This is a genomic window from Neobacillus sp. DFD-2R, assembly GCF_057747865.1.
Map to the genome: position 1 here is coordinate 1,957,135 of NZ_CM173228.1, position 230,686 is coordinate 2,187,820.

221 protein-coding genes, 20 tRNA genes, 1 rRNA gene, 4 pseudogenes and 2 riboswitches (2 of these 248 running past the window's edge) are annotated in these 230,686 nt (G+C 36.5%); of the genes and pseudogenes, 194 read left to right on the plus strand and 52 right to left on the minus strand.

What is annotated here, in order from left to right; all coding sequences use genetic code 11:
- Nucleotides 1-978 carry the 5' portion of a nitrate/nitrite transporter gene (locus AC3ANV_RS09785; RefSeq protein WP_488313425.1) on the minus strand. 531 nt of this gene lie to the left of the window's left edge, so only the first 978 of its 1,509 coding nucleotides appear in the window; it begins with the start codon at nt 976-978; its stop codon lies off the left edge, out of view.
- A 302-nt stretch (nt 979-1,280) separates the two neighbouring features.
- On the opposite strand from AC3ANV_RS09785, the gene AC3ANV_RS09790 reads away from it, so the two are divergent.
- The 3 genes from AC3ANV_RS09790 (at nt 1,281) to AC3ANV_RS09800 (ending at nt 4,065) form a co-directional block, all read left to right on the plus strand.
- Nucleotides 1,281-2,561, plus strand: coding sequence for an ArsB/NhaD family transporter (locus tag AC3ANV_RS09790; RefSeq protein ID WP_488313426.1), 1,281 nt, complete (start codon nt 1,281-1,283; stop codon nt 2,559-2,561).
- Nucleotides 2,562-2,645: 84 nt separating this feature from the next.
- Nucleotides 2,646-3,806 carry an acyl-CoA dehydrogenase family protein gene (locus tag AC3ANV_RS09795; protein WP_488313427.1) on the plus strand — a complete coding sequence of 387 codons (1,161 nt, stop codon included), beginning with the start codon at nt 2,646-2,648 and terminating at the stop codon, nt 3,804-3,806.
- Between the two features lie 97 nt (nt 3,807-3,903).
- A complete protein-coding gene (locus AC3ANV_RS09800) occupies nt 3,904-4,065 on the plus strand; it encodes a hypothetical protein (protein ID WP_488313428.1) in 162 nt (53 codons plus the stop codon).
- 86 nt (nt 4,066-4,151) lie between these two features.
- On the opposite strand, the gene AC3ANV_RS09805 is transcribed toward AC3ANV_RS09800, so the two are convergent.
- Nucleotides 4,152-4,331, minus strand: a complete 180-nt coding sequence (locus tag AC3ANV_RS09805; RefSeq protein ID WP_488313429.1) for a small, acid-soluble spore protein, H family — start codon at nt 4,329-4,331, stop codon at nt 4,152-4,154.
- A gap of 166 nt (nt 4,332-4,497) precedes the next feature.
- On the opposite strand from AC3ANV_RS09805, the gene AC3ANV_RS09810 reads away from it, so the two are divergent.
- The 3 genes from AC3ANV_RS09810 (at nt 4,498) to AC3ANV_RS09820 (ending at nt 6,446) form a co-directional block, all read left to right on the plus strand.
- Nucleotides 4,498-4,776, plus strand: coding sequence for an autorepressor SdpR family transcription factor (locus AC3ANV_RS09810; RefSeq protein WP_488313430.1), 279 nt, complete (start codon nt 4,498-4,500; stop codon nt 4,774-4,776).
- Entirely contained in the window at nt 4,766-5,410 is a 645-nt protein-coding gene (locus tag AC3ANV_RS09815; RefSeq protein WP_488313431.1) for an SdpI family protein, read from the plus strand. Before AC3ANV_RS09810 ends, AC3ANV_RS09815 begins: the two co-directional genes overlap by 11 nt.
- Nucleotides 5,411-5,543: 133 nt before the next feature.
- Nucleotides 5,544-6,446, plus strand: a complete 903-nt coding sequence (locus AC3ANV_RS09820) for a hydrogenase small subunit (RefSeq protein WP_488313432.1) — start codon at nt 5,544-5,546, stop codon at nt 6,444-6,446.
- 49 nt (nt 6,447-6,495) lie between these two features.
- Here AC3ANV_RS09820 and AC3ANV_RS09825 read toward each other — a convergent pair whose 3' ends face one another.
- Nucleotides 6,496-6,699, minus strand: a complete 204-nt coding sequence (locus AC3ANV_RS09825; RefSeq protein ID WP_488313433.1) for a hypothetical protein — start codon at nt 6,697-6,699, stop codon at nt 6,496-6,498.
- Between the two features lie 441 nt (nt 6,700-7,140).
- Here AC3ANV_RS09825 and ltaS point away from each other — a divergent pair, with 441 nt between their 5' ends.
- From ltaS to AC3ANV_RS09840, 3 genes are all read left to right on the plus strand, one after another.
- Nucleotides 7,141-9,090 (plus strand): lipoteichoic acid synthase, encoded by a 1,950-nt coding sequence (ltaS, locus tag AC3ANV_RS09830; RefSeq protein ID WP_488313434.1) that lies wholly within the window; start codon nt 7,141-7,143, stop codon nt 9,088-9,090.
- A gap of 137 nt (nt 9,091-9,227) precedes the next feature.
- Complete coding sequence (locus AC3ANV_RS09835; RefSeq protein ID WP_488313435.1) at nt 9,228-10,139, plus strand: thermonuclease family protein; 912 nt, start codon at nt 9,228-9,230, stop codon at nt 10,137-10,139.
- 146 nt (nt 10,140-10,285) lie between these two features.
- Nucleotides 10,286-10,807: an HD domain-containing protein gene (locus AC3ANV_RS09840; RefSeq protein WP_488313436.1), complete on the plus strand. Its 522-nt coding sequence runs from the start codon at nt 10,286-10,288 to the stop codon at nt 10,805-10,807.
- Nucleotides 10,808-10,886: 79 nt separating this feature from the next.
- On the opposite strand, the gene AC3ANV_RS09845 is transcribed toward AC3ANV_RS09840, so the two are convergent.
- On the minus strand, nt 10,887-11,363 hold the full coding sequence (locus AC3ANV_RS09845; protein WP_488313437.1) for a hypothetical protein: 477 nt from the start codon (nt 11,361-11,363) through the stop codon (nt 10,887-10,889).
- Between the two features lie 233 nt (nt 11,364-11,596).
- On the opposite strand from AC3ANV_RS09845, the gene AC3ANV_RS09850 reads away from it, so the two are divergent.
- From AC3ANV_RS09850 to AC3ANV_RS09900, 11 genes are all read left to right on the plus strand, one after another.
- On the plus strand, nt 11,597-15,010 hold the full coding sequence (locus AC3ANV_RS09850) for a hypothetical protein (RefSeq protein WP_488313438.1): 3,414 nt from the start codon (nt 11,597-11,599) through the stop codon (nt 15,008-15,010).
- A 286-nt stretch (nt 15,011-15,296) separates the two neighbouring features.
- A complete protein-coding gene (locus AC3ANV_RS09855) occupies nt 15,297-15,428 on the plus strand; it encodes a hypothetical protein (RefSeq protein ID WP_488313439.1) in 132 nt (43 codons plus the stop codon).
- A gap of 269 nt (nt 15,429-15,697) precedes the next feature.
- The gene (locus AC3ANV_RS09860; protein WP_488313440.1) at nt 15,698-16,696 is read left to right on the plus strand and encodes an ABC transporter substrate-binding protein; all 999 of its coding nucleotides are present in this window, start codon (nt 15,698-15,700) and stop codon (nt 16,694-16,696) included.
- Between the two features lie 130 nt (nt 16,697-16,826).
- Nucleotides 16,827-17,858 (plus strand): ABC transporter permease, encoded by a 1,032-nt coding sequence (locus AC3ANV_RS09865; protein WP_488313441.1) that lies wholly within the window; start codon nt 16,827-16,829, stop codon nt 17,856-17,858.
- A complete protein-coding gene (locus AC3ANV_RS09870; RefSeq protein WP_488313442.1) occupies nt 17,833-18,627 on the plus strand; it encodes an ABC transporter ATP-binding protein in 795 nt (264 codons plus the stop codon). The genes AC3ANV_RS09865 and AC3ANV_RS09870 overlap by 26 nt, the downstream gene beginning before the upstream one ends.
- A 230-nt stretch (nt 18,628-18,857) precedes the next feature.
- Complete coding sequence (gene hppD / locus AC3ANV_RS09875; RefSeq protein ID WP_488313443.1) at nt 18,858-19,973, plus strand: 4-hydroxyphenylpyruvate dioxygenase; 1,116 nt, start codon at nt 18,858-18,860, stop codon at nt 19,971-19,973.
- 112 nt (nt 19,974-20,085) lie between these two features.
- Nucleotides 20,086-20,706: a flavin reductase family protein gene (locus AC3ANV_RS09880; protein WP_488313444.1), complete on the plus strand. Its 621-nt coding sequence runs from the start codon at nt 20,086-20,088 to the stop codon at nt 20,704-20,706.
- A 4-nt stretch (nt 20,707-20,710) separates the two neighbouring features.
- The gene (locus AC3ANV_RS09885) at nt 20,711-21,628 is read left to right on the plus strand and encodes a fumarylacetoacetate hydrolase family protein (RefSeq protein WP_488313445.1); all 918 of its coding nucleotides are present in this window, start codon (nt 20,711-20,713) and stop codon (nt 21,626-21,628) included.
- Nucleotides 21,629-21,649: 21 nt separating this feature from the next.
- Nucleotides 21,650-22,813, plus strand: coding sequence for a homogentisate 1,2-dioxygenase (locus tag AC3ANV_RS09890; protein WP_488313446.1), 1,164 nt, complete (start codon nt 21,650-21,652; stop codon nt 22,811-22,813).
- 142 nt (nt 22,814-22,955) lie between these two features.
- A complete protein-coding gene (locus tag AC3ANV_RS09895; RefSeq protein ID WP_488313447.1) occupies nt 22,956-23,570 on the plus strand; it encodes an NUDIX hydrolase in 615 nt (204 codons plus the stop codon).
- A 187-nt stretch (nt 23,571-23,757) separates the two neighbouring features.
- Entirely contained in the window at nt 23,758-25,119 is a 1,362-nt protein-coding gene (locus AC3ANV_RS09900; protein WP_488313448.1) for an aspartate kinase, read from the plus strand.
- 187 nt (nt 25,120-25,306) lie between these two features.
- On the opposite strand, the gene AC3ANV_RS09905 is transcribed toward AC3ANV_RS09900, so the two are convergent.
- Nucleotides 25,307-25,819, minus strand: a complete 513-nt coding sequence (locus AC3ANV_RS09905; RefSeq protein ID WP_488313449.1) for a DoxX family protein — start codon at nt 25,817-25,819, stop codon at nt 25,307-25,309.
- Between the two features lie 264 nt (nt 25,820-26,083).
- Between AC3ANV_RS09905 and AC3ANV_RS09910 the strand changes: the two genes are divergently transcribed.
- Nucleotides 26,084-26,701 carry a GntR family transcriptional regulator gene (locus tag AC3ANV_RS09910; RefSeq protein WP_488313450.1) on the plus strand — a complete coding sequence of 206 codons (618 nt, stop codon included), beginning with the start codon at nt 26,084-26,086 and terminating at the stop codon, nt 26,699-26,701.
- A gap of 113 nt (nt 26,702-26,814) precedes the next feature.
- Here the strand turns inward: AC3ANV_RS09910 and AC3ANV_RS09915 are convergent, their stop codons facing one another.
- The gene (locus tag AC3ANV_RS09915; RefSeq protein WP_488313451.1) at nt 26,815-28,383 is read right to left on the minus strand and encodes an ABC transporter permease/substrate-binding protein; all 1,569 of its coding nucleotides are present in this window, start codon (nt 28,381-28,383) and stop codon (nt 26,815-26,817) included.
- Nucleotides 28,383-29,507, minus strand: a complete 1,125-nt coding sequence (locus tag AC3ANV_RS09920) for an ABC transporter ATP-binding protein (protein WP_488313452.1) — start codon at nt 29,505-29,507, stop codon at nt 28,383-28,385. Before AC3ANV_RS09920 ends, AC3ANV_RS09915 begins: the two co-directional genes overlap by 1 nt.
- Before the next feature lie 225 nt (nt 29,508-29,732).
- Here AC3ANV_RS09920 and AC3ANV_RS09925 point away from each other — a divergent pair, with 225 nt between their 5' ends.
- Nucleotides 29,733-30,434 carry a M50 family metallopeptidase gene (locus tag AC3ANV_RS09925; RefSeq protein ID WP_488313453.1) on the plus strand — a complete coding sequence of 234 codons (702 nt, stop codon included), beginning with the start codon at nt 29,733-29,735 and terminating at the stop codon, nt 30,432-30,434.
- Between the two features lie 43 nt (nt 30,435-30,477).
- Here the strand turns inward: AC3ANV_RS09925 and AC3ANV_RS09930 are convergent, their stop codons facing one another.
- Both AC3ANV_RS09930 and AC3ANV_RS09935 read right to left on the minus strand, forming a co-directional pair.
- Nucleotides 30,478-30,603: a hypothetical protein gene (locus AC3ANV_RS09930; protein WP_488313454.1), complete on the minus strand. Its 126-nt coding sequence runs from the start codon at nt 30,601-30,603 to the stop codon at nt 30,478-30,480.
- Nucleotides 30,604-30,781: 178 nt separating this feature from the next.
- Nucleotides 30,782-31,765 (minus strand): NAD(P)H-dependent flavin oxidoreductase, encoded by a 984-nt coding sequence (locus AC3ANV_RS09935; RefSeq protein ID WP_488313455.1) that lies wholly within the window; start codon nt 31,763-31,765, stop codon nt 30,782-30,784.
- Between the two features lie 255 nt (nt 31,766-32,020).
- Here AC3ANV_RS09935 and AC3ANV_RS09940 point away from each other — a divergent pair, with 255 nt between their 5' ends.
- From AC3ANV_RS09940 to hxlB, 6 genes are all read left to right on the plus strand, one after another.
- On the plus strand, nt 32,021-32,800 hold the full coding sequence (locus tag AC3ANV_RS09940) for a sugar phosphate isomerase/epimerase family protein (protein ID WP_488313456.1): 780 nt from the start codon (nt 32,021-32,023) through the stop codon (nt 32,798-32,800).
- Nucleotides 32,788-33,747, plus strand: coding sequence for a sugar kinase (locus tag AC3ANV_RS09945; protein ID WP_488313457.1), 960 nt, complete (start codon nt 32,788-32,790; stop codon nt 33,745-33,747). Before AC3ANV_RS09940 ends, AC3ANV_RS09945 begins: the two co-directional genes overlap by 13 nt.
- Nucleotides 33,748-35,028: an MFS transporter gene (locus AC3ANV_RS09950; RefSeq protein WP_488313458.1), complete on the plus strand. Its 1,281-nt coding sequence runs from the start codon at nt 33,748-33,750 to the stop codon at nt 35,026-35,028.
- A 123-nt stretch (nt 35,029-35,151) separates the two neighbouring features.
- Nucleotides 35,152-36,135, plus strand: a complete 984-nt coding sequence (locus AC3ANV_RS09955; protein WP_488313459.1) for a LacI family DNA-binding transcriptional regulator — start codon at nt 35,152-35,154, stop codon at nt 36,133-36,135.
- A gap of 192 nt (nt 36,136-36,327) precedes the next feature.
- Nucleotides 36,328-36,966: a 3-hexulose-6-phosphate synthase gene (hxlA, locus tag AC3ANV_RS09960; RefSeq protein ID WP_488313460.1), complete on the plus strand. Its 639-nt coding sequence runs from the start codon at nt 36,328-36,330 to the stop codon at nt 36,964-36,966.
- A 3-nt stretch (nt 36,967-36,969) separates the two neighbouring features.
- On the plus strand, nt 36,970-37,518 hold the full coding sequence (hxlB, locus tag AC3ANV_RS09965; protein ID WP_488313461.1) for a 6-phospho-3-hexuloisomerase: 549 nt from the start codon (nt 36,970-36,972) through the stop codon (nt 37,516-37,518).
- Between the two features lie 55 nt (nt 37,519-37,573).
- On the opposite strand, the gene AC3ANV_RS09970 is transcribed toward hxlB, so the two are convergent.
- The 3 genes from AC3ANV_RS09970 to AC3ANV_RS09980 all read right to left on the minus strand — a co-directional run bounded on the left by AC3ANV_RS09970 (nt 37,574) and on the right by AC3ANV_RS09980 (nt 40,239).
- Nucleotides 37,574-38,608, minus strand: coding sequence for an LLM class flavin-dependent oxidoreductase (locus tag AC3ANV_RS09970; RefSeq protein WP_488313462.1), 1,035 nt, complete (start codon nt 38,606-38,608; stop codon nt 37,574-37,576).
- A 126-nt stretch (nt 38,609-38,734) separates the two neighbouring features.
- A complete protein-coding gene (locus AC3ANV_RS09975; RefSeq protein ID WP_488313463.1) occupies nt 38,735-39,253 on the minus strand; it encodes a MerR family transcriptional regulator in 519 nt (172 codons plus the stop codon).
- An 89-nt stretch (nt 39,254-39,342) separates the two neighbouring features.
- Nucleotides 39,343-40,239, minus strand: a complete 897-nt coding sequence (locus tag AC3ANV_RS09980) for a MerR family transcriptional regulator (protein ID WP_488313464.1) — start codon at nt 40,237-40,239, stop codon at nt 39,343-39,345.
- A gap of 241 nt (nt 40,240-40,480) precedes the next feature.
- Here AC3ANV_RS09980 and AC3ANV_RS09985 point away from each other — a divergent pair, with 241 nt between their 5' ends.
- The 8 genes from AC3ANV_RS09985 to AC3ANV_RS10020 all read left to right on the plus strand — a co-directional run bounded on the left by AC3ANV_RS09985 (nt 40,481) and on the right by AC3ANV_RS10020 (nt 47,581).
- Nucleotides 40,481-41,317 (plus strand): DMT family transporter, encoded by an 837-nt coding sequence (locus tag AC3ANV_RS09985; RefSeq protein ID WP_488313465.1) that lies wholly within the window; start codon nt 40,481-40,483, stop codon nt 41,315-41,317.
- A 377-nt stretch (nt 41,318-41,694) separates the two neighbouring features.
- Nucleotides 41,695-42,354 carry a 7-cyano-7-deazaguanine synthase QueC gene (queC, locus tag AC3ANV_RS09990; protein WP_488313466.1) on the plus strand — a complete coding sequence of 220 codons (660 nt, stop codon included), beginning with the start codon at nt 41,695-41,697 and terminating at the stop codon, nt 42,352-42,354.
- A gap of 4 nt (nt 42,355-42,358) precedes the next feature.
- Nucleotides 42,359-42,841 carry a 6-carboxytetrahydropterin synthase QueD gene (gene queD, locus AC3ANV_RS09995; RefSeq protein ID WP_488313467.1) on the plus strand — a complete coding sequence of 161 codons (483 nt, stop codon included), beginning with the start codon at nt 42,359-42,361 and terminating at the stop codon, nt 42,839-42,841.
- On the plus strand, nt 42,834-43,562 hold the full coding sequence (gene queE / locus AC3ANV_RS10000) for a 7-carboxy-7-deazaguanine synthase QueE (protein ID WP_488313468.1): 729 nt from the start codon (nt 42,834-42,836) through the stop codon (nt 43,560-43,562). Before queD ends, queE begins: the two co-directional genes overlap by 8 nt.
- Nucleotides 43,563-43,657: 95 nt before the next feature.
- A complete protein-coding gene (locus AC3ANV_RS10005; protein WP_488313469.1) occupies nt 43,658-44,386 on the plus strand; it encodes a polysaccharide deacetylase family protein in 729 nt (242 codons plus the stop codon).
- A gap of 53 nt (nt 44,387-44,439) precedes the next feature.
- Nucleotides 44,440-45,261, plus strand: a complete 822-nt coding sequence (locus tag AC3ANV_RS10010) for a DUF2935 domain-containing protein (RefSeq protein WP_488313470.1) — start codon at nt 44,440-44,442, stop codon at nt 45,259-45,261.
- 333 nt (nt 45,262-45,594) lie between these two features.
- Nucleotides 45,595-45,936, plus strand: coding sequence for a hypothetical protein (locus tag AC3ANV_RS10015; RefSeq protein WP_488313471.1), 342 nt, complete (start codon nt 45,595-45,597; stop codon nt 45,934-45,936).
- Nucleotides 45,937-46,075: 139 nt separating this feature from the next.
- Nucleotides 46,076-47,581, plus strand: coding sequence for an aminotransferase class V-fold PLP-dependent enzyme (locus AC3ANV_RS10020; RefSeq protein WP_488313472.1), 1,506 nt, complete (start codon nt 46,076-46,078; stop codon nt 47,579-47,581).
- A 41-nt stretch (nt 47,582-47,622) separates the two neighbouring features.
- Here AC3ANV_RS10020 and AC3ANV_RS10025 read toward each other — a convergent pair whose 3' ends face one another.
- The 3 genes from AC3ANV_RS10025 to AC3ANV_RS10035 form a co-directional block, all read right to left on the minus strand.
- Nucleotides 47,623-48,318, minus strand: a complete 696-nt coding sequence (locus AC3ANV_RS10025) for an LrgB family protein (protein WP_488313473.1) — start codon at nt 48,316-48,318, stop codon at nt 47,623-47,625.
- Nucleotides 48,315-48,683: a CidA/LrgA family protein gene (locus tag AC3ANV_RS10030; RefSeq protein ID WP_488313474.1), complete on the minus strand. Its 369-nt coding sequence runs from the start codon at nt 48,681-48,683 to the stop codon at nt 48,315-48,317. Before AC3ANV_RS10030 ends, AC3ANV_RS10025 begins: the two co-directional genes overlap by 4 nt.
- 124 nt (nt 48,684-48,807) lie before the next feature.
- Nucleotides 48,808-49,701 (minus strand): LysR family transcriptional regulator, encoded by an 894-nt coding sequence (locus AC3ANV_RS10035; RefSeq protein WP_488313475.1) that lies wholly within the window; start codon nt 49,699-49,701, stop codon nt 48,808-48,810.
- Nucleotides 49,702-49,882: 181 nt separating this feature from the next.
- Between AC3ANV_RS10035 and AC3ANV_RS10040 the strand changes: the two genes are divergently transcribed.
- Nucleotides 49,883-50,371 (plus strand): L,D-transpeptidase family protein, encoded by a 489-nt coding sequence (locus tag AC3ANV_RS10040; protein ID WP_488313476.1) that lies wholly within the window; start codon nt 49,883-49,885, stop codon nt 50,369-50,371.
- 101 nt (nt 50,372-50,472) lie between these two features.
- Here AC3ANV_RS10040 and AC3ANV_RS10045 read toward each other — a convergent pair whose 3' ends face one another.
- Nucleotides 50,473-51,450: a glutaminase gene (locus tag AC3ANV_RS10045; protein WP_488313477.1), complete on the minus strand. Its 978-nt coding sequence runs from the start codon at nt 51,448-51,450 to the stop codon at nt 50,473-50,475.
- A gap of 166 nt (nt 51,451-51,616) precedes the next feature.
- Nucleotides 51,617-52,150 carry a YceI family protein gene (locus AC3ANV_RS10050; RefSeq protein ID WP_488313478.1) on the minus strand — a complete coding sequence of 178 codons (534 nt, stop codon included), beginning with the start codon at nt 52,148-52,150 and terminating at the stop codon, nt 51,617-51,619.
- 326 nt (nt 52,151-52,476) lie between these two features.
- On the opposite strand from AC3ANV_RS10050, the gene AC3ANV_RS10055 reads away from it, so the two are divergent.
- The 3 genes from AC3ANV_RS10055 to AC3ANV_RS10065 all read left to right on the plus strand — a co-directional run bounded on the left by AC3ANV_RS10055 (nt 52,477) and on the right by AC3ANV_RS10065 (nt 56,389).
- Nucleotides 52,477-53,241 (plus strand): hypothetical protein, encoded by a 765-nt coding sequence (locus tag AC3ANV_RS10055; protein WP_488313479.1) that lies wholly within the window; start codon nt 52,477-52,479, stop codon nt 53,239-53,241.
- A 201-nt stretch (nt 53,242-53,442) separates the two neighbouring features.
- Nucleotides 53,443-55,785 carry an RNA polymerase recycling motor HelD gene (helD, locus tag AC3ANV_RS10060; protein ID WP_488313480.1) on the plus strand — a complete coding sequence of 781 codons (2,343 nt, stop codon included), beginning with the start codon at nt 53,443-53,445 and terminating at the stop codon, nt 55,783-55,785.
- 136 nt (nt 55,786-55,921) lie between these two features.
- Nucleotides 55,922-56,389: a GNAT family N-acetyltransferase gene (locus tag AC3ANV_RS10065; protein ID WP_488313481.1), complete on the plus strand. Its 468-nt coding sequence runs from the start codon at nt 55,922-55,924 to the stop codon at nt 56,387-56,389.
- Between the two features lie 22 nt (nt 56,390-56,411).
- On the opposite strand, the gene AC3ANV_RS10070 is transcribed toward AC3ANV_RS10065, so the two are convergent.
- A complete protein-coding gene (locus AC3ANV_RS10070; RefSeq protein WP_488313482.1) occupies nt 56,412-56,642 on the minus strand; it encodes a hypothetical protein in 231 nt (76 codons plus the stop codon).
- A gap of 456 nt (nt 56,643-57,098) precedes the next feature.
- Here AC3ANV_RS10070 and AC3ANV_RS10075 point away from each other — a divergent pair, with 456 nt between their 5' ends.
- Complete coding sequence (locus AC3ANV_RS10075) at nt 57,099-57,998, plus strand: alpha/beta hydrolase family protein (RefSeq protein WP_488313483.1); 900 nt, start codon at nt 57,099-57,101, stop codon at nt 57,996-57,998.
- Nucleotides 57,999-58,156: 158 nt separating this feature from the next.
- Nucleotides 58,157-59,548: an asparagine--tRNA ligase gene (asnS, locus tag AC3ANV_RS10080; protein ID WP_488313484.1), complete on the plus strand. Its 1,392-nt coding sequence runs from the start codon at nt 58,157-58,159 to the stop codon at nt 59,546-59,548.
- Nucleotides 59,549-59,624: 76 nt separating this feature from the next.
- Here the strand turns inward: asnS and AC3ANV_RS10085 are convergent, their stop codons facing one another.
- Nucleotides 59,625-59,798, minus strand: coding sequence for a hypothetical protein (locus AC3ANV_RS10085; protein WP_488313485.1), 174 nt, complete (start codon nt 59,796-59,798; stop codon nt 59,625-59,627).
- 285 nt (nt 59,799-60,083) lie between these two features.
- On the opposite strand from AC3ANV_RS10085, the gene AC3ANV_RS10090 reads away from it, so the two are divergent.
- The 3 genes from AC3ANV_RS10090 to AC3ANV_RS10100 are packed head-to-tail and all read left to right on the plus strand — an operon-like array spanning nt 60,084 to nt 61,114.
- A complete protein-coding gene (locus tag AC3ANV_RS10090; RefSeq protein ID WP_488313486.1) occupies nt 60,084-60,455 on the plus strand; it encodes a DUF2089 family protein in 372 nt (123 codons plus the stop codon).
- Entirely contained in the window at nt 60,456-60,839 is a 384-nt protein-coding gene (locus tag AC3ANV_RS10095) for an SHOCT-like domain-containing protein (protein WP_488313487.1), read from the plus strand.
- A gap of 5 nt (nt 60,840-60,844) precedes the next feature.
- Nucleotides 60,845-61,114: a hypothetical protein gene (locus tag AC3ANV_RS10100; protein ID WP_488313488.1), complete on the plus strand. Its 270-nt coding sequence runs from the start codon at nt 60,845-60,847 to the stop codon at nt 61,112-61,114.
- A gap of 261 nt (nt 61,115-61,375) precedes the next feature.
- On the opposite strand, the gene AC3ANV_RS10105 is transcribed toward AC3ANV_RS10100, so the two are convergent.
- Nucleotides 61,376-62,842 carry an amino acid permease gene (locus AC3ANV_RS10105; RefSeq protein WP_488313489.1) on the minus strand — a complete coding sequence of 489 codons (1,467 nt, stop codon included), beginning with the start codon at nt 62,840-62,842 and terminating at the stop codon, nt 61,376-61,378.
- Between the two features lie 98 nt (nt 62,843-62,940).
- Nucleotides 62,941-63,130, minus strand: a riboswitch (Lysine riboswitch).
- 330 nt (nt 63,131-63,460) lie between these two features.
- Here AC3ANV_RS10105 and AC3ANV_RS10110 point away from each other — a divergent pair.
- Both AC3ANV_RS10110 and AC3ANV_RS10115 read left to right on the plus strand, forming a co-directional pair.
- Nucleotides 63,461-64,276, plus strand: a complete 816-nt coding sequence (locus tag AC3ANV_RS10110) for a YitT family protein (protein WP_488313490.1) — start codon at nt 63,461-63,463, stop codon at nt 64,274-64,276.
- Between the two features lie 168 nt (nt 64,277-64,444).
- Complete coding sequence (locus AC3ANV_RS10115) at nt 64,445-65,413, plus strand: DMT family transporter (RefSeq protein ID WP_488313491.1); 969 nt, start codon at nt 64,445-64,447, stop codon at nt 65,411-65,413.
- Between the two features lie 48 nt (nt 65,414-65,461).
- On the opposite strand, the gene AC3ANV_RS10120 is transcribed toward AC3ANV_RS10115, so the two are convergent.
- The 3 genes from AC3ANV_RS10120 to AC3ANV_RS10130 all read right to left on the minus strand — a co-directional run bounded on the left by AC3ANV_RS10120 (nt 65,462) and on the right by AC3ANV_RS10130 (nt 66,852).
- Nucleotides 65,462-66,322, minus strand: coding sequence for a DUF421 domain-containing protein (locus AC3ANV_RS10120; protein WP_488313492.1), 861 nt, complete (start codon nt 66,320-66,322; stop codon nt 65,462-65,464).
- A gap of 18 nt (nt 66,323-66,340) precedes the next feature.
- Entirely contained in the window at nt 66,341-66,547 is a 207-nt protein-coding gene (locus AC3ANV_RS10125) for a DUF1657 domain-containing protein (protein WP_488313493.1), read from the minus strand.
- A 101-nt stretch (nt 66,548-66,648) separates the two neighbouring features.
- Nucleotides 66,649-66,852: a DUF1657 domain-containing protein gene (locus AC3ANV_RS10130; protein ID WP_488313494.1), complete on the minus strand. Its 204-nt coding sequence runs from the start codon at nt 66,850-66,852 to the stop codon at nt 66,649-66,651.
- 202 nt (nt 66,853-67,054) lie between these two features.
- Here AC3ANV_RS10130 and AC3ANV_RS10135 point away from each other — a divergent pair, with 202 nt between their 5' ends.
- A complete protein-coding gene (locus AC3ANV_RS10135) occupies nt 67,055-67,393 on the plus strand; it encodes a YmaF family protein (RefSeq protein WP_488313495.1) in 339 nt (112 codons plus the stop codon).
- A 67-nt stretch (nt 67,394-67,460) separates the two neighbouring features.
- Here AC3ANV_RS10135 and AC3ANV_RS10140 read toward each other — a convergent pair whose 3' ends face one another.
- On the minus strand, nt 67,461-68,714 hold the full coding sequence (locus AC3ANV_RS10140) for an erythromycin esterase family protein (protein ID WP_488313496.1): 1,254 nt from the start codon (nt 68,712-68,714) through the stop codon (nt 67,461-67,463).
- A 232-nt stretch (nt 68,715-68,946) separates the two neighbouring features.
- Here AC3ANV_RS10140 and AC3ANV_RS10145 point away from each other — a divergent pair, with 232 nt between their 5' ends.
- The 6 genes from AC3ANV_RS10145 (at nt 68,947) to AC3ANV_RS10170 (ending at nt 74,718) form a co-directional block, all read left to right on the plus strand.
- The gene (locus AC3ANV_RS10145; RefSeq protein WP_488313497.1) at nt 68,947-69,396 is read left to right on the plus strand and encodes a MarR family winged helix-turn-helix transcriptional regulator; all 450 of its coding nucleotides are present in this window, start codon (nt 68,947-68,949) and stop codon (nt 69,394-69,396) included.
- A complete protein-coding gene (locus AC3ANV_RS10150; RefSeq protein WP_488313498.1) occupies nt 69,393-70,046 on the plus strand; it encodes an HlyD family secretion protein in 654 nt (217 codons plus the stop codon). Before AC3ANV_RS10145 ends, AC3ANV_RS10150 begins: the two co-directional genes overlap by 4 nt.
- Nucleotides 70,047-70,054: 8 nt before the next feature.
- Nucleotides 70,055-71,845, plus strand: coding sequence for a DHA2 family efflux MFS transporter permease subunit (locus AC3ANV_RS10155; RefSeq protein ID WP_488313499.1), 1,791 nt, complete (start codon nt 70,055-70,057; stop codon nt 71,843-71,845).
- A gap of 710 nt (nt 71,846-72,555) precedes the next feature.
- Nucleotides 72,556-72,714: a hypothetical protein gene (locus AC3ANV_RS10160; RefSeq protein WP_488313500.1), complete on the plus strand. Its 159-nt coding sequence runs from the start codon at nt 72,556-72,558 to the stop codon at nt 72,712-72,714.
- A 169-nt stretch (nt 72,715-72,883) separates the two neighbouring features.
- Nucleotides 72,884-73,753 carry a YitT family protein gene (locus tag AC3ANV_RS10165; protein ID WP_488314176.1) on the plus strand — a complete coding sequence of 290 codons (870 nt, stop codon included), beginning with the start codon at nt 72,884-72,886 and terminating at the stop codon, nt 73,751-73,753.
- Between the two features lie 98 nt (nt 73,754-73,851).
- The gene (locus tag AC3ANV_RS10170; protein WP_488313501.1) at nt 73,852-74,718 is read left to right on the plus strand and encodes an SPFH domain-containing protein; all 867 of its coding nucleotides are present in this window, start codon (nt 73,852-73,854) and stop codon (nt 74,716-74,718) included.
- 182 nt (nt 74,719-74,900) lie between these two features.
- Here the strand turns inward: AC3ANV_RS10170 and AC3ANV_RS10175 are convergent, their stop codons facing one another.
- Together AC3ANV_RS10175 and AC3ANV_RS10180 are read right to left on the minus strand one after the other, a co-directional pair.
- Complete coding sequence (locus AC3ANV_RS10175; RefSeq protein WP_488313502.1) at nt 74,901-75,152, minus strand: sigma-G-dependent sporulation-specific acid-soluble spore protein CsgA; 252 nt, start codon at nt 75,150-75,152, stop codon at nt 74,901-74,903.
- Nucleotides 75,153-75,296: 144 nt separating this feature from the next.
- Complete coding sequence (locus AC3ANV_RS10180; protein WP_488313503.1) at nt 75,297-75,938, minus strand: class I SAM-dependent methyltransferase; 642 nt, start codon at nt 75,936-75,938, stop codon at nt 75,297-75,299.
- Nucleotides 75,939-76,182: 244 nt separating this feature from the next.
- On the opposite strand from AC3ANV_RS10180, the gene AC3ANV_RS10185 reads away from it, so the two are divergent.
- The 5 genes from AC3ANV_RS10185 (at nt 76,183) to AC3ANV_RS10205 (ending at nt 79,401) form a co-directional block, all read left to right on the plus strand.
- Nucleotides 76,183-76,833, plus strand: a complete 651-nt coding sequence (locus AC3ANV_RS10185; protein WP_488313504.1) for a GDSL-type esterase/lipase family protein — start codon at nt 76,183-76,185, stop codon at nt 76,831-76,833.
- A gap of 110 nt (nt 76,834-76,943) precedes the next feature.
- The gene (pssA, locus tag AC3ANV_RS10190) at nt 76,944-77,435 is read left to right on the plus strand and encodes a CDP-diacylglycerol--serine O-phosphatidyltransferase (RefSeq protein ID WP_488313505.1); all 492 of its coding nucleotides are present in this window, start codon (nt 76,944-76,946) and stop codon (nt 77,433-77,435) included.
- An 87-nt stretch (nt 77,436-77,522) separates the two neighbouring features.
- Nucleotides 77,523-78,332, plus strand: a complete 810-nt coding sequence (locus tag AC3ANV_RS10195; protein WP_488313506.1) for a metallophosphoesterase — start codon at nt 77,523-77,525, stop codon at nt 78,330-78,332.
- 127 nt (nt 78,333-78,459) lie between these two features.
- A complete protein-coding gene (locus tag AC3ANV_RS10200; RefSeq protein WP_488313507.1) occupies nt 78,460-79,032 on the plus strand; it encodes a YkoP family protein in 573 nt (190 codons plus the stop codon).
- Nucleotides 79,033-79,137: 105 nt separating this feature from the next.
- Nucleotides 79,138-79,401: a hypothetical protein gene (locus AC3ANV_RS10205; protein WP_488313508.1), complete on the plus strand. Its 264-nt coding sequence runs from the start codon at nt 79,138-79,140 to the stop codon at nt 79,399-79,401.
- A 30-nt stretch (nt 79,402-79,431) separates the two neighbouring features.
- On the opposite strand, the gene AC3ANV_RS10210 is transcribed toward AC3ANV_RS10205, so the two are convergent.
- Complete coding sequence (locus AC3ANV_RS10210) at nt 79,432-80,322, minus strand: VanW family protein (RefSeq protein WP_488313509.1); 891 nt, start codon at nt 80,320-80,322, stop codon at nt 79,432-79,434.
- 262 nt (nt 80,323-80,584) lie between these two features.
- Here AC3ANV_RS10210 and AC3ANV_RS10215 point away from each other — a divergent pair, with 262 nt between their 5' ends.
- From AC3ANV_RS10215 to AC3ANV_RS10285, 15 genes are all read left to right on the plus strand, one after another.
- Complete coding sequence (locus tag AC3ANV_RS10215) at nt 80,585-81,820, plus strand: L,D-transpeptidase family protein (RefSeq protein WP_488313510.1); 1,236 nt, start codon at nt 80,585-80,587, stop codon at nt 81,818-81,820.
- Nucleotides 81,821-82,015: 195 nt separating this feature from the next.
- A complete protein-coding gene (locus tag AC3ANV_RS10220) occupies nt 82,016-82,210 on the plus strand; it encodes a hypothetical protein (protein WP_488313511.1) in 195 nt (64 codons plus the stop codon).
- A gap of 202 nt (nt 82,211-82,412) precedes the next feature.
- On the plus strand, nt 82,413-83,621 hold the full coding sequence (locus AC3ANV_RS10225; RefSeq protein ID WP_488313512.1) for an acyl-CoA dehydrogenase: 1,209 nt from the start codon (nt 82,413-82,415) through the stop codon (nt 83,619-83,621).
- Between the two features lie 100 nt (nt 83,622-83,721).
- Nucleotides 83,722-84,474, plus strand: a complete 753-nt coding sequence (locus AC3ANV_RS10230) for an SDR family NAD(P)-dependent oxidoreductase (RefSeq protein ID WP_488313513.1) — start codon at nt 83,722-83,724, stop codon at nt 84,472-84,474.
- A 242-nt stretch (nt 84,475-84,716) separates the two neighbouring features.
- Nucleotides 84,717-86,327, plus strand: a complete 1,611-nt coding sequence (locus tag AC3ANV_RS10235) for a long-chain-fatty-acid--CoA ligase (protein ID WP_488313514.1) — start codon at nt 84,717-84,719, stop codon at nt 86,325-86,327.
- Between the two features lie 113 nt (nt 86,328-86,440).
- The gene (locus AC3ANV_RS10240) at nt 86,441-87,007 is read left to right on the plus strand and encodes a TetR/AcrR family transcriptional regulator (RefSeq protein WP_488313515.1); all 567 of its coding nucleotides are present in this window, start codon (nt 86,441-86,443) and stop codon (nt 87,005-87,007) included.
- A 313-nt stretch (nt 87,008-87,320) separates the two neighbouring features.
- Nucleotides 87,321-88,391, plus strand: a complete 1,071-nt coding sequence (locus tag AC3ANV_RS10245; RefSeq protein ID WP_488313516.1) for a phosphotransferase family protein — start codon at nt 87,321-87,323, stop codon at nt 88,389-88,391.
- A 153-nt stretch (nt 88,392-88,544) separates the two neighbouring features.
- Entirely contained in the window at nt 88,545-89,324 is a 780-nt protein-coding gene (locus AC3ANV_RS10250) for an enoyl-CoA hydratase/isomerase family protein (protein WP_488314177.1), read from the plus strand.
- Between the two features lie 12 nt (nt 89,325-89,336).
- On the plus strand, nt 89,337-90,311 hold the full coding sequence (locus tag AC3ANV_RS10255; protein WP_488313517.1) for a quinone oxidoreductase family protein: 975 nt from the start codon (nt 89,337-89,339) through the stop codon (nt 90,309-90,311).
- Nucleotides 90,312-90,742: 431 nt separating this feature from the next.
- Entirely contained in the window at nt 90,743-91,444 is a 702-nt protein-coding gene (locus AC3ANV_RS10260) for a winged helix-turn-helix domain-containing protein (protein ID WP_488313518.1), read from the plus strand.
- On the plus strand, nt 91,434-92,837 hold the full coding sequence (locus AC3ANV_RS10265; RefSeq protein ID WP_488314178.1) for an ATP-binding protein: 1,404 nt from the start codon (nt 91,434-91,436) through the stop codon (nt 92,835-92,837). Before AC3ANV_RS10260 ends, AC3ANV_RS10265 begins: the two co-directional genes overlap by 11 nt.
- A 176-nt stretch (nt 92,838-93,013) precedes the next feature.
- On the plus strand, nt 93,014-94,450 hold the full coding sequence (locus AC3ANV_RS10270) for a S1C family serine protease (RefSeq protein ID WP_488313519.1): 1,437 nt from the start codon (nt 93,014-93,016) through the stop codon (nt 94,448-94,450).
- A gap of 55 nt (nt 94,451-94,505) precedes the next feature.
- On the plus strand, nt 94,506-94,919 hold the full coding sequence (locus tag AC3ANV_RS10275; RefSeq protein ID WP_488313520.1) for a hypothetical protein: 414 nt from the start codon (nt 94,506-94,508) through the stop codon (nt 94,917-94,919).
- A 166-nt stretch (nt 94,920-95,085) separates the two neighbouring features.
- Complete coding sequence (locus AC3ANV_RS10280; RefSeq protein WP_488313521.1) at nt 95,086-95,514, plus strand: cell wall hydrolase; 429 nt, start codon at nt 95,086-95,088, stop codon at nt 95,512-95,514.
- A 120-nt stretch (nt 95,515-95,634) separates the two neighbouring features.
- Entirely contained in the window at nt 95,635-96,963 is a 1,329-nt protein-coding gene (locus AC3ANV_RS10285) for a Na+/H+ antiporter NhaC family protein (RefSeq protein WP_488313522.1), read from the plus strand.
- Nucleotides 96,964-97,229: 266 nt separating this feature from the next.
- Here the strand turns inward: AC3ANV_RS10285 and AC3ANV_RS10290 are convergent, their stop codons facing one another.
- Entirely contained in the window at nt 97,230-97,649 is a 420-nt protein-coding gene (locus AC3ANV_RS10290) for a MaoC family dehydratase (protein WP_488313523.1), read from the minus strand.
- Nucleotides 97,650-97,991: 342 nt separating this feature from the next.
- Here AC3ANV_RS10290 and AC3ANV_RS10295 point away from each other — a divergent pair, with 342 nt between their 5' ends.
- The 3 genes from AC3ANV_RS10295 to mug all read left to right on the plus strand — a co-directional run bounded on the left by AC3ANV_RS10295 (nt 97,992) and on the right by mug (nt 99,832).
- Nucleotides 97,992-98,543, plus strand: coding sequence for a DJ-1/PfpI family protein (locus AC3ANV_RS10295; protein ID WP_488313524.1), 552 nt, complete (start codon nt 97,992-97,994; stop codon nt 98,541-98,543).
- A 125-nt stretch (nt 98,544-98,668) separates the two neighbouring features.
- The gene (locus AC3ANV_RS10300; RefSeq protein ID WP_488313525.1) at nt 98,669-99,253 is read left to right on the plus strand and encodes a YitT family protein; all 585 of its coding nucleotides are present in this window, start codon (nt 98,669-98,671) and stop codon (nt 99,251-99,253) included.
- Nucleotides 99,254-99,325: 72 nt separating this feature from the next.
- On the plus strand, nt 99,326-99,832 hold the full coding sequence (gene mug / locus AC3ANV_RS10305; RefSeq protein WP_488313526.1) for a G/U mismatch-specific DNA glycosylase: 507 nt from the start codon (nt 99,326-99,328) through the stop codon (nt 99,830-99,832).
- A gap of 41 nt (nt 99,833-99,873) precedes the next feature.
- Here mug and shc read toward each other — a convergent pair whose 3' ends face one another.
- Nucleotides 99,874-101,742, minus strand: coding sequence for a squalene--hopene cyclase (shc, locus tag AC3ANV_RS10310; protein ID WP_488313527.1), 1,869 nt, complete (start codon nt 101,740-101,742; stop codon nt 99,874-99,876).
- 95 nt (nt 101,743-101,837) lie between these two features.
- Here shc and AC3ANV_RS10315 point away from each other — a divergent pair, with 95 nt between their 5' ends.
- From AC3ANV_RS10315 to AC3ANV_RS10340, 6 genes are all read left to right on the plus strand, one after another.
- The gene (locus AC3ANV_RS10315; RefSeq protein WP_488313528.1) at nt 101,838-102,962 is read left to right on the plus strand and encodes a DUF2515 domain-containing protein; all 1,125 of its coding nucleotides are present in this window, start codon (nt 101,838-101,840) and stop codon (nt 102,960-102,962) included.
- A gap of 16 nt (nt 102,963-102,978) precedes the next feature.
- Nucleotides 102,979-103,341: a CBO0543 family protein gene (locus AC3ANV_RS10320; protein WP_488314179.1), complete on the plus strand. Its 363-nt coding sequence runs from the start codon at nt 102,979-102,981 to the stop codon at nt 103,339-103,341.
- 260 nt (nt 103,342-103,601) lie between these two features.
- A complete protein-coding gene (locus AC3ANV_RS10325) occupies nt 103,602-104,018 on the plus strand; it encodes a peptidylprolyl isomerase (RefSeq protein ID WP_307405166.1) in 417 nt (138 codons plus the stop codon).
- 107 nt (nt 104,019-104,125) lie between these two features.
- The gene (locus AC3ANV_RS10330) at nt 104,126-104,920 is read left to right on the plus strand and encodes a divergent polysaccharide deacetylase family protein (RefSeq protein ID WP_488313529.1); all 795 of its coding nucleotides are present in this window, start codon (nt 104,126-104,128) and stop codon (nt 104,918-104,920) included.
- 119 nt (nt 104,921-105,039) lie between these two features.
- Nucleotides 105,040-105,792 (plus strand): exodeoxyribonuclease III, encoded by a 753-nt coding sequence (locus AC3ANV_RS10335; RefSeq protein ID WP_488313530.1) that lies wholly within the window; start codon nt 105,040-105,042, stop codon nt 105,790-105,792.
- Nucleotides 105,793-105,888: 96 nt separating this feature from the next.
- The gene (locus AC3ANV_RS10340; protein WP_488313531.1) at nt 105,889-106,662 is read left to right on the plus strand and encodes a class I SAM-dependent methyltransferase; all 774 of its coding nucleotides are present in this window, start codon (nt 105,889-105,891) and stop codon (nt 106,660-106,662) included.
- Nucleotides 106,663-106,733: 71 nt separating this feature from the next.
- Here the strand turns inward: AC3ANV_RS10340 and AC3ANV_RS10345 are convergent, their stop codons facing one another.
- The gene (locus tag AC3ANV_RS10345) at nt 106,734-106,871 is read right to left on the minus strand and encodes a hypothetical protein (RefSeq protein ID WP_488313532.1); all 138 of its coding nucleotides are present in this window, start codon (nt 106,869-106,871) and stop codon (nt 106,734-106,736) included.
- A 512-nt stretch (nt 106,872-107,383) separates the two neighbouring features.
- On the opposite strand from AC3ANV_RS10345, the gene AC3ANV_RS10350 reads away from it, so the two are divergent.
- The 16 genes from AC3ANV_RS10350 to AC3ANV_RS10425 all read left to right on the plus strand — a co-directional run bounded on the left by AC3ANV_RS10350 (nt 107,384) and on the right by AC3ANV_RS10425 (nt 113,966).
- Nucleotides 107,384-107,468: transfer RNA gene (locus AC3ANV_RS10350), tRNA-Leu, on the plus strand.
- Between the two features lie 35 nt (nt 107,469-107,503).
- A tRNA-Gly gene (locus tag AC3ANV_RS10355) sits at nt 107,504-107,578 on the plus strand.
- 6 nt (nt 107,579-107,584) lie between these two features.
- Nucleotides 107,585-107,673 (plus strand) — tRNA-Leu (locus AC3ANV_RS10360).
- A 29-nt stretch (nt 107,674-107,702) separates the two neighbouring features.
- Nucleotides 107,703-107,779: transfer RNA gene (locus AC3ANV_RS10365), tRNA-Arg, on the plus strand.
- 7 nt (nt 107,780-107,786) lie between these two features.
- Nucleotides 107,787-107,863, plus strand: a tRNA-Pro gene (locus tag AC3ANV_RS10370).
- A gap of 19 nt (nt 107,864-107,882) precedes the next feature.
- A tRNA-Ala gene (locus tag AC3ANV_RS10375) sits at nt 107,883-107,958 on the plus strand.
- 18 nt (nt 107,959-107,976) lie between these two features.
- Nucleotides 107,977-108,053 (plus strand) — tRNA-Met (locus tag AC3ANV_RS10380).
- 18 nt (nt 108,054-108,071) lie between these two features.
- Nucleotides 108,072-108,164: transfer RNA gene (locus AC3ANV_RS10385), tRNA-Ser, on the plus strand.
- A gap of 20 nt (nt 108,165-108,184) precedes the next feature.
- Nucleotides 108,185-108,269, plus strand: a tRNA-Tyr gene (locus AC3ANV_RS10390).
- Nucleotides 108,270-108,274: 5 nt separating this feature from the next.
- Nucleotides 108,275-108,348 (plus strand) — tRNA-Trp (locus AC3ANV_RS10395).
- Between the two features lie 26 nt (nt 108,349-108,374).
- A tRNA-Leu gene (locus tag AC3ANV_RS10400) sits at nt 108,375-108,455 on the plus strand.
- Nucleotides 108,456-108,588: 133 nt separating this feature from the next.
- Complete coding sequence (locus tag AC3ANV_RS10405; protein WP_488313533.1) at nt 108,589-109,530, plus strand: tyrosine-type recombinase/integrase; 942 nt, start codon at nt 108,589-108,591, stop codon at nt 109,528-109,530.
- Nucleotides 109,531-109,710: 180 nt separating this feature from the next.
- On the plus strand, nt 109,711-110,532 hold the full coding sequence (locus AC3ANV_RS10410; RefSeq protein ID WP_488313534.1) for a hypothetical protein: 822 nt from the start codon (nt 109,711-109,713) through the stop codon (nt 110,530-110,532).
- A 209-nt stretch (nt 110,533-110,741) separates the two neighbouring features.
- Complete coding sequence (locus AC3ANV_RS10415) at nt 110,742-111,215, plus strand: hypothetical protein (protein WP_488313535.1); 474 nt, start codon at nt 110,742-110,744, stop codon at nt 111,213-111,215.
- Between the two features lie 389 nt (nt 111,216-111,604).
- Nucleotides 111,605-112,321 carry a hypothetical protein gene (locus AC3ANV_RS10420; protein ID WP_488313536.1) on the plus strand — a complete coding sequence of 239 codons (717 nt, stop codon included), beginning with the start codon at nt 111,605-111,607 and terminating at the stop codon, nt 112,319-112,321.
- Nucleotides 112,322-113,645: 1,324 nt separating this feature from the next.
- Nucleotides 113,646-113,966: a hypothetical protein gene (locus AC3ANV_RS10425; RefSeq protein WP_488313537.1), complete on the plus strand. Its 321-nt coding sequence runs from the start codon at nt 113,646-113,648 to the stop codon at nt 113,964-113,966.
- 115 nt (nt 113,967-114,081) lie between these two features.
- Here the strand turns inward: AC3ANV_RS10425 and AC3ANV_RS10430 are convergent, their stop codons facing one another.
- Nucleotides 114,082-115,356: a PDDEXK-like family protein gene (locus tag AC3ANV_RS10430; protein WP_488313538.1), complete on the minus strand. Its 1,275-nt coding sequence runs from the start codon at nt 115,354-115,356 to the stop codon at nt 114,082-114,084.
- A gap of 446 nt (nt 115,357-115,802) precedes the next feature.
- On the opposite strand from AC3ANV_RS10430, the gene AC3ANV_RS10435 reads away from it, so the two are divergent.
- A complete protein-coding gene (locus AC3ANV_RS10435) occupies nt 115,803-116,516 on the plus strand; it encodes a hypothetical protein (RefSeq protein ID WP_488313539.1) in 714 nt (237 codons plus the stop codon).
- Between the two features lie 232 nt (nt 116,517-116,748).
- Here AC3ANV_RS10435 and AC3ANV_RS10440 read toward each other — a convergent pair whose 3' ends face one another.
- Nucleotides 116,749-117,516: a hypothetical protein gene (locus AC3ANV_RS10440; protein WP_488313540.1), complete on the minus strand. Its 768-nt coding sequence runs from the start codon at nt 117,514-117,516 to the stop codon at nt 116,749-116,751.
- Between the two features lie 370 nt (nt 117,517-117,886).
- Here AC3ANV_RS10440 and AC3ANV_RS10445 point away from each other — a divergent pair, with 370 nt between their 5' ends.
- The 8 genes from AC3ANV_RS10445 (at nt 117,887) to AC3ANV_RS10480 (ending at nt 131,726) form a co-directional block, all read left to right on the plus strand.
- Nucleotides 117,887-118,768 (plus strand): hypothetical protein, encoded by an 882-nt coding sequence (locus AC3ANV_RS10445; RefSeq protein WP_488313541.1) that lies wholly within the window; start codon nt 117,887-117,889, stop codon nt 118,766-118,768.
- Between the two features lie 340 nt (nt 118,769-119,108).
- On the plus strand, nt 119,109-120,338 hold the full coding sequence (locus AC3ANV_RS10450) for an FRG domain-containing protein (RefSeq protein ID WP_488313542.1): 1,230 nt from the start codon (nt 119,109-119,111) through the stop codon (nt 120,336-120,338).
- Nucleotides 120,335-121,513, plus strand: a complete 1,179-nt coding sequence (locus AC3ANV_RS10455) for a DUF262 domain-containing protein (protein WP_488313543.1) — start codon at nt 120,335-120,337, stop codon at nt 121,511-121,513. Before AC3ANV_RS10450 ends, AC3ANV_RS10455 begins: the two co-directional genes overlap by 4 nt.
- 1,277 nt (nt 121,514-122,790) lie before the next feature.
- A complete protein-coding gene (locus tag AC3ANV_RS10460; protein WP_488314180.1) occupies nt 122,791-124,626 on the plus strand; it encodes a DNA cytosine methyltransferase in 1,836 nt (611 codons plus the stop codon).
- Nucleotides 124,627-124,701: 75 nt separating this feature from the next.
- On the plus strand, nt 124,702-126,186 hold the full coding sequence (locus AC3ANV_RS10465; protein ID WP_488313544.1) for an ATP-binding protein: 1,485 nt from the start codon (nt 124,702-124,704) through the stop codon (nt 126,184-126,186).
- Nucleotides 126,167-128,860, plus strand: coding sequence for a Z1 domain-containing protein (locus AC3ANV_RS10470; RefSeq protein WP_488313545.1), 2,694 nt, complete (start codon nt 126,167-126,169; stop codon nt 128,858-128,860). The genes AC3ANV_RS10465 and AC3ANV_RS10470 overlap by 20 nt, the downstream gene beginning before the upstream one ends.
- On the plus strand, nt 128,853-129,866 hold the full coding sequence (locus AC3ANV_RS10475) for a PD-(D/E)XK motif protein (RefSeq protein WP_488313546.1): 1,014 nt from the start codon (nt 128,853-128,855) through the stop codon (nt 129,864-129,866). Before AC3ANV_RS10470 ends, AC3ANV_RS10475 begins: the two co-directional genes overlap by 8 nt.
- A 12-nt stretch (nt 129,867-129,878) precedes the next feature.
- Nucleotides 129,879-131,726, plus strand: coding sequence for an AIPR family protein (locus AC3ANV_RS10480; RefSeq protein ID WP_488313547.1), 1,848 nt, complete (start codon nt 129,879-129,881; stop codon nt 131,724-131,726).
- A gap of 79 nt (nt 131,727-131,805) precedes the next feature.
- On the opposite strand, the pseudogene AC3ANV_RS10485 reads toward AC3ANV_RS10480, so the two are convergent.
- Nucleotides 131,806-132,235: pseudogene (locus AC3ANV_RS10485) on the minus strand (very short patch repair endonuclease).
- Between the two features lie 311 nt (nt 132,236-132,546).
- Between AC3ANV_RS10485 and AC3ANV_RS10490 the strand changes: the two are divergent.
- The 15 genes from AC3ANV_RS10490 to AC3ANV_RS10560 all read left to right on the plus strand — a co-directional run bounded on the left by AC3ANV_RS10490 (nt 132,547) and on the right by AC3ANV_RS10560 (nt 145,059).
- Nucleotides 132,547-132,681 (plus strand): recombinase family protein, encoded by a 135-nt coding sequence (locus AC3ANV_RS10490; protein WP_488314181.1) that lies wholly within the window; start codon nt 132,547-132,549, stop codon nt 132,679-132,681.
- Between the two features lie 197 nt (nt 132,682-132,878).
- Entirely contained in the window at nt 132,879-133,331 is a 453-nt protein-coding gene (locus AC3ANV_RS10495) for a hypothetical protein (protein WP_488313548.1), read from the plus strand.
- Nucleotides 133,332-134,032: 701 nt separating this feature from the next.
- Entirely contained in the window at nt 134,033-134,929 is an 897-nt protein-coding gene (locus AC3ANV_RS10500; protein ID WP_488313549.1) for a hypothetical protein, read from the plus strand.
- Nucleotides 134,930-135,077: 148 nt separating this feature from the next.
- Entirely contained in the window at nt 135,078-135,422 is a 345-nt protein-coding gene (locus AC3ANV_RS10505) for a hypothetical protein (RefSeq protein ID WP_488313550.1), read from the plus strand.
- Nucleotides 135,423-135,442: 20 nt separating this feature from the next.
- Nucleotides 135,443-137,812: a hypothetical protein gene (locus AC3ANV_RS10510; protein WP_488313551.1), complete on the plus strand. Its 2,370-nt coding sequence runs from the start codon at nt 135,443-135,445 to the stop codon at nt 137,810-137,812.
- Nucleotides 137,813-137,917: 105 nt separating this feature from the next.
- Nucleotides 137,918-138,607 (plus strand): helix-turn-helix transcriptional regulator, encoded by a 690-nt coding sequence (locus AC3ANV_RS10515; RefSeq protein WP_488313552.1) that lies wholly within the window; start codon nt 137,918-137,920, stop codon nt 138,605-138,607.
- Between the two features lie 655 nt (nt 138,608-139,262).
- On the plus strand, nt 139,263-139,442 hold the full coding sequence (locus AC3ANV_RS10520) for a hypothetical protein (RefSeq protein ID WP_488313553.1): 180 nt from the start codon (nt 139,263-139,265) through the stop codon (nt 139,440-139,442).
- Entirely contained in the window at nt 139,442-140,341 is a 900-nt protein-coding gene (locus AC3ANV_RS10525) for a phage major capsid protein (protein WP_488313554.1), read from the plus strand. The genes AC3ANV_RS10520 and AC3ANV_RS10525 overlap by 1 nt, the downstream gene beginning before the upstream one ends.
- 253 nt (nt 140,342-140,594) lie before the next feature.
- Complete coding sequence (locus AC3ANV_RS10530) at nt 140,595-140,774, plus strand: hypothetical protein (protein ID WP_488313555.1); 180 nt, start codon at nt 140,595-140,597, stop codon at nt 140,772-140,774.
- Between the two features lies 1 nt (nt 140,775).
- Nucleotides 140,776-140,937, plus strand: coding sequence for a hypothetical protein (locus AC3ANV_RS10535; RefSeq protein ID WP_488313556.1), 162 nt, complete (start codon nt 140,776-140,778; stop codon nt 140,935-140,937).
- A 61-nt stretch (nt 140,938-140,998) separates the two neighbouring features.
- Nucleotides 140,999-141,202 (plus strand): hypothetical protein, encoded by a 204-nt coding sequence (locus AC3ANV_RS10540; RefSeq protein WP_488313557.1) that lies wholly within the window; start codon nt 140,999-141,001, stop codon nt 141,200-141,202.
- Between the two features lie 1,187 nt (nt 141,203-142,389).
- Nucleotides 142,390-142,611 carry a hypothetical protein gene (locus tag AC3ANV_RS10545; protein ID WP_488313558.1) on the plus strand — a complete coding sequence of 74 codons (222 nt, stop codon included), beginning with the start codon at nt 142,390-142,392 and terminating at the stop codon, nt 142,609-142,611.
- Nucleotides 142,612-142,898: 287 nt separating this feature from the next.
- Complete coding sequence (locus tag AC3ANV_RS10550; RefSeq protein ID WP_488313559.1) at nt 142,899-143,408, plus strand: hypothetical protein; 510 nt, start codon at nt 142,899-142,901, stop codon at nt 143,406-143,408.
- Between the two features lie 31 nt (nt 143,409-143,439).
- On the plus strand, nt 143,440-144,060 hold the full coding sequence (locus AC3ANV_RS10555) for a DUF6241 domain-containing protein (RefSeq protein ID WP_488313560.1): 621 nt from the start codon (nt 143,440-143,442) through the stop codon (nt 144,058-144,060).
- Nucleotides 144,061-144,480: 420 nt separating this feature from the next.
- A complete protein-coding gene (locus AC3ANV_RS10560) occupies nt 144,481-145,059 on the plus strand; it encodes a GIY-YIG nuclease family protein (protein WP_488313561.1) in 579 nt (192 codons plus the stop codon).
- A gap of 244 nt (nt 145,060-145,303) precedes the next feature.
- Here AC3ANV_RS10560 and AC3ANV_RS10565 read toward each other — a convergent pair whose 3' ends face one another.
- Complete coding sequence (locus AC3ANV_RS10565) at nt 145,304-145,558, minus strand: hypothetical protein (RefSeq protein WP_488313562.1); 255 nt, start codon at nt 145,556-145,558, stop codon at nt 145,304-145,306.
- 256 nt (nt 145,559-145,814) lie between these two features.
- Between AC3ANV_RS10565 and AC3ANV_RS10570 the strand changes: the two genes are divergently transcribed.
- The 3 genes from AC3ANV_RS10570 to AC3ANV_RS10580 all read left to right on the plus strand — a co-directional run bounded on the left by AC3ANV_RS10570 (nt 145,815) and on the right by AC3ANV_RS10580 (nt 147,692).
- Entirely contained in the window at nt 145,815-146,237 is a 423-nt protein-coding gene (locus AC3ANV_RS10570) for a hypothetical protein (RefSeq protein WP_488313563.1), read from the plus strand.
- Between the two features lie 304 nt (nt 146,238-146,541).
- Entirely contained in the window at nt 146,542-147,531 is a 990-nt protein-coding gene (locus tag AC3ANV_RS10575) for a tyrosine-type recombinase/integrase (protein ID WP_488313564.1), read from the plus strand.
- A gap of 2 nt (nt 147,532-147,533) precedes the next feature.
- Nucleotides 147,534-147,692 (plus strand): hypothetical protein, encoded by a 159-nt coding sequence (locus AC3ANV_RS10580; protein WP_488313565.1) that lies wholly within the window; start codon nt 147,534-147,536, stop codon nt 147,690-147,692.
- An 874-nt stretch (nt 147,693-148,566) separates the two neighbouring features.
- Here AC3ANV_RS10580 and AC3ANV_RS10585 read toward each other — a convergent pair.
- Nucleotides 148,567-148,902, minus strand: coding sequence for a heterocycloanthracin/sonorensin family bacteriocin (locus AC3ANV_RS10585; RefSeq protein ID WP_488313566.1), 336 nt, complete (start codon nt 148,900-148,902; stop codon nt 148,567-148,569).
- A 366-nt stretch (nt 148,903-149,268) separates the two neighbouring features.
- Between AC3ANV_RS10585 and AC3ANV_RS10590 the strand changes: the two genes are divergently transcribed.
- The 6 genes from AC3ANV_RS10590 (at nt 149,269) to AC3ANV_RS10615 (ending at nt 153,277) form a co-directional block, all read left to right on the plus strand.
- Complete coding sequence (locus AC3ANV_RS10590) at nt 149,269-149,607, plus strand: YolD-like family protein (RefSeq protein WP_488313567.1); 339 nt, start codon at nt 149,269-149,271, stop codon at nt 149,605-149,607.
- Between the two features lie 839 nt (nt 149,608-150,446).
- Nucleotides 150,447-151,193, plus strand: a complete 747-nt coding sequence (locus AC3ANV_RS10595) for a tyrosine-type recombinase/integrase (protein WP_488313568.1) — start codon at nt 150,447-150,449, stop codon at nt 151,191-151,193.
- Nucleotides 151,194-151,269: 76 nt separating this feature from the next.
- Nucleotides 151,270-151,836 carry a hypothetical protein gene (locus AC3ANV_RS10600; protein ID WP_488313569.1) on the plus strand — a complete coding sequence of 189 codons (567 nt, stop codon included), beginning with the start codon at nt 151,270-151,272 and terminating at the stop codon, nt 151,834-151,836.
- A 71-nt stretch (nt 151,837-151,907) separates the two neighbouring features.
- Nucleotides 151,908-152,150 (plus strand): hypothetical protein, encoded by a 243-nt coding sequence (locus AC3ANV_RS10605; RefSeq protein WP_488313570.1) that lies wholly within the window; start codon nt 151,908-151,910, stop codon nt 152,148-152,150.
- Between the two features lie 33 nt (nt 152,151-152,183).
- On the plus strand, nt 152,184-152,729 hold the full coding sequence (locus AC3ANV_RS10610; protein WP_488313571.1) for a DUF6241 domain-containing protein: 546 nt from the start codon (nt 152,184-152,186) through the stop codon (nt 152,727-152,729).
- 320 nt (nt 152,730-153,049) lie between these two features.
- Nucleotides 153,050-153,277, plus strand: a complete 228-nt coding sequence (locus AC3ANV_RS10615) for a hypothetical protein (protein WP_488313572.1) — start codon at nt 153,050-153,052, stop codon at nt 153,275-153,277.
- A gap of 873 nt (nt 153,278-154,150) precedes the next feature.
- On the opposite strand, the gene AC3ANV_RS10620 is transcribed toward AC3ANV_RS10615, so the two are convergent.
- Together AC3ANV_RS10620 and AC3ANV_RS10625 are read right to left on the minus strand one after the other, a co-directional pair.
- The gene (locus tag AC3ANV_RS10620) at nt 154,151-154,627 is read right to left on the minus strand and encodes a metal-dependent hydrolase (RefSeq protein ID WP_488313573.1); all 477 of its coding nucleotides are present in this window, start codon (nt 154,625-154,627) and stop codon (nt 154,151-154,153) included.
- A gap of 58 nt (nt 154,628-154,685) precedes the next feature.
- Nucleotides 154,686-154,829 (minus strand): hypothetical protein, encoded by a 144-nt coding sequence (locus AC3ANV_RS10625; RefSeq protein WP_488313574.1) that lies wholly within the window; start codon nt 154,827-154,829, stop codon nt 154,686-154,688.
- A 398-nt stretch (nt 154,830-155,227) separates the two neighbouring features.
- Between AC3ANV_RS10625 and AC3ANV_RS10630 the strand changes: the two genes are divergently transcribed.
- From AC3ANV_RS10630 to AC3ANV_RS10735, 22 genes are all read left to right on the plus strand, one after another.
- Nucleotides 155,228-156,928: an NAD-dependent malic enzyme gene (locus AC3ANV_RS10630; RefSeq protein WP_488313575.1), complete on the plus strand. Its 1,701-nt coding sequence runs from the start codon at nt 155,228-155,230 to the stop codon at nt 156,926-156,928.
- Nucleotides 156,929-157,019: 91 nt separating this feature from the next.
- Complete coding sequence (locus AC3ANV_RS10635; RefSeq protein ID WP_488313576.1) at nt 157,020-157,964, plus strand: AEC family transporter; 945 nt, start codon at nt 157,020-157,022, stop codon at nt 157,962-157,964.
- A 247-nt stretch (nt 157,965-158,211) separates the two neighbouring features.
- Nucleotides 158,212-158,889, plus strand: a complete 678-nt coding sequence (locus AC3ANV_RS10640) for a GDSL-type esterase/lipase family protein (RefSeq protein WP_488313577.1) — start codon at nt 158,212-158,214, stop codon at nt 158,887-158,889.
- A 401-nt stretch (nt 158,890-159,290) separates the two neighbouring features.
- Entirely contained in the window at nt 159,291-159,500 is a 210-nt protein-coding gene (locus AC3ANV_RS10645) for a hypothetical protein (protein WP_488313578.1), read from the plus strand.
- Between the two features lie 306 nt (nt 159,501-159,806).
- Complete coding sequence (locus AC3ANV_RS10650; protein ID WP_488313579.1) at nt 159,807-160,289, plus strand: YiiX/YebB-like N1pC/P60 family cysteine hydrolase; 483 nt, start codon at nt 159,807-159,809, stop codon at nt 160,287-160,289.
- A gap of 96 nt (nt 160,290-160,385) precedes the next feature.
- Nucleotides 160,386-160,459, plus strand: a tRNA-Gly gene (locus AC3ANV_RS10655).
- Between the two features lie 10 nt (nt 160,460-160,469).
- Nucleotides 160,470-160,543: transfer RNA gene (locus AC3ANV_RS10660), tRNA-Ile, on the plus strand.
- Between the two features lie 322 nt (nt 160,544-160,865).
- Complete coding sequence (gene ccpN, locus AC3ANV_RS10665) at nt 160,866-161,507, plus strand: transcriptional regulator CcpN (RefSeq protein WP_488313580.1); 642 nt, start codon at nt 160,866-160,868, stop codon at nt 161,505-161,507.
- A 16-nt stretch (nt 161,508-161,523) separates the two neighbouring features.
- Nucleotides 161,524-162,339 (plus strand): pyruvate, water dikinase regulatory protein, encoded by an 816-nt coding sequence (locus AC3ANV_RS10670; RefSeq protein ID WP_488313581.1) that lies wholly within the window; start codon nt 161,524-161,526, stop codon nt 162,337-162,339.
- Nucleotides 162,340-162,341: 2 nt separating this feature from the next.
- Nucleotides 162,342-165,011: a pyruvate, phosphate dikinase gene (gene ppdK / locus AC3ANV_RS10675; RefSeq protein ID WP_488314182.1), complete on the plus strand. Its 2,670-nt coding sequence runs from the start codon at nt 162,342-162,344 to the stop codon at nt 165,009-165,011.
- A 258-nt stretch (nt 165,012-165,269) separates the two neighbouring features.
- Nucleotides 165,270-165,461, plus strand: coding sequence for a YbxH family protein (locus AC3ANV_RS10680; protein WP_488313582.1), 192 nt, complete (start codon nt 165,270-165,272; stop codon nt 165,459-165,461).
- A 125-nt stretch (nt 165,462-165,586) separates the two neighbouring features.
- The gene (locus tag AC3ANV_RS10685; protein ID WP_488314183.1) at nt 165,587-165,649 is read left to right on the plus strand and encodes a hypothetical protein; all 63 of its coding nucleotides are present in this window, start codon (nt 165,587-165,589) and stop codon (nt 165,647-165,649) included.
- Nucleotides 165,650-165,868: 219 nt separating this feature from the next.
- Nucleotides 165,869-168,448: a DEAD/DEAH box helicase gene (locus tag AC3ANV_RS10690; RefSeq protein WP_488313583.1), complete on the plus strand. Its 2,580-nt coding sequence runs from the start codon at nt 165,869-165,871 to the stop codon at nt 168,446-168,448.
- Between the two features lie 296 nt (nt 168,449-168,744).
- On the plus strand, nt 168,745-169,269 hold the full coding sequence (locus AC3ANV_RS10695) for a hypothetical protein (RefSeq protein ID WP_488313584.1): 525 nt from the start codon (nt 168,745-168,747) through the stop codon (nt 169,267-169,269).
- A gap of 301 nt (nt 169,270-169,570) precedes the next feature.
- Nucleotides 169,571-170,779, plus strand: a complete 1,209-nt coding sequence (locus tag AC3ANV_RS10700) for an MFS transporter (protein WP_488313585.1) — start codon at nt 169,571-169,573, stop codon at nt 170,777-170,779.
- Nucleotides 170,780-171,112: 333 nt separating this feature from the next.
- On the plus strand, nt 171,113-172,597 hold the full coding sequence (dacB, locus tag AC3ANV_RS10705; protein ID WP_488313586.1) for a D-alanyl-D-alanine carboxypeptidase/D-alanyl-D-alanine endopeptidase: 1,485 nt from the start codon (nt 171,113-171,115) through the stop codon (nt 172,595-172,597).
- A gap of 145 nt (nt 172,598-172,742) precedes the next feature.
- Nucleotides 172,743-173,519 (plus strand): hypothetical protein, encoded by a 777-nt coding sequence (locus AC3ANV_RS10710; RefSeq protein WP_488313587.1) that lies wholly within the window; start codon nt 172,743-172,745, stop codon nt 173,517-173,519.
- Between the two features lie 17 nt (nt 173,520-173,536).
- On the plus strand, nt 173,537-173,998 hold the full coding sequence (locus AC3ANV_RS10715) for a hypothetical protein (RefSeq protein WP_488313588.1): 462 nt from the start codon (nt 173,537-173,539) through the stop codon (nt 173,996-173,998).
- 64 nt (nt 173,999-174,062) lie between these two features.
- Nucleotides 174,063-175,385, plus strand: coding sequence for an FAD-binding oxidoreductase (locus AC3ANV_RS10720; protein WP_488313589.1), 1,323 nt, complete (start codon nt 174,063-174,065; stop codon nt 175,383-175,385).
- A gap of 2 nt (nt 175,386-175,387) precedes the next feature.
- On the plus strand, nt 175,388-176,737 hold the full coding sequence (locus tag AC3ANV_RS10725; RefSeq protein WP_488313590.1) for a (Fe-S)-binding protein: 1,350 nt from the start codon (nt 175,388-175,390) through the stop codon (nt 176,735-176,737).
- Nucleotides 176,737-178,194 (plus strand): FAD-linked oxidase C-terminal domain-containing protein, encoded by a 1,458-nt coding sequence (locus AC3ANV_RS10730; protein ID WP_488313591.1) that lies wholly within the window; start codon nt 176,737-176,739, stop codon nt 178,192-178,194. The genes AC3ANV_RS10725 and AC3ANV_RS10730 overlap by 1 nt, the downstream gene beginning before the upstream one ends.
- 453 nt (nt 178,195-178,647) lie before the next feature.
- On the plus strand, nt 178,648-179,874 hold the full coding sequence (locus tag AC3ANV_RS10735; protein ID WP_488313592.1) for a multidrug effflux MFS transporter: 1,227 nt from the start codon (nt 178,648-178,650) through the stop codon (nt 179,872-179,874).
- A 92-nt stretch (nt 179,875-179,966) separates the two neighbouring features.
- On the opposite strand, the gene AC3ANV_RS10740 is transcribed toward AC3ANV_RS10735, so the two are convergent.
- Both AC3ANV_RS10740 and AC3ANV_RS10745 read right to left on the minus strand, forming a co-directional pair.
- Nucleotides 179,967-180,656 carry a response regulator gene (locus AC3ANV_RS10740; protein ID WP_488313593.1) on the minus strand — a complete coding sequence of 230 codons (690 nt, stop codon included), beginning with the start codon at nt 180,654-180,656 and terminating at the stop codon, nt 179,967-179,969.
- A complete protein-coding gene (locus AC3ANV_RS10745; RefSeq protein WP_488313594.1) occupies nt 180,653-182,251 on the minus strand; it encodes an ATP-binding protein in 1,599 nt (532 codons plus the stop codon). Before AC3ANV_RS10745 ends, AC3ANV_RS10740 begins: the two co-directional genes overlap by 4 nt.
- Nucleotides 182,252-182,502: 251 nt before the next feature.
- On the opposite strand from AC3ANV_RS10745, the gene AC3ANV_RS10750 reads away from it, so the two are divergent.
- From AC3ANV_RS10750 to AC3ANV_RS10790, 9 genes are all read left to right on the plus strand, one after another.
- Nucleotides 182,503-183,354, plus strand: a complete 852-nt coding sequence (locus AC3ANV_RS10750; protein WP_488313595.1) for an ABC transporter ATP-binding protein — start codon at nt 182,503-182,505, stop codon at nt 183,352-183,354.
- Nucleotides 183,326-184,183, plus strand: a complete 858-nt coding sequence (locus AC3ANV_RS10755; protein WP_488313596.1) for an ABC transporter permease — start codon at nt 183,326-183,328, stop codon at nt 184,181-184,183. Before AC3ANV_RS10750 ends, AC3ANV_RS10755 begins: the two co-directional genes overlap by 29 nt.
- A gap of 213 nt (nt 184,184-184,396) precedes the next feature.
- On the plus strand, nt 184,397-185,461 hold the full coding sequence (locus tag AC3ANV_RS10760) for an ABC transporter substrate-binding protein (RefSeq protein WP_488313597.1): 1,065 nt from the start codon (nt 184,397-184,399) through the stop codon (nt 185,459-185,461).
- 194 nt (nt 185,462-185,655) lie between these two features.
- Nucleotides 185,656-186,387 carry a DsbA family oxidoreductase gene (locus AC3ANV_RS10765; protein ID WP_488313598.1) on the plus strand — a complete coding sequence of 244 codons (732 nt, stop codon included), beginning with the start codon at nt 185,656-185,658 and terminating at the stop codon, nt 186,385-186,387.
- Nucleotides 186,388-186,452: 65 nt separating this feature from the next.
- A riboswitch (TPP riboswitch) is annotated at nt 186,453-186,553 on the plus strand.
- A 92-nt stretch (nt 186,554-186,645) separates the two neighbouring features.
- Entirely contained in the window at nt 186,646-187,947 is a 1,302-nt protein-coding gene (locus AC3ANV_RS10770) for an acetylornithine deacetylase (RefSeq protein WP_488313599.1), read from the plus strand.
- Nucleotides 187,944-188,615: a thiaminase II gene (gene tenA / locus AC3ANV_RS10775; protein WP_488313600.1), complete on the plus strand. Its 672-nt coding sequence runs from the start codon at nt 187,944-187,946 to the stop codon at nt 188,613-188,615. The genes AC3ANV_RS10770 and tenA overlap by 4 nt, the downstream gene beginning before the upstream one ends.
- Complete coding sequence (locus AC3ANV_RS10780; RefSeq protein ID WP_488313601.1) at nt 188,563-189,375, plus strand: ABC transporter ATP-binding protein; 813 nt, start codon at nt 188,563-188,565, stop codon at nt 189,373-189,375. Before tenA ends, AC3ANV_RS10780 begins: the two co-directional genes overlap by 53 nt.
- A complete protein-coding gene (locus AC3ANV_RS10785; protein ID WP_488313602.1) occupies nt 189,365-190,132 on the plus strand; it encodes an ABC transporter permease in 768 nt (255 codons plus the stop codon). Before AC3ANV_RS10780 ends, AC3ANV_RS10785 begins: the two co-directional genes overlap by 11 nt.
- Before the next feature lie 15 nt (nt 190,133-190,147).
- Nucleotides 190,148-191,161: an ABC transporter substrate-binding protein gene (locus AC3ANV_RS10790; RefSeq protein ID WP_488313603.1), complete on the plus strand. Its 1,014-nt coding sequence runs from the start codon at nt 190,148-190,150 to the stop codon at nt 191,159-191,161.
- 56 nt (nt 191,162-191,217) lie between these two features.
- On the opposite strand, the gene AC3ANV_RS10795 is transcribed toward AC3ANV_RS10790, so the two are convergent.
- Nucleotides 191,218-191,760 carry a CotG/ExsB N-terminal domain-containing protein gene (locus AC3ANV_RS10795; protein ID WP_488313604.1) on the minus strand — a complete coding sequence of 181 codons (543 nt, stop codon included), beginning with the start codon at nt 191,758-191,760 and terminating at the stop codon, nt 191,218-191,220.
- Between the two features lie 197 nt (nt 191,761-191,957).
- Between AC3ANV_RS10795 and AC3ANV_RS10800 the strand changes: the two genes are divergently transcribed.
- Nucleotides 191,958-193,049: a CotH kinase family protein gene (locus tag AC3ANV_RS10800; protein ID WP_488313605.1), complete on the plus strand. Its 1,092-nt coding sequence runs from the start codon at nt 191,958-191,960 to the stop codon at nt 193,047-193,049.
- A gap of 114 nt (nt 193,050-193,163) precedes the next feature.
- Here AC3ANV_RS10800 and AC3ANV_RS10805 read toward each other — a convergent pair.
- Nucleotides 193,164-194,331, minus strand: a pseudogene (locus AC3ANV_RS10805) (IS110 family RNA-guided transposase).
- A 220-nt stretch (nt 194,332-194,551) separates the two neighbouring features.
- Nucleotides 194,552-194,860: a hypothetical protein gene (locus tag AC3ANV_RS10810; RefSeq protein WP_488313606.1), complete on the minus strand. Its 309-nt coding sequence runs from the start codon at nt 194,858-194,860 to the stop codon at nt 194,552-194,554.
- A gap of 613 nt (nt 194,861-195,473) precedes the next feature.
- Between AC3ANV_RS10810 and AC3ANV_RS10815 the strand changes: the two genes are divergently transcribed.
- The 8 genes from AC3ANV_RS10815 to AC3ANV_RS10850 all read left to right on the plus strand — a co-directional run bounded on the left by AC3ANV_RS10815 (nt 195,474) and on the right by AC3ANV_RS10850 (nt 197,931).
- Nucleotides 195,474-195,546: transfer RNA gene (locus AC3ANV_RS10815), tRNA-Ala, on the plus strand.
- Nucleotides 195,547-195,602: 56 nt separating this feature from the next.
- A tRNA-Cys gene (locus AC3ANV_RS10820) sits at nt 195,603-195,676 on the plus strand.
- A gap of 5 nt (nt 195,677-195,681) precedes the next feature.
- Nucleotides 195,682-195,755: transfer RNA gene (locus tag AC3ANV_RS10825), tRNA-Gly, on the plus strand.
- A gap of 4 nt (nt 195,756-195,759) precedes the next feature.
- Nucleotides 195,760-195,834, plus strand: a tRNA-Tyr gene (locus AC3ANV_RS10830).
- 17 nt (nt 195,835-195,851) lie between these two features.
- A tRNA-Asn gene (locus AC3ANV_RS10835) sits at nt 195,852-195,926 on the plus strand.
- A 9-nt stretch (nt 195,927-195,935) separates the two neighbouring features.
- A tRNA-Ser gene (locus AC3ANV_RS10840) sits at nt 195,936-196,026 on the plus strand.
- Nucleotides 196,027-196,036: 10 nt separating this feature from the next.
- Nucleotides 196,037-196,110 (plus strand) — tRNA-Arg (locus AC3ANV_RS10845).
- Between the two features lie 573 nt (nt 196,111-196,683).
- Nucleotides 196,684-197,931, plus strand: coding sequence for an ATP-binding protein (locus AC3ANV_RS10850; protein WP_488313607.1), 1,248 nt, complete (start codon nt 196,684-196,686; stop codon nt 197,929-197,931).
- 127 nt (nt 197,932-198,058) lie between these two features.
- Here the strand turns inward: AC3ANV_RS10850 and AC3ANV_RS10855 are convergent.
- Nucleotides 198,059-198,763, minus strand: a pseudogene (locus AC3ANV_RS10855) (IS6 family transposase).
- Nucleotides 198,764-199,919: 1,156 nt separating this feature from the next.
- On the opposite strand from AC3ANV_RS10855, the gene AC3ANV_RS10860 reads away from it, so the two are divergent.
- Nucleotides 199,920-200,657 carry an ATP-dependent DNA ligase gene (locus AC3ANV_RS10860; protein ID WP_488314184.1) on the plus strand — a complete coding sequence of 246 codons (738 nt, stop codon included), beginning with the start codon at nt 199,920-199,922 and terminating at the stop codon, nt 200,655-200,657.
- 638 nt (nt 200,658-201,295) lie between these two features.
- Here the strand turns inward: AC3ANV_RS10860 and AC3ANV_RS10865 are convergent.
- Nucleotides 201,296-201,454 (minus strand): hypothetical protein, encoded by a 159-nt coding sequence (locus AC3ANV_RS10865; RefSeq protein ID WP_165976429.1) that lies wholly within the window; start codon nt 201,452-201,454, stop codon nt 201,296-201,298.
- A gap of 590 nt (nt 201,455-202,044) precedes the next feature.
- Here AC3ANV_RS10865 and AC3ANV_RS10870 point away from each other — a divergent pair.
- From AC3ANV_RS10870 to AC3ANV_RS10900, 7 genes are all read left to right on the plus strand, one after another.
- Nucleotides 202,045-202,818, plus strand: a complete 774-nt coding sequence (locus tag AC3ANV_RS10870) for a DUF3231 family protein (protein WP_488313608.1) — start codon at nt 202,045-202,047, stop codon at nt 202,816-202,818.
- A gap of 7 nt (nt 202,819-202,825) precedes the next feature.
- Nucleotides 202,826-203,035, plus strand: a complete 210-nt coding sequence (locus AC3ANV_RS10875; RefSeq protein WP_488313609.1) for a DUF3231 family protein — start codon at nt 202,826-202,828, stop codon at nt 203,033-203,035.
- A gap of 549 nt (nt 203,036-203,584) precedes the next feature.
- Nucleotides 203,585-204,001 carry a hypothetical protein gene (locus tag AC3ANV_RS10880; RefSeq protein ID WP_488313610.1) on the plus strand — a complete coding sequence of 139 codons (417 nt, stop codon included), beginning with the start codon at nt 203,585-203,587 and terminating at the stop codon, nt 203,999-204,001.
- Complete coding sequence (locus tag AC3ANV_RS10885) at nt 203,998-204,372, plus strand: reverse transcriptase domain-containing protein (protein WP_488313611.1); 375 nt, start codon at nt 203,998-204,000, stop codon at nt 204,370-204,372. The genes AC3ANV_RS10880 and AC3ANV_RS10885 overlap by 4 nt, the downstream gene beginning before the upstream one ends.
- A gap of 518 nt (nt 204,373-204,890) precedes the next feature.
- A complete protein-coding gene (ltrA, locus tag AC3ANV_RS10890; RefSeq protein ID WP_488312066.1) occupies nt 204,891-206,135 on the plus strand; it encodes a group II intron reverse transcriptase/maturase in 1,245 nt (414 codons plus the stop codon).
- 400 nt (nt 206,136-206,535) lie between these two features.
- The gene (locus AC3ANV_RS10895) at nt 206,536-206,784 is read left to right on the plus strand and encodes a group II intron maturase-specific domain-containing protein (RefSeq protein ID WP_488314185.1); all 249 of its coding nucleotides are present in this window, start codon (nt 206,536-206,538) and stop codon (nt 206,782-206,784) included.
- A gap of 696 nt (nt 206,785-207,480) precedes the next feature.
- A complete protein-coding gene (locus AC3ANV_RS10900; RefSeq protein WP_488313612.1) occupies nt 207,481-208,236 on the plus strand; it encodes an amino acid ABC transporter ATP-binding protein in 756 nt (251 codons plus the stop codon).
- A gap of 1,358 nt (nt 208,237-209,594) precedes the next feature.
- Here the strand turns inward: AC3ANV_RS10900 and AC3ANV_RS10905 are convergent.
- A complete protein-coding gene (locus AC3ANV_RS10905; RefSeq protein ID WP_488313613.1) occupies nt 209,595-209,834 on the minus strand; it encodes a hypothetical protein in 240 nt (79 codons plus the stop codon).
- A 356-nt stretch (nt 209,835-210,190) separates the two neighbouring features.
- On the opposite strand from AC3ANV_RS10905, the gene AC3ANV_RS10910 reads away from it, so the two are divergent.
- Genes AC3ANV_RS10910 through AC3ANV_RS10920 form a run of 3 tightly spaced genes read left to right on the plus strand, consistent with a single transcriptional unit; the run spans nt 210,191 to nt 213,274 of the window.
- On the plus strand, nt 210,191-210,835 hold the full coding sequence (locus AC3ANV_RS10910) for a hydrolase (protein WP_488313614.1): 645 nt from the start codon (nt 210,191-210,193) through the stop codon (nt 210,833-210,835).
- Nucleotides 210,832-211,425 carry an antibiotic biosynthesis monooxygenase gene (locus tag AC3ANV_RS10915; protein WP_488313615.1) on the plus strand — a complete coding sequence of 198 codons (594 nt, stop codon included), beginning with the start codon at nt 210,832-210,834 and terminating at the stop codon, nt 211,423-211,425. The genes AC3ANV_RS10910 and AC3ANV_RS10915 overlap by 4 nt, the downstream gene beginning before the upstream one ends.
- A gap of 13 nt (nt 211,426-211,438) precedes the next feature.
- On the plus strand, nt 211,439-213,274 hold the full coding sequence (locus AC3ANV_RS10920) for an amidohydrolase (protein ID WP_488313616.1): 1,836 nt from the start codon (nt 211,439-211,441) through the stop codon (nt 213,272-213,274).
- On the opposite strand, the pseudogene AC3ANV_RS10925 reads toward AC3ANV_RS10920, so the two are convergent.
- Nucleotides 213,271-213,528: pseudogene (locus AC3ANV_RS10925) on the minus strand (hypothetical protein); the annotation flags it as partial. The gene AC3ANV_RS10920 and the pseudogene AC3ANV_RS10925 sit on opposite strands and share 4 nt — an antisense overlap.
- Nucleotides 213,529-213,659: 131 nt before the next feature.
- On the opposite strand from AC3ANV_RS10925, the gene AC3ANV_RS10930 reads away from it, so the two are divergent.
- Nucleotides 213,660-215,090: an IS4 family transposase gene (locus tag AC3ANV_RS10930; protein ID WP_488309352.1), complete on the plus strand. Its 1,431-nt coding sequence runs from the start codon at nt 213,660-213,662 to the stop codon at nt 215,088-215,090.
- A 291-nt stretch (nt 215,091-215,381) separates the two neighbouring features.
- Here AC3ANV_RS10930 and AC3ANV_RS10935 read toward each other — a convergent pair whose 3' ends face one another.
- Nucleotides 215,382-215,732: a hypothetical protein gene (locus AC3ANV_RS10935; protein ID WP_488313617.1), complete on the minus strand. Its 351-nt coding sequence runs from the start codon at nt 215,730-215,732 to the stop codon at nt 215,382-215,384.
- Nucleotides 215,733-216,012: 280 nt separating this feature from the next.
- Nucleotides 216,013-216,372 (minus strand): winged helix-turn-helix transcriptional regulator, encoded by a 360-nt coding sequence (locus AC3ANV_RS10940; RefSeq protein WP_488313618.1) that lies wholly within the window; start codon nt 216,370-216,372, stop codon nt 216,013-216,015.
- A gap of 224 nt (nt 216,373-216,596) precedes the next feature.
- On the opposite strand from AC3ANV_RS10940, the gene AC3ANV_RS10945 reads away from it, so the two are divergent.
- A complete protein-coding gene (locus AC3ANV_RS10945) occupies nt 216,597-217,343 on the plus strand; it encodes an NADPH-dependent F420 reductase (RefSeq protein WP_488313619.1) in 747 nt (248 codons plus the stop codon).
- A gap of 229 nt (nt 217,344-217,572) precedes the next feature.
- On the opposite strand, the gene AC3ANV_RS10950 is transcribed toward AC3ANV_RS10945, so the two are convergent.
- Nucleotides 217,573-218,802 carry a benzoate/H(+) symporter BenE family transporter gene (locus AC3ANV_RS10950; RefSeq protein ID WP_488313620.1) on the minus strand — a complete coding sequence of 410 codons (1,230 nt, stop codon included), beginning with the start codon at nt 218,800-218,802 and terminating at the stop codon, nt 217,573-217,575.
- A gap of 92 nt (nt 218,803-218,894) precedes the next feature.
- On the opposite strand from AC3ANV_RS10950, the gene AC3ANV_RS10955 reads away from it, so the two are divergent.
- Nucleotides 218,895-219,470 (plus strand): helix-turn-helix domain-containing protein, encoded by a 576-nt coding sequence (locus tag AC3ANV_RS10955; RefSeq protein WP_488313621.1) that lies wholly within the window; start codon nt 218,895-218,897, stop codon nt 219,468-219,470.
- A 44-nt stretch (nt 219,471-219,514) separates the two neighbouring features.
- On the opposite strand, the gene AC3ANV_RS10960 is transcribed toward AC3ANV_RS10955, so the two are convergent.
- Nucleotides 219,515-220,030, minus strand: coding sequence for a VanW family protein (locus tag AC3ANV_RS10960; protein ID WP_488313622.1), 516 nt, complete (start codon nt 220,028-220,030; stop codon nt 219,515-219,517).
- A gap of 230 nt (nt 220,031-220,260) precedes the next feature.
- On the opposite strand from AC3ANV_RS10960, the gene AC3ANV_RS10965 reads away from it, so the two are divergent.
- The gene (locus tag AC3ANV_RS10965; protein ID WP_488314186.1) at nt 220,261-220,548 is read left to right on the plus strand and encodes a DUF3231 family protein; all 288 of its coding nucleotides are present in this window, start codon (nt 220,261-220,263) and stop codon (nt 220,546-220,548) included.
- 138 nt (nt 220,549-220,686) lie between these two features.
- On the opposite strand, the gene AC3ANV_RS10970 is transcribed toward AC3ANV_RS10965, so the two are convergent.
- Both AC3ANV_RS10970 and AC3ANV_RS10975 read right to left on the minus strand, forming a co-directional pair.
- Complete coding sequence (locus AC3ANV_RS10970) at nt 220,687-221,910, minus strand: IS110 family RNA-guided transposase (RefSeq protein ID WP_488314187.1); 1,224 nt, start codon at nt 221,908-221,910, stop codon at nt 220,687-220,689.
- A complete protein-coding gene (locus tag AC3ANV_RS10975) occupies nt 221,897-222,055 on the minus strand; it encodes a hypothetical protein (protein WP_488313623.1) in 159 nt (52 codons plus the stop codon). The genes AC3ANV_RS10970 and AC3ANV_RS10975 overlap by 14 nt, the downstream gene beginning before the upstream one ends.
- A gap of 315 nt (nt 222,056-222,370) precedes the next feature.
- Between AC3ANV_RS10975 and AC3ANV_RS10980 the strand changes: the two genes are divergently transcribed.
- The 7 genes from AC3ANV_RS10980 to AC3ANV_RS11010 form a co-directional block, all read left to right on the plus strand.
- Nucleotides 222,371-223,750 carry a sigma-54 interaction domain-containing protein gene (locus tag AC3ANV_RS10980; RefSeq protein WP_488313624.1) on the plus strand — a complete coding sequence of 460 codons (1,380 nt, stop codon included), beginning with the start codon at nt 222,371-222,373 and terminating at the stop codon, nt 223,748-223,750.
- Between the two features lie 281 nt (nt 223,751-224,031).
- Complete coding sequence (locus AC3ANV_RS10985; RefSeq protein WP_488313625.1) at nt 224,032-225,138, plus strand: iron-containing alcohol dehydrogenase family protein; 1,107 nt, start codon at nt 224,032-224,034, stop codon at nt 225,136-225,138.
- 24 nt (nt 225,139-225,162) lie between these two features.
- Nucleotides 225,163-226,155 carry an ABC transporter substrate-binding protein gene (locus AC3ANV_RS10990; RefSeq protein WP_488313626.1) on the plus strand — a complete coding sequence of 331 codons (993 nt, stop codon included), beginning with the start codon at nt 225,163-225,165 and terminating at the stop codon, nt 226,153-226,155.
- Nucleotides 226,156-226,282: 127 nt separating this feature from the next.
- Entirely contained in the window at nt 226,283-227,080 is a 798-nt protein-coding gene (locus AC3ANV_RS10995; protein WP_488313627.1) for an ABC transporter permease, read from the plus strand.
- Between the two features lies 1 nt (nt 227,081).
- Complete coding sequence (locus tag AC3ANV_RS11000; protein ID WP_488314188.1) at nt 227,082-227,933, plus strand: ABC transporter ATP-binding protein; 852 nt, start codon at nt 227,082-227,084, stop codon at nt 227,931-227,933.
- A gap of 65 nt (nt 227,934-227,998) precedes the next feature.
- The gene (locus AC3ANV_RS11005; protein ID WP_488313628.1) at nt 227,999-229,324 is read left to right on the plus strand and encodes an aspartate aminotransferase family protein; all 1,326 of its coding nucleotides are present in this window, start codon (nt 227,999-228,001) and stop codon (nt 229,322-229,324) included.
- A 361-nt stretch (nt 229,325-229,685) separates the two neighbouring features.
- Nucleotides 229,686-230,686 (plus strand): 16S ribosomal RNA (locus AC3ANV_RS11010) (it continues 549 nt past the right edge of the window).

Consider the following 230,686-nt stretch of genomic DNA (forward strand, 5'->3'; position numbering starts at 1 on the left):
TACAATCCCTGCTTGTTTTGAAAAATATAATGGAACAAGTTTGAATATAGCACCATTCCCAATACCGGCACAGAAAGCCACTAATAAACATCCAAAAGAATATAGGGGCAGCGACGGAGTAAACGATAAAAGAAACCCGGCAAAGGTGAGCCCGAAGAACACAGTCATTAAAATAAGAAATGGGTTAATTTTATCCCCCAGCCAACCTCCAATTGGTCTGAAAAGTGTTGACAAAGCAATAAAGCCTGCCGTCCTAAGGCCTGCATCTACTTTATCTAAGCTAAAATGATTCACCAAAAAGGAAGGTAAATAAATCGTAAACGCTACAAACGAACCGAACGTGATAAAATAAAACAAACTTAAAAGCCATAGTTTTGGATTACGATAAACTTCTTTAATTTGCTCGGATAAGGAGTTGTTTACCTTCTGTTCCGTCCTGTCGCCTAAGAGAAAGTTAAGAATGGCGAAAATCAATACGACAATTAGGAATAGTTTTATGGTCCCCCTCCATCCCATAAGATTTGCCAAAACAGGAGCCGAAAAGGAGGTAAGGGCTGTTCCTATATTACCGGCTCCGTAAATTCCATTAATAAATCCGTGTTTTGCTTTTACATAATATTTTGGCAGTGAGGTAACACCAATCGAAAAAACAGCCCCGCCAATTCCAAGTAAAAATCCGCCTAAAATTAACATCAAAATCGAATTGGCGAAGCTAATAATGGTAATTGGAAGAAGCAATATGATAAAACTAATAGTAAATAAAATTCTTGCTCCATATCGATTGGTCCAATAACCGATAGGTACCCTTAACAGAGATCCCAAAATAACAGGTACGGCTGTGGCCCAAGCAATTTGCGTTGACGATAGTTTAATATCCGCTTGGATGAAAAGCATGAGTGAAGAAATGAGTACCCAGACCATAAAACCGGCGATGAGGCTCGCTGTTTGAACAAATAATTGTTTTGTTCCTTGATTCATTTATATCCCCCTTACAATCCTATACGTTCGTAGTATCCCCAAAATCAATTTTAAGCAAACTTTTTAAGTAATTTGAACTCTTGCAATGGAAATATTTTCTTTAAATTATTATAAAACAATTTTTTATAATAAACAGTGAGGTATGACACAAATCTATCATAATTTAACTATTTTTCTTGATTCACTCTTTATATTTTTGAAATAATAGATTTACATCATTGTGGAGCTTTATCAATTACATATTTTGGTGGATAATTATTACCTATCCAAGAACAAGCTACTAGCTTTAAGGAGTTTAAAGAATGGGATCACATGAATTAATTGCTCTGGTTATTTTTTTAATTGCATATGCTTTGATAATTTCGGAACAACTTCACCGCACTACCATCGCTATGCTCGGCGGGTTGATAATGGTCGCTTTTGGTGTGCTTGACCAAAAAGCTGCCATTCATTACATCGATTTCAACACCATTGGTCTGCTGGTAGGAATGATGATTATTGTGGGGATTACCGCACAAACAGGTGTTTTTGAATATTTAGCTATTCGGTTGGCACAAATAGTCAAGGGGGAACCAGTTAAAGTTCTCATCGTATTAAGTTTCTTTACAGCAATTTCATCAGCTTTTTTAGATAATGTAACAACTGTGCTGCTTGTTGTTCCTGTCACTTTAAGCATCACTCATCAATTAAAGGTGCCGCCGGTACCATTTTTGATGTCTGAAATTTTTGCTTCTAATATTGGAGGGACAGCTACCATGATTGGCGATCCCCCTAACCTAATGATCGGAAGTGCTGTTAAAGAATTAACCTTCCTTGACTTTATCGATAATCTTGCCTTGATAAATTTCATTATTTTAGCCGTTATACTATTTCTATTTACCGTAATTTATAAAAAACAATTAAAGTCAACAGCAGAATTAAAGCACCGGCTTTTAAAAAAAAATGCCGGTGATGAGCTTAACAATTATGACCTATTGTCAAAATGTTTGTTTATAATTGTGCTTACGTTGGGTGGATTTTCCGCACATCATTTTTTACATATTGAAACAGCAACTATGGCTCTAATCGGTGCTTTTCTACTATTACTTCTGACTGGTGACAAATACTTAGTTACCGTATTGGAAAAAGTTGAATGGACAACCCTTTTCTTTTTCATTGGATTATTTGTTATTGTCGGCGGTTTAGTTGAAACGGGATTAATCTCCATGTTAGCAAAAAAAGCAATTGCCTGGACGGGAGGAGAAATAAAATCTACAACTATCCTCGTTTTATGGATGAGTGCATTTGTTTCAGCATTTGTTGATAATATTCCATTTGTAGCTACTATGATTCCAATGATTAAAGAAATGGGGAAATTAGGAATTGTGAATTTGGATTCTCTCTGGTGGAGCCTTTCTCTTGGTGCTTGTTTGGGTGGAAATGGTACATTAATTGGAGCCAGTGCAAATTTGGTCGTAGCTGGCCTTGCATCAAAGAAAGGGTACCATATTTCGTTTGTGAAATATCTTAAAATAGGATTTCCGTTAATGCTTTTATCCATATTGATATCGATGATTTATATCTATTTCAGATACTTGATGTAGTAGAATAAAATCCGGAAAGAAACTGTTGCAATTATAAAGAAATAGAAAAAATATAAATGAAAAAGGATTGGGGGAGAGTTATTGATGGATTTCCAAAGGTGTAAAACATTGGAGGATAGACTCGATTTGATGGAGGATCTATCTAAACAGTTTTTATCACGTGCCCACAAGATTGATATTGAGGGAAGCTTTCCATTTGAAAATATCCAAGATCTTAAGGACACGGGCTATACAGGCCTAACCGTACCAAAAAAATACGGGGGGATCGGTATCTCCCTTTATGAATTGGTGCGTCTTCAAGAAAAAATAGCAGAAGGGGATGGAGCGACTGCCCTTTCTATCGGTTGGCATATGGGAATCATGATGAATCTGGGAGAAAAAGAGAATTGGAATGAATCAGTTTTCAAAAAACTTTGTGAAGAAGTAATCAGCGGTTCATTAATAAATAGTGCTGCCACTGAGCCTAAAACGGGAAGCCCCACACGTGGGGGCATGCCCGAAACAACAGCAGAAAAAAAAGGTGCTGTATGGGTGATAAATGGCCGAAAAACGTTTACAACAATGTCTCCTGTTCTTGATTTTTTTATTATTAGTGCATCGATTAAAGGGGATAACCGTCAAGTAGGGAACTTCCTCATTCCCCGTGCTGCTAAAGGCTTAGAAATAGAAGAAACATGGGATAGTATTGCTTTAAGAGGAACCGGCAGTCATGATTTGATTTTAAAAAATGTGGTGGTGTCGGAAGAAAACTTTGTGGAAAAGCTAGGTCAGGAGAAAAAAAGTGTGAATGGGTGGCTCCTTCACATACCAGCCTGTTATCTTGGCATTGCGAAGGCAGCGAAAAAATATGCTATCTGTTTTGCCCGTGAATATTCCCCGAATAGTATTGACGGGGCGATTATTGATTTACCAAATGTAAAACAAAAAATAGGTGAAATGGAATTGAAGCTAATGCAGGCCGAATACTTTTTATATGGAGTTGCTAAGCAGTGGGATATATCAGATGCTAAAAAAAGAGAAAAAATGGGCCCTGTATTGGGAGCTGCTAAATTAACCGTTACCAACATCGCAATCGATGTTGTCGATCTTGCAATGAGAATCGTGGGGGCACGGAGTCTTTCCTTGAAAAACCCATTGCAACGATACTATCGCGATGTAAGAGCCGGGCTTCATAATCCGCCAATGGACGACATGACAATTCTGTTACTGGCAAACCATGTTATATTCGATACTCAAAAAAATTAATATCTAAAAATAAAACCAGCTTTGATCAGCTGGTTTTTATATTTTTTTGATTAAAATTAATTCAGTTTACACAACTTAAAAGAAAGGAGTGAGGAATATGCCTAGAGGAAAAGAATTAGAACAGCTGCCGATGGCTAATATTGCACCCGGAGCAGGGAAAGATGCCAGTGAGACGAACAGAGAAGTACTCGGGAGCATTGTACAACAAGAACAGCCTAAGCCGGCAGATATCGAAAAAGAAAATGAGGATATGGTTTAAAGCAGGATTTGCTCCTGCTTTTTTTATTGTTGCAATAATAATCAAGAAAAAACCACCGTTTCAAAAGAAATGGTGGAAAGAAGTACTTATTCTTCAACGAGTTCTCCAATTTCAACTATCGTTCTTTCTTCAAGTGGACCGCGTAAATGGACGGTTGCTGTTCTTCCATCCTCATTAAGTTGGTCAATCCAAACGGACGAACCATTGTATTTGACTTCAATATCTGCTGAAGAAGACAAAATTTGTTTTACTCTGTTTACATTCATTATAATCACTCCCAAATAAATTGTCGTTTTATTCTTTACGATTTCATGGAATTTCATAAGTGAAATAGTAAATTTTCCAACTTTTTTAAAAAAGGGCTTTGAAAAGGTTATTTATGGTGTTATTATATATTTAGATAATTAACTAAATAACGAAGAAGGGGATGGAATGAACGAAGTTTTCAAGGCATTATCCGATTCAACTAGGAGAAAAATTCTCGATTTATTAAGAGATGTTGATTTAACTGCAGGGGAGATCTCGGATAATTTTGAGATGAGTAAGCCTTCAATCAGCAATCATTTAAAAATTCTTAAATCTGCGGGTTTAATTACTGATGAAAAAAAGGGACAATTTATTTACTATTCATTAAACTCTACTGTTTTGCAGGATGTTATTAAATGGTTATTAGATAAAAGGGATAAAGGGGAAGACTCGCTTGAAGAATAAATTCTTTTATGTTACTTTAGCCATTTCTATAATTGCTTTAATTATAAATATTATTGCCTATCCGCATTTACCTGAAAAGGTGCCGGTACATTGGGGACTAAATGGTGGGGTTAATCGTTATGGTTCAAAGATTGAAATGGTATTGATGGGTGCTCTGCCGTTAATTATTATTCTTTTACGGCAAATTACTCCATTAATCGATCCAAAAAGAGAATCTTATAAAATTCATTCAACTGCTTATTCAAACATTACCTTAATTATCATTACCTTCTTAGCCAGTTTAAACCTTATCGCCCTATTTAGTGCACTGGGTTATAACATTTCCTTCACAAAAGTACTGCCCGTGCTGCTAGGCTTATTGTTTATCGGTATGGGGAATTATATGATCCAGCTTAGACCAAATTATTTTATTGGTTTTCGCAATCCTTGGACCCTTGCTTCTGAACAAGTTTGGAGAAAAACCCATCGATTTGGAGGATTTGTTACTGTAATTATTGGGTTGGTACCGCTTTCTTCTATTGTAATAGGAACATTGGGTATGAAACTATTTTGGTCGGCTTTAGTCATTGGCATTGTTGTTATCTATTCTTATTCATATTTGACCTTTAAAAAAATTTATCGTAAACAAATTTAGACTGTGTGGAAAACTTTTCCTCCCTTTTTCAGTTAAAACTGCTCATTTTTTCACAAAAGACAAAAAAGAGTCATATTCAGCACACCTCTAGTAAGTATTAACTTATTAAAATGGAGTTACAGAGGTGATAACCATGAGTATTCATGAATTAAAAAGTCCGATCTATTCTGAAATAACCCAAAGACTTTGGACAGAGAGATTTGGTTTTGAAAGGGAAGATATTGAGAGCGCATACGATAAGAAACGAATTCCTCTATTATGGATTAGTGCTCAGGATTGCACAGGGTGCAAAGAGTCATTTATTAGAAGTGCATTTCCAGGGACGGAGGAGTTATTTTTAAATTGGATCAGCTTGGAATATAGTGAACTTTTGTCTTTTTCATCAGGAGATGAAATTGAATCCCATCGCAATCAAATTATGGATGTATGTAATGGGAAATATATTCTTGTTATTGAAGGCAGTATCCCTGAAAAGGATGAATACCTGACTGTTGGCGGTAGATCTGTTCGTGAGGAAATAATCCATGCTGCCAATGGGGCAAAAGCAATCTTTGCTTTTGGCAGTTGTTCATCATGGGGAGGAATTGGGGCTGCAAATCCAAACCCAACCGATGCATCTCCACTTGCTGATATTCTCCCTGATAATAAGGTAGTTATTGTACCTGGTTGTCCGCCTATATCCGAGGTAATGATTGGTTCCTTATTACATTTATACATACATGATGAGTTACCGGAGCTTGATAAGAGAGAAAGGCCAAAGAAATTTTATGAATGCACCGTTCACCAAAACTGCCATCGAAAACCATTTTTTGATCAAGGACTCTTCGCAGAATCATATGATGATGAAGGTGGGTTAAAAGGATATTGTCTGTTTAAGTTAGGCTGCAGGGGTCCATCAACGTTTAATGCATGTGAAAGCTTATCATGGAATGAGGGTGTTTGTTCACCTATTGGTGCAGGATCCTCCTGTATCGGTTGCTCAGAAAAGAATTTTTGGGATCGTGGTCCTTTATGCTATCGAAAAACAAAGGCATAATCTAAATAAAAATCAGGAAGGAATAAATAGGTAATCCTTCCTGATTTTTTTATTGAAATTTATTAAGGTCATCATATGGATATCCAATGCGAATTCCATTAATAGTTCCAGGCTCATCAATTTCTTCAAGTGAATTTAGATAGTTCTTTAATTCAATCTGAAGGGCTTCAGGAGCTCCTGGCTTTAGGTGCCAATTCCCTGGCTCATCAACAAAATAAGGACTTTTAGTAAAATCAGGTCTAATTCTCGGCATTTAAATCCCCTCGTTTCAAATCCTTTTCTAGTATGCTTCGTTTTCCGCCTCACTAATATACAAAAAAAACTTCAATAATTACTTCTAAAAAATGAGCTTGTTTTATATTCTGTAAAAGATAAGTCTAAAATCATATTGCACACCCAAAATTTCAGGTTTATGATAACTAAGAACTGAAATCGTTCGATTACCATTTAATGGGATTGTTTTTTTACAAATGAGGTTGTCTATAAAATGAGAAAAATATGAAACTAAATTAAATCTATTTCGTCTTATATTATTGAAGTTTGTTGAATGAAAAAAATAGAAATAACGACGAAATATTTAGTGTTAATGAAAGCATAAAATGGCATAATTTATGTTTTTATTTTTAAAAAAAATATGATATAGTAATTGAGGTTCGTTTACCGAAGGTTAGTGGTAAGTGAGAGGAGAATTAAAATGAAAAAAATAAAACTGCCAACAAATCTTAAAAATAATTATATTACTTTCTTTGCCATTGCTGTTGTTTTATTTTGGATCAAAACATATGTGGCATACCAACTTGAATTTAAACTTGGAATAGATAATAATCTACAGAAATTTTTATTAATGATTAACCCATTAAGTTCGGCACTTTTCTTTTTTGGGATATCATTGCTTTTCAAAAAACATACAAAACTCGTAATGATTATTACCAATTTCCTATTATCGTTCCTTTTATACGCCAATATTGCGTACTATCGATTTTTTAATGATTTTATCACCATCCCTGTTTTAATGCAGACAAAGACAAATGCAGGTCAATTAGGGGACAGTGCTACATCATTAATGTCAGGCTTTGATATTTTTTATTTTGCTGATACGATTGCATTAATCATTCTTGCCTTAACCGTATTTAAAAAAGTTACTGTCACAAATAGAAAATCTTTTAAAATTGTTCTTCTATTTTCAATCACAGTTTTTCTTTTTAACCTTGGATTAGCTGAAAAAGATCGCCCACAGCTGTTATCACGCTCATTTGATCGTAATTATTTGGTTAAATATTTAGGTGCATACAACTTTACAATTTACGACATCATTCAAAATATCCAATCATCCAGTCAACGTGCCTTTGCTGATGGCAGCGATATTACGGATGTGGAAAACTATCGGAAAGCAAACTATGCACAGCCAAATCCTGCTTATTTCGGTAAAGCAAAAGGGATGAACGTTATTTATGTTTCATTAGAATCATTCCAAAACTTTATGATTGATTATAAAATGCCGAATGGTCAGCCTGTAACACCATTCTTGAATTCATTAGCACATGATGGCAATACTTTCTATTTCGATAACTTTTACCATCAAACCGGACAGGGTAAAACATCAGATGCCGAATTCTTAATGGAAAACTCTTTATATCCAATGTCTCAAGGCGCTGTTTTTATTAATAAAGCACAGAACACTTTCCAGGCAGCCCCGGCAATATTAAAGGGATATGGTTATAATTCTGCCGTATTCCACGGTAATTATAAGACTTTCTGGAATCGGAACGTAATGTATAAAGCTTTAGGATATGATCAGTTTTTTGATGCCGAGTATTATAGTATGACACCTGAAAACAAGAAAAACTATGGTATGAAGGATAAACCTTACTTTAAAGAGTCAATGCCGATGCTTGAAAGCTTAAAGCAGCCTTTCTATACAAAGTTTATTACATTATCAAACCATTTCCCATTTGAAATGGATCCTCAGGACACAACGTTCCCTGCAGGAGATTTCGGTGATACTGTTGTAAACCAATATTTTCAATCTGCAAACTATATGGACCAAGCGCTTGAACAATTTTTTAATGATTTAAAAGCTGATGGCCTTTATGATAAATCTGTCATTGTTCTTTATGGTGACCATTACGGTCTATCCGAAAACCATAATGACGCTATGGCCAAAGTTCTTGGAGTCGATAAAATTACACCGGCACTTAACGCAAAATTGCAAGAAGTACCACTGTTTATTCATGTTCCAGGGGTGAAAGGCGGAGTTCAACATCAATACGGCGGTGAAGTGGACGTTCGCCCAACACTGCTTCATTTAATGGGAATTGATACAAAAGATTACATGGAATTTGGCTCAGATTTATTATCTAAAAATCATCGTGATTGGGTAGCATTTAGAAATGGGGATTTTGTATCGTCTCAAACAATTCAAGTTAGTGATAAATGCTACAATACTGTTACAGGTGAATTAATGCCAAATGCTAATGCTTGTAAAGTTACGAGTGATAAAGTGAAAACTGAACTGCAAATGTCTGATGAAGTCGTGTATAAAGATCTCTTGCGTTTTTATAAACCTCAGGGATATAAAGCGATTAATCCGAATGACTATGAATATTTGGGCCCTAAAGGTAACAAAGGGACAAAAACACCTTAACCTTTTGTAAAGAGGGAAGATTAATTTCTTCTCTCTTTTTATTTTCTCTTTCAATGGAATATTGGTAATTATTTAGACAACATTTTTGTTAAAATAGTATTATTCATATAATATTTTTGGAAAAAGGAGTCATATATATGGAAAATAGAATCCTAAATACTTTGCTGTCATTATTGATCATGACCTCTATTGCTATTTCAGGCTGCTCTGGCAGTGTTGGGGGAAATTCAAGCAAAACTGCAGTTGAAAATAAATCCGAACAAAAAGTAAATGAAACCGTCGATTCTTCAGCTATTTCCAGTTCTACAGACTCGTCATTATCCCAAAATAGTGTGAATGATAATAAGAATTTGCTTCCCGCGACCATTACGAAAAATATTGATGGCGATACACTAGATATTAATTTAAATGGAAAAGAAGAGAAGGTAAGAATGCTCTGTGTCGACACACCGGAAACACATCATCCGCGATTAGGAGTCCAGCCATTCGGCCCTGAGGCAGCAGAATACACGAAAAAAATACTCCCGGTAGGAACAAAGGTGGAAATTGAAACGGGCATTGGAGGAGGACGTGATAAATATGGCCGTCTTCTTGCTTATATATATGTAGGTGGAAAAATGTTTAATGAAATGTTACTGGAAAAAGGGTTAGCCCGGGTAGCATATATCTATGCTCCTAATACAAAATATGTAGATGAATTTTATGCTATCCAAAAGATAGCACAGAAAAAAGGCATAGGGATCTGGTCAATTGAAAACTATGCTAAAGAGGATGGATATCATCCGGAAGCAAACAAGGAAAAGAGTTTATCATCGGGCACTACTTCAAAAACCTCAACAGGTTCATCTTCAGATAACAATTTTCAAAATAACTCAAGTAATGATCGAGAAGCAAATGTAAGCTGTAAAGGAAAAATTAAGGGCAATGCCAATTCACAAATATACCATGTTCCAGGCGGAGCATATTATGATTCAGTAAAGGACAATATAGTCTGGTTTTGTACAGAAAAAGAAGCGCTAGATGCAGGTTATCGAGGGTCAAAAAAATAATATGGATTAGACTATAAAAAAGACAGTGGATTTTTTTGATGAATTCTGCTGTTTTTTTATTATTTTCAGACAATAAAATAATAGCATTGGAATGATAGATATCATATAATATATGAAAAAATTCAGCATGAGTGGGGAGAGATTAAATGAGAGATGTCAAATTATTAAATATATTCGAACATCGTATTGCGCAAAAATATTTGAATCGCTCCGGACTAGCCCATGCCATTGCGGTTGCCTATCATGCCTACCATTTAGGTAAAGAACATCATTTGGATGTAGACATTGCAGCGAAAGCGGGACTCCTTCATGATATGGGTCATTATACTTGGTATAAAAATGGGAAATGGGATTATGAATTGTACAAGCAAAATGACATTCACGCAATTAAAGGGGCGGAAAGGGCTCATAAATTATTAATTCGGCTGGGAGAAAATCCGATAAAGGCGAAGACAATTGCCCTTGCTATTTTATTCCATACGGATTCATTTTTACCTTCTAATGATATTGTCAGGACCCCCTTACAGCAAATTGTAAAATGGGCAGATGAAAAGGACGAAGAAGAGGGTGGAATGCATCATTATCGGACGATTGAATATTCACGGGCAAGAAAGAGCATAATTCGTTTAGATCAATGGATTGATCAGGAATATGAAAGCAAGGAATAAGAAGGATGTATAAAAAGCTGTGTCCAATATCATTGACACAGCTTTTGTTTTAGAATAAAAAGAATTAATACTTGGATAACTATTCCCGATGAAAACCTTCTTCTTTTAAAAATTCTATTGCTTCTTCATGCGTATCAAAGCTCTCATCTAAGTTAAGTCCAAAATAAATATTCCAGGTATCATTTTCATTAATTAAAATAAGAAGATTGTTTTCTCCATCAACCCAGCGCTCTTCGGATAAATCTCCAATTATTGTTTCCTCTTCAACAGTTTTATCTATAGGGGATAGTGACCGAATTGTCTTCTTTAGCAGTAAACGCAATTCATCTGCAGAAAAATCACGAATATTAACCATCCCTTTTTCATCTTTTTTATAATTTGGCAATTCACCTGCAAAGACAAAACCATTCCCATTTGGATGCAAATGATAAACAATATTTTTTTTGTCCGAAATGCTTTCAGGAAAATGAAAATTAATACGTCCCAGTGAAACATTTTTTCGCTCTAGTTCCGGAAAAGATTCAATTATAGCAAGTTTTTCGTCAAATGTTAGCATGGTTGCCTCCAACTTTTCTGTAATGATTTAATAATACAGATAATTATCGCAATGATACAACCTTTTTAAGAAAAAATGGACCAAAAAAATTGCAATTAAATAATTATGGAAATTTTTATAAAAATAGTGTAAAATTACACTATAAAGGAAAAATGGGGTAAATGAATATTAGTAAAATATAGAGCGTAAAGAATGAAAACAACCTTTTTAGTTGTAAGGGAAGGGGCGATTTGATGGAGCCGAATTTGAGGGAAGAGAGACGGAAAATCTTTAGGCAAGAGCTTTTTAGTTTAAAGGAAGGAGGGTATTTATCAGATGCTATTGCAGAAACTGTAGCACATTCACATCATGCGTACCTTCTCGATTTAGTAAATGATGAAATAAGCCGGGATTCCCAGCCATCGGAAACGAAAATGAGGGTTAACAAAAAGGTTAACCCAAAGCCTCAAAAAGTCAAAAAGGCTCTTTCTCAGGAGGAATTGCGAGAAAGGAATATTACATGGTCATTGAATATTGGTGTTATATTTTTATTAATTGGCGGCTTATTTGTAGCGACCAGCAATTGGGAATCAATGACAAGCTTCATGAAAAGTGCATCAATCGCTATCGTATCCTTATTGTTTTACGGAATGGCTTTATTAACGAAAAAAGTATTGCATATTGAAAAGACTGCATTTGCCTTTTTCGTCCTTGGAAGTTTATTTTTACCGATTTTTATCCTTTCGCTTGGATGGTTCGGACTGCTTGGAACGTATTTATCCATATTTGGTGATGGACGATATCTCCTAGGAATGCTGGGCAGTTTGTTACCGGTAATCGTTTATATTTCGTTTGCCAAGTATTTGCACTCGCGATTATTTGTTTGGTTCAGCTATATTGCTGTAACTGCCGGGACTGCATTTTTCTTAGCCAGCCTAAATCTAAAGATAGATTTTTTTTATTTGGGACTTATGGTATTCAATACCTTTTTAATATTTGTTTACCACCAAATGAAAAGTAATGAGAAACTTAAATTATTTACCAAAGAGTTTGTCCCATTTGTCCAAGTCAATCTAGTCCTATGTACTTTATTTATGCTATTTCTTTATGATAATAAACTCCTTTATAGTTTCAATTTGCTCTTAACTGCAATAATCTATTTGTCGATGATCTATGTTAGCGGGAAGAAAGAATATCATTTTGTATTTAGTACAATGCTGATATATGGTGTCTATCAGTTAATTGAACACTCAATTCTAAACTCTTTTGGAGCTATTGTTTACGCATTAGTCGGGTTTGGAATCGTATTTGTCCCAAAAGCAATTACGGGAAACTTATCGCTCGATAAGGTTTTCAAATACACAAGCGCCGTTATATCCGGCTCGGCATTTTTCTATATTAGTCTTGAGGGGTTATTGCTTCGTGCCGGTCAACCGTCAGTTGTATTAATGATCGCCTATTTCATCATTGCTGCAAATTTTACTTATTTGTCAAATTACACTTTAAACCGGTTATTTCCGTATTTAGGTTCTGTTTTTACAGCATCCGGTCTATATGAATTAGTTTCATCAATTGTATCACCACTTGATGGGCTTCAAATTTCTTTTAGTTGGTTTATTTCCGGGTACATCCTGTATATTGTGTTTGGAATTGGTTGCCTTTCAAAGCATATACGAAGCATACAGACCGGCTCAAAGGATGTCGGTATAGCTATAATGATGCTTGAAATCTTGAGAGCTATAAATTTATCATTCTGGCGGGAAGCGGGAGTTATGCTCTTACTCCTTGTTACCATAGCTTTAATGGTCCATAAAAAAGAAAAAAGAGTTATTTATAAAAAAGTAGCATTGTGGGTTTTTCCTGTTTCACTTGGGCTTTCTTTTGTTGCGTTTGGTGAGGCAATCATTTCAAGCAATCGGTTTTATCAAACCGAATTTAGCTATGCGTGTAATTTTGCAGCAGGTTCAATCGCTGTATTACTATCAAGCTTAATATGGAGAAAAATGAAAGAACTTGACCTTGAAAGGACTTCTTCCTATACGGCTCAAGCCCTTTATTCATTCAGTATTTTTAGTTCAATAATCGGTCCGATTAATCAATTATGGGTTATGCCAATTGTTTTACTATTTGGTATCTGCCTGTACTACTACTTTTATAAAAGGTTTGGATTAAAATGGATTCCATATTTTATTAGTATTACTACATTATTTTCTTATTTTTCAATTGTCCACTCATTTTCAATGGTATTCCCATTCAACCATTCAGTTAATTCACTGATTTTCTCGACAAGTGCAGTCCTATTAATCATCTTGGCTTATGGCTGTAGAAAAAAGGATCCATTATTGTCAAAGGCTTTTGCATGGGTTGGCCATGGTATTTACCCTTTTGCCCTGGCGTTTACCTGGTTTGAATATAACACCGTTTCAGATTTAAGCTTTTTTCTTTCAATAATCACATATGCACTTAGTACAAGAATCGTTATTACAGAATGGAAAATAAAAGCTTTTCTATATGGTTGTTTTACATCGGTATTATTTTTTGTTTCAACCGGATTAAATTACCTTGTCGTTCAGTATTTTGGTCATTACGAATTCCCGATCACAAGTGCGCTAATTTTGCTTTTTGGGCTTTTTGCAAATCAAACATTCAAAAAACGAACATCATTTTATGCAGTCCCATTTTCGATTATTGGAATTGGAACTATGCTCTTCACTTACCCCTTTGAATTTATGTCTTATGGTGTCACTATTGTCTATGCAGCTGTGATTTTGTTCTATTTGCATAAACTAAAATGGGATATAATTGGAATAATCCCCCTGTTTTTTGCTTTTCTTGCAATGGTTCAATTTTCATTTTTTGGAAACAAAAGTGGATTTGAAAAATTGCTTCTTTCCGGTGGAATCGGTATTTCAATGATCCTCATAGGTCAATTAGTTTATAAAAAATTATTTAATAATGGACGCAGCTTTAAGGATTTCAAGTTGGACGGGTTTACATTTATTGCATTTTTATATTTTTTGTTTATGTATTATTTTGATGGTACATCCATTTTGTCACATGCTCTCCCCGGTATCATGATTGCCGCTTCCATTTGGTTGCAAAGAAAAAGAGTACCATCAAACTATTCCGTTCTATTTCAACTTCTTAGTGCGGCTTATTTATTACAACCATATTATTCTATTATTAGTGAATTCCAGGTGCCTCATTTATGGAAAGGTGAATTGCTTGCACTTCCATGGGTTCTTCTAATGATTTTCATACGCCTTTTATTACAGGAGCGCTTCTCAATAATTACCAAGCCGCTTGAATGGGGGATATTGATTATTGTTTCTCTTTTTTTAATTCATGATGGATTGACGAACTCTTCTGTTTATGAGGGGATTATTTTAGGCTCACTGTCCCTGTTATCGATGCTGTCAGGAATGTATTGGCAAATAAAATCCTACTTCTTTACAGGTTCAGGTGTATTACTTTTAAATCTATTTTTACAAACGAGACCTTACTGGGGGCATATGCCTTGGTGGGGATATTTACTAGTCGCCGGATTTATTTTGATTATTGTTGCAAGTTCAAATGAATGGCATAAACAAAAAACCTTAAAAGGCGAATCGACATTTATTACTGTTTTAAAGACCAAAGTTGTAAATAAAATTAAGAAATGGAATTAAAACAAAAAAATCCAGTCTAATTTAGACTGGATGTCGAAAAGGGGGTTTGTGTGATTGTCCTTAACAATTAATATCTTACTGGATAAAAATGAATAAACTATGAACAAAGGTTGAAAAGATTATTAATTAGATGTACTAGAGGATTTGATTGCAAAGAATAAATCTATTGTTTAGCAGGCATTATAGTAAAAAAATTGGATTTTTTTTGAATAAGACCCCCATATTTGCCCTCCAAGTGACGAATCTTTTGGTAAAGTAATTTCTTATTTTACTTTGGAGGTTAGATATGGGAATCGTTATAATTGATATTGACAAATTACTAGAATCAACATCAGATCTGACATCTGAGAAAAGCAACTTAAAAGTGTTTCCGGTCGAAATTGACCAATTACTTGAGAGTACGAGTGATTGGACTTAAAATTTGTTGCCCCACTTATACCTAAAATACATTTTGGTTAAGTCTTCTTCATGGTGAGAAGGCTTTTTTCTATTTTAAAGAAAAAATGGTTATAAATCGAATGGGAAATTCTTTTAGAATAATCTCAAATTAGAATGATATGCTTTAAAGCGCAAAAATATTTTTAGAATAACTATTGATTGTAGAGCAAAAAGATACTAGAATAATTTTTAAATATATAAAATTTTTGGAATAATTTTTAAAAACTATTTCAAGGGGGATTTTAGTTAATGAAAAAGAATGTCAAATCGCTTTCCTTTGTGTTAGCGGGAATGTTGATGCTTGCCGGGTGTGCAAGCAAAGAAACAGCAGGAAGTACGAAAAAAGATGGTGCTGAAAATGAATATAAAATTGGGATTACTCAATTTGCCGTTCATCCATCATTAGATGCAGCTACAAAAGGATTTAAACAAGCCTTAAAGGACAAAGGCATTAAGGTCAAGTATGATGAACAAAATGCACAGGCTGATATGAATAATACACAAACAATCGCTAAGAATTTTGTTGGGGACAAAGTTGACTTAATTTTTGCTAATGCTACTCCAAGTGCAACGGCAGCATTAAAAGCAACAAAGGAAATTCCAATTGTATTTACATCAGTGACAGACCCTGTTGGGTCAGGGTTAGTAAAAGCATTTGATAAGCCTGGGAAAAATATAACGGGTACCACAGACAACCACCCTGATGCAACGAAAAAGACGATTAGCTTTATTACTGACGAAGTAAAAGCGAAGAAAATTGGGGTAATTTATAATTCAGGTGAACAAAATTCGGTAGTGCAGGTGAAAACGGTAAAACAATTAGCGGAAGAGAAGGGGGCTAAACTCGTAGAGGTTTCGGTCTCATCTTCTGCAGAAGTAAAGCAGGCAGCAGAGTCATTAGTAGGCCGTGTTGACGCAGTTTACATTCCGACGGACAATACAGTGGTTTCAGCTTTAGAGTCTGTCATTTCAGTTGCCAATAGCAAGAAAATTCCGCTTTTCGTTGGCGAACTTGATTCCATGAAAAGAGGAGCAGTTGCCGCAAGTGGTTTCAACTATTTTGATATCGGTTACCAATCAGGTTTAATGGCAGCTGACATTTTAACAGGTAAGAAAAAGCCTTCAGAAATACCTGTTGAACTTCCGAAAACCTTAAAGCTTGTTATTAACAAGAAAGCAGCTGAGGCTCAAGGGTTAAAGGTAAATGATGATTGGAAAAAGCTTGGCGAGTTCTATGAAGGAAATTAATTGAAATTAAATTTAAACTTACAAGGCTGACACATTGAATACCGGGTCAGCCTTGGCTCATACATATATCAGTAAATGGCGATTTGCGTTAGAGCTTTGGCCAAACATAAAGAAGGGAAGGATGATCAAAATGTTTACAGCAATATTTGGTTCATTTGAAGCTGGTATCATTTACGCGATTATGGCACTGGGTGTCTATCTATCCTTTCGAATACTGGATTTTCCGGATTTAACGGTAGATGGGAGTTTTGTAACCGGTGCTGCGATTTCATCGGTCTTGATTGCCGGAGGGGTCAATCCGTTTTTGGCCACAATGATGGCGCTTATTGCCGGTTTTGCCGCAGGATGTTTGACCGGTTTAATTCATACCTTTGGAAAAATAAATAATTTACTTTCGGGAATTTTAATGATGATTGCTCTCTATTCTATTAACCTAAGAATAATGGGCAAGTCCAATATCCCACTATTAAATGTTGATACAGCTTTTACAAAGATTAGTAATATATTTGAAAAAACGGGAATCGATTCCTTTCTTAACAAAATGTTAACATCAGTTGGCCTCGGTGACAGTTTACCTGAAACATGGGGAATCCTTATTTTTATGTTAATCGTAACATTCATAATTAAATGGGTCACAGACTGGTTTTTACAGACTGAAATTGGTCTTGCGGTAAGAGCCACCGGTGACAATAAACGAATGATTCGGAGTCTTTCTGCAAATACAAATCTCCTTGTTATACTCGGCCTTGGGCTTTCTAATGCTTTGGTAGCTTTCTCAGGTGCTTTAATTGCCCAACAGGGAGGGTTTGCAGATGTTGGTATGGGAATTGGTATGATTATTATTGGATTAGCATCAGTGATCATTGGTGAAGCTTTATTTGGGACTAAAACGATTGCTCGGACAACTTTTGCCGTAATTGGAGGATCGATCATTTATCGTATTGTCGTCACTTTAGCTTTAAGAATTGAGTTCTTTAGTCCTGGTGATGTGAAGTTAATTACGGCGATCATTGTCCTTATTGCGTTAACCGCACCGAAAATGATTGAAAATTCAAAAGAGAAAAAGCGAAAAGCTCGTAAAAAGGCTGAAAGAATGTCGGCCATTCAGGCTTCCGGTGAGCGAAAGGGTGAGAGCCATGTTGCACTTAAATCAGATTCATAAGATTTTTAATGAAGGGACACCTGATGAAAAAATCGCCATTGATCATGTCAACCTAACCCTGAAACAAGGTGACTTCGTGACGATTATCGGAAGTAATGGTGCCGGTAAGTCAACCTTAATGAATATCATTTCAGGTGTTTTAACCCCTGATGTTGGAGAAATCCATATTGGTGAAAAAAATGTTACACATATGTCTGAATATAATCGATCAAAAATGATTGGCCGTGTCTTTCAGGATCCGATGGCGGGTACAGCTCCAAGTATGACGATTGAAGAAAATCTTGCAATGGCTTTTTCCCGTAATAAAACGAGAACGCTGAGAAGAGGAGTTACGAAAAAAAGACGCGATTATTTCCGAGAAGTGCTCGAATCCTTGCATCTTGGTTTGGAAAATCGTCTAAACGCCAAGGTTGGTCTCTTGTCCGGTGGGGAGCGGCAGGCTCTTTCCCTCTTAATGGCCACATTCACAGAGCCATCGATTTTGCTTCTGGATGAACACACGGCGGCACTTGATCCATCGAGAGCGGAGTTGATTACGAACCTTACAAGGGAGATCGTCGATCGATATCGGCTGACAACATTAATGGTTACCCATAATATGCAGCAGGCAATTGATCTTGGTAATCGATTGATCATGATGGATAAAGGACAAATAATCTTAGAAGTAAATGAAGAAAATAAAAACAAGCTGACGATTGAAGGCTTATTAGAGGAATTTAAACGAATTCGCGGTGTTCAAATGGCGAGCGACCGAGCGATTCTTTCATAATTAAAATTTTTGACGAAAGATTTTTTTTTGCTTGGAAAATATTGATATTTTGACGAAAGAAACATTCTTTAATGGGAATGTTTCTTTTTTTAGGGCTTTTGCATGCTAAGTACCTACCGTTCTTTAGTGCCCAAAAGCGTTATTGCTTTACCTCCAACTCTTGAGAGGAAGGAAATCCATCATATAAAATTAATTCAGAATATTATTTATTTTATAATGGAGGTTTTTAAATGAAGGAACAAAGACTGAAAGCTGATCAGCTGGTAAATGACTTTTTTCCTGTTAGAGATGTTGATTATATAGAAATTTTTACCGGTAATGCAAAGCAAGCCTGTCACTTTTTTTGTACAGCGTTTGGGTTTCAGCCTGTAGCTTATTCAGGTCTTGAAACCGGAAATCGCGAATCGGTTTCTTATGTCCTCAAGCAACGGAATATTCGCCTTATCCTCACTGGCTCATACAAAGAAGACAGCATGGTCGCGCAATTTGTAAAAAAACACGGTGATGGTGTAAAAGACGTTGCTCTTTTAGTTGATGACGTCGATAAAGCATTTCAGGCAGCTGTTGAAAGAGGTGCGATTGCACACGTCGCACCATTTGAGATGAAGGATGAAAAAGGTGTATTGAAAAAAGCCGTTCTTGGTACATATGGAGATACGATCCATACGTTAATTGAACGGAAAAATTATCAGGGGATTTTTATGCCGGGCTTTGAACCCTATAATCAGTCTTTACCAATTGAAGACGCCGGCTTAATTGGTTTTGACCATGTTGTTGGAAACGTAGAAAGTATGGAGGAATGGGTCGAGTACTACTCTAAAGTGATGGGCTTTAAAGAAATGAAGCATTTCTCAGACAAAGACATAACAACTGAATATTCGGCGCTTATGTCAAAAGTCATGCATAACGGCGGAAGAATCAAGTTTCCAATCAATGAACCCGCCGTAGGAAAACGCAAATCGCAAATCCAGGAATATTTAGAGTTTTATAACGGTCCCGGTGTCCAGCATCTTGCAATCTTAACAGAGGATATTGTTTCTACAGTAACAACGTTAAAAAAGAACGGCGTTGAGTTCCTCACTACTCCAGCTTCTTACTATGAAGCCTTGGGAGAAAGAATTGGGAAGATTGATGAAGAAATAGAGAAGCTTCGAGAGTTGAATATTTTAGTAGACCGGGACGACGAAGGATACTTATTGCAAATTTTTACTAAGCCCATTGTTGACCGTCCTACCCTATTTATGGAAATTATTCAGCGTAAGGGGGCAAGGGGTTTTGGTGAAGGTAATTTTAAAGCCCTGTTTGAGTCCATTGAACGCGAGCAGGAAAGACGGGGAAATCTATAAATAATTATAAATAGAACGATATATTTTTAAAGGGGCTAAATATAGTGGAAAGAGGGAGGAAATATTTCTCCCTTTTTGAAAAAGGGTTAAAGGAAAGTGTGGTGGACGTTAAATGGAAATCACCCCGGAAACACTTAAGTGGAGAGATGCATATAAGCTACTTGTTGGATCAATCCTCCCCCGTCCGATTGCCTTTGTGTCGACAATAGATGATTATGGAGTAGGAAATGCTGCACCATTCAGTTTCTTTACTGCCATTTGTGCAAACCCGATGCTAATCTGCTTTTCACCTATGAGAAGGGGAACAGATGGGGCGAAAAAAGATACCCTTGTAAATATTGAATCCACCGGACAATTCGTCATTAATATTGTGAGTGAAGAAATAGCTGAACAGATGAATCACTGTGGGATTGAATATGCAGCTGAAGTCGACGAAATGGAGCGGGTCGGTTTAACAAAAGAACCAAGCATAAAGATAAAAGCCCCGCGAATAAAGGAATCACTTATCCATTTAGAATGTGAACTGTATCAAGTTTTACATTTTGGGGAAACGCCCGGGGCCGGTAGCCTAGTGATCGGCAAGGTTGTTCAAGTACACATAAAAGACGAGTTATTTAACAAAGGAAAAATCGATACAGCTAAACTGCACCCAATTGGGAGGATGGCAGGAAACACATTTACCGATCCATTGGCAAAAATGTTTGATATGGTTCGAAGAACGGAAGAAAGGTGAGTTAATGAAATTTGTAACTTTTGAGAAGAAAGATGGAACAATTAGGGCAGGGATATTATTGAATCAGGATTATGCAGTTGATCTTAAAGAAGCTTCAGGTGGTGAGCTGCCTGATAATTTACTTGAGTTTCTTGATCATAGTGAAAAATTTTTAGAGAAAGCTTCAGGTTTATTATTACGATCCATAAAAGATAAAGGAGTATACCCTCTAAGCGATCTACTATTAAAAGCACCCCTGCCTCAGCCAAGAAGTTTCCGCGATTTTTATGCTTTTGAACAGCATGTAAAAACGGCCAGAGAAAACAGGGGACTAAAAATGATAAGAGAATGGTATGAAATCCCTGTTTTTTATTTTTCAAATCATCTCGCCATTAAGGGACCTATGGATGAAATTGCTATCCCACCTAAATGCGGCTGGCTTGATTACGAGCTTGAGATCGCCTGTATTATTGGAAAAAAGGGCAGAAATATTCGTGCTAAGGATGCAGATAATTTTATTTTTGGTTATTGTATTTTAAACGATTGGAGTGCCAGAGACCTGCAAAGAAAGGAAATGAAAGTAGGACTTGGCCCTGCAAAAGGGAAAGACTTCGCAACCTCAATTGGACCGTGGATCGTTACGAAGGACGAGTTAGAACCATTAAAAGTTGGAAAAGGCTTCAATCTGGCTATGAAAGCACGAGTGAACGGAGTTACTCTTTCTGAAGGTAATATGAAAGACATCTATTTTTCGTTTGCAGAAATGATTGAAAGGGCTTCAGAAGGTGTCACGCTCTATCCTGGAGAGATCATTGGCTCCGGAACGGTTGGGACTGGATGTATTCTTGAGCATGGGAATAAAGTGCTCCGCTGGCTTAAACCCGGAGATGATATTGAGTTGGAAATTGAAGGATTAGGAGTTTTAAAGAATACCATTGTTTAAGCGCAGAAACGAGGTGAAGCGATGTATTACCGACAAATGGGGGAAATACCGCACAAACGGCATACGATGTTTAAAAAAGAAGATGGCCGCCTTTTTAGAGAGCAGGTAATGGGGACGAGAGGTTTTTCAGGAACCCAATCGATTTTATATCATCATTATATGCCTACTGAAGTGGTTAAAGCTGAATTAGTCAGCAGTTTTTTACCTGAATTTGAAGAACAGCAGACCTTGAAGCATCGTCATTTTTTTACAAGCAGGATACTAAAGACTGGAGATGCGATTAATGCAAGGGAATATCTACTGGGAAATCAGGATTTATTAATTGGCACAGCAAATGTGACAGAAGCAATGCAAAGCTTTTATCGAAACGGTGACGGGGATGAATTACTCTTTATTCACCGCGGTTCAGGAAAGCTTGAAACGATGTACGGAACCATTTCGTATCGTCCGGGTGATTATCTAATCATACCGATTGGAACGATTTTTCGCTTGATTCCTAATGAAAATGAAATGACAAAACTGTTGTTTGTTGAGTCTTTTAGCCAAATTACCACTCCAAGGCGCTATCGGAATGAATACGGCCAATTATTAGAGCACAGTCCATTTTGCGAACGGGATATTCGCGGTCCCGAATCGTTAGTAACATTTAATCAAAAAGGGGAGTATGAAGTATTAACCAAATCGAGAGGTTTCATTCATTCACATATTATCGGCCATCATCCTCTTGATGTGGTAGGTTGGGATGGTTACCTGTATCCCTGGGTATTCAATATTGAAGATTTTGAGCCAATAACCGGAAGGGTTCACCAGCCGCCTCCTGTTCATCAGACCTTTGAAGGAAACCATTTTGTGGTCTGTTCCTTCGTTCCGCGACTTTATGATTATCACCCGGAGTCCATTCCCGCACCGTATTACCATAGTAACGTTAATAGTGATGAGCTCCTTTATTATGTTAAGGGCAATTTTATGAGCCGAAAAGGAATACAAGAGGGATCAATAACCCTCCATCCCAGCGGAATACCACACGGTCCGCACCCGGGGAAAATTGAAGCGAGTATCGGGAAAAAAGAAACACTCGAACTTGCAGTGATGATTGACACCTTTCACCCATTAAAAGTAATTAAAGAAGCAGGCAAACTTGAAGATCCGGCTTATATGTATTCATGGATTGAAAAAAATGAATAAGTATTGATAGTAAAGACAATCCGGCTTGGATAAGGTTGGGTTGTTTTTTTGACCTTAGAATATGGAAAAGAAAAACATTAAGGATAGAAAAAATGGTATTGTATTAATAGGAAGGTTTTAAAGGTGATAAGAGGTGAATCCAATGGAATTAGAAACTCTAATGATGAAATTAAAAACACATGCACCCAAAATCCTCGGAAGCGATAAATTTTCTAAATATGCTGTCCTAGTACCATTGATTCAAAAAGAAGATGGCATTCATGTATTATTTGAAGTCAGATCAATTGAATTAAGAAGGCAGCCCGGTGAAATATGTTTTCCCGGAGGAAAAATTGATTTTCAGGATTCAACGGAAAAGGATGCAGCGATACGTGAGACTGTTGAGGAATTAGGTATTATAGAAGAGAATATCAAAGGTGTTTTACCGCTTGATTTTATGCTATCTCCTTTTGGTATGATTGTTTATCCTTTTGTCGGCTTCATCAATAAACCCGAAACGATTCAGCCTAATCCATCAGAGGTAGGAGAAGTTTTCACAGTACCTTTATCTTTCTTTATGAATACAAGTCCGGAAATATATCAAATTAATTTTAAGGTAGTACCTGAGGGGAACTTTCCATTTAATTTAATCCCCGGCGGTGAGAAATACAATTGGCGGGCAAGAGGATTGGACGAATATTTTTACCGATATGAAGAAAAGGTAATTTGGGGATTGACGGCCAAAATTCTTAGCCATCTAATTGAAATACTTCGATAAAAAGTGATATTCATGTTAGGATAAAAAACAGTGGATTTCCTATTCGGAATCCCTGTTTTTTTTAAAAATCTAAAAATGTCCTTTGTAAAAATACAAATGTCCTTATTGCGTAGAAAAAAACTCTTGATTATTTTCTGAATAGGATTAAAATTAAAAATATATTTTTCAGAGATTAGGAGATGTCAGAATGAAAGTAATTAAGTTTGGAGGATCCTCTTTAGCATCCGGAAAACAAATCGAGAAGGTATTCCAGATTGTTATTTCAGATCCTGAGCGGAAAGTTGTCGTTGTATCCGCTCCTGGAAAAAGGAATTCACAGGATCAGAAAGTAACAGATTTATTAATTGAGTGTGCTGAACAACGCTTGCTGAATAGGGATCCCAAAGAAACGGTTGAAGCGGTGATAGAAAGATATTCCTCTATCGCAGAGGAATTAGCTATTCCGAATCAAGTTATTATGGAGATTGCTCATGATTTATCGGAAAGGCTTAATGGAGATAGAAGCAAGCCTGATAGATTTATGGATCTGGTAAAAGCGAGTGGAGAGGATAATAACGCAAAATTGGTTGCCGCTTATTTTCGTAAACAGGGAATAGAGGCCCATTATATTGACCCTGGAGAAGCCGGGCTTTTAGTAAGTGATGAGCCGGGGAATGCTCAGGTTTTAGAGGAATCATATGAACGTCTCTATTCACTGCGAGAACGCTCCGGTATTTTAATTTTTCCGGGTTTCTTCGGTTATAGCAAAGAAGGAGAAGTGTTCACTTTTTCCCGGAGCGGGTCGGATATTACCGGTTCAATCCTTGCTAATGGGCTAAAAGCAGACTTATATGAGAACTTTACCGATGTAGATGCTGTATACTCCGTCAACCCTTTTATTGTTGAAAGACCAAAGGAAATTAAGGAATTAACTTATAGAGAAATGCGCGAACTTTCATATGCAGGTTTTACTGTATTACATGATGAAGCGCTTGTTCCGGCATTCAGAGCAGGGATTCCGGTACAAATCAAGAATACGAATAATCCATCAGCACCCGGGACAAAAATTGTCTATGAGCGTGACAACACAAATGGACCTGTAATTGGTATTGCGAGTGATCAAGGTTTTTGCAGTATATATGTAAGTAAATACTTAATGAATAGAGAAATTGGCTTTGGCCGCAGACTTTTAAGTATTTTAGAAGAATACGGACTATCATATGAACACACTCCTTCAGGAATTGATGATGTATCAATTATATTGAGGGAGAATCAATTTCGTCCTGAAATGGAAAATGAAATAAAAAAACGTATTTTAAGAGATTTACATGCAGATGAAGTGAAAATCGTGCATGGTCTGGCCCTCATAATGGTAGTCGGAGAAGGCATGCGCCGTAATGTTGGGACAATGGCAAGAGCATCCAAAGCATTAGCAAAGGCAAAGGTCAATATTGAAATGATCAACCAAGGCTCCTCTGAGGTGAGCATGATGTTTGGTGTGAAAGAAGTAGAAGAGAAAAGAGCGGTTCATGCGCTTTATGAGGAGTTCTTTGCGGCAGTAACAGTGTAAATTGTCACATTTACGGATACAAGTGTTTAAATGGCCGCCAGGCTGTCATGTTTCCATCGACAGCCTTGGCGGCCATTTTTGGTTTTGTTGGCAAATATTAAACGATAACGTTATGGAGAAAAGCAGCTTAATTGTTGTTTGCGATAAACATTATGTACTATTTTGTAAAACATATCAGAAAATAGTTTTATGCACTTAAAGGGATTTCCTCTTGCTTCGGCTTTTTTGATAACAATTTTTTTAAATATGGATTAATCCAGCGGTCTAAACCAATTTTCCCTGCATTAATTCCAGCTGAAAGAATAAACATCCCGATAAGAACCATCTGGGGATTAGTGCTGGTAGTGCCTGAAAACATGTAAGCAAAATTCATAAAAAGACCCATTAACATTGCAAAATTAGTGAAAAAACCGATGATTAATGCTAAACCGACTAAGAATTCTCCCCAAGGGACTATAAAATTAAAAAGTTCAACATGTGGTAATGCAACATCATGCAAAAAGTTACCCCACCAAGGTTGAACGGCCGGGTGTTCACCGGATACCTGCTTTAATGCTCCGTATAAAAAGCCACTTGCATCAAATTTGCTACTTGAAATTTTCCCCCAGCCGGCATTTAGCCATTGCCAACCAAGATACACCCGAAAAACAGTAAGAAGCAATGATACATAACGATTTTCCCTTAAAAATTGATTAAACATACTAAATCCTCCTGCTTAATTGATAAAAGTTATCATATATTAATAGATCTCAGTCAAGAAAAAAATGAAATTTAGGTAAATTTTCTCATTAAAGTGTTTTTTTCTCATACGGTGCACTCCAGTCCTGTCATGCGCTAAACGGGCGCTTCCGATTTTCTTTTTTTCTCCTCGCAAACTTGCGGTTAAAAGCTTATAGTAAAAATGTATCAATAAATTAAATAAGGTACAGACTTTTTTTAGAATGATAATCACGTGGGGGTTGCAATGGAAAGGGCACAAATACCAACTTATGAACGGATTGCAATTGATTTGGCGAATCGAATATACGATGGGAAATTTAAAGTAGGGGAAAAAATTCATGGGAGGTCAACTTTAGCAAGCGAATACAAAGTATCTCCGGAAACGGTAAGAAGAGCAATTAAGATTTTAGAGGATGTCGAGATAGTTCATTCTACAAAGGGCAGCGGGATAATAATATCATCCCGTGAGAACGCCTATAAATATATTCATCGCTTTACGAACTTGGAGAGTATCAAAGACCTTGAAAAGAATATAAACACACTCATTTTAGAAAGAGACAAGCTGGATGAACAGCTTTTTGATACATTAAGAAAAATCGTGGATTATTCCGGCAAGCTCAGGCATACGAATCCTTTGGCTCCGATTGAGGTAGAGGTTTTTCAAGGGTGTTCGCACATCGGTAAGACCATCTCAGAAGTGAAGTTTTGGCAGAATACAGGCGGTACTGTAATAGGGATGAAAAGGAATGGAGAGTTAATTATTTCACCTGGTCCTTACGCTTTGATTCTTGAAGGGGATATCCTTCTAATCATTGGTGATGATGAAACATTTGACAGAGTTGTTCATTTTTTAGAAGATTGATGAGAAAAAAATGCTAACGAGTTGTCAATCAGGAATAGGCATAAATCGATGGAAAATTCACAAAAAAGAAAAGCCGTTTTCCCGGTATAAAAGGGAATTGCGGCTTTTCTTTACTAATTTTTCAAAAGTCCTTCTTCTTCTAAAAATTCCTTTGCCACCTTTACAGGGGACTGTTTAAGGCTGTCAACTTTATAATTCAATTCACGCATTTTTTCATCTGTGAGTTTCCCTGAAAGTGAATTAATGACATTTTTTAATTCCGGATGTTTCTTTAATGTTTTCTCTTTTATTATCGGAACCGCGTAATAGGGTGGAAAGAAATGTTTATCATCCTTTAATACCTTTAAATGAAAAGCCTCAAGTAAACCATCGGTAGAAAAGGCATCAATCACATCACTTTTATGATTTTTAAGTGCTGTGTACCGTAATCCGCCATCAACCGCTTTTACATCTTGAAATTTCATGTTATATGTTTTCGAAAGCCCGATTAACCCGTCCTCTCGGTTAGGAAATTCAATTGTTGGTCCCATGATTAACCCATCACTGACTTTACTAAGGTCAGTAATAGAGTTCAGACCATACTGTTTTGCAGTATCCTGGCGTACTGCCAGTGCATAGGTGTTATTGAAACCGAGCGGTTTTAATAATTGAATTTGATATTTTTTATTAAATTCCTTTTGGACAATATCATAAACCTGATTAGGGTTACTTTGTGGATTTTTGTTAAGGATATTAACTAATCCGGTACCTGTATATTCTACATACATATCAATATCGCCTTTATTTAAGGCGCTGAAGGCTACCTGTGTGCCGCCAAGATTTAGTTTTCTTTCTACTTTAATATTAGTTTTGTTTTCTATTAAGTCAGCAAGCATATTTCCTAAAATCAATTGTTCACTGAAGTTTTTTGAGCCAATAACAACTTTATCTTCAGCTTTTGCTGAAGAATAAACAGTGACCGTTCCTGCAGCAATCAAAACAACACTGCAAATCGCTATCAGCCATTTATTTGAATTCTTGCTAACTCCGGATGGAGATTGAGATGATTTTTGTTTGCCGGTATAAGAAAGCGTGGATTCAAGTTTTCCTACTGCAAAGTCGATGAGAAGGGCCAAAATACAAGCAGGAATTGCTCCGGCTAAAATCATGTTATTATCAACAGTTTGCACACCTGAGAACACGAGGTACCCTAAACCTCCCGCACCGATAAATGCGGCAATTGTCATCAAACCGACTGCAGTTACTGCTGAAATTCTGATACCCGCCATAATCATCGGTAACGCTAATGGCAATTGAATCTTCTTCATCGTTTGACCTTTGGTCAAACCGATACCTTTGGCGGCTTCCAGAATGTCCGGATCAATATTCGTTAATCCGGTAAACGTATTTTTGACGATTGGGAGAAGTGAATATAGCACAACCATAACAATTGCAGGTGTGCTTCCAATGCCGATTAACGGGATCAAAAATCCTAGTAGGGCTAAGCTTGGTACAGCTTGGATTACATTTGTTATTCCTATAATCGGCTTTGAAAGTCTTGGCTCTTTTGATATGAAAATACCTAGGGGAATACCAATCACAATCGCAATTAAAACTGAAACAATACTTAAATAAAGGTGAGTCCCTAGTAAACTGAAAATTTGCTGATAGTTTGCGGTTAAATAATTCCAAAAATTACCCATTAAAAAGCTACCTCCAAATCAATTAATTGGCTGCTTAAAACGGAGAGAATACTGCTTCTCGTAATTAGGCCGGTTAATTGCAGCTCATTATTTACAACGGGCAAGTAACCGATTTTATGTTCGTTCATGGTTTTTAACACGGATATTAAATTTGTCTCTTGGGAAACAGACAGGATATTTTGCTCCATGATCATTTCAATTGCGGTAGTCCGATTAAGCAACTGAATGCTTTTTAATGTTACCATCCCTTTAAGGACATTATTTTTATCCGTAACCATTAAGCTGTCGACTTTGTTATCCTTCATAATTTCGATTGCCTGGAGCACGTTCCGCATTCCAGTTATCTTAACAGGATTTTGAATCATAATATCTTCCGCCATCAATAGTTCAGGATTGTTCCAAACTCTCCGTTTTCCAATAAAACTTTCCACAAAGTCATTGGCAGGATTTTTTAAAATATTTTCGGGTGTATTATACTGGAGAATATCACCATCTTTTAAAAGACAAATCTTATCTGCTATTTTAATAGCTTCATCCATATCATGAGTAACAAAGATAATCGTCTTATTTAATTCTTTTTGCATTTGGAATAATTCGTCTTGGAGAGAGCTCCTGGTAACTGGATCTAATGCACTGAACGGTTCATCCATCAAAATAATATCGGAATTGGTGGAAAAGGCACGTGCAACACCTATCCGTTGCTGCTGACCACCGCTTAACTCCTTCGGATAACGGTGCATGTATTCCTTTGGATCCAATCCAACCATCTCAAGCAATTCCTGTGTTTTCTTGGCAATTGAACTTGGATCTTCACCCTTTAGCTTCGGAATTAACTCTAAATTTTCCCGAATAGACATATGTGGAAATAAACCCGTATTTTGAATAACATAACCGATATTTCTTCGGAGCTCAATGGGATTTATTTTGGAGATATCCTTCCCATTAACGTAAATTTCCCCGGAAGTCGGCTGAGTCAATTTGTTAATCATTTTGAGTAAAGTGGTCTTACCACATCCGCTCGGGCCAATAAATACAACCAACTGACCTGCTTCAATGTCCAAGGTAAAAGAGTTAATAATAGTTCTTGAACGGTATTTCTTAATGATGTTTTTAAACTGAATCAATTTCATTCCTCCTTGTAAAATATTTACCAGTTTTAATGAAACAACTTAATGGTAACATGAAAGTTGGTAGTTTGTCGAATAGGATTCGAATTGTAATATTTTTAAAACAAATATATAAATAGCTTAATAATGTTAAGAATTGATAATGAAAATATCATAATGCTAATACAGGAATAACAATAAATGTTAAAATGAAAATAAAGTTAAAAAAGAGGAGAATACAAGATGAGATTTGTAAGAGAAAAATTAAGCATTAAATCTGTTCTTTTCCTCGTGGTAGCCTATATTTTAATCCAGATTCCGATTCTTGGAAATTATATCGCAGTAATCAATACGCTCATACATGAATCCGGACATGCTTTGATTGCTCTTTTTGGAGGAAATGTTGAAAGAATATCCTTATTCATGAATGCTGAAGGAGTTACTTATAGTAAACAATCAACCTGGATTGGCAGCTTTTTCACAAGTATGGCAGGCTATGTTTTTTCATCGTTTATGGCCTTTCTATCTTTCTGGTTGATTGGAAAAAAGAAATACACAATTTTTATTGACATTTTACTTGGTTTTATCGTAATGAATCTTATTTTTTGGGTTCGTAATCCATACGGATTATTTTGGCTTTGCTCATTCGGTGTAATCTTCCTGTTTTTACTCATTAAAGGGAGCCCAAATCTAATAAACAATCTCTTGCTTCTAATCGCATCGATCCTGCTGGTAGATTCAATTAAAAGTGCTTACGAAATTTTAATGATCAGTCTTGTTGATCCAGGTGCAGCAGGAGATGCTTCAAATCTTGCCCATATAACCGTTTTGATTCCTGCTCAACTATGGGGAATATTTTTCTTCATTCAAGCCGTATGGTTTGGATTTATAGGATTGAAAAAAGGGTTTTTTAAAATTGGAATAGATGTAAAAAGATACAGGTAGACGTTGTTCATTCGTCTACCTGAAAGGAACTTATAGTAATAGATTATTTTTGCATGTCTTTTTTCGTGATTTCACTGCGAATGCTTGTTTCTTTAGAGAATTCTGCATCCTGCTTCTTATTGTTTGGGTATTTATTCATGCGTTCGCGGTTGTCATTTCGATTTGTCATAATTATCCTCCTTTCAAATCTCTTCGGTGTTTATTTTGTACAAAAAAGAGCTTTTTAGTCTATTTTTATAGATTTTCGATTATACGCATTTTTGTGCAAAAAGTGGAAGCCAACCGTAAAACAATACGGTTGGCTTCCTTTTTCTACTATTTTGTTTCCTATTTGCAATGAGATCGTCCTAAAGCACTTGCTTGATAGCATCACTGTATTCTGATGTAAGATTGTTGATGATTTCTTGGACAGGTAAAATTTCCTTGATTTCATCTACTCTAGCACCTGCAAAAACAAGTCCGTTTTCTACATCACCCGAGACAGATGTAAGTAAAGAATCGAGCGTACAAAAACGGTAAGAACAATTTTTTAGGCAATCATGGCATTTAGCAATTTTCAATTTGTCCGGTCCGTTAATAATTTTGGTGAAATTATTTATAATCGCTCTACCTTGCAAACCGACGGTCGTTTTGACCAAAACAGTATCCTCTTTATTTGCATCAACATATTTTTGTTTAAAAGCGAAAGGGGCATCACATTCCTCACTTGCTACAAACCTAGTTCCCATTTGAACTCCTGATGCTCCCATTCCAATTGCTTTTGCAATATCTCCGCCCGTCATGATACCACCTGCGGCAATGACAGGTATGGAAACTGCCTCTATAACCTCCGGAAGGATTTCGAACATAGGTCTGTCCGTTCCTAAATGGCCACCTGCTTCAAAACCTTCAACAACAATTGCCGCAGCTCCAAGTCTTTCGGAAATTCTAGCCAGTTTCGCTGAAGAGACAATAGAAATAACGGGAGTACCGGTTTGTTTTCCCCACGCATACATATCTCTTGAGATCCCGGCACCGGATATGATAAAATCAACTTTTTCTTCCAAGGCAGCCTTCATTTTTTCAGCAAAATCATTCATAGCAAACAATACGTTTACGCCAATGTATCCAGCGTCTTTCATAAGACTTTTTGCTTTTTTTATATGTTCACGCATTTCTTCTACCGAAATTCCTGTTCCGGAAATAATCCCGATTCCCCCGGCATTTGCGACTGCGGAAGCCAATTTACTTAATGAAATACCAACTCCCATTCCACCTTGAAGGATTGGAACTTTTGGCATCATATGACCTATTTTTAGCTGTGGAAAGTTCAATTCAAAACCCCGTTTCAATTGATATTATTAATTGACTTCTTTTGAATAGTACCATCATATTTTAGAAATGTATGTGATTTTTGTTACCTGGTCATAGAAGTTGATTTTAACAAATATAAGAAATGCTGGAAAACTTAAGAGGGAAATATGTAAGAATCTTTTTAAAAAATTCCTCTTGAAAAGCGCTTTCATTCAGTCTATACTATAAATAAATCGATTTACTAAACCGATTTACTAAAACGATTTATAAAAATCACTGAAAGGAGCTATCTTATGACAAATGTGATTGTTCCGTTAAATGCCTTTAAAAGATTAGAAGTTTTGAAGAATGGGCAGGCATCATTCATAAAAGTAATTGCAGAATCCGGAGCTTTTGGTGTTGAAATTCGCCGTGAGCTGCTGCCGGAGAAAGAATTACAACTGGATAGAATTAAAAGTGAAATTAAAAAATACGACCTCTTTACGGTATATTCTGCTCCAATTGAATTATGGCGAGAAGACCTTTCTTTAAATAAAGAGGAACTCGCGAATGTATATAAAGAAGGTTATGATCTTGGAGCCAGGTGGATAAAAGTATCATTAGGGCATTTTGAAAAAGTTCAATCAGATGTTTTGCTTCTAAAAAACTTCTTAAATCGGTATCCGGAGATGCAATTATTGGTTGAGAATGATCAAACTCAATATGGAGGTGATGTAAAACGTTTGAAAGAATTTTTTGAAAGCGCCATCCTAAATGATATATCAGTTAAAATGACATTTGATGCAGGGAACTGGTTTTACTCTAATCAAGATGTAGATTTAGCTTTAAGTAAACTTGCACCTTACGTGCTTTATCTCCATTTAAAACAAGTAGAAAATCATGACGGAGAACTGTGTACCGTGCCGTTACAAAATGAAGGGAATAGTAGTTGGATGAAAGCTTTTTTCCAACTCCCAAGCAATATTATGAAAGCACTTGAATTTCCGATTGAACCGAAAGAAAAAACAGCAGAGTATATAAATTTTATTAAAGAATTTGCAAAGGAAAGTGAGGCAGTTTCATGCAAAAGCTAGATGTGATCACCTTTGGAGAAGCGATGGCGATGTTTATTGCGGACCATCCGGGCTCCTTACATGAAGTCAAACAATTCAAACGTGAGCTTGCGGGGGCGGAAACAAATGTAGCAATCGGGCTTGCACGTCTCGGTTTCAGATCAGGTTGGGTTAGCAATGTAGGAAATGATGCTTTTGGGAAATTTATCATTGAAAGACTCAAAAATGAAAACGTTGATATTAACCGAGTTTTAATCGATGATAACCATCCTACAGGATTTCAATTAAAATCAAAAGTTCTGACAGGGGATCCGGAAGTACAGTATTTTCGGAAGGGTTCTGCCGCAAGTCATTTGAGTGTTAATGATTTTAATGAAGAATATTTTAACGCAGCAAGGCATTTGCATATGACCGGAATTCCATTGGCACTTTCAAAAGAGACGAGAGAATTTGCAAAACAGGCATTATCTTTTATGAAGAAGGAGGGCCGAACGATTTCATTTGATCCCAATCTTCGCCCAACACTGTGGTCAAGTAAAGAAGAAATGGTAACCGTAACAAATGAAATTGCCTTTCAAGCAAACTATGTTTTGCCCGGTATTTCTGAGGGGGAACTTTTGACGGGCTTTAAAAATCCGCGGGATATTGCTTCTTTTTATTTAGAAAAAGGTGTAGAGCTTGTAGTTATTAAGCTTGGTGAAGAAGGAGCTTTTTATAAAACACAACTTGAGGAAGGAATCGTACAGGGATTCAAGGTTCAAAGAGTAGTAGATACCGTTGGAGCCGGAGATGGTTTTGCAGTTGGTGTAATTTGCGGCATGTTAGATAGCCTCTCTATACATGATGCGGTTATTAGGGGAAATGCGATAGGTTCATTAGCAGTTCAAGCACCTGGGGATCACGATGGCTATCCAACGAGGAAGCAATTGTGTAGCTATATAGAAAATAATTTACAGGGAGTGAAGTAAATGAAACAGACTATTGCAAAACAAAGATGGATTCGCCTTATTCCAATCGCTTTTATCACGTACAGTCTTGCCTATCTTGATCGTGCAAACTATGGATTTGGTGCAGCAGCGGGCTTAGCAAAGGATCTTCATATTACACCTGGCATTTCATCATTATTAGGTTCACTTTTCTTCTTAGGCTATTTCTTTTTCCAAATACCAGGTGCAAGCTATGCGGAAAAAAAGAGTGCAAAAAAGCTGATTTTCTGGTCTTTGATTCTATGGGGAGGATTAGCTTCTGCAACAGGACTTATTACTAATATAAAGCTATTATTTGTAATCCGTTTTACTCTTGGAGTTGTTGAAAGCGCTGTTATGCCGGCAATGCTTGTGTTTTTAAGTCACTGGTTTACAAAAGCAGAACGTTCCCGTGCCAATACTTTTTTAATCTTAGGAAACCCGGCAACTGTGTTATGGATGTCAATTGCATCAGGCTATCTTCTAAAATCTTTTGGCTGGAGATGGATGTTTATTCTGGAAGGGCTTCCAGCTGTGGTTTGGGCATTTATTTGGTTGAAAGTAGTTAATGATAAACCAAAAGACGCGAAATGGTTGACAGGTCAAGAAAAAAGGGATCTTGAATTCCAGTTAGAAAAAGAACAAGAAGGCATAAAGGCCGTTAAGAATTATCGTGAAGCATTTAAATCAAAGCCGGTGATTTTACTAAGTATCCAATATGCTTTATGGAGTATTGGAGTATATGGGTTCGTCATGTGGCTTCCTTCGATTATAAAGGCAGCCCCGAATATGGGCATTGTCGAAACAGGCTGGCTATCCTCTGTACCATATATTTTAGCCGTTACCTTAATGTTAGTAGCTTCTTATTTCTCTGATAAAACCTTAAACCGTAACGCTTTTGTTTGGCCATTTCTATTGATTGGTGCAGTCGCGTTTTATATCTCTTATGCAATTGGAACACAACATTTTTGGATTTCCTTTATCCTTTTAATAATTGCCGGTGGTGCTATGTATGCGCCCTATGGTCCATTCTTTGCGATTATTCCGGAAATCCTGCCTCGCAATGTTGCCGGTGGTGCCATGGCCCTGATTAATAGTATGGGTGCATTAGGTTCATTTGTTGGTTCCTATGTTGTAGGTTACTTAAATGGCGCAACGGGTGGATTTGGAGCATCATATATTTTCATGGCAGGATCGTTATTCCTTTCAGCTTTACTAACCATCTGGGCAATTAATTCGGCAAAAAAACAGAGTAAATCATCAGATGTAAAAGTAAGCGCTTAAAAATATTTATTGAATTAGAGGATGACTTAACCATATGAGTCATCTTCTTTTTTATTAAACTGGATAATGAAGGCTAATACCGCTAAAATGAAGTCAATGAAACATGTTGAAAGAGTTGATAAAATGGAAAGAGTCACAATGGCAGATGTTGCAAAAGAAGCGGGTGTATCAAAAAGCACCGTTTCACAGTTTTTAAATAATCGTTTTGAATATATGGGTGATAAAACAAAAATTAAGATTGAAGAGGCGATTGCAAGGCTGGGTTATCAACCCAATTATATCGCCAGAAGTTTAAAACAAAAGCGAACCTCAATGGTTGGAATTATAGTGGCTAACATTATGCATCGTTTTTCAACGGAGGTAAGTCGTGCAATAGAAGATTTTTTTCATAAACATGATTTGCATGCAATTGTATGTAACGCTGACGATGACCCGGTGAAAGAAAAAAAATATATTGAAATGCTAAGGGCCAAGCAGGTGGATGGACTCATTATTTTTCCCACAGGGCATAATAACGATTTGTATAAAAGCATGATAAAAGAGGGATATCCTGTCGTGTTTATGGATAGGAGAGTATCGGATCTTGATGCATATTCGGTTGTTACAGACAATATGGAGTCTACTTATAAGGCTGTCATGGAACTAATTAATAAAGGAAACCGAAAAATCGCATTTGCTGTCCAGCCGCTTACGATTAGCACACGGATAGAACGATTAGAAGGCTATAAAAAGGCATTGCTGGAATCGGGTTTGGAAATTAACCCTGATTTTGTTTTAGAAGCAAGTATTTCTGTAATGAAAATGAGACTTGAAAAACTCTTTTTACTAGAAGCTCGGCCTACTGCGTTATTTGCGGCGAATGATCGTGTATTTCTGGAGGTAGTAGAATTTCTGCAGGAAAAAGGAATAAAGTTGGGTAGAGAAATTGATTTAATTGTATTTGATAATATCCCATTTGCCCATTTGATCGAGTCACCGATTTCATTCATTGTTCAACCGGCGTTTGAGATGGGGAAAATGGCAGCTGAATTATTGTTTGCCCAAATTAATAAAACGGATGATGTGCCTAAAGAATTTGTTTTTCCAAGCAAGATTCTTATTTGTTAACTTCTCCTGAAAAATAAAAGCAATCGGAGTGAATGCCGATTGCTTTTATTTTTCCATATTGTATTAGGACAACACTCATGAAACTACTAATCTTTTTTCAAGTATTAGATTGAAAAACGCTTACAAAAGCATTATAATCTTTATAAACCGATTTAGTAAATCGATTTACTAAATTGAAAAGGAGTTAGTATTGTGAAAATTCAATTAGCATTAGACAGACTGGAAATAGAAAAAGCAATCCAATTAACAAGGATAGTTGAGAATTCTATTGATTGGATTGAAGTTGGAACTTCTTTAATAAAAGAATTTGGTATCGCCAGTATTAAAGAAATAAAAAAAGCTTTTCCCGATAAAGTAATCGTTGCCGATATTAAAACGATTGATAATGCCCGTTATGAATTTGAAATGTGTTTTGATGCAGGTGCTGATGTAGCTACAGTTATGGGAGTGTCCCCTCTTGTTACAATTGATACCTGTATCGAAGTAGCCGGACGTTTTAATAAAAAAGTCATGATTGACTTATTAAATACCTCTGAGAAACAAAAGGGATACTTAAAGATTTATAAGGAAGCGATATTTTGTGATCATGTTAGTAAGGATGAACAAGAGGAATCGGGATCAAACAATCTGAGGACGAGAAAGGGCGTTCTTGAAGATAGCTCTCTTCAGATTGCCATTGCCGGTGGAATTACTTTTGAATCGTTAATAACCCTAAAACAAAAGATGAATCCAGCTGTTACGATTATCGGGTCTGCAATTACCAAAGCAAAAGACCCTGCAGGTGCTGCCGAAAAATTTAAACAACTAATTTTACAAATGGAGGGTATGTAGGTCATGAAAGTAATTCCGACAATTTTGAAAGAAATTGAAACAGTGTTAAGTCAGGTGGAACAAGAACAGCTTCGGGAAATAGCTAATCGCTTGAAGAACGCAAAACGAATTTTTGTAGTTGGAGAAGGGCGGTCAGGACTTATGGCAAAATCATTTGCCATGAGGCTAATGCATTTAGGAGCAACTGTTTATGTAGTAGGGGAAACAATCACACCTTCGATTGGAGAAGGTGATATTTTAGTAGCTGTTTCCGGATCAGGAACAACGAAAAATGTAGTTTGGACATCAGAAAAAACAACGACAATCGGTTGCCCGGTTTTAGCTGTTACGACTAGCCCGGAGTCGCCTCTAACTGCTGTTGCCGAACAGATTCTTCATATCCCGGCCGCAACGAAGTATCGCCGGGAGAATGAGTTAAAAACGATTCAACCACTTGGCTCATTGTTTGATCAATGCGTGCATATTCTCTTTGATACAATTTGTCTTTTATTTAGTGAACTTAATCAAGTCGACCATCAACAAGCTTTTAACCAGCATAGTAATTTAGAATAATACAAGAGTTTAGCAAAGAAAGCTTGGTGGTTACCAAGCTTTCTTTACTAATTGGTTATATATTCTTATCTCCGTTAATAATTTCGGATAATATTTTATAAGACTGTAGTCGGTCTTGATGATCAAAGATTTGTGCATTCACAATCATTTCATCTGCCTGGGTCTCATCAAGAAAAGCTTGAAGTTTCACTTTGACAGTATCCGGACCGCCAATTATTGAAGAGCCCAATCGTTGTTCTAATAATCCTTTTTCGTAATCGGTACATAGAGACTCCATATTTTCAACAGGTGGTTGAAGAGGACCTGGAGTATTGCGGAGTAGGGACAAAAATTGTTGTTGCATCGATGTTGAAAGCCATTTTGCCTTTTCATCTGATTCCGCTGCAATCACATTTACACCTACCATAGCGTATGGCTTAGAGAGAACTTCAGATGGTCGGAACTGACTTCTGTAAAGCTCAAGTGCCGGTTTTGTATATTCAGGTGAAAAATGGCTAGCAAATGAAAACGGCAGACCTAAATGTGCAGCTAATTGGGCACTAAAACCGCTGGAACCTAACAGCCAGATAGGTATATTTAATCCTTCTCCAGGGATGGCTCGTACAAACTTTTTCCCTGAAGATGGATTGAGGTAGGCACGGAGTTCTTCCAATTGTTCAGGGAAGTCTTGACCATCACCTCGACGGTCCCTTCGTAAGGCATGAGCCGTCAGTTGATCGGTGCCTGGTGCACGACCAAGTCCAAGGTCAATTCGACCGGGAAACAATGATTCAAGCGTTCCGAATTGTTCAGCAATGACAAGCGGTGCATGGTTAGGCAGCATTATTCCTCCTGAACCCACACGAATGGTCGAAGTTCCCGCAGCTACATGCCCAATTACTACCGAAGTAGCTGAACTTGCAATTCCAGGCATATTATGGTGTTCTGCAAGCCAGTACCGTTTATATCCCCATTTTTCAACATGGCGGGCAAGATCCAGTGTGTTTTGCAAGGAATCAGCTGGAGTACCACCTTCAATAATGGGGGAAAGATCAAGAACGGAATAGGGTATAGAATTTATATGTTTACTTTCATTACTGTTTTGAAACATGATTTCATCTTCCTTCATTAGGATAATGAAATATTATCAATTATCAATAGTCTCTTTCAAGTTAGATGCCTGTTGAAGTTAATGGCTTAGAAGGTAGAGGGCTTTATTCACCGGCATGTTAAAGTGTTAAAAACCGAAAAATACACTGACGAAGTTTTTCTTTTTTGGTTTCTTTTTTTGTTTGTTTTGATTAATTAGTGGTTCGATTGAATGGGGGTTTTTTAGTCCATTAAATTGACTTTGAATAATTTCTAGTTGGTGAGTTAATTTTTTTACCTGATTCTGCAAGTCTTCAATTTCATGGCGGTGCTGCAGGAGTTGGTAGGAAGCAACTGAATCGGCTTTATCATACAGTCTGAGTTCCAACTCACTAACTTTTTTAACCAATTTTTCAAAAGCTTGATTATCTTCTTCTGCTTTAACAATCCCTTTTCGAGGTTTTTTCTCTTGAATTGGTGCAATTTCCTGCAAAATAGCTCCATTTTGAATTTGTCCCTGTATTTTTTTTAACACTTCAATATCTTCATTATTAAAGAAATAATGGCCGCGTTCATTCCGTTCCATCGGCAATTTAAGCTGTTTTACCCAACGTTGAATGGTGCTGGAAGAAACCCCTAATAATTTTGCAACTTCACTTGTATTCATATTGAATCCCCCCATTGATAAAATAGGTCATCAATTCGCGACTAAAAATCTTCTTCAAATTTCTTTTCAATCCAATTCAACTTCTATTATTAAGACCAGAATTTCCACCATTTTTTTTCTTTTGCTGAAGCAACATCTCTAAAGCTTGATAACATATTTTGAAAGGCAACTTCTCGTTGTGTTATTTCATGGCGAAATTGTTCACGCTCTTCGACAAAGTGTTCACGGTCCTTTGAAATCGCCTCAGTAAGACTGTATATTTCATTATTTGTAACATCAACATAATGAGTCAATTCTTCAGTTGTTTCGGAAATTTGCTTGGAAAGAGTAAAAATTTCTTCAGATGTCTCAATCGAAACATTCGTGATACGGTTAGATAGATACTGCAAAGAATCAGTCATATGTTCAGAGGATTTTTCGATTGTTCCCGTAAGTTCTTGAATCCCGGCTTTTGTATTTTCAGTCGATTTGTAAATGGAATCTGTGACAGACTTAACTGTATAATAAGTTCCTTTTGAAATCTCTTTTTTGACCTCATCTAATACCTCCTTTCGAACGACACTTCGGATTTCGGCTTTTACCTCATTTAAGAAATTTTCCTTGTATGTATCCATCGCATCGAAAAATTGATCGGTATTTTGAATCCCGGCTTCGTCAGAAGAAATCCGGGCCGCTTCATGGGATAGAATGGACAAGGAAGTTTCAGGTTCAGTTTCAGGTTCTGGTTCCTGTATTTCATCAACAGTTTCGCTTTCAGGCTCGAGTCTTTTTTGTAACCAATCTTTAATTACTTCTATTCCAAGCTTATTAGCGTACATCAGTTTGATTTCATGAAGAAGATTAATCTCCCCATCTGTATAAATTCTTGCCCCTTGTTTAGTTCGGGGAATTACGAGTAGTCCATTAAGGTCTTTTTCCCACTGGCGGATTGTCCCTGGTGGCACCTTTATTTTTTTGGCAACCTCTTTCATCGCATAGGTTCGCATAAAGTTCAATCCTTTCTATCGAAAATACATAATTTTTTAACATCTATGGTAAGTAATTCACCATACAGTAGTCCATTTTCCTGCTTCATGACAAAAGCTATCAAAACAAGACGGAAATCACGAAATAACAACATATTCTTCCAAAATGAGCATCCATTACGAAAAAAACAAAAAATTATTGTGAATAGTAAAAAAAAAGTCTAAAATTTAGAGTGTAAAAGATATGGAAAGAAGGATCAAAATGTGGATAGCAGCAGCATTTGTGACAATGATTTGTTTTGGAACCAACAATACTATTTTTAAGTGGAGTACTGGCAAGGGTCTATCAAAAATACATATTCAATTCTTCTTTTATTTTGTTGCCTTTTTAATAACGTTAGGGATCGGTTTCTTTTATGGGACGGCCACTATAAATATACTAACCATTTTGCTGGGAACGTTAATTGGAATTTTAAATGCAAATGGCAATATTCAAATGTCAAAAGCATTTGAAAAAGGACCGGCCAGCTTGACTTCACCATTAATAGGAACCAATGCTATTTTTCCGATTTTAAGTGCAGGAATTATTTTTCATGAAAAAATTACGATTTTGCAATGGATTGGAATCGTCGTCATGCTTGGATCCGCAATGGCCATCCAGTATTCACCTGCTAAAAATCGGAAAACAAGTTACGCTCCTTGGATGATCCGAGTTTTAATGGCCATTTTTTCTTTTGGCGTATTAGGAATATTAATGAAAACCTCGTCCTACCTCCATATAAATCCAATTAATATATTAATCTCGATGTATGGAGGAGGCTCTGCCTATTTAGCGATTTGTAGTTTTCTAAGGAATGAAAAATGGAAAAAATCTGAAGTAAATATCGGAGCTTTAGTTGGATTAATTAGCATCCTGGGATATAGTGCCTATTTCTATGCGCTACAGTCCGGGACAGCAAGTATTGTTTTTCCGGTTGTTAGCTTAAATTGTTTGGTAGTTGTCTTCGCCGGGTACTGGATTTTCAAGGAAAAACTGAAATTTTACCAAATTATTGGTGTTTTTGCAGCTTTACTCGGAATTATTTTTACAAAAATATAAAAAATTATTTAAAGACATTAAAATAATGTGGGTTTAGGGATGAAGCATATGACCATAACATAAATTTTTTTGAGAAGTCTGTGCCTAGGCTCCATATAATTGTTGAAAAAAATGGTGGAATGACAAAGCTTATAATGTGGGATGATTCCAATTAATTCAGCATACAATTAACTATTAGTTTAAAAAATTTTCCAAATGAATTTTGCTATTATTTTATGCTATGAAAATATTATTTTTATGGTATAGTAAGTAACGGAAATATATATAATCCGCATTTCTAGCGGTAGAGGTTCTAGCACCCCTCTCAAAAAAAACTAAGAGAAACAGTACTGCTTTCTTAGTGGTGCTGTTTTTCTATTTTAAGGAGAATGAAAAAGATGGAAAACAGTAAAGCGCTTGTTGTATTTAGCGGTGGTCAGGACAGTACGACTTGTTTATTTTGGGCTTTGGACCGATTTAAAGAAGTAGAAGCAGTCACTTTTGATTATAATCAACGGCACAGCCTTGAAATTGAGTGTGCCAAAAATATAACGAAAGAGCTTGGAGTAAGGCACCACATTCTGGATATGGCTCTTTTAAATCAATTAGCTCCAAGTGCGTTAACCAGAGATGACATTGAAGTGAAAGAAGGAGAAGATGGTGAACTTCCATCATCCTTTGTACCCGGAAGGAATTTAATCTTCTTATCATTTGCGGGAATTTTGGCAAGCCAAATTGGTACTGCACATATTGTCACCGGTGTTTGTGAAACCGACTTTAGCGGGTATCCGGATTGCAGAGATGTTTTCGTAAAATCACTTAATGTAACATTAAACCTATCAATGAATTCACAGTTTGTTATTCATACACCACTTATGTGGCTAAATAAGGCGGAAACTTGGGAATTAGCGGATACTCTTGGTGCTTTAGACTTCGTCAGGGAAAAAACCCTTACTTGTTATAACGGAATTATTGCTGATGGTTGTGGAGAATGTCCTTCCTGTAACCTAAGGCAAAGAGGCTTAGAGGCATACTTGAAAGCTCGAAAGGAGTTTTAAAGCTATGTACGGTTTTCGAATTGTTGATAAACTCCAAAAAATTGATGAAGATATTAAAAAAGACCAATTAAAATATCATTCTAAGCGAGTATTAGTTAGTAAGGAATTTACCTTTGATGCTGCCCATCATTTACACAATTATGAGGGGAAATGTAAGAATTTGCATGGGCATACCTATCGAGTGATTTTTGGCTTAAGCGGATTTGTTGATGAACGCGGCTTAATGATTGATTTTGGCGATATTAAGGAAATTTGGAAAAATGAAATTGAAATTTTTCTTGATCATAAATATATAAATGAAACCTTGCCGCCAATGAATACTACTGCAGAAAATATGGTTGTTTGGATATATGAAAAAATGTCAGTGTCCCTGCAAAAAGAAGATAGAAAGAAGCAGTATAATGGGGCAAGAGTTGAATTCGTTCGATTGTTTGAAACCCCAACTAGTTACGCTGAAGCCAGAAGGGAGTGGATGGAGTGTGAGTAAAATACCTGTAATGGAAATTTTCGGGCCGACCATCCAAGGCGAAGGCATGGTAATTGGACAGAAAACGATGTTTGTTAGGACCGCAGGCTGCGATTATTCCTGCAGTTGGTGTGATTCATCATTCACCTGGGATGGTACGGAGAAAGATGACACAAAAATGATGAATGCAGATGAAATTTGGGATGAACTAAAGCGTCTGGGGGGAAATGGATTCTCTTATGTAACCATTTCAGGTGGTAATCCCGCATTATTAAAAAATCTAAATAGCTTTATTGACCTTTTAAAAGAAAATAATATTAAAGTTTGTTTGGAAACACAGGGTAGCAAGTGGCAGGATTGGTTTTTCGATATTGATGAACTAACGATTTCACCAAAGCCGCCAAGCTCCCGAATGGAAACTGATTTTGATGTATTAGATACAATTATTAAAAGATTGGCAGATAACAATCATGAAAAACATTTCAGTTTAAAGGTTGTCATTTTCGATGATCAGGACTATGAATATGCCAAAAGGGTTTATAAACGATATCAAAATGTTCCATTCTTTTTACAGGTTGGAAATGATGACATATTTACCAATAATGATCAGGAGTTAGTAAGACGTCTTTTAAATAAATATGAATGGTTGATTGATAAGGTCATCGCTGACCATGAATTTACGAATGTAAAAGTTCTGCCCCAATTGCACACCTATTTGTGGGGGAATAAAAGAGGGGTATAAAGAAAAAGCCTATCCAATTTCAATTTCCGGATAGGCTTTTTTTGTTCTGGAAACAATAGGTGAGAGCAACATTTCTAAGAACAAGTGGGTGTATTATGAAAAAGTTATTAATCCTTTGTTGTGTTATTTGGGGATTTCCAGCTTCGGTTTTTGCTCAGCAAAAAGTACCGATTTTGATTTATCATTCGATAGACGAATACAATGGTCATGGTATAAAGGAGCTATATGTAACACCTGAAAATTTTGAAAAACAAATGACCTATCTCAAAGTTCATGGGTATACCCTATTAACTTTTGAACGCTGGCAAGAGAGGAATAAAGTAAATAAACCTATTTTCATTACCTTTGATGACGGTTATAAAAATAATTTGAAGGCATTTACGATATTTCAAAAATTGAAGACGGAGCATTTTAAGCCAACAGGTACCATATTTGTTATCTCTGATTTTATTGGTCGTTCTAATCGATTATCGAAAGCTGATTTAAAATTGATGGCAGACTCCGGCATCATCTCGATCCAGTCGCATACCGCAACACACCCTGATTTGACCAAAATTGATAATTTTGAATATGAACTGAGAGGATCAAAGGAAAAAATCGAAAAAATATCAGGGAAACCAGTGATTGCTCTTGCTTATCCTTATGGAAATTTTAATGAAAAGGTAGTCACGGAGACAATGAAATACTATCGTTTTGGGATTACTACGACACCGGAATTATTTTCTGAAAAAGGCATTAAAAACGAACATTATTACATACCTCGAATCTACGTGAAATATTCAACAACACTCGAAGATTTTGTAAAAGTCTTGAAGGCTGAATAAAGATATATATTAATAAATAGGCGAATATGCTCTTTGTAAAGGGGGCATCTCGAATGGACACAATTAGTGTGTGGGAAGAACATCTATTTTGGTTAGAAATTCTACAGGATCATGCAATTTTTGTACGTGATTATTTATCGACTGAAGAAAAAAAGGAAATTTCCATTGCAGAAAACTTTATTCTTTCATTTGAGGTGGTACTCAACTTACTTAAAAATATTAATCCAGTTATGGTATTAACATCAGATGAGGCAATTTCCTTTGCAAAGCAATCTTACAAAGTTACCTATGAATATTACCGATTTGAAGGGCATTTGCAAAATCTAAGAATTAAAAACAAGGTTAATCTTAATCTATCTCCAACTTATTTGAATGGGACTTTAAATGAAAACCAGGAATATTTACGGTTATTGACATACTTCATTAATGGCAAGAAACCTTTACCATTAATGCTGGATCAGCTGTTGGATTTGTGGCTGGAGGATCAGCTGGGACACATCATTTTATTGCGGAATCTCATCGACCCAATAGAATTAGCGGTTGAAAAACAAACAGATAGGTATGCACAGAAGTTTCAGATGTTTATTTTGCAGAATCATCATGTGAAAGGATTTCTAAGATTTACCGAACAGGGATTTCCACGACAAAAGGAACTAGCCTTGGAGGTCGGACAAACGGTAATCGAAATGAACGATTATATAAGATCTGTTGTGAAAAAGTACAGAGGAGAGAGAATACTAAATAAAACGACCTTAAGGTTTTTAGAACATCATTTTCCTGAAACCTGTTATTTTGTTAGAAAACTGGCAGAATTTGCACCTGAACTTCAGAAAGAAAGTACTCAATGCTCTTTAAGAAAACCATCATTTGGATAAACTGAATTTATTAATCATAGGAAAGGAGGAAACAGGAGCAATTTATTTGTCGTTGTTCGTGCTTAAAATCATAGCCACAAACACACCATTCTATGAGTTTGAAACCAGAGTAGAGAAGCGCGAACAACTTTGATTAACAATTATTATATTAAACTATTATTTTTAAAAACTGATGACTAGAATGTTAATAAATTGTAACGATTAATCCAAGAATGGGGTATCATATAAAAAATTAATAATGAAAAAACTTTGTAAACTTTGCGAAACTTCCATGTAATCATACATCTATATAATGAAGTAAGCAGAATTAGACTTTATTAGGCAGGTGTTTATATGGAAGAAACGATCGTAAAATCCTATTTGCAAAAGTCTCTGGAAGAATGGAAGGATGATATTTCTCTCGTACTGGATGAAATTGCAAAAGAATATGACGAAGTAGCACAGGAGTTGAAAGTATACTCCTACAAATATGGCATTACAAAGCAGGTGATCCAATCAACTGTTAACGAAGAGATTATCGAAAAAATTCGTCAAATGTACCATAAACCTTTTGAAGAAAGCTATAATCAGCTTAAAGAATACATACGTGACCTAGAAGAAAAAAGACGAGTATTTCAAATGTTTATTCAGAAAATTGATGAAGTGACGAGAAAAGAGTCCGCTAAAATATCTTAATAAAAGGTAAAAGCAGTCAGGCAATTTTTGTTCAGGCTGCTTTTTTCTTTTGAAGAAAATCTACATTTGTACAGATGGAACCTGCACTAAAGCGCTTTGCATATATTGATTAACAGGATTAAGTAGCGAGGTGAAACAAATGATCACCGCAAAGATCGGCAGTAAAACCTATCGAATGTTTAAAAATCTCGAAGAATATTTTGATAACTTTCGGTCGCAGGTTATTGGTATGAACCAGGAATTTGATTCTCCCTACGGGAAGAAAAAAATTATTTATGCGGATTGGACCGCCAGTGGGCGGTTATATAGGCCGATTGAACAAAAAATTTCTGAGGTTTTTGGTCCTTATATGGCCAATACTCATACAGAATCAAATATTACCAGTTTAATGATGACTGGAATCTATAAACAATCTAGAAAAATAATAAAGGAACATGTTCATGCAGATGAAAATGATGTCGTTATTCTTGATGGATTTGGTATGACAGCTGTAATCAATAAATTTCAAAGAATTATAGGAATAAGAGTACCGGAACAAATGAAGAAGCGTTTGGTTCTTTCCGAACAAGAACGACCAATAATTTTCCTGACACATATGGAGCATCATTCTAATCAAACCTCTTGGCTGGAAACGTTGGGTGATGTCGTAATCCTGAGTCCTGACCTTAACGGCGAAGTGGACGTTTATCAGCTTGATCAGCTACTTCATCAATATAAGGATCGTAAAATCAAAATTGGTTCTTTTACGGCCTGTTCCAATGTAACGGGGATACAGACTCCCTACCATAAACTGGCCAGAGTCATGCATCAACATGGTGGCCTCTGTTTTGTTGATTTTGCTGCTTCTGCACCCTATGTATCCATTGATATGCATCCTAAAGATCCTTTGGAAAAGCTGGATGCCATTTTTTTCTCGCCTCATAAGTTTCTTGGGGGACCGGGGACAAGTGGTGTTTTAGTCTTTGACTCAAGATTGTATGTTAATAACATTCCTGACCATCCGGGAGGAGGGACAGTAACCTGGACGAATCCATGGGGTGAGCATCACTATTATTCTGATATTGAACTCCGCGAAGATGGGGGCACCCCTGGAATTCTTCAAGCAATTCGAATTGCGCTATGCTTAAATTTAAAGAACCAGATGAATGTTGAGAATATATTAAAAAGGGAAAAAGAATTATTAACCCTCTTACTGCCAAATTTAGAAGCAATACCGAACCTACACATCCTTGACGGGCATAAAAAAGACCGCTTGGGTATTGTCTCATTTTATATTGAAAATATTCATTATAATCTAATCGTTCGATTATTGAATGATCGGTTTGGTTTTCAGGTTCGCGGCGGGTGTTCGTGTGCAGGTACTTACGGGCATTATCTATATCATATTGACCAAAAAGCCTCTAAGGAAATTACAAATAAAATCGATCAAGGTGATTTATCGGATAAACCGGGGTGGGTCAGATTTTCCTTACATCCTGTTATGACAAACGCGGAAATAATGCATTTTGTAAAGGCCATAAAGGAAATAACAATTAATATTGAAGAATGGAAAAAAGATTATATTTATGATGTGTCAAGCAATGATTATTTTTATATAGATCACATTCGAGAAGATATGTCACCGCTTTTTCGGTTTGAATGGTAAAAGATAACGCCTATCCCAAGTCATAAGTGATAGGCGTTTTTTTAATGGATATGAACGAAATTCATTAGTGCTGGAATCAATGAAAATCCCCAAATTAAAGTAATCCAAGCTGCAAAAATCATTGCAAGAGTAGAAAAGGTTCCTTCCTGCTCTCCATACTCCATTGCTTTATTGGTACCGGCACCATGTGCAGCCATTCCCAATGCTAATCCTTTCGCAATCGGAGTTTTAATCGACAAGCCTTTAATCACCATTGGCCCGATGACACCGCCGATCACGCCGGTTAAAATAACAAAAACGGTTGTAAGCGTTGGAAGACCGCCTATTTCTTTGGATACCTCGATGGCAATTGGGGTCGTAATTGATCTTGGTAAAATACTTACCACAAAATCAGAATTCAAGTGGATTAATTTAGATAATCCAAAGGATGAAAAAATAGCAATGAGTGTACCTGCTGTAATACTAACTATAATATTTCCGATATATTTTTTTACCAATTGAAAATGCTTATAAATTGGAATCGCAAACGCGACGGTTGCTGGTCCAAGCATATAGGTCAGCCACTTGGTCGAAGATAAATAATCATTTGCTGAGACATGTATCAGGCTAATTAAACCGATTATAGCCAGTGGAGCAATTAATAGAGGATGGAAAAGCGGAAATGACCATTTCTTGTTAATCTTCTTCGTTAAACGGTAAAAAATATAAGTAGTTACAGTAAAAAAAATCATTTTCATAACGCACTCCTACTTTTCCGATTATAGAGTTTTTCGGCAACATAGGCCGTCGTGCCCATAACGATCATCGTACTAAAAATGATTAACACCACAGTTTCTATACCTTGCCAGCCTAAAATTTCCTTGTAATTAACAACCCCGACAGCGGAAGGGACAAAGAAAAGAAGCAATTCGGCTAAAAGCCATTTTCCGCCTTGTTCTACCCATTCAAGTTTTACAATATTAAGCATTAAAGCCAGGAATAATATAATTAATCCAATCATCGAAGCAGGAATAGGCACATTCACTACCGATTTAACGGCAACACCAATTAATAGAAAAAGATTAATAAATAAAATTTGTATTATGATTTTGATAAATTTCATCGTAACAACCTTCCTATATTAGAAAGGAGCTAATAAAGCTCCTTATTTTTGTAATTTATATAAGCCATGTTACGCTGAATTCCGTTATTCGTAAAATACATAATTAGAATAGTTGATATAACTTTTAGTTATGATGAAAAAATTGCTTTTCATTTACAATATAGTTGATTAACGTATGCCCTGCGTATGATATATAACGATCTTTTTTGGTAATGACAGCAAGCTTCCAAAGAATTGCAGGTCGGAGTTTTATTATTTTAATATCCGGATTCATCACGCGATTACAAATGGACTCCGGAAGAGCTGTAACACCCAGGTTCGCTGCCACCATTTCAGACATGAAGTCCCATTGCGAGCTTTTGAATAAAATCTTCGGCTCAAACCCCTGATTAATAAATTCGTCCCGCATAATTTCATGTAAAGCAAATTCCTCATTATAGAAAATAAACTCCTCATCCTTTAATTCATATAATTCAACAAACTCACGTGCTGCAAAACGATGCTTGTGATGTACCAACAATTTCATTTCTTCCTCAACAATCGGGTAAACATCAAATTTTTGTTCCTCAATCGGAAGAACCGCTACCCCTAATTCAAATTCTCCCTCCTCGACACTCTTTACAACCCTAGCACCACCGTATTCGGTTATATTGATATGAACGTTTGGAAATTGTTGATGAAATTTTGCAATCACTTTAGGAAAGAAAAGACTCCCAATAATGGGCGGAAGACCGATATGAATTTGTCCTCGTGAAAGGTTTGTCATATCGTTTAAAGTCGTAGACATTTCATCCATAAGCATCATCATCTTTTGTGCATATTCCATTACAATCAAACCTGCATCAGTAATATCACTCGTCTTATTTGTACGGATAATTAACGGCATCCCCAATTCAATTTCAAGCCCCTTGATCATCTTACTGAGAGCCGGTTGCGAAATATGAAGGGATTCTGAGGCTTTGGTGATGCTTTTATATTTTGCCACTTCCAAAAAATATTTTAAATGCCTAATTTCCAAAAAAACACCTCCAAACTACGACTTATTATAGCCGAAAAAAATAAAAGAAGATAATAAGTAAACGATTTTTAATAATCTCCTTGTTACATTCTAAAACACACTTAATATAAACATTCTCCGGATATGTAAGCAACGCCTAACATATCTCCGCATATGCTAAAAGAAAAAAAGGTGGGAAACCATGATTCATACAGTAAAGCCCGGTGAAACGATTGGTTCAATTTCTGCTAATTATCGGGTTAACTTGCACCGCCTCTATGCTGCAAATCCGGGAATAGGTCATTTATATGTTGGACAAAAAATTCAAATTCCAGGGCTGCCGGAGCCAAATACCATTCCATATTCAATCCAAATTTCTGTTGGAAAGCGCAGACTTGCGTTATATAAAAATGGAGGACTCGTGAAAATTTTTCCTATCGCTGTAGGAAAGATGCTGACAAATACACCCACTGGGGAGTATGTGATTGTTAATCGCCAATTGAATCCGGGAGGTCCTTTTGGGGTGATGTGGCTTTCATTATCAAGACAAGGCTATGGGATACATGGGACAAATGATCCAAGTTCGATTGGAAAAGCCGTTTCACATGGCTGTGTGAGGATGTACAATCGAGACGTTCTTCAACTTTCTGATACGGTTCCGAATGGAACGAGAGTAATCATTCAACCATAATTAAAATCCCGGCCTAGGAAATTCAGAGCCGGGATTTTTGAATTATTTATAAGTGAGGAGCTTTCCGATATAGAGAGCTTAATTTTATTATTATGATGAAATTAAAGCAACCGTAAATTCCATTCTTTTGATAATTGCGTAAGGAGTTTAACTCCGGCGGTACTATTACCGTGCTTATCAATTGCAGGACCGTAAAGACCAATGCCCCAGCTGGTAGAGCGATTATTTAACGCTCTTGCACTCGGTGGGATGGCTGCCATTATCCCTCCTGAAACACCACTTTTGGCAGGAATACCGACAAAGGCTGCAAACCTGCCGGAGTAATCATACATTCCGCATGTTAACATTAACGTCTTTGTTAAACTGGCTATCTCGGGCGAAAACAATAACTCGTTCGTATAAGGATGGATACCATCCCGGGCTAAAATCAAACCAATTTGTGCTAATTCAGCGATAGTCATTTCAATGGAGCAAAGTTTTAAATAAACTTCCATGGCATCTTCCACATCACATAAGAGGTAGCCGGTTTCCTTAAGCCAATAGGCAAGTGAGCGGTTTCGATTTGCCGTTTTCCACTCGGATAAAAAAACGTCCTCATTTACCATAGGTTTTCTGCCAAGCAATTTTTCTAAGAATGATAATAAGGAATCGATTTTTTTAGCCGGTGAGTCCCCAGGAAGCAAGGAAGCAACCGTTATTGCTCCCGCGTTAATCATTGGATTAAACGGTCTTCCGGGATGGCTTAATTCCAAACGGAAAATGGAATTAAAGGCATCTCCTGTCGGTTCCACATCCACATACTCCAATATTGTTGGTATTCCGCTTGTTGAGCAGGCATGAATAAAGCTAATGACTTTAGAGATGCTTTGTAGGGTAAAACTTTTTTCGGCATTCCCTGATTTTAAAAAAATTCCATCAGAAGAAATCATACAAATCCCGAGGTCATTAGGGTTAGCTTTTTTTAAAGCGGGAATATAATTGGCTGTAGCTCCATTTACTGTATAGTTTTTAAATTCTAAAACCATTTCATCGAGCTGCTTTTGTAAAGAGATTGTTTTGTTTGGTAATATATCCTTCATAGATCTTGGATCCTTTCTGATTCAGAGGTCTAATTTATTATTAGGAAATTAGAATTTCTTATTAATACGAAGCTGCATTTATTATCATACATTAAACAAGCAAGTAACAGTGCCTAAAAATAAAAAAGGCGGGACGGAAAAAATCCACCCTGCCTTTTGCTATAAATTATTCAGCTTTTGCCGCTTGAATTTGAAGGTTGATTTTTACTTTGTCACCAACAAGAACACCGCCGGTTTCTAGAGCTGCATTCCAGGTTAAGCCGTAATCAGAACGATTAATAGTTCCAGTTGCGCTGAAGCCGGCTTTTTCATTTCCCCACGGGTCTTTTCCTTGACCTTCGAACGTAACGGCGAAGGTTTCTGGATTTGTTACACCATGCAGTGTTAAATCACCAGTAACGTTATACTCACCATCATCAGTTTTTTCAATGTTTGTTGCCCGGAAGGTCATTGTTGGATAATTTTCTACATCGAAAAAGTCTGCAGAAACTAAGTGACCGTCGCGATCTTTGTTACGAGTGTTAACACTGGATGTTTCAATTGTAAATTCAATCTTTGCTGTTGTTAAATCTGTGGGATCCGCTTCAATTGTAGCATTGAAGTTATGAAAAGCACCTTTTACATTTGCAATCATCATATGACGAATAGAAAAATCTACACTACTATGTGCGGTATCAATTGCCCATTTAGTTTTTGTCATTTTGTTTCTCCTCCATTAATTTTGTTTTGGAATTATTTATCTTGAAATTGAAATAACTTAATTCAAGATAAATTATATGTTGAGAACCACCATATTGTCAAATATTTTTTTAAATAATTATCACAATCTTTCGTCATCTATGAAAAAGAATGAAAAGAGCAATAAATCAAATACTACCTATATTAATCAAAAAGGAATGGGAAATGACCATGAAGAAAACAAAACGGAATTATATTCCTTTTATAGTATTATTTATAATCCATTCAATTCTATTAGGATTTTCCTTTTATAAAAGTAAGAACAGGAAATCATTATTCGTGCTGCTAATGTCGAATATTGGATTTGCTTATCTTTTAGAGTACTTTGTTTTAAATATTTTTAAAGCATATAAATACAAACCAAAAATACTGAAAAAAAAACAATTTGACAATAATTTTGGGGCGATTTTATCACAAGCCGTTTTTTTGCCCTTTACTGCTGTATTTTTATCAATAACTAAATTAGGGTGGAAGGCAAAATGGATCGGAGGCTTTTATTTTTCCTTAGTTGAAATATTATTTTTATTGCTTGGTGTGTATAAGCATTATTGGTGGAAAGTTTCCTATACCTTTTTTCTAATTCCTTTTTACTTTAAATTGAGTGATTTGTGGCATTACTATCTTTGTAAAAAAAATCCAATTGTGAGATTTATTTCACTTTTTTTTATGATCATGGTTTCAGATGCAAATATATTATTTTTCTTAGCGGTTTTTCGCAAAATAAGGTTTGGAAGAGGGAGGTACCATTCTTGGAATGAACATTTTATTATGGTGCCGTTATACTCTATATCATTATCAGTTTTTGCGGCATGTTCATTAAGAAAAAAGAATAGTTGGTATGCAAAAGTAAAGGTGATGTTTTTTGCTTTTAGTTTAGAAGAGCTATTAAAAAGGATAGGGATAGTTAAAAGTAAATTTGGTGTATGGGAATATTTCATACTTCGTTTCATATTGATCAATATTTATGGGAAATTTAGAGATTGGATATATAAAGAAAGTAAAAGTGAAGATGAAAAAAACATGAGTTGTACAGCAGAGGGTCAAAAAAGTTGAAAAGCTAAAGTGTTCAAAGAATAAAAAAAACGCCCCCGAGGCGTTTTTTGCAATCATTATTGATATTGAAGGCACATCGTGATAAGATTAAATTCGGTCTAAATGAATTTGTCTGTTAATATATTTTTCCTATAATAACATTATCACAATTAATTGTAGTTGTCAAACAGAAGGCTCAAATTATTTCGGGAGAGTGGACAAATGAGCGATTTACAAAATAAAGACTGGCAAATGGAGCAAGAACGTGTCAGGTTAGTTATAAAGGAGATTGAAAAAAAAGTAAATAAGCTCGGACAGAATGCAGGTAAGGTAAACTCAGATGTGTTCGAGCTTAGAAAAACATTTTGGCAGGATGTAACTGTCAATTTAGATGAGCCGGATGATATGGCTGAAACGGCAGCAAGTATTAAACAACAGGCTGAGCTTCTTTCAGAACGTGAGCGGACGCATAGACAAATGGATAAAGAACTTAAAACGTTGGAGCGATTAAAATATTCCCCTTATTTTGGTCGAATTGACTTTTTGGAAAATGGAGAAAAATCAACTGATCAAGTTTATTTGGGAATCGCCTCCTTTATGGACGAGTCTGACGAAGACTTTTTAATTTATGATTGGCGCGCTCCGATTTCCAGCCTTTATTATGATTTCCCCCCGGGTCCTGCACGATATAAAACACTGGATGGAATGATTGAAGGAGAAATGAAATTAAAGCGCCAATTTCTTATTAGGTCTTCAGAAATAAAAGGTATGTTTGATACAGGTGTAACCATTGGCGATGAAATGCTTCAGGAGGTGCTGGGGAGCAACGCCAGCACACAGATGAAAAGTATTGTTGCAACTATTCAGCGTGAGCAAAACCAAATTATCCGTAATGAACGTAGTAAGCTGCTCATCGTCCAAGGTGTAGCCGGAAGCGGAAAGACTTCAGCAGCATTGCAACGGGTTGCTTATTTGTTATACCGCTATCGTGAAACATTAAAATCAGAAAATATAATGCTTTTTTCACCTAACCCGTTATTTAATAGCTATGTTGCAACTGTTCTACCTGAACTGGGCGAAGAGAATATGAAGCAGGCTACGTATATGGAATATTTAACTCACCGTTTAGGTAATGAATTCAATGTCGAAGACTCCTTTACTCAAATGGAATATTTACTTAACGAAAGAGAAGACCTGAATTATGACGTAAGAGTCAATAGTGTTCGTTTTAAGGCAAGTCTTGAATTTAAGAAAATGATGGATCAGTATGCTAATAGATTGTCCAAAAATGGTTTGATTTTTATAGATTTAACTTTTAGAGGGGAAGTTTTAATCTCCAAAGTGGCAATTCATGATTATTTTTATTCAATAGAGGAAAGTTATTCGATTCCGAACCGGATCCAGCTTGTAAAGGAATGGCTATTAAGGGAATTAAAGAGAAGAGTTAAACAAGAACGTTCGAAAAGTTGGGTGGAAGAAGAGATCCAATTTCTTGAAAAAGAGGATTATCTTGAAGTTTTCAAACAAATGCAGGAAAAGAATCGTTTTACGGAAAATACATTTGACGATTTTGCACAAGAACAAAAGCTTCTTGCCGAAATGGTGGTGAAGGAGAAATTCAAACCGCTCTTTACCAAAGTCAAACGGTTAAAATTCATTAATATGATGGGTATTTATCTTCAATTGTTTAAGGGAAATGAAAAGAAATCGGAAAGTCTGCAGGACAATTGGGAACAAATTTCTATCCAAACAGTGAAAAAGTTAAACAAGATGGAAATTTACTACGAGGATGCCACACCATTTGTATATTTACAGGATTTAATTGGTGGACGTAGATCAAACACATCCATCCGTCAAATATTTATTGATGAGGCTCAAGACTATACTCCGTTTCAATTTGCTTTTATACAAAAGCTGTTTCCCTATAGTAAAATAACCCTTCTCGGTGACTTTAATCAAGCAATCTTTTCAGGTGCAACAGGTGCTGCGACTGTTTTAACGGATCTTGAAATCGAAGGGGAAGATGTTGAATCATTTGTTTTAACCAAAACTTACCGTTCTACAAAAGAAATTGTGGAATTCACCAGTGCTTTAATTGAAGACGGCGAAAAAATTGAGCCGTTTAACAGGTTGGGTAGAAAACCAATTGTCACAAACGTGGAACCTATTATGGTAAATAGTTTCGTGGTTACTAAAATCAAGGAGTTTCAGAAAGATGGTCATCGAACGATTGCTGTTATTTGTAGAACAGCAGAAGAAAGTAAAATAGCCTACGATGCACTTAAAAATGAAATTCGTCTTCATTTAATTGAAAAGGGAACAATCTCCTATGAAAAAGGGATTCTTGTCATTCCTTCGTATTTGGCAAAGGGAATAGAATTCGATGCAGTCATCCTCTACGATAGTTCTCAATATAAAAATGAAAGTGAACGAAAACTGTTTTATACTGTCTGCACAAGGGCTATGCATGAACTTCATATGGTTACAACAAAAGGAATTAGTCCCCTTATGGCAAATGTACCAAAGGAATATTACGTAATAAAAGCCGTAGAAATAAATTCATAATTTGCAAATAAAAAACAGCAGCCTAAGCTAACGGGTTCACATCAGAGGTGCAAACAATCCATTAATCGCGAAAACTACGACAGGAAAAACTCAACCTGTAAAATGGTTTCAAAATAATTCTTGGGGGAAATACCATATGCCGATGTATTTTGAAGGAATTACAAATGAGACACTTTATATTGCGTTAGAGATCATCAATTCAAACCCTGAATACAATGCTTATGAAAACGGAGAGGAGTCCAGGACAATTGATGTTATTAAAGAAGAATTTATTAATCCCCATTCCATTAGTTCTTTCATCAAACTTGATGATACCTATATTGGCGTGATTGATTATTTATTGGTAAATCCAAATGATCATTATCCATGGCTTGGACTTTTAATGATCCATCGGGAATACCAAGGCTATGGATTTGGTGCACAAGCTTATGCGCTTTTTGAAAATGAAATGTATGAACGAGGTGTGAAGCATATACGAATCGGTGTATTGAAAGAAAATACAAAGGCACATTCCTTTTGGAAATCAGTAGGTTTTGTTTATTATAAATCTAAAGTATGGAAATACGGCAATGAAATATTATGTTATGAGAAAGAAGTAAGATGAAAAAAACTTCCTAAAGGAAGTTTTAAACTTCAATTAACATGAATTCTTCTGCAAAGCTTTGGACTTGGTTTTTATCTAGTTTGTTCTTTTTTAATAACGACTCTGCTATCACTAAATGAGGCTGAATTGCAACAATCCTTTTTAAATCCCGAATTGACACATCGCCATTCAACAATTGAATGGCTTTCTCTCTGATGTCTTGACTCTTTGAAGAATGGTAAAGGAGAAACGCAATACAAGTTACCTTATCCACAGGAAACCCCCCTTAATCAAGAATCGAACATTTGTTTATAAATTCGACCACAATCTAAAATTTCCTGCTTGTTTTCTGAATATTTTTATATAAATATAGCAAAATATGGATTTTTGTTTTAAATATTAGACTAAAGTTGTTGTCATTTTAAAGCTTCTTTCCGAAGTGGAATAGTTTAACTTTCTTTATGATAAAAACATGGAAATAACGGAAATTGAAAATGAAATAATTAAAATTCTTAAGCTTGATATAAACCATCAAGGTTTTTTTAGTGTGGAGATAATTCCCTGTCGATTCAAAGTTAAAAGATGGTAAAATAGAATTATACAAAATGTTTAAAAACTTTTTTTTATATAGTTAGAAATTCGCTTTGGTAATTTATTTTATTTTTATATTATATTTCACTGAATATTCAAATAAATTTAATTGAAAGATTTATCTTGGGGGCGGTAGCGGATGTTTGAATACAAAGGAGATATTCTTACAGGATTTAAGGAGATGGCGTCTATTTCAAAAAAAGGTTATTCCATTAAGGATGTCTATTTTGAAAGCCCTTTCAAAGGGGAGGTTCCTGCCTATCTGATTGTTCCGGATACAGCTTGCTCACACCCGGCTGTCCTTTATTTGCATCCGGGACAGGGAAGCCGGGATTCATTTTTAAAGGAAGCCGAATTCCTTGCCTCGAAAGGATATATTTCACTATTAATTAATTCCCCTTTTTTACGTAGAAAGAGTACTCAGGAATTACCTGAACAACAAAAATTGGCTAAAACCATTGAAGTGTTAGTGGATATAGAAAAATATATTCAAACGATTATGGATTTGCGAAGGGGTGTAGATCTGCTCTGTAATCTGGACTGTGTTGACGAAAACCAAATTGCCTATGTTGGCCATAGCTTTGGTGGTACTTGGGGGGGAGTTTTGGCAGGAATCGAACATAGAATCAAGACATACATCTTGATCGCCGGCTATGCAAAAGCCTCCGAATGGCATTTGACGAATGACCATCCAATGGCTGAATTAATTCGATGCTTCCTAACCCCTGAACGGTTTGAATATTTTATTTCAAATTTACAAAAATTAGATGCGATTCACTATGTTAAAAATGCTGCCCCTGCATCAGTCTATTTTCAATTTGCAAAAAATGATGTATTTATCGGACAAGATCAATCATCCGCGTATTTTTCAGCTGCTAGCTCTCCTAAAAAAATCTCTTGGTATGAAACAGATCACCTTTTTACTGATTGTGAAGAGGCTTTTCAAGACAGGCTTGAGTGGCTTTGTGAACATATTTCAACAGGAGTAGACTTTTTTTTAAGGGAATCCACAACAAAACAAAATAAATATTCTATTTAAACAGTAAATGTGTTGAATATTGCTTATCTAGTATGATTTTTATATAATATTGAAGGGATAAAAGAAAAATGATGATAAGTACCATGGAATTTTACCTTTCGTCCCAACGGGGATGAGAGGTTTTATTGTTTTTTACATAAGATTTAGGAGGAAAACCAATGAAACAAGCCTTAATTAAGGATTTGTACAGAAACACAGAAAGCTTCATCGAACAGAAGATCCAATTATCCGGCTGGGTTCGTACCGTTCGTGATTCCAAAACCTTTGGTTTCATCGAATTAAATGATGGCAGCTTTTTTAAAGGCGTGCAAATTGTCTTTGATGAGCAATTGGAGAACTTCAAAGACATCGCAAAGCTGCCAATCAGTTCTTCCATTAAAGTGGAAGGGGATTTTATTCACACTCCGCAAGCGAAGCAGCCATTTGAAATTAAAGCGACAGAAATTGTGGTTGAAGGAACTTCAAACGTCGACTATCCATTACAAAAGAAAAAACACTCGTTTGAATATTTAAGAACAATTTCCCATTTAAGACCTAGAACCAATACTTTTGCGGCAGTTTTCCGTATACGGTCTTTAGCTTCCTATGCTTTGCATAAATTTTTCCAGGATAGAGGATTTGTTTATGTTCATACCCCAATTATCACTGGAAGTGACACTGAGGGTGCAGGAGAAATGTTTAGAGTGACAACTTTGGATATGGAGAATCTTCCTAAAAATGAAGAAGGTAAAGTCGATTCAACTAAAGACTTTTTCGGTAAGGAATCGAATCTTACGGTAAGCGGGCAGCTTAATGCCGAAGCATTCGCATTAGCATTCCGTAACGTATATACTTTCGGCCCGACATTCAGAGCGGAAAACTCCAACACAGCGCGACATGCGGCTGAATTTTGGATGCTTGAGCCTGAACTTGCTTTTGCTGAGCTTCCGGATATTATGGACCTTGCAGAAGATATGGTGAAGTATGTCATTGGGTATGTTTTAGAACAAGCCCCTGAAGAAATGAACTTTTTTAATAACTTTATTGAAAAAGGCTTACTAGATCGTTTAAATAATGCACATACAGCTGATTTTGGCCGTGTTACTTATACAGAGGCAATTGAGATGTTAAAAAATTCAGGTGAAACATTTGCCTATCCGGTTGAGTGGGGACTGGACCTTCAAACAGAGCATGAGCGTTATTTATGCGAAAAAGTCTTTAAGAGACCAGTCTTTGTAACTGATTATCCAAAAGAGATTAAGGCGTTCTATATGAGATTAAACGAAGATAACAAAACTGTTGCGGCAACTGATTTACTTGTGCCTGGAATTGGCGAACTGATTGGTGGAAGTCAACGTGAAGAGCGCGAAGACATTTTGGCAGGTAAAATCACTGATCTTGGCATGACTAAGGAAGATTATTGGTGGTACCTTGAATTAAGAAAATACGGCGGCACAAAACATTCCGGCTATGGCATTGGTTTTGAACGCTTAATTATGTATTTAACAGGAATGTCTAATATCCGTGATGTCATTCCATTCCCAAGGACACCGGGAAATGCTGAATTTTAATTTCTGATCAATTATAAAAGGCAAAAAAGAAAAGAAGACCAATTCGCTAATTGGTCTTCTTTTCTTTTTTCAAATTCTAGGGATTTTGTAGTTCTTCTTCGAAAAAAAATGTCCCCGGATATTCCTTAACAATGTAAGAGTATCTTTTCATGTTTTTTACATATTGCCATTTTAATATGGTGACTTCCTCACCGGTTTCTTTAATATTCACAATTTGACCATTTTTATAGCGGTTATTTACGCTCCTCAATTTGACACCCCTTTTTTTCATTCCTTTTCAGTATACCACAAAATGATGAAGCAACTATTTTACGAATAAAAGATTTCATGATTATTGTGTCCATTTCTGAATCTTCGAATGTGAAAGCTAAGATTTTTTATTTAGTTATGAATACTGAGTAATACTTACTTGAAATTAATATGAAGTTAAATAATTTTAATTATTTTCGTTAAAATAATTAAAAAAATAAATTTAACTATTCAAATCTTGAATGATGTGTTGTATAATTTGGTTAAAGTAGGAAGGGAGAGTAATATGGCTTATCCGCTAATTTCAAACTGCCCCGTTTGCAGCAAACAATTAAGAATTACAAAATTACAATGCAGCCATTGCCATACTACAGTGGAAAATGAATTTGAACTATCTAAATTTGCATCTCTAGGTCAAGAGCAGCTTCATTTTATCGAAATCTTTCTAAAATCTCGCGGAAACATTAAAGAGGTTGAAAAAGAATTGGGGATATCCTATCCAACTGTTCGCGGGAAATTGGATGATATCATTTCTTCCCTTGGTTACACGTCAAATAAGAAAATAGAAGTTGATAAGAAAAAGGTTGTTTCGATGTTGGAAAAAGGTGAAATAACTGCGGAAGAGGCTATCCAATTATTGAAAGAGGGGGAATTGTAAATGAAAGACGAAATTACCAAAGTTTTAACGATGGTCGAGGAAGGAAAGCTGGATAAGGAAAAAGCGACTGAATTGATCGATGTGTTGCAGGGAAAAGATAAAGCAGATAAATTAAGTAAAGAATCTCCTTACAACAATAAAATGCTAAAAATTAGAGTTGCCTCAGAGGTGGGTGACAATGTAAACGTTAATTTGCCAATAAAACTTGTTAAAGCTGTTTTAAAAGTCGGCACTAGCATTGCTGAGAAAATCCCCGAAGCTGAAAAATATGTAAAGGATATAAATATTGATCTGTTAATTGAAGCCATTGAAAATGAAGTGGACGGACAAATCGTCGATATTACCTCTGCCAAAGGCGAAAAAGTATTCGTTATCATTGAGTGATGCTAATGATAAAGGTGAAAATTAGCATCAAGGATAAAAAATTTACCGTTCCAGTCCCATACCAGCTCTTAAACATGTTAAGCGGTCTTCTTACATCAAAAAGAATGATTAGATATGCCAATAAGGCGATTGAGAAAGACGGAAAAGACTTTAAAGTACCGCAAATAAGTAGGAAAGATTTAAAACCATTGTTGAAGGCTCTTTCAGAGCATAAAGGATTAATTTTAGTTGAAACCAAATTAAATGATGGAACTGAGGTTATAGTCAGGCTTTAAAGTATTATTTCCTGTTTGGGGATAATGCTTTTTTCTTTCTAATATGAAATAGGAATATTTTTTATTTTCAGGGTTAAGAGCTCTGCTTTTGTGGAAATATCTTTAAAGGAGGCGGAATTATCGTAAATCCACACGGAATTAAAGACTAAACTCGCGGGTAAAGATAAAAAATCCGCGGAATTAATAAAATGGATAAAACATTCGAAATTTTCTGAGTTTATGGGATAAAAAAATAGCACGCGCAATTGCGTGCTAGCGTAATTAATTTGATAAATCACATTTCTGTAAAGGAATAACCTTTGTCTTTTTCGTAAATTTATAGACAAGCCATAAAATCAGGAACAATGGTAAACCGATGTAAGAAACTAAAACGCCATTCCAATCGACATGATCTCCCATAAATGCTGAGTAGTTTTGTCCTAAAACAACAAATCCACAGACAGCAAAAGCGAAGATTGGTCCAAATGGGAAGAATTTTGATTTATAAGGTAATAAGTTTAAGTCTTTACCTTGGGCAACATATGCCTTCCGGAAACGGTAATGACAAATGGCAATTCCGAGCCATGCGATAAATCCCGACATTCCGGAAGCGTTTAATAACCATACATAAACAGTGCCATCTCCAAATAAAGAAGCAAGGAATGCGAGCGTACCTACTAACGAAGTGACAATTAATGCATTAACGGGTACACCATTTTTGTTTAATTTACCAAGGAATTTAGGTGCATTGCCTTGACGTGCTAAATCCCACAGCATACGAGTTGAAGCGTACATTCCTGAATTTCCTGCAGATAATACTGCTGTTAAAATGACAGCATTCATAACAGATGCAGCGAAGGCAATTCCTGCCTTTTGAAAAACAAGTGTAAAAGGAGATACACTTACATCACTATTTGCCAAAGAACTGTTTGTATAAGGAATCAAAAGTCCAATTACTAGGATAGCTAATACATAGAATAAAAGAATACGCCAGAATACTTGTTTTACAGCACGAGGAATTGATTTGGACGGGTCATCCGTTTCTCCTGCAGCAACCCCTAAAAGTTCTGTTCCTTGGAAGGAGAAGCCAGCTGCCATAAAGATTCCCAGCATGGACATAAAGCCGCCATGGAATGGTGCATCGCCAATCGTGAAGTTTTTAAAGCCGATTACGTGACCACCCATAATCCCAAAAATCATCAATGCACCAGCAATAACAAAGATAATAACGGTAACTACTTTAATAAGTGAGAACCAGTATTCAGCCTCCCCGAAACCCTTTACAGAAAGATAATTTAATAGAAACATAATGATTAAAAAGACTGCGCTCCATATAAATGAAGGAGTATGCGGAAACCAGAACTTCATAATCATCGTTACCGCAGATAATTCGGCAGCAATTGTAATCGCCCAGTTATACCAGTAATTCCACCCAAGGGCGAAGCCGAGGGAAGGATCTACAAATTTGTTTGCATATGTGCTAAAGCTTCCTGCAACAGGCATATAGGCACCCATTTCGGCAAGGCTGGTCATTAAAAAATAAACCATGACACCAATTACAAGATAGGAAAGAAGGGCACCTCCGGGACCGGCAGAATGGATAGCTCCACCACTGGCAAGAAATAAACCGGTACCAATTGTTCCTCCCAGTGAAATCATTGTAAGGTGACGAGCTTTTAAGCTTCGTTTTAATTCCGTTGCTTCATTTTTAGGTGTATAACTTTCTTTTATTACACGTGCAGTTTGCATTGTCTTGACTCCTTTTATTTATTTTTGGAAGGAGTTTGGAATAAAAAATACCATCGAAGTAGAATCGATGGCATTGTCAATACCCCGCATCATACCTTCCGAAAGATAGCTCAACACGAATGGCTGGCAGGGCCAAACGTGACAGTTCTGTTCCTATTTGGAGACAGCCCCAGCATGCTTTTCCAGAGATGAAAGCACACTTCGGCAGCTTTTCCTTTCTAACGGAGTCAGGGATATCTCTGCATCTCATCCGTTATACTAATAAAAACCGCGACCTCTACCTCATCGGTTTGATGAGGATTTATGATATGAAATTAATATACTCCTAAAGTATAAATACTATTGTAAAATTGTCAATGTATTCTCGTTAAAAATATAACAGAGCAAAATTATATTATAGCATGAATATTGATTTTATGTGTATAAATATTCACTTTAAGAATCAAGTTAATCTTTAGTTTGTATTGAAAAAACGAGTGGGAAATGGGTAAAGAAGCAACAAAATTGTAATTGACAGATAATTTATTATTATTATAAAAAACTTTTAAATTTACATTAGCGATAAGAATCGGTATTATTTTCTAAAAGAAATATGGCAGGTGTGAGGAGGACTTTTCCGTGAGATTTATTGGAATTATTATCGGATCCCTTATCGTTGTAGTGGGATTTAACCTTTTCTTAATCCCCCATGAAGTGTTAAGTAGTGGGCTAAGCGGGATCTCAATGATTTTGGGGATGATTACTCCTCTTAATACAGGGCTGGCAAACTTCCTATTGAACTTTCCGTTATTAATTATCGGATATAAAATGATTGGCAAAAAGTTTGTCTTGAATTCAATCTTTTCTGTATTGATTATATCTTTAGGTCTATATTTAGTTCCTGTCCATGAAATTGCGAAGGATACAATTCTATCTTCGATCTTCGGTGGTGCCTTAACAGGACTGGGGGTAGGGATTGTCTTCCGTTGTTCAGGATCAACTGGCGGATTTGACATCATTGGTATGATTATTGCGAGAAAAAGAGACTTTCCAATCGGTGTTTTGCTTTCGGGTATGAACGCAGTTGTTATCGTAATCAGTGGCTTTTTGTTTAATTGGGATTCGGCGCTTAATACATTAGTTTCCATCTATGTAACCGGAAAAGTTGTGGATACCATATACACTGATCATGCGAAGCTGACAATCATGATTATTACCAATAAGGGTGAGGAAATGAGGAAGCATTTGCTTACCAATTTGTATAGAGGCTTAACAATCATGGATGGTGTTGGCGGTTATTCGAATGATAAACGTAATATTTTAGTTACTGTAATTTCCCGTTATGAACTAAATGAAGTAAAGAACCTCATTTCGGAGGTCGACACAGATGCATTCGTTAATATTACTGAAACGATAGAAGTTATGGGGCTTTTTCATCGACCAAGCCCGAAATAAAAATAACCCCGGAATGGGGTTATTTTTATTTCAGTTAATTATTAAATCGATTTTTTTAGTATCAACAAATAATTCTGAATTCTGATATACTAAAATAATGGATAAAAATCCTATGGCTATAGTAAAAAGGGTTGGAATTGAAACAGAAAAAAGAAGGGAAGGGAATCAATGCGGTCCATTATATTAGGCATTTTTGCCGCTTTCTTTTTTGCATTTACATTTATTCTTAACAGGAAGATGGACCTGGCAGGAGGAAGTTGGATTTGGAGTTCTTCATTAAGGTATTTCTTTATGGTACCATTTCTCTTAATAATCGTAATAGGTAGAAGAAACCTTAAATCACTGCTAAGTGAAATGAAAAAGCAGCCGGGTGCATGGTTTATCTGGAGCTCTGTCGGCTTCGGATTATTTTATGCTCCGATTTGTTTTTCAGCTTCCTATGCTCCAGGATGGCTTATTGCAGCCACATGGCAAATTACGATTATCTCCGGATCTTTATTGGCTCCATTTTTTTACGAAATGGTCCATACTGATAAAGGTTCAATACAGGTAAAGGGAAAAATACCTTACAAGGGTTTAGCCATGTCTTTGCTTATTTTACTTGGTATTATCCTGATGCAATTGGAACAAGCAAACCATCTATCACTTCTTAGGTTAGCACTGGGTGTATTCCCTGTTGTCATGGCTTCTTTTGCTTATCCTTTAGGAAACAGAAAGATGATGGACATTTCTGGAGGCCGCCTGGACGCGTTTCAACGAGTATTAGGAATGACTTTAGCCAGTCTTCCTTTTTGGATTGCTTTGGCCATATATGGTTTACAAACAGTGGGTCCTCCAAGCTTGGAGCAATCAATTCAATCAGGACTTGTTGCGGTTTCCTCCGGTGTCATTGCAACTATTTTGTTTTTTCAAGCAACAGATTTAGTGCGAGGAAATATGCAGAAGCTTGCTGCAGTTGAAGCAACCCAATCAATGGAGGTATTATTTGCTTTAATTGGTGAACTCTTCCTCTTAAACTCTGCTTTCCCTACTGCATTATCGTGGTGTGGAATGATTTTAGTTATGGGTGGGATGATGTTGCATAGTTATGTATCGCACAAGAAAGAAATTCCTCGTAGACAAAATGCTAGTGCATAAGCATAGATCCTTATCGACTTTTAAGATAAGGATCTTTTTTAAAAACTTTTACCCATTTAGATAGGGGGTTAATTTTTCGATAGCTTCTTGTACTTTAGCTGCATTTTTTTTATACATTTCTTTTGATATTTCGCAATCAGTTTCAAGTGAAAATAATTCTAAATCTGCTTGTGTTTTCTTTAACGTTGCCATTAAAAGCGGCCGTTGTGCAGGTGAAGGTACTTTTAATTTATCATCATAAATATCGATGCTAAGTTCTCCGTATGTGTCAACTTGTCCTAGGAAAACGTTATCAAGTGTTACCTCAAGTTTTTCTAATTCTGTTTGCAACCACCCGCGGCTTTTTCCGGCTGAACGTAATGGTTCATCTAAAATTTTTCCATCCATAATAATAGTTTGAGGTTCTTTTTCATTTGCAGTTTTCATTTGCAAATCTTTTGGAGTTAGAGGGCGATTTTCTTTTTTCAAGAGGGCACTTAGATTGCCCCGTGGTTCTAAGACTGCGAATTCAACGTCAGCGACTCTAAAGATATCTTTTTGACGAAGTAAGGCCGATAATTCATCAATGGTATATTTCTCCTTCTTTAAATTATCTTCTAATATTTTCCCATCCTTAATTAAGACGGTACCTCTGCCTTCGACAATATCACGGAATGTTTTACTTTTTAAAGAAAGAAAGTTCGCCATAAATGTAACTAGGCCAAATACGATAATTGCCAATGCCCCGTGATACATATTACTTTCCAGTCCGGTGACAACTTCACCGGCGATACTCCCAATTGTAATACCTGCAACGTACTCAAAGAAAGAAAGTTCTGAGATTTGTTTCTTTCCGATTATTTTTGTTGTAATAAACAAAAGCAGTAAGAAGATAATTGACCTTGATACAATATATAGCCATCCTGGCATCGTTTCTCACCTCAAAAATTATGAACCTTTATACTGCGGTTCTTGACGTTCAAGTTCGAAAACTCGTGACTGAAGATCTTTTTTTACATCCATCATAGTTAACATGGTTTCATGAAAAACTTTTTTAGCATCCTCGTCAAGGGAGTTTAACGCGAGCGAGGATAACTGTGATTCTATATTTTTAATGGATGAAAGGCATTGTTTTACATTTGCGGCTATTGTCACATTACATCAACCTTTCCATTTGCTTTTAAAAACAATAAGAGGGTGTAAATCAATAAGGAAATGAAAAAAGGGGTTGGCAGAATCGCCAACCTTTTTTATTATTATTGATTGTATTGAGGTTCTTCAGCCTGAATTTCTTTAAGACGCGGCTCAATGCTATCAAGAACGGATTGTGTTTGCTGAGCAGCTTGTTGATAAAGCTGTTTTGCGTTTTGGTTATCGGTAGCTAGCGCAAAGGTCTCAAAACTTGCCTGTGCACTTTTTAAACCAGCTAAAGCTTGTTTTACTTGTGTACCAACTGTCATGTGAAAAATCCCTCTTTCGTGTTTAAATTGAAATTACAAAAGTAGTATGCGGAATCATTTTCTTGCTTATGTATTAATAAAATTATTGGAAATAAACTCCTAAATATATAATAAGTCCATTTCTTAAATGTCCAAAAATAGGATTTTATGCAAAGGTTTTTGCATATATATTAAACATCTCTAAATAATGGGGTGGTATAAAATGAGGAAAACGGGAAAAGACGATTTTGTCCAAGGATTTGTTCCGCATCATAATCATGGATCAGTTGATTATACAGGTGTTTCAGGCGGGCATGTCCACCAATGTTTAGATGTCACATCACCACCAATTATGACTCATGATGTGGGGCATATCCATTATACGGAAGGATATGTTTTGTTTGAGGATGGCCATACACATCATTATCAAGCATATTCAGGACCTGCCATTCCTGTTGGAAATGGAATGCATGTACATTATTATGATTTTAAGACATCAGAAAATGATGGGCATAGTCATCATGTTAAGGGAGTAGACCAACCTGCACCGGGATCAAAATAGGATATTTCATAAAACCTTTTTTCAATTAAAAAAGGTCTTCCCTCTTTTTAAAGGAAGACCTTTTGTGTTATAAAACAACTTTTTCTATTAAAAGAGGGTGTAAAGCTTTGGTTTGATCAATAAAAATAAATCCATCGTATCTTTGACTCATAATGGAAGGTACATAATTTCCAAAATGTTCATATTCAGGGCGGTAAACGACGCCGATGGCGCGATGTCCAATAGTTGTGTTAAATTCTTCTCTGTTCGTTTCTGTGAATAATAGATATTTGTTAAATGCACCAGTGTCATGCATTAGGTATTCCCAGCTTCCATATTGGGCAGGAGGAACAATCGTATTTTTAAAATCGGATCCCCATTCGGCGGATGAAATGACTGACCCGGAGTATGTCCCAAAACCTACAATAAATACATCTTTATGGCCATGATTTTCTCTAAGCAATTGTCCGACATTCACCATCCCCTCATTCTTCATATCGGTGGCACGAGCATCTCCAACATGGGTGTTATGCTCCCAGACTATTACCTTTGCGTCTTCACCATAAAATTTCATTATAGCCTCTAAAGCTTCCACCATGTGCCGGTCTCGAACATTCCATGATTCTGCATCACTTACCACCATTGTTCGATAATATTGCTCAGCATGTGCAGTGACAAGGGCATTCACTTCCATATTCAAGTTACTTTCTTCATCATCATCAAACTTCCATTTATTTTTACGAATCGATGCTAATAATTCAAGAGCTTCAGTTATACAGTTTTCTGATAAATACCCTGCAGAAACGGCATATGATTCATGATTTCGGTTATATGGTTCAAAGCATGAGAATGCTTTTCTCGCAGTATCAAGGACAGGTGAGTGGTTTTTCTCTAAATACGCGATAATTTCGTCCATGCTTTCCCAAAGGCTATATACGTCTAATCCGTAAAAACCAACTTTTTTTCTCTGACCTGATTGGATATTAAATTCTCTCAACCACTGAACCAAATCAATTATTTCACGATTGGCCCACATCCAAGTCGGCCATCTGTTAAATGAATCAAGTACTTCTTTTACATCTTTTGTTGTATTTTCAATACTTTTAATATATCGATTAATACCTTGGCATGCAGGCCAATCACCTTCAACCGCTATAAATGAAAACCCTTTTTCTTTTATTAATTTTTTGGTTAATTTAGCTCTTAGTGTATAATATTCCGATGTTCCATGGGAAGACTCTCCAAGTAGTACGTATTTTGCATCACCGATTGCCTGAAAAAGAGGTTCAAGTTCTTCAATCGAATTGAAAGGTTTCGTATATTTTTTTATTGAATCATACATGAAATTCAGTCCTTCCTTTTTGTTCTTAATGTTCCCTAATATTTTTGAGAAAAAATATGAACAACTTGTTTTAATCTAGCGGATTTTAAGAAATAGGGATGTTTTGGAGTGGAAAACTTTCTAGTTGACATACTAAAGGGTAACTGTTTATAATTTATTTTTGTAATAATTTATTTCGTATACGAAATGTTTCACAATGAATCTTTAGGTTATCTAGAGAAAGGAGGAAGTGATGTACGCTTTAAATAATGAAATATTGGAGTCGTTTTCGGAAATCAATAAGGCCATCTATCGGCTTGTTAAATCAGATGCAGATCGAGTGGGTATTACAGTTGTTCAACTTAAAGCACTTTATCAACTTTCTACTAGTCCAAATATTGGATTAGGTGAATTGGCTGAAAAGTTGAGGCTAACGAATAGTACAGTTAGTGGTGTCATTGACCGTTTAGTTCATAGTGAATTAGTTAAAAGGGTTGTTCCCCCTGAAAATCGCAGATCTGTTTCAATACACTTAACAGAAAAAGGAACGAGTTTATTAGATAAGCTATATTCCTCCGATTCCATTTTCATAAAAAAATTGAATGAAGTGCTTGATTTACCTGAGGAAGAAATTGCGCACCTTTTGCGTTTACACAAACTTGTTTTATCAAAGCTAAAGCTTGAGGAGGAAAGGTTTTCATGAATACAAAACGACTGCTGATTTTAAATATCATTATTTTAATTATTTTGGTAGGTGGAGGATTTGCAGCCTATTCTTACTACAATCGTACTGTAAATTATATAACAACAGACAATGCTCAAATTTCAGGACAACAAGTAACTATAATGGCTCCTGCAAATGGTAAATTATTCGATTGGAATGCAAAAGTCGGCGATCATTTCTCAAAAGATGATCAAATAGGCACGATCCTTTCTGCTGGTACGTCTCCTGCACCAATTCAAATACCAGTGACACTACCAAGTAACGGAACGGTTGTTCAGAACAACGCAGTTAAAGATTCATTTGTTGCGGCTGGTATGCCACTCGCAATTGTTTACGACCTTGATCATTTATGGGTAACAGCTAATATCGAAGAAACAAGTATAGACGAAGTAGCAGTAAACCAAGATGTTGATGTTTATGTAGATGCGTTTCCAAATACAGCACTTAAAGGGAAAGTTACCCAAATCGGTTTAGCCACTTCAGGAACTTTTTCACTGCTACCAAGTACGAATAGCACAGGTAACTATACGAAAGTTACCCAAGTTATTCCTGTGAAAATATCGTTAGATGATTATAAAGGACTTCAAGTAGTTCCAGGTATGAACGTGACCGTGAGAATCCATAAGTAGGTGATAAGATGTCAATATATGTCACGGTTTATGTCATTTTCAGCATTTTGCTGTTAATAATCTTGAATTATTTATTTACAAAGAAAAAAAGAATACGTTCTCTACAAGATAGTGAAAACAATTCTACCGATAAAATAGAAAACCATAAGGATTTACAAGATCAAGTAGAAGATTTGCTTAAGGAATCGGCTATTGCAGAACCTGCATTAGAATATGTAGAGGCAAATGTTCATCCCAAAAAAGAGAAAAAGTCGGAAAGATTGTCCAGAGTGCAAGATGCAAAAAAAGAGGTTGGCAAAGGTAAAATTCTTACTGCTCTAATGCTAGGCGCATTTGTTGCAATTTTAAACCAAACCTTGCTAAACGTGGCAATCCCGCATATAATGGCGGATTTAAATATTTCTGCGACAACTGTACAATGGTTATCTACTGGCTATATGTTGGTAAACGGAATTTGTATCCCGGTAACTGCCTACTTGATTGAAAAGTTTGGTACAAGGAAACTATTCATAACGGCTGTTCTTCTCTTTACAATTGGTTCGATTATTTGTTCGATGTCAACAAACTTTAGTCTTCTGATGATTGGCAGAATTGTTCAGGCATGTGGTGCCGGTGTTATTATGCCACTATTAATGACTGTGTTCTTTTCTCTTTTCCCACCTGAAAAACGAGGAATGGCAATGGGAATGATGGGAATTGTTATGTTGTTTGCTCCTGCTATCGGACCTACACTTTCAGGATGGATTATCGAACATTATTCATGGCGCCTATTATTTGATGTTGTTATTCCAATTGGGATCGTGGATTTAATTCTCAGCTTCTTATGGATGAGGGACGTAACGGAAGTGACTAATCCTAAATTTGATTTCCCGGGTTTATTATTTTCGACATTAGGATTTGGATTCCTATTATATGGCTTTAGTGAGGCGGGAAGTAAGGGCTGGTCAAGTACAATCGTGGTAATCTCCCTTATAATCGGGATTGTTTCCATAATCGCTTTTGTCATACGCGAGCTAACCACGGATAAACCCATGCTTGAGTTACGTGTTTTTAAATATGATATTTTTGCCCTAACGACAATTATTAGTATGATTATTAATATGGCCATGTTTGGTGCGATGATTTTGCTGCCAATCTATTTACAAAATATACGCGGCTTCACAGCTTTACAATCTGGACTCATGTTACTTCCCGGAGCAATTATTATGGGGATAATGTCGCCAATTGCCGGTGCTATTTTTGATAAAATTGGAGCAAGGTGGCTTGCCGTAACCGGTTTAACCATAACAGTTATTACAACATGGCAGTTTACTACTTTGAGTATGACAACAACCTATAATCATATCCTTATACTTTATGTCATGCGGATGTTTGGGATGTCATTCTTAATGATGACTGTTATGACTGAGGGACTAAACCAATTGCCAAGACATTTGGGCGCACATGGAACAGCTGCATCAAATACTGCAAGGCAGATTGCAGGTAGTATTGGCACAGCCCTCCTTGTTACGGTCATGTCTACAAGATCAGGTGTCCACATGGGTGAATACGGAAATGTTATAACGAGCACAAACCCATTCATCGCAAGTAAGATGTTGCAAATTGGCCAGGGTTTAGCCTCGTTAGTTCAAGTGCCTACAGCTGCCGGCAACCAACTTGCCACTTATTTGATTTATGGACAAACGATGAAACAAGCAACTATCGAAGGTATAAATGATTCCTTTATCTTTGCAACCGGAATATCATTTGTCGGCCTTCTTCTTGCATTTTTTATCAAACGAGCCCGTGTAAAAGCATAATGAACATAAAAAAAGCTGACTTTTTGAGTCAGCTTTATTTACATATTTAACTAATAACCATACGACAAAAATAGTGGCTAATGTATGAGAGACCCAAAATAATAAAAAACATAAAGAAATTATTAATTCCGAAAAGTTCATTAATTCGTCACAAGCATTCCGTTTATTACAGGTAATTGGTGTTATACTATGAGTGTAAAGATAAATAAAATAAATTAACATTTTAGGAGGCTCAACCATACGTGTTCGTTCCGTTTGTGAACGAAAAATAGTAAGGTTATTCCAAAAAATTTGGTAAGTGTAGCGATGTAGATTTTAATGGAGAGGTGTAAATCTTTTTAGAAATCTTTTAAAACATTGCCAAGATTCTGACCCAAATGGATGGGAAATGAGTCCAGTCGGTGACAAACCGAAAATGTTTCTTTTAGGAATTTGAATTCCATTTTATTACATGTGAATTAATTCCTTCAACGGAACAACACACATAGGCTGATTTTTTAAATCTTCTAAAGGTTTGATTTATTACCGTTAGAAGAAAGTGATTAATCAATTAGCTGATGTCATGGTTGGGTCTCCCAAGATGTTAATTCCCAAAGTGCTTCCTCTTTTGAGGAGGCTCTTTTCCTTTTTGTATAGTCCTTGAGACAAATCTTTTAGAATATTACCCGAACTTTTTGGGAAAATATTCATGGAAAGGAGTTGTCCAAGAAATGAAAAATAAAATAGTCAATAAACAAATGAAACCAACACTTGCTCCAGGAATGGATGACCAAGAAGAGTTAAATCAAAGTGCCACGGAAAAAGAGGTTGAAAGAGGGGAGTACACCAGTGTTACCACTTTATCCTATGATGAAGTAGACCCAAGCTGATTATAATGCTGCCTGAATGAATCAGGCAGTTTTTTGTTTCTAACCATTAAGCATATGATTACAAGTATAATGCAATGTTTTATATACTATAGTTAGGCAGTTTTTTGAAAGGGGAAAGATAATGACAGGAAATCAAGAAATTAATTTAATTGAACAGCAGGTAGCAATTATGGAAAAAATTCAACATCGTCGATTAACAAAGAGGAAAATATTACAGCGAATTTTATTAATCACGCTTGGTGCTACATTGATGGCGGTTGGGCTTGAAATATTCCTCGTGCCCAATAATGTTATCGATGGTGGCATAACAGGTATCTCGATCATGCTATCGTATATTACAGGTTGGAAGTTGGGGATTTTCCTATTTTTACTAAACATTCCATTTTTCTTCATTGGTTATAAACAGATTGGAAAAACCTTCGCTTTATCCACTCTCTATGGAATCATTATCCTTTCAATTACCACCACATTACTTCATCCAGTTCCAGCGTTTACGCAAGATATTTTACTTGCTTCTGTTTTTGGGGGAATCGTTCTAGGGATAGGAGTCGGCATCGTGATTCGGTACGGAGGTTCATTAGATGGGACCGAAATCCTTGCGATTCTTTTTAATAATAAGCTTCCCTTTTCAGTTGGGGAAATTATTATGTTTTTCAATCTATTTATCCTTGGGAGTGCCGGATTTGTCTTTACATGGGATAGAGCAATGTACTCACTGATCGCCTATTTTGTTGCTTACAAAACGATTGATATTACGATTACCGGGCTTGATGAATCCAAATCGGTTTGGATTATTAGTGAAAACGCAAATCAAATTGGCGATGCCATTATGAGCCGCCTTGGACGTGGTGTGACGTACATTAAAGGAGAAGGAGCCTACTCAGGTGATGATAAAAAAGTAATATTTTGTGTAATCAATCGTCTTGAAGAAGCAAAATTAAAAGAAATCGTCGCTGAAAATGACGATAGTGCATTTTTAGCAGTAGCAGATATTGCAGAAGTCCGCGGAGGGAGATTTAAAAAGAAGGATATCCATTAGAGCCTTGTATATAGCAGTTTCTTTTTATGTCGCTTTTAAACTTAACATGTTATTATTATGGTGAAAGATGGAAATTTCTTATAAAAGGTGTGGTTTCTGTGATTGAAAAAAAGATTTATAAAATGAATGGATTTCTTGGACTTCTCCTGTTTCTTTTATTTGTTATATTTACAGTGTTTTTTATTAGGCAATTTAGTCTCAATGGTAATCTTTTCATGTTTTTCTTCACTATTTTGTGCGGATTGGCAACATTTCTCCTTCTAAGTGGTTTTACAGTGATTCAGCCGAATCAATCAAAGGTGTTTACGTTGTTTGGCAGTTATTTAGGGGTAATAAAACAAGAAGGTTTTTGGTTAACCATTCCTTTAACCGTCAGAAAAACAGTATCGCTTCGGGTAATAAATTTTAATAGTGATAAATTAAAAGTTAATGATCTTGAAGGAAATCCAATTGAAATTGCGGCAGTTGTTGTTTATAAGGTTTCGGATTCTGCGAAGGCCGTATTTGGGGTTGAAGACTACAAAGTATTTGTCCATACACAAAGTGAAACAGGTTTAAGGCATATTGCCAGTCAGTATCCATACGATAATTTTAATAATGATTATGAAATTTCGTTACGACAGCATTCGGATGAAGTTGGCGACGAGTTAACAAAGGATCTCCAAAAGAGATTGGTTCTGGCCGGGGTGGAAATTATTGAAGCGAGAATTATGCACCTAGCTTATTCCAGTGAAATTGCTCATGCAATGTTACAAAGACAGCAGGCTAAAGCAGTCTTAGCAGCTAGAAAAGTCATCGTTGATGGAGCGGTTTCAATGGTAAAGTCAGCAATCGATCAGTTAAACAGCGAAGGAATCGTAAAACTTGACGAAGAAAAGAAAGCGCAAATGGTTAATAATTTAATGGTAGCGTTAGTATCAGAAAAAGGAAGCCAGCCAGTAATTAATACAGGCACTATTTATTAAATATTGTCGTATTCAAGCATATTTACAAAAATTCAATCCTTTCATGTCGCTTTTAAGTAGAGTTAAAGACGGAAAATATCAGCTTTTGTCGTTGCATGCGCTTACCTAGGAAATAATTATAAAAGCATATGAGATATTTCCTAAAGAAAAGATGACAGTTCAATCCTGCCATCTTTTTCTTATTAAAATAATAGCTCATACACTTCATTTAATTCATGGGCTCTTTTTTCATCTTGTTCTTCTTTTGCGTACTTTATCTCATTAGGAAGTATCTTATTTAAAAAATCTATTTCTTTTTGGTTCAAATGCCTAACAAAAGAACCTTCAGATGAAAAATGTCCTTCTGAAAGCTTTCGATATAAATGCCTTCCTTCTGAATGCTCGTCCGAATAATTCGACAATATTTCACGTAGATAGCCTAAGGTTTTATCCAATGTTCAACACCAATCCTTTCACGCCCTTATTTTTCGACGAGATGTTAATAATATACGCTTATGTTTAGAGAATAAACGAATTGTGCGATCATATATAGAAAAAGCCTCTTTTCATTGTTGAAAATAGAGGCTTTTTCTTGCATTTTACATTTTTGTACAAGTTATAATCCTATAGCTCAATGTATCATGATACTTAAGAACGATACTGGCATGCTGATTAAAAATATCGAAAAGCTCAGGTTCAAAGTTCTTTGAGAAATGAAATTCAGGCGCATGGTTGCCAGAACTAATAGGTTGTTTTTCCTTTTTTATTTCAATACTTTGAAATCCGATATCCTCTAATAATTTTCTCCAATTTTCTTCAACCAATAATGAATCTAATGCGTAAAATTTCTTGATTTCATCCTCTTCTTTCTGACTAAGCTTTGTATTAATGGTCATTTCATTGGCGATTAAACGACCGCCTTTTTTTAGTAAACGGAAAAACTCTCGAAGTGCTTTCGGTTTATCGACAAAAGCTAAAACAGATTCAGATATAATGAAATCAAAGGTATGATTAGGTAAAGGAATATTTTCTACTGACCCTTCAATTAATTTGATAGGTAGTTGCTGATTTTGAAATCTTTTTTTTGCTTTTTTTAACATAATCGGATTAATTTCAATTCCTAAAACATTTGCTTGATATTGATGATATAAATAAGCTGCTGTTTGTCCGGTACCACAGCCGGCATCCAAAACATAAGATCTGTTAGAGATATTTTCACCTGAAAGAATTTCTTTTGTCAAAAGGATTCCACCGGGATGGGCTCCGCCAACACCAAACTTGGCTAAGAAATCAAAATATGTTAAGCCTCCCAAAGATACCACCTACTCATCTTTTTTGCATTTTATGAAAAAAAGCAGGTAGAGGTTCTTTTTTATTTTTGATACATGCTGAATTGTCATGTTTTTTTAATTTCTTGATTAGCACATCCGCCCATAAAAGAATACCTATATAGTAAGACATTTTTCAGGGAGGTGTGTGCACTTTATGAGTTATTCATATATTGCATTAGGTGACTCTTTATCTTCAGGTGTTGGTTCTTCCATTTTTTCACCGGGTTTTGTCCATAGATATAGAAGAATGGCGGAACGGGAATTGGATGACCAAGTTTTTATTCATGTCTTTGCGCGTCCCGGTGCTGAAACGAAGGATGTTTTAAATGATTTGCAACAGGAGTTCATTAAAGAAAAGCTTAAAGAAGCGGATATTATCACAATTACCGCGGGAACAAATGATTTAATCAATGCTATAAGGCAATTTCAATCTGACAAAAATTTAGCGGCATTGAAAAAATCATTAAAAGACAGTAAAAAGAATTTTTCAGCTATTATGCAGCGGATACACGATTTAAAAAAGGACGCCATTCATCCATTTGTGATCCGTTTATTTCTCTTATACAACCCTTTCCAAAAAGAAGATTTTGCAATAAAATGGGTAAAACATTTCAATCAGCATCTAAAAAGCTTAGCAAAAGATTTCCACATTTCTATTGTGGAAATTAATAAAGTGTTTAATGGATATGAAACAGAATATTTATCACTCGACCGAATTCATCCAAATGACATTGGACATGAACAAATGGCTGAAAGGCTGCATCGTTTAGGATATGGTGAACTCTCATACGTAGAAGAAGAATAGGAGGACAGTTTAATCTGTTCTCTTTTTTGCTATTTATAAGCATAATGGCGTTATATAAAGAAAATGCTACATAAGAAGGAGTATTGGCCAAAGTAGAGGAGGTTTAAGCCTTGGTAAACCATCTGGTGAAAGCCGTACCAAATTTATTTACCATCGGAAATTTATTATGTGGTGTTTTTTCGATTACTTTTAATATGAGTGGATTTTTGCAAATAGCAGCAATTTTTATTTTCTTTTCGGCGATCCTAGACCTATTTGATGGTCGAATTGCAAGGAAATTAAAAGTAAATAGTGAATTTGGTGTTGAGCTTGATTCATTAGCTGATATTGTTAGCTTTGGCGTAGCTCCGGCACTATTATTTCATTCATTGGCAGTTCCATCCATTTTAACTTCTCTGGCATTTATTCTTTTTCCGACAATGGGGGCATTAAGGCTGGCGAGGTTTAGCGTCAAGCCAACCATCGGCTATTTTAAAGGTATCCCCATCCCTGCAGCCGGGCTGCCATTAGCTGGTATGGGATTATTTTTATATAGCAATGCATGGATAACAATCCTACTTGCAGTGCTAATGGTTAGCCCGATTAAAGTTAAGAAACTATAATTTTATTATGTAAATTGATACCTCCCATCAACTACCACTATGATGAATCCCTTCTAGCTACTATACTCAGTAGTGGGAGGGGATACAATGATTTATCTATTAGGAGTCATCGTCTTTTTTGTTTTTATCGTCATTTTTTATCAAGCAAATAAGAATACAAGAAAAGTGGCTGTAAATACTGTCAAGGTTTCACACTCTAAATTATCAAATAAACAGTTAAATATTCTTCATCTTTCCGATATTCACCTTGAAAACATTTCGATATCTTCGGAAGAGCTTTTTCAATCCGTTTCAGATCAACCAATCGATCTAATAGCATTAACGGGTGATTTTCTAGACCGAAAGAGAAGTATTCCAAAACTTGTTCCTTATTTAAAAGCTTTAAATAAATTAAAACCTCGTCTTGGTATTTACGCTGTATTTGGTAATCATGATTATTTTCTTAAAAATGAACATTTTGAAAAATTGAAACAGACTTTAGAAGAAAATGGCTGCATTACCCTTCAAAATCAAAATTTATCTCTAAATGCTGATGGTGATGTGTTGAATATAATCGGTATTGATGATAACCATTCTCGACGCAGTGATGTTGAAAAATCATATCAAAACTTACCAAAAGGGTATAACCTCGTGTTAACACATGACCCAAATATTGTTTTAAATATGACTAATTACCAGTATGATTACCTCTTATCAGGTCATTTTCACGGCGGGCAAATCCATTGGCCGAAACCATACCATTTATTTAAAATGGGAAAGCTCGTACGCATGAACATCGTAAAAGGATTACACTATCATGATGGAAAGCCTTTTTACATTAGTGAAGGTCTTGGACAAACCGGTGTAAATATTAGGATTGGGAGCCGTCCGGAAATAACCTTTCATCAAATTTCTTAGAGCCGGGATAAAAAACCCGGCTTTTAAACATTTTCAAAATTCTTTTTCATATCCTGACATTACCATAGTAAAAAAGGAAAATCTTCATCATCCTATGGAGGAAGGATTGAAAAGGAGTGTAGGCACAATGAGTTTACGCCTAACAATTATATGGTTATGGAAATTAATTGATCCGCTATTTTATTTATGTTCCCGTTTACACTACATTACAGTAGAAAATAGAAAAAAATCGATTTTTCGAGTCCGTGTCACAAAATATAAAGGGCAAAACTTAATTCTTTCGGACGGAACAATGATTAACAAGAATGACCTTCTGTTAAAAATCCACCTGCACAATGTTAGACTATTGAATGAATATATAAAAATCAAAAATGATTTAAATAGGGCAAGACTGATGTATAAATTGGTACTCAGTTCGATGCCCTCATTGGCAAATTATTTGAAAGTCCATCCTGATGAGTACCGTATTAAGGGAATTATAGGGATAACCACCATTAATAAGGGTGTTAAACCATTAGGATTTGAATGCTTTGTACCTGCCAACCATATGTATAAAAGGATGAAAAAACTTGGGCAGCTACCGATTTTCTTACTCTCGAGTTCATCCCTTAAAGATTTTAAAAGTAATAAACTAAACTATTTATGTATGTCCAAAGAAAGGCTTTATGAAAGGTATTATCAGAAGTATGCCAGCAAATAACAGAGGATGAGTGGTTTTCCAATCATATTCTCCTTCAAAATGAGCAAATTAAGCTAATGGAAGGGTCAAAACCGCTTCCAGTATATGTAGAAGGAGTGCGAAGATATGAGAGACATGAGAAGATCGTTTTTCAGATTGTTCAGGCAGAAACGCAACAATAGAGGAGCCATGTGGGCATCCTTAGTTGGTTTGGGAATTAGTGCAGCTGTTTTTGGAGTAACAAGAGGAAAGCGTACCGTAAATGCACTTCCTTTACAAAACCTCGTTAAGAATTTTACGCCAAAAGCTGACCTCAATATGATGAACAATGCAGCATTAACAGAGTTCTCAGAAGAATTATTATCCAGTGCATTAGAGAATAAAAAATAGTTAAAAAAGTCCGCAGATTTGCGGACTTTTTCAATAAAGAGGGTTGGGAACTTTTCGCGGAATGTAATTAATAACATCTGAAGAAAGAACTTTAATAATCAACAGATTTCCCAGCGTTTTGGCTTGAATTAATACAGGTTGATTGTACTTGTTTTTAAATACAAAATCAGGTCCATACCAACTAACGGTAGCATCGCGGCCAGGTGGAATATAGGGTACTTCTCTGCTGTGAGAAAAACGTTCCAAGATCTGTAAGCCTGCATTATCAACTGCATTGAAAAGAGTAGATGAAACTTGGCAAATCCCACCTCCAATATCTTCAGCATACTCGCCTCTTACGATTACTTTTGCACGTAAATAACCTTTTGCGGCTGTTCTTTTTCCAACAACACGGTTAAAGGAAAAGATCTCTCCAGGGAAGACAACATAATTATTAATCGCTTTTGCAGCAAGTTGAATATTAGTTGTTCGCTTTTTATTCTGAGTATTAAAAGAGGTTACATAACGACCAATCCTTTTACTGCTAATATTACCGAGTAATTCGCTGTCAACCTTTGGATAAACCGATAGCATCGGAACTTCCATTTTAACTGTCTTATGTCCAAAATAATAAGCATAAAATTGTTCCGTAAATGCTTGGCGGTAGATACGCGTACCAACACGGTCCGGAAGAATATTTCCATACTGATCCAACTTTGCATTTTTAGGTTCAACAGATAACTGTTTATCAAGAGTATCCAAAAATTGATTTAATTTTTTGGTGTTTAGAATAGGCAAACCCGGATAAGGAAATGAAAAAGCAGACCGGTCGATAATTGAAACGGTTTGACCATCTTTTGTTATGTATAAGCTGCTAGGAGGGGGATTCACTTGTTGAAATAGCAGCATAAATCCTAATATCCCTGAAAAAAGGATGTTCATAAAACCACCTCATTATAATATGACTGGAAACTTTCCATTTTATGTAAAAATCTACTTAATAAATTGAAGAACTTTTAGAAATATTTCAAAGCCATCCGGCCCTGGACAGAAATAAGATGTTTAATTGTGATCTAAAAAATTGGCTGTTTTGATCGTAGCCATTTTTTATGTTAAATAATAGTCATTTTGAAGGTATTTAGCTCCCAATCATTATAGTAAAATAAAAAGGTAAATTTAATTGTAAAATTGGAGGTACCAGATTTTGAGATTAAAAACTTCATTTATTTTTATTTGTGCATTACTAGTATTGTTCCCAATCAATTCATTTGCTAATACACAAGTTAACCAAACAAGTAAGAATGGATGGTATGAAGAGAACGGGATCAGCCATTATTATCAAAATAATCAACTAGTAAAAGGTTGGCTATCGTTGAATGGCAAGTGGTTTTATTTAAATAAGTCCGATGGAACCATCTACAAAGGCTGGTTGTATGATAATGGAAAATGGTACTTCTTAGGAAGTGATGGTGTCATGCAACGCGGGTGGCTATACGTCAATAAAAAATGGTACTTCTTAGAGAGTAGCGGAGCCATGAAAAAGGGGTGGCTTCAGTATGGAGGAAAATGGTATTTTCTGAATAACAATGGGGCTATGCAAACGGGTTGGCTTGATTTAGCCGGAAAGTGGTATTATTTTTCGATTGATGGTTCAATGCGGAAAGGCTGGGTCTTTGATAATGGCAAGTGGTTTTATCTTGCAACTAATGGAGCCATGCAAACAGGCTGGCTTTCTCAAAATAACCACAAATACTATTTAAATCGTAATGGAGCAATGCAAATTGGATGGATTAATTTAGGAGCTTGGTATTATTTTAATAGAAGCGGCAGCTGGGTACCCAATACTATTGCTGACCAATTAACGACAATTTCAAAAAATAATCAGCTAATCCTTGTAACCACAAACGGATATAACACGAATAATGCGAAAATACGTACCTTTGAAAAAGTCGATAATAAATGGTATGAGAAATTAACTACCAATGGATTTATCGGAAAAGATGGTTTTGCAGTTGAAATGAAAGAAGGTGCAAAAAAGTCACCAAGAGGTAAATATTCCATCGGTACTGCTTTCGGGCGTTTTCAAAATCCCGGGACAAAGCTTCCGTACCGGCAAATTACGAATGATGATGTATGGGTGGACGATTCAGCATCACCTCTTTACAATACCTGGCAAAAGGCATCAGAAAATAATAGCCGTTGGAACAGTGCGGAACGAATGAATATTCCCGCATATAACTATGGTTTTGTGATTAATTATAATACTGAGAAAAGAATCCCCGGTGCCGGTTCCGCAATCTTTTTCCATGTATCGAATAGTTATACCCTTGGTTGTACAGGAACCTCGGAAACGAACGTCCTAACCATCCTTAAATGGTTAGATCCCGAAAAGCAACCAGTCATCGTTCAAACTCCGGAAAGTGAGTTAAGTAAATATTAAATAATAATATTTTTAGGTAAACTAAAATTTATTAGATTATTAAAAAAAGAGAGTATCGGAAAAAATCCGTTCCTCTTTTTTTAATTCTTTTGAAAAGTAATGAAAAAAGTGTAGAAAAATAGTATAGTAGCAGTGGATAATCAATTAATAGCGAAGTGCTAGCTGATTTATATCATTTATATAGAGGTGCCTATCATGTCTGAAAATGAACGAGTACAACTAAATGTAAGAGTATCAAAAGAAATTTTAGGGAAATTAGATGAAATTGTCGATTACTATCAGGAAAATATGAAATTTGGCAGAGTATATAAGAGTGATGTTTTAACCGATATTATTGAAAAGTCCTATGAGATAATGAACAAGCAAAAGAAGATGAATAAAAGATTTTAATAAAACGAACATGAGAAAATGCTTCACAGCTGCGGTGTTATATACTCTTAAACCTGCTCCATTTTTACTAATTTTAAAAAAGATAGTATCACTCTTTGGATTTATTGGAATATTTAGAAAAATATTTGAATATTTAATTTTTGGGAGTATAATAGAAAATATAACATACTAACTGGTTAGTAGGTGAAAGGGAGTGGAAAGTTTGGATTTTTCATATTCAAAAAAGGTTAAAGAATTACAAGAGCAGGTAACAGCCTTCATGGAATCCTATGTCTACCCGAACGAGAGCGTATATGAGCAACAATTAAATGAACAAGAAAGCCGTTGGAGTGCGGTCCCCCCTATCATAGAGGAACTAAAGGAAAAAGCAAAGGCTGCGGGGCTCTGGAATCTATTTTTACCTGAAAGTGAATATGGTGCAGGACTTACAAACCTGGAGTACGCTCCATTATGTGAGATTATGGGACGCTCCCTAATTGGACCGGAGGTATTTAACTGCAGTGCGCCCGATACTGGAAATATGGAAGTTATTGTTCGTTACGGTACCGAAAAACACAAGGAACAGTGGTTAAAGCCATTGTTGGCAGGCGAGATTCGTTCATGCTTTTCTATGACTGAACCTGCTGTTGCTTCAGCGGATGCAACCAATATTGAGGCAAGAATAGAAAGAGATGGTGATGAATACGTCATTAATGGGCGTAAGTGGTGGTCATCCGGTGCAGGTGATCCTCGTTGTAAGATTGCAATTGTAATGGGAAAAACAGACCTAAATGCCAATCACCATGAACAGCAATCGATGATTCTTGTGCCTCTTGATTCACCGGGTGTAAAAATCGAACGAATGCTGCCAGTGTTTGGATACGATCATGCTCCACATGGGCACGGGGAAATTACATATGAAAATGTTCGCGTTCCTGCTGAAAATATCCTCTGGGGTGAAGGAAAAGGATTTGCCATTGCCCAAGGCAGATTGGGACCCGGCCGGATTCATCATTGCATGAGGTTAATTGGAGCTGCAGAGCGGGCACTTGAATTATTATGTAAGCGTGTTCAAAAACGAGTTGCTTTTGGGAAACCATTATCAGATCAAGGCATTATCAGGGAATGGATTGCCGATTCAAGAATCGAAATTGAACAAGCCAGGCTCCTTACTTTAAAAGCAGCGTATATGATGGATACGGTTGGTAATAAAGAGGCGAAAACTGAGATTGCGATGATAAAAGTGGTTGCTCCTTCAATGGCATTAGGGGTGCTTGATCGAGCCATTCAAGCTTTTGGCGGTGCAGGAGTTTCAAACGACTTTCCGCTTGCAGCTCAATGGGCAAATGCAAGAACATTAAGACTCGCAGACGGACCTGATGAGGTTCATCGTGCCCAACTTGCAAAGCTTGAATTAAGAAAATATCAGTAGTAAGAAAAGCGCATCCGCCCGTTTAGCGAAGTAAACTAGGAGCTGGGCACCGTTTCTAGACAATTTTTAATAGAGAAGTTGTAGAAGGGTTGGGTAAGAAATGAGATTGATAGGCAAAACAGCAATAGTAACAGGGGGAGGAGGCGGTATTGGGCGTTCAACCGCCCTTCTTTTTGCAAAAGAAGGAGCACAGGTGACTGTAGCGGATATTGACTCCTTTGCTGGGGAAAAAACAGTGGGTTTAATTAAGGAATCAGGTGGAGAGGCAATTTATGTAAAGACAGATGTATCTGATTCAGGACAGATTCAAGAGCTAGTCAATTCAACCATAAATACCTTCGGGAAATTAAATATTATGTTTAACAATGCAGGTATCGGTAATTCGGAAGTCAGAAGTGTAGATATAACAGAAGAGGAATGGGATCGTGTTATTGATATTAATTTAAAAGGTGTATTCCTTGGAATTAAATATTCAGTTCCCGAGTTGATCAAGGCCGGTGGCGGTGCGATTATAAATACTTCAAGTTTATTGGGGTTAAAAGGGCAGAAATATGTAGCGCCTTATAATGCTTCAAAGGCAGGTGTTGTTCTCCTTACGCAAAATGCAGCCCAGGAATATGGGAAATTTAATATTCGTGTAAATGCCGTCGCTCCAGGTGTAATTGATACAAATATCATAGACAATTGGAAACAAAATGAGCGAAAATGGCCGATTATCTCACGTGCAAATGCATTAGGAAGGATTGGTACCCCTGAAGAGGTGGCAAATTCTGTTTTATTTTTAGCATCAGATGAAGCTTCATTTATTACAGGAACGACACTTTCGGTTGACGGCGGGGGTCTTTCCTTTTAATTAAAACAATTCAAAACAGTCAGTCTTATACTTAGGCTCTTTTCGTAAACTTTGTTGCTTTTGAAGCTTAATAAAGTTCATTTACTAAGTTTCTAGGCAATTTCCGCAAATGTTCCTTACGAAAAGATGTCACGAAGCTTCTAATTAAACTGGTTGATAAACTTATACGAAAAACAACAATCTATGCGAAAATAGCCTATACTTAAGAAAATATAGAGAACGAACCATTTGGAGGGAAGCCCATGAGTGAAAAGAAAGCCTGGTTAGCCCATTATCCGGGAAGCATAGCAAAAGAAGTTACTATACCTAAGATCCCATTAGGTCAAATTCTTCAAGAAACAGCTGTAAAATATCCTACACATAACGCACTTTCTTTTTACGGAAAAAAATTTACTTATGAAAAATTACACACCATGGCTTATACATTTACTTCCGCCCTGCAGCAAAATCAGGTACAAAAAGGTGACCGTGTGGCCCTCATGCTGCCAAACTGTCCGCAATTTGTTATCTCTTATTACGGAATTCTAAACGCTGGTGCGATTGTAACGCAAGTGAACCCGATGTCCGTTGAACGGGAGATTGAATATATTTTAAGGGATTCCGGTGCAGAAACAATCGTGGTCCTTGATACTCTTTATCCTCGTGTAAAAAGTGTTCAAAAAAACACTAATATAAAAAATATTATTGTTGTCAGTTTACAGCCAACAGGTGATGATTTTTCTTCCGATAAGAGCATTGAAAGTTTCCTTTCTGAAAGCAATGGAAATGTGCTCCCGGTTTCGATTGATTCAGAGTATGATGTGGCCGTTCTCCAATACACCGGTGGAACAACGGGGCGATCAAAAGGTGCAATGTTGACACATCGAAACCTTTTAGCAAATGTGATTCAAGCATATGAATTCTTTAAACATGAAATTGATATTGGCCGGGAGCGATATTTAACCATCATACCTCTCTTTCATGTTTTCGGGATGACCTCCTGTATGAACCTTTCGATTTATACCGCATCGGAATCCATTATGCTTCCTCGTTTTGATTTAGAGGAAGCGTTAAATACAATAAAAAATGAACGGCCAACTGTATTTCCCGGAGTGCCAACCATGTATATAGCCATTACCAATCATCCTCGTGCAGAGGAATATGGCATCAACTGTATTGAAGTCTGTAATAGTGGAAGTGCACCAATGCCGGTTGAGTTACTTCGTGAATTTGAAAGAAAAACAGGTTCGAAAATTTTAGAAGGGTATGGACTGTCGGAAGCTTCTCCTACGACTCACTGTAATCCAATGTTTGCAGAAAGAAAACCGGGAAGTGTTGGTATTGGTGTTCCATCCACAGATTATAAAATTGTCGATATCGAAACCGGTACACAAGAAGTCCCTGCAGGTCAACTGGGCGAAGTCATCATAAAAGGTCCACAAGTAATGAAGGGATACTGGAACATGCCTGAGGAAACAGCACATGCTTTACGAAACGGATGGCTCTACACAGGTGACATCGCAAAGTTGGACGAAGAAGGTTATCTTTATATTGTAGATAGAAAGAAGGATATGATTATTGCGAGCGGATATAATATTTATCCCCGTGAAATTGAAGAAGTGATTTATGAGCATCCTTCTGTTCAAGAAGCTGTTGTCATTGGAGTTCCCGATAAGTACAGAGGAGAAGACGTGAAGGCTATAATTGTTCTAAAATTAGGTAAAACTGCAACCGGAGAAGAAATAATTCGTTATTGCAGGAAGAACCTGGCGGCCTATAAGGTGCCAAGGATTGTTGAATTCCGTGACCAATTACCTAAAACAAGTGTTGGAAAAATTCTTCGCCGTTATTTAAGAGAAGAAGCAGTAAAATAATTTACGAAAACAGCCATTTTAAACAAAAAAGATTCTATGATTGAGCATAAAGTGGAAAATAAGAATATGATATAATTTCCTATAGACATTTTTTCAGATTGCGAGGACATAATGTGAAGGAAAAAATAACAGGACAAAGTATTAGTTTATTTGAAAAGAAGGGGTTTAGCGAAACATCGATACAAGATATCGTTGATTCCATAGGAGTGACTAAGGGGACTTTCTACTACTACTTTTCAAGTAAAGAAGAACTGCTAATGGATATCCATCTAGGCTATATTGGAGAATTGCTTGCCCAACAAGACCGAATTTTAAAAGATGAATCGAAGACATATAAAGAAAAATTATTTGCAATTGTAAAAATGCTGATATCTGATATCAAAACAAGAGGCTCTGCTGCAAAAATTTTTTTTAGGGAAATGAAAAATTTAAGCCAAGACCGCCTTGCTTTGGTTCTTCCAAAACGAGACCAGTTTCGATTGAATTTGGAAGAATTAATCAGGTCAGGAATAGAAAATGGTGAGTTCCGGTCCGATTTAAATGCATCCATCATTACATTTGGAATTCTGGGGATTACCAATTGGAGCTATCAATGGTTTAACCCAAATGGAAGCTGCTCTGATCAAGAAGTAGCAGAGATATTTGTCGAAATGATTTTAAAGGGAATTCAAGTGAATTGACGAAAATGTTTGAGAGGGTTCTTGTATAAAAGCCCTCTTTCCAAAATTCGCATACTAACCGGTTGGTACTGCGGGGTAAGAATTTTTTTGCCCGTAATACAGGTAAATGTCCGTTTCAGTAAAATGGATGCACTCGGTCATGTAAACAACAAAGGTTATTTTTTGTTTACCCGTGTATTACTTTGAAAAGTATTCAAGTGAGCAAAATTCCGGAATTGCTACAAGAAGGCTTGAATCACTTCCTTGTGAAGTTTTTAGGTACTCGGCCGGGTTTTGAATAATCTGAATTTTGCAAATCGAAGGGAGGGGCTTTATGCCTAATCAAATGAGTAAAGATACAATTCCAGTTAGAAAAGGGGAAGAATTAAACCTTTCTATTCTAGAGAAATTTTTACGAGAAAACATTGAGAATCTTCCGGGAAGTCCTCTTGAAATTCTGCAATTTTCCGCGGGTGCCTCGAATTTAACCTATCAACTAAAAATAGGTGATTGGGAAGCAGTATTGAGGCGCCCGCCACTAGGCCCGGTTGCACCAAAAGCTCATGATATGGAGCGGGAATTTAAAATCCTTTCTGAGCTTCATCCCATCTTTAAGGTGGCACCAAAGCCATTGCTTTTCTCTGACCGGCTTGAAGTGGTTGGAAGTCCATTTTTCATTATGGAGAGAAAAAACGGGCTTGTTCTCGACACTTCTTTTCCGGAGGGGATAAAGGTGACAAGAGAACTTTGTCAACGAATATCTGAAATAATGGTTGAAAAACTTGTCGAGCTGCATTCAATTGATTTCAAACAGACCGGGCTCGTCAAAATGAGCAAGCCTGAAGGATTTATGGAAAGGCAGGTACATGGCTGGATCCGGCGATATGAACGTGCGAAGACAGATGAAATTGAGATTGTTGAACATTTAAAAAAATGGCTGGTTGACCATATTCCTCAACATTATGAAGTTTCGGTTATTCACTATGACTATAAGTTAAATAATTCAATGTTTAACGAAAATTTCACTGAAATGGTCGGATTATTTGATTGGGAAATGACAACTGTTGGAGACCCTTTAGCAGACTTGGGTGTTACGATGAGTTATTGGAATCAGGCTGAAGATTCAGACCTTTTAAGAAAGGGCTTAGGAAAGGACCCGGTAACATCCATATATGATGGTTTCTTGACAAGAGAACAGTTTATCGAGCTTTACGCGAAAAAAAGCGGCAGAGATGTAACTAATCTCAATTTTTATTTAACGTTTGCCTATTTTAAACTCGCTGTAATCTGCCAACAAATCTATTACCGCTACAATAAAGGCCAAACCGAAGATGTCCGCTTTGCTAACTTTAACCATTTTGTAAAAAGTTTAATTGGGCATGCAGCAAGTGTTGCTTATGAATGATTGAAATGAAAGGAAAAGTCGGAGCGAAACAACCATGACGGGGTCCGATAAATTGTTTGATGGCGGCTGGGCTATTAAATGATGGATGAGTGAAAATAAGTTAACACGGATATGGATTACGAGAAAACTAAGATGATAGAAGGGAAGATTGCTATGACTCAAGGACATTTATTAATCGAAAAACTGGGACCTGTTTTATCACTAACATTAAATCGCCCGGAAAGTTTAAATGCATTTAGTCCTGAAATGATAGTAGGATTAACAATTGCAATTAAAGAAGCGCAGTTGGATTCTGATATCCAAGTGATTGTTTTATCCGGGGCAGGGCGTGCATTTAGTGCCGGCGGTGATGTTAAAACAATGGGAAAAGCGAATGGTGTTCAAGTGTATGACCATATCGGCAGGCTTAATGAACTTATTTTAACAATGAAAGAGACTGAGAAGCCAATCATTGCTGCTGTACATGGGTTTGCCGCCGGAGCAGGGTTTAATCTGGCATTAGCATGTGACTTGATCGTTGCCGCAGAGGACAGTAAGTTTGCCCTTAGTTTTTCAAAGGTCGGCCTAGTCTCCGATGGCGGCGGTTCATATTTTCTGCCAAGATTAATTGGTCCATACTTGGCAAAGCAATTCTTTTTTACGGCGGAGCCGATTTCAGCCGAACGTCTCTACCAGTTAGGTGTCATAAATGTTCTTTATCCAGTGGAAAAACTCCAGGATGAAACAACAAAATTAGCATTAGAACTGGCTCAAGGCCCCGGCAAGGCATTTGGCATGCAGAAGAAATTAATAGACCATTCCTTTACAGCTTCTCTTGAGGAAATTCTTGAGCAAGAACGGATAACCCAAACATTAATGGTTCAAACCGAAGATCACCCTGAAGGTGTCACTTCTTTTAAAGAAAAAAGAAAACCTGTTTATAAAGGTAAATAGGAGGAAACGCACGTGAAAGCTGTTCAATTTAAAGAATATGGCGGGCCGGAAGTACTTAATATTGTTGAAATGGAAAAACCTGTCCCAAAAGGTCATGAAGTATTAATCGAGATTAAGGCGATTGGGGTTAATTATGCCGATACCGCCCGCAGGGAGGGGCAATATGTTGTCCCGACAGCCCTGCCATTTATACCAGGAGCAGAAATTGCAGGGGTTGTTGTTGGGGTCGGTGATAAAGTGACAAAAATTAAACCAGGTACGAGAGTCGTAACTTTAATCGAATCAGGGGGTTATGCTGATTATGCCCTTGCTGATGAACGTGCTTTGATTCCGCTGCCTGAGCAGTTAGGTTTTCAATATGCTGCTGCATTACCGCTTCAGGGCTTGAGTGCGTATCATATTTTAAAAACGATGGGTCGTTTGGAAGAAGGGGAAAGCGTTCTTGTACATGCAGCTGCCGGTGGGGTGGGAACCATTGCTGTTCAGCTTGCTAAATTGTTTGGGGCGGGTAAAGTAATTGCTACTGCAAGTTCCGGAGAAAAATTGGAGCTTGCCCGCGAAATGGGGGCGGATGTGTTAGTAAATTACACAGAAACGAACTGGGAAGAGCAGGTTCTAGAAGCCACAGGGGGTAAAGGCGTAAATGTTGCACTCGAAATGGCAGGTGGAGATGTTTTTTATAAAACATTAAAATGTCTAGCTACCTTCGGAAGACTGGTAGTTTATGGAGTGGCCAGCGGTGAACAAAGTAAATTCTATCCATCCTCCCTTATGGCAAGAAATCAATCGGTGATTGGCTTTTTCCTTCCGCAAATAATGAGAAAGCCGGAGTTGCTTCAGCCTAGTTTAGTAGAGTTACTTAACTTTTTAGCAGAAGGTAAATTGAAGCTAACCATTGGAGATGTGTTTCCATTATCGGAAGCAGCCAAAGCCCATACCTTATTGCAATCAAGAAAAACAAAAGGAAAGCTAATTTTAAAACCTTAATTATGCAGTGAAGGGAGAGTCCTTGATGAAAACAACAGTTGAAACGGTAACTGGTTCAATTTCTGTTGCTCAATTAGGAAAGACGCTTATTCACTTATGAAAATTATGGAGAATTGGCATCCGGGTCATACTTTTTGAATATCCTGCCAACTTTGCGCGAGTCAGGTATTTCCGAAAATCAATTGGAGAAAATGCTCGGTACAAATGCTGAAGTACTGTTTACGAGAGCAGCAGCAAAAGTAATATAATTTTACGAAAAGAGGCTTGAAGCGATTCAAGCCTCTTTTTTTTGTATTTTGGAAAAATATTAACAAACTATGACGAAAATATTAATTAGTTGGGAAGAATTCTCAAGATGGTTGATATGCTTTAAAATTCGTATAAACTTAATAAAAAGAACAGTTTATTTTGCAATAGGAGTTGAACGGATATTGAAAATATTAGTGATTGAAGATAATAAAAGTGTATGTTCGATGATTGAGATGTTTTTTGCAAAGGAAGGCATCGAGGGAGAGTTTGTAAATGACGGGTTAGAAGGGTATAACCGTTTTAAAAACGACACCTGGGATGCATTAATTGTCGATTGGATGCTGCCAGGTATGGAAGGTGTAACCATTTGCCGGAAGATTAGGGAGGAGAAGTACACGGTTCCGATTATCATGCTAACGGCTAAAGATAGTGAATCTGATCAGGTGCTCGGTCTTGAAATGGGAGCAGATGATTATGTCACAAAGCCATTCAGCCCGCTCACACTAATGGCTCGAATTAAGGCAGTTACACGCCGTTTCCAAAATCAAGTAGCCAATGATGGGGAAGATTTACTCAAGTCAGAACACTTTCAGGTAAGTAAAAATACGAGAGAGGTCATCGTCGATGGAAAGCCGATTACCAATCTAACACCGAAAGAGTTCGACCTGTTATATTATATGGTCGAACACCCTAAGCAAGTATTCTCAAGAGAGCAATTGCTTGAACGGGTATGGGGATATCAGTTTTACGGTGATGAACGGACGGTAGATGTTCATATTAAACGATTGAGGAAAAAGGTAGAAACTGCTTCACAGCCATTCTTCCACACCGTATGGGGAGTAGGTTATAAGTTCGATGAGTCGATTAAAACAGATGAAGTTTAAGTATATTTATCAACAGTTTTTTAGCCATATAAGCATCATTATTGTAGCATTTTTAATCTTAAGCTTATTGTTTGCCCATTATGTTGAAAATTTAGTTTATGAGAATAAAGCCGAAGAGCTGATTTCTTATGGTAAAGCCATTCTGTCAGATATTGATCAATCTCCAATATCAACAGAACAAATTATAAATCAATATAGTTCTGTTTTAATAGCGAGAAAAATGAGTTTTAGCATGTTTGATACAGATGGACACCTTTATTCAGTTGCAAAGCACGGACCGGCGATTAAACTCTCGTCCTCTGAATGGAACAAAATCACTAAGGGTCAAACGATTATTGTTAAAAGTGATTTTAAAAGGTTCGGCCAAGAAGGAGTTACCTTTGTTGTCTTACCGTATCTGGATCAAGGACGCTTCGTGGGCGGGATCCTGCTAACATCGCCGATTAGCGGATCGAGTGATATGATTCATCAAATTAATCAATTCTTACTGTATACGATTTTTATCGCATTTGCTGTATCCTTTTTCCTAAGTTGGTTATTATCAAGAATTCATGTTAATCGCATAAAACGTCTACGTGAAGCAACCTCCCTCGTTTCAGCGGGGAATTATCATGTGAATGTCCATTCTTCTAATTTTGATGAAATAGGCGAATTAGCGAATGATTTTAATCATATGGTTGATAAAATTAATACCTCTATGGAGGAAATAGAAAGTCTTGAAAACAGAAGGCGGCAGTTTATGGCTGATGTTTCACACGAGATGCGAACGCCATTAACCACCATTAGCGGGGTTATTGAAGGGTTAAAAAACGATATGATTCCTGAAGAAGATAAGGAGAGAGGAATTAACCTGGTAAATCAGGAAGCAAAAAGACTGATTCGTCTTGTGAACGAAAATTTAGATTATGACAAAATCCGTTCTAATCAAATTCAGTTATTTAGGGAAGACATTCAGTTATTGGAAATACTCGAAATTATTCAAGAGCAATTATCTATTCTAGCTGAAGAGAAGAATGATCAAATTCTCGTTGATGTTGCACCTGATGTTTTTGTCAATGCGGATTATGATCGCCTGATTCAAATATTAATTAACATAACAAAAAACAGTATTCAATTTACATCCGATGGAACAATCTGGCTAAGAGGCAGAAAGCAAGAAAATGAAACGATTATTGAAGTGGAAGATACAGGGATTGGGATTGATCCGAGAGATGTCGAAAACATCTGGCATCGTTTTTATAAAGCCGATATTTCAAGAACGAGCAACCCTTATGGTGAATTTGGGTTAGGACTTTCAATTGTAAAGCAATTAGTTCTTCTTCATAACGGTGAAATTGACGTGTTCAGTGAAGAAGGAAAAGGGACAAAATTCATCATTCGTTTTCAACAATAAATACAGTTTGTAAAACTGCGAGTGTCGATTTCGCAGTTTTTTTGTTTTAATTGATTATTTTTCTTACAATTTTCCAAAAGCCTTTAAAGTTTGTTAATAGTTTTTTCACATTTGTCAGATAAAGTAAAAATAAGCAATCAAACAATATATAAATAATAAAAGGAGATTGGAAGAATATGAGTAATAAAGAAGGGTTCGAGAACGAAAATGAACTTAACCATTCAAATTCAATTGACATCACTGTCCCTGCGCATACGGAGGATCAATCGGGAGAGACAGGGATTGAGTCGGCTGATTTTGTTCATTCAAAAACCATAAATGATGCAAATACTGAAATGTCATCACCAAAAACAAGGAGTTCAGATGAAAGAGAAGAAAAAATTAACGAATCTATTGTAAGGGAGCAAACTCGGACGGCTAACGATAGTGGCTCAAGAAACAATAAAAAAAGGAATATAAAAGGATTTGCTTCTGCTCTTGCAGCTGGTGTAATCGGTTCTGTGTTGACATTAACAATCCTTCCGCATACCGATTACATAAAAAGCTTTTATCCAAATGTGGAAGCCACTAATTCACAGGCATCGTCTGAGGTTGTAAAACCGGTGACGGCCCAGCCAACTGCCGTTTCAACATCATCCATTGCCGATACGGTTGAAAAAGTTTCAAAAGCAATTGTTGGGATTGTCAATTATCAACAACAGCAGCAAAACAATGATTTTTTTGGTAATAATGATAATAATAATTCTCAGCAAAGTGTAGAAACAGGCTCAGGGTCAGGAGTTATATTTCAAAAAATGAATGGCAGTGCCTATATTGTAACGAATAATCACGTGGTTGAAGGAGCAACAAAGCTTGAAATATCCTTGTATAACGGAACAAAAACAACTGCACAAGTGGTTGGGACTGATGCTCTAACCGATCTCGCCGTCTTAAAAATTGATGGAAAATATGTCAATGCAACAGCTAATTTCGGGGATTCCTCAACATTACGGCCGGGTGACCAAGTGTACGCCATCGGAAATCCGCTTGGACTGGACCTATCAAGAACGGTCACACAAGGTATCGTCAGTGCAACAAATCGTACTATTTCCGTTTCAACATCCGCAGGAAATTGGGACACAAATGTTATTCAAACGGATGCAGCGATTAATCCCGGGAATAGCGGTGGCGCCCTTATCAATCCGCAAGGACAGGTCATCGGGATTAACAGCTTGAAAATTTCTGAAAGCGGTGTGGAAGGATTAGGATTTGCGATTCCGAGTGATGATCTTATCCCAATTGTAAATCAATTAATTAAAAATGGAAAAATTGATCGTCCATATCTTGGCGTAGGTCTGGAGGATCTGGATCAAATCCCGCAAATTTATTGGCAAAACCTACCTAATAACATCCAAAAGGGCGTGATGATCACGACCGTTGAACCAAACTCTGCAGCTGCAAGATCAGGCTTCCAGGTGAAGGATGTTGTTGTCTCCATGAATGGAACGCAAATTGCCAGTTCATCTGAATTAAGAAAATATTTATACACAAAAGTAAAAATCGGTGATGATGTCAAATTTGGTGTTTATCGTAACGGAAAGCTTAATACGATTACGGTAACATTATCAAAATAATAAGAAGCCGCGATTTGAGTTAAAATAAATGCACTAATCATTTCGAGGTGAAAAAATGAATCGGGTCGGTAAATACGCTAGCAGCAATGAAGTGGATGAGACAGAGCTTTTGACGATGGTCTTTGAACTAAGTGAGAAGGACCGAATGATTATGTGGTCTGAAGGCTATATTGATCTCGTCATCGAAAAATTGCCTAGCTATGCCCGTGACATTTTGGAGAATCGTAAGAAAAAATGGGAAGATACAAAAGCGTTTGTACAGGACGAACTTAAGGAAATCATCAACCGGAGTGCCTTTATTAAAAAATTGAAGGGCGAACGAAAGGAGTTCGCCCTTTTTGTCATGGAACATTATCCACAATATCAATTATTATTGTTCTTGGTTTATGACGGAAAATTAAAAGATGATGATTTACGGAAATTTGTTTATCGTCGCAGGTTTGGGTCCGGTAAAAGGTACCTTCATTAAGTGGTGAATAGGATGGTTCAAAGGGATTGGATAATTTGGCATAGGAACAGTTTGATGTCCATTAGCACATGGATTCGAGAGGTAATCTCGATTTAATTGCAAGCTCATAGGCAACACTCCGGCTTTTGAGAATATGATGTAGATGAACACCAATGGAGGTGACGTGATGGCAGTAGTTAAGGCAAGGAAATCAGATATTGATTTATTGGCACGGCTGCTTAGAGCGGAAGGTGAAGGAGAAGGGACTCTTGGAATGCTGCTTATTGGAAATGTAGGAATAAACCGGATTCGTGCGAATTGTTCAGATTTTAAAGGTCTTCGTACTATTCCCCAGATGGTCTATCAACCTCATGCATTTGAAGCAGTTATTCATGGGTATTTTTATCAAAGCCCCAGATCATCAGAAAGAAGATTAGCAAGAAAAGTAATAAACGGTGAAAGGTATTGGCCTGCGAAATTCAGTCTATGGTATTTTAGGCCGCCAGGGGATTGCCCGCAAAAATGGTACGACCAGCCTTTTGTCTCACGATATAAGAAACACTGTTTTTATCAACCAACAGGTGAAACCTGTGCAAATGTTTATAACACCTTTTAGGATAGTTCGAGCCGCCTGTAATAGCGGCTCCATTTTTTCTAAATAGACTCTTAGTACTTTTCGAAATCCGAAATTCCTCTTATAATTAGGTAAGTTTGTTAAAGCTAAGGGTGGTCTTGAATGAATTCATATAAGTTCTCAGTTAAACAGGTCCTTTTTCTTATCCTTATTACGTTATCGGGGGTCGTTTGGTCAGTCATTTTTCATCACCCGCTTGTACTCGGTTTTCTTCCGGGTTTTCTCGTGCTGGTTCATCTTTCGGTAACGAAAAAAATGACGATGAAAAGACTTTTACATATTAGTTTAATAGGAATAAATAAAACAAGAATCGTCATCCTCATTCTTTTTCTTGTTAGTTTTCTACTCCCATCCTGGTATTTGTCAGGTACGATCGACCAAATGGTGAAAGTGGCCTTGCATGTTATTATTCCGCAGCATTTTTTTGTTCTATCGTTTATGGTTGCGCTTTGTTTTTCGATGCTCCTCGGTACAACGGTGGGGACATTAAGTGCAATAGGTGTTCCTATTTTGGGGACGGCAGTTGTCCTCCATCTTCCTGTAGACATCGTAGCCGGAGCTCTTGTTTCAGGGGCGTTTGTCGGAGACAGAACGTCGCCGTTTTCCAGCTCGCACCAACTTTTATCACACACCGTTGAGGTACCTGTGAAAAAACAATGGAAAGCGATGCTTTTGACAACGGTAATCGCGATAACAATTTGCCTCTGCTTCTATGGCGTTTCCGATTTTTTCATTTCCGGACAAACAAGAATAAATTCTGAGCCCTTACTTTGGAGCCGGCTTTCTTGGATAAAATTTATTCCGCCGCTGATTTTAATTTTATTTGTCATTTTCCGAATGAGTATTATTTACGCTTTTATTTCTAGTATTCTAGCTGCTGCAGTTATCGCTTTTCTTGACGGTTCACCCCTTTCAAAAATAATAGGTGCTTTCTGGAACGGAATTAATGGAATTGGAGGAGGGCTGGTTCACATGTATGAGCTATTGCTCTTTTTAGCATTGGCTGGTGCCTATAATGGTTTATTGGAGGAGTTGAATGTCATTCAGCCTTATTTGGATAAATGGCTTCAATCCTCTCGTTCATTAATAGGTGATACCCTTAAAACGATTGCTGCTACTTTATTGATCAGCTTCATTGCGGCCAACCAGACCCTTCCGATTATTTTAACAGGGAGATCCTTTCTGCCATATTGGTCAAGTAATTATAGGAAGGAAGAATTAGCGAGAGTGATGGGAGATACTACAATGCTTTTTCCAGGGATGGTGCCTTGGAGCGTACTTTCTATCATGTGCAGCACTATCATCGGAATCCCATTGTTAAAGTATCTTCCGTATGCGATGTTTTTATGGATATTACCTTTTTTAACTATTTTTCTTTCGTTGGTAAAACTATTGCGGATAGCAAGAATAAAGCGAACAGAAGCTGCTTAAAAAAGGAGTATAAGTTATCGGATATTCACTAGACAAAAAAGGCTGGGCGTTTTTTGTAACGGGTTCACATCAGAGGTGCAAACATTAAAATTACAAGGAGAATCACACGGCATTTTCACATAGGAAATATCGTGTGATCTTTTGTTGTTATAGTAAGGATAAGATTATCTCCATCATGAATGAGGGCTAATACATCTTCCGGCTGCTTCTTTTTTTACTTAACTAATGATTGAATGAATTCTCCATCTTAGTTCCATTCACTTTTCTTAGTATTTTTTCATGACTGCGGCTTCCCCATCGAGGACTATTTCCTGACGTTGATTCCATACCTGCGTTTTTAATTGAATGATTTTTTTATCATCCCTTTTTCCCACTACTTCTACGATAACCTTGATCGTATCACCTATTTTGACAGGAGCGGTAAACTTGAAACTTTGGGATAAATAGATTGAGTTCGGGCCGGGTAGTTTCATTCCAAGAACGGTTGAGATAAAACTCCCCGTTAAAAGTCCATGGGAAATCCTTTCCTTAAAAATGGTTTGTTTGGCAAACTCATGATCAATATGCATTGGGTTGAAATCACCCGTTAGGCCTGCAAATTGATAGATATCAAATTCAGAAATGGTTTTGGAAAAAACAGCCGTATCTCCGACTTGAATATCCTCGAACATCAACTCTTTTTGCATATGCCCATCACCTTTCTTTGTAATTAAAAATGAAAGTTTCTGACCTATTGGAAGAGGGATTGAGCTATGAATCTACTGCTTTGGAGCAAATCGTTAATATCCCTGTCACCTTTACAGAATAATATTTTGCTCTCATTATTATTATATAGCGGTATATTAGGATGAGGCTGATTGAAATGTTAATATTTGGTTAACATTTTTGAACAAAATAGGATCCTGAATGTCTTGGTACATTGGGGTTGAATTTTTGGCATTTACATTAATGTAATTCGAATAAAAGGGGGTTTTTGGAATATATAAATAAAGGTAAAAGCCTTATTTATATAGGAGGGAAACTGAATCATGTTCAAAAAAGTACTACTCTTGGCTGGAGATGCAGTTGAGGCATTAGAAATTTATTACCCATATTTTCGCTGCCTGGAAGAAGGCTATGATGTAAATATTGCCGCTCCATCAAAAAAGAAACTGCAAACTGTTGTTCATGATTTTATCGGCTGGGATACTTATACAGAAAGTAAAGGATATTTAATTGATGCAAACCTATCGTTTGAAGATGTAAATCCGGAAGAATACGATGGGTTGATTATCCCTGGAGGGAGAGCACCGGAATACATTCGTTTAAATGAAAATGTCCCAAGAATAGTCTCTCATTTTTTTTTAGCGAATAAACCCGTTGCCGCCATTTGTCACGCAAGTCTCATATTAACAACTGTTCGTCAATATTTAGAAGGAAGAGAATTAACAGCTTATATCGCCTGCAAACCGGATGTGGAAGCTGCAGGGGCAAAATATATAGATAATCATTTACATGTACAAGGAAATCTTGTTTCCGGTCATGCATGGCCGGATCTCCCTGGCTTTATGAAAGAATTCATTAAGCAATTAAATAAGTAGTTTGGAGATTAAGACGGCTTAATGAATCAGAGAAAGATGCTCTGGTTCATTTTTTTATGTTTGAATGAATTCACATATTCCATCATATAAGTGGTAATAAAGAAATTGGACAAGGGATGAAGAACATGTTAAAAAAAATAGCAGTAATCGGATTCGGCAGTACGATGATTGGAATCGGAATTAACGGTTTTATTATTCCATTTCACTTAATTAATGGAGGTTTTTTAGGCATAAGCCTAATACTAAACTATTTATGGGGATTTAAAGCAGGCCTCATCTTTATATTTCTAAATATTCCTGTATACATGTTCGCCTTTAAGGCGGATCCAATGTATTTTATGAATGGGTTAAGTGGTGCGATCATTTCCGGAATTATGATTGAGTTATTTATGCCCTTAAATGGGACGATTCATTTACCAATCATGAGCAGTGTGATAGTAGGTGCGATTATGATTGGTATTGGCGTCGGAGTTATGTTAAGGAATCATATTAGCCCAGGTGGAATGGATTTGCTTGCCCTATTACTGTCAAAATGGTCCAAGGTAAATGTAGGGGTGATCATTTTTGCGCTCGACATGGTGGTAATTATGACGGGTTTACTTCTCCTGCAAGATGCGAAACTGTTTTATTCGTTATTAATTATCTCTATTGTAGGTTTACTCGCCAGTCTTATTACCTCTTTTCGCAGTATTCAGGTTCATATAAAATAATTCAAATAAGATATCTATTTTGATATGGTAAAATGAAACCATCTAAATTTGTAATAAAACTTGGAGGTTTTCATGAAACCAGTCAGCGATCATGTTAAAGAAAATCTGCAAATTTTATTTGTTGGCTTTAATCCGAGTATCCGCTCGAGTGAAACAGGGCATCATTTTGCTAATCCGAACAATCGTTTTTGGAGGATTCTTCATGAAGCGGGATTAACGCCGCGAAAATATCAGGCTTCGGAGGATGAAAAGCTAATCGATTTGGGGCTGGGAATCACGAATATTGTCCCAAGACCGACAAAAGCCGCAGATGAAATTACAAAATCAGAATACCAAGAGGGCAGGAAAGTTTTAAAAAAGAAAATTGAAAAATTAAAGCCAAAGGTAGTTTGTTTTGTTGGAAAAGGTGTTTTTCAAGAATATAGCGGGAAAAAAGCAGTTCCTTGGGGAAGGCAAAAGGAATCGGTTGTCCCTGGTACGATTGATTTTGTTGCTCCATCATCAAGCGGGCTGGTCAGAATGAAAATCGATGAAATTATTGATATTTACAAACAATTAGCCATGCTGATAGCTAAATAAAAACATCGACGGAAAATCCATGGCCGTCGATGTTTTTACTTTTAGGTTATCTCAAATTTCTTTCGGTAATGTGAGAGGGCTAACAGTGGAAACATATAGCGATAGCTATGATAGTGAATATAAAAGGCTCCGCCCATACCTTGTCCTTTCGGGTAGGAAATGGTCCAATCCTCTTTTTCAAGTGATGCGAGCAAATAAGAAATTCCCTTTCGGATTTCTGCTGTTGGCTTATCCGCAGCTGTAATCAAGGCATCGAGTGCCCAAGAGGTTTGGGTTACAGTGCTGGCGCCCAAAGGGACGTAGTTTTTTTTACTATCGCTCTTGCAGGACTCACCCCAACCGCCATCCTCGTTTTGAATTCTCCGTAACCAATTTACCGCAAGCCGGACGGAAGGATGACCGGTTGGAACTCCGACAGCTGCTAACCCGGTAATGGCCCCCCAAGTTCCATAAAGATAACAAATACCCCATCTTCCGTACCAGGAGCCATCCTTTTCTTGATTTTTCAATAGCCATTTAACACCTTTTTTTAGTGTCTCGTGATTCCTCGATAGATTTGTATAATTTCCAAAAAACTCAAGAGTTCTTCCGGTTAAATCGGCGGTAGAAGGATCTGATAACAAAAACTCACCTTTTTCGATCGGTAAAAAATCGATTAGTTTGGTATCGGCGTTTCTTTCAAAGGAAGGCCAGCCGCCATCTTCATTCTGCATTGAAAAAACCCAGCTAATACCTCGTTCCCAAGCTTGGAGCTGTTCTAAAGACATTCCGGAAATGGATCTTAGCGATGCAGTCGTATCGTCAACGTCGGGATTAATTGTATTGATATTAGAAAATCCCCATCCGCCGGGCAAAATTTTAGGATTATGAATCACCCAATCTCCGAATTTATGATGCTGTTTTCCTAGCAAATATTGATTTGCCTTTTCTACCATGGAATCTTCAGAGAATACCCCCGCTGATTGCAGCACATAGCTAATCATGGAAGTATTCCACACATTCGCTGTAGTGTACTGCATATGGGGCAATCCATTGATTTCGCACTTCATTGCAAGAATTCCATCTATTGCATTTGTAATAATGGGATCGTCCTTTTTATAGCCCAGCGCTAATAGAGCAAAAATCATTAAGAAGGTTGAGCTAAAATAGCTATAAAAAGTTCCGTCAGCTTCAAGATGATCGAGTATATACTTTTTTGCACGATCAAGCGCCATTTTATGAAGCTGTTCAGGTAAGCCCATTAAGTTTTTTACTCCCTCTTCAATAAATGAAAATAAAGACCGCAGTTCAGGCTGACGAAACCATGATTCATCAACATCTCGATGTGTTTGCAAATCGGATAGGTCCGGACTTCGATCAGTCCTTATCGTAAATTTTTTTTCAGAAAGAATCATAATCGGAGCAAGGTTCGCTCTCCCAAATACCGAAAACTTATAAAAATTAATTGGGAAGTGCAGCGGCAAAAGAATCACTTCAATGGGAAGGGGGGAATAGGAAGGCCATTTATATTGTCCCGTTAAAGAGAGCATGATTTTTGTAAACATACTAGCTTCTTCCAAACCGCCATTTGCTAAAATGAATTTTTTCGCTGCACGCATTCGTTTATCGTCTTTTGTGTAATAGCCTGAATAAAGCAATGCATAATAGGCTTCTACAGTAGAAGATAAATTCCCATCACCCTCATCGAAATAAAGCTTCCAAGCGCCATTTTTTTCCTGTCTGCTTAAAATCCTTGACGCAAGACCTTTGATTAATTCTTCATCATTTAATTCCAATGACCGTAATAAAATGATCATATAAGCATCTGTTGATAATCCGGTTTCAAATGGATAATTCCATGAGCCGTCGGGAGATTGATCTTTCCTAAGTATTTCAATAATCCCATCGATGCCTTTTTTTGTACTGCTCATTCTTAGTCCTCTCCTCTCCCAAATACCGTTCTCATCTATACATATTCCCTTGGTGCAAGGAGAATTCGTGAGGGAGGTCATGTGCCATTTTTTTTATGAGAACACGAGATAAAACTCCGCTGGAAAGTCTAAAGGAAGAATTAAAGAAAAAAAGTAAGGCTGCAAGTGGGACTTCCCTTCAAGAAGGACTCGTAACAAAGGAAGAAAAAATCATTTTGGAAAAAATCGGTTTGAAAACGAGAGAAATGAATAAAAACAATGTAACAAGGACGAAGGCTTATTTCGATTTTTACCAACAACACCCCGAAATCCATTGGGCCTTTTTAGGACATATGGTCTCTCGTAATGGCGGCTGGAACATGACCGATTTAAAAGGAGAGTTTCTAACAAGATTATTACCCGGTAAAGAAAGAAACGCCTTTTTTGCTTTTTTGGAACGAGGCAACTGGTTAATTTTCCAAGATGCGTATCCACAATTCTTGATTTATGAAGAAAGTTTAAAACGACACAAACCTTATTTCCATCTATTTTCATATTTAAATATATCCGTTTTTATGGAAACGATTTGGCGTTTCTTCTGGAAGAGTCATGATACCTATGTTCTCACCATGGCGCTTATCATTAATGAACAAAGCTATCTGGAAAAAAGAGTGGTCCAAAATCCGCGTTATAAAAAAGAAGTATTTGGTAAATTGGAGTTTAAGCTCCAGGACCTTCTTTCCTTTAATCATATTCTTTTTCCATATGCAAAAAAAAACTTGATCGGGCAAACACTCCACCAGTTTGATTCGTTACATGAGCGGATTCTTTTAGGAAAAAGACTGTATGCCGTGCTGTTTCAGAATAAAGATCGCTTGGAGCTGGTAATTGATTGGGCGAAGCACCACCCGCATACCGGTTCAAGAAAGGATTATTGGCCTCATATTTTTAACAATGTTAATGAAGGAATTCCCGGGTTTGCCTATCAGCTCCGTTTGAAATCATGCCAGCTCAGGACAGGAGCAAGAAGAATTTATAGTCCTGACCTGGAAAGTGCTTGGAAAAATGTAAACCATGAAGAAGCAGAGAAAGGAGATTGGTTTGAAGACGATCAGGTAGTCGGTTATTTAGCCTTAGATAATGAAATTTTTGATGGGGAGATTAAGAATGAATACTGCAAAACACTTGAACGACTCGAGCTTGCGGCACTTGCAAAAAAAGCGATTTCCATTTTGGAATAAAGATTTTATTCCGGCAATGATACTAGCTTCTGTAATTGGAACGTTTTTAGATCATTATTTTGTTAAATCACAGCTTTATGAGTTTCCCTTTAGACCCTTTCCGGAATTCTTTTCAGTCAATATTATATTTACTTTTCTTGGGCTCCCTATTTTTGTGATGGTTTTTCTCCATTACATGACACGGGTAAATTCATGGGGAAAAGCAGGCCTCATTATTTTTCTAAGCCTCTTAATGCCAATTTTTGAAAAATTTGCAGAAGTCTGCGGCTTGTTTGTCCATTCACCCGATTGGAAACACATCTATACATTTGCGGGTTACTTATTATTCTTAACGATTATTTACCTGTTTCATCAATGGTTGGAAAAGAAAAAGAGATAAAAAACAAAAGCCAAGACTCGTCTTGGCTTTTGCGGTGATCGCACTGCGACACCTTGGTGCTTCCCCTCCCATCCGTACAGTGGTTAAGTGTCCCGCAACAAGCGAATGTTGGGAGGGGTATTTATATTTTAACACATTTTATAATTAATTATAACAGTAACAATTGCTCCAGACTTTCTTTTCTTTTTTGAAAAGTGTATGATAAAAATGATTTTTTACATAAAGGAGTGTTTGAAGTGGCAAAAAAAGGACATTTTTTAATGGAAAACGGAGAAAAAATCGAATTTGATTTATATCCAAATGAAGCACCCGGCACGGTTGAAAATTTTGAAACCTTAGCGAACAAAGGTTTTTACAATGGTCTTACGTTTCATCGGGTTATACCTGGTTTTGTAAGCCAAGGCGGATGCCCTGAGGGCCGTGGGACTGGCGGACCTGGTTACACGATTAAATGTGAAACAGAAGGAAACCCTCACAAGCATGTTCCCGGTGCATTATCAATGGCACATGCAGGCAAAAACACAGGTGGAAGCCAATTCTTTATCGTACACGAATCACAACCGCATCTTAACGGTGTTCACACTGTTTTCGGTCAAGTAACATCCGGTTTGGAAACGGCAAAAGCGATGCGTAATGGCGACATAATGAAAGAAGTAAAGGTTTATGATGCTGAATAAGTAAGATTTAGAGAGCTAATCCGTGGTTAGCTCTCTTTTTGTTCTCAAAAGAATTTTTTTCCCCCCAGAAGGGCAAATTAAAAAAAATGTTTATTTTGGGGGTTAATATGAAAAAGTTTGCTTTAATACTTATCCCTTTCCTGTTTTTTTCGTTTCAAATCACTGCCAAAGCTGAAAACAATGGACCAAAAGAACTGAAAGCTGCCATTATTATTGATGATTTTGGGGGAGGCACCGGTGGTGTAAGAGACTTTTTAGAGGGGGATATTCCCATTACTGCAGCCGTTATGCCGTTTACACCATCATCGAAAGAACATGCGGAATGGGCTCATAAAAACGGTTTTGAAGTAATGGTACATTTGCCGATGGAGCCGAAAAGAGGAAAAAGATCCTGGCTGGGACCAAAACCGATTACTGTCGATTTGACTCTTAAAGAAGTAAGGCAACGGGTCGAGGAAGCAATCGATAGCGTGCCATATGCGGTTGGACTCAATAATCATATGGGTTCACTTGCAGTGGAAAACGAACAGATTGTCCGGACGATTGTACAGGTAGCAAAGGAAAGAAACCTATTTATTATCGATAGCGGGACGAGCCCGGGTACAAAATTTCCGGAAATCGCAAAAGAACTGGGAGTACCCCTGTTAAAAAGGGATGTATTTCTTGATGATATTTCTTCTTCCTCCCATGTAAGAAAACAAATGGTTCGGCTGGCAAAAGTAACCGAAATTAAAGGCCAGGGCATTGCCATCGGCCATGTTGGGGTAACTGGAAAAGTATGTTCAATTGGTGTTTTTGAATCGATAGAGGAATTTAAAAGACGAAACATAAAAATTGTTCCGGTCTCCCAGCTATTTTCAGAAAAATTACCTAATAAAAATTTCCCACCCTATTTCCATTGAAAAGCCGGAATCCTGAATTCCGGTTTTTTTTATGAAATTTTCCATTGCCAATATGATGTGATTAAGACAAAATGAAAAAATAGATAACAATGTAGGTGTAAGGGAGAAGGAATTTTATTATGAAATTTGTTTCTTGGAATGTTAACGGCCTTCGGGCTTGTGTAAAAAAGGGATTTTTGGATTATTTTAATGAGGTAAATGCCGATATATTCTGTGTGCAGGAAACGAAACTACAGGAGGGACAAATTTCTCTTGAATTGGAAGGATACCACCAATACTGGAATTACGCTGTTAAAAAAGGCTATTCCGGTACAGCTGTTTTTACTAAAAACGAACCATTGTCTGTGAGGTATGGGTTAGGTACGGATGATTCAGAAGCTGAAGGAAGAATCCTTACATTAGAGTTTGAAGCCTTTTTTCTAGTAAATGTTTATACACCAAACTCACAAAGAGATTTGGCAAGGCTTAGTTTCCGATTGGATTGGGAGGAGCGAATTTTTGCTCATCTAAAAGAATTAGATACTTTAAAGCCGGTAATCCTATGCGGGGACTTGAATGTTGCTCACCAAGAAATTGACTTAAGAAATCCAAAGTCAAATCAGGGCAACTCCGGTTTCACAGAGGAAGAACGAGGAAAAATGAGTATATTACTGGATGCGGGTTTTATCGATAGCTTCCGTCATTTTTATCCTGATCAGGAAGGATCTTACACCTGGTGGTCATATATGAGCAAAGTAAGGGAAAAGAATATTGGATGGCGGATTGATTATTTTATTGTTTCAGCTTCTTTAAAAGATCGTCTGGTCGATGCCAATATTCATTCTGAAATAATGGGAAGTGACCATTGCCCTGTATTACTTGAAATAAGTTAAATTTTTCTTATCATCTCTCATAAAAAACTCGAAATTTTCATTATCGAGGTTCTGTTTTATAGTTATTTTATATAAAACGATAACGGGAGGATGGATATGGATATTAAAAAAGACGTTCAAAAGCAGTTTGGTAAAAGTGCTGAATCGTATGTTTCAAGCACCATTCATAAAGAAGGCAAAGACCTGCAAAAGCTACTGGAATTGGCGACAATTCATGGACAGGAACATCTGCTTGATGTGGCAACAGGAGGCGGACATACGGCTAACGCCTTTGCACCGTTCGTAAATAAAGTGACTGCTGTTGATTTGACACAAGAAATGGTTGTAGCTGCTGAAAAATTTATAACTGAAAACGGCCATCAAAACGTCGATTTTGTTATAGGTGATGCGGAAAAGCTTCAATTTCCGGATGTTTCCTTTGATATTGTAACTTGCCGCATTGCACCACATCATTTTCCGAATGTAAAAAAATTTATTGCAGAGGTCCATCGCGTACTTGCAGCGAATGGTCAATTTTTGCTTGATGACAATGTAACTCCTGAAGATGATGAATTGGATCATTTTTATAATACCATCGAAAAAATAAGAGATTATAGCCATTTCCGTGCTTGGAAAAAAACAGAATGGCTTCGAATGCTGGAATTAGCCGGTTTTGAAATTATAGCTTGGTATCGTTTTGATAAAATTTTTCAATTTGATCCATGGTGCAGTCGGATGAATTTATCGGAAGCGGATAAAGACAAATTGATCCACTACATTCTTGCTGCACCCCAAAAGGTCAAAGATAAATTTAGGATTGTTATTAAGGACGATCGAATTATTTCATTTCAAGGGGAAGCAATGGTTCTAAAGGCAATGAAAAGGGTATGAAAAAAACCTTTGCATCGAAGAGGTAAGTGGCTCTTCATGCAAAGGTTTTTTACGTTTTCTTGAGGAAAATGTTAAATGTCATTAAGGGCGGTACCAATTACATCAAATTCAGGTAGTCTCTCATCTTGATTAGAGTTTTCCCACTGTTCTTGCTCACTGGAACCGACTATTCCTTTTTCATCCTCTTTTTTATATAGATTCATACTCACAGTAAGAACATCTCCTTTCCATATTTTATGACCATGTGTACTAAAATATTTTTACCCATAAAAATCCAGTCTAAACCATTTTTATTAATGGGAAATTAACATGAGAAAAATACTGAATAATAATTTGAAGAAATCGGTAAGGCTGCATGTTTAAAAAATCAACGTTGGCATAACAATTTTTACAGTTGTAGAATAGACGCGGTGAAAAGAAATTTTCGTTAACGTTATATATTATGTCTGATTACACGAATGCGTTCACCCGGTGAGGAAATTCTCCCACTTCAATTATGTGTTATCTGTGGGTGTATGACGAGGAAATATCCAATTATAGATGAGGTTATTTAAAAATGGTTTCGTATTTATTTTGAGAGGTTAAAAAACTAAAACTACTTCCAGTTATTTCTGAAAAAATAATTCAAAAAAAGATGTTGAATTTTGCCGGAATACGTAGTATTATAGATTTTGTCGCTGATGCGATAAAGTAGAAATGAGCAAGTAAATTGATTTAATATGCGGGTGTGGCGGAATTGGCAGACGCACCAGACTTAGGATCTGGCGCCGCAAGGCGTGGGGGTTCGACTCCCTTCACCCGCACCAAAGTTTTTTGCGATAGCAAAATAACTTACCATGATGCGGAAGTAGTTCAGTGGTAGAACACCACCTTGCCAAGGTGGGGGTCGCGGGTTCGAATCCCGTCTTCCGCTCCAAGTATTGCCGGGGTGGCGGAACTGGCAGACGCACAGGACTTAAAATCCTGCGGTAGGTGACTACCGTACCGGTTCGATTCCGGTCCTCGGCACCAAAGTTTTTGCGATAGCAAAATAAGAATATGCGCCCGTAGCTCAATTGGATAGAGCGTCTGACTACGGATCAGAAGGTTATGGGTTCGACTCCTTTCGGGCGCGCCACTATAAACGGGAAGTAGCTCAGCTTGGTAGAGCACTTGGTTTGGGACCAAGGGGTCGCAGGTTCGAATCCTGTCTTCCCGACCATTTTTAAAACATTTGTTATGGGGCCTTAGCTCAGCTGGGAGAGCGCCTGCTTTGCACGCAGGAGGTCAGCGGTTCGATCCCGCTAGGCTCCACCATAATTTAATCTTACATTTGGCGGTGTAGCTCAGCTGGCTAGAGCGTACGGTTCATACCCGTAAGGTCGGGGGTTCGATCCCCTCCGCCGCTACCAAATTTTTTTGAAAATAATGGAGGAATACCCAAGTCCGGCTGAAGGGATCGGTCTTGAAAACCGACAGGCGGGTTAAACCGCGCGGGGGTTCGAATCCCTCTTCCTCCGCCATTATTTTTTTCTTTATATGTGGAGGGGTAGCGAAGTGGCTAAACGCGGCGGACTGTAAATCCGCTCCCTCCGGGTTCGGCGGTTCGAATCCGTCCCCCTCCACCATTTATAGGGGTATAGTTTAAAGGTAGAACGAAGGTCTCCAAAACCTTTGGTGTGGGTTCAATTCCTACTACCCCTGCCACTTAATCTTTAATAATTTATAAATTTGCCGGTGTGGCGGAATTGGCAGACGCGCACGACTCAAAATCGTGTTCCTCTGGAGTGTCGGTTCGACCCCGACCACCGGTATAGAAAATAAGGTAAGAATCCTTATTTATCAAGGCTTTCAACATTTGTTGGAAGTCTTTTTTTGTTTAATTGGCATAAGATTCAAAACCCCTAAAATCGTGCGCGCTAAATCTTACGCTTAGGAGTGAAAATTATGGCAAGAAGGGGAGCTTTATCAGAAGAAGAGGTAAAGATTGTTAGAAAGAAATTAACCGATGAAGAAGCTTTTTCAAAATTCGAGAGAGAATGCCAACTTAAAAATCTAAGACCTTCAACAATGGAGTTTTATAAAAATGAGTTTAAAGCAGTAAAAAAATCTCTTATAGAAATGGAAATTGATAAAGAGATTATCGAGCTTAAAAAGCAAGATATTGAAAAATTGATTCTTCATTTGAAGGAAGAAATTAAAATTGTCAGCATTAACACAAGAATCAGAGCTCTTAGTGCATTCTTCAATTATTTATATCGAATTAGAGCTGTCACACCAAATCCAATGAAAAATATTCAGCAGCTTCGAGATCGTCGGAGAGTAATTGAAACATTGGAAGATGATGAAATTATTAGCTTAACTAAATTTATGAAAAAACAAAAGAGCTTTATTGGAGAAAGAGACTTAGTCATTTTTTTAGTAATGCTTGACACTGGAATTAGACTATCAGAATCAGTAGGAATTAAGGTAGAAGATGTTAGGAAGAATAAGCTGATTATTAGGAACACTAAAAATATGATTGAAAGGGTAGTTTATCCATCAAAGAAAGTCCAAGCATATCTGGAAAATTATATAAAACTTAGAGGGAAATTGGCCCACGAGTATTTATTCATTAACAGAGATAATGAATCCTTAAGACCCAGAAGTATTCAGACAAGATTTGAAAAGTACAAATCAGAAGTAGGATTAGAAAAACAGTTTAGCCCTCATATCCTACGCCATACATATGCGAAACGTTCGATATTAGCTGGTATGGATGCATTTTCATTGGCAGCATTGTTGGGCCATAGTGATTTATCAGTAACAAAAAAATATGTAGCTTTATGGGGGAATGATTTGGAAGAAAAAGCTAAGAAGTACAGCGCAATAGACAAGCTAGAAATATAGTTCCATAAAATGGTAATTAATATTGTACTTTAGTGCTTTAAAGTGTTAAAATATAATTATAAACAAAAACTTGTCCATCGTAGAGCTGGAACTCTAGGACAAGTCTCTAATAACAATTCACAAGGAATCGTCATTTCAATTATAAGATGATTTTCCTTGTATTTCAAGGAGAAGATGAAGATGTTATTAAACGGAAAGCCAGAAGAGTTAGTAAAATACAGTAAAGGCGTATACGACAAAGATGCGTTTATTCAAGCAATTAAAGATCGTTGGGAACTTACGGACTTACAAATTAGGGAAGCTTATTTAGTTGCTGATTTGGCTGAAAAGGCTCAAGGAGTCTTTTCTGTCTCTTATGGCAAGTTCATTAAAATGTTTAAAGAAAGATTTGATATGGAAATAAGCCTTTCATCAGTAAGAAGATTTTTTGCTCTTCTTTCAAAAATTTGTGTATTGACAGTAAATGAGGGTAGAAGAAAAAATAACAAAAAATCAGCAAATATCTATATCATTGAACCATTAGCTGAAGCAAAAGAACAGGTTAAAGAGTATTCAATAGAACAGACATATGAACACATTGAAGAGCATAGAAAAGAGCATAACGAAGGACATATTGATGAGCATTATAATATAACTATAAAAAATACTTTAAAAAATACTTATAAAAATACTATAAATATACCTCTAACTACTAGTAAAAGTAAATTTATCGATAATCAATTAAGGAATAAGTACCCTCATGGACCTTTCGAAGAAATTAAGCAGCAAATACTAAATGATAGCTCCTTAACGATTGATAATATTAATCAGTACAAAGGAATTCTTGAGTACAAACTAAAAAGATGGAAACCAAATCATAAGAAAGTCACCAGAAAAGAAATGCTACCAGATTGGTTCTATGAAGATGATGAAGTTGCCAAACAGCCTACAATGAGTCAGGAAGAGCTTGATCGTAAAAAAGCTGAAATTGATGAAATGCTGGCTAAATTTAGAAGTAATTAATGACCTTTATTTTTACAATTGGCTAGATTACTAGAATGGCTCTCAGAAGCTCCAGGATTCATTCTGGGACTCAGAAATATAAGGGATAATAATTTATATTATATCTATTGTTTTTGTCCTTAGATTTAAAATTATGACAACATTTATACAACAGGTTAGAGAATCGATAGTTTAATAGTTTAAACCATTTTGATTGGGGGAAGAATGTTATGGAAGTTTATAAAAAAGTTGATGATATTGCTAATTCACTTGGAATGTCTCCATCAACCGTAAAGAAATATTATTTATTAATTCAGCAACATGGTTACAGGTTCAAACGTTGCCAACAAGGACAAATCATGTTCACTGATTATGAAGTTCAGTTATTTCGCAATTTGCTCCAATTGAAGAATGAGCCCGGAATGAGTGTGTCTAAAGCAGTAGAGCAACTTCTAAAGGAAAAAGGAATTTACAGTACTAATGATGTTTCTCTTAAATTAACATTAATGGTAAAGGAAATTAATTATTTGAAACAATTGGTGTCTCAGCAGAATCAAGCTATGGAAAAACTGCAAGATCAATTGAATAGAATTGAAGAACATAGAAAAATTGATACACGAAAAAAATTAGACGACTTAGAAGAGGACCTAATTAATTTCATAAAAACATCAATGATGAATTGGCAAAATGACTGGAGTAGATAATTTTAACCAAAAGGTAGTAAGGTATGGTCCATAATCATACATATATTGGATTTTTTATCCTTTTAATTTTAGGGTAAATCTTAACAGTATATGCGATGATTTAAAACCTTTTCTTTTTAAGAAAATTGAGAAAAACATTATTTATATGTGTTAGGGTACTTACCTTTAAAGGAGGAAGCATAATGTCTTCAAATACATTCACCAACTATACGAAGAAATACTACGTTCTTAATTAAGCGTATTCAAAAAACAGAAAATTCTCTCAACTCACGACGTTAATAGAACATACTTTGGAATTCCTTACTACAATTGGCTAAACGAAATAGAGGGAATTCATAGTAAAATGTCGTATTTATAAGGTAGAACGAGCATTGAACGAGGTGAGAACGTTGGAAGAGAACGAGCGCGCTTATTGGACGAACGAGGTCGCATATATGCTTGAAATAGGTGATAGCACTCTTCGAAAATGGAGCATAGCTCTTGAAAAACAAGGTTACCATTTTGTTAAAGGCGATCAGGAAAGCAGAGCCTTTGTAATGCATGATATTGACGTTCTTCTAAGGATGAAGAATGCTATTCGTTTAGAAAGAAAATCTACAATTGCTGCTGCTAAGATTGCTATTAAACAAGGTAGAACGACCACCGTTCAAGGAGAACAACAAAAGGATGAACGAGATAGAACGACACTCGCTCCAGTAGAACAGGATAGAACCAGACCCGTTCCTCAAAATAACCAATTTGACTACGAAGCTATCTCAAAAATGATAGTCCAAGAAGTCAGCTCACTTTGGTTGAAAAAGTTTGAAGAATCAGAGAAGAGGTATGTAGAACGGGAGTCGTTCGTGTTAAAAAAGCTTGAAGAATATGAAGAACGACACTCGCACTTGATGGAAGAACACAACATAGAACTTCAAGAAACTAAAAAGGAACTTCAAGAAATAAAGGAAGAACAGAAGGCCTCTAGAAAATTGGTAGAATCTAAAATAATAAATGATGAATTTCAGAAAGTTTATCAAAAAACTGACCATATGTTCGAAGAAATTATGAAAGAAATTGCTGCTTCAAAAGAGAAAAAAGGATTCTTCAGGAGATTGTTTGGAAAATGACAGTTAAAATGACATCTGATGAAATTTAAGAAGTGATTGAGAACATGGAAAACGATGAACGGTGGTAGTTGCTGCATGAGTTATTTTATCGACATTTCAACAATCCCAGAATTCACGAGTTGATTTGGATGATGAAGAATAAGTGAAGAAATTGACTCATATGCTTTATAGAGGGCATGTTATCAAGGTGAGGTTTTCCTCCACAGTTTTCCTCACTAACTGAGCAGCTGCCACCACTAATGAATACTGTATGCAGGATTAATACGCAAAATATTCTTTTGTCGAAATTGATGGATTGATAGAATCAATGTTTGCTATCCCTCAAACTAAAACTCAATATGCAAGATTTTATACATTGGGTCAACGATGCGGTTTTCATCTGTATCGTCTTTTTTATTTATGAATAAAAACTTTCATTGAATCTATAAAAGTTAAAACTTTTTTTAAAGTTCTATTTACGTTTTTCCGTGACCGGATATAATATCTCCATAAGTGAATAAGATGGTTTTAGAAGCTGAGAGTTTTACCAGAAAAAACTCCAAGGTGAGCTGAGCCGACGCAAGATTGAATGAAATCAGCAGTAGATACTTGATTCTTAAGTATCTTCGAGGGTGAGTTTTTTCTGACAGGTACTTCTCACTTAAATCAAAAATAACCCGGGGAGAACAATTTTAATAATTGTTTGTTAACAAGGCCTCAAGTGAAGTTAACAGTACATCTTCTGATGTATCTCCAAATGTTGGATACTTGGGGTGTATATAGGCAATATAATCTTTAAATAAACAAATAAATAAAAAATTAAATAAAAAAATTATCTAATTACTCATATGATAAATAACTTCTAAAATAAAAAATTAAATGATAGCTGTGAGCAACTTGTTGCGAACATAAAATAAACTATCTCAATTGATAAATTATCTTATATGATCGTATCTAAAATATGAGGAGAATGTACTCTTCTACGGGGGCGTGTGTTGAATCGACGAAGAGGTTTTGATATTATCTATTATTCAGTTTAAATTTGATTCAATTCCGAAAAATAACTGAAAAATTGTCTATATGTAGTATCTTTCATTAGGGGAAAACACTTAAAAATGTCTATCAATAGGAAATATTCATTAAAATGAGAAAAATGTACTAATTCCATTGCAAAAGAAGAAATAAGCAATTCTGAGACTTTTATTATGAAATTTTTATATTATAACCAAATACAAAAAGCACCATTTAGGTCCTTTTCGCTTTTTCAACTAAAACACCCGTTACTTTAAGTGTAACCCTTCACAATCTCATTTGGGGTATAATTGTAGCAAAAAGGATTAGGGGCATGATTATGAAACCGTCAGTATCCAAGATTTTTGAGAAAAAGCCTGAAAGATGGGGACTTAGAGGTGATCCTTATTTATGGGATGAACTTCAACAGGTTTTCACCACGATTCCATTACCTTGTTCGAAAACTTGTTTTATCCACCATTTTGAAAAGTTTTTTCATGAACTCACAAATCACTCATTGAAGTCAGAATCTGATTTCTGGGTAGAAAAATACGACCACGGGGGTATGTCTGGTGGGGGTATTAGTGTAGAGTTTTGGCAAAAAAATGCTCTTCCGCTTTTAATCACCCGTTTACAAAAGATAAGCAAAGAATAATAGAAAGTAATTCTAGAAGCAATACTATACTAGGAATGCTATGTTGAAATCCTAAAATATCATAAAAATAACCTTTTAATTTAAGAAAAGGTTATTTTTATGATTACCATTAAGCTTATTTCGAAATTGAATATCCTAATGTTTTTGCTTTAGAAATAAAATTTTCAATATTACCGATCCCCCATTGAGAACATACTGCAACTTTTATACCATCACGTGTTGTAAGAATTTCATTCGGACTCATAAAATATCTTCGTGAGCCACCGTTTTTGTCAGCCACTTCTAATGTTTGAACCACACCTTGTTTACCCTCTTTCAGACTATCCTCAAATACACTTTTTAAATCTTCCAAACTTGGATTGTTTGTTTTCACATAGTCAGTTACTACGGCCAAAACAAGTCTCCCTTTTCCATATTCTTTTCCATTGAAAACATATTTTGTAAAGTCTTTCTTATATTTAGTGGAAAAAGTATCAATCATTGATTCCATTTTATTTCTTTCGTCTTCATCAATATTTTCATCCTCTTTTAATACATTTAACATTGCCAAAAGAAGCGGTCTATTCGAATCCCAAAAGTCTATCAATAATTTACGTTCACGTTCACTTATTGCCATTACTAATCCTGCCTTTCCATTTTCATCAATTGAAGGGTAACTTAAACACCTTAAATAATTGTTAATTAGCGCACTAGCCTCTAGAGTTAATTGCTGTTTTTTACAAGGCTCAATCACATAATCTACTAAATATTGATAATTCAATTGAATGTATTGTTTATTGGCACATTGCTGTTCCTCTAACTGTAAAAGTTCATTATTTGAGATAGGACTCAGAAAAACAAAAATATTTTTTGAAGATGAAGCAAATTGTTCAATAGCCCATTCATAATAGTAATTTGTTTGGTCGTCCTGTTCCTTTGATTTAACCTTATTTTCAAGTACTATCTTTATGTTGGTTTCGTCGTAACTTTCACTAAAAAAAACTAAAGTTATGTCTAGGAATATATCAATTCGTCTTGATTTAGTAATTACTTTTTCTCTTTCAATTTGAACATTTTTTACCTTATAATTTCCTGTAATGATTCCGTCAATCAACTCATCAGGAAACAAATTAGGATTTTTTTTTGCGTAAGCGCAGTCATTGCTAACCAAAATTAGTGCTTCTAGAAATTTTCTTAATCCATATTCGTTTAACCCATGATGTTCATAAGGGTCTAAAAGCCAAGCAATGAAATTACTATGCACATTTTCATTTCGCATAATTCCAAGAATATCAAATATACCTTTTTGTTCATAAAACAACTTTAAATCACGATACTTGGATGAATTAAATAATTGAATCATACTTTTTCTTATATCAATATCGTTTTTTAATATTGGTTCTTCTAACACCTTTATAACCCCACTCTATTGTTTTTCTTAATCATACTTCACTTTCATATAGGCTTCAATTTTATGAACGATTTTCTTCCCAAACGTAAGTCCAAAAGCAAGCATACCTATAATTAACGGGTTCTTTTTTGAAGTACAAAACTTAAAAAGTTGGGGAAATTACACCTTAAATTGCACCGTATTTAGTACGGTTTTTATTGAACGAAAATAAATCAACACAATCGAATGACCGTGCTGATTTTGTATATATTATATTTTCTTCTTCAACTCAAGCACCCTTTGAAGAAGGATAATGAAATTCCTATTTTATTACTAAATACAAAAAGGACCTGGTCCTTTTTACTTTTATTACTCAGAAGGTGTATAGGCCCGACCTTTTCGTATTAGTAACATAATTGTATAATAAATTGGAAATAATGTAATTTTTTATATTGGAGGTCCTACAAATGGACATAAATCAGCTAATTGATAAAATGTATGGAATGTTACCTAACTCACTTCAGGAGCCTGTGAGGGCTACAGTTGAAATTGGAGGAGGTATACTTCCTTATGTAAGCTCAGGATTGAATTATTTACGATTTAGAAAAATTAATCAAGAACTAAGTAAACATAACGGTCAAATATCTAACATCATTGAAAAATTAGCAGCAAGTGAAAATGAGTTGTTTTTTAAGCAAGAAGTTTTTTCAATTGTTCTTAATAGAATAATTAATGATGAACAAGAAGAAAAGATAAAGATTATTTTAAACGGTTTCGAATATATAATTGAAAACGACATTTTAGATTTAGATAAGGTATTTAATTACTATGATGTATTGGCTGAAATGAGATTAAGTGAAATTGTTCATCTTACTGAAAAATATGTTGTACATGAAAAGATGGAATCAAATATTCAATTAAGCAAAGAAGACACTGAGGATGACAGTGAAAAGGAAGATATTGAACGGTACATGGATAATAAGTTATTTAGGCTAGGAATTTTAGAATATATGAAGGAACCAGTAAATGAATTTTCTGGAAGAGATTATACGCAAAGTAGCTTACCACATCAATGGCAACCTCTAGCACCTGTAAAATTAGAAACAAATATGGACAAATTTAGATTAAGTAATTTTGGTATAAGATTTATTAAGTTCTTTTATGAAGAAGAAACAGAATAAAAAGATCGGGCATCTTAATGTCCGATTTTTTAATATATAAAATCAATATTTTATTTTAGAGGAATAATTTATTCCTAAAAAGAAAAAGCACAGATCCAGTTTCTAAAACTGATTCTTTATTTATAACAGTTGCAAGACTAAAGTAAGTCTAACCCATTTTTCTGAGAATAAGTAGTAAAAAATGCCCTCCCGAATGGGAAGACATTGTTTAAGCCAAAGATTATTTATTGCCTTAGTCATGCAATTCATTTGTAAATTCTTGAAGCCTTGAGGTTTTACCTCCTTGCATATCATTTTCAAGTTTTTCAATATTTAATGATTTAGGATATTTTCTTCTTGTAACCCAAATTGTACCTAAGGGTAAAATTGAATAAAAAATTCCCACAATAAAGAAAGCTGTAAAAAGAGAAACTTTTGGAGATATTAGGGGGGTAGTCAATTCCTTTGCAAACCCAGGAAAAAAATTTGGTACTATTACACTAAACGCTATTGCTCCAAGACCGAAAATTAGAAATAAATATAATAATACTTTTTTAGACAAAATCATTTTTCCAACAAATCTTTGTGAAAATAATAAACTACTATTCGACTTAGTGCCCCAATTAATTGCCCCTTTGGGCATTCCCTTTATGTTACCTTTAAATTTTGGGTATCTTTTAAAATCAGTATGTAAAATTTCGATAGTTACACCATCTTTTGGGTCAAGGTATTCAAAATTCATATTTAATATATTTCTTTCATCAATGTTAGTTGTTAACTCAAATTGATTAACTTCTTTAGTTCTTTTTAAAATAGTAGCCCCTATAATTTCTTCTTTTTCATTAAACTCTAAGCGTATTGGATCATTTTTAACTATGTTTTGGCCGTGTATTGTTTTTGTTCCAGAATTCCAAATTATTATAGTTGTTTTTATGATTCTTGGAACCTTTATACCTTTATAATAAATTTCAATTTCCTCTGGTGTTATTTCATTATTCCCAATTATTTTTAGTGAATCCAATTGGTAAACTAATCTTGGGCCTATGTTTGCTTTTTTATAGGTGTATATAGCTATTAGTACACCTAATATACCAATAAGCGACCCGACCCAACCCAACCCTGATTAAAAAAACTTGATATAATATTCATATTATCATTCCCCTATTATTTCTTACTATATATAAATTTACAATTAAATACATATTCTGACAAGGTGTAATTATTCGAGTTTTATTTGTATTGTTATTTGAATGCACTATTAGGTTTAAATTCATAATAAAATTCTCATTTTATTTTCCTGCACATTCTAGTCTGATGTGTACCTGGATAATTATGTTATATAATTTAATTATCGAAATATTCAGGGAGATAGTGGGAATGGGGGAGCTAAAATGGATATTGAGAAGACTCTGATTAACGCCGGGGTTAGTAAGGAACATTTATCTTTTTTGAAAAATGACACATTAATAAGTGATACACCATTTTATTATTTTTTTGACGGCATGGCTCAGCGAGAATATCGAGTTGTCTCTGTTAACAAAATCAAAGGATTGTCAAGGGGAGAACCTGGTTTTTCATGGTGGGACCATGCTCTAAGGAAAGTTGGAAATATTGATGGTAATCGAGTGGAAGAAAATCATAAGAGACTACAATCTACGACTTTAAACGAGTTTAGAGAAGGTTTTGGAAGTAGCACCTTCCCAGCAGTAGAATTAAATTACTATGATGAGTTTGATGAATATTACGTATCTCATGATGGGAATCATCGAACTTTATGGGCTAAATTAGTGGATGCCGACTATATTAGGGCTAGAGTATATGACTATAAGTACAATCCTATAAAACATGACAGTTATAAGCGGGTACAACGTATCTTAAGTGATTATACGAAACTTGTGCATGTAGCTAACTTTCAAATGAAAGAGGGAGAAAAAAAGGGAGAACTTCAGTATAATGACTGGCCTGTAGGTTCCCTAAATTTTCCCGACATATACAACTACTTGAATGAAGAACAGATTTCTAATTTTATGAATTGCGTGGATAAGAATATTAAAAGGATTGAGAACATTGTGGATAAATACTTTCAATGGTCGAAGATACCAAATAAGTGGAGGATGAAAATATTTCAATTAATAATTTTAAACCCTTATTCCTATGAGTATCGACACACTTATGAAAGTCTAGTTATTCTTCAGGAACGTGGATGGGTTCCTAACATAAGTGCTGATGATTGGAAGAAGTCGAAAAACGAACTGCTTAAATTAAATTTTTAATAAAACCACCATAGAAAACCACCATAGTGAAAAACCTTAATTAAATTAGGGTTTTTTATTTTGCCTTCGTTTTAATAAAAAAAGCAATGACGCTGGCCTCGGAAACGTCACAGCCTAATCCTTTAAGACGCCTAAGGCGGGAACCTAATTGATGAGTGGCTGGGTAGTATTAGATTTGATTTTTTACCCTATCCAATATTATGGTGAACCGTATCATAAGTAAATGAGGGAAAATCTTTGAAGATGTTTTCTTTGAGGATTTTCTTTTATTTTTAATATATAATTTGATAATAGATAAATTATATTCAGAATAGTTGATAACTAAATTAGGGGTGAGTATATGGATTTAACGAGTTTTTCAATTTTTAAAGAGCAAATAATGAAAAATGAAATATTAGAAAGTGAACCTAAATATTACTTACATATATATCAAAAGTATAGAGAAGAGCTATTACAAATTGAAAAAGAATTTAAGAAAGATATATTAGAAAATCAATATGATGAAATATTAATTAATGATAAAAATCGTACCTTATTAGATAATATAATCTATCTACTTGAAGGAATCGATTATATAGAAGGTAAATCAGATGAAGAACAGATAGATATTATTAAACTTTTAGAATTAGATACATATAAAAATCTAAAGTTAAGCGATTTAATAAATATTGGTTTTGAATTTCAAAATGGAAAAATGAATATTGAAATACAGGAATTAAAAACAAAAATTGATGAAATGGAGAAAAATAATATTTGGAATGAAGCTAGTGTGGAGGAGACGATTAGACAAAAGTATTCAATAGAGAATAGTGAAAATGTAAAGCTGATAAATTCATTAAGTGAGTACACACAATTTATAAATGAATTGGAAATAAATTTAAGTAATGGGTTGGTTTCTAGGGGGCAGAAAGATTGTAGTTTCTATTTATCACCTTCATTATATCGTATATATAATAAACGACAAGATGTTCATGCAAAAGGATATGAACAAACTTTTAAACAAAGAATAGCTTATTATTCTAAAGATTTTGGAATTAAATCAGATGAAGAGCTTAGAGCAGAAGGTCAACATTTTGGTTTACCTACAGAGTACTTAGATTTTACAGAAGCACATATTATTTCCTTACTGTTCGCTATTGAAGATTATAATTATAAAGATAATCATTCAATTGTATTTTTTATAGATTCAGCTGCTTTTAATAAACAATCTGTGAATAAAGATGAAAAATTAATAAATTTACAATTACAAGGAGAGAGAGAATATTTATCAAGATATAATTCTTGTTCGTATTTTATTAAATTACCAAATATTAATGAACGTATTCATTTTCAAAAAGGCTGTTTTTTAAGAGTATCTCAACAAGATTATTTAGATGAAAATAAAGATTTAATAGAAAATTTAAAAGACAAATGTGGGATTGCAATAATAAATAAATCATGTAAAGAAGAAATTCTTAAAGAGTTATTTACCTTAGGAATAACGTTTGAAAGTATTTATCCAGATAAGGATAATTTAGTGAAATCTATTAGATTCAATTATGAAATTATGCAAGGAGGGAAAGGGAGATGACGAAACAAGAAAAAACGTTTTTTGATTCTTTAAGATATACAAGAAAAGAAATTTCTGTTCAGGATATGGTAAAGTTTATTGAAAAAGGAGAGCAGTTTTTAAAATTAAAAGAAAATGATACATATAATTTGATGGATTATATAAACGGTATTCTAATTAGTCCTGATTATCAAAGGGTATATAAATCAACTATGAAAGAAGAGGGTAGTATCATTGAATCCCTATTAATGGGGATTCCGATTCCAGAAGTTTTTCTAGTTGCAAATAACAAAAATCAACTACGAATTAGACATGTAATGGATGGTCAACATAGATTGAACGCTATCTATAGATTTGTAAATAATGAATTTGCTCTAAAAAATTTAGAAATAAAGGAAGATTATAACAATAAAAAATTTGCAGACTTAGAAATAGAAGATAAAATCAAAATTCTTTCAAGTAATCTTTCTATTTTAGAATTTGAAAATTTTAATACAGTTGAGGAGGAAATTGAATTATTTAAAAGATATAATACGAATACGAAAAAACTGGAAGCACAAGAAATCGAAATGGTAACATATTTCTCTGAAACTAATAAGTATATAACCCAGTTCATAAATGTCCTGATTAATGATGATAGTAATATAGACATCGGTGAAAATAAATTATGCGGAATTTATAATATTACTCCCTCAAGAAATAACAAGCAAAGAAATCATCAGGAAGTATGTGTAATCTTAAATATAATTGAAAATGGATTAATTGATGTTAGAAATGCGAGTGATATTTCTAAAAATTTCTTGCAAAAAAAATCTTATTTATTCAAAAATGGTAATGATGAAAATTTAGATGGACTAATTAACGAATTTAATTTATTTAATGATTTTATCATTAAAACCTCGGAGTATTTGGAATATCCTTTTTCACCTCGAATTTTAAAAGACGATGAATTGAAATTAAATAAATTTAGTATTGGATTAGCTATAGTTTATGCAACCTTATGGCATTATTTTAAGATCGATTATAGTGAAGAAGGATTTATTGAGGAATTATTAGATTTTATCAATAAATCACCGATAGGAAACCCTAACTTTAAAGGTTCAACAACCAATTTAAATGAAGTTAAAAAATATCTTTTTGAAATAAATAAAGTACAAAATATAAACTACAAATATTTGGAATTCAAGTCTAAATAAAACCTCCTTTAGAATTTTAACGGTGAAACCTTACCATAAATAGTGGCGGATTTTTCACAATTAATTTCTCTGAACCGAACCATTAAGTTAATGGGTTTTTCAAAAAACAGTAACAGCACCAACTCAATGAGTAGAGTCGTGCTGTTTTTGTTTTGAATCGTTAGATGAACATTTGTTGTATAAACCATTGGTTTTTGCTGTTTTAAATATTCTAGTTTTTGTTCCTCTAATTGAATTTTATTTTCAAGTAAATACCCATACTATAGTTAAGGAAATAGAAAAAATTTTAACAGAGCGACAAATAACCACTGATGTGAAAAAAAGAGAAAATAGCCAGCCATTTTGTTTTCAATTTATGCTGTGCAGTAGGTTTCAATTTATTAAAAGATTTCAAAAAGCGATAAATTAGTTGATACATATAATAAAATTTTAGAAGAAAATAATATTGTGGCTTTTAATTTAGTTGATTTATGTAATTAAGTTAGATATGTACAATATATGCCTTTTCAAGAAGTAGGGGGTTTCAAGCAGGAACTTAAAAATAAAAATTTAATTGGATATAGTCTTTAAGAGGTTTAATAATAGACCATTTATACATGTTTAAAACAAATTATAAGAGAAACAGAGAATTTGTTCCATACTTGATATTTCAATTGAGACTCAAAGAAAAAGGAGTTAATAGCTACTGCGAAATGAAAATAATAAATTTACTGAAGTTGTTTAATTTTAAACAGTTTTTTAATGTTTCACTACATTTAAAAATAATAAGAAGCTTACCTATTACTGCTCCATGTAGAAATGTAAACAATTGCTTGTGTTACCTCTTTTTATAATCACATTATTTAGTTAAGAACCTGGTCAAATTGCACACTTTTTCACAAAAACAGATAGCTAATAAGAAATTAATTAAAACGGCTCATCCCCTTTAAAGGTTGAGCCTTTTCTCATTTTGCTATCAATATAAAATGGGGCCCAGATTGATATAAACATGTCGTATGAAATTGAAGTTTAATTTTAAGTAAAATCATTAAAGTGTTTTGTTTTTTTGAACTATTGGACAGTAAAGTATAAGAATAACAAACGAATCAGGAAGATAAAGAAGATGAATATATTTGTAAATCAAATTATTTGCAATTTCTAGCCTAATCACATACCGATTTATTAGTGATTGCTGATTACAATTGTTAATTAATGGAATATGAATATGAGATAAAATAATTATGGTAATATAAATAATGGGCAAATATGTTCGCTTAATCATTGTAATCTGCAGCTGGATGTTATATGCTGCTTGTATAAGGTTTTATATAGGGGCGAGAGATTTGAATGTAAGTGAAGAAAAATATCATCTAATAGATCTATTTGCAGGTGCAGGTGGCTTAAGTAACGGATTTCAACAAACAGGAAAATTCCAAATAGTTGGGGCCGTAGAAATTAACAAAGAAGCTATTGAGACTTATATTAATAATCATGAAGGTAACGAAAATATAATAATTAAACCTGAGGATAGTGAAATAAGTAATATTAGTGACATTAACTTCAAGAAATTTATGAAAGAAAAAGGAAGAGATCCTTTAAAAACGGTAGTAATTGGTGGGCCACCATGCCAAGGTTTTTCAAATGCAAATAGACAAAAGAATTATTTAATTTCAGGTAATAATCAACTAGTTAAAGAGTATGCACGTGCCATTGATGAAGTAAGACCTGTAGCTTTTCTAATGGAGAATGTTAAAACAATGAATTCGGCTACGCATAAATTCTTTGTTACAGAGCATATAGATGATAAAATTTATGCTTATAGCTCTGAACAACATTTACAGAAAATAAATGATTGTGAGGATCCGTTTTGGAAAGATGATGAGTTAATTCTACTTGAAACAGATAAAACGGAATATAAAGATTTAATCCATAGAATTATAAAAATGAAACATGTTACACCTCTCATCACAAGTGAAATTGAGTTTTCAAGAATTAGAATTGTAGTCCGAAAGCTAAAGAAAACAAAAATTTATAATCCAACTTCAGTTAAGGAAAAGAAAGAATTATTAGAGATTCAACAAGTTATTGATTCTCTTTCAAGATATGAATTTGGTGAATTGAATACTGAAGAAAAAATGAAAGATATAGTGAATACAGCAATTAATACATTTAAAGAGATTGTTAACTGTGGGAATACTGACAACAAAAAAATGTTAAACAATCTTCAGGGTTTAATTGAAATTAATCAGTTGTTAAGGTATCTGAAAGAAATTGAAGATGAAAAAATTTTAAAACTTGAAGATCCTAAAGTAGTTGGAGATACAAAGTTAAAAGTTGTTGTAGCAGTCAAATCCTATAACATAGTAGTTTATCTAAAAAAATTATTTAAGTATTTAGGGTACAATTTAGAAGAAGGAATTGTGCATTCTAATCACTATTTTGTTCCACAAAAGCGTCAAAGGTTTATGATATTAGGTGTAAAATCAAACTGTACAAATTTTGTTGAAATTAAATTTCCAGAAAAATATACTGAAATAGATTTTACTGTAAGAGATGCAATTAGTGATTTAGAAAGTATTGATCCTACAAAGAATGTCGAAGAAAATCAGTTGTTATATAATGTCAAGTTAAATAAAACGGTGATGCAAAATTACTATCGCTCAGATATGAAAGAAAATATTATTTATAACCATATCAATACAGACAGTGAGACACTGAGTAAACAAAGATTTGAAGAGATAAAGAAAAATGAAGGGAAAAATTTCCATAGTTTATCGACAGAGCTTCAAGAACTTTCTTACACGGATGCTTCTAGAACTCAAAATACCGTCTATCTAAGGTTAGATTATGACGCCCCTTCACCCACAGTCATTAATGTTCGAAAATCTATGTGGCAACATCCTACAAAAGCAATTGCATTAAGTATAAGAGAAGCAGCCAGATTACAATCTTTTAAAGATAATTATATATTTAAAGGAACAAAGGATAAGCAATATCAACAAATCGGTAATGCAGTCCCTCCTTTAATGGCTAGAGCAATGGCTGAACAAATTTTGTATTATTTAGGAGAAGAACCCAACCAATTTCTAAAAGATGAATTTTTTACTACTACTAAAGCAGCAATCTATTTGTAATGGATTGCTGTTTTTTCTTTGTCAATTTGTTAGAATAATATAAAGTAAAAAAAAGTAAAAAAACTAGGGGGAAATATGGATACAATTAATACACGACCCTCTGCTGCTCCTGTGATTCAAGCTCTTAGAAGTATTGGTTATAATTCACAAACAGCAATTGCTGATATAGTTGATAATAGTGTTGACGCAAAAACAAATTATATCCATATAGAATTCGAATATGATATGGGAAATGGTTTTATAAGAATAGAAGATAACGGAATAGGAATGTCAGACGCAGAATTGCAAAAAGCTATGACAATAGGCTCAAAGGACCCCAGAGAACGGAGAGCTAAGGAAGAGCTGGGACGATTTGGAATGGGATTAAAAACGGCGTCATTTTCTATGGGGAAACGATTATGTGTTTTTACAAAAAAGGATGGAATAATTTCTGAACGCTGTTGGGATTTAGATTACGTTAGTGATAAAAATGAATGGCTCCTGTATAAATCGATTCCTAGTGAAATAAGAGATAAAATCGGACAACTAGAGGGAAATAGCGGAACGATTGTTTTTATAGATAAACTGGACCGATTTTGTGGCTTTGGTACTCATAAAGTTTTGAAACAAGACAGTTATTATTCCAAAGTAAAGCGTACACAAAAATATTTAGAAATGGTTTTTCATGTGATGCTAGAGAAAGGCTTAATAATCACGATTAATGGCAACACTTTATACCCTTGGAATCCATTTTTAGAAGGAAATCCAAGACGGATTGAAGGAGAAGAGCAGGTTATTAGAGTAAACAAAAAGTTAGTTAGAATTACCCCGTATGTATTACCTCATCCAACTACTTTTAATCAAGTGGATTTTAAATATGCTGGTGGAGTAAAAGGATGGAACGATCAGCAAGGCTTTTATATATATAGAGAAAATCGCATGGTAAGTTTTGGTGATTGGTTTGGCATGTTTCCTAAGGACATCGCGTCAGAACTCGTTAGAATTAAAATCGAATTTACGAATGATGCAGATGATGACTGGAAAATTGATATAAAGAAATCTACAATTACTATTCCCGATGATGCAAAACAAGATTTATATGGGATTGCGAAATATTATAGACAAGTATCACAAGAAATAATGTTATATCGTACAAAAGCTACTCGAACAGGCGGGAGAATAAAAGGTACCTTAAATACTTGGGAGCTTGCAACGGATGACATAAATAGTTCTTACGTCTTAAATAGAACACATCCCGTTTTAAATGAAATCCTTAAAGCTGTTGATACAGATGTACGAAAAAAAATTAACTTATACCTTAAATTGGTAGAATTAGGTTCACCAAATAACCTTTTAAAGACTTCCAATATGGCCAAAAAAGATGAGCAGCAAATTGATGAAAAATCCAGGAAATTGGTAATCGATTATGCGGAAATTTTATTTAGTACTGGTTTTGATATAGATATTGGTAAAGTTTCTGAGACGATTTCAATGATGGCTGGATTTGAGGGTATTGAAATTAAAACAATAAAAAACATCATTGAGAAAGAAGTGAACACAAATGTATCAAGTAATACGTGAGGAATATTTGGAAATAGTAGATAATTTATATACATCATTTAAAAATCTTGGCTTTGATAAACCATTAGAATCTGCAATGGAAAAAGCTCAAGAAAAGGTACTAAAGTCTTATGCTAATTTAAATAAAAAGGATTTGGAAAGCTTATCTTTAGAGGCTTATACAAAATATATTTCTATAAATGTACGTAAAGCAAGTTCAATTAGAAGTAATGAAAACATACCTTGGTTTGAGGATACCCATCCGACATACTCTTATTTTTGGCCTAGATATGAAAAATATCTAATAGAGAATAAGGAATGGGCACGTGATACAGTAGAAACTATTGATGTTACTACTAATGAAATTTTAAAAAGTATCGGAAATCCTAAAAGTAGACAAACATTTGATAAAAGAGGATTAGTTTTAGGGCATGTACAATCAGGAAAGACAGCGAATTTTACAGGGTTAATCAACAAAGCATTTGATGTAGGCTACAAATTAGTAATTGTTTTGGCTGGTATGCATAATGATTTACGTTCTCAAACGCAATTACGATTAGGAAAAGAGGTAATTGGTTCTGTTGATAGCATCACTGGTGAAAAACAGGGTGTTGCACTTGTTAAAACAGGCGGCACGCAAATCGAGACTTGGACTACGGTACAGGATGACATTTCTACTAGTAATGCAATCGGTATTAAAAATTTAGATAAGCCAATTTTACTAGTTGTAAAGAAGCAAAAAGATGTACTTCCTACATTAATTGACTTATTAAGAAATAGTATTAAGCATTCAGAGATGAGTCCACCAGTTTTAATCGTAGATGATGAGGCAGACCAAGCTAGTGTTGACGCTTCTGGAAAAAATACTGACAATCCTACTAAAATTAATCAGTCTATTAGAGAATTGTTGAGTCTATTTAATCAAAAATCATATGTTGGCTATACAGCCACGCCTTTTGCCAATCTACTAATTAAAGCTGATGTAAACCATGATGAGATAGGAAAGGATTTATATCCAAAAGATTTTGTAATTGCATTGCCTAAACCAGATGGGTATAGTGGACCTGATGAATACTTCAATACAACGGGTTATACAGAGGACAATAAACCGATGTTTATTAGGCACTTAAGCTCAAATGATATTACTATACTAGATAAATTGAGAACAAAAGATGATGCGGGTCTATTTACAGAAGTTCCTAAGTCCATGCAGGAAGCAATACTAGCCTTTCTACTTTCAGTTGCAATAAGGAATTTAAGAGGTCAGATTGGCGAGCATAATTCAATGTTAATCCATACATCCAGACTTACAGATGTTCAAGACTCAATATGTGGCGTTATAAAAGAGTTTTATAAAAAATTATCAAATGATCTTCTGTACAATCCAAAAAGTGAATATATACCAAAGCTACAAGAACTATATGAAGAAGATTTTATTGAGGTGCAAAAAAGCTTCGAACCTTCAAAAAAATTTGGTGAATTTGCATGGGAAGAAATTTATAAACAAATTAAAGTTGTAGCAGGCAAGATTGAAGTGATGGAAATTAACGGAGAGAGTGAAGATGCTCTTGAGTATGATAAATACAAAGAAAATGGGCTATATGTTATAGCAATTGGCGGAAATAAACTCTCACGCGGTTTAACCTTAGAAGGCTTAACGATTTCATATTATTATCGTGGTAGTTCTATGTATGACACACTAATGCAAATGGGGCGTTGGTTTGGCTTCCGTAACGGATATATGGACCTATGTCGAATATATACAAGTGAAGACATTGCGGAGAATTTCGAATATCTTGCTGTTGTCATGAGTGAGTTAAGAGAAGAGTTTGAAAAATTTGTAAAAGATGGTGTGACACCTGAAGAATACGCAGTTAAAATGAAAACACATAAAACCATGACAGTTACGAGTCCAGCAAAAATGGGTACGGCTGAGTCGCCTATTTCTTATACAGGCACTATGCAACAAACACGTAGCTTTGATAAAAACAAGGAATTCTTTATAAATAATATGGAGGCTACGGTTCAATTAATTAATAATATAGAACAACAATTTAAAACGGCTATTAATGGCACTAAATATCATATTGCTAAAAATATTCCCAGTCAGATTATTATTGATTTCTTGAAAAAATACAGAACTCTTTCTTCAGCACGAATTGTTAATAGCAAAAAAATTGCAGATTATATTTGCAACATGAATAAAAAAAACTTTTTACAAAAATTTAATGTCGCTGTTGTGGATGTGACCAAGACTACATTAAACCGTAAGAAAGCAATTGATAATGGGATTACTCAATGGAAAGTAAATTTAGGTAAGATACAGATTGAAAGTGCGGTAATTCGTAGTATTGATCAGGATAAAAGTAAAAGGATCGGTGTTGTAGACTTAGGTGCTATTGTCGCAGAAAATCAAGAGTTTATTGATATTGAAAATCGAACTCCCGATAAAAAAGCAAATATAGAGCTAAGAGCTAATGATAACCCACTACTTTTGGTTTATCCATTACACCCGCAAGTCAAATCTTTTAGGAAATTAAATATAGATTTTAATGAGAATCTTGTGCCCATTGGGTTAGCATTCTCATTTCCAGATCTTGTAGAAATATCAGATGTTGATTCAAGTGAAAGAACAAAGAAAGAAGGAGCTTATATTTACAATAATACAGTTGGAAGGGATGGTTCTAATGATTAATATCTCAGAAAAATTCAAGTTTCTTATTGAGCAGTCAAAAAATGAGGAATCAGATGATATTTATCGCTTAGAGCCAATCTACTTTCAAGAACCATTTTTATTAATCGGGCTTGATTTACTTAATTTACAGCGGCGTATTTATATCGATATTACAAGTGAAAATTGGGATGAAGAACAATTGAAATCATTTCCAAAATGGCGAGGTATTGACATAGGGCAAGAATATTTTTCGCAAATTGGTCCGTTAAAAGAAAAAAACTTCTTAGTAATTTCACAAATTGTAGAGGATAGCGAAGAGATTTTTGAACGAGTTTTACAAAATTTAGTAGATCATATTTTGATTGAAGAAGAATTGCCACTTTATTCAGTAATTTATGAAGTTTTAGATCGTTGGCATAATTTCTTTAAGAGAAAATGGGATACCAAATTAACAATTGAAGAAGAGATGGGGTTATTTGGCGAGCTTTATTATATTAATAGATGGCTTGAATTTTTTCCCCAGGAGCCACCTTTGATTATTAAAGATTGGAAGGGCCCGCTAAAAAACCGAATTGATTTTGTTAGTAAGAATAGCGGAGTTGAAATTAAAACCGTTGCACCTAAAATAAGAGATGAAATTAAAATCTCGAATGAAAAGCAATTAGAGCTTAATCCCGTTATCGATAAATTGTTTCTATATGTACTAAAAGTGGAAGCAAATGGGTCAACAGGTAAGTCACTTCGAAATATGATTGAAACAATAGAAGAACAGCTTATTAATCGAGCACCTTCTTTAGCGGTAAAATTTGTGGATTTGCTACAATCAATTAGTGTAACGGGAGAAGAGTATGATAAAAACTACTTCTTTGTACATGAGGAATTAGCATTCGATGCAGCTGAAGAATTTCCTAAACTAACTTCAAAAAACTTACCTACCGGAATTACTAATGTTTCATATTCAATTGATTTGTCACATTGTAAAAGTTTTAAGGTTCCGTTAGAAGATGTATTCAATTTGAATAATTAAGGATGATTCATAATGAATGAAACCAAAAGAAAGCTAGATTTTTTTTGTGAATTGATTGACACTGTTGAACAAAAGGGGCGAGTATCAGGTAGTAGACAAACACCTTTTATACAGGAAGTTTTACCTTTTATAAACTCTGAAGATGAGCCAGCGATTGTTTATTTCGGCAAAAAAGAGTCGAAGATTCAACTTAATGGTTATTTATATCAAGAAGATATTAATACTTTAAACTTGTACGTAGTAGAATATGAGCCGTTTTTCGAAGAAGAACAATTGCCGGTTGCTAGTATGACATCCTTAAAGGAGTTCGCGAATAAAGCGAAGAGATTCTTTACTAATGCGGAAACAATTCTGCAATTAGCGGATCGTTCAATGGAATATTTTGATTTAGCGAAATTGATAATAGATAAAAAAGATGAAATTGAAGAAGTAAATATTTATGTGATTACAAGTAAGTTTTATCTATCAAATAAGCCAATTGATTTAAATATACCTGGTGTAGAAACAGTAAATGTACATGTTTGGGATATGGATCGTATTTTTAAACTATCTGAAGCAGAGCAAGGTATAAGAGAATTTGATATTAATTTTGAATCGGAATATGGCGGGGCACTGCAAATGATGCACGTCCCCAGTAATGCTGAAAGTGGTCTAATCGATTGCTATGTCGGTGTTATCTCAGCAAAACTTTTAGCTAAACTTTATGATGATTGGGGACCAAAATTAGTAGAACGGAATGTTCGTTCTTTTTTACAAGCTCGCGGTGGAACGAATAAAGGAATCCGAGATACTCTTAAAGATGAGAGGCAACGTGAATTATTTGTTGCTTATAATAACGGAATCTCAAGTGTTGCAAAAGCAGGGGATATTAAACAAATTGGGGAATCAAGTCTTTATAATATTAACACATTAACAAGTTGGCAGATTGTTAATGGCGGCCAAACAACTGCATCTATACATCAAGCCTATAAAAATGATGTTGATTTAGCAGGGGTTTATTTACAAGCAAAATTGACTATTATAAACGTTCGGGAAGAATTAGAGAATGACCATGTTCAAATGGATCGCCATGCACTTGAAGATGAAATGATAGCAAAAATTTCGGAGTATGCAAATACCCAAAATAAAATCAATAAATCAGATTTGCTTGCAAATACGCGTTTTATGTCCGATATAGAAAAACTTTCTCGTAACGTCTGGATTCCAACACAAGATAATCGCAAAGAGGAGTCAAAGTGGTATTTTGAACGTGCGCGTGGACAATATATGGTTGATATTAGTAGGCGTTCCAAAGGAAAAGAACAAACTGCTTTTAAAAAAATGTATCCAAAAGAAAATGTAATAACAAAAGTAGAGATGGCAAAATATTTTATGTCGTGGGAAGGCAATCCTCATGTATCTAGTAAAGGTGGAGAAGAAGCTTTTAAACGCTTTATGGATTTAAATAGCCAATATTGGAAACAAAGTTCCGTTACGAATGATGAAGGTGAAGTGACGAAAAGTATCCTCAATATTGATAACAACTATTACAAGCGGCTTATTGCAAGAAGAATTATTAATGCATTTGTTACTAAGATAGTTGAAAGTATGAATTTAAAAGGTTATAGAGCAAATGTAATTTACTATACTGTAGCTATGCTAAATTATTTATACGGAAAAGAAATAGATTTAATGGAAGTTTGGCGACAACAAGCGCTTTCTACAAAGTGGGAAGATATTGTAAGAGTAATTGCTGGTAATACTTTAAATTATTTAAGAGAATCCGCTGGTGATCAAAACGTTACACAATGGGCGAAAAAAGAAGACTGTTGGAATGGTTTTATTAAAGAATCGGCAGTTGTCCTGAGTAATATGGTTTAGTGTTATCACAATACTATTGTAAGGCTGCTTACCTTTTCTTTAAGGTAAGTATTCTTTTTTTAGAAAGAAAAACTTATTGTTAGAATTCACCTTCTAGTTTGAGCTTTTTAATTTCCTTAATAATTTTTTCAACTGTGGCACCTAAATCATTTTTAATTTCATGCTCCCAAATCCGTAAAAGAAACCATCCTTTATCTTGGTAGAATAAATTTACTTCCATATCTCTATTCTTATTTCTTAGAAGTTTTTTCTCCCAATAATCGGTATTGCTTGCTTTTAGGCATAATACCATGAATAGGACAAGAATGCCAAAAACATGAGTCAATAAATATAACTAATTTATATTTTTTAATTGCTATATCTGGTTTTCCATACAACGATTTAACATTTCGTCTAAATCTAAAACCTTTTTTCCATAGTTGGGCAGTAATAAGGTCCTCAATCTTTGATATTGATTTGATAGCCTGCATATTTTTTCTTCTCTGGGCTTTCGTGAGATTATCGGTCATATTTTTCCCCTTCAATTTTAACTTGGATTTTATAAGATGATATTACAAATCCTGCTATTTCTTTAGTCGAGCTTGATTTATCATTGTTTTTTTGTATTCATAAAAATATCTCTTAAACACCTCTTGTTAAAAACAAAATAACTCAGAAGTTTTATCCAATAATAAAATGATGAATTACTTGTACAATTCTATACTTTTTTAACTAGATATAATCCTAAAAGTGTACTTTTTAAGGACAAAGAATAAAAAATTTTGAAAGAAGCAAAATTATGCCGATAATATAAGGATTAAGGTAAAATCTCTGATTGTCTGTGGCAAAATATATCGGAAAAATTCACTGGAATAAAGAATATAGGCCTGAGTTTAAAAAAGTTCTTTCACTTTTAAAAGAAGGTGATATGCTGGTCGTAACAAAGCTAGACTGTTTTGCTCGTATTGGTAATTAAGGAAATTCGGGTTTAAGGTGCTGTATCAAATTCAAAGTACCGGCTTGATTAGGAGTGGCGGGCATGATAGCCTCGATTAGCGATGCAAACTGATTAATAGGCTGGCTTCTTGGCAGAAGAATTATGCCCGCAGAGGCTCCATGTCAAGCTACTGGCCTTTCTAAAAGAAAACGAAAGAAAAACAAAATTAAAAAACTGTGAAAACAGAAGTATTAGATTTTATCAAACAAGTTGTAGAGAATAACAAAGTAACCATAGGAAAAGGGAAAACAAGTTCTCTTTATTATAATAATAAAAAGATTTTCACAGATACCGAATCCCTAAAAGAAAGCAAAATGGATTATCTTGGATTTGTATTTGATGGAGCTACCGTAAAAATACGAGAAAAAAGCTTGTTTAAGTATTACCATAGAACATTTAAGAAAATATTATCAGTTAATATAGCAAGCAGTCTCAAAGGAAGAACTGTTGGTAGAAAAAAATTATATTCACTATATACACACCTTGGAAACAGATATAAGGGCTATGGAAATTTCATTTCTTACTGTAAAAAGGCACATGGAGTTTTTGCTGAAATTGACGACATAGATAGTATTATTTATCGACAGATTAAAAGGCATTGGAATAAGATTCAAAAGCGATTGTTATAACAAATAACTGGATGCGACATTGTGAACTCAAGTAGCACCCCATAGTGATACCACATACACTCTTGACATATGGAATTGTGTCACCGAAATAAGTAAAATAAAACACACCCTTCCCCCATCTCAATTAATATTCATTGATAAAGACTGCACAGAAATTGCACAGAATTTCTAGAAACAATGGAATTAAGAGACTTCTATTGTTCCAATAAATCATTACGATCTTAAATTACTGCAATTTATACCAAAATACTTTATAATAGATGGTTTAGAAAATCGACAGTGTAGCGGCTATAAAATATAATTGGACACCAATTGTGATTTAATTTTAATTTTATATTTTGCTAAATGGTGGTTATCCAAAAGGAGGAAGATTGAAAGGTTGGCAGCTCTGAGTTTAGAAGAATACGAACAACAAACAGCATAGTTCAGCTTTCTTTTATTCGGAAAGAAATTAATCAGGAGAGACTTCGGTCTCTTTTTTTTGCTTTCTTCAAAAATAGTCTGTCCTTCTATGGTGGACATCGAGATGGAGTTTTTTGCAAATTATGGATTTTGTATGAGTTCAAATTCTTATAAAATTGATTAGTAATTCGTATTTCCGAGACTAAAGGCTTATTTTTTCTTCTTTGATTTACAAATCTACCGTGGACAATATAACAACCTCGTAGCAAGAAAACAAACAAACCTGGAGGTTATTCAAAATGGAAAACAATCAATTACGTCAATTAAATAACAATGTAGAAGTAATCGGTACTCTTATATCTAAGGAGCTCGAAATTAAAACAAGTACAGCAAATAAAAATTATATTACTGGTAAACTAGTTGTTCAAACTAAAATCGTTAACAGGTTTCACGAGCAAATTATTAGAGTCTTTGTTATGGAGTCTTCTAAATTATATCAAGGCGTATTGACAGTCATGAACGAGTATCGTGAGCTTGATCGTATTAAGGTAACAGGCGCATTAAAATTATGTGAGTACAACAACAATCAAGGCAGTATTACTAGCTTCAACGAAATCAGGGGTATGTATTTCACTCGATTACAAGCCAATAACCAACCTGATAAAGCTCTTGCTTCTATCGAAACTATTGTTGAGTCATACACCCCAAAATTAAGTGTAGATGGTTCACCTACTGGTGATTATTACGTTAAAGGGTTTACTGTTGGATACCAAGAAGAAATCATCGAACTTAAAAATGTAATCATTGGCTCTAACATATATACTCCATTTCAAAATCTATATTTTCCTGGTACCACTGGTCGATTAATCTATCAACTTAACAACTGCGTTGAACAGTCTGAAACAACTCAACAAAATCAAGGCTTTGGTGACACAAGCTTATCTGTATCTTCAAATACAAATAAAAACTATGTTAACTTCATGGAAATTGTTGCTGGAGATACTCCTTTCATCGACGCAAATGCATATAACCCAACTGAGATTGCTACTGCAAAACAGCTTAGGGCTAAACAGTTAGACGAGGTAAAAAATAAAAATAATAATTCTTCAATATCTACGAATGGCACGGGGTTCAGTAGTCTAACAACTGCTACCCCAGGAGTAAACCTTGCTGATGGTAGCATGCCAGATTTTTGATCAGGCTTATGCTTGGTCAACCTATTATGAAATTTATTTTTTATTCTATTATTTTACAAAAAGTTATAATTTTTTCCAGTTATCATTTACGTTTTTCACGACCAGTATATAAACATATTGTGAGAAATAAATCTAGGAGGAATCTTTTATGAACACATTTGATAAGTTCCCACAACAACTATTAGCTGAAATTAAAGAGCAAGAGGAAGCCGTTAAAGAAGCTATAGAAGTTAGGAAGAAATCGGAGACTTGGCATGGCTTCGGTGAGAATCCTGAACAAGAGCCTCTTGAAATTTTCATTATTGAACGCAAGCATCCACTAGAAGAATTATGGATAACAGACCAAATTTACCTTTTGAAAGATGAAGATGAAGAAACTCCTCTGGATGAAGAAAGTTATGAGGAATGGAGCAACAGTAACAGAGATTATCTTGATCAATCAAAATTAAGCCCAACAAAGCAGAGATTTCTTCATTATCTCATAAATAATTAATTTCGGCAGGAGGAATTAAAATGATTATACTCAACAATGCAAAGCAGAGAGAATCAAATAAACTTAATGAGCATGGAATTAATCATATATTCTTTGGCGCTCAGATACTTGTAAATGTTGATTTAAGCTCTGATGATCGAGTTAATGAGACGGTGGCTGGTTGGATTAAGAAGTTGGTTGGGCGCTATTATGATAATGGAGCTTATGAAGTGCGAAGTGTACAAAAAAGTGCTTTCTCTATTAATAATATAATAGAGAAAGCACAAAATGGTACACATCGTGTGAGTCTGTTTGATTTATTTATATCACTCTTACGTGAGCTCACATTCGGACAATTGAGTCATAATTCTATGAGATTCGCTAAGCTCTATAAACTCAACATGTATAACTCGCTTCCTGCAATTAAGCCCGATGATGGAACTATAACCGACAATGGAAAAGAAATGTTAGTGCAGCATGGTGGATTAATATTTTCATTCTACGAAGAGAAGCTATTGAAGTTTAAAATAAAAAATGAGAGTGACTATCAACAGCCATTAGATAAGATTAGAGGCGTATCAAATTTAATTGATCGATGGCTCAATGAGGAAGAGCTAACAAATGAAGAGTTGCTGTGGGTTTATAGTAACGCTATTGAATTTCGAGCATTAAGGTCGGTCGCTAGCAAAAGAACAAGCGCAAGAGATAAAATCTTCAAGAGTTTAGCAAAATCTTACATTCAACCATTGTCCTACCAAAGAATCGTTGGAAATGGAAAGTTCGAATACCAATATCTACATCAAGCTATTGAAAATCGATTGCAGCAAACAATTAAAATAAAGGAAACAGAAACTATTTCGAAAGAAGAAGGTCGACTAAAGTTAAAACAACACCTCACTGATTTCCTAGAATCAAATAAAAAAGAAGCTTGGCTATTAAAAGCTGATACTGGCATTGGTAAATCGCATACAGTTGCTGAGCTTGCAAGAGAAGGAATTTTGTTTGTTGTTCCAACAAAAAAGTTAGGGCGAGAATTAAAAGTGAAAGTAGAGGATAAACATCAAAATTTAAAAGTGGTAATGATTGACCCAGTTGACGATAAAGAAATTCCTGATTGCTCTGAAAAAGAAGAGATGATTAGAGCAAGACAAAAAGGTTTAGGTAAACAAGCATCAGATTACAGAAACAAAGCCATTGAGAATTGTGATAACGAAGAAATTAAAACTAAGCATGAAAAATATAAACAAGCTCTATCTACTAAACAAGCATTTTTCATTATTACTCATAAACGTTTCGCTGATGGATTCTTAGAGGCAATAAACCCTCCTGAAGTCGATTCTATTATTATTGACGAGGACCCAGTTAATGAGATGTTAACTGATGAGACGTATTCAACTGAAGTGTTGTTGTATGAACTAAATCAATTAATAGCAACAATAACTGCAAAGGGTTTTGGTGAAAATGCAGAGCTGAACGAAGTTGAGGAAGAGATTGTAAGTAAGGTGAAGAAGTTTATGGAATTAGTACAAAGCAGCAGATTAGAACTAACTCCTAATCCTTACAAACCCTTCTTCCAGCTGAACAGTAATAAATTAGCTGCAATCATTATGAAAAACCCGATGATTAAAAATAATTTATTTGCAGCTTTAGAATCAGATTGCTTAATATCGCATCGAAACAAAAAGAACGAACTTGAAACTACTTGCACTTCATCTTTATTGACCGCTTTCTGGCATAAAAAAATTATGATAATGAGTGCCACGTTAAATAAGAAAGTTCACATGCCTTTATTTGTTAGGCACGTTAATACTTTTACAAATTGGATTGAAATTCCTCCAATTGAAACTAAAGGTAAAGTTATATTATTTGCTGATCGTTCTACATCAAAAACAGCTTTGAAAAATACTGACTTAGTTGAAGTTATTAAAGAAATTATTAAACCTTTTAATTATGAAGCTCTTATAACTAACAAAACTAGGAAGTATCTATTTGAAGATAATAAGGTCCATAAACAAATACACTTTGGCAATTGTGCTGGTTATGATGAGCTGAATGGTAAAAATATTGTGGTAGTTGGCACTCCAAGTTTACCACCTTGGAAGTTAGCTTTATTAACCTACCAAATCTTTGGAAAATTACCTAGATCAACCTATTATAACAATAAAAGAGAAACAATTGATTTCGACTTCAAGATGCAAAAAATGGAAGAATCTGGTTATCAATTTGCGATAAACACTTTCACCCATCCTGAAGACTATAACGCTAGAGAAGTTCATTTATGGCAAACATCTTCTGACATAGAGCAAGCTGTTGGTAGAGCAAGGCTGATTGATAATGATTGTACTGTTTATGTGTTTAGTAGAATTCCTGTCAAGCAATGCAAAATTAAAAAATATTCAGAGACAGCTTAATTGCTGTCTCATTTTTTTATTTTTTTCATTTCTCATTTACAAATTAAATTCCTCGGATATAAACATATCAAGTAATAAAAATTAACTTAATCGGAGGAATTAATTATGGCAAACAAACGAGGATTCTATGATCCAGATTACTTAATAAAAAAAATGAAAAGTGAAGTATCTTTAGAAGGATTTGCTTCAAAGGGAAATTCAGGTTCCAATAATGGAACTTTAAATGCAAACGATATAATTCATTTTTTTATAAGAAACAGTAAGAACTATAAAGTTGCCAAAAGTAAGCCCAAGATTGAAGCTAAAGATTATTTAAGAAATGATGAACTAGGAGAAATCTTAAGAGATTACAAAGCTCTTCTTGATTTTGCAAATGTTGAATTAAGAAAAAGAAAAGAATGTGAGCACAATAGATACTTACTTACGAAGATAAAAGGTTCAGTTCTTAATGATATGACTGATTCAAAAGGAATTTTAGATGGAGTCTTTGGCTATGATTCATGCCCAAGTGAATCAACAGAATATGACTTAAGTTTCATAGATTTAAGAAATCCAGCACACGTTGAAGCACTAATTCCATTGAAAGTAGAATTTGATCCGAATCGAGATTTATGTCATATTCTACTAGACTTAGGAACAATAATGGAAAAGTGCTTAAATGATGAAGAGAAATTGATGGTTGCTATGATAAGAGACCAATTTCAAATAAAAGAGATAGCTGAAGAGTTAGGAATTACTTACAAACAAACGCAATATAGACTTCAAAAAATTTATAAAAAAGTTGCCGGATTTTAGGGGCGCGAGCTGCTAAAACGGGATATATATTATAGAGAGGTGTTATCGTTCATCATAGTGATAACACTCCTATTATTTTTTTAGTGTAATTTGACCGATTGGTCAAAATTTTTATAGATGGCTCTTTAGCAAGGCCATCGTAATAAGCTTCATTCGTTTTCTTTTAGTACTTATTTCATAATTGATCGCTTGCTGTGAAGCAAGTAATGGTCAGGTTTTTCCATTCCCTGGCCTTCCTCCTTTCTAAATCGTTTTTATAATCAGATTATTTTTTACCTAATTAAGATAGTCTGATTATGGAAATGACATATTTGCCACCAGAAAATGGTGAGTAATATTAATGAAAAGGATGTGAATAACTCCTTTCTTGTGCTTTGGACAGTCTTGACTAATTTATTCATGAAGAATGAGTATTTATTCTCGGTCAAGCTCAGACTTCTTCCTTTTAAAGTAGTGCTAGCACTAAGGGCAGCTGCAACATATCTATCTTGCCGATAGATTTTTTCTTGGTAACATAGGTATTTTGGGATTTTTATAATCTCAGCTTCAGATCTGTCCTGAAGCTCCTTTTTAATTAACTAACTTTTATATAGAGATTCACAACCAAGGAGCCAAATATTATGGCTTCTTTTTTATTTTTAAGGAGGATCAATCAATGAAAAAAAGATCTAAAAAATGGATAAAAAGGAAAACAACATTGAAAAAACTGATTAAAGAAGCTGAAAAAGAATTACGTGATTTACAAGCTAAAATTCCTATCCTTCGGGCAGAAATAAATAAAGCTCAACATAGGCAATTAAGATCAAAATTACAGAAGACAGAGGAAACTATATAATGGAAAAGACACTTAATGAAATGGTAATTGAAGAATTAGAGAATGAGATAAGAGATTTGCAAGGCGTAGGGAATATGAATGGTGAACTACCAACTTCTGTAGCCCCAATAGTAGATAAACTTGAATCAGTATCGACTGCATATTATCTTGCTAGGAAAATTCTGTTTAGAGGTCAATTCTTAAAACTACCAATTGAAGGAAATCTTGATAACGCTTCGTTTGTTCCAGAAAATACCAATGTCCCTTTAATCAATCTTTACTTGAATGGCACTGCTCAGCTTAGGGGAGACAAACGATTAGGAGTAGCAATAACAATTACTAAGAATATAATTGAAGATTCAGCAATTGATTTGAAAGACTATATTGAGAGCTTACTTGTAGAACGTATAGGAACTGCTTTAGAGCAATCGATCTTTAACGGAGATGGCAGTCAATTAGGCTTCTTGGGAATTGCAAAAGATACGAATGTTGTCTCTGGTCCATTAACTATAAATGCTGCAACAATTGATCAGCTTAGATCGATTCAAAATTTAGTTCATGATAAAGCCCTTCCAAATTCAGTTTGGTATATGAATAGAACATTCTTTAATGAAGTAACTCGTTTGCAAGATGCAAATAAAGACTACTATGTGTGTTATGAAGATGGAGTTCCTTATCTTCTTGGAAGTCCCATTGAAATTACTGGTGGATTAGTTGCTGATACTGTTTCAGGCAATATTCCAGTTGTATATGGAGATCTTTCAATGGGATATACATGTGGAATCACCAAAGACATTGAAAGTTATGCAACTACTAGTACAGTAGATGCTCTTCAAGGTACAGTGACATTTACGGTGGATATGTTAGTAGATGGCTGTGTAACAAACTATACAGCTTTAGCAGTTGGTAAAGTAGCTTAATTATTTATGTGAAATTATTCGTAATTGGAGGAAATTATATGAAAATAGTTGAAGTGAAAATTTAGAAAAATTTCTTTTGTTTTGATAGTGCAATAGGTGGACATTATCTCACTAATCATGTAATAAAGCTATACGAAGAAAAGGCTATTAGATTTATGGAGCAAGGTTTCGCTGAATTAGTTGTTGACAATAAAGAATAAAAACCGAGAAGTCAAAAGGCTTCTCTTACTTCATTATAAAAGGATGATTCTAAATGTATAACAGTTTTGGCACAATGTTTAAAGCAATACTATCCCCGAAAGTTTTGAAGCTTAATGATTTAGTTGGCAGAACGAATTTAAGTGACAAACAACAAGAGGCTCTAGCAAAAGAAGTAGAAGATTTAATTGCTAAAGTAAAAAAAATTGATTATTTACAAAGGGCAGGCAAATAAAATGATGGAAGTAAGAGCCTTAGGACTTGATCGAAAAATATTAGAAGAACGTGACCTAACAGTCGCAGCCGAGGCCGAGAAAAAAATTCTAAAATTGGAAAAAGAATGGAAAGTAGAACTTCGTTTGCTCAGAGAACAATTAAAAAAAGGTAAAAAAGCATGATGAATAACCGGGCCATCTTCCGAGATGGTCGATTTATTCTAATTTGAAAGGTTGGGAACCGATGAACCAATATTTAAAATCACTTGAACTTATCAAGGAAGATTTAGGGGAGGAACGATACCGTTCTGCTTGTGCTACGGCATTAGCCGTATATTATTCAAAGCAAACGGACAACCGTCAAGAAGTGGCTAACAAAACAAATAGACAACTTGAACGTCGTGGATGCAAGGGCTATTCTTATAAGTTTTTCAGAAAATTCGTCTGAAAATCATTAAATTGATTGTTAGACGTTATTTTTTTGTCATTTTTCTTTGTTAATGAATGAAATTGATAAAAATGATGAAAAGTAGTGTTTCAGATTGTACGTGTATTAAATCGGCAAAGAGCTCATTAATATAATTACTCATTTAATTTAAAGTAGATAAGCGTATATCTTTGGTCATTAATGAAATGTTATTTAGAAAATGGATATAGCAGTTATGGCAGATTGGTGATTAGGAGGTATAAATAAGATTGCTTAAACGATAGCAGAGCGGATTAGGATCGGCCGAATAAATGAAGGAGCAATACAAATTGGTTAAATGGTTAGCAGATATAGAAGTATAAGAGTAGCAGAAATTCTATAAGAGGTAGTTAGGAGTATAGCGGATATAGCAGATAAAGCATTAAAGGTATAAGGATATTAATTGAAGACCAATGGCAGGCGTATAGCATAAGGAGATGGCAACATAAGTAGAAGAGTAATAGAAGCATAAAGTATCAGTAGATATGTAGTAGGGGTGTAGTTGGTAAGAGGTGGATAGGTGTAGTAGTAGAGTACGGATAAGGATAAGGATAAGGATAAGGATAAGGGATAGCAAGAGACTGAGGCTAATGACTGAGGTTGTAGTCAGGAGATGCAAAAAGAAGCTTTGGGAAGGGTATAGACGTGCTGGTAGTCACAGAACAGACGTTCAAGCTAAGTACGCCCTACCTTTCTAGAAAAAAACGATAAAGCCTCCAGTATAACAGGGGGAGTGTAAGATACAGTACAGGTACCAAAACAGAAAAATACAGTGAACTTCGATTTACATTTTTGTAAAATAATGTAAATAATTCACAGCTCATTTTAATATTCTGTTTTGGTGTTCTCCAAGTGAGAAGGTATGTATTTGATAATTTAATTATATCCAATATTTCCCAATTTGTACATCATTTTTATAAACTTTTTGAAAAATATTTTGATAGAAAGGAGAAGTCATGATACGAAAATTTAACTTCCTGATAGATGGAAAGCTCATTGAAGTTTATGAGAAAGACTTCGAGGCAGCTTAAAAAATAGCTTACGAGATCATTGAAGACTTGAAACGATTATCAGAAGAAGAATAACGAAGGTCATACCAAACAAACGGTATGGCCTCATTATTTTTTTGCCCATTTTCTGATACAATTAGAACAAGGGAGGATTTTCCTATGAACGAATCTGTGACATGTAATAAATGTGGTACTAAGCATATTTTCCATGGCGAAGACTATGAAAGAGAATTCCAAGAAAATATGTTTCAATCTTTCAACCTTAACTTTTCATATGGAAGCAAGTTAGACGAAGAGAATTGGAAGTTTGTTCTATGCGAAAGCTGCTTGATTGACTTAGTAAAATCCTTCAAGTATAAGCCAGAAGGCTATGAAGGATGAGGACTACTAAAATGTAGTCCTATTTTTTTTCCTTCGATCAATTTTAAGGAACTTAATGAGTGATTATACATAAAAGCCCTTCCTAATTACAACGTAAGACCAATCTGGAACAACTATTTTCTAAAAACAGCTAAAAATTGAGTCATTTTATAGTAATTTTCCTTTTATTTGATAAAAATTACATCTTATTCCTATAAAGTATATACGTGTGAATAATCCCATAATATAATACTTTTAGATAAAAATAACTATAAATCTAGTACTTTTACAGCAAAGGTGAGGTCAAAATGAAGAAATTGAGTATTAAACATGGACTTATTTTTGTATTAACGGCATTCAGTTTGGTTGGTTGTTCACAGAATCATGCTTCAAGTTCTTCAATACATGAAGACATTCTGAAGGCTGGTTCAGAATATATTAAAGTTGAGTATTCTAATGCATCATCTGGAAATATGGAAGACACTGACGAATTAAATGGAAGATATGCTGATGCTGTTTCTGATACTTATGTAAACTATGTTCAGAATGGTGATGGTTATAACAAAACTGAAAAGAGTTTTATTGATGATGTATTTAATTCAAGAGAGGTTTATGACAATCTTCGAGTAGTTAGGGAAATGAAGCCACCTGTTCTGGTTATTCCTGATGATAAGAAAAAGGATGAAACATATATAAAAAAAGCAACACAAGATAATGAAAATGAAAAAAAAAAACTGAAAAAATTAAAGGAAGATACTGAAAAACATTTTCAAAAGTATTTTAATAATTTGAAAGAAAAATATGGGATTCAAATTTAAGTATATTATTCAATCAATCGGAGGCTCGACTATGAAAAAGAAACTTGCAGCAATCATCGCGGGAGTTATCGTGGCAGGAGGGTTCTTAGCCTGGTACATCTTTATACCGTCTGGAGGCGTTAATAATGCCACCAAGCCTGCAGAAGCTACACCAAAGTCAAAGGCCAAGTCCAAGTCCAATGATACTTCTAAGACTTCCGTAGAAACACCAACACCTGAGCCAGCTCCGGTTCCTGTAGCGCCTTCACCAGCTGCTCCAGTCCCGTTCAACGACGCAAAATTCGATACGGGACTTAGCCCTATCTCATCTGAAACCGAGGTTATTCAAGTAATGCACGAAATGACCCATCAGAAAGTTAAAGCTGAGAAAAAGTGGGGGGCCGTACCGATGACGGCTGACACCATCAATCAAGTGTATGCAGTGGTGAGCAAATCGTCCTTCAAGTATAAAGCAGATTTACTGGCAATGCTTGGAAGATGGAAAAGTGGAAACTTCTCGACCGCTGTTCAAGACCATAACTTACTTTGGGCACTACAAGGGGGTACGGCGGGTAAAGCCTACGAACTATTAAGCCCTGCTGAAGAACAAGTCTACATCGGAGCCAACTTTCGTGTAGACGACAAGGGCGTTGCAACTACTACAACCCCCTAGCTTGAGTGACACCCTAGTAACAACCTCACCTACTCTAGCGACTTGGCCTGGTGCGATTCCAGGCGTAGGCTTAGGGCTTTGGCTCAATAGTCAGAAGTAGTAGCTCAATATGTATTAGCACACTTTGGTCTCCATTTGAAATAACCCTGTGAGGGTTGTTTTTTATTCTTGTAACAGTTATATCAGCTATGACAGGCATGAGATTAAATAATTTTTAATTTAATTTTTGATTTACTTTTTTAAATAAGGTCATTTCTTAAATAAGAAATGATTTAATTCTTTAAATAAAATATCAATTTAATATTCATTACTATATGAATTAAAATAGGCCTAGTATTATTACTAGGCTTTTTTTCTAGATTATGTTAGTTTAATAAAAAGAGGGATATTAAATATATCAACTTTTTGGAGGAATTTGTGGTGGCTAGAAAAAAATCAGAAAATGCAGTTACTTTGAAAATTTTCCAAAAAACAAATTATATCATCGGTCTTAGAATTGAGTCCGAGCAATTAGATGAAGCCAATATTACTGGTGTTGAACATAACGAAAGATTTTACGGAAAACATCGTTCAAGAACTCATAACAACTTGTTCAATATCTTGAAATCAATTCTTGTTGCTCAAGATCGTTGGTCAGACAAAGAAACAAAGATTGGTAAATTTCGAGAAGACAAGCCAAATGAACTTGATGCTGATGACAAGTACGGTTTCATTTATATTACAACAAACAAAGTAAACGGTATGAGATATATTGGAAAGCATACAGACTTTGGTGATGAATATCTTGGTTCTGGTGTTGAATTCAAGAAAGCAGTTAAAGAATTCGGTCGAGAAAATTTTGAAAGAGAAATCGTTGCTTTTGCTTATTCTGAAGACCATTTAAACTTTCTTGAAAAATCTTATATCGATATGTTCAATGCCGTTAACGATCCAATGTTTTACAATCGTGCTCCTGGTGGAGATGGATGGTACGAGAAAGATGGTGACGAAGCTTGCTAACGAGGCTTTTTCTTTTTGTCTCATAACAGTCATATCAGTTATGTCTGTCATAGTCTTAAATAGTTTTTGATTTATTTTTTTAAACAAAGTGGTTTCTAAAATAAAAAGTTAAATAAATTCTTAAATAAAATAAAAAAAATTTTATATAAAGAAAATTTGAAAACTTATATATGAAAATTACTTTAATAATAGTAGTTGAGTTATATCTCTTGGTCCTGTACTTCCCGATTAGTACAGGATTTTTTTATTTATTAGGAGTACTAATTTCCTCTATTTCTTTTTTTATTCGATTAAAGTACATATCATGTACTCCGATTTTTCCCGAAAGGTAATCAATATCCTTTTTTATTTTTAAAAACTCTAAAGTCAGTTCCGTTACTAGTTCAGCCTTGGGACCATGAACAAAGTCAGCTATATCTTTTACAACCTTATATCGTTCAACGTCCTCCATATTTTTAATATGCTCCAAAACTTCCTTGGCTCTATTCATTTTCTTCATTAGATAATTCCTCCTATTTCAATTACTTCATCCTACAAAAGATTTTAAGAAGAATATTTAATAATCCATTCGTGGTAAATTCCTGTTGTTGAAATGTGTATAAAAGTAACTTCCAACTTTCCTCATTTTCCATTTCCTCAATTGCTTTAAAACTTCCTCAGCGGTTTTCAATTTTGATCAACTCCTTTCTAAATAAAATTAACATATTTCTTTTACAAATAAAATTAAACAGATAGAAATATCTTGAGGTGAAAAGATGCTACCAAAAAAAGAGGAACTTGAACAGCATTTACTAGATAAAATGACTAACCAAGATATTGCAATAATATATGGAACTACTTTTCAAAAAATCATTCAACTTATTAAGAAGTACGAACTTAATCCTAACAAACTTAGAAAGATCGATAAGTTTATAGTTTACGAACATTGGTTTAATGATGAAGTCGTTTATGTTGGAAGTGGGGTCTGGTATCGTTGTAGAAGATTTACTAACAGAAGAAATACAGAACATCGGCGCCTAATGCAAAAAGGAAAGATTCATTATAAAATTGTAGCTGAATTTGAAAAAAATGAAGATGCGAAGAATTATGAAATTGAACTTATTCAAGTATACAAAAATCAAGGAAAAGCAAAATTCAATAAACAGCAATATTTAAACTTGACCAAAATGGTAGTCTAAGGCATAATTGTTCATAATCAGACGCGTTGTTTTTTTTGGTAATAGAACAAATGTAGATATGCCAATAGCCGGTGAGGGGAACAACAAACGATACGACTCAAAATCGTGTTCCTCTGGAGTGTCGGTTCGACCCCGACCACCGGTATCATGCTATTTACGAAAGAAAAACGAGAATGCTCGTCATATCAACGTTTTAAGCGCTCCTGCTAATGTGGGGACGCTTTTTTCGTTGCCCTAAAAGCCGTCTATGAATAAGTTCAAATCTGACGCACCTGTTAATACGCAGTGGAGGTCAGACAAGTCGATGAGTAGAAGAAAAAACGTGTTGGATCAACGAGAAATACGGATTATGGAGACGAAGGTGAAGAATTACGTAGAGTCGTTTGCATCTGCATTGGATTTATTTCTGAAGGACTGTGAGATACGGAATTTACGTCCCCACACCATTGGTTACTATCAGAATGAAATTTACGCTTGTTTGAACCAACTAAGGGAGCAAGGAATTAACGTTGAAACGTTGTCCCCGGTTCATACTACACAAGAACATATTAGGGATAACGTAATTGCTTACATGCGTAATCAAAAGGGTTCACGGATTGTAACGATTAATACACGATTACGAGCCTTACGAGCGTTCTTCAACTATCTGTATATGGCGAAGTATATTCCGCATAGTCCGTTTGACGAAATTACGTTGCCGAAGGATAGGAAGACGGTTATAGCAACTTTTACAGCAGAACAGCTTAATAAACTCTTTAAGCAGCCAGACATTAGGACGTACACAGGAGTACGTGATTATACGATTCTAATGCTGTTATTGGAAACAGGTATACGTGCTAACGAATTGGTCGGAATTACTCTCGAAGACATTTTATGGGATGATGATTTAATCGTTATTAGACAAGCTAAAAGTTATCGTCAACGTCAAGTACCGATTACCAAGCCTATGAGACAGCAACTTAAAAGGTACCTTGTAATTCGAGGCAGTATCGAAACGAATGCTTTTTTCGTCACAGTCGATAGCAATCCTTTGTCTAAACGAGGTCTGCAGAATCAGATAAAAAAGTATGGGAATGAAGCAGGAATAAAGGGAGTACGATGTAGTCCGCATACATTCCGTCATACTTTTGCCAAACTGTCGGTACAGAACGGTGCAAACATATTTGAGTTACAAGCAATCTTAGGACACACTTCGTTTGAGATTGTTAAGACATACGTTAATCTATTTGGGAATGACGTGAGAGAAAGGCATAAGGAATTTTCTCCTTTAAGAATGTTGAAGGGGGAAATATAAAAATGACTAAACGAAAAAGCCCAACATATAAAGAACCAATAGTTTGCAAAAATTGTGAGAAGCCTGCCAAAAAGGTTAGCGCCATGCAAAAGTATTGTGAAGATTGTTCCAAAATCAAAGATAAAGAGCGTAAAGCCAGATGGCATCAGGAACAACGATAAAAACCAGAAATAAAAAGGAGACAACAATTAAAAAGGAAAAGAGGAGTATTAATAAGTAAAAAAGAAGGGGAAAAAGGCAGAGCTAAATGGTTAAACACTTTAGATAAGGATTTTACTAAGCAAGCTGTTGTGATGATTCCGTTTTCGTATCATTTATCCAAGAACCATATTTGGTCTTTAAATGAAGGTGGGCATAGACAACAAAGGGCTGAACAAAACGAAAGACAATCAGATTTATCTGAAAAAATTGTGGAAGCCGTTTAGGATATTGATTTCACTGAGGGAAAAATATGGTTAGACATTTTCGTACAAAAGCTAGATCATAAAGGTGATGCAATAAATCTAATAGATAGGGTATGCGATGCAGTTAAACAAGCTATTAAAATAGATGATAGATGGTATTCAATAGACGTCTTGATTGGCAAATTGTAAAGGAAGACGGAATGCTTATGATAGCCATATCCCAGTATCACATTGAGCATATACGTGTATGTTCGTTATGCGGTCGTGAACTCCCACTAAATTATTTCAAGAAAAATAAAGGTAATCGTTTAGGAGTATCCAGAGAATGCTTTGATTGTTGCACCAATAGAATGATTTCATTGACTTAATGAGAAATGATTATGGTAACTTCTATGTGAAAATGAAAATCATGGACTTTTAGAAAAAAGCATTAATTACATTCATCGTTTATTTACATATATTATTATCGTAACCAATATGTCACCTTACCGTGTGGCGTTTTTTTGTTTGGCTCTGTTAGAACTAGGTCATTTTCATATTGAACTAAAGTGGCAGGTATGAAGAAGGAACATTAACTTTCACAGAGAATATAGGAATACCCCTTGGCAGAACCAACAGGGGCACATTCTTTTTATATAAAACCGATACCAAGTCCTGAACAAGCACCACCAAAACCAAAACCGCCACAGCCAAAGCAACCGCCACAGCTGAAGCAACCGCCACAGCCACCACAAGCGCCAGCAAGTAAACCTAAACCTAAACCTAAACCTAATCCGCCTAATCCACCGAAGCATCCTCCACATCGGAAGCCGCCGCATCGGAATCCGCCGCATCGGAATCCTCCACAACCAAATCCGCCGCACCGCCGTGAATCTTCTAGAAATTGGTGAGGACCTATTGGAATAACCTCTCCAACTTGGTAATTATCCATGCCCAACATCTGTAATTCATTTGGAAAATTTTGCACATTTATCCCCCCGTAGAATAAATAAAATATGTTAAAACAGATATTTGAACAGAGAGTATCATTAAGATAATTTTTAGTTCTGTTAGATAAACCACCAAATATCTCAGGTATTCTCTTCAACAAAGTATGATTCAAAGTAGGTCACTGTTACTGATTTAGGTGCCTATTTCATGCCACAGTATGCCTATTTTCTACGGGAAACTTAGAGTTGTTTTAAACTGGAACAGGGGTATGAACATCATATAACTCGGGTTTATATAATAAATGTCCACAAAAGTAAGGTATTCATTGGACCTAAATGTGACCTTTATTATACACACAGAACTTTTGTTCGTATATAATAAGAATAAGAAAGGGATGAACGAAATGGTCATACGAGACAGAGGTAAAATTAAATGGCAACCTGAGTCTTTTATCCCGTTAACATTCGAAATGCAACGTTCGATGTTTAATGACCAAGAACACCATCCTAAGCCGTTAATCGATACTTACGAGATGGACGAATTTGACCAGCGGATCTGTTACTATATGGAATATAACTTAGCTGTTAAGTTAACGGTTTGGGACGATGGCTTTACGGCTGATATAACTGGCAGCATTCATTACGTTGATCCTATTACGCACCAACTCCGCATTGAAGTTAAGCCTAGCGGGCTTGAACGCATTTCATTCGAAGATGTTGTCGGTGTGGTTGTTATAGATTAAAAGAAAATAAGTCAAATATCGATTCTAACCTAATTTGTTCGTAAAACTGTCGCAATTATGCATGGAAATAGCCCGAATAATACCGAAGTGTTTACGTAAGAAAGGTAGGCGATAATCGTTGTTTTTTCGAAGAAAGAATAGTGTAAAATCGACCCATATGTATCTCGACATGTGCCTAGTGATAGACGAACATGGACGTGGAATCACGGAACCTTGATGAGACGAACGGAGCACGCCACCTCAAAGAAGTCAGTCGGTCTACAAAGCCAAAATCGTCCTAAAAATTTTGCGGTAAACGTAACCTCGGGGGGGCTATTCACACTTTTCCAAAGTTGTTATAATGTATCCAAACAGGTAATCGTGCGAATGAACTTTTTCGTTTTCAGTAGTCGAACGTAAGAAAACGATAAATGGACAGCATATCTCGTACATAATTTCGTAAATGAATTTTTAAGCACGACTCAAAATCGTGTTCCGTGAGGAGTGTTGGTTCGACCCCGACCACCAGTATCATGACACTGCTTGCCAATGCAGTGAAATCAACGTTTCTTACATATTGTAAGGAGCGTTTTTTATTTATCCTCAATACGATTCTTACAAAAATATTGTTTACATAAAATCGTGTGCGTACCTGTTATTAAACAAGGAGGAATAAAAAATGGCAAGGAGTACAAACGAATTATCCATTTGAAGAATTATCAATTATTAATACACCAAAAGGTGTAAAAGAAATTGATGTTAAAACTGCTTTTTCTTTATTTGTTGATGATTGTCAAATCAGAAACCTAAGACCTCAAACAATCCAATATTACAGAAATGAACTATCTGTATTTTTCAAAATGGTAAGAGAACAAGGCATTAACCCCTCATTAGAAGCTATTACAAAAGAGCATATTAAGCGAAATGTCATTCTCTATATGAAAGATAAGGGATTGCAGAACGTTACCATTAACACACGTTTAAGAGCCATTAGAGCGTTCTTTAATTTCCTTTATCGTGAAAGACATATCAAAAACAATCCCCTAACTGACATAAAGCTGCTTAAAGACCGCAGGAAAGTAGTTGAAACTTTTACAAATAAACAGCTTCAAACGCTCTTTAATCAGCCAAATTTGCGTTCTTTTGTTGGGGTAAGGGATTATACATTTATGCTCCTACTACTTGAAACAGGCATTCGTGTAAGCGAATTAGAAGGGGTTTGTGTTCAAGCTATTTTGTGGTCTAAACTCCATATAAGAAATACAAAGACGTATAAAGAGCGGATCGTGCCTATTCAGTCAAAGATGAAAAATCAATTACAGAAGTATATTCATATACGTGGTGTAATGGACACAGATGCTTTGTTTGTCACTCTTGATGGCGAGAGGATGTCTAAAAGGCAATTCCAGAACAGAGTAACATTTTTCGGCAAGCAAACGGAAATAAAAGGGGTTAGATGTTCTTGTCATACGTTTAAACATACCTTTGCAAAATTAAGTGTTAAGAATGGTGCAGGGATATTTGAATTGCAACAGATATTAGGACATACAAGTATGGAAATGGTCAGAGTGTATGTCAATCACAAAAACGTTTGCTTGAACGTTTAAACGTTCGAAATGGTCAAGCTTGTAAATTATCATTCAAGAAATTAGTCGTCAAGCATACGTCAAAAGCTCGTTCGAAGTGTCACAGAAAAATTATACGTTAGCAGTCAAATGTAATGTAACAGCAAGTACAATCAGTCGGAACTTAAAAAAGTTAAAAGAAAAATGTTCCGATTTAATCACGATTGAACAAAATCGAAATATTGAAGAGCGTTTTGCTTCATTGGTATTTACGTTCATTTCTCAACCAATGTCAAACGGTATGTCAAACGGGTGTCAATCGAAGCTTGTCAACACTGATAACGAATGTACACAGATAGCTGAAAACACTTCTAATTTAACTACTGTAAGTGATGTTTTGATTAAAAATAATAATAAAGATTTAAATACTAATATTGTTAACAAAGAAAAGGTTGAACAAGAAAATATCATCAATGATTTATTTGTTGAATTTGCTCAAAGAGGCATTAGTAAGAAATTATTTTTTAAAGTTTTACAGGAAATTCAAGGAAATCGTAGAATTAAGAATTTAAAAGCATATCTTCGTGGAGCGTTAAATAAAGTGGTTTATCATCGTGAATACAAAAGTTGCAACATAGTGTTTGAAGGCACCAATCCAATTTTGTACGATTGGCTCAACGAATGATAAGAACAGTTGTTTGTTGAATATTAATATTCAATTACAATAGAGATAATTTCAAGTTGGGGGTTATTAAAATGAAAAAAAGAATCAAAAAAAGATTAATTATCGGAGGAGCAGCTATAGTAATAGCTGTAAGCAGTATCGGAGCCGGTTTCATTCTTGCGGAAAAAATTATTGGTCCTTCAGATGATAACGACAAGCTTATATCGGGAATTGAAAAAGCGAATATCGAAGCACAACAACATGAGCGTGAACAACAAAATATGCAACAAGGTATTGAAGAAGCAAAAAGGAACAATCAAAATGAAGACATATAAATATCCGTACTTTTCACCAACGGAGGAACAGTCATGACAAAATTTCCTAAAAAATTCTCTAAAGTACAACTCTTTTTAATTATGATTGGTGTTGCATGTATCGGATTCTATTTTTATCATTCTTATCATGGACTTTTGTCTTTCAATAAAGCTGTGGTCACAGTAAAGGAGCAGAAAACTAAAGACGGTGATACAGTAATTCAATTAAAACAAGCAGAAGCAAATTCAGACGAATTTCCTATGGATATGTCTGAAGCAGAAGTTCAAAACGTTATTCATGAGATGAGTCACCAAAAAGTTATAGCCGACCAAAAATGGGGAGATGCCATTCCTTTAACAGATGAAAATGTAAGCAGAATGATTGATGTAGTAGAGCACAATAAAAACAATTATTTAAATGCTGATACATATTTACAAATTTTATATCGTTGGAAAAAACATGATTTTTCGCAAGTTGACCAAGACCATAATACAATATGGGGATTACAAGATGGAACAGTTGGTGAAGCTACTGGTATTGCAACTCCAGAACAAGAAAAAATTTTTATCGAAGCACATTTTAAAGTTTCACAAAAATAGGTGAAAATACACGGCAAAGATTTTCAAAAATAAATTTGTACAAATTATATGTTTATCAAGGCTTTTTGTATTAATGATTGGAATTGTTGGAGCTATATTTTTTAATTCAATCATAAATCCTGTTGATTACAACGAACAAATGCACAAACAATACCAGCAACAACGAGCTATCTAAATATAAATCATAATTTGACATTTGCTCCACGCCTCTTGAACTATGGTAATAATTTCATTTTACCACCGAATGTAAGGACAAGCTATGACAACTGGGAGGAATTATCCTGTTTAAGGAGAATTATGGTAAATGGGAGGTGAGAACTATGGACAGTACAGCTATAGATGGGATTATTCGAGCTGTTGTTGGTGGAGTTGCAACTTATTATGGCACTTATAATGGTTTTAAATGGCAAGAAAAAGGTTTAAATAAACAAAAGGATGAACAGAAAAAACAAGCTTTTGATATTATTGATACTTTTATTAGGGACGAATTAATTTACAACATGAAAAATATTGAAAGTAAAAATATTAAACTAAGTGAAATTGTTTAATTATCATATGAAGAAATGATAAACAAAAATATTAGAAAAATTAGCTACGAACTTAGTTTCAAAGAATATGAAAACATTAAGTATGATTGTTAAGTTAAGCGGAAATAAAGCTGCTACTATTGTTGGTATTTATAATATGTTTGAGTATATAGATAAGAATGAATATGCAAACTTTACTAAAGGACAATATCACTTTATTCAACAAGAGTATCGAACTTTAAATAAAGTAATTGACAATTATATTAAAAGCTTTGAAGATTATTTTAAAAACCACAAAGTTTAATTTGTTCATCACTAAACGTCAGTTTTTGTCCGCTGGCGTTTTTTAATTGCAAGAAGGACTATTTTCTCAGGATGGCGAATATTGGTAAATAAAATGGGGGAATGATACGATTAAATTTTTTTCAAACTTTATTTCTTAAAAGAAGATTTTCAAGTGTTGCTGGAGTATCCAAGAAAAATGATGATGGTACCAAACGACAGGACATTATTAAAAAACTCCACAACTTTCCCCATAGAAAAAACCCCCAATAAAGGAGGATACTACAAATCATTTACATTTTTTAGAAGAAACGCCCTTCGGGGCTTTTTCTAAAAAAAACTTAGAGGTTTTCACCCTTTTTGTAGTGCCCTCTAAATGGTGGCATTGTTTTATGACATTTTCTCCCATAATGTGAACAATATTCGAAGTGTTCTTTAAACTCAATTCATACAGAAAATCTTTCTTCTTTATCTTTAATAAAACATAACGGAAAAAAATTAGCAGTGGGTCCATAAAATTTAAACATTGAGTACATAGGAGTGGTACTTTGGTTATCAAAACCTTTTAAAATACCGATAGTAAGTTCCGTGTGTAATCATCATCCCCCTGATTTATAAATAAATTTGATAACCAACATAACAAAGATATACGACTAAAACGGTGAAAAATCCTTGTTCAATTGCACCGCCGGTACGGATTCCGCCAGGTATACCTATATTGATTTTTAATGGCCATAAAAACTTAATTCCTTGTTTTGTGAGCATATCCAGGACCATATGACTGAACATTCCAAGCAAGATACCGAATTCAATATCTACAGGCCAGGTAGTCTGCTGAAATAAGAAGAATGCTAAAACTAAAAACAAAAGACTATGAGTAAAGGAACGATGACCGAAAACCGTGCTGATTATATTATCAATCAGCGGTACCTTTCGGCCAATCGATGAACCGGTGTGGTCGATATCCGGTATTAAAGCACCAAGCGCTAAACTACCAAAAAAAAGAGCTTCATGGCCAACGGCTCCTCCCAAGTTTAAATATAGAGCGCCAGCTGCTAAGCCCCCAACAATATGTGTTTTACCTTCCATGTTTCTCCCCTATTCTTTTAAACCATTTCTATAATTTCGGAATGAATTAGCTTTTGACTTAAATCCACCAGGCTGATGTCTTCCCTTCATCAACCACATAAGTCCCCCGGATGACATTTTCAGCTTCGATTTCATTCTTTTCATCCACAAATGAACTAGCTTGATCATCTATTGTCCAATACACAATATGGAATAAATTCATTTTAAATCCTCCTTTATTCAACAACTTCTCCAATTCCCATGCAAATAGGACAATCAAATATTATACAGAAAACAAAAAGAGATGAAAGAGGAGTTCGCCCCAGCTTTAGAGTGTTTTTCAATTTTCGAATGCAACATGATTTGGAAGCAGTCAAAAGATTGCTTACTTTTTTTATTTACATAAATAGTTTCATAAGTTAAATAACATAGAGATTTGAACAAAATGTGTCTAGTATAGAAAGGTAAAATACTAGACGTACGTACATCTAAGAAATTAATTGCTAGGTCTAGTTCCATTTATTTAACAAAATGTACTAAAATAACTGAGCTTTGCTTTCCGGAGAGCAAGCCGACATACGCCAAAGACTTCATATACATCATTAGAAAGAAGGAAGTTTCATGTTTACTACTATAAAACCAAAAACTAAAAATATTCTTATTACTACATTAAAGGGAAGAGATCTTCTTGCCAATCCTTATTTCAATAAAGGTGTGGCTTTTACAAAAATAGAAAGGGAAGAGCTTGGTTTAAATGGTTTATTACCGGCGCAGGTGCTTAACCTTGATGAACAAGCAAAAAGAGCCTACGAACAATTCTCCGCTCAAGGGAGCAATATCCGTAAAAACGGATTCCTATATGATCTACATGACCGCAACGTTGTACTTTTCTATCGTTTGTTAAAAGACCACTTAAGTGAAATGCTTCCTATTATCTATACACCAACAGTTGGAGAAGCAATCCAAAGATACTCCCATGAATACCACCGTCCCGGCGGCATGTACCTATCCATTGACAACCTTGAGGGAGTAGAAGATGCATTTAAAAACTTGGGACGCGATGGAATTGATTTAATAGTAGTAACTGACTCTGAAAGTATTCTTGGAATCGGGGACCAGGGTGTAGGCGGCATTAACATTGCCATCGGTAAATTGGCTGTTTACACAGCAGCAGCCGGCATTAACCCAAGTCGTGTATTACCTGTCGTACTTGATGTAGGAACAGACAACGAAAAACTCATCAACGATCCTTTATACATCGGGAACAAGTTCGGCCGTGTCCGCGGTAAGCGTTACGATGATTTTATTGATTTATTTATCGCGACTGCAAAGAAATTCTTCCCTGAAGTATTGCTTCACTGGGAAGACCTTGGAAATGTGAACGCTCGAAATATCATTGAAAAATATGGCGATAAAATACTTACTTTTAATGATGATATTCAAGGTACAGGTGCCGTAACCTTAGCTGCGATTATGTCTGCATTGCAAATTACCGGCCAGTCTCTAAAAGATCAGCGTGTTGTCGTATTCGGACCAGGTGCTGCAGGTATCGGAAACGCCGACCAAATGGTGGAAGCGATGATTTTAGATGGAGTATCCGAAGAAGAAGCTTATGACCGTTTCTGGGCTGTCGACTACCGTGGATTGTTAACTGATGATATTGACGATGTCTTTATGTTCCAACAGCCTTATACGCGTGAAGCAGCAGAAGTGAAACACTGGGAACGAACAGAAGCAGGGATTATCTCTTTATTAGAAGTTGTTAAGAGAGTGAAACCAACCATTTTGATCGGAACTTCCGGACAAACCGGTGCTTTCACAGAGGAAATTGTCAAAGAAATGGCAAAACACACGGAGCGTCCAATCATCATGCCGATGTCAAATCCAACTGCATTAGCAGAAGCTGTACCGGAAGACTTGATTGAATGGACAGAAGGAAAAGCGTTAATCGCGACAGGAAGCCCGTTCAATAACGTTGAATATAATGGTGTTTCTTACGAAATCGGACAGTCAAACAATGCGTTTGTCTTCCCGGGTCTTGGACTTGGAGCAATTGTGGCAAAAGCAGAAACTATTTCAAAAGGTATGCTTGCGGCTTCAGCAAATGCCGTTGCCAAAATGTCAGACAGCAGTCTACCCGGTGCTTCATTATTGCCTTCAATCAAACAGTTACAAGAGGTATCAAAGGCTGTAGCTATTGAAGTGGCTAAGACTGCGATCGCTGAAGGTATTGCAAAAGCAGAAATCAAAGATATCGAAAAAGCGGTTACCGATGCAATGTGGAAACCTGAATATAAAATAGTTACCCGTCGGGTAAAATAGGTTCACGCCAGTTTTGGTTGAAGGGCTTGCTCGAACCCTTGGGCAGGCCTGGGCCAATCTTAAATTTTGGGGAAAGTGAAGTGTAGTTGTCATGTCAGTTGGAAATATCTTTTTAACCTTAATACCAATCTTCTTTACGATCATTGTTGGTTATTTAGGTGGTTATTTTAAAATCTTTAATGCCGAATCCTCTAAGGGCCTGAACACTTTAGTGACAAAATTTGCGCTGCCAGCGCACTTATTTATTGGAATTACCACTACATCAAAACAAACATTAATAGACCAATGGTCATTCTTCTTAACAATGACGATCGGCATTATTGGTTTTTATATAATCTTATTTATTGTAGCCCGTTTGGGATTTAAATACGACTTAACAAAAGCGTCAATGTTTTCATTAAACTCAACTCAGCCTGCGTTCGCCTTCATGGGTATTTCCGTTCTCGGAAGCTTATTCGGTGCACAGGAAATTGCGATACCAGTGGCGATTACAGGTATTGTCGTAAATGCGCTTTTAGATCCGATCGCAACAATTGTTGGTACAATAGGTCAGACCAATGTGAAAACAGCGGGTGACAAGTCAAACACTTTAGGAATTATTCTACATGGACTAAGCGAACCACTTGCTGCCATGCCATTATTTGCAGTTATCTTAACACTATGTGGTTTCCAAGCTCCTGAAATCTTGAAGACTTCTTTTGAGCAAATTGGTTCTGTAACTTCGGGTGTAGCTTTATTTGCAGTAGGGGTCACCGTAGGGATCCGTAAAATTAGCTTCCAAAAAGTTGCAGTTGGTATTTCTGTATTAAAAGTAATTGCCATTCCATTATTTATGATCTTTATCACAAACTTGATCGGCTTGGATCATAAAGATACCATTAAAGCTATTTTACTTGTAGCATTCCCTGGATCAGCTGTAGCGGCAATGATCTCTTCAAGATTTAATTCATTAACAACCGAAACGGCTTCTTCGTTTGTTATTAGTACCATCTTATCTTTAATTTCATTGCCAGTTTATATTTCCTGGTTAATGTAATTACTATGCCCTCCTGTGACGGAGGGTTTTTTACTGTTAAGATTGTGAAAAGATTAACAAACTTATTATAATGAAATTCTTATGATTTGGGAAGGGGTTCTTTGAATTTTTTCAACTTTACAAGGAGAACTTATTAATAATAACCAATTTTATCTATAGTTTCCTAATCTTCTAATGAAACTGCCGTATCTTCTACCCTCTTTCTATCATTTACTATTAGTAGACTGATAGAAAGGAGGTGCATATTGTGTCTCATAATAGTTCATCTAAACATTGTTTTCAATATACAGCACTAGGAGATTCCCTTGCCTTTGGTATTGGTGCTACGAATAACTTTGGCTACGTAAATTATTTTCGGGATTTTTTGGAAACACAATTCAGTTGTGTAAATTTGAAGAACCGTGCTGTTCCGGGTTTTACAAGTAGTGATTTACTTCGCCAACTAAAAAATGATACTGTCACACGGGAAGCCGTTAAACATGCCGGTTTAATAACCATTAGTATTGGAGGAAACAATTTGAATTGTGATATGAACGTAACATGCTTATCTAATGGGGTTGAAACATTTGCCAGAGATTGGACGAGAATTCTAAAAGAAATACGTGATTCTATTGGTTCTAGGGCAGAATTATTCATAATGACAGTATATAACCCTTTTAGAGGTGATGACCCTAATTTTCAATTTGCAGATTTCTATATCCAAAAGATTAATAAAATTATTAAAAAAAGGAAATATCTCTCAAAATACGATTATAAAGTTGTTGACGTCCATGCAGACTTCCTAGGACAATTCCCCGACGGACAATGGAAAGTATGTACATGGACACATTTCTGTGAAACTCCACCTAATGCACATCCCACTGATACTGGCTATTTAGAAATCGCACGTTTACATGAAATAAAATTCCTCAAACATCATTTTTAGAAAATTAAACATTAATTATATAGCACATTTGACCGGCTGGATTTTGCCGGTTTTTTTTAGTGGTTTTATGATTATCCATGTTTTTTATCTACTAATAGTAGATGATATATGAAGTAGAAATGGAACGGCAATTAATTTTAGATATAGCAAAATATTCTACTAATTTTTATGAGAATTATAACCGGGATTACCACCATTATTCGCAAAGGTATACAAATATGTTACTGAATGCATGGAAAATAGTTAGAGACTTGAAAAGGCAATAGAAGTGAGTTCCCAACGTGATTAAATTCACAAGGAGGTTTTTTGGAATTGAAGACGAATATAATAATATAGGTAATTTGCTCTGTGGAGGTGACTATAGGGAGAGTTGACAATTTTCTCTAGGAGTTGATACAGCAATGTGTGAAGATTGCACTAGATTACATGAACAATTACAGATACAAGCAGAAGAAATGTTCAGATTACGTAAACGTATTACAAGACTTCAAGGAGAATTGAAATACGAAAGACGTAAAAGTGCTGTATTACTTAAAGAGAAAAAAGACTTAAAACAAAGCCAACACTACCGCAATGGTCAAAAAAGAGGAAACAGAGGAAGGAACGGTTGAAACTTTAGAGTGTAAAAAGTAAAAGAGGATATTGTATAAAGGTTTGAATGGATTAGAAATAGCGCTAATATAGCGCTATTTTTTATGTTTTTAATCATTTAATATTAAAACTGAAATTTACGGGTAATTATTACAATTGTAAAAATAATTATTATGAAAATAAAAAGTTATCTTAAATAACTATAATATGGCAGCAGTGTATATGAGATTAAAAAGAAAAATAGAAATATACCGGTTACCTAGTACGAATCTCTCTATGCTCACATATTTTATACTATTAGAACTAGTATAAAAGGGGTAGATATTGTGGGAGAATTATACCTTCAAAAAGGAGATATTATTCTTAAAAGAGGGACAGGCCGGTTAAGCAGTGGAATTGAATTTGTTACAGGTTCTCAATTTAGTCATGCGGCGTTAGTATTAGATCCAGAGAAAAAGCTGATTATTGAAGCATCACTCAATGGTGTTGTTCATTCTAAAATAGATAGCTTTATAGGTACTTCAACTGTTTTTCGCATGATGACTCTTACTGATGAACAAGCATCAAACATCGTAAAATTTGCAGAACAGCAGCTAGGTAAACCTTATGATTATGAGGAACTTGTGGACATGTTCCTCAGATATGTATTCCATATTCCTAATAACAGTACCGAGAAAGGAAGGTATGTTTGTTCTACCTTTGTTAATGCGGCTTATGCAAGTATAGGGATTAAATTGACTAAACAAAACCTTCCGTCGCCTGAGGATATATATGAGTCTCCAATGTTAACTAAAATAGCTGATTTATAAGTCACTTAGTTTAGCTAAGTGTTTTTTTATTATTAGCCTATAGACGAATATATATTAGTTTGATATAATATAAATCGTCGTATTGAAAAAATACCTGCGGGTGTAGTTTACTGGTAAAACCTCAGCCTTCCAAGCTGATGTAGTGGGTTCGATTCCCATCACCCGCTCCAATCCAAAACCGGGCCTATAGCTCAGCTGGTTAGAGCGCACGCCTGATAAGCGTGAGGTCGATGGTTCGAGTCCATTTAGGCCCATCATTTTAAGTTCTCATCTTAAATATAATAAGCCAAAACCGAACAAAAAGTTGTTCGGTTTTTTGTATTTTCTAAAACTCATAATAATACGATCTTTCTAAATTCCGGAAGAATCCCGTCAATAAAGACGGGATTCTTTATATATATTGACATCCTGGTAGTCATAAGCCTCTTTTCATTAATAGTTTCATATTTTGTCAAAAAAAGTATAAGTTATTGTTTCCCTTTTTGTTTAAATGTAATATACTAAATAAAAATAAGTATAACACATTAAAAACAAACACAAAGAATATAACATAATTATGTTAATAAGGGGGTGGCAATGATTAAACTTACTAAACGCCAGGATGAAATCCTCCAAATCGTAAAGGAAAACGGACCCATAACGGGGAAACAAATAGCTGATAAGCTTTCGTTAACAAGGGCAGCATTAAGGCCGGACTTAGCTATCCTAACGATGGCAGGGAACCTTGATGCAAGGCCTCGTGTCGGTTATTTTTTTAACCATAACTATGAAGTCAAGCTTCAGGCAGAGAAGTTTTTACACCAAAAAGTTGCAGATTATAAGGCACACCCCATTGTCGTAGAGAAATCTACTTCCGTCTATGATGCCATTGTCCAGTTATTTTTAGAGGATGTTGGAACCTTATATGCGGTTGACGGTGAAGGACTATTAGCAGGTGTTATATCAAGAAAAGACTTATTGCGAACAGCGATTGGCAACAGAAACCTCAATGAATTGCCTGTAAGTGTAATTATGACTCGAATGCCGAATATCATCACAATCAGTCCGGATGAAACTCTTTTAGAAGCCGCAAAAAAAATGATTACGAACCATATCGACTCCTTGCCTGTTGTGAAGGAATTGGATCAGACGAAGAATACATATTTACTAATTGGACGGATTACGAAGACGACGATAACACGGGCATACCTTGAAATTATGGATCAAAAATCAGGCTAAGGAGAGTGCAGCAATTTTGGGACAGAAAGAAGTTGTCTTTGTGGTATCAGACTCTGTTGGGGAAACAGCTGAGTTTGTTGTAAAAGCAGTAGCAACACAATTTAATGGTGGTCAAATTGATATTCGCCGCAATTCCTATGTGGATGATTTTGAAGATATTGAAGATGTCATTCTTCTTGCTAAGAAAGCCAATTCCATTATTGCGTACACCATCGTGGTAACTGAATTAAAAGAGTACTTGGATCGCCGCGCGACGGAAGAAGGGATCCTTGCTGTAGATTTACTAAGTCCATTGATGAATGCATTCATTAATAGATTTAACAAACAGCCTCATCATCGGCCGGGACTAATGAGAAAATTAGATGAAGAATACTTCCGAAAAATCGAAGCGATTGAATTTGCTGTGAAATATGATGATGGCCGTGACCCTAGAGGAATTTTAAAGGCGGATATTGTTTTAGTGGGAGTTTCCCGTACTTCCAAAACGCCCCTTTCCATGTATTTAGCGCATAAGCGGTTTAAGGTAGCCAATGTTCCATTAGTTCCGGAGGTATCACCGCCGGATGAACTTTTTGAAATTCCGAGGAAAAACTGTATTGGCTTAATTATTTCTCCCGATAAATTAAACGAAATTCGCAAGGAACGCCTGAAGGCTTTAGGACTGGCATCACAGGCGAACTATGCAAGCTTTGAACGTATTCTCGATGAACTGGATCATGCTGAAAAAATTATGAAGCGTGTTGGCTGCCCGGTAATTGATGTTTCAAATAAAGCAATAGAAGAAACAGCCGGCTTAATTTTAGAAGTGTTAAAAAAAGAGAGGAGCTTTTAATGATGGAAAAATTCGTTTATTTATTTCATGAGGGCCATGGCGAAATGAAAGAGTTACTGGGAGGAAAAGGAGCAAACTTAGCGGAAATGACGCGAATTGGCTTACCGGTTCCTTTTGGTTTTACGATAACAACACAGGCATGTAATGCTTTCTATGAAGCTGGAAAAACGATTCCATCTCCAGTAGAACAGCAATCATTAGAAGCGTTAAGCCGATTAGAAGAAAAGATGGGTAAAAAACTGGGAGACCCAAAAAATCCACTCCTTGTTTCCGTTCGGTCAGGCTCTGTTTTTTCTATGCCGGGAATGATGGATACCGTTTTAAATCTTGGAATGAATGATGAAACCGTATTAGGTGTAGCGAAATTAACCAATAATCCACGGTTTGCTTTCGATTCCTACCGCCGCTTCATTCAGATGTTTAGCAATGTCGTTCTTGAAATAGATACCTATTATTTTGAACAGTTTTTAGAAGAAACACGCGAGCAAAAGGGATATTCTGCTGACCCTGAAATGAAGGCAGAGGATTGGCAAGAGGTTATTGTTGGCTACAAAGGAATTGTAAAAAAGCATACACGAAAGGAATTTCCACAGGATCCAAAAGAGCAGCTATTTCTTGCCATTAACGCTGTGTTTAATTCTTGGAATAATCAACGTGCGATTGTCTACCGCCGCTTAAATAAAATACCTGACCACCTGGGTACAGCTGTTAATATTCAAAGCATGGTATTTGGTAATATGGGAAATGATTCAGGAACAGGTGTTGCCTTTACGAGAAATCCATCTACAGGGGAACATGTCCTTTACGGTGAATATTTAATCAATGCCCAAGGGGAAGACGTGGTTGCAGGCATTCGCACACCGCAGCCTATTGCAACCTTAAAAGATGAAATGCCAGGTGTATACAAGCAATTTGCAGATACGTGTAAACGTTTGGAACAGCATTATCAAGAAATGCAGGACATTGAATTTACTGTAGAACGAGGCAGGCTTTTTATTCTTCAAACTCGGAATGGCAAAAGAACAGCACAAGCTGCGATTCGCATTGCCGTAGAAATGGTCGAAGAAGGAATTCTTGATAAAAAGACGGCGCTGCTCCGTGTGGATCCTGATCAATTAAATCAACTCCTACATCGCCGCATCGATGACAAACATAAGCGTGTATTGTTGGCAAAAGGATTACCGGCATCTCCCGGGGCTGCGACAGGACAAGTGGTTTTTGACGCGGATGAGGCAGAACATTTAAGTAACGACGGAAAAAAGGTCATCCTTGTTCGCCCTGAAACAACACCGGATGATATTCATGGAATTGTAGCGTCTCAAGCGATTTTAACTAGCCGCGGTGGTATGACAAGCCATGCAGCTGTTGTTGCACGCGGAATGGGAAAAGCATGTATTTGTGGCTGTGAGGCGTTAAAAATCGATGTGAAAGCGAAGCAATTTAAAGTTGGTGAAACTGTGATTAATTATGGTGATATCATCACGATTGATGGTTCAACCGGTGAAATAATGCTAGGGGAAATACCAATGATCGATCCTGAGCTTTCAGATGAATTCCGGCTTTTACTAGCGTGGGCGGATCAAGAACGAAAAATCGGTGTTCGTGCCAATGCTGATAACCCTGAAGATGCAAAAAAAGCATTTGAATTTGGTGCAGGCGGGATTGGGTTGTGCCGTACTGAACATATGTTCATGGACCTTAAGAGAATTCCGATTGTCCAAAAAATGATTTTAGCTGAAAACTATAGTGAGAGGATGGATGCGCTGGGCCAGCTTTTACCGATGCAGCAAGGGGATTTTGAAGGAATCTTTGAAGCAATGCAAGGGCATCCGGTCACCATCCGTTTATTAGACCCGCCGTTACATGAATTTTTACCGGACAAAGAGGAGCTTTTAGTGGAAGTAACAAAGCTTCAAATCCTAGAGCCTACGTCAAAAGAATTGAAGGAAAAAGAGCAATTGCTCAAAAAAGTCCGCCAACTGGATGAGTTCAACCCAATGCTTGGCCACCGCGGCTGCCGCCTTGGAATGATACATCCGGAAATCTATGAAATGCAAGCAAAAGCGATTTTCTATGCTGCTGCTAGACTTGCTGAAAAAGGAATGGACGTACAGCCGGAAATCATGATTCCGCTTGTTGGCCATGTGAATGAGTTAAAGCAAATGCGTCAATTGGTCATCGATGCTGCGCATAGTGTTCAAGAAGAAACAGGGAAAGAATTCAATTACACTATTGGGACGATGATTGAAATTCCTCGTGCAGCCTTAACTGCTGACCAAATTGCGGAAGAAGCCGATTTCTTCTCATTTGGAACGAATGATTTAACACAGACCACGTTTGGATACAGCCGTGATGATGCAGAAGGAAAATTCCTGCAGGCATATATTGAAAATAAAGTGTTGCCGGAAAATCCATTTGCCGTACTTGATCAAGATGGCGTAGGAAAATTAGTGGAAACTGGAGTAAAACTGGGCCGAGGAACAAAACCGTCTCTCAAAACAGGTATTTGTGGTGAACACGGCGGTGAAAAGAGCTCGATTGACTTCTGTTACAAAACAGGGCTTGATTATGTAAGCTGCTCGCCATACCGTGTACCACTGGCACGATTGGCTGCTGCGCAAGCAACGATTCGCCATGAAAAAAATAAAGAAGGGGTTTACACAACAGCATAAAATTAAGGTGAGGACGGTTGCCGAGAGGCTGCCGCCTTTTTTGTAGAAAATGGAAAGTTTGCAAAAAAAATGAATAGAGTCGCGGGAAAAGATTTTATTTTAGACGGAATTAATTTAAAAATCTCGCGGGATTATTTAATTAGTCTGCGGAATAAAAGAGCTTTTTTGCGGAATCCTCTCAAAAAGGAATACCTCGAAGAGGATTACTCACTAAATTTCTGTTTATACTAAAAAATATTGCAAAAAAGGAGTTGTCACATGGGGGCAATTGAACGAAACGGTTATCGATTTGTGCCGGAATATAGTGTTATTCAACAAAACGGTGCCATACATGTATATAATAGAGATCATTTTATTGAAGAAATTCAATTTCAGTTTTCCGGTAAATTTCCCGAGCTGGATCAATTAGAAGAATTGGTTGATCACTATTGCGATCAACACAATATTTAAAGAACGCTTGTTCGATAATATATTTAATGGTATAATTAAAAATGCAATAGAATAGGATTCTCAAGGGTGGCGGCACATCTCCTCATGAAAGGGGGTGATGCTGTTTGACAGTTTTTCAAGCATTGATGTTAGCTATTTCATTCGCTAGTCTCATTATTGCCGTACTGTCATTTCACAAAAAAAAATAATCCACCCTTGAGCCGGCAAGCGTAAAAGGTGGATTACTGTCTTATATGCCGATTCCCCTATGGGAACCAAACTATTGTAGATCCGAGTGTGTCAGGTCATGCTCGGTCTTTTTTACTATATGCATCACTATGAATTTATTATACCTAACTATCGAGAAAAAAGAAATGTTTCTGCGCTTAATTGATAAAAATACCAAATTTTTTAGAGGAGTAAATTGGATGACTAAATTAACCACTATTTACCCTTCAGCCATTGAACACACAAAAATGAAACTATATGAAGATATTGATCATTATTTTGAAATGAAAGAAATTATACCGACATATGAGCAATATCTTCTCGATCGCAGTCATTACATTGAACAAATCTGGATTAATGTGTGGTTGAATAAATCAACCAACGATGTGCCGAAGAATGAAAAAAAGCTTTTCTTAAGTGAGAAAGGGTTCGAGGTTCAGGGAATAGACCGGAAAGTAGTCAATAAATTATTTCGGGATGAAATGCGAACCTATCGACCATTTGATGCTGTTGAATGGCTAAATGAAACATTTGAAGGAAATATGGAAAAATGGGAGAAACGTTATCTAAACGCGAAGGCTAACTATCTAAAAAGGGAAGAACAGAAACAACTGGAAGAACAAATGCAGTCCATAAGGATGGAAATAGAAGAAGCAGCGAGTGAAATTATTGAAGAGAATTATTTGACATCCTACTTATACGTCAGGCATTTCGTTGCTAGCCAACTAGCAGGAGATATCGAAAATAACCCTAAGTTTCAATCTGTTGATACCTTTGCATTAGAAGAAAAATTAGTAGATGAAGGGCATTTTAATCCAGCATCCTACACAACGGTATCATCATTTTTCGAAGAGTTAACCGGTGACATTCATAAAACGCTTCACTGGGGACGCAGCTATTTTGAATATCAGACGTATTTCTTCGTTTATGAAAGCTTAGTTTCTGATTATTTATCTGAATTTATACCGCAAAAGGTATTGGAGCAACTTCCAGCCAAAATTAGAAAAGAATTTCAAGATACATTTCAAAAGGAATTATCTGCATCTTTCGTAAAAGGGAGTATCTCACAGCTACTATATGATGTGGAAGGTTATTATATAGAGGATATACAGGAAGAATATTTATCCGATCTGTTAAAGCTAGCTAAGGTTCCATTTGATCTAACGGTTCATAAAGAGATTTTTGAAAAAGATTTAATGGAAAGAGAAAAGAAGCAGGCAGAAGAACAGGCAGAAATTCAACGCAAAAAAGAAGAAAAAACCCGGATGATGGAAGATATTTTTGGTCAAGAATACAATCCATCTTTAGAGCGGCATATACACTATGTCCTTCATATTGGAGAAACCAATACAGGGAAAACACATCATGCATTAGAGAGAATGAAAAAAGCCAATAGCGGTTTGTATTTAGCGCCTCTTCGGCTGCTGGCTCTAGAGGTTTATGATAAATTAAATTCGGAGGAAACACCTTGTTCCTTAAAAACCGGTGAAGAGGAAAAAGTTGTTCTTAATGCCCTACATACATCATGTACGGTGGAAATGTTCCATGAGAAAGAATATTATGAAGTCGTCGTGATTGATGAGGCGCAAATGATTACCGATAAAGACCGCGGATTCTCTTGGTATAAAGCGATTACAAAAGCCAACGCAAAGGAAGTACATATTATTGGCAGCAGAAACTCAAAAACAATGCTGTTGGAGCTTTTGGGAGATTCTGATCTAGAAATTCACGAATACAATCGTGATACTCCGCTTGAGGTGGAAACGAAGGAATTTCATATTAAACACATTAAAAAAGGGGATGCATTAATATGTTTTTCCAGAAGGCGTGTTCTTGAAACCGCCTCAAGACTTCAAAATGATGGTCATTCTGTTAGTATGATTTATGGCAGCATGCCGCCGGAAACAAGAAAAAAACAAATTCAGCAATTTAATGAGGGAAAAACCAAGGTTATTGTTGCTACAGATGCAATTGGAATGGGCTTAAATCTGCCGATACGGCGAATTGTATTTTTAGAAAATGAAAAATTCGACGGAACCAGAAGGCGTCTTTTAACTTCACAGGAGGTAAAACAGATTGCCGGTCGTGCAGGAAGAAAAGGGATATATGATATCGGGAAAGTAGCCTTTACCAATGATATTAAAATGATGAGGCGCTTACTTTTACAAGACGATGAGCCTGTGCATACATTCGCAATTGCACCAACCAACTCAGTGTTTGAACGCTTTCAAAGGTACTATCGTGACCTTGGGTCATTCTTTGAACTGTGGGGGAAATTTGAAAGTCCAAAAGGAACAAAGAAAGCCTCGCTTTCTGAGGAACGTTCACTTTATCAATTAATTATGGGGACCGAAATTGAAGCTCGGCTTTCGTTAATGGACCTTTATGGGTTCTTACACTTACCTTTTTCAAAAAATGAACCAGGGTTAACGAAGCAATGGGAAGAGACAATGTTAGCCATTGTTCAGGGGAGCGAGCTTCCTGAACCGATTATGAAAGAGGGGAGTCTAGAAGAACTCGAACTTACCTATAAAGCCATTGGACTCCATCTCCTGTTTTTATACCGATTGGGTCAGCCGACTGAAGCGGTTTACTGGGAACGACTACGAGAGGAAATAAGTGATAAGGTCCAAGATCGATTAAAAACGGATATCAAAAAATTCGTCAAAAAATGTAAAAATTGTGGGAGGAAATTACCTTGGGATTTTTCGTTTCCCATCTGTGATTCCTGTCATGCGGCAAGATATAGAAGATCCCGATACGAGGAGTATGATTTTTAATAGTTAAAATCTTATACAGCAAAAAAGGTATAATTCTCTTAATAATGAGGAATTATACCTTTTTAAATTTAATCCTAGGTAAAAGAATTCTGTTGATTGGAGCGAAAATCAATAGCCAAGTTTAAATAAATTTAAGGGACTTTTTCAGTGCCCTCCAAATCCCTCCTCCTCTTTTTAGGTATAAGAAGAATATTTTTTTATATTCCGAAAACCGACACTATTTGCATTATTTGCACTTTATATTATTACTATAAAGTATTCGTAGAGAAAATACATAGAAAAGAGGGGATTACCAAATGAAAAATGTAGTAACGAAAATCACAAATATGTTTTTCCCTGCTTTTATCTGTTTTGCGTTTATTTTTAGTATGTTATTTTTACCTGTATCCAGTTCAGATGCATATGCAAAATCATCTGTTACTAAGCATTCCGTGACTGAAAAAGCGACAACTTATATCACCTCCTTTAAAGTCATTCATGGAAAATTGGTAGGGAAATTTGATTATATTCAGTGGTATTTTGGAAAGGATGCAGATAGGGAATTTCAAAAAGATTGCAAGTGCAGCAAGGAGATGGATCATGCTCCTGACGGATATTGGATTCGAAACGTAAATCCAAAGATCCGTACATATCCTATTTCAAATTCTGCCCAATATGTTTTACAAACTCGCAGCTCTTATTCTATTAATTGGAATGAGAGAGTAACGAAAAATCAATTCCTCACCTTTTTGAAAGAACGAAATAAGAGTCATACCATTCCGTTTCACATTGAAGTAAAAAATGGAGTGGTGACAAAGATTACAGAACAGTATATACCCTAATCCTAAAAGATTGACGGATACGGGTTCAATTAAATAATGACAACCAAAGACCGCAATACTGTGGTCTTTTTCTTATCGTCCAGAAACAACAATATATTAACAATTTGATTTTAGATTGAAACATATACAGAACTACTTTATTTGGTACTTCATTTTAGTCTTATAAATGATTCTTTTCGATAGTATAATATTTCGGGAATGAAAATAAATGAATTTTATGATATTATTGCCGTAATTATAAATATCATTGGTAATGAAGTAGAAGGTACTATACTGATGATACATTGGGAGAGCGGAGAGCATGTTAAGGTGGAAACGTAATTTATGGGTCCTATGGATCGGAGTCTTTTTTGTCTCAGCAAGTTTTTCAATGGTTATTCCATTTTTGCCAATTTTTCTTCTTCAAATTGGTGTGCACCAACATACGGAAATGTGGTCAGGATTGATATTTGGTTCCGCTTTTTTTGCAGGAGCCATCTCTTCGCCCTTTTGGGGGAGGGTTGCTGATAAATATGGGAGAAAACCAATGATTATTCGGGCTGGTTTTGTACTGTTTATCATCTATACGTTAATGGCTTTTGTAACTAATCCGTATGAGATATTAGTATTGAGGATCATGCAAGGTTTATTAAGCGGATTTATCCCGGGCTCCATCGCATTAATTGGTACCAATACACCAAGTGATAAAGTAGGATATGCCCTTTCTATGATTTCTACCGGAACTGCTTCAGGAGGGATTGTCGGACCCCTATTAGGCGGGGGAATTGCTCACCTGGTAGGAAATAGATTGGCATTTGCTATTGCCGGATTCATCGTATTGATTCCGACCCTCTTGATTATTTTTTGGGTAAAAGAGGAAAATTTTACTCCAAGTAAGGACCGCGGCTCTGTTAAAAATGATGTCAAAGCAGCATGGAAAAATCGACCCTTGATGCTGGTCCTTGTTTTAACTGTGGTAACTACCTGTTCGTTAATGACTATTGAACCAATTCTTCCGTTATATATTGTAAAACTGGGAGGCTCATCTGATAAAGCTTCACTAATTGCCGGTATCGTCTTTTCGCTCCCCGGTATTGCAAGTGCACTATTTGCTCCATACTGGGGAAGATGGGCAGACAAAGTAGGATTTCAAAAAGTTCTAGTTATTGGATTACTGGGTGGTGGAATGGGAACATTTGCCCAAATTCTATTTAACGAAATTTGGGGATTCTCCATTATCCGTTTTGTTTTTGGTGCATTTTTCTGTGCTGTCTTCCCGGCATTAAATGGGCTCGTCGTGAAGTCAACACCCGACGATTTCCGCGGTAGAGCATTCGGGTTAAATCAAACCGCCAATCAAATAGGGGGGATGATTGGCCCCATGATCGGCGGCTTTATTGGCGGAATTTTTCCGGTACAAATTGTATTTGTCATAACAGGCATCTTACTATTAGTCGCAACAGGAATCGCTTATTGGAAAGCCAAGGAATTAAACAGTTCGTTGAGGAGGACAGTAATTCCAGGAAAGTAGTATGAGAAAATTCCGGTCCTGTTCTTAGTAATTTTGTACTGAAATCGCTTTTAGTAACGGGTTCATACAGAGATGCAAAAATTTAAATCACAAGGAAACACACTGCATTCACATTAGAAATAGTGTGTTTTTTTTGTTGTTATAGCAAGGTTTCTATACACTTTTACGTTCTTTTCGCATATGAATTCACACAGGCACCACAGAATTGGGCATATTTAGTAAAAATATAATTGTTGTGAGAGAATAGATTTAAATGTAATAAACTACCTTGAAGGTTTTTTAATTTTTAATTTCGATTAATTGGACAAGCTCCAGGGAAGGTTGGAATAAGTTTTGTTTAAAAAAATGAAAATCTACATACTCATGTCATTCATACTAATAGGGACTTTAATACCTTTCAAAAATGAACACGCTGTTATTGCTGCCGAGGACACAGGCACGTTGACACAACAGTTAAATCAACTAGTAAATAAGGAACTTGGCTTACAAGGAGCAATCGCTGGTGTCAGCATTCGTTCAGCAGATAATGGAAAAATCATATACGACCATCTTGGTGATATCCGATTACGGCCGGCATCCAATCTAAAACTATTAACTGCAGCAGCAGCGATTTCTGTCTTGGGTGAAAATTACTCGTTTGTTACGGAAGTGCTCACAGATGGACCATTGAAAAGGAATACGTTAAAAGGAAATCTTTATCTAAGAGGAAAGGGTGACCCTACCTTATTAAAATCAGATTTTGATAAAATGGCAGCGGAAATTCAAAAACGAGGCATTAAAAAAATAGACGGAAATCTTATAGGTGACGATTCTTGGTATGATAATGTCCGTTATTCAAAGGACCTCCCATGGAGTGATGAAACCACATATTATGGGGCTCAAGTTTCTGCGCTAACTGCCTCACCAACAAAGGAATTCGATGCAGGTTCCGTTTTGATTGAGGTGAAACCGGGAGCGGGCAGTGGGGACAAGGTTAATGTTAAGGTTACCCCGAAAACAAACTATGTAAAATTAATAAATCACGCAGTAACCGTTCCGGCAGATGGTAAAAAAGGTATCACCATTGAACGGGAACATGCCAAAAATACGATTACGATTAGTGGAACAATTCCGATGCAATCGAAGGAACAAAAAGATTGGATCTCCGTATGGGAGCCAACAAGTTATGCTCTCGCTCTTTTTAAGCAATCATTAACCGAACATGAAATTAAATTTTCCGGAAAAATAAAAACAGGAATAGTTCCTGAACATGCACAAATTTTAACAGTCCATCGATCGATGCCGTTATCCGGCCTCCTTGTTCCATTCATGAAGCTGAGCAACAATGGCCATGCTGAAATCTTAGTCAAAGAAATGGGAAAAACGGTTAAAGGGGAAGGGACCTGGGAAAAAGGTCTTGAGGTATTGGAATCCGAGATAGCCAAATTTGGTGTTAACACCAAAACAATGGTCATAAGGGATGGGTCAGGAGTTTCACACATTGATTTAATTCCCGCTAATCAAATCTCGGAACTGTTGTTTGCTGTTCAGAAAGAAAAGTGGTTTTCAGTGTACCTTAATTCGTTACCTGTTTCCGGTGAAAAGGGAAAATTGGTAGGGGGAACATTAAGAAATCGATTGAAAAATCAACCGGTAAAAGGAAAAGTTCATGCAAAAACAGGGACCATTTCTACAGTCAGTTCATTATCAGGATATGTTACAACAAGAAGTGGGCGAACATTGATCTTTTCAATATTATTAAATAATATGCTGGATGATTCGAAGGGGAAGCAGATCGAAGATAAAATGGTTACTATATTGGCAAATCAATACTACTAGTCCATGAAAAAGCTTACCTTCTTGGTGAGCTTTTTACTTTTGCAAACATTGCGATTTTTAAGTAATGAATATTGATAGGATATCCTGTAAAAACTATAATCACAAATTAATCTAATAAAAAGCTTAGTATTTCCCGGAGGTCTCCATGAGCAAATCATCTGCACAAAGGACCGAAATTCGTAATATTGCTGCCTTTATTTCTCCACTTTCCATCAATTATTTACACTTAAGAAACCCCTGGGTTTCAGCATTCTGGTCAGCAGCATTCCCCGGTTTAGGGCAAATTATGATGGGTAAATATATTATCGGTTACGGATTAATCATTTGGGAATTTTTTATTAATCAGAAGGCAGGGTTAAATTTAGCGATTGTTTATTCGATGATAGGTGAGTTTGATCAGGCTAAGCATGTCCTGAATACAAGATGGTTTTTATTATATATTCCATTGTATATATATGGTATTTGGGATAGTTTTACCAGAACAATATTATATAAAAAAGATTATTTTTTAAGCTACAAAAAAGGCTATCCTGTGATTTCAAAAAATATTAACACATTTGAGTTGAATAAACTTGAAAAGCGCAATCCATTATTTTCTTTAGTTTGGTCTATTTTTACACCCGGCATGGGATATTTATATATAAATCGCCAGTTATCAGTATTTATCTTTTTTCTATGGTTTATTGTTATCGTTTATTTTTCAAAACTATTGCCGGCTATTCATTTTACTATGGTTGGTAATTTTCAGGCATCGAAATTGATTTTAAATCCTCAATGGTTTTTATACATACCTTCTATTTATCTTTTTGTGATCTATGATTCTTTTGTACAAACAGTTGAATACAATAAAATCTTTGAAAAGGAACAAGCATTTCATTTTAAAAGGGAATATCAGAATAAGGATTTTATTATGCCAAATTAAGCAGGTGAAGGATTGAAATGTATGTTGTTGCTACTTTTCAGCATTCGAAAAATATCGAAATGGCGATTGCTGACATCGAAAATATCGGCTTAGAAAATAATAAAATTCTTGTTCTGCCATTGGACAAGCGGAATGATAAAACAAAAATCTTTGATACGATCTATGATTCTAATGGTCAAAGTTATGTTGATACGGCTGCGATATTAGGAATGATTTTTATGCTTTTAGGAGCAATTTATGGGTTTGTGTTAGAATGGGGTCCCATTTTATGGGCATTAATCGGCCTAGTATTTGGCATACTCCTGGGTTTTTTAGTTCGTTATTTTTATAATAGAGGCGAAAAAAATCAGCATGTGGCAGTAGAGTGCAAGTCTGAAATTGTCGTGATCATTCACTGTGAGGAAAATCAAGAAGAGAAGGTAACAGAAATCCTTTGGGGGCATGTTGCAATAGGGGTAGCGACATATAAAAATTCATAGATATCAATACATAATTCATTTAGAATTATAATAGAAATATCAAATAAAAATAGGAGGTGCCCGTATGATAGCAGCAGAACTAATGGCCGATCTAATGAAATTCTTCCCTGAAGAACGGATTGAAGAAGGCAAACACGATCAATTGTTTGGCAATAGTGGCAAAATTGTCGTAACTCCCCAAACAGAACAAGAAATTGCCAGTGTCCTTAAATACGCAAATGAAAATGGAAAGAAAGTAAATGTTGTGAGCGGCGGTACCAAGAAGGGTTATGGAGGAACCGAAGCTTCAGCCGATATCCTTCTTTCCATGGCCAATTATAAAGGAATTATCGAGCATACTGTAGGAGATATGACCTTAACGGTCAAGGCTGGAACTACCTTTAAAGAACTGCAGGAATATTTATCCGAATATAAGCAAAAAATTCCACTGGATCCGGCTTGGCCAAAACAAGCAACGATCGGCGGTGTGATTGCTGCTAATGACAGTGGTCCTAAACGGCTCGGCTACGGATCTGCAAGGGATTTAGTCATTGGATCAAGAATCGTATATCCGGATGGATCCATCATTCGAATCGGTGGAAAAACCGTTAAAAATGTTGCCGGCTACGATATGAATAAACTATTTATCGGCTCGATGGGGACACTTGGAGTGATCTCTGAAGTTACCGTAAAACTAAGGCCGCTGCAAAAATTTGAAAGCCTTGTATTATTATCCTTCCCAGATGGAAACCTCAATGAAATCCGCTTATTTACTGTTAACCTCTTAGACTCAGTTATGGAACCATTCACATTAGAACTGCTCGGACCTTCCCTTGCAGAAAGATTGATTGGTCAACCTTCCTACACTTTAGCGATTAGCTTTGAAGATGTCGAAAGCTCTGTCCGTTACCAACTGGGATTCGTAAAGGATCTTCAACCGCAAAATACGAAATTCTTTATATTAGAACACCATGATGCTCAAGTATTTTGGAGCTCTTTTTATAAAATTACACCTAATGGCTGCCTGTCATCATCAGGATATGAGACTAGGGCTGCCTTAAAAATAGGTGTAAAAAATATGGATGTGATCCAGGTAATTAAGGAAAGTCACCTTCTCCAAGACTCTCATAATCTTATTGTCGAGGCCCATGGGGGACTTGGACACGGCCTTTGCCAAATCAATCTGACCGGTGCAAGTGACGATGTTGTTTCAGCGATTTTGAAGCTGCGAATCTTTGTTGAAAGCCTGGGTGGGTACGCTGTTATAAAGCATTTGCCTTTAGCACTAAGGCAGCAAATCGAAGTATGGGGTGAAAAACCTGCTCATTTCTTCTTGCTGGAAGGAATTAAAACAAAAGTGGACCCAAATAGAATTCTGAATCACAAACGATTTCTGGGAGGGATTTAGATATGAACCTTAAGGAAGTAAAGCAGAGTTCTGCATGTTCAACGGGAGACTTTGGTAATTATTTATGGAGTGATCCTCCAAAAGAGACGAAATGGGCTGATTGTGTTCATTGCGGTTTGTGCCTGGAAGCTTGCCCGACCTATGAACAATTAGGCCAGGAACAGCATTCGCCACGAGGCCGGGTACACCTGATTAAATCTGTTGCCGAAGGAAAGTTATTTGTAAATGAAGCATTCTCGGATCCGGTGTTCGCATGCCTTGATTGCCGCGCCTGTACCACTGCCTGTCCATCAAATGTTGATGTAGGGGGCCTAATTGAAGAGGCTCGTGGTCAAATTAGGCAAGCTATACCACTAACCGGTTGGAAGGGAAGTCTTAGCAAATTTTTCCTCGAATCCCTTTTTCCACACCATGAGCGATTAAATTCTGTTGGAAAGTTATTGAAATTTTATCAAAAGAGCGGCATTCAAAAGGTTGTTCGAAAAACAGGTCTTATTAATATTATGCCTGATCACCTTGTTGAAATGGAATCCATTATGCCGGAAGTAAAAACTTCTGTACGAAAAAAATATAAAAATATTAAACTAATTAAAGCAAAGAACGAAACGAAACGTGAAGTTTCGATTTTAACAGGGTGTATTATGGACTTGATGTTCAGCGATATCAATGAAGCTACCATAAATGTATTAACCCGCAATGGTAACGATGTAACAATCCCAAAGAATCAAGCATGCTGTGGTGCCTTGCATGTTCATGCCGGAGATCGGGATACAGGAAGGAAATTAGCCAAGCAAAATATTGAAGCGTTTATGGAATCGGAAAAAGTAATTGTAAATGCTGCAGGTTGCGGCTGTATGTTAAAAGAATATCCTGAATTATTCCATGATGATCCTGAGTGGGCAGCCAAAGCAAAAAAGTTCTCTAAAAAAGTAGAAGACATTTCCAAGTTTCTCTATGATACAGGCTATGAAAAACCTAAAGCGCAATTTAAGACCCGTATTACGTACCATGATGCGTGCCATCTGGCTCACGGACAAAGAATTCGACAAGAACCGCGTGAACTGCTTCTCAATATTCCGGGAGTGGAAATGGTACATATGCCCAATGCGGATCGGTGCTGTGGAAGTGCAGGGATCTATAATATTACGAATCCGGAAATGGCAGGAGCTGTCTTAGAAAGCAAAATGACCAATGTCCCTGAAGATGTCGAAATGATTTCGATGGGGAATCCCGGCTGTATGCTCCAAATGGCAGTCGGTGTGCAAAAATACGGAAGGGACCAAAAAATCGTTCATACTGTTCAACTGCTGGACTGGGCCTATCAAAAAGAAGAACAAGAGAGGAATGTCTGATGATGCGAAAATCAATCAAAACAAGCGACGTTCATATCATTAATCTTGAGAAACTTTTGTCTGGCCCTAACTCGATTCTTTATAAAAAGGAAGATCTGCTTGCTTATGATTGTGATGGTTATACGATAGAGAGACATTTGCCAAGGGCGGTGGTTTTTCCAAAGGATACAAGAGAGGTTTCAACGCTTGTTAAATATTGCTCGAAAAATAACCTGCCATTTCTTGCGCGCGGGGCAGGGACAGGACTCAGTGGAGGCGCTATTCCCTTAAATAATGAAGTAATTATAAGCCTTGTTAGAATGAAAAGGCTCTTAGAAATAGATTTAGAGAATCGACGAGCCGTAGTGGAACCTGGATTTGTAAACCTAAAGCTAACAAACTCGATTTCCGGCAAAGGATATTACTATGCTCCTGACCCTTCGAGTCAGTACGCTTGTACAATTGGAGGAAATGTCGCCGAAAATGCCGGAGGTGCCCATTGTCTTAAATATGGTGTAACCACAAATCATATTTTGGGTATGGAGGTTGTCTTACCAAATGGCGAAATTATTGAAATTGGAAAAAATGGGATACAGGATTTCCCTGGCTACGATTTGCTCGGCATCTTAACCGGCTCAGAAGGAACGTTGGGCATTGTGACGAAAATAACCGTTCGAATATTGAAAAATCCTGAGGGAAAAAAAACAGTACTGGCCTATTTTGATAAGGTTGTAGATGGAAGTCAGGCTGTTTCCGACATCATTTCCACCGGTATCGTCCCTGCAGCACTTGAGATGATGGATAAAACGGCGATTGAAGGTGTAGAGTCGGCAGCTTTTCCGGTAGGACATCCGAAGGATATTGAAGCCGTATTGTTGATTGAGGTAGATGGGATTTTAGCAGGGATTGATGATCAAATTGATTTAATCCTAGAAGTTTGTCAAAACAGAAATGTCAGGGAGGTAAAAGTGGCCAAAGATGAAGAGGAAAGGGGAAGATGGTGGGCGAATCGAAAAACCGGGTTTGGTGCTATGGGTGCGATATCCCCTGACTATTTGGTTCAGGATGGCGTAATCCCGCGAAGTAAACTGCCGGAAGTATTACATAAAATCAATAAAATCAGCGAGGAAAGCGGATTGAGGATTGCGAATATTTTTCATGCCGGTGATGGAAATCTTCATCCCCTTGTCCTGTTTGATTCCAGAAAACCGGGAGAAACAGAAAGAGCGATTGAGGCTGGAAGTAAATGCCTAAAAGTATGCGCAGAGGTTGGCGGCTCTATTACCGGTGAACATGGGGTTGGAATTGAGAAAAAAGATGAAATGCGATTTATTTTTAACGATGAAGAAATTAAGGCGCAAACAGATATTAGAGATGTATTTAACCCTAATAATCTATTAAATGCGGGGAAACTATTTCCAACTCCCGCTCGCTGTGTTGAAGTTAAGAAAGAAATGAAAAATATTCTGACGTCTTAAAAAAGCTAAACAGGAGCTAATGGTCAGAGCTCTTTTTTGTATATAAGTAATGGTTTCAGTGGTAATGTAAACAAAAAGAAAGCCTGAATTCCACATTATCAATGATGTGGAATTTTTTATTTTTAATTTTAGAGAAAATCTGGTAATATGTGAAAATATAAAGGTTCTTTAGTAAAGCGAAATATAAGTAAAAATAACAAGACTATTTATTTCTAAGGATATTTTAAAGCTCATTGTTGATTTAGCTCACTATGTTGATTGGAGCGGAAGGCGCGAGACTCCTGCGGGAAAAGCAGGTCAAGGGAGACCCCGCAGGCGCTTAGCGCCGAGGAGGCTCCCGACCGCCCGCGGAAAGCGAGTGCCTGGAGCGGAAATCATCAGGCAAGTTTAACAGAGCCATTTCTAAAAAGAAATTCTTCGTAAAAAGGTAGGCAGGGAGGATTGAATCAAAAAATGGGAAATTCTTTACATGATTCGATAGACAACCAGGGAGTGATTTCCCGATCTAAAAGGATATGGATGGCCCTCGTGCTTGGATCGTTAGCTGCGTTTGGTCCCTTATCCATAGACATGTATTTGCCTGCGTTACCTAATTTGGCAAAAGATTTTCACGCGAGTCAATCTTTTGTACAGCTTAGCTTGACATTTTTCCTGCTCGGTTTGGCATCAGGACAGCTGCTAGCAGGTCCGCTTAGTGATGTAGGCGGGCGACGAAAACCGCTTCTGATCGGCTTAATCACCTATTTTATTGTATCCCTATTATGTGTTTTCAGCCCTTCTATCTGGACATTAGTTGGTTTACGGTTTATTCAAGGTTTGGCTGGTTCTGCCGGTATTGTTATCTCGAGGGCGATTGTCCGCGATTTATATTCCGGTTCGGAACTAACGAGGTTCTTTTCCCTTCTTGCTTTAGTAAACGGAGTCGCTCCGATCCTCGCTCCTGTTCTCGGTGCCCAGCTGCTGAAATTTGTTCCTTGGCAGGGCATATTTATCGTTTTGGGTTTAATTGGTATTGTGATGTTTTTTGTGGTCTTATATGGTTTACCTGAGACCCTTCATGCCGAAAGACGTTCAGCCGGTGGATTTAAAAATACCATTAAGACGTTTCGAAACCTGATATTGGATCGAAGTTTCATTGGATATGCATTGGTGCAGGGGCTGGTTTTTTCAGCGATGTTTGCCTATATCTCCGGCTCTCCTTTTGTTGTGCAAAATATCTATGGCGCTTCACCGCAAATATTTAGTCTCATTTTTGCTATTAATGGGATTGGGATAATGATTGCCAGTCAAACCACGGGCAGATTGGCGGGGCGGATTCATGAGTCTAAGCTTCTGGTCTTTGGCTTTTGTATGTCCTTTATAGGGGGAATTCTTTTGCTAATTCTCCTGCTGTCACAGGCTGACCTTATATATATTTTACTGCCATTATTTTTTGTTGTTTCAAGTGTGGGTGTTGTTAATACAGCCGGTTTTTCACTCGCTATGCAAAAACAAGGAAAGTCTGCAGGTAGTGCATCAGCGCTACTTGGGGTTTTATCTCTAGCGTTTGGGGCAATTGTTGCCCCCCTTGTTGGAATAGGGGGAGGGCATACAGCAATACCAATGGGAATTGTAATTGTATGTGCAGGAGGCGGTGCAGTTCTTTCCTACCTTTTCATTGTTCCAAGAAAACAAAAGTAAGTAATTTCCTGATAATTAAAAAAACAAAGATAAAGCAGTGAGGTCAGGCCCCACTGCTTTTTATATTGAATGATACTATCATTGGTCCGCCTTTAGTTTACAATCCGATACAATCTTAGCGGCCGCCCAACCGTCCCGTATTGTTGTTCTTCAATCAACTCTTGTTCCTCCACCAAATAGGAGAGGTACGTTCTAGTTGTCGAAAGACTGACGCCGGCTAACTTTGCAATTTGCTCGGCGCTTAGCGGTTCAGGTGAGTAGGTGATGCATTTTTTTATTTTCTCTAAAGTACGTAAATCAATTCCTTTTTGATTGTTTGGTAAAAACGTTGATTCCGAGATTCGCAGTTTTTTCAAATCATCCACTGTACCTTGGTCCAGCTGGCTTGAGGAAGAAAGCCTGGATTTAAATTTCACATATTTTAATAGAGCTGTTTGAAGCTGATTAAGATTAAAAGGCTTGATAAGGTAATCAATGACTCCGAAGCGAAAGCCATCTTCGACGATTTCCAGTTCTTTTGCAGCGGTAATTAAAATCACGTCACAACGTCTATTTTGCATCCGAATGGTTTTTAACAGCTCTATCCCGGACTGATCCGGGAGGTACACATCTAATAAGAGCAAATCGGGCTCCACCAAATCCATCATTGCTAACGCTTCTTCAAAGCTATGTGCGGTTCCAACTAATTGGTAGCCTTTTTGAGATGCAATAAACTTACCATGAAGCTTTGCAATCATAAAATCATCATCCACAACCAAAACACGCAATAATTGCTGACTCATGACGAGCCCTCCATTCGTGGTAAACTTACTTGTAATGTAGCCCCTGTTGGGGTAGAAATCATAAAGATAGTACCATCTAATCTTGAGACTAAACGGGATACTAATGCTAAACCAAATCCTCGTCCTTCCCCCTTAGTTGTTTTGCCATCCTCAAACATTTGGTCGCCTATTTTTGGATCAATACCGGGACCTGTGTCGCTCACTTCCATATAAAGGCGTTCATCTTCTTTAATATGGACCGTTATCGTTGTAGCGGGGTGCGTTTCCTTATCAAGTGTATTAATCGCTTCCATAGCATTTTCAATTGCATTACCCAGAATCGTCAGAACGGTTTCCCTGTGGGGGCAAAGCTCGGACACGCTTGAGTCACCTGTAATGGTTAGGTGAATTCCCAGTTCTTTGGCCCGATGCATTTTGCCGATAAGTACGCCAACAATTGCCGGGTCACGAACGCGGGCTAGGAAAAAGTCGAGAACATTTTGTTGTTCATTGTGTACTTCATCTATCAACTCTTTTACAAGCTCATATTCCTTCATTTGGATTAGGCCGGAAATGAGGTGAAGCTTGTTCATAAATTCATGGCGCTGACTCCGTAATGTATCCACGTACTGGCCGATATCTGCTAACCTTTGGTCCAGTTGATCAAGCTGTAATTTGTCACGAAAACTTGCTACAGCACCAATCACTGCACCATTAAGTTTAACGGGGATTCGGTTTACAACTACCAATGAGTTGCCAACAATCATCGGTTGGTCAAAATGGGAAATTCCTTCGCTTATAACTTCATGGAGTCGTGAGCTGGGGAGGATAGATGTAACCGCTTTCCCGATTGGGTCGCCAAATTCCTTTGGTAACACACTTTTTGCTTCCCGATTAAAGGTAGTAATAACTCCGTTTGTATCCACTGCGATGATCCCCTCCCGAATGGATTCAAGAATCGCAGCTTGCTGTTGTGTAAGAAAAGCAATTTCGTGTGGTTCCAAATTGAAAATTTGCTTTTTAATATGACCGGAGAGTAAAAATGCACCAATGAGGCCGACGATTAAAGCGATTATTCCAATTCCGATAATTTCTAAGATTAAGGAAGTTAGTTTTTTCCATATATTCTCCATTAAAAAGCCTACTGAAACGATACCAATTTGATGATGCTGCCGGTCAAATACAGGATATTTTCCACGAATCGACAAACCCAGTGTGCCCGTTGCTTGCGTAATGCTTCCTTTTCCAAGCAATACTTTCTTGTCATCATCGCCCACCATATGCCTGCCGATTTTCAATGGATCAGGATGGCTATAGCGAATTAACTTCATATTTGAAACGACAATAAACTGAGCTCCTGTTTTCTTTCTGATACTTTCGGCAATTGGCTGGATGATCGAAGAGGGGTCAGGCTCCTTGAAGGCTTGGACGACATCAGGTAATCCTGCAACCGTTTTCGCAACCGCCAGGGCATTCGTGCCAGTCTCTCCATATTCCCTGTGAACCATTATTATAGATAAAGTGACAATAAAAAGTACAAGGACAAATAATAGATTTAATAAAATGAGACCATTAATTTTAGTACGCAGCTTCATGGGGACTTTTTTCCGTTTCAACCGTAAACACATCCTTTTCCGCTTCAAAGGGAGAAGTTTATTAATTTTCAGAAAAATAAAACTACCTTTATTTTAAAATAAAAACCTTGAGGCAGTCTATATCAAAAAAGTATTTATTCCAGTTGGGGAAATCGTTTAAATTGTTTTTATTGTTTTTATCAAACATATCGCGTAAATATTTTCGTAATGTTTTGAATTTTCTATAATTCATAATGTAAACGTTACCAAAAATATAGAAATGGGGGAATCCAGTGGGTGCTTTGGAGAAAAAGGTATATCAGGCCATGACACATTCGGCTCCGGCAATGATGGAACTAAGAGGAGTCACAAAAGAATTTATTAAGCCGTCAGGGGAAGTCCATACTGTTTTGCGAAATATTGATTTGAAAATTTCAAAAGGAGAATTTGTCTCGATTGTTGGACCAACTGGCTGTGGGAAATCAACAACATTAAGTTTAATTGCAGGGTTTGAACCTCCTTCAGTCGGTGAAGTTCTTATTTCGGGTGAGAAATTAGAAGGGATCAATCCCTGGGCTGCCTGTGTCTTCCAAACAGAAAATGCCTTTCCGTGGAAAACAGTCATCGACAATGTTTCCTTGGGATTACGGTTACGGGGAATGAGTAAAGCTGAAGCTTATGAAGAGGCAAGAAAATGGATTGCCCGTGTTGGATTAAAAGGATTTGAAGGACATTATCCTTCTCAGCTTTCGGGGGGGATGAGAAAACGGGTGGCATTAGCCCAAAGTTTAATTGTTCAACCCGAAATTCTCCTAATGGACGAGTCGTTCTCGGCCCTTGATGTCCACACAAGACATTTGATGGAGAATGAATTGCTTCGGATTTGGGAAGAAACGTCCGCATCGGTATTTTTTATCACACATGATTTAGAGGAAGCAATTGCTTTAAGTGACAGGGTCATTGTATTGACGGCAGGACCGGGGGCTACGGTAAAAGGAGATTACCGGATTGATTTGCCAAGACCTCGTAATGTCGCGGAAATAAGTTTTGATCCTGCTTTTATGAAAATCCACAAACAAATTTGGGAAGATTTGAAGGACGAGGTGATGATCAGTTATGAAAACGCAAACAAACTCCATTCCTAGTCCTGCTAGTGTGGAAGTAGTTTCTCGAAGAGCAGAGTTAAAGAAGAAAGCGCTAAAACTTCGAGTCCGCAATTTAAGCCTGCAGCTGTCAGTGTTTGTTGTGCTGATGGGATCTTGGCAATATTTATCCAGTCGGGCCTTGATAGATCCATTCTTTTTCTCAAGTCCATTCGATATCGTGAAGCATATTTGGACATGGGTGGTAAATGGAACTACTGCCGGCCCGCTATACCTTCAATTCCTGGTTACTTTTGAGGAAACAATCCTTTCCTTTGTATTGGGAGGAATCGCAGGAATCATTTTCGGTTATGCATTAGGAGTTAATGAACTTCTTTCGGTTATTTTAGGTCCTTATATTAAAATGATCAATGCCATTCCGCGGGTTGTGCTTGTTCCAATTTTTATCCTATGGTTTGGACTTGGCATGTCCTCCAAGGTTGCTTCAGGTTTAGTTCTTACGTTTTTCATTGTTTTCTTTAATGCCTTTCAAGGGGTAAGAGAGGTGGATCGGAATTTAGTGAACAACGCGAGGCTTTTAGGAGCAAGCAAACGCCAATTAGCCCGTCATGTTATTATCCCTTCTGCCCTTACATGGATTTTATCGAGCTTGCATTCAAGCTTTGGTTTTGCCTTAATCGGGGCGGTTGTTGGTGAATTCATTGGTGCAACAGAAGGACTGGGTTACCTAATCGCCCAGGCACAGGGTGCGTTTGATACAACAGGTGTTTTTGCAGGGATGGTCATACTGTCCATCACCGCGTTAATTGCCGATTGGGGAGTATCAAAGCTGGAAAAACGGTTTATTGCTTGGCGGCATATCCGCCAATAACTTATATAAGCGGAAGCGACCGTTAAGCGACGTATGGACTGGACCGCTCCGTATGAGATAAAGGAAACACGAATCGCGTTTTTTGCGATTCGATGTTGACTTATCGTAAGGAGGAGAGGGAAGTACACTAGTCGCTGGGAGCTGGAGCTAGACAATTCTATAAGAACGAGTTTTATATCTATTTATCTATAAAATATAAGGGGGAAATTATTAATGAACAAAACGATGAAAAGATTAAGCACTGGGGTATCAGGTATTGCAATTGCAGCGATGCTGTTATCAGGATGTTCTTCCTCTTCAACAACATCGGCACCAAGCAAAACAAAAGACAACAGCAGTACATCTACATCAGGAACTCCAAGGGTGTCGATTATGGTCGGCGGCTTGGAGAAAATTATTTACTTGCCGTATATGCTGGCTGAAAAGCTTGGCTATTACAAGGAAGCAGGAGTAACAGTAACCCTGGTTGAGGAAAGTGCCGGACAGGATGCCGAGCTAGCCCTTTTAGCCGGACAGGTCGATGGAGCAGGGGGATTTTACGATCATACCCTTGACTTACAAACAAAAGGGAAAAAGGTCGAATCAGTTGTAACAATGGCCGACGTTCCGGGTGAGCAGCTGATGGTAGCCAATCGATTAAAGGATAAAGTGAAAACATTAGCGGATTTAAAGGGACTTACCATCGGGGTAACGGGACTTGGCTCCTCTACAAATATGCTGGCAAGTTACAATGTAGTTAAAGGCGGCAATAAGGAAAGCGATTATAAACCATTGCCGGTTGGAGCCGGTCAGACTTTAATCGCTGCAATGCAAAATAACCGAATCGATGCAGCCGTAACAAGTGAGCCAACTGCAACATTACTAAAGAATAAAAATTTAGCTTACACGTTTGTGGATATGAACTCTAAAGATGGTACAGAAGCGGCATTAGGCGGAAAATATGCCTCTACAAGTCTCTATATGAATTACGATTTTGTGAAAAAGAACCCGGATGTTGTGCAAAAATTGGCTAATGCCTATGTAAAAACACTGAAATGGATGAGTACCCATACTCCTGAAGAAATTGCCGATAAAATGCCGGAGGAGTACTATGCAGGTGATAAAGCCGTATATATCCAGGCCCTTAAAGGTCAGCTTCCAATGTTCACAACTGATGGAAAAATGCCTGCAGGGGTTCCGGAAAATGTTCAGAAAATTCTCTCTGCCTTTAAACCGGCTGTAAAGAGTGTCGATCTTAGCCAGACATATACAAACAAATTTGTTGATAAAGTGAAGTAATGATTTTCATATGACCGGGTGCCGCTTGCTGCGGCCCCGGTTTTATGGTGAAAAAGGCAACTTTTTGTTAAAACCAGGCCAAAGGATTTACCCTTTTATTAAAGGGTAAATATTTCGGTCTTAAGCAGCTAAATATGGGATTTATGCTGGTTGTGTTACTATAGTACTTAATCGTAGAAAATCGAGGTGTTTACATGAAAATAGAAGTTTGGTCTGATTTCGCTTGTCCTTTTTGTTATATTGGGAAGCGCAGGTTAGAGGAAGCGCTGGATCAATTTCCACATAAGGATCAGGTAGAAGTGGAATTTAAAAGCTTTGAGCTCGATCCAAATTCACCAAAGAATATCGATAAAAATATGCACGAAGTATTAGCAGCAAAATATGGTATGAGTCTTGAACAAGCTAAACAAGCAAATCAAAATGTTGGGCAGCAGGCTGCCGGAGTGGGATTAACCTACCACTTTGACACGATGAAACCAACGAATACCTTTGATGCCCATCGTTTGACAAAATTTGCGAAAACGTATGGGAAAGAAGCAGAAGTTACTGAAAAGCTGCTTTATGCATACTTTACTGAATCAAAGCACATCGGGGATTACGATACCTTGGCAGATATCGCAGAAGCTGCAGGCATTGACCGTGATGAAACATTAAAGATGCTGCAGGATAAAAACGCCTATGCAAATGATGTTCGGATTGATGAATCAATTGCACAACAATATGGCATTGGCGGCGTACCTTATTTTGTTATAAATCAAAAATACGCAATTTCCGGTGCACAACCGACTGCAACATTCAATGGTGCGCTCCAACAAGTGTGGCAAGAGGAATCTGCCTCACCGGTGTTGCAGAACCTTTCATCAGAGAATGCAGAAGATGCAAGCTGTGCGGATGGCAGCTGTGTGATTCCGGAACGAAAAGAGTAATATTACTTTACATTTTCTAATTCTGTGCTATAGTTTTACTATATTTTGAACTTTATATGTTGATCGACTCACACTAGGGGGGCCTTTGGCTGAGATGGAACTTTGTTCTAGACCCTTTGAACCTGATCTGGATGATACCAGCGGAGGGAAGTGGAACGAATCATTTATGTCAGCCTCATTTAATTTGACATTAATCTTCAAACCACTCATTTCTCCGAAAGTGAGTGGTTTTTATTTTGCAATTAAGGGGAAAGAAAAATGAGAGCGATATCTGAAGATTTGTCACAAAAGATTTCGGATCAAGTGGAAGCAAAAAAAGAAGAATTGATTGAATTACTGACAAAACTAATTGCGTTTCCAACAGTAAGCCCTCCTGCACGTAATACAAATGATGTGCAGGAAGTCATTAAAGAATACTTGGAAGATTTGGGATTTAAAACCGATAAGTGGGATGTGTACCCTGGTGACCCCAATGTTGTCGGCGTTTTAAAAGGAGAAGCATCTGATCAATATAATAGTTTAATTATCAACGGTCATATGGATGTCGCCGAGGTTGGTGATGATAAAGAGTGGGATGAATCACCGTTTACCACTTATATCAAAGATTCTTATATTTATGGACGCGGTGTTGCCGACATGAAGGGCGGAATAGCAGCATCGCTAATGGCTATTAAACTATTAAAAGAACTTGGTATCACGCTTAAAGGAGATCTTCAATTTCAGTCGGTCATCGGCGAAGAAGTGGGAGAAGCGGGAACCCTTGATTGTACCGAAAAAGGATATACAGCCGATTATGCTGTAGTCGTCGATACTAGTGACTTACATATCCAAGGACAGGGCGGCGTCATTACAGGTTGGATTACAATTCAAAGTAAAGAAACCTATCACGATGGCTTGCGCAGGAAGATGATACATGCGGGTGGCGGTGTTAAGGGTGCCAGTGCAATTGAGAAAATGATGAAAATCATTTCGGGGCTTCAGGAGCTTGAACGGCATTGGGCTGTAACGAAAAGCTATGAAGGCTTCGAACCTGGAAGCAATACCATTAATCCTGCTGTAATTGAAGGAGGCAGGCATGCCGCTTTTGTTGCCGATCGCTGTGCGCTCTGGATCACGGTTCATTTTTATCCGAATGAAGATTACGAAGCGGTTATCAAGGAAATTGAACAGCATATTCATGCGGTGGCTGAAGCCGATCCGTGGTTGCGAGATAATCCGCCGCAATTCACGTGGGGTGGAAAATCGATGATTGAGGATCGGGGTGAGATTTTCCCTTCATTAGAAATTGATCCTGAGCACCCGGGTACGCTTCTGTTAGCAGATTCATTTGAAAAATTGTTAACGCAAAAGCCAAACATAGGAATGTCTCCAACTGTTACCGATGCAGGTTGGCTTGGACGGGCAGGAATTCCAACGGTCATATTTGGGCCTGGAAAATTAGAGGATGCCCATGCCGTCAATGAAAAAGTTGAAATCAGGCAATTAGTAGATTTTACAAAAGTATTAGCCGTTTTTATTGCTGAATGGTGCAATACTACCAGGAATGAGGCAAAAAAATGAAGTTTACAGAATTTCTTTTTGAAAAAGTAACGGGAATTTGGGAGAAAACCCATCTGCATCCTTTTGTAGTGGGGATGGGCACTGGGGAATTGCCTGTTGAATCATTTATCCGTTACATGAAACAGGATTATGTGTTTTTAATTGATTATTCCAGGCTTTTTGCTTTAGGTGCCGTAAAGGCAAAAGACCTCGAAACGATGGCTGCTTTTGCAAGGCTGCTGCATGAGACCTTGCACGGAGAAATGGAGCTGCACCGTCGATATGCTGAACGGTTTGGAATTACCCATCAGCAGTTGGAGGAAACAAAGCCTACCCCGATTAATTTAGCCTATACACGCTACATGCTGAATGTCGCGCAGAATGGGTCTCTGGAAGAATTGATCTCAGCGTTGCTTCCTTGTATGTGGAGCTACTGGGAAATCGGCAAAATGCTCGCGGAAAAATATCCGGGATCAACAGAGCATCCTTTCTATGGGGAATGGATCAAGATGTACTCCTCAAATGAATTCGGTTCATTGGCTACCTGGCTGATTGATTTGTTAGACCAATTGGCAGCCGGGAAGCCGGAGCGGGAATTAAAAGTCATCGAAGAGCATTTTTTAACGACATCCCGGTATGAATTTCTGTTCTGGGATATGGTCTATCAGGGGGGCGAGTGGCCTGTCTAGTCCGGCAATTTTAACAATAAAAGAACTTTCGTATGCTTTACCCGGTAACGCAGGTTCGAAGTCCATTTTTCAAGACATCGAAATGGATGTGAAGTCCGGGGAGTTTGTCTCCGTAATTGGTGCAAGTGGTTCAGGAAAGAGCACGCTTTTTAAACTGATAACGGGTTTATTGGAGCCTGATCAAGGACTAATCCGGATAGATGGCCAACAGTCAGAAAATAGATTAGGAAAAGTGGGCTATATGCCGCAAAAGGATTTGCTTTTACCTTGGAGAACAGTAATGGACAATGTGCTAATACCATTAGAAATTAAGAGGGAAAAAAAGCAGGGCAAAATGGCGGAAATTAGGGAGTGGTTAACACGGTTTGGCTTGGCTGAATATGAACACGCCTATCCGCATGAACTATCCGGAGGAATGAAGCAGCGAGTCGCGTTTTTAAGAACAATCATGACAGGCAGGGACCTTCTTTTATTAGATGAGCCCTTTGGTGCTCTCGATTCGATGACAAAGCATAACATGCACAGCTGGTTATTGGAATTATGGGGCGATTTACAAAAGACGGTATTGTTTATCACTCATGACCTGGAGGAAGCGATTTTATTAAGCGATCGGATTTATCTATTAACCGGTGATGGCAAGGGTAAAGTGAAAGAAATGCCCGTTTATTTGCCAAGACCGAGGCGTTCGGAGATTATTTATCAATCAGAGTTCATTGCGATGAGAAAAGAATTGGAGATGCTAATTCACAATGAAAAGTAGATTGAAAAAATGGACAGATGACTATGGTCTATTTGTATTGGTCGTCGTTCTTCTTATAAGCTTATGGGAATGGGTTGTAAGAAATGGATTTATTCCATCGTTTATTTTGCCTTCTCCTTCATCCATCTGGAAATCCTTGATGGAAAACCGACAACTTTTGTTGGAACAGCATTTGCCTGCAACCCTTAAAGAGGTAATGATCGGTTTTGTCCTGTCCCTCATCGGTGGTGTGATTCTTGGGGTTGGGATGCATTTTTCGAGGGCATTGGAAAAGGTACTTTATCCCTTTCTCGTAATATCACAAACAGTGCCGCTAATTGCGATTTCTCCGATTTTTATCATGTGGTTCGGTTACTCGATTTGGAGTAAAATTGCCGTTACTATTTTAACAGCTTTCTTTCCGATCGTCGTTAGTACATATGATGGGCTAAAGGTTGGGGGTGAGGAATATCGCGAATTACTGCTGACGATGGGGGCAAATCGCTGGCAAATTTTTAAGAAAATCCAAGTTCCACTGGCGCTGCCAACCTTTTTTTCAGGATTGAAAATGTCTGTTGTTTATTGTGTCGTAGGAGCGACCATTGGCGAATGGCTTGGTGCAAGCGAAGGCTTAGGGTATTTCAGCCGGCGAATGTCAGGAAATCTCCAGGCAGATGCCGTATTTGCTGCAATATTTCTACTTTCATTACTCGGAATCATTCTTTTTTTATTAATAGGGTTTATCGAAAAGCAATTATTGAAGAATAAAGTTCGCTAGGAAGGAAGAAAAACAATGAAAAAAAGTTTTTTCATCATCATTAGTTTATTTTTACTATTATTAAGTGCTTGCAGTGCCGGAAATAAGGATAATCAGGCCGGCACAAAGAAGGATTCGGGTACTAACCAGAAAACCCAAAAGGTTACATTAATGTTAGACTGGTATCCCAATGCCGTACACTCCTTGCTATATGCAGCACAGGAAAAGGGATATTTTAAAGAGCAGGGCTTAGATGTCGATATTAAAATGCCTGCTGATACAAACGATCCGCTTAAATTAGTTGCTGCCAACCAAGTCGACATGGCGATTAGCTATCAGCCGGAGGTGTTAGTTGCACGCGGGGAAAATATCCCTGTTCAATCATTTGCAGCTCTTGTCCGCCATCCGCTTAATCAGTTAATGGTACCTGCCAATGGACCGATTAAATCACCTAAAGATTTAGCCGGGAAAACAATCGGTTATCCTTCGATTCCGTTAGATGAAGCCATTGTTCAAACGATGGTGAAGTCAGCCGGCGGTGATCCGCAGAAAATTAAAATGGTTGATGTTGGCTGGGATTTGATCCCGGCAATGGCAACGAAGAAAACAGATGCGCTTATCGGAGGTTATATCAACCACGAGAAATTATTGCTGGAAAAAGAAGGTCATCCAATGCGGGCATTAAATCCAAAAGAATTTGGTGTTCCGGATTATTATGAATTAGTTTTAGTTGGCAGTGAAAAAGAACTGAAGACAAAACCGGAAGTGTTCAAAAAGTTTTTGGCAGCAATTACAAAGGGACAACAATATGTCCAGCAAAATCCTGAAGAGGGATTGTCGATTTTAATGAAGCATGAAGATAAATCCTCACCTTTGGATAAGGATGTAGAAACAAAGAGCTTGCAAATTCTGCTTCCACTGATGGATGCAAAAAATAAGGCTTTTGGCTACCAGGATCCGCAAACATGGACAAATGTTGCGAAGTGGTTGGAAGATAATAAAGTCGTAAAGACAACTATCCATGCTAAAGATGCATTTGTGAATTTCTAACAGGGGACAGGCACCATCCAATATTTGGATGGTGCCTGTCGTTATTTAGGATTTAGTTATCTTCTTCTCATTCTAAATTCCCACATGTTACTGCCTTCCCAACATCTTTTTACTTGATTGCGTCCGCGTGATGTAGTAACCCATCTGGATGGGCTGCCGTGCGGAGTTCTGCAGCGTCTGGAAGTGTTTCTGCGGGAAGTATTACGACGTCTGGAAGTGTTTCTGCGGGAAGTATTACGACGTCTGGAAGTATTTCTGCGAGAAGTATTTCGAACTCTGGAAGTCCTTCGTCTGGAGGTATTTCTACGGGAAGTATTTCGAACCCTGGAAGTCATCCGTCTCGAGGTATTTCTGCGGGAAGTATTTCGAACTCTGGAAGTCATTCGTCTGGAAGTATTTCTGCGAGAAGTATTTCGAACTCTAGAAGTCATTCGTCTGGAAGTATTTCTGCGGGATGTACGTCGTCTGGAAGTATTTCGTCTTGAAGTTCTGCGTGAAGTGCGATTCGAGCCGGGGTCATTGAACATAAAGTCCCAAAACCCGCCTTCTCTTGCATTTTCGGCTGCATTTTGAATATCATCTTCTGAAAAAAATCTCATTTTTTTGCACCTCCTTTTTTCTTGAAAGGGAGTACCAAAGGCAAATATTTAATGTCCATGAAACTCCTCTTCTTAATTAATTTACGTTTCTTTGCTTTCTTTTGTATGGGGGAATTGCTTAATTATGACAAAAAACATGTCCGAAAGTAACTGCCGGATTAATTCACACATACGTATAAAGGAAGGAGGTTAAAGAAATGGACGAGGCCACAAATTTACCGCAATATAAGCTTTTTATTAATCCAATTGGTTTAAAGGAACTGAAAAGAGACATTTGGATTGATGACCCGATTCCTGCACAGTTAACGATTGAAGGGAAAAAACTCGATATTGATTTAAGCTATCGCGGCTCCCATATTCGTAAATTTTTGAAAAAGTCTTATCAAATCTCTTTTTATAAACCAAAAACATTCAAAGGTGTAAAACATGTGCATTTTAACGCAGAGTACAAGGATCCATCCTTAATAAGAAATAAATTATCTTTTGATTTTTTTTCGGATATTGGTAATCTTTCACCAAGATCGCAACACGTTTTTTTAATCTTAAATGGAAGAACAGAAGGAGTTTATTTAGAAATTGAATCAGTAGATGAAAATTTCTTGAAAAGAAGATCGCTGCCCAATGGAGCCATTTTCTATGCGGTTGATGGCGATGCGAATTTTTCACTAATGAGCGATTTGGATAAAGAAACGAAAAAGTCACTGGAGTTGGGATATGAAAAAAAATGGGGATTAGATGCAGACGATTATTATTTACAGGAACTCATTTTTAAAATTAATACCATTTCAAGAGCTGATTTTGAAAAAGAAATTATCAATTATATTAATGTAGAAAAATACTTACGATGGGTCGCAGGAATTATTTTCACGGCAAACTATGACGGTTTTGTCCATAATTATGCGCTTTATCGGAATGGGGAAACAGGACTTTTTGAAGTTATTCCTTGGGATTACGATGCAACATGGGGAAGGGATGTAAACGGAAAAATCATGGAAGCTGACTATGTACCGATTGAAGGATTTAATACCTTGACAGCACGGCTATTAGATGTAGCAAATTTTCGCAAGCAATACCGAAATCTGCTTGAAGAAATCATGAATCAGCAATTTACAGTAGAGTATTTGGCTCCGAAAGTGGAAGGGCTACTCCAATCTATTCGACCATATGTGCTTCAGGATCCTTATAAAAAGGAACAAATCGAAGACTTTGATAAAGAGTTCGAGGTTATTTTGAAATTTATCGAAGAGAGAAGGGTCTATTTGAAGAAGAAAATGAACAAATTAGAGTAGATTAGTACAAAACAAGAAACCCTTCAAAAATTCCCTAATGTAGATAAGGAATTATGATAAAACAAAGTCTCCTTCAATATGGGGGCTTATTTTTATGGATGTTAGCGTGAATAGTTAATAGTTTTTAAGTGTAGATTGATGTTTTTGCTTATCAAAGTAGTCTTCACCTAAATCTACATACATTTCTTTACGGGTCAAAAGATAATAAGAGATGCGTAATATTGCGTGAGCGACTACAATTCCTGCACGTTTTTTGCCTTTTCGTGGTGCTGTACGCCTATACAGTGCTCCGAGATAGTTTTTAGATCCTCTAACAGAATGAGCTGCTTCCGTTAAAGCTGACCTTAAATATTTGTTTCCTTTTTTGGTTTTAGCCGATTTCCTTTTTCCTGCACTTTCGTTATGTCCAGGAACTAATCCAGCCCAGGAACACATATGAGGAGCACTTGGGAATTGCTTTTTAACATTTGTACCTATCTCTGATAACATTTGTTCAGCCATTTTCTTAGATATACCTGGAATTGAGTCTAACCGATCTATATCTTCTTGATAAGCACTGACTCTTTGAGATACTTCTTGATCCAACATATCAATTTGTTCAGTAAGAAAATCAATGTGATTTAAAATGGTTTTTAACATTAACCGTTGATGTGAATTGATATAACCTTTAAGTGCTAGTTCCAGTTCATCTTTCTTCTTTTTCATTGTGCGTCGAGCAAAGTTTGCCAATTTTTCAGGATCTTCTTCTCCTTCGGCAATAGCGTTGAGCATGTCCCGTGCAGAAACGCCCAAAACGTCTGAAACCACAGAGCCTAACTTAATGTTTGCACCCTCTAACACTTTTTGAATTCGATTATTGTTGTCTAGCTCGTTCTTCAATGATACTCCGACGATATCGAACTAGTTCACGCAGTTCTCGTTGATTTCGATCTGGAATATAACTAGCTTTTAAGAGTCCGTGACGTAGAAGTTTAGCAATCCATTCAGCATCCTTAACATCGGTTTTGCGTCCAGGAACAGCTTTCATGTGTTGAGCATTCACCACTAAAAACTCAATGTCTTCAGCCTCTAGTAAATTAACGATTGGCTTCCAATATACACTCGTACTTTCCATGGCAACATGGGTACAATTGTGCTGTTTAATCCAATCAACCAACTGTAATAAAAATACAGTTTTAGTAGAAAACGTTTGAATCTCCTTTCCTTCTGGTGTCATAATGCAGGCAGTAATATTGTCCTTATGGACATCCATACCGCATGCTCTTTCAATGACTACTTCCATTGAAAACATCCTTTCTACGGCAATGAATATAAATTAGAGGCTGGTGCAGCAACCAGAATAGGATTAATCTACCATGTGTGCTTCCCGTAAGGGAGCGACAGTCAGTGGTGCACCGTGGTCGTTGGAGTCAGACTAACGGATGGGCTCTCACGCACCATAGTTAAGCGACCTTCCTCTCCCAGCCGTAGAATCAGTATTGACCCAAATTGGACGATTCCACTTAAACATCATCACCCATAATGATTGTCACTCCAAGTCGACCAGTTTCATTGCAATTAAATGGACAATCTAAGTTTCTTTTGTTACTAAAATATTGTTTAATTCCTCCAGAGCCTGATTGAAATACAGGTGGTACCTCTGGCCCAAGGATAGTAATACCTGAGTTATAAGTAAGGGTTCCTTCCGCATATGTAACTAGGTTATTTTTAATCATACTATTTGTTGTTATAGCAATATCTACAGTAATAACATTTTGATGTGGTTGTAGGGCTGCCCATAGAAAAAGCTCGCCAAGTACATTACCAGACATAATTATTATCCTTCATAATGTTTATAATCCCTCACTGATTTAATATTTCTTCGATTTATAATTTTCCCGTTTTGATACGGTTACCCCTTTTGGGTTAGAAATATTCTGTTATTAATAAAATTATCAGGAGAAGTGGTTAAATGTTAAATCGTCAGAATACTTACCCTCAAAATCCATGGGACGAATATTTTTTACCTGGGGATAAAGTAACTGTCTTTTTTCCTGGATATCGAGTCGTACTTCCGCAGTGTCCGAAGTGATTCTTCTTAAATATGTCCCCCAAAACACTCCTTTTACATCATTCCACCATTAAAGCCACCGTTTAAAAACGGTGGCTTTAACTTTAATCTGTTTAATTTAAAATAAGATTGTTGGCTATCTTATTGTTTTTCAACAAATGTTTTTGTACATCCGGTAAACTACTCTGTTCAACACATAAGGAACATAAGCATAAAAAAGAGACGAGAGGAAAGCCCGCCTGCAGGGGTATAAAATTATTTTCAAAGATAGAACTAAAATCGTGCCAAATTTAAATTATCTTATATTTTGTATTAGAGAGTCGCAGGTTCGAATCCTGTCTTCCCGACCAGTCGAGAATTGATATTAACAACATGGGGCCTTAGCTCAGCTGGGAGAGCGCCTGCTTTGCACGCAGGAGGTCAGCGGTTCGATCCCGCTAGGCTCCATTATTTAATTTTTATTAAAATGGCGGTTCCGTCATGCGTTCAGCTAGCCCAGTTATGGCAGCATAGCCAAGTGGTAAGGCAGAGGTCTGCAAAACCTTTATCCCTGGTTCAAATCCGGGTGTTGCCTCCAAAAATGCGGGTGTAGTTTAGTGGTAAAACCTCAGCCTTCCAAACTGATGTTGTGAGTTCGATTCTCATCACCGGCTCCAATATGGGCCTATAGCTCAGCTGGTTAGAGCACACCTGATAAGCGTGAGGTCGATGGTTCGAGTCCATTTAGGCCCACCATAATAATATATTTTTGTTCCGCAGTAGCTCAGTGGTAGAGCAATCGGCTGTTAACCGATCGGTCGTAGGTTCGAATCCTACCTGCGGAGCCATTTTTTTATGGAGAAGTACTCAAGAGGCTGAAGAGGCGCCCCTGCTAAGGGTGTAGGTCGGGTAACCGGCGCGAGGGTTCAAATCCCTCCTTCTCCGCCATTCATATAATGCGCCTTTAGCTCAGCTGGATAGAGCATACGCCTTCTAAGCGTACGGTCAGAGGTTCGAATCCTCTAAGGCGCGTAAATGTAAAAAACGATAGGATATGTACATTACTTTCATTGTCAATACCTAGGTGATGGAAAATGGCATTCAAATTTTAATAACTATAATCTTCCTTTTTAAAATTATTTGATTATTCATTATTTTTGGTAATCAGGTTAGATAACGAAAAATAAGCCCACTCGTTAATTTAAGACATTTTTTGGAAGGAAAAACCCGAATTTTCTTACGCTAAGGGCTGTTTTGACCAATAACGAACGTTTTTGGTGATTATCGTAGAGCAGTTTCCTATTGGTTCTTTGGCTAATTTTCTTATATCCAAAAGTCGAACCAAAAACAATTCCCCAAAACATCGCCCTTTCAAAGTTTTTGGGCGTACCAATTTACATTATTTGTCTCAGCGTATAAAATCCGCGAAATGCCGTCAGGACCCCCTTACTAATCATACCCCCTTTTTTAGAGTAATAGTATGTCCAAGCTTTAGAGATTAATTGCGATGTTTAGAGTTTTTTGCACCAGAACCCATTTTTTTCTCCTGTTTTTATATTCGGTTTTCTTTTATACTAGAATGAGCTTAACAATGAGGTAAACTGTATGGAACATATTAAAAACTTGCTCTTACAAGTAATGATTATTTTGATCCCTGTCTTTTTTTATTCTATGTATTTAACCAATCGTCATCAATTCATCGAAACGAAACGTCAAAAGTTAATTTTCAGTTTCTTGGCAACGATTACGTTAGTATTATGCATGTCCTTCCCGATCTATTCGGATGTAAACGAACGAAATGACCTACGGTTTGTAGCTCTTATGATAGGTATATTTTATGGAGGTGGATACGCAACAGGTATTGTTCTCACAATCATCTTATTGTTGTATCGTTGGTATTTCGGGGGGGCAGGTTTTTATTCAACGGAATACGAAGTCCTTTTCTTCTTACCCATGTTTTTTTTAGCATATCCACGTTTCATCCAACAGGATCGAGCAGGTCGAATGAAACTGACTTGGATGATAACATCGGGGATGTCCTTGATCTACATCCTCGTGGATTTTCAAGAGATGGATTTTTTTAACCACACACTTCAGGAAATATTAGCGATATGTGTTGCCACCATCGTAACCGTCTCTTTGATTGAAACCTTAAGGGAAAATGCCCAGTTACACATGGAAGCTCAACAGGCGGAAAAATATAAGATACTCGGAGAATTGGCCAGTTCCTTTGCTCATGAAGTTCGAAATCCCATGCAGACCAATCGAGGATTTCTCCAGTTACTTCTACAATCGCCAATTTCAGAGACGTATAAAAGGTATGTTCAAATTTGTATAGAAGAAGTGGATCGAACGAATGATGTCATTACCGAATATCTTTCGCTTGCCAAGCCAGAAGCGGATACGAAAGAGTCCGTCGATGTTTGCCAAAAAATACAAACAGTCGTCAAGATTCTCTACGTCTATGCTTTAGAACGAAAAGTAAGCATAGACGTCCGACTTCCGGAGCAAGAGTGTGCGATATTGGGTCATCACCAAAAAATGAAACAAGCCTTCCTCAATATCATCAAAAATGGCATCGAAGCGATGCCTCAAGGTGGTGCAGTTTCCATTTGCGTGAAACAGGAGTCACAGCATGTGATGATCCAAATCCAAGATGAGGGAGTGGGGATGAATGAAGACGAAGTGAAACGTCTTGGACAACCATTTTATTCCCTGAAAGAAAAAGGAACCGGCATAGGACTCATGGTGAGCTATCGCATTATCGACTCGCTTCAGGGAAAAATCACCGTCCAAAGCCAAAAAGGAAAAGGAACCACGTTTACCATTCGGTTCCCTCTCCATAAATTGTAAAAATATCATCGCCATTAACTGACAAACATGAGCGTTAGCTAAAAATAAAAGTATATGAACCGACAGGTTCCGCTGCAAAGATAAAATAAAAGAGAATAAAACGCATATATTCCTAGCGAATCGTATCTTATGCTGCAAGCCCAAACAATTGATGAATGAAATTTTTCTGATTTTGGATAGACTGATCCCGTAAATCAATCTGTTCTTTTTTAATCATATGCATGGCTTCTACTCCCAAAAGAATGGATATAGCTGTATCAAAAGACTTGAACCCTAACATAGGAAGGACTCTTCTCTTAATGAACCGATGATCCTGTTCCAAGATGTTGTTAAGATATTTCACTTGCCTTATTTGGATGCCTTCTGGCATCTTTTTTTCTTCTTTTAACTCCTCAACTGCTACTGGATAAGCTGGATTCTTATCTACAGTAATGACACGAGGAGTGGATACATGCGAAAAAGCTAAGGTTTTAAAAAAGCGCTTGGTCGATTTGGTATTTCTATTTTTACTTAACTAAAAATCAATGGTTTTCCCTTCTGAATCGACTGCACGATCCAAATACATCCATTGTCCTTTTACTTTTATGTATGTTTCATCTACTCTCCACGAGTCATTGGTCTGCTTGAGATGACGCCGGATTCTCTTATCCAACTCAGGGCCATATTGATGGACCCAACGCATAATCGTTGTGTGAGCTATCGACAGGCCTCGCTCTTCCATCATTTCCACCAAATCACGAAAACTTAGGTTGTACCGTAGGTACCATCTCACTGTAAGAAGGATGATTTCAGGCTGATAATGTTTCCATTTGAACAAATTTTGGTTTTCCATACTGAATGTGCCCCTTTTTTAAGAGTAGTAGTATCAGTATGGAGATTAATTGCAAAATGTTCGAGGATTTTGCACCAGAACCGGATAGAGCAACAGCCTTCTAAGTTGTCGGTCAGAGGTTCGAATCCTCTAAGGCGCGTAAAAACATTTATAAGGTATGAGGTATGTAAAAACGGTTGGATAATGTGAACTTATCCAACCGTTTTTATTTATTAATCGAGCAAAAATGAATGGAATCCCTTCTATTCATTTTCAATTCCAGGTGCTAGGACCGTCGATTACCAAACAATCACAAATCTCCTACTATAGTAAATGTAAAATATGGTAAGTTAAAATCAATAGTAATTATCACAAATGTTTGTGACTAGGTTCCCACCATACTATTATGGATGGTAGAGGAAGAAAGGCAGCGGATTAGAAAGCTCCCTGAGGGGCTGGAGGTTGGTAAAAATCAGGGGAAGTGTCAGGGGACCAAGCTCAGTCGACAATTTTTTTCTCGTTTTGAAGAAAAAATCTATTATTAATAAGGAAAGTGGTAATTTTAATCAAACGTTTGATTAAGAAGAGAAAAGAGGAGAAAGTGTCGAAGAAAGTAAGATTACCATGGTTTAATACTTTTTTTAAATAATTAAGTAAAAAGTCAAAAAACGGTCGACAAGTTTTTACTGGTTTTGAAGAAAAAATCTATTATTAATAGGGAAAGTGGTATTTTAATCAAACATTTGATTAAGAAGAGAAAAGAGGAAAAAGTGTCGAAGAAAGCAAGATTACTATGGTTTAATACTCATTTTAAAAAATTAACGAAATAGTCCAAAATAACAATCGACAATTTTTTAACTGATTTTAAAATAAAAAACCATTATCAATAGGAATAGTAGCAAATCTAATCAAACGTTTGATTAAGAAGAGAAAAGATGAAAAAGGTCGAAGAGTGTAAAATTACCTTGTTTTTATACTCATCTTCAAAAAATTCACAGAACTATGTGACAATTGGCACTTTAGATGTTATTTTGCACCTGTTTTAGTCGCTATTTTGCATGATAAATAATAAAAAAGCTTCTTAAAATGATACCTGAAAAGTTAAAATAAAGTTCTTCAATTTAAAATATAGTGATTAGATGGTCACCGAACGCTGCTACATTATGATCGTGGAAAAATATCTGTTTATACGAGGCATTTGAATAATGTCACTTCAAAATATCCGGAACTTCAACATATTAAGCTACCAGTTGATACATGTATTTTAGATGGGGAACTTATTTGTTTTGACCAAGAGTCTGATCCACCTAAACCTTGTTTTGATAGCTTAACAACTCGATTTCAGACGTCAAAAGAAGAAAAAATTAAGATCCTCACGAATAAATTACCTGTTTCCTTTTCTGCATTTGATATCATTTTTTTAAATGGTAGCAGTCTTATGGGCGAATCATTACAATCTCGATTAAAAAAACTTCAATCTCTTATTACAAATGACTCATACATATCACTATGTCCTACTTTTACTGATGGCCAGTCTCTTTTTGAAAACGTCGTAGAGTTAGGGCTGGAAGGAGTGGTATCTAAGAACTTATCCAGCAAGTATCACTTAAACTCAAGACCCAAAAACGTATGGTACAAGATCAAAAATTATCAGTACGGTATTATTCAAATAGGGGCAATTAGGAAAAAAGAGTTTGGCTGGATGATGCTGCAGGATGGAAAGTATAAAGGAATTTTAGAGTTTGTGCCACCTGATGAAAGAAGAGCATTTCATCAAATCTCTAAGCAATTGATTCGAGATGAAAATAAGAACTATATTTATCTAGAGCCTCATGTGCAATGTAAAGTGAAATATCAATGTCTTTCTAAGAAAGGACTTATGAGAAGCGCTAGTTTTGTGGAATTTATTTATTAACATACAACATGTTCCTTTGATCTTACATAGGGAGGAGGGACGAAACTAATTGATGATTTGAAAAGTTAAACTGTTAATAAAAAAGTTGCACCGTTAAAGGGATAAAATTCTGCATAAAATAAGCAAGAGAACTTTATACAACAAACGTTGCATAATGAATTCAAAAGGTGTTCTAAAAATATTCCCAATCAAAAACGAATGTATTTGATAAACTTAACTTTCTAAATTTTTTGATCGTAAAATCCTTGATCAGTCGTTATCAAAACTATTATCAAAAACAGATTATCAATAACTTCCCTTTGTGAGAAGAAACATCCCCCGAATATGGGGTACGGAAACGATTCTGGATTTCAGGGGCCAGTATGGGGGTAAATACCATTTAATCAATTTTGATATGTGTATTTGAGAAGCTTTAAAGCCTTGAAAAACAATAGATCGTTAATTTCTCAATAGGGTAAACCCTAATGAAATAAAAATAGACTGAACGGCAAAAACCAATCAGTCTATAAATAAATATCTTATCCGAAATAAAGCCCTCGAATTCAACAGAAATCCGAGGGCTTTTTACTACAACGTAATAGCTATTATGTTACATTCGCTTACTCAATTTTTTAAATTAATAAATCGTGGTAAGAATCCTAAACAGCAGCGATTGCTAAGCAAGAATCATTGAAATAGATAACCTCTGAAAGGATTTTGTTCCCCTGAATTTTCTCAAAAGTTTCTCTTGCTTCTCTTTCTGTGTCAAACTCAAACATTCTAGTATGTTCTTTTGAATGGACAGTAATTACCCACATTAAAAAAATCCTCCAATTAAAAGATAAATTTTTACCCCCGTGTTTTGTGAATGGATAAGTGACTTTAGAAGTGATTGAAGTGAGTAGGAGTATGGTTATTTCTAACAAGGACGATTATAACATTCTCATATCCTCATGCAGATTGTAATTGTTACAATTTATTGACATTTTTTGTATTTCGAGATTCATACTTTACCTAGATAGATAAGGTGTTAGTTTGTTGTCCGTGACTTAGATGTGTATTTAAAAAAGTTTAACCGTTTATAAAAATGTTTGATTAAAAGTCTTGTATTGATACGCAGGATTTCTTTATTCCGCAATCGGGCCAGATTGTGGAACAACACCTTTAAAGGAAACTGGATATTTATGTTAAAGTATAGTGAAATTGTGAAGGTTTGTACTTAAACTATAGAAGCAGTTTACTCCAATAAGCTATTTTTGGAAATAATAGGGAATGAATTCGAATAGAAGAATTATTGGGGTGTTGTGGTATTATGCCTTCTTTATCCTTTATGTTACTTATGTTATTGCATGAAATTTTGAATAATAGATAACCATAACCATAAATAACAATATTTAGGAGAATAAAATTGGAGCTGCACAACGAAAGATTAATGTCAACAGAAATTGCAAATTTATGGACCCATTATATACGTGAGACAATGGGTATATGTGTAATCAAGTACATGTTAAAGACTGTTCAAGATCCTGATATACATAAAGTTTTTCAAACGGCTCATGAAATGTCTCAAAAGCATATAAACAAATTGAGAGATCTGTTTCATCAAGAAAATTTTCCAGTTCCTAAAGGGTTTAATAAAGAAGATGTAAACTTGGATGCTCCCCCATTATTTACGGATGTCTATTGTTTATATTATATTCACTCGATGACTAAGTTTGGAGGACAAGCTTACAGCCTGGCATATACTGTTTCTATTCGACAAGACATTAGAGATTTTTATTACCAATGTAATATCGATACGATGGACTTATATAACCAATCAATGGAGGTACTCATTTCAAAAAAACTTTTGGACAAACCACCACTCTATTCAACACCAAGTAAAGTTCATTTCATTAATAATCTTGATTATGTAACGGATGTGTTTGGTAACCGTAGAACCATGAATGCTATTGAGAGTGGGCATATATTCTTTAATTTAGAAAAAAGTATGATTTCAAAAGGACTTCTTATTGCCTTTAAACAAGTATGTAAGGATAAAGAAGTAAATAAATTTTTAGAAAAAAGTATTCATACAGCAAATAAACATATCGGGACTTTTACAACATTCTTACTTGAAGAAGACCTTCATTTCGCTCGTACATTTGACTCAGAAATAACCAACTATTGCGCCTTTTTCTGATAAACTTATGCTGTTTCATTCAGGAGCTTTATTTGCTGCAGCAATATCCTATTATGGTACTGCTGCGATTTATTCCATGAGAGCAGATATTGCATTATATTGTGAAAAAGCAATTTTGGATGATTTATTGGTTTACGGTAGTTTCGGTAAGTTACTGATTAAAAAAAATTGGATGGAGCAACCCCCTAATGCAGATGACAGAAATATCATAAATTAACTGAATATCAAGTTATTGCTCTTATTGCTAACGGGTGCTTGTGCGGCCGAGCTTAGGTCGTATCATATAGCGGGTGGGATTCCCGTCGAGTAAGAACTAGCCATTCGCTCGTAGCGAGTCTTGGAGGGTTAAAGGTAACTTTAGTCTTTAAGCGTAGACAGTTAGGTAGTGGGCCGAAAACCAAATGGTTGAAGGGATTGAGCTCCATAATGTTAGTAAATCGAGAGGGCTGATGCCTTAAGCACAGCAGAAAGCTACATTTTATCTTTCGTCAAAGGCAAGAAGGATAAAACCTCTCTGGAGTCAGAGACCTTGGCACGCTACACATTGATATGATACGGCAACTCGGGAGACCCTACCGGTCTTTTCTTTTTTTAGAAGAGTATGGTCTACAAGCGATAACAAGCAAGGAAACCAAATGCCGACGTAGGGAGTCGGATAGCAGCGTAGTACCAATGAAGTTGGGTAATGCCGATGGAGGAAAGGCTAGCTACCAGTTATCACCCTTACTAGGGAAACATTTACTACACTCAGAGGTAGGTATATTAAATGGAAACAAAACTACTAAGGATAGCAGAATTAGCAAAATCTGATCCTAAAATGAAATTTACATCTCTTGCACATTTATTAAGTAAGCAATCACTAGCTCAATGTCATCATGAGTTACCTAATAAAAAGGCAACTGGGGTTAATGGTACAACTAAAGAGCAATACAACGATAATCTTGAAGAAAACATAGAGGATTTAGTAAGTAGGCTTAAAAGCAAAAGCTATCGTCCTGTTCCAGTAAGAAGAATGTATATTCCAAAGCTCAATTCAGACAAGAAAAGACCATTGGGAATACCTGAACATGAAGATAAAATTGTACAAAAAGGCATTACAAAGATACTAAATACCATCTATGAGAATGATTTTCTAGACTGTTCCTTTGGATTCGTCCAAATCGTAGTTGCCATGATGCTTTGAAGATACTGAACTATTACATTGAAAAGAGGTCAGTAAATTATATAGTAGATGTAGATATCAAAGGATTCTTCGACAACGTTGACCACACATGGATGTTGCAGTTCTTAAAATTACGAATCTCTGACCCTAACCTCCTAAGATTAATTGGTAGGTTTCTTAAAGGTGGATATATGGAGGAAGGTAAGAAGTACAAGACAGATAATGGCACACCGCAAGGTGGAGTAATATCTCCGATATTAGCCAACATTTACCTCCATTATGCCCTCGACCTATGGTTTGAGAAAAGGGTTAGAAAACAGTGCAAAGGACAAGCATTCATAGTGAGATATGCAGATGATTGTGTGCCACGAAAGCAAGCGAAGTGTGCCTGAAGGCACATCCAGTAAGCTGTGCTGCACTCAAGATGAGAGTAGGCCTCTCGCAATCGCTATACAGGTAGAGATTGCAAACCACCCTAAGGTGCTATAGTCAAAAGCTATGGTATTGAGCGTTAGGGAAAAGGCAGAGCGATACTCTGTCAGGTACATATTAAGGAGACGAAAACCATTGAACCGCTGAAGAAGTATCGAAAGCGTAGAGGTGTCATCAAAACTGAGAGGGAGTCGTTAACTCAGGATAAGTTCGGAGGAAACCTGTTAACTGTCCGTTCGGTGACCGGTATAAAGGCGGCGTGAACTTAATGTAGGCTTGGGTGTGGAACGTGGGAACCTACGACATGGATGCCAAGGGAGAGATTTCAAGTGGAAGCCCCACAAGAATCAGAGTACCAATGCCATGTATAGGGGCGGAATAACTCGTAGTAGCTATGAAACCTCCTAACGGAGATGGAGCAAAGGGGTTATGTTATTCAGTTTTATTTACAGGTCAACCATTAAAGTGGGAGGAACTCATGAATAAAACAAAGCCGTATCATATATCTAAAAAGGCAGTCTATGAAGCCTTTCTTAGAGTAAAAGCAAATAAGGGGTCAGCAGGAATTGATGAAGAGTCAATAGCGGAATTCGAAATGAACCTAAAGGATAATCTCTATAAGCTATGGAATAGGATGTCATCAGGAAGTTATTTTCCACCAGCAGTTAAGGCAGTGGATATACCAAAGAAAGCTGGGGGTACTAGAACACTAGGAATCCCGACAGTAACGGATAGAATTGCACAGATGGTTGTGAAATTGTACTTCGAGCCATCAGTAGAACCCTTCTTTCATGAAGATTCTTATGGATATAGACCTAAGAAAAGTGCCATCCAAGCAATAGAGATTACTCGTAAAAGATGTTGGAGATATAATTGGGTTCTTGAGTTCGATATTAAAGGCTTATTCGATAATATTGATCATGACTTACTAATGAGAGCAGTTGAAAAGCATACTCAAATTAATTGGGTAAAGTTATACATCAAGAGATGGTTGAAGGCACCTTTTCAAATGAAAGATGGAATAAAGGAACGTACATCTGGTACACCGCAAGGTGGGGTCATAAGTCCAGTTTTGGCAAATGTATTTCTACATTACACATTTGATAAATGGATGTCTATTAAACACCCAAACAATCCGTTCGCAAGATATGCAGATGACGCAGTCATCCATTGCAAGACAGAAGTTGAAGCAGAGGGTCTGCTTAAATCTCTAAACAAGAGAATGAACGACTGTAAACTTGAACTACATCCAACAAAAACAAGAATTGTATACTGTCAGGATGCAGATAGGAAAGAGAAGCATGAAAACATCGCATTTGATTTTCTAGGATACACGTTCAGACCAAGGCTGTCAAAGAACAGATGGGGAAAACATTTTGTAAACTTTACACCCGCCATTAGTAACAAAGCAAAGAAATCAATTCGGCAAAAAGTAAGGGACTGGAAACTTCAGCTGAAAGCGGAAAAGGACCTTACGGACCTATCAAATATGTTTAACTCAAAAATCATAGGCTGGATTAACTTCTATGGCAAGTTCTACAAATCCGAAATGTACTCAACGTTAAGGCATATTAACAAAGCCTTAATAATGTGGGCGAGGAAGAAATACAAAAGGTTGGCTCGTCATAAGAAAAGAGCAGAATATTTCTTAGGTAGAATTGCAAATCAGAATCCCAAGCTCTTTAAACATTGGGAAATGGGTATTAAGCCTACGGCTGAATAATGGGAGCCGGATGAGCTGAGAGGTTCACGTCCGGTTCTGAGAGGGGCTACTGGGGAGGTTCCAGTGGTCTACTTGCCTTGTTTGTTGTTTTCAATCTAAAAGTGAAGCTGAACAATTCTTCGAATCATTAAAATTGAGATTAAAGAAATTTAACTTAGAAATAGCCGAGGATAAAACTAAAATTATTCCTTTCGGAAAGTTTGCGGAGAAAGATGCAAAACAAAAGGGAAACAGTAAACCAGCAACCTTTGATTTCCTAGGTTTTACACACTATTGTGGGAAAAGTAAACAAGGTAAGTTTCGAGTGAAACGGAAGTCAAGCAGGAAGAAGGTCCAAGGCAAACTCAAAGAATCTAAGCAATGGTTGAAGATCAATAGAAATAAAGATATTCATATAATTATGGATAGATTTAGACGCTCTCTTATAGGTTATTACAATTATTATTGCATCACAGATAATACCCAAAGTGTAAACAAATTCAGAGACATAATCGGATACTTACTGTTTAAATGGCTCAATAGAAGAAGTCAAAGGAAATCATTTACTTGGGATAAATTCAGACTCTTTCTTAATAAATACCCATTACCTTACGCAAGAATTAAGGTTAATATATATGACTTGAGAAAAGAGATTAGCTACATTATGTAAATGATAACTAGGAGGAGCCGTGTGCGTTAATAGCGCAAGCACGGTTCTGTGAGGGGGGAGGAATACAATCTACCGTGAGGTAGAGAGATTCCCCTCTACTCGACTTGTGCAATATTATATGTAGCTATTTTAACTAAATTAATTGTTGTATGATCTTCAATTAAAGGGCGCTTTACTTCAATAAGGAGTATGGGCAGACTCAATAGCCCAAGATTTGTCTGCTTATCTTTGGATTAATAGCAATGGAGGATATAAAACACCCGATATTAAGGTATTCAAGTATTTAACAGCCTTTGTACAGTCTATAGCCGAAAAATCTAATATAGATAATGTGAATTTTCACAAAGAAATAATTAATGGGCTTACGTACTATCAGTTTTGGATTACACATAAATGATAATGGGTTTTATCATTGAAGAGATAATATTTCTTCTTCAACAAACGGGCGCGTTTGTTCAACAATGGGGTTGCTACGGCAGCCCTAATCTTCCACTAACGATTCAGTTTAGAGTACAAAAAAAAGAAACGGATGGGTTTTCCGTTTCTTTTTTTTCAACTAAGTTCAGTTTACCTTTCATAAAAAAGCTTAACCCTTTTGAATAAAACAGCAAGTGGAAACCTTATTTAAGCTGTATGAAAAACGGTTAAGGAAGTATAAAGCAGCCGCTGCCTAAGATCATGATTGGAGGCAAAGTCATGTTAGAGATTAAAAATATCCACAAGTCCTTTGGTAAGAATGAGATTTTAAAAGGAGTAGATTTACAGATTGATAGGGGTGATGTGGTTGTCATTCTTGGCCCGAGTGGCTCTGGTAAGACCACATTGCTTCGGTGCATTAACTTTCTTGAACGGGCCGATCAGGGGAAAGCCATTTTTGGTGATATTCATGTAAACCTTAAATCAGCAACCAAAAAACAAATACATCAAATCAGGCAAAAGATTGCTTTTGTGTTTCAGAATTATAATCTATTTACGAATAAAACAGTATTAGAGAATGTGACAGAAGGTCTTATCATTGGAAGAAAGGTTCCGAAAGCAGAAGCCAATGAGCTCGGGCAACAGGCCTTGGCGAAGGTCGGATTGGTAGATAAATTGAATTCCTACCCTAGTGAACTGTCTGGAGGGCAGCAGCAGCGGGTTGGCATTGCAAGAGCGATTGCGTTAAATCCAGATATTATTTTATTTGATGAACCAACGTCTGCACTGGATCCAGAATTAGTCGGTGAAGTCTTAACCGTCATGAAAAATATTACAAAAGAAGGAACAACCATGTTAGTGGTGACGCATGAAATGTCTTTTGCAAAGGATGTAGCTAACCGAGTCATCTTTATGGATGGCGGTGTGATCGTAGAAGAGAATTCTCCAAAGGAAATTTTCTCAAGACCAAAAGAAGAAAGAACGCAGCATTTCTTAAGACGGGTCATACCTGAGGATTTTATTTATAATATTTAATGAATGAGAAACATCTAGAAATGGAGGTTTTTCTTCATTGCTCCCATCACAATGTCTTGTAACTAATACTTTAATCTGATTTGGTATAAAAAGATTAATGTTTAATGATTTAGTTATAATTATATTTATTGGTTAAAATTAACTTTCATGTAAACGTGGATTAGAAAAAAACAAATTAGATGCATGGGTCTGGTATCTAGGTTTAGCATTATAAGGTTCATTGTCAAAATACAAGAAATGTCGTTTATCTGAATTTTTTTCAAAAAAATTGTCCACTAGGTTTAAGGCTACCTAATGGACTTTTTTTATTACTAATTATTCTATGCATCATTCTTTTTACAAAGCTCGAAAGAGTGTTCAATGAAAAATAAAAACATTGTATCTTTAAATTTGTTCCACTCTAACAATGACTATAAAAAATGGACACACTTTTGGTCACAACTTGGTCACATGTTTTTATATATAATTAGATAAGAATAAATGATATATGACTAGTTAAAAAGTGTATTAAAACAAGACTTTACGCTATTATATAAAACTACATGGAATCAAAAGAGATATCTTCCCTCTAACTTCAAAACCGCTTGAGGCCTGCGTGCCAGGGTCTGGTGGGTTCGATTCCCACGCAGTACCGCCAATTTTCAGCGTCATTACGCTATTTATCCGACGATTGACCCGTTAGCTCTTACGGTTTTCACCCAGTTTCACGAAAGACCGTAATGGAATGATGGTTTAGACTGTTTTAATAGTCGATCGGAACCGTAAAGGTTAGAATTCGTCCTCTTATGCAGATTTTAGACTGTTGAAAGGGGATTTTGGACAAACTGTAACAATTGAATGGATGGACGGGACACTGAATCTTTTATATTCCTTAGTTTACAAGACACTTATGGAACTGTATCAGATAGGAAGGATAATAGTATTATAATTCCGCTTTACAATGTAAAGCACATTATAGCTTAAGATAAACGTCACTTTAACTGGTGGTGTTTTTATTTTTGTATTCATAAGGAACGTTAGTTCGTTAATAATGCAGGCAGGGGTTTAATGCAATAGGATCGCGAGAGGCGTTCCGTCTATTGTATTAACAAGAATCGCCACGCTCCACTGAACCAAAAATAGCTCTATGAAACATAACTTGAAGATGAAGTTTATAATCTAGTAGGGGAAGAAGAGCCGACAAAACGCAGATAATATACGTAATACATTATTTGGAAGATGAAACCCTGATTTCCTTATGCTAAGCAAATTCAAACCTAAAAAAGCCGATTCCTGTGTACGGTTCATAAGAATCGACTTTTTTTATTTATCTAGTTTCACTAACGCACCCGTTACTTTAAGTGAGGTCCTTCACAACCTCAATTATCCCAAAATTTATCATTAGTAATGAGATTAACAATTTCTTCAAATGTTTCTAACGCATTTTTCTCGTTTGCATAACCTAATTCGATGATTCGAACTGGAGAAGGTGTCGGACTACTTCCATCTTGGGAACAAGGAAATACATTTATTCTAAATAATTTATGTTCCCAACAGAAAAGACCTAATACCCAATGTGAAGCAAATCGATAATCAGGAGTTACTTCGTCCTCGTTCAATGCAATATAATCCTTTTCTCCTATTGGAAAATATTATTAAATTGGTTAAAATTTGTGAATAATTTACACGGAATTTACGGGAATAATTATTTTAATTTACAAATCATTCTTATACTATGATTGTACCTAGGAGTTGAACAATTTGCTAGAATTGCAAATTGTTGGATTTTCCTTGTGCGATTTAATTTTTTAATTATTCTAAATATTGTGGGTATAATGATGAAAGCGAATAGGTTTAAAAAAATAGTGGTGGGCACAGCATTACTAATGTATAAATAATTGCTTTCAAAAATATATTTATTTAGTTCCAAAAAATTATTATGTTTGAAACAAAATTAAAAAAGGAGTGTTTTATTATGAGTAATTTAGAATTGTTAACACCGGAGAACAGTGCACTAATTTTGATCGATTTTCAGCCTCAAATGACTTTTGGAGTTGCAAGCATTGACAGACAAACATTGTTTAATAACGTTATATTGCTTGCTAAATCAGCAAAAGTTTTTAACGTACCTACTATTCTTACTACAGTTGAAACAGAAAGCTTTTCTGGTTATTTTTGGCCACAAATTCTTGACATATTCCCAAACAATGACCTTATAGAACGTAGTTCAATGAACTCTTGGGAAGATTCAAAATTTGTTGAGGCAGTTAAAGCAACAGGTAGAAAGAAATTGATATTTGCAGCACTTTGGACTGAAGTTTGCCTTACATTCCCTGTGCTTGAAGCAATTAAAGCTGGCTATGAAGTTTATGCAGTTGAAGATGCTTCAGGTGGTACTAGTTTGACAGCACATAACGCTGCTATGCGTCGTGTAGAACAAGCTGGAGCCAATCCAGTGACTGCAATTCAAGTTTTACTTGAATACCAACGTGACTGGGCACACAAAGACACTTATGATGCTGTTATGGAAATTGTAAAAGAACACACTGGCGCTTATGGTCAAGGCGTGGAATACGCGTATACTATGGTACATGGCGCGCCTGCAAGCAGAAAAATATGAAACAAGAAGGAATAACTGACGGAGTAACTCACACAGGGAACACGATGGATGCTGGCGGTCCAGTAACAACGATTGTTACATGGAAAATTCAAGAAGGTAGAGAAGAACAGTTTGAAGCGTGGAGACATGAAATCGAAGCTGCCGCTACTAAATTTCCTGGGCATTCGGGCGTAAATCTAATAGTCCCCAATAACGGATCCAGAGAGTATACTGTTATTTTTCGCTTTGATACGTATGAGCATATACGTGCTTGGCAAGAATCAGATATTCGTCGAGATTTGTTAAAAAAGGCAGAACGATTTCAAGCTACTAATCCAACTTACAAAACTGAAAGCAGTTTGGCGTATTGGTTTGTTACTCCGAAAACGCCAGTTCCACCGCCAACATGGAAAATGTCTATTGTTACCGTTCTTGGTGTATGGCCTCTCAGCATTTTGGTTCCTATGGTGTTAGGACCGATTATAAAAAATATGAATCCCATTATGTCAGCTTTTTGGGTTTCTGTATGTATAGTGTCCTTGCTATCATGGGTAGTAATGCCGATTCTCGCTAAAATATTTCATCCATGGTTACAGAATAATAGGAAGTAGACGAGGTGTGAATATGAATTTACCGGATATGATCTTATATAACGGAAAAATCACTACCCTTGACCCATCTCAACCTGAGGTATCGGCTATCGCCATAACTGATGGTTTAGTCACTGCCGTAGGTGGAGATGAGCTTCTTGATAGTGCCACAAAAAAAACCCAAAAAATAGACCTTAAAAGAAAAAGAGCTATTCCGGGCTTGAATGACTCTCATATACACGTTATTCGTGGTGGTCTTCATTATAATATGGAATTGCGCTGGGAAGGTGTGCCATCACTTGCTATTGCTCTGGAAATGCTTAGAGAGCAGGCAAGGCGTACACCTGCTCCTCAGTGGGTAAGAGTAGTTGGAGGTTGGTCTGAATTTCAATTTAAAGAAAGACGGATGCCAACTTTGGAAGAGATTAATGCTGTTACTGAAGACACGCCTGTCTTTGTGCTACATCTGTACGATAGAGCACTTGTAAATCGTGCAGGGCTGCGCGCACTGGGATACACAAAAGATACCCCAGACCCTCCGGGTTGTTTAATTGAGCGGGATAAACGAGGTAATCCAACGGGTCTTTTACTTGCCTATCCTAACGCTTCTCTTCTTTATTCAAGTTTGGGTAGAGCACCAAAACTTAATTTTGAAGACCAGATTAACTCAACTCGCCATTTTATGCGCGAATTAAATAGATTAGGTATCACAAGTGCCATTGACGCAGGTGGTGGATTCCAAAATTATCCTGATGATTACAAAGTTGTTGAACATTTAGCCGAGAAGGATCAATTAACTTTGCGCATTGCGTATAATCTATTTACGCAAAATCCAAATCATGAATATGAAGACTTTGCTTCATGGGCAAAAATTGTTTCTCCGGGTCAAGGAAATGATAAGTATAAAATGAATGGTGCCGGAGAAATGTTAGTATTCTCGGCTGCCGATTTTGAAAAATTTCAAATGCCGCAGCCCGAACTAACTACGGTGATGGAAGCTGACTTAAAGAAAGTAATTTCTCTATTGGTGGAAAACCGTTGGCCATTCCGTTTACATGCAACTTATGAAGAGTCAATAACACGTTTCTTAAATGTTTTTGAGGAAGTCAACAGAGAAATTCCTTTTAATGGTCTACGCTGGTGGTTTGACCATGCAGAAACAATCTCAGATCGTAGTATGGAACGTGTTAAGGCTTTAAATGGCGGTATTGCCATCCAAGACCGCATGGCTTTCCAAGGTGAATATTTTGTTGATTTATACGGAAAGGAAGCTGCAAAGCGTACTCCTCCGATTTATCGTATGCTAGACCTGGGTATACCTGTTGGCGCCGGTAGTGATGCAACCAGGGTTTCCAGCTATAACCCTTGGGTTGCTCTTTACTGGATGGTTGCCGGAAAAACCATTGGTGGTCTTTCGATATACGATGAAAAGAATAAACTTGACAGAAAAGTAGCCCTGGAGCTATATTCCAAAGGAAGTGCGTGGTTCTCTGGTGATGAAGGTAAAAAGGGAACGCTTGCAGTAGGTCAGTTTGCTGATATAGTTGTATTGTCTGCTGACTACTTTACTGTGCCAGAAGAAGAAATCAAAGACCTTGAATCCTTACTCACCATTATGGGTGGGCAAGTTGTTTATGGAAATGATGAATTTAAAAATTTATCACCTGAATTGCCGCCAGCATCACCTGATTGGGCACCGACGGGAGTATATGGTTATGGTGGAGCTAACCTATCCAACAATATACTTTCTCACGATGCCCATGATCACAAGTCACATCGTTGCAGTAACCCTCTCCATCAACACACTCATACTGTAATAGGAAAAGATGGAACTAAATGGGGTATTGGTTGTACTTGCTTTGCTTTCTAATAAGGGTTTGGGGCAGAGGACGGACCCAAATAGTAAGTACTTTGAAATATGGAGGGTCGATAGCTACGTCTGGGTGATGATCTTAAACCAACAACGTTAAATAATGACGTAGCAAATGAAATCTCCTTAAAAGAGAGGGTTGTCCAACGCATACCATGCTCTTCCTTAGCATCCGCAAATACACGTTCAAACGTCTCTTTACTTCTTGCGTAAATGCTTTTATTCTCTTGTGTGTGACGAAGATGGGGTCTCTCCAACATTTAGCGTATGTTTTCCGCTAAATGTTGGAGAGACCCCATGCCCATCAAGCTAAGACAAATCATTACCCCCATAACGAAAAAAACGCTATTCTTTCTGTAATATCATGGAAAGGATGGTGTTTTTTATGTGTAGCGAGGTTTTAAATGAATTGACTTTGTTTTCTCAGGAATTGCAACGATCTTTGTCCCCACAATCTCTGCAACAGCTGGCTAGAAAAGTGGGCTTTGTTCAAAGGACAAGTAAGTATCAAGCTAAAGATTTAATAGCGTTATGCGTGTGGCTAAGTCAAAAAGTAGCGAGCACTTCCTTGACTCAGTTATGTAGTTCTTTAGAATCTTCAACGGGTGTCTTGATCAGTCCTGAAGGACTCAACCAACGATTTAATCCATCGGCTGTTAGGCTTCTACAACATGTATTCACTTCCTTGCTTACTCAAAAGCTATATACCTCTCAGGCTATACCTCATCGTTATGTTGCTCAGTTTCAACGTATACGAATCTTGGATTCTACTACCTTTCAACTTCCAGATATGTTTGCCTCAACTTATCAAGGATCTGGAGGGAGTAGTCATACAGCTGGCGTAAAGATTCAATTAGAATATGATCTTCTCAGTGGTCAATTCATGCATGTTCACTCGGGACCAGGTAAACAAAATGATCGAACCTACGGTTCTACTTGCTTACAAACCGTACAAACTGGTGATTTATGCATACGTGATTTAGGTTACTTTGACCTGAAAGATCTCCATCAAATGGATGAGAATGGAGCTTATTATATCTCTCGCTTAAAATTAAACAATCGGATTTATTTAAGGAATCCTGAACCGGAATACTTTAAAAACGGAACAATCAAAAAGCAAACTGAATATATTCAACTGGATTTAGAAGAGATCATGAGTCAATTAAAACCGGGGCAAACCTTTGAAATCACTGACGTTTACATTGGCCAGTATCAAAAGTTGACGGCTCGAGTTATTTTCCACCGACTGACCGAAGAACAAACCCGAAAACGATGGAAAAATCAAGCGTTAAAGGAGAAAAAGAAAGGGATTGTCATGAAGGAACGGAGTAAACGATTGAGTGCGATGAATGTATACATCACCAATGCACCACCCAAAGATGTTCCAACGGAACACGTTCACGATCTTTACTCATTACGTTGGCAAATCGAATTACTCTTTAAAACATGGAAATCCTTCTTTGAAATCGATCATTGTAAAGAGATCAAAAAAGAGCGATTAGAATGTCATCTCTATGGTCAACTAATTGCTATCCTCCTTTGTTCATCTACCATGTTTCAAATGCGGCAGCTACTCCTCACCAAGAAAAAACAAGAAATTAGCGAATATAAAACCATTTATATCATCAAAGATTATTTTTTATTACTGTTTCAATCGATACAAAAAAGCACCCAAGAGCTATCAAAGGTCCTGTTTCGCCTGTTTGCCCTCCTACAGAAAAACGGGCGAAAGTCTCATCGATACGAGAAAAAGACAGTCTTTGATATTTTGGGTGTTGTCTATCAGTATACCATGGGTCAAAAGAAAGCAGCATAATTTAAAAAAATAGCCTGTTCCAGGCTTATTTTGGCATGTCTCTCTTTAGAAGTATAGACATCACTTTACAGAAACGTCTCTATTCTACGCATTTATTAATATTAGCTTGATGGGCATGTGGAGAGACCCCTTATTGAATTTATCATTAAAAATTCAACAGAAATTGCCTATTCCCTTCTTTCACTAACCTGCCCCGATAGTTGAACATCAAAAAAAGGCTGCCGCAGCAACCCTCTGTTCAACTATCGCACCCGGTAGTTGAATAACTTTACTCTGATAAATTAAAACGTATTACTTATAAAATCTAGAGTTAGAATCGTCCATTTCTTTTAAAATAAATTTTGCTTGTAAAGAAAGTAATTTATTAGTGGAAGTCTTATAGACATTTTCCACCGCCTCTTTTGCTTCATCTTGGGCTATTGGAAAAACATTTACGGCGACTGCCATTTTTACATATTCATTCTGATGATTCAAATAAGGTATTAAAGTATCTAACCCGTAGTTATTTTTTATTTTTTGCAACAGTTGGTTTGATTTTTTATATAGTTTGTTGGACAACTTAGCATCGCCCGAATCGGAGGCTTCCCCATTTTTCATCACTGTATCAAAATATAATATAAGAAATTCATCAAGCGTTTTCATAATGCCTCCTAACTCAAATTACTGATAAGTCATCTATTTCGACATCGAATAACAATATTCCTTGTTTAACTAACCTGCCCCGTTAATGGTATATCAAAAAAGTTCGCCACAGCGATCAATCTTCAACTCAAGCACCCGTTACTTTAAGTACATTTCTTCACAAACTTTTATCTTAAAAGAAAAAGTTGCCTTTTGAACGATTTCTCGTCCCACAACTTTTACTTTTTCCACATTTAATTTTTCATTTCTGTGGGCTAACGATGGATGTGACCACTTTTGTTTAGTCTGCTTGCTCCCCAAACTTCTTTCCGAACGCTTCCATCATATCAATAATAGGAATGAATTCTTTCCCTTTTGAGGTTAATGAATACTCTACACGAGGAGGTACCTCTGGATATACATTGCGATTAATTAAACCATCTCTTTCTAGCTCTCGAAGTTGCTTTGTAAGAGAACCTTGTGAAATATCCCATAAAAAAGCTTTGATTTCACTATAACGACGTTCTTTGGACTTTAAAAACCAAAGAATGAGATATTTCCAACGCCCTGAGAGTATGTTTTGGGTATAGGCAATGCCATAAACTTCTCTTTGTTCCTTTATACACTCTTTGTCAAATCCATCCTTACATATCCTAGACACCTTTTCACCAGCTTTCTACTGTTAAGTACAAAAAAATGTACTACGTCAATTATTATTGCCTACTTCAAAAAGATGAGAAATCATTTTATTCTAGTATGTGTAACAGAAATACTCAATACGTTTTTATTATCTAATGAATATATATTTACGGTTGATAAACATATGATTTTGTAACTTTAGCCAGACTAATTCTTTTATATAAAAATTCTTTAGGAGGAACAATAATGAGATTTGGAATTATAGGTGCAGGACCAATTGGGTCAATTATTTCTAAAAAATTAGTTAAGAATGGACATGATGTCAAAATTGCAGATGCACGAGGAATTGAACGTTTAGAAGGAAAAGAGCTTGCTGGAATACCTGTACGTGTAGAGGATGTAATTACAAATATTGATGTTCTTATAATATCTATCCCTTTACACGCACTGCCAAGCATTCGGAACATTATCAATCAAGTCGGGGAGAAAGTAATCATTGTAGATACTTCAAATTATTATCCATATAGAGACGGCAAAATTGACGAAATCGAGAACGGGATGGTTGAAAGTGTTTGGGTTTCAAATCAATTAGACAGACCTGTCATTAAAGCTTTCAACAACTTATTAGCCTATACTTTAGAAAATGAAGGAACATCCAAAGATTCTAGTGGACGAATTGCGATGGCAGTTTCTGGTAATGACCCATCACAAAAACAGGTAGTCATGGACGTAGTAAACGAGCTAGGCTTCGACGCAGTAGATAGTGGTTCTTTAAGTAACTCTTGGAGACAACAACCAGGAACTCCTGCTTACTGCACAGAGCTAACAAAAGATGAGCTCACGAAAGCGTTGAAAAAGGCAAATAAAGAAAAAGCACCATTACTACGGGACAAGGTGATGGAAAGGTTCGCAGAGCTCCTTGCTGAAAAAAAAGAAGTTGAAATTTCACATAAAGATATTGTGAATTTAAACAGAGAAATATACAATTCATAAAACAAAAGGTGCACTCGTTAGAGGCACCTTTTTGTATATCAATATATCCCCATAAAGTTGTAAAGGTATGTCTTACCTTTTTCCGCAAAACAACCCCAAATAATGTTAGTAATTCTGAGAGCTTACAAAGGTCTTTCCAGGACGATCTCAATTTTTTCTTGGCAGATATTACAAAAGGGGAATAATGATAAATGGCTTGGAGGAAACTCCAAGCCATTTTTTGTGACTATTAAAACGATTGAGTTGTTTGATCCTGTGAAGCAGAAGGTTTTAAATCTGTTCGATCTAAGAAGAAGGAAGCTAAGGTTCCTCCAACCAATCCCCAAAAAGGTGCCCCGATATGAAAGAGAGAAATTCCAGAAATCGTAATCAAAAATGAAAATAAAGCACCTGTTTTAAAACGCCCTGAAAAGCTCGTCTTCAAAGAGTCAATCAGGACATTAATCATGGCCAGCCCGCCCAGCATTTTAATTAATGAGGAGGGAATCAAATGGGGAACGGCTGCCGCCATTGGTGCAAAAACAGCTAATAAACATGACAAAATTCCTAATACGATTGCAGCGGCATAACGATTTTCTTTCAATCCAGATTCTTTACTTGCTAATAAGGCAGTCATTGGACCGGCAATACAAGCAGAATGGCCGCCCATAAATCCATTGAGAATCGATCCAATCCCGCTCCAACTCGTCATAGAATTAATGGGCGGGAGATAATTCGCACTCTCCAGAACAGCAATTCCTTGAGCATTTTGTATTGCGATGACCGTAAGCACTAACGGAATAACCAGTTCTCCCATCACAGATAGATTAAAGGAAGGAAAGACCACGTGCGGTACCGCCAAAGAAAATGATACACCATGAACTTGAATTCCTGGTAATACTTTTAATAAAACAATAGATGTGAGAATAGCCCCAACAATGGGAGGAAATTTTTTTGACAGCTTTCCGAAAAAAGAAAGAACAAGAAATACTAGAAAAGGAATTCCATTTAACAAGGGATTGTCGAGAACAGAACGAAACATATCTGTACCAAAAGGAAGAAGGACGCCGGAAACCATTCCCATCATGACTGGCATAGGAAGGACCTTCATTAATTTATCGATCATTCCAGATATTCCTAAAAGAAAAATGACGATGCCTGTCACGAGATAGGCACCAACTACCTGGCTAAATGTGTAATGAGATAAGGATGCTCCGACAAGAATTGCACCAGGAATCGAAAAAGCATATCCAATCGGCTGGCGGTAATAAAAGGAGAGACCAATCGATAGCAATCCCCCAATTCCATAAATAGCAAAGATCCAGGATGTAATCGCTGAATCAGATAGGTGGCCTTTCGAAGCTGCTTGTAAAACAATCAGTAATGGTCCAGTTGCGCCGAATAGCCAGGCCACAAAACCATTTGAAATATTTCCAATCGATAATAATCGGGGAAATTCAACAATATTCTTCTTCCACAAAGTACTCACTCCTAAAATAAGCTACAGTATAGTATACTATATTAAAACTGATAAAATGTATATAAAAATATACAAAAAATATGGAGGACCGAATGAAGGGATTAGAAGATGAACAAACAAGAAAATTAATTCAACAAATGGGCGGGCTGCTTCGGAAAATTAGAAGCGAACAAAAATTGAGCCTCGAGGAGCTTGCCGAAAAAACAGGTGTTAGCAAGCTCACGTTAGGAAAGATTGAAAGGGGAGAAACGAACCCCACATTAGGAGTTGTATGGAAAATTACAGAAGGGTTATCGATCCCTTTAACAAGAATTTTAGTAATGGACGATCATGTCGATCTTTCGAGATGTGGAGGGGGCTTCATGATTTATGGGCCAGACCAAACATGGAGAGTAGAGACAGTTTTTCGGAATACAGATGGACCAACAATGGAAATATATCGAGCATTTCTTGAACCGCAAGCCATGTACTCGCCGGAGCCGCATCATAAAGGAGCAATGGAATTTGTGACGGTAATGAGGGGAAATATCAGCTTTAAAGTAGAGGAGAGGGTATACCAACTCAAACAGTTTGATTCCATTAAGTTTGAAGCTGCGAGCAAACATCTTTATAAGAATATCGGTGATGAAGAGGCCGTGTTACATGTAGTGGTGAGATATCCTTCTTAACACTTCAAAGATTAAATTTTCCATAAAAACCCAAGTGAGTAACCTCACTTGGGCATGTAATTTCGATCCTTTGGAAGAGATGGAACATTTTTAGGTCTATAAGTAATGACATCAGAAGAATAAACATTAACAATCAATTTGTCCTCTAGTGTTTTCGCCTGAATGAGGATAGGCTGGTTGTAATTATTTTTAAAAATTAAATCAGGCCCATTCCAGCTCACTGTGGCATCTCGTCCAGGAGGAACGTATGAAACTTCCCTGCTGTGTGAGGAGCGTTGAATCAGATTTATTCCCGCATTATCGACAGTATTGAAAAGGGTGGTAGATACTTGACAAATTCCACCGCCAATATCTTCGGGAAATTCTCCTTTAATAATCACGGTTGCAGGTCTATATCCTTTTTCTGCAGTTCTTTTTCCAACCACTTTATTAAACGAGAATACTTCACCAAGGAACAGAACATAGTTATTTATTGCTTCTGCAGAAAGTATGGAGAGGGGGTTATTACTGTTGTTTAAAAAAGAGGAAAAAACCTTAGAATTTATAGCATGGTTTGGCATTGGGAGTGCCATTCTTACAAGTATCTATAGTCTTATCATAATCAGAATGTTAAATTCTATCCAAGGAAACAGATAGGATTTATTCAATTTCTAAAACAAGTGTGGCAGGGGCACCCCTGTCTTTTTATTCGCAGAACTACCCAAAAAACTGAATCTAATTTTGTCTGAGAGCCTTTCTCCAACATCATTGAGTAGGCTTTGTTATTTAACGCAACTATTCAGAAAGTAGTATCCCTGCTCCTAAAGCTTGGGGTACAGAAGTAACAAAATCTCCATCACCGCCATACTCTGAAAAATTAATGATGTTCTTAGTAGGAGCAATATCTTCCATAGGCATTGCAAATTATGGAGGTTCTATGTCCCTGTCTTTAAGACACGATCTTCCGTTAAAATATGCTAAGATGCTTGCTGATTCCGGCTCCTATGCAGAAGATGGTGCGAGTATTATGATAAATAACGGTTGGTTTGAACGACCTCCTCAGACTATTAATAGAAGAGAATTAAAAAATATTAAATAAAAAAGTTATCTTGTTCAACTATCCTGAAAATAAAAAATGGGAAAAGAGTGTTTTAGACAATAGGAAACTAGACCCCAGTAAAATCCAATTTTTTTAAAAGATCTGGATGGGGTAACTAACTATATTTTTCAACTATAATTACGCAATAGCTTCAATTGTAACCTTACAGCCAAGAGTCTCTAATCGCCTTATTGATTGTTTAATCACGATTTCTTTCTTTCGTCTGTCGAAGTAATCCGCTCCCAACTCAATATATGGAACTCTTTTGTTTAACATGTGATAAGCAATGGTTAAAATGGTATGTCCAACCGCAACTGCTGCCCGTTTTTTCCCAACTCTTGCTGATAAACGTTGGTATTGGGATGAAAGATAGGTATTTTTTGTCCTTGCAGCTGAATGTGCTGCTTCAACAAGTGCTGCTCGTAATTTTTTATTTCCTTTTCTCGTTTTTCCAGACTTTTTTTTTCCAGCACTTTCATTGTTACCTGGAACCATTCCAGCCCATGAACATAAATGAGGAGCTGAAGGAAATTGCTTTGAAATATCTATGCCAATACCAATCTCAGCCATGAGCTGTTCAGCGTGACCTCGACCTATTCCAGGAATAGAATCAAGTAGTTCAATATCTTCTTCATAAGGTTGCATTCGTTTCGTTACTTCTTCGCTCAACAATTCAATTTGTTGATCCATAAAATCAATGTGTGAAAGTTGGGTTTTTAACATCATTTTTTGATGGGGTCCAACGGATCCTACTAAAGCACGTTCTAAATCATCCTTTTTTTTCTTCAATCTTGCTTTAGCTAAGTTTGATAACGTCTCTGGATTATTGACACCATTAATAATCGCTTCAATTATTGCTCGACCTGATACACCCATAATGTCAGTCGCAACCGAAGAAAGTTTGATATTGGCACCTTCTAACACCTTTTGGATTCTACTAATCTCCCTAGCCCTTTCTTCAATGAGACTTCGTCTGTATCGAACTAACTCACGCAACTCTCTTTGCTCTCGATTAGGAATATAACTGTGTTGAAGTAGACCATGGCGTAGCAATTTCGCAATCCATTCTGCATCTTTAACATCGGTTTTACGACCTGGTACAGCCTTAATATGAGCAGCATTTACAACCATCGGTTGTATTTCCTCTAGTTCTAATAGATTGTAAATGGGTTTCCAATATACGCCTGTACTTTCCATCGCAACGTGAGTACATCGTTTACTTTTAATCCAATCTACCAATTCGAAAAGATCATGTGTCATAGTGCCGAAGGTTTCGATTTCTTTCCCTTTTTGTGTAATTGCGCAAGCAGTTATACTTTTTTTGTGGACATCAAGTCCACAACAGCGATTATATACAATTATAAAAACCCTTCCTAGGCTGAAGTAAATTAGGGCTGGGAATGCCTAATTTAATGCCAATTTGAATCAAGGTGATTCTAAGTGACTTAATCACCTCTAGCAATTCTTTTTTTGATACCCTCTCATCAATAATTAGCATTGAATTCATTCCAATCTCCCCTAAATCAAATTTTATAATACCAATATTGCTATTTATAAAGTGATGATAACACAGTAAACACTATGCGCGACTTGTTAATTGTGAAAATAAATTGACAATTACAAACCACCCTATTCTTTTGTTTATATTTGGGTTCACGTTCACTTTTTCTAATGTTGTGTATACAATTTTGAATAAAATATTCGAAATTGTATAAAAATTGTCTATTGTTTGATATAACTAGGATAGAAGAGAATTTTACAAAGAAATTATTCGGTTATGAATAATTTCTAGGAGGAAAAGAGAATAGGAGAGTGGGTTTTTTTGAAGGATGAAAAAAATTTTTGGAATGAAAGTGAAGCAATTCTTCATTCTCTGCAAGATGATATTTTAGTAACGAATACAGATGGCATTATTTTAAGAGTAAGCGAAGCAACTGAAGCAATTTATCAGATGAATTCCAATGAAATGATTGGCCGGTCCGTGTATGACCTAGAGAAAGAAGGTGTGTTTACACCGATTTTGACACCGATTGTCATAAAGGAAAAAAAGAAAATTACCCTTGTTCAAACAACCATTGATGGAAAAAAGCTGTTGGTAACAGGTATTCCTGTTTTTGACCAGGATCATAAACTAGTTCGGATTGTTAGTTTTTCACATGATGTCACTGAGTTACTTAACATGAAAAAATACCTGATGGAAATGGAAGACGAAATGGAACGGGTTAAAAGTGAGCTTGAACGGCTTAGAAACCTTCATTTTTATACTGAAGGCATGATTGCTACCTGTGATGAAATGAAGAAGGTCCTTCACCTAGCCTTACAGGTGGCTGAGATCGATGCAAATGTCCTGCTGCTTGGCGAATCCGGAGTGGGGAAATCCCATATCGCTAAATTTATTCACAATAAAAGTCCGAGAAAAGACGGCCCGTTTATCGAAGTAAACTGTGGAGCGATTCCCGAAACTCTTTTTGAGGCAGAGTTTTTTGGTTATGAATCCGGCTCCTTTACTGGTGCAAATACAAAGGGCAAGGTAGGTTTAGCAGAGCTTGCAGAAGGTGGAACGTTATTTTTAGATGAGATTGGTGAGTTGTCCTTAGCCAATCAGGTGAAGATATTGAAGTTTATTCAGGAAAAGCAGTTTTACCGGGTTGGCGGAACAAAGCTGAGAACGGTTGATTTTCGAATTATTGCTGCGACGAATAAAGATTTGGAGAAGGCAATTGAAGAAAAGTCGTTTAGACAGGATTTGTTTTTTCGATTAAATGTAGTACCCATCACGATACCGCCGTTAAGGAAGCGGCCTTCGGATATCATTCCGTTAGTGGATTATTTTTTAAAGTATTTCTTAGAAAAGTACGGCCGTGAGCGCAGCCTTGATGAAGGCGTTATTCATTTGTTATTAGCGCAACAATGGAAGGGGAATGTTCGGGAGTTAATCAATTTAATTGAACGGCTTGTTGTTACTTCCTCAAAACATCTAATTGAAATAGAAAACCTTCCCGAAGGTTATCGAAAAATGTTATCAGATGTTTCATTGTCTGACGACAGAAACCGTCCATTGGTTGAGATTCTTGACAGCGTAGAAAAACAGGTGCTAATCCATGCTAGGAAACGATACAAAACAACCATTCAAATGGCAAAGGCCTTAGGAATTAGTCAACCATCAGTAGTCAGAAAAATTAAAAAATATAAAATAGAGTAAAAATGGCACAGAACTTGCATGATAATAGGTAACAAGTAAAAAAATAAGAGGTAATGGAGGGTAGTTAAATACCGTAAAGATATCTTTACTTCTCTTTATTCAACGCTTGCTAGAAAATAAATATATTTAAATAAGAAAAAACACATTCTTCCATTTGTAATTTATTGAATTATCGAAGTATTTGAATGTTTTAAAAATATATTGACGTAAAAAAGTTAAAATTTTATATTTATAGATAAATATTTATTTTTATACAAAAAATGGAATAAGGGGGAAGGGTTTTGAAGGTAACAGTAGGGCCAGCACAATATTTTCGAAGGTCGGGTTTAATAAATGAAGCGGGATCATACATAAAAAACTTTGGAAAATCCGCTGCTCTCATTGGCGGACATACAAGCTTAGAAATTGTAGAAGAATCATTAAGACAAAGTTTAAAAGAGTACCAGATTTCTTTGGAACATTCACTATGGTACGGTGGTGAATCTTCTCAAACGAATATTGATCGACTTTGCGAAGAATTAACTTCCCAAAACTTCGATGTTATAATTGTTGCCGGCGGAGGGAAAGCCATTGATACGGTTAAAGCCGTTGCCTTTCGGCTCAATAAACCTCTGGTGGCCATACCAACAATTGCTACGACCTGTGCAGCTGCTACACCTATTTCGATACTTTACAGTGATGAGGGGGAATTTATCGGAATCGGTCGGGAATCAAAAGCACCTGATTTGGTGTTAGCAGATACAGCCATCATCGTAGATGCACCCGTTCGGTATTTGATTGCCGGTATAGGCGATACGTTGGCAAAATGGTTTGAAACGAAGTCTTCGGTGAAAAAAGTGGTACCGACAGCTATCAATCAGACGGCTATTGCAATCGCAGGTCAGTTATACAAAACATTGCTCCAAATTGGGAAAGAAGCAGTTCATTCCGCAGAAAACCATCGCATAACAAAAGAATTAGAAGATGTAATTGACGCTGTTATTTTAGTTAGTGGAAGCGTCAGCGGGTATGGTGGTGACGATTGCCGTACTGCCGGTGCTCATGCTATTTATTCAGGTTTAACCATTTTTCCGGAGATTCATGAAACCTATCATGGCGAAATTGTTGCCTTCGGAATTTTAGCCCAGCTGTGTATGGAAGGTGCGGGAAAAGAAGAACTGAACACTTTAATCAGCTATTACAAGGAAATAGGTCTTCCTTATACATTAAAGCAAATGGGTATTGAGAATTTAACGGATCATCAATGGAAGGAACTTGGAGAAATCACCGTTACAATTGAAGATATGGCTAATATGCCATTTGAAGTCACACCGGCTATGGTGATAGAAGCTGCTCGAAGGGCCGATGAAATTGGAAATGAGAATTTAACCGCTCCTACTGCGTGTTAATAATAGAAAAAATAAGGGGGACTTATGATGAAAAAATGGTTAGTGATTGTCTGTTCGTTTATGTTGTTATTGGCGTTGGCTGCTTGTGGAAAGGATACTTCCTCCAGTACCAGTGATGGTAAGTCTTCAGAGCCGTTGAAAGTGACACTTCCTACCTGGACTGGGTATGGACCGCTGTTTTTAGCGAAAGAAAAGGGCTTTTTTAAGAAAAATGGTGTAAATGTCGATCTTTCTATTGTTGAAGGTTTAGGTGAACGTAAGCAAGCATTAGCAAGTGGAAAAATCGATGGTATGGCAACCGCTTTGGATGTCCAAGTTACGTTAGCGGCCTCGAATATCCCGGTGCAGGTAGTTTGGTTATTGGATGATTCACACGGCGGGGATGGGATTCTTGTAAAAAAGGGAATTAATAGTGTAAAAGACTTAAAAGGTAAACAAGTGGCATTTGAAGTCGGTTCAACAAGCCATATGCTGGCTTTACAAGCGTTGAAACAAGGTGGATTAACAGAAAAAGATGTGAAAGTCGTTCAGATGTCAGCCGGTGATGCCGGTGCAGCGTTTGCAGCAGGTAAAGTAGATGCAGCCGTTACATGGGAGCCTTGGTTAACAAAAGGTGCACAAGCCAACGGTAAAATTTTGTTAACAACAAAAGATTTACCTGGAATTATCGTTGATACGATCAGCTTCAAAGAAGACGTGATTAAAAACCGTCCGAAAGATGTGCAAGCATTTGTAAAAGCAATGGGTGAAGCAATGACTTACTGGAAAGAACATCCAAAAGATGCGGACGAAATTATGGCCAAAGGGTTAAAAATCGATTTGAAAGAATTTGAAGGCACGGTAACAGGCTTAAAATTCTTTGCACAAGAAGATAACGCAAAATTATTCGGAACGGCAAGCAATAAAGGATCGATTTATCAATCTGCGGAAAATGCGATTAAATTTTACAAGGATCAAAAGTTAATTACGAAAGAGCCAAAAGTGGATGATTTAATTAATCCAAGCTTCCAAAAGTAATAAAGGGTTTTTCTCTTTAATGATGTGAAGTTTTTAGTAGGTGCCTGACTCATGAAGGTTGTCATTCTCTCGTGAGTTAGGTCCTTTTTCAATAGCTAATAGAAGAATAAGAAATTAGGTGATATTAATGATAGCAAAATTGTTTACTCCTAATAAAGAAATATCAAAATCACTTTATTCATCGGCCGGCTTTATTACCTTTATTATTTTTCTAGCAGTATGGTCAGTATTGAGTTACGGAGGAATTGTTAATCCTTTATTTTTACCAACTCCGACTAATGTGTTGGCAACAGGTGCTGATTTGTTTATGCACGGGGATATCCTTTCCGATATCGGCATTAGTTTTTCAAGGGTACTGATGGGATTTTTGATCGCCGCAATAATTGGAATACCTTTAGGGATTTTGATGGGCTCATTGCGGATTATGGAAGGTGCTTTTGAACCGTTTATCGGATTTATTCGCTATATGCCGGCTTCAGCGTTTATCCCTTTATTTATTCTTTGGATTGGTCTTGGAGAGTCAGAAAAAATGGGCGTAATATTCTTTGGAACCTTTTTTCAACTTACTCTTATGGTCATGGACGTTACGAAAAATGTCCAAAATGATTTAGTAGATGTTTCTTATACATTAGGGGCGAAGAAGGCCCAAGTTTTTACAAAAGTAATTTTACCGGCTTCTTTGCCCGGAATTGTTGATACACTTCGGATTACCTTCGGATGGGCTTGGACGTATTTAGTAGTAGCGGAAATTGTCGGAGCATCCAGTGGATTAGGCTATATGATTATGCAAGCATCACGTTTTCTGCAGCCGGATAAAATCATCGTTGGCATTTTGATTATTGGTTTGCTGGGGCTTATGACAGATATTATCTTTAAAGCCATTTACCGTGCTTCATTTTCGTGGATGAGAAAGGATGGTTTGTAAGATGGTGACACCTGTTGTTAAAGAACTTGAAAAAATAGTTAAACCGCTAACGAAAGAAATGATTGTTCCACATATCGGAAAGCCGAAGTTAGAAATTAAAGAAGTAGGAAAAGTATTCAAGACGAAAAGAGGAGAAACAACAGCATTAGAAAAAACCTCTTTTACGATAAACGAAGGCGAGTTTGTAACGATTTTAGGTCCTTCAGGATGTGGCAAATCCACCGTCCTGCGGATTGTGGCAGGTTTGGAAGAAGCAACGTCAGGACAAGTCCTACTGGATGGGCAAGAAATCAATGGCCCCGGCCCTGACCGCGGAATGGTCTTCCAATCTTACACGCTCTATCCATGGTTAACTGTTAAGGATAATATTACATTTGGTCTAAAGTTAAAGGGAGTTTCCCAAAAGGAACGGGACGAGGTTGCAAGGCACTACCTTCAATTAATCGGCTTAGAGGGCTTTGAGAAACATTATCCAATTCAGTTATCAGGCGGCATGAAACAACGTGTCGCGATTGCCAGGGCATTGGCCAACGATCCGAAAATTTTATTAATGGATGAACCGTTTGGCGCATTGGATGCCCAAACCAGGAACATCATGCAGGAAGTACTGCTTAAGGCATGGGAAGAGTCGAAAAAGACAATTTTATTTATTACCCATGACGTTGATGAATCCATCTTCTTGGCCGATTCGGTATATGTGATGACCGCCCGGCCGGGACGTTTAAAGAAAAAGGTTCCAATTGCCTTGGAGAGACCAAGAGATTTCAGTGTCAAAGCTACAGTGGAATTTGCCGAATATAAAGAAGAATTATTGTCTCTTATTCGAGAAGAAAGCTTAAAATCTATTAAATAAAAGATAACGATTAATTAAGAAAATCTATTTAAGGGGATTGAAAAACGGATAAGGGGGTCAATTTTATGGAAAACAATTGGGGTCATCTAGTGAAAAATATGCCCAATCGATTAGCACCCAGTATGGCGAAGGATCATCCGAACCTGCCGGTTGTAAAAGAGGAAGGATGTTATTACTACGGGGTGGATGGAAAGAGATATCTGGATTTTACGTCGGGGATTGCCGTCACAAATGTCGGTCATCGTCATCCGAAAATTGTTAAAGCGATTAAAGATGCGGCTGATGGTTTAATGCATGGTCCTTCCGGCGTCATTATGTATGAATCCATTTTACGATTAGCAGATGAACTTGCAGAAATTTTACCTGGAGACCTTGATTGCTTTTTCTTTGCCAACAGTGGGGCAGAAGCCATTGAAGGAGCTATCAAACTTGCAAAGTATGTAACGAAGCGTCCTTATGTTGTTTCATTCACGGGTTGTTTCCATGGACGTTCATTAGGGGCATTAAGTGTTACCACCTCCAAAAGCAAATATCGGAAATATATCCAGCCATCAGGCCTTACATATCAAGTACCCTATGCAAACGTGAAAGAATGCCCGCCGGGTTTAGACCCGGAAAGCTATGTAATTGAAAAATTAGAAAAAGATTTCGCCTTGCTGTTCAGCCATCAAGTAACACCTGAGGAAGTAGCTTGTGTAATATTGGAACCGGTACTGGGTGAGGGGGGCTATATCGTTCCTCCGAAAGCTTGGTTGAAAAAAGTCCGTGAAATTTGTGACCGCCATAACATCTTACTCATATTTGATGAAGTGCAAACGGGCTTTGGCCGTACAGGAGAATGGTTTGCGGCACAAACCTTTGAAGTGACACCGGATATTATGGCGATTGCAAAAGGTATTGCCAATGGCCTCCCGCTAAGTGCAACTGTATCATCCATTAAATTAATGAAGCAGTGGCCGCTCGGCAGTCACGGTACAACATTTGGCGGGAACCCCATTGCTTGTTCGGTTGGATTGGCGGTATTGGAAGTGATGAAAGAGGAAAAACTTCTTGAAAACACAAGAGAAATGGGAAGTTATGCTGTTCAGCAGCTTGAACGTATTAAAGAAAGACATTCAGTTATCGGCAGTATTCGAGCTGTCGGATTAATGATTGGTATTGAAGTCATCGATCCTAAAACAGGGGAGCCGAATGGAAAGGGATTATTAAAAATTCTGGATTTAGCCCTTGAAAAGGGAGTGTTATTCTACCTTTGCGGAAACCATAGTGAAGTGATAAGAATGATTCCGCCATTAATCGTCACAAAAGAACAAATAGATGAAGGCTTGCAAATACTTGATGAAGCATTAACGGAATATGAAGCAACATTGATGAATCTTGTAGAAAATTAAATATATTAACCTTTTGGGCTGACTCAGTTGGGTCGGTCTTTTTTATCTGTTCCATTTAAGTATTATCATATTTTGCAAAATGGAAAAAATTACATTTGAACTGCTCCGCTAAACGATGTTATTATATAGAAGTTCCTTAATGGAGATGAAAAACGAAAACGAATTGTTATCTATTAAAATATTTGTTGGAGTTGACACTTAATTAGGAACGTGATAAGATAAATCTTGTCGCTTTTGAAAAACTAGTAATCTTGTTCTTTGAAAACTAAACAAACAAAATCGTGCAAACAAACAATAACTATTAGTAGATCTTTCGTAAGAAAGTGAAGCTAAGCCAACGTAACAAATGAGCTAATCAACTTTCTTGGAGAGTTTGATCCTGGCTCAGGACGAACGCTGGCGGCGTGCCTAATACATGCAAGTCGAGCGAATCTTTAGGAGCTTGCTCCTGAAGGTTAGCGGCGGACGGGTGAGTAACACGTGGGCAACCTGCCTGTAAGACTGGGATAACTTCGGGAAACCGGAGCTAATACCGGATAATCCTTTTCCTCACATGAGGAAAAGCTGAAAGACGGTTTCGGCTGTCACTTATAGATGGGCCCGCGGCGCATTAGCTAGTTGGTGAGGTAACGGCTCACCAAGGCGACGATGCGTAGCCGACCTGAGAGGGTGATCGGCCACACTGGGACTGAGACACGGCCCAGACTCCTACGGGAGGCAGCAGTAGGGAATCTTCCGCAATGGACGAAAGTCTGACGGAGCAACGCCGCGTGAGCGATGAAGGCCTTCGGGTCGTAAAGCTCTGTTGTTAGGGAAGAACAAGTACCGGAGTAACTGCCGGTACCTTGACGGTACCTAACCAGAAAGCCACGGCTAACTACGTGCCAGCAGCCGCGGTAATACGTAGGTGGCAAGCGTTGTCCGGAATTATTGGGCGTAAAGCGCGCGCAGGCGGTCCTTTAAGTCTGATGTGAAAGCCCACGGCTCAACCGTGGAGGGTCATTGGAAACTGGGGGACTTGAGTGCAGAAGAGGAAAGTGGAATTCCACGTGTAGCGGTGAAATGCGTAGAGATGTGGAGGAACACCAGTGGCGAAGGCGACTTTCTGGTCTGTAACTGACGCTGAGGCGCGAAAGCGTGGGGAGCAAACAGGATTAGATACCCTGGTAGTCCACGCCGTAAACGATGAGTGCTAAGTGTTAGAGGGTTTCCGCCCTTTAGTGCTGCAGCTAACGCATTAAGCACTCCGCCTGGGGAGTACGGCCGCAAGGCTGAAACTCAAAGGAATTGACGGGGGCCCGCACAAGCGGTGGAGCATGTGGTTTAATTCGAAGCAACGCGAAGAACCTTACCAGGTCTTGA

Excerpts from the sequence above, each read along its gene's own strand:
- AC3ANV_RS09790 (WP_488313426.1), top strand. The coding sequence starts at position 1,281 with ATGGGATCACATGAATTAATTGCTCTGGTTATTTTTTTAATTGCATAT.
- AC3ANV_RS09795 (WP_488313427.1), top strand. The coding sequence starts at position 2,646 with ATGGATTTCCAAAGGTGTAAAACATTGGAGGATAGACTCGATTTGATG.
- AC3ANV_RS09800 (WP_488313428.1), top strand. The coding sequence starts at position 3,904 with ATGCCTAGAGGAAAAGAATTAGAACAGCTGCCGATGGCTAATATTGCA.
- AC3ANV_RS09805 (WP_488313429.1), bottom strand. The coding sequence starts at position 4,331 with ATGAATGTAAACAGAGTAAAACAAATTTTGTCTTCTTCAGCAGATATT.
- AC3ANV_RS09810 (WP_488313430.1), top strand. The coding sequence starts at position 4,498 with ATGAACGAAGTTTTCAAGGCATTATCCGATTCAACTAGGAGAAAAATT.
- AC3ANV_RS09820 (WP_488313432.1), top strand. The coding sequence starts at position 5,544 with ATGAGTATTCATGAATTAAAAAGTCCGATCTATTCTGAAATAACCCAA.
- AC3ANV_RS09825 (WP_488313433.1), bottom strand. The coding sequence starts at position 6,699 with ATGCCGAGAATTAGACCTGATTTTACTAAAAGTCCTTATTTTGTTGAT.
- ltaS (WP_488313434.1), top strand. The coding sequence starts at position 7,141 with ATGAAAAAAATAAAACTGCCAACAAATCTTAAAAATAATTATATTACT.
- AC3ANV_RS09835 (WP_488313435.1), top strand. The coding sequence starts at position 9,228 with ATGGAAAATAGAATCCTAAATACTTTGCTGTCATTATTGATCATGACC.
- AC3ANV_RS09840 (WP_488313436.1), top strand. The coding sequence starts at position 10,286 with ATGAGAGATGTCAAATTATTAAATATATTCGAACATCGTATTGCGCAA.
- AC3ANV_RS09845 (WP_488313437.1), bottom strand. The coding sequence starts at position 11,363 with ATGCTAACATTTGACGAAAAACTTGCTATAATTGAATCTTTTCCGGAA.
- AC3ANV_RS09850 (WP_488313438.1), top strand. The coding sequence starts at position 11,597 with ATGGAGCCGAATTTGAGGGAAGAGAGACGGAAAATCTTTAGGCAAGAG.
- AC3ANV_RS09855 (WP_488313439.1), top strand. The coding sequence starts at position 15,297 with ATGGGAATCGTTATAATTGATATTGACAAATTACTAGAATCAACATCA.
- AC3ANV_RS09860 (WP_488313440.1), top strand. The coding sequence starts at position 15,698 with ATGAAAAAGAATGTCAAATCGCTTTCCTTTGTGTTAGCGGGAATGTTG.
- AC3ANV_RS09865 (WP_488313441.1), top strand. The coding sequence starts at position 16,827 with ATGTTTACAGCAATATTTGGTTCATTTGAAGCTGGTATCATTTACGCG.
- AC3ANV_RS09870 (WP_488313442.1), top strand. The coding sequence starts at position 17,833 with ATGTTGCACTTAAATCAGATTCATAAGATTTTTAATGAAGGGACACCT.
- hppD (WP_488313443.1), top strand. The coding sequence starts at position 18,858 with ATGAAGGAACAAAGACTGAAAGCTGATCAGCTGGTAAATGACTTTTTT.
- AC3ANV_RS09880 (WP_488313444.1), top strand. The coding sequence starts at position 20,086 with ATGGAAATCACCCCGGAAACACTTAAGTGGAGAGATGCATATAAGCTA.
- AC3ANV_RS09885 (WP_488313445.1), top strand. The coding sequence starts at position 20,711 with ATGAAATTTGTAACTTTTGAGAAGAAAGATGGAACAATTAGGGCAGGG.
- AC3ANV_RS09890 (WP_488313446.1), top strand. The coding sequence starts at position 21,650 with ATGTATTACCGACAAATGGGGGAAATACCGCACAAACGGCATACGATG.
- AC3ANV_RS09895 (WP_488313447.1), top strand. The coding sequence starts at position 22,956 with ATGGAATTAGAAACTCTAATGATGAAATTAAAAACACATGCACCCAAA.
- AC3ANV_RS09900 (WP_488313448.1), top strand. The coding sequence starts at position 23,758 with ATGAAAGTAATTAAGTTTGGAGGATCCTCTTTAGCATCCGGAAAACAA.
- AC3ANV_RS09905 (WP_488313449.1), bottom strand. The coding sequence starts at position 25,819 with ATGTTTAATCAATTTTTAAGGGAAAATCGTTATGTATCATTGCTTCTT.
- AC3ANV_RS09910 (WP_488313450.1), top strand. The coding sequence starts at position 26,084 with ATGGAAAGGGCACAAATACCAACTTATGAACGGATTGCAATTGATTTG.
- AC3ANV_RS09915 (WP_488313451.1), bottom strand. The coding sequence starts at position 28,383 with ATGGGTAATTTTTGGAATTATTTAACCGCAAACTATCAGCAAATTTTC.
- AC3ANV_RS09925 (WP_488313453.1), top strand. The coding sequence starts at position 29,733 with ATGAGATTTGTAAGAGAAAAATTAAGCATTAAATCTGTTCTTTTCCTC.
- AC3ANV_RS09930 (WP_488313454.1), bottom strand. The coding sequence starts at position 30,603 with ATGACAAATCGAAATGACAACCGCGAACGCATGAATAAATACCCAAAC.
- AC3ANV_RS09940 (WP_488313456.1), top strand. The coding sequence starts at position 32,021 with ATGACAAATGTGATTGTTCCGTTAAATGCCTTTAAAAGATTAGAAGTT.
- AC3ANV_RS09945 (WP_488313457.1), top strand. The coding sequence starts at position 32,788 with ATGCAAAAGCTAGATGTGATCACCTTTGGAGAAGCGATGGCGATGTTT.
- AC3ANV_RS09950 (WP_488313458.1), top strand. The coding sequence starts at position 33,748 with ATGAAACAGACTATTGCAAAACAAAGATGGATTCGCCTTATTCCAATC.
- AC3ANV_RS09955 (WP_488313459.1), top strand. The coding sequence starts at position 35,152 with ATGGAAAGAGTCACAATGGCAGATGTTGCAAAAGAAGCGGGTGTATCA.
- hxlB (WP_488313461.1), top strand. The coding sequence starts at position 36,970 with ATGAAAGTAATTCCGACAATTTTGAAAGAAATTGAAACAGTGTTAAGT.
- AC3ANV_RS09970 (WP_488313462.1), bottom strand. The coding sequence starts at position 38,608 with ATGTTTCAAAACAGTAATGAAAGTAAACATATAAATTCTATACCCTAT.
- AC3ANV_RS09975 (WP_488313463.1), bottom strand. The coding sequence starts at position 39,253 with ATGAATACAAGTGAAGTTGCAAAATTATTAGGGGTTTCTTCCAGCACC.
- AC3ANV_RS09980 (WP_488313464.1), bottom strand. The coding sequence starts at position 40,239 with ATGCGAACCTATGCGATGAAAGAGGTTGCCAAAAAAATAAAGGTGCCA.
- AC3ANV_RS09985 (WP_488313465.1), top strand. The coding sequence starts at position 40,481 with ATGTGGATAGCAGCAGCATTTGTGACAATGATTTGTTTTGGAACCAAC.
- queC (WP_488313466.1), top strand. The coding sequence starts at position 41,695 with ATGGAAAACAGTAAAGCGCTTGTTGTATTTAGCGGTGGTCAGGACAGT.
- queD (WP_488313467.1), top strand. The coding sequence starts at position 42,359 with ATGTACGGTTTTCGAATTGTTGATAAACTCCAAAAAATTGATGAAGAT.
- AC3ANV_RS10005 (WP_488313469.1), top strand. The coding sequence starts at position 43,658 with ATGAAAAAGTTATTAATCCTTTGTTGTGTTATTTGGGGATTTCCAGCT.
- AC3ANV_RS10010 (WP_488313470.1), top strand. The coding sequence starts at position 44,440 with ATGGACACAATTAGTGTGTGGGAAGAACATCTATTTTGGTTAGAAATT.
- AC3ANV_RS10015 (WP_488313471.1), top strand. The coding sequence starts at position 45,595 with ATGGAAGAAACGATCGTAAAATCCTATTTGCAAAAGTCTCTGGAAGAA.
- AC3ANV_RS10020 (WP_488313472.1), top strand. The coding sequence starts at position 46,076 with ATGATCACCGCAAAGATCGGCAGTAAAACCTATCGAATGTTTAAAAAT.
- AC3ANV_RS10025 (WP_488313473.1), bottom strand. The coding sequence starts at position 48,318 with ATGAAAATGATTTTTTTTACTGTAACTACTTATATTTTTTACCGTTTA.
- AC3ANV_RS10030 (WP_488313474.1), bottom strand. The coding sequence starts at position 48,683 with ATGAAATTTATCAAAATCATAATACAAATTTTATTTATTAATCTTTTT.
- AC3ANV_RS10040 (WP_488313476.1), top strand. The coding sequence starts at position 49,883 with ATGATTCATACAGTAAAGCCCGGTGAAACGATTGGTTCAATTTCTGCT.
- AC3ANV_RS10045 (WP_488313477.1), bottom strand. The coding sequence starts at position 51,450 with ATGAAGGATATATTACCAAACAAAACAATCTCTTTACAAAAGCAGCTC.
- AC3ANV_RS10050 (WP_488313478.1), bottom strand. The coding sequence starts at position 52,150 with ATGACAAAAACTAAATGGGCAATTGATACCGCACATAGTAGTGTAGAT.
- AC3ANV_RS10055 (WP_488313479.1), top strand. The coding sequence starts at position 52,477 with ATGTCGAATATTGGATTTGCTTATCTTTTAGAGTACTTTGTTTTAAAT.
- helD (WP_488313480.1), top strand. The coding sequence starts at position 53,443 with ATGAGCGATTTACAAAATAAAGACTGGCAAATGGAGCAAGAACGTGTC.
- AC3ANV_RS10065 (WP_488313481.1), top strand. The coding sequence starts at position 55,922 with ATGCCGATGTATTTTGAAGGAATTACAAATGAGACACTTTATATTGCG.
- AC3ANV_RS10075 (WP_488313483.1), top strand. The coding sequence starts at position 57,099 with ATGTTTGAATACAAAGGAGATATTCTTACAGGATTTAAGGAGATGGCG.
- asnS (WP_488313484.1), top strand. The coding sequence starts at position 58,157 with ATGAAACAAGCCTTAATTAAGGATTTGTACAGAAACACAGAAAGCTTC.
- AC3ANV_RS10090 (WP_488313486.1), top strand. The coding sequence starts at position 60,084 with ATGGCTTATCCGCTAATTTCAAACTGCCCCGTTTGCAGCAAACAATTA.
- AC3ANV_RS10095 (WP_488313487.1), top strand. The coding sequence starts at position 60,456 with ATGAAAGACGAAATTACCAAAGTTTTAACGATGGTCGAGGAAGGAAAG.
- AC3ANV_RS10100 (WP_488313488.1), top strand. The coding sequence starts at position 60,845 with ATGATAAAGGTGAAAATTAGCATCAAGGATAAAAAATTTACCGTTCCA.
- AC3ANV_RS10105 (WP_488313489.1), bottom strand. The coding sequence starts at position 62,842 with ATGCAAACTGCACGTGTAATAAAAGAAAGTTATACACCTAAAAATGAA.
- AC3ANV_RS10115 (WP_488313491.1), top strand. The coding sequence starts at position 64,445 with ATGCGGTCCATTATATTAGGCATTTTTGCCGCTTTCTTTTTTGCATTT.
- AC3ANV_RS10120 (WP_488313492.1), bottom strand. The coding sequence starts at position 66,322 with ATGCCAGGATGGCTATATATTGTATCAAGGTCAATTATCTTCTTACTG.
- AC3ANV_RS10130 (WP_488313494.1), bottom strand. The coding sequence starts at position 66,852 with ATGACAGTTGGTACACAAGTAAAACAAGCTTTAGCTGGTTTAAAAAGT.
- AC3ANV_RS10135 (WP_488313495.1), top strand. The coding sequence starts at position 67,055 with ATGAGGAAAACGGGAAAAGACGATTTTGTCCAAGGATTTGTTCCGCAT.
- AC3ANV_RS10140 (WP_488313496.1), bottom strand. The coding sequence starts at position 68,714 with ATGTATGATTCAATAAAAAAATATACGAAACCTTTCAATTCGATTGAA.
- AC3ANV_RS10145 (WP_488313497.1), top strand. The coding sequence starts at position 68,947 with ATGTACGCTTTAAATAATGAAATATTGGAGTCGTTTTCGGAAATCAAT.
- AC3ANV_RS10150 (WP_488313498.1), top strand. The coding sequence starts at position 69,393 with ATGAATACAAAACGACTGCTGATTTTAAATATCATTATTTTAATTATT.
- AC3ANV_RS10155 (WP_488313499.1), top strand. The coding sequence starts at position 70,055 with ATGTCAATATATGTCACGGTTTATGTCATTTTCAGCATTTTGCTGTTA.
- AC3ANV_RS10160 (WP_488313500.1), top strand. The coding sequence starts at position 72,556 with ATGAAAAATAAAATAGTCAATAAACAAATGAAACCAACACTTGCTCCA.
- AC3ANV_RS10165 (WP_488314176.1), top strand. The coding sequence starts at position 72,884 with ATGGAAAAAATTCAACATCGTCGATTAACAAAGAGGAAAATATTACAG.
- AC3ANV_RS10185 (WP_488313504.1), top strand. The coding sequence starts at position 76,183 with ATGAGTTATTCATATATTGCATTAGGTGACTCTTTATCTTCAGGTGTT.
- AC3ANV_RS10195 (WP_488313506.1), top strand. The coding sequence starts at position 77,523 with ATGATTTATCTATTAGGAGTCATCGTCTTTTTTGTTTTTATCGTCATT.
- AC3ANV_RS10200 (WP_488313507.1), top strand. The coding sequence starts at position 78,460 with ATGAGTTTACGCCTAACAATTATATGGTTATGGAAATTAATTGATCCG.
- AC3ANV_RS10205 (WP_488313508.1), top strand. The coding sequence starts at position 79,138 with ATGAGAGACATGAGAAGATCGTTTTTCAGATTGTTCAGGCAGAAACGC.
- AC3ANV_RS10210 (WP_488313509.1), bottom strand. The coding sequence starts at position 80,322 with ATGAACATCCTTTTTTCAGGGATATTAGGATTTATGCTGCTATTTCAA.
- AC3ANV_RS10220 (WP_488313511.1), top strand. The coding sequence starts at position 82,016 with ATGTCTGAAAATGAACGAGTACAACTAAATGTAAGAGTATCAAAAGAA.
- AC3ANV_RS10230 (WP_488313513.1), top strand. The coding sequence starts at position 83,722 with ATGAGATTGATAGGCAAAACAGCAATAGTAACAGGGGGAGGAGGCGGT.
- AC3ANV_RS10235 (WP_488313514.1), top strand. The coding sequence starts at position 84,717 with ATGAGTGAAAAGAAAGCCTGGTTAGCCCATTATCCGGGAAGCATAGCA.
- AC3ANV_RS10245 (WP_488313516.1), top strand. The coding sequence starts at position 87,321 with ATGCCTAATCAAATGAGTAAAGATACAATTCCAGTTAGAAAAGGGGAA.
- AC3ANV_RS10250 (WP_488314177.1), top strand. The coding sequence starts at position 88,545 with ATGACTCAAGGACATTTATTAATCGAAAAACTGGGACCTGTTTTATCA.
- AC3ANV_RS10265 (WP_488314178.1), top strand. The coding sequence starts at position 91,434 with ATGAAGTTTAAGTATATTTATCAACAGTTTTTTAGCCATATAAGCATC.
- AC3ANV_RS10270 (WP_488313519.1), top strand. The coding sequence starts at position 93,014 with ATGAGTAATAAAGAAGGGTTCGAGAACGAAAATGAACTTAACCATTCA.
- AC3ANV_RS10275 (WP_488313520.1), top strand. The coding sequence starts at position 94,506 with ATGAATCGGGTCGGTAAATACGCTAGCAGCAATGAAGTGGATGAGACA.
- AC3ANV_RS10280 (WP_488313521.1), top strand. The coding sequence starts at position 95,086 with ATGGCAGTAGTTAAGGCAAGGAAATCAGATATTGATTTATTGGCACGG.
- AC3ANV_RS10285 (WP_488313522.1), top strand. The coding sequence starts at position 95,635 with ATGAATTCATATAAGTTCTCAGTTAAACAGGTCCTTTTTCTTATCCTT.
- AC3ANV_RS10290 (WP_488313523.1), bottom strand. The coding sequence starts at position 97,649 with ATGCAAAAAGAGTTGATGTTCGAGGATATTCAAGTCGGAGATACGGCT.
- AC3ANV_RS10295 (WP_488313524.1), top strand. The coding sequence starts at position 97,992 with ATGTTCAAAAAAGTACTACTCTTGGCTGGAGATGCAGTTGAGGCATTA.
- AC3ANV_RS10300 (WP_488313525.1), top strand. The coding sequence starts at position 98,669 with ATGTTAAAAAAAATAGCAGTAATCGGATTCGGCAGTACGATGATTGGA.
- mug (WP_488313526.1), top strand. The coding sequence starts at position 99,326 with ATGAAACCAGTCAGCGATCATGTTAAAGAAAATCTGCAAATTTTATTT.
- shc (WP_488313527.1), bottom strand. The coding sequence starts at position 101,742 with ATGAGCAGTACAAAAAAAGGCATCGATGGGATTATTGAAATACTTAGG.
- AC3ANV_RS10315 (WP_488313528.1), top strand. The coding sequence starts at position 101,838 with ATGAGAACACGAGATAAAACTCCGCTGGAAAGTCTAAAGGAAGAATTA.
- AC3ANV_RS10320 (WP_488314179.1), top strand. The coding sequence starts at position 102,979 with ATGATACTAGCTTCTGTAATTGGAACGTTTTTAGATCATTATTTTGTT.
- AC3ANV_RS10325 (WP_307405166.1), top strand. The coding sequence starts at position 103,602 with ATGGAAAACGGAGAAAAAATCGAATTTGATTTATATCCAAATGAAGCA.
- AC3ANV_RS10330 (WP_488313529.1), top strand. The coding sequence starts at position 104,126 with ATGAAAAAGTTTGCTTTAATACTTATCCCTTTCCTGTTTTTTTCGTTT.
- AC3ANV_RS10335 (WP_488313530.1), top strand. The coding sequence starts at position 105,040 with ATGAAATTTGTTTCTTGGAATGTTAACGGCCTTCGGGCTTGTGTAAAA.
- AC3ANV_RS10340 (WP_488313531.1), top strand. The coding sequence starts at position 105,889 with ATGGATATTAAAAAAGACGTTCAAAAGCAGTTTGGTAAAAGTGCTGAA.
- AC3ANV_RS10405 (WP_488313533.1), top strand. The coding sequence starts at position 108,589 with ATGGCAAGAAGGGGAGCTTTATCAGAAGAAGAGGTAAAGATTGTTAGA.
- AC3ANV_RS10410 (WP_488313534.1), top strand. The coding sequence starts at position 109,711 with ATGTTATTAAACGGAAAGCCAGAAGAGTTAGTAAAATACAGTAAAGGC.
- AC3ANV_RS10415 (WP_488313535.1), top strand. The coding sequence starts at position 110,742 with ATGGAAGTTTATAAAAAAGTTGATGATATTGCTAATTCACTTGGAATG.
- AC3ANV_RS10425 (WP_488313537.1), top strand. The coding sequence starts at position 113,646 with ATGATTATGAAACCGTCAGTATCCAAGATTTTTGAGAAAAAGCCTGAA.
- AC3ANV_RS10435 (WP_488313539.1), top strand. The coding sequence starts at position 115,803 with ATGGACATAAATCAGCTAATTGATAAAATGTATGGAATGTTACCTAAC.
- AC3ANV_RS10445 (WP_488313541.1), top strand. The coding sequence starts at position 117,887 with ATGGATATTGAGAAGACTCTGATTAACGCCGGGGTTAGTAAGGAACAT.
- AC3ANV_RS10450 (WP_488313542.1), top strand. The coding sequence starts at position 119,109 with ATGGATTTAACGAGTTTTTCAATTTTTAAAGAGCAAATAATGAAAAAT.
- AC3ANV_RS10455 (WP_488313543.1), top strand. The coding sequence starts at position 120,335 with ATGACGAAACAAGAAAAAACGTTTTTTGATTCTTTAAGATATACAAGA.
- AC3ANV_RS10460 (WP_488314180.1), top strand. The coding sequence starts at position 122,791 with ATGTTATATGCTGCTTGTATAAGGTTTTATATAGGGGCGAGAGATTTG.
- AC3ANV_RS10465 (WP_488313544.1), top strand. The coding sequence starts at position 124,702 with ATGGATACAATTAATACACGACCCTCTGCTGCTCCTGTGATTCAAGCT.
- AC3ANV_RS10470 (WP_488313545.1), top strand. The coding sequence starts at position 126,167 with ATGTATCAAGTAATACGTGAGGAATATTTGGAAATAGTAGATAATTTA.
- AC3ANV_RS10475 (WP_488313546.1), top strand. The coding sequence starts at position 128,853 with ATGATTAATATCTCAGAAAAATTCAAGTTTCTTATTGAGCAGTCAAAA.
- AC3ANV_RS10480 (WP_488313547.1), top strand. The coding sequence starts at position 129,879 with ATGAATGAAACCAAAAGAAAGCTAGATTTTTTTTGTGAATTGATTGAC.
- AC3ANV_RS10500 (WP_488313549.1), top strand. The coding sequence starts at position 134,033 with ATGGAAAACAATCAATTACGTCAATTAAATAACAATGTAGAAGTAATC.
- AC3ANV_RS10505 (WP_488313550.1), top strand. The coding sequence starts at position 135,078 with ATGAACACATTTGATAAGTTCCCACAACAACTATTAGCTGAAATTAAA.
- AC3ANV_RS10510 (WP_488313551.1), top strand. The coding sequence starts at position 135,443 with ATGATTATACTCAACAATGCAAAGCAGAGAGAATCAAATAAACTTAAT.
- AC3ANV_RS10515 (WP_488313552.1), top strand. The coding sequence starts at position 137,918 with ATGGCAAACAAACGAGGATTCTATGATCCAGATTACTTAATAAAAAAA.
- AC3ANV_RS10520 (WP_488313553.1), top strand. The coding sequence starts at position 139,263 with ATGAAAAAAAGATCTAAAAAATGGATAAAAAGGAAAACAACATTGAAA.
- AC3ANV_RS10525 (WP_488313554.1), top strand. The coding sequence starts at position 139,442 with ATGGAAAAGACACTTAATGAAATGGTAATTGAAGAATTAGAGAATGAG.
- AC3ANV_RS10530 (WP_488313555.1), top strand. The coding sequence starts at position 140,595 with ATGTATAACAGTTTTGGCACAATGTTTAAAGCAATACTATCCCCGAAA.
- AC3ANV_RS10535 (WP_488313556.1), top strand. The coding sequence starts at position 140,776 with ATGATGGAAGTAAGAGCCTTAGGACTTGATCGAAAAATATTAGAAGAA.
- AC3ANV_RS10540 (WP_488313557.1), top strand. The coding sequence starts at position 140,999 with ATGAACCAATATTTAAAATCACTTGAACTTATCAAGGAAGATTTAGGG.
- AC3ANV_RS10545 (WP_488313558.1), top strand. The coding sequence starts at position 142,390 with ATGAACGAATCTGTGACATGTAATAAATGTGGTACTAAGCATATTTTC.
- AC3ANV_RS10550 (WP_488313559.1), top strand. The coding sequence starts at position 142,899 with ATGAAGAAATTGAGTATTAAACATGGACTTATTTTTGTATTAACGGCA.
- AC3ANV_RS10555 (WP_488313560.1), top strand. The coding sequence starts at position 143,440 with ATGAAAAAGAAACTTGCAGCAATCATCGCGGGAGTTATCGTGGCAGGA.
- AC3ANV_RS10565 (WP_488313562.1), bottom strand. The coding sequence starts at position 145,558 with ATGAAGAAAATGAATAGAGCCAAGGAAGTTTTGGAGCATATTAAAAAT.
- AC3ANV_RS10570 (WP_488313563.1), top strand. The coding sequence starts at position 145,815 with ATGCTACCAAAAAAAGAGGAACTTGAACAGCATTTACTAGATAAAATG.
- AC3ANV_RS10575 (WP_488313564.1), top strand. The coding sequence starts at position 146,542 with ATGAGTAGAAGAAAAAACGTGTTGGATCAACGAGAAATACGGATTATG.
- AC3ANV_RS10580 (WP_488313565.1), top strand. The coding sequence starts at position 147,534 with ATGACTAAACGAAAAAGCCCAACATATAAAGAACCAATAGTTTGCAAA.
- AC3ANV_RS10590 (WP_488313567.1), top strand. The coding sequence starts at position 149,269 with ATGGTCATACGAGACAGAGGTAAAATTAAATGGCAACCTGAGTCTTTT.
- AC3ANV_RS10595 (WP_488313568.1), top strand. The coding sequence starts at position 150,447 with ATGGTAAGAGAACAAGGCATTAACCCCTCATTAGAAGCTATTACAAAA.
- AC3ANV_RS10605 (WP_488313570.1), top strand. The coding sequence starts at position 151,908 with ATGAAAAAAAGAATCAAAAAAAGATTAATTATCGGAGGAGCAGCTATA.
- AC3ANV_RS10610 (WP_488313571.1), top strand. The coding sequence starts at position 152,184 with ATGACAAAATTTCCTAAAAAATTCTCTAAAGTACAACTCTTTTTAATT.
- AC3ANV_RS10615 (WP_488313572.1), top strand. The coding sequence starts at position 153,050 with ATGGACAGTACAGCTATAGATGGGATTATTCGAGCTGTTGTTGGTGGA.
- AC3ANV_RS10620 (WP_488313573.1), bottom strand. The coding sequence starts at position 154,627 with ATGGAAGGTAAAACACATATTGTTGGGGGCTTAGCAGCTGGCGCTCTA.
- AC3ANV_RS10625 (WP_488313574.1), bottom strand. The coding sequence starts at position 154,829 with ATGAATTTATTCCATATTGTGTATTGGACAATAGATGATCAAGCTAGT.
- AC3ANV_RS10630 (WP_488313575.1), top strand. The coding sequence starts at position 155,228 with ATGTTTACTACTATAAAACCAAAAACTAAAAATATTCTTATTACTACA.
- AC3ANV_RS10635 (WP_488313576.1), top strand. The coding sequence starts at position 157,020 with ATGTCAGTTGGAAATATCTTTTTAACCTTAATACCAATCTTCTTTACG.
- AC3ANV_RS10645 (WP_488313578.1), top strand. The coding sequence starts at position 159,291 with ATGTGTGAAGATTGCACTAGATTACATGAACAATTACAGATACAAGCA.
- ccpN (WP_488313580.1), top strand. The coding sequence starts at position 160,866 with ATGATTAAACTTACTAAACGCCAGGATGAAATCCTCCAAATCGTAAAG.
- ppdK (WP_488314182.1), top strand. The coding sequence starts at position 162,342 with ATGGAAAAATTCGTTTATTTATTTCATGAGGGCCATGGCGAAATGAAA.
- AC3ANV_RS10680 (WP_488313582.1), top strand. The coding sequence starts at position 165,270 with ATGGGGGCAATTGAACGAAACGGTTATCGATTTGTGCCGGAATATAGT.
- AC3ANV_RS10690 (WP_488313583.1), top strand. The coding sequence starts at position 165,869 with ATGACTAAATTAACCACTATTTACCCTTCAGCCATTGAACACACAAAA.
- AC3ANV_RS10695 (WP_488313584.1), top strand. The coding sequence starts at position 168,745 with ATGAAAAATGTAGTAACGAAAATCACAAATATGTTTTTCCCTGCTTTT.
- AC3ANV_RS10700 (WP_488313585.1), top strand. The coding sequence starts at position 169,571 with ATGTTAAGGTGGAAACGTAATTTATGGGTCCTATGGATCGGAGTCTTT.
- AC3ANV_RS10710 (WP_488313587.1), top strand. The coding sequence starts at position 172,743 with ATGAGCAAATCATCTGCACAAAGGACCGAAATTCGTAATATTGCTGCC.
- AC3ANV_RS10715 (WP_488313588.1), top strand. The coding sequence starts at position 173,537 with ATGTATGTTGTTGCTACTTTTCAGCATTCGAAAAATATCGAAATGGCG.
- AC3ANV_RS10720 (WP_488313589.1), top strand. The coding sequence starts at position 174,063 with ATGATAGCAGCAGAACTAATGGCCGATCTAATGAAATTCTTCCCTGAA.
- AC3ANV_RS10725 (WP_488313590.1), top strand. The coding sequence starts at position 175,388 with ATGAACCTTAAGGAAGTAAAGCAGAGTTCTGCATGTTCAACGGGAGAC.
- AC3ANV_RS10730 (WP_488313591.1), top strand. The coding sequence starts at position 176,737 with ATGATGCGAAAATCAATCAAAACAAGCGACGTTCATATCATTAATCTT.
- AC3ANV_RS10735 (WP_488313592.1), top strand. The coding sequence starts at position 178,648 with ATGGGAAATTCTTTACATGATTCGATAGACAACCAGGGAGTGATTTCC.
- AC3ANV_RS10740 (WP_488313593.1), bottom strand. The coding sequence starts at position 180,656 with ATGAGTCAGCAATTATTGCGTGTTTTGGTTGTGGATGATGATTTTATG.
- AC3ANV_RS10755 (WP_488313596.1), top strand. The coding sequence starts at position 183,326 with ATGAAAACGCAAACAAACTCCATTCCTAGTCCTGCTAGTGTGGAAGTA.
- AC3ANV_RS10760 (WP_488313597.1), top strand. The coding sequence starts at position 184,397 with ATGAACAAAACGATGAAAAGATTAAGCACTGGGGTATCAGGTATTGCA.
- AC3ANV_RS10765 (WP_488313598.1), top strand. The coding sequence starts at position 185,656 with ATGAAAATAGAAGTTTGGTCTGATTTCGCTTGTCCTTTTTGTTATATT.
- AC3ANV_RS10770 (WP_488313599.1), top strand. The coding sequence starts at position 186,646 with ATGAGAGCGATATCTGAAGATTTGTCACAAAAGATTTCGGATCAAGTG.
- tenA (WP_488313600.1), top strand. The coding sequence starts at position 187,944 with ATGAAGTTTACAGAATTTCTTTTTGAAAAAGTAACGGGAATTTGGGAG.
- AC3ANV_RS10780 (WP_488313601.1), top strand. The coding sequence starts at position 188,563 with ATGAATTTCTGTTCTGGGATATGGTCTATCAGGGGGGCGAGTGGCCTG.
- AC3ANV_RS10785 (WP_488313602.1), top strand. The coding sequence starts at position 189,365 with ATGAAAAGTAGATTGAAAAAATGGACAGATGACTATGGTCTATTTGTA.
- AC3ANV_RS10790 (WP_488313603.1), top strand. The coding sequence starts at position 190,148 with ATGAAAAAAAGTTTTTTCATCATCATTAGTTTATTTTTACTATTATTA.
- AC3ANV_RS10795 (WP_488313604.1), bottom strand. The coding sequence starts at position 191,760 with ATGAGATTTTTTTCAGAAGATGATATTCAAAATGCAGCCGAAAATGCA.
- AC3ANV_RS10800 (WP_488313605.1), top strand. The coding sequence starts at position 191,958 with ATGGACGAGGCCACAAATTTACCGCAATATAAGCTTTTTATTAATCCA.
- AC3ANV_RS10810 (WP_488313606.1), bottom strand. The coding sequence starts at position 194,860 with ATGTCTGGTAATGTACTTGGCGAGCTTTTTCTATGGGCAGCCCTACAA.
- AC3ANV_RS10850 (WP_488313607.1), top strand. The coding sequence starts at position 196,684 with ATGGAACATATTAAAAACTTGCTCTTACAAGTAATGATTATTTTGATC.
- AC3ANV_RS10865 (WP_165976429.1), bottom strand. The coding sequence starts at position 201,454 with ATGTGGGTAATTACTGTCCATTCAAAAGAACATACTAGAATGTTTGAG.
- AC3ANV_RS10875 (WP_488313609.1), top strand. The coding sequence starts at position 202,826 with ATGCTGTTTCATTCAGGAGCTTTATTTGCTGCAGCAATATCCTATTAT.
- AC3ANV_RS10880 (WP_488313610.1), top strand. The coding sequence starts at position 203,585 with ATGGAAACAAAACTACTAAGGATAGCAGAATTAGCAAAATCTGATCCT.
- ltrA (WP_488312066.1), top strand. The coding sequence starts at position 204,891 with ATGAATAAAACAAAGCCGTATCATATATCTAAAAAGGCAGTCTATGAA.
- AC3ANV_RS10895 (WP_488314185.1), top strand. The coding sequence starts at position 206,536 with ATGGATAGATTTAGACGCTCTCTTATAGGTTATTACAATTATTATTGC.
- AC3ANV_RS10900 (WP_488313612.1), top strand. The coding sequence starts at position 207,481 with ATGTTAGAGATTAAAAATATCCACAAGTCCTTTGGTAAGAATGAGATT.
- AC3ANV_RS10910 (WP_488313614.1), top strand. The coding sequence starts at position 210,191 with ATGAGTAATTTAGAATTGTTAACACCGGAGAACAGTGCACTAATTTTG.
- AC3ANV_RS10915 (WP_488313615.1), top strand. The coding sequence starts at position 210,832 with ATGAAACAAGAAGGAATAACTGACGGAGTAACTCACACAGGGAACACG.
- AC3ANV_RS10920 (WP_488313616.1), top strand. The coding sequence starts at position 211,439 with ATGAATTTACCGGATATGATCTTATATAACGGAAAAATCACTACCCTT.
- AC3ANV_RS10930 (WP_488309352.1), top strand. The coding sequence starts at position 213,660 with ATGTGTAGCGAGGTTTTAAATGAATTGACTTTGTTTTCTCAGGAATTG.
- AC3ANV_RS10935 (WP_488313617.1), bottom strand. The coding sequence starts at position 215,732 with ATGAAAACGCTTGATGAATTTCTTATATTATATTTTGATACAGTGATG.
- AC3ANV_RS10945 (WP_488313619.1), top strand. The coding sequence starts at position 216,597 with ATGAGATTTGGAATTATAGGTGCAGGACCAATTGGGTCAATTATTTCT.
- AC3ANV_RS10955 (WP_488313621.1), top strand. The coding sequence starts at position 218,895 with ATGAAGGGATTAGAAGATGAACAAACAAGAAAATTAATTCAACAAATG.
- AC3ANV_RS10960 (WP_488313622.1), bottom strand. The coding sequence starts at position 220,030 with ATGCCAAACCATGCTATAAATTCTAAGGTTTTTTCCTCTTTTTTAAAC.
- AC3ANV_RS10975 (WP_488313623.1), bottom strand. The coding sequence starts at position 222,055 with ATGAATTCAATGCTAATTATTGATGAGAGGGTATCAAAAAAAGAATTG.
- AC3ANV_RS10990 (WP_488313626.1), top strand. The coding sequence starts at position 225,163 with ATGATGAAAAAATGGTTAGTGATTGTCTGTTCGTTTATGTTGTTATTG.
- AC3ANV_RS10995 (WP_488313627.1), top strand. The coding sequence starts at position 226,283 with ATGATAGCAAAATTGTTTACTCCTAATAAAGAAATATCAAAATCACTT.
- AC3ANV_RS11000 (WP_488314188.1), top strand. The coding sequence starts at position 227,082 with ATGGTGACACCTGTTGTTAAAGAACTTGAAAAAATAGTTAAACCGCTA.
- AC3ANV_RS11005 (WP_488313628.1), top strand. The coding sequence starts at position 227,999 with ATGGAAAACAATTGGGGTCATCTAGTGAAAAATATGCCCAATCGATTA.